Annotated in this window: 224 protein-coding genes, 4 tRNA genes and 7 pseudogenes (2 of these 235 cut by a window edge); 139 read left to right on the top strand and 96 right to left on the bottom strand. The window is 69.3% G+C overall.

Features of this window, described 5'->3' with window-relative positions; genetic code table 11:
- Positions 1–664, top strand: partial view of a 1-deoxy-D-xylulose-5-phosphate synthase gene (gene dxs / locus OCQ_RS17170; RefSeq protein WP_008258517.1) — the final stretch only. Its footprint begins 1,262 nt before the window's first position; only the last 664 of its 1,926 coding nucleotides appear in the window; its start codon lies off the left edge, out of view; its stop codon occupies positions 662–664.
- Here dxs and OCQ_RS17165 read toward each other — a convergent pair.
- The 3 genes and pseudogenes from OCQ_RS17165 to OCQ_RS17155 form a co-directional block, all read right to left on the bottom strand.
- Positions 661–1,953, bottom strand: a complete 1,293-nt coding sequence (locus tag OCQ_RS17165; protein ID WP_008258516.1) for a ribonuclease D — start codon at positions 1,951–1,953, stop codon at positions 661–663. The two genes, dxs and OCQ_RS17165, sit on opposite strands and share 4 nt — an antisense overlap.
- A 1-nt stretch (position 1,954) precedes the next feature.
- Positions 1,955–2,621 (bottom strand): annotated as a pseudogene (locus OCQ_RS17160) (DUF3000 domain-containing protein).
- A gap of 78 nt (positions 2,622–2,699) precedes the next feature.
- On the bottom strand, positions 2,700–3,521 hold the full coding sequence (locus OCQ_RS17155) for an enoyl-CoA hydratase/isomerase family protein (RefSeq protein WP_008258514.1): 822 nt from the start codon (positions 3,519–3,521) through the stop codon (positions 2,700–2,702).
- Between the two features lie 85 nt (positions 3,522–3,606).
- Here OCQ_RS17155 and hemE point away from each other — a divergent pair, with 85 nt between their 5' ends.
- The 4 genes from hemE to OCQ_RS17135 are packed head-to-tail and all read left to right on the top strand — an operon-like array spanning position 3,607 to position 7,503.
- A complete protein-coding gene (gene hemE / locus OCQ_RS17150; protein ID WP_008258513.1) occupies positions 3,607–4,680 on the top strand; it encodes a uroporphyrinogen decarboxylase in 1,074 nt (357 codons plus the stop codon).
- A complete protein-coding gene (locus OCQ_RS17145; protein ID WP_008258512.1) occupies positions 4,677–6,053 on the top strand; it encodes a protoporphyrinogen oxidase in 1,377 nt (458 codons plus the stop codon). The genes hemE and OCQ_RS17145 overlap by 4 nt, the downstream gene beginning before the upstream one ends.
- A gap of 5 nt (positions 6,054–6,058) precedes the next feature.
- Positions 6,059–6,754: a hydrogen peroxide-dependent heme synthase gene (gene hemQ, locus OCQ_RS17140; protein WP_008258510.1), complete on the top strand. Its 696-nt coding sequence runs from the start codon at positions 6,059–6,061 to the stop codon at positions 6,752–6,754.
- A complete protein-coding gene (locus OCQ_RS17135) occupies positions 6,751–7,503 on the top strand; it encodes a class I SAM-dependent methyltransferase (RefSeq protein ID WP_008258508.1) in 753 nt (250 codons plus the stop codon). The genes hemQ and OCQ_RS17135 overlap by 4 nt, the downstream gene beginning before the upstream one ends.
- A 163-nt stretch (positions 7,504–7,666) precedes the next feature.
- Here OCQ_RS17135 and msrB read toward each other — a convergent pair whose 3' ends face one another.
- Genes msrB through OCQ_RS17115 form a run of 4 tightly spaced genes read right to left on the bottom strand, consistent with a single transcriptional unit; the run spans position 7,667 to position 11,757 of the window.
- Entirely contained in the window at positions 7,667–8,092 is a 426-nt protein-coding gene (gene msrB / locus OCQ_RS17130; protein WP_008258507.1) for a peptide-methionine (R)-S-oxide reductase MsrB, read from the bottom strand.
- Positions 8,089–9,399 carry an arabinofuranan 3-O-arabinosyltransferase gene (gene aftC / locus OCQ_RS17125; protein ID WP_008258505.1) on the bottom strand — a complete coding sequence of 437 codons (1,311 nt, stop codon included), beginning with the start codon at positions 9,397–9,399 and terminating at the stop codon, positions 8,089–8,091. The genes msrB and aftC overlap by 4 nt, the downstream gene beginning before the upstream one ends.
- Positions 9,400–9,427: 28 nt before the next feature.
- Positions 9,428–10,987, bottom strand: coding sequence for an alpha/beta hydrolase (locus tag OCQ_RS17120; RefSeq protein ID WP_008258500.1), 1,560 nt, complete (start codon positions 10,985–10,987; stop codon positions 9,428–9,430).
- 14 nt (positions 10,988–11,001) lie between these two features.
- Positions 11,002–11,757, bottom strand: coding sequence for a pyrimidine reductase family protein (locus OCQ_RS17115; protein ID WP_008258498.1), 756 nt, complete (start codon positions 11,755–11,757; stop codon positions 11,002–11,004).
- Here OCQ_RS17115 and zapE point away from each other — a divergent pair.
- Entirely contained in the window at positions 11,756–12,889 is a 1,134-nt protein-coding gene (gene zapE / locus OCQ_RS17110; protein WP_014942551.1) for a cell division protein ZapE, read from the top strand. The two genes, OCQ_RS17115 and zapE, sit on opposite strands and share 2 nt — an antisense overlap.
- Here the strand turns inward: zapE and OCQ_RS17105 are convergent.
- The 3 genes from OCQ_RS17105 to OCQ_RS17095 all read right to left on the bottom strand — a co-directional run bounded on the left by OCQ_RS17105 (position 12,867) and on the right by OCQ_RS17095 (position 14,745).
- Positions 12,867–13,376, bottom strand: coding sequence for a GNAT family N-acetyltransferase (locus OCQ_RS17105; protein WP_014385368.1), 510 nt, complete (start codon positions 13,374–13,376; stop codon positions 12,867–12,869). The genes zapE and OCQ_RS17105 overlap by 23 nt on opposite strands.
- The gene (locus OCQ_RS17100) at positions 13,364–13,882 is read right to left on the bottom strand and encodes a DUF1942 domain-containing protein (protein WP_179960103.1); all 519 of its coding nucleotides are present in this window, start codon (positions 13,880–13,882) and stop codon (positions 13,364–13,366) included. The genes OCQ_RS17105 and OCQ_RS17100 overlap by 13 nt, the downstream gene beginning before the upstream one ends.
- Before the next feature lie 92 nt (positions 13,883–13,974).
- Complete coding sequence (locus tag OCQ_RS17095) at positions 13,975–14,745, bottom strand: Clp protease N-terminal domain-containing protein (protein ID WP_014385366.1); 771 nt, start codon at positions 14,743–14,745, stop codon at positions 13,975–13,977.
- Between the two features lie 104 nt (positions 14,746–14,849).
- Here OCQ_RS17095 and OCQ_RS17090 point away from each other — a divergent pair, with 104 nt between their 5' ends.
- On the top strand, positions 14,850–15,185 hold the full coding sequence (locus tag OCQ_RS17090) for a DUF732 domain-containing protein (RefSeq protein WP_009952067.1): 336 nt from the start codon (positions 14,850–14,852) through the stop codon (positions 15,183–15,185).
- A gap of 48 nt (positions 15,186–15,233) precedes the next feature.
- The gene (locus OCQ_RS17085) at positions 15,234–15,578 is read left to right on the top strand and encodes a DUF732 domain-containing protein (protein ID WP_014385365.1); all 345 of its coding nucleotides are present in this window, start codon (positions 15,234–15,236) and stop codon (positions 15,576–15,578) included.
- A 9-nt stretch (positions 15,579–15,587) separates the two neighbouring features.
- Here OCQ_RS17085 and OCQ_RS17080 read toward each other — a convergent pair whose 3' ends face one another.
- The 6 genes from OCQ_RS17080 to OCQ_RS17055 all read right to left on the bottom strand — a co-directional run bounded on the left by OCQ_RS17080 (position 15,588) and on the right by OCQ_RS17055 (position 20,805).
- Positions 15,588–16,508, bottom strand: a complete 921-nt coding sequence (locus OCQ_RS17080; protein WP_014385364.1) for a cation diffusion facilitator family transporter — start codon at positions 16,506–16,508, stop codon at positions 15,588–15,590.
- A gap of 62 nt (positions 16,509–16,570) precedes the next feature.
- Positions 16,571–16,783: a hypothetical protein gene (locus OCQ_RS17075; protein WP_009952062.1), complete on the bottom strand. Its 213-nt coding sequence runs from the start codon at positions 16,781–16,783 to the stop codon at positions 16,571–16,573.
- A gap of 63 nt (positions 16,784–16,846) precedes the next feature.
- A complete protein-coding gene (locus tag OCQ_RS17070; RefSeq protein ID WP_014385363.1) occupies positions 16,847–18,310 on the bottom strand; it encodes an aldehyde dehydrogenase family protein in 1,464 nt (487 codons plus the stop codon).
- A gap of 22 nt (positions 18,311–18,332) precedes the next feature.
- A complete protein-coding gene (locus OCQ_RS17065) occupies positions 18,333–19,088 on the bottom strand; it encodes a carboxymuconolactone decarboxylase family protein (RefSeq protein ID WP_373306392.1) in 756 nt (251 codons plus the stop codon).
- Between the two features lie 58 nt (positions 19,089–19,146).
- On the bottom strand, positions 19,147–19,968 hold the full coding sequence (locus OCQ_RS17060) for a mycofactocin-coupled SDR family oxidoreductase (RefSeq protein ID WP_014382898.1): 822 nt from the start codon (positions 19,966–19,968) through the stop codon (positions 19,147–19,149).
- 6 nt (positions 19,969–19,974) lie between these two features.
- Positions 19,975–20,805, bottom strand: coding sequence for a mycofactocin-coupled SDR family oxidoreductase (locus OCQ_RS17055; RefSeq protein ID WP_008258475.1), 831 nt, complete (start codon positions 20,803–20,805; stop codon positions 19,975–19,977).
- Between the two features lie 115 nt (positions 20,806–20,920).
- Between OCQ_RS17055 and OCQ_RS17050 the strand changes: the two genes are divergently transcribed.
- Complete coding sequence (locus tag OCQ_RS17050) at positions 20,921–21,487, top strand: TetR/AcrR family transcriptional regulator (protein WP_014385361.1); 567 nt, start codon at positions 20,921–20,923, stop codon at positions 21,485–21,487.
- A gap of 16 nt (positions 21,488–21,503) precedes the next feature.
- Here OCQ_RS17050 and OCQ_RS17045 read toward each other — a convergent pair whose 3' ends face one another.
- The 3 genes from OCQ_RS17045 to OCQ_RS17035 all read right to left on the bottom strand — a co-directional run bounded on the left by OCQ_RS17045 (position 21,504) and on the right by OCQ_RS17035 (position 22,661).
- Entirely contained in the window at positions 21,504–21,878 is a 375-nt protein-coding gene (locus OCQ_RS17045) for a DUF732 domain-containing protein (protein WP_014385360.1), read from the bottom strand.
- 112 nt (positions 21,879–21,990) lie between these two features.
- Entirely contained in the window at positions 21,991–22,356 is a 366-nt protein-coding gene (locus tag OCQ_RS17040) for a DUF4189 domain-containing protein (protein ID WP_014385359.1), read from the bottom strand.
- An 86-nt stretch (positions 22,357–22,442) separates the two neighbouring features.
- Positions 22,443–22,661, bottom strand: coding sequence for a hypothetical protein (locus OCQ_RS17035; protein ID WP_009952053.1), 219 nt, complete (start codon positions 22,659–22,661; stop codon positions 22,443–22,445).
- Positions 22,662–22,755: 94 nt separating this feature from the next.
- On the opposite strand from OCQ_RS17035, the pseudogene OCQ_RS17030 reads away from it, so the two are divergent.
- Positions 22,756–24,029, top strand: a pseudogene (locus tag OCQ_RS17030) (amidohydrolase family protein).
- Here OCQ_RS17030 and OCQ_RS17025 read toward each other — a convergent pair.
- On the bottom strand, positions 24,026–24,913 hold the full coding sequence (locus OCQ_RS17025) for an IclR family transcriptional regulator (RefSeq protein WP_014385357.1): 888 nt from the start codon (positions 24,911–24,913) through the stop codon (positions 24,026–24,028). The pseudogene OCQ_RS17030 and the gene OCQ_RS17025 overlap by 4 nt on opposite strands.
- Positions 24,914–24,978: 65 nt before the next feature.
- Here OCQ_RS17025 and OCQ_RS17020 point away from each other — a divergent pair, with 65 nt between their 5' ends.
- The 5 genes from OCQ_RS17020 (at position 24,979) to OCQ_RS17000 (ending at position 29,618) form a co-directional block, all read left to right on the top strand.
- Positions 24,979–25,893 carry an SDR family NAD(P)-dependent oxidoreductase gene (locus tag OCQ_RS17020; RefSeq protein ID WP_036459299.1) on the top strand — a complete coding sequence of 305 codons (915 nt, stop codon included), beginning with the start codon at positions 24,979–24,981 and terminating at the stop codon, positions 25,891–25,893.
- 23 nt (positions 25,894–25,916) lie between these two features.
- Complete coding sequence (locus tag OCQ_RS17015; protein ID WP_014385355.1) at positions 25,917–26,720, top strand: acetoacetate decarboxylase family protein; 804 nt, start codon at positions 25,917–25,919, stop codon at positions 26,718–26,720.
- Between the two features lie 3 nt (positions 26,721–26,723).
- A complete protein-coding gene (locus OCQ_RS17010) occupies positions 26,724–27,938 on the top strand; it encodes an amidohydrolase family protein (RefSeq protein ID WP_014385354.1) in 1,215 nt (404 codons plus the stop codon).
- Positions 27,939–27,951: 13 nt separating this feature from the next.
- Positions 27,952–29,220 carry an amidohydrolase family protein gene (locus OCQ_RS17005; RefSeq protein WP_014385353.1) on the top strand — a complete coding sequence of 423 codons (1,269 nt, stop codon included), beginning with the start codon at positions 27,952–27,954 and terminating at the stop codon, positions 29,218–29,220.
- Between the two features lie 206 nt (positions 29,221–29,426).
- The gene (locus OCQ_RS17000) at positions 29,427–29,618 is read left to right on the top strand and encodes a hypothetical protein (protein ID WP_014385352.1); all 192 of its coding nucleotides are present in this window, start codon (positions 29,427–29,429) and stop codon (positions 29,616–29,618) included.
- A gap of 81 nt (positions 29,619–29,699) precedes the next feature.
- Here the strand turns inward: OCQ_RS17000 and OCQ_RS26910 are convergent, their stop codons facing one another.
- Complete coding sequence (locus OCQ_RS26910) at positions 29,700–29,984, bottom strand: hypothetical protein (RefSeq protein ID WP_179300668.1); 285 nt, start codon at positions 29,982–29,984, stop codon at positions 29,700–29,702.
- Positions 29,985–30,208: 224 nt separating this feature from the next.
- Between OCQ_RS26910 and OCQ_RS16990 the strand changes: the two genes are divergently transcribed.
- The 6 genes from OCQ_RS16990 (at position 30,209) to OCQ_RS16965 (ending at position 36,672) form a co-directional block, all read left to right on the top strand.
- Complete coding sequence (locus OCQ_RS16990) at positions 30,209–32,140, top strand: putative alpha/beta hydrolase (RefSeq protein ID WP_014385350.1); 1,932 nt, start codon at positions 30,209–30,211, stop codon at positions 32,138–32,140.
- Positions 32,121–32,693: a hypothetical protein gene (locus OCQ_RS16985; RefSeq protein ID WP_041785108.1), complete on the top strand. Its 573-nt coding sequence runs from the start codon at positions 32,121–32,123 to the stop codon at positions 32,691–32,693. Before OCQ_RS16990 ends, OCQ_RS16985 begins: the two co-directional genes overlap by 20 nt.
- Positions 32,694–33,004: 311 nt before the next feature.
- Positions 33,005–33,298 (top strand): hypothetical protein, encoded by a 294-nt coding sequence (locus OCQ_RS26745; RefSeq protein WP_162130192.1) that lies wholly within the window; start codon positions 33,005–33,007, stop codon positions 33,296–33,298.
- Positions 33,299–33,748: 450 nt separating this feature from the next.
- A complete protein-coding gene (locus OCQ_RS16980) occupies positions 33,749–34,942 on the top strand; it encodes a tyrosine-type recombinase/integrase (RefSeq protein ID WP_014385348.1) in 1,194 nt (397 codons plus the stop codon).
- A gap of 521 nt (positions 34,943–35,463) precedes the next feature.
- Entirely contained in the window at positions 35,464–35,661 is a 198-nt protein-coding gene (locus tag OCQ_RS16975) for an excisionase family DNA-binding protein (RefSeq protein ID WP_014385347.1), read from the top strand.
- Positions 35,662–36,120: 459 nt separating this feature from the next.
- Entirely contained in the window at positions 36,121–36,672 is a 552-nt protein-coding gene (locus OCQ_RS16965; RefSeq protein ID WP_014385345.1) for an AAA family ATPase, read from the top strand.
- A gap of 17 nt (positions 36,673–36,689) precedes the next feature.
- Here the strand turns inward: OCQ_RS16965 and OCQ_RS16960 are convergent.
- Positions 36,690–37,850: pseudogene (locus tag OCQ_RS16960) on the bottom strand (IS3 family transposase).
- 73 nt (positions 37,851–37,923) lie between these two features.
- On the opposite strand from OCQ_RS16960, the gene OCQ_RS16945 reads away from it, so the two are divergent.
- A protein-coding gene (locus OCQ_RS16945; protein WP_139826619.1) for an IS3 family transposase occupies positions 37,924–39,218 on the top strand; the annotation gives its coding sequence in 2 pieces (ribosomal slippage) (positions 37,924–38,197 and positions 38,197–39,218; 1,296 coding nt in all).
- A gap of 257 nt (positions 39,219–39,475) precedes the next feature.
- On the opposite strand, the gene OCQ_RS26175 is transcribed toward OCQ_RS16945, so the two are convergent.
- From OCQ_RS26175 to OCQ_RS16915, 7 genes and pseudogenes are all read right to left on the bottom strand, one after another.
- Complete coding sequence (locus OCQ_RS26175; RefSeq protein WP_232065615.1) at positions 39,476–39,796, bottom strand: helix-turn-helix domain-containing protein; 321 nt, start codon at positions 39,794–39,796, stop codon at positions 39,476–39,478.
- Between the two features lie 9 nt (positions 39,797–39,805).
- A pseudogene (locus OCQ_RS16935) lies at positions 39,806–39,970 on the bottom strand (hypothetical protein); the annotation flags it as partial.
- Between the two features lie 84 nt (positions 39,971–40,054).
- Positions 40,055–40,252 carry a helix-turn-helix domain-containing protein gene (locus tag OCQ_RS16930; protein WP_014385341.1) on the bottom strand — a complete coding sequence of 66 codons (198 nt, stop codon included), beginning with the start codon at positions 40,250–40,252 and terminating at the stop codon, positions 40,055–40,057.
- Between the two features lie 358 nt (positions 40,253–40,610).
- Positions 40,611–40,892, bottom strand: a complete 282-nt coding sequence (locus OCQ_RS26630; protein WP_139826591.1) for a hypothetical protein — start codon at positions 40,890–40,892, stop codon at positions 40,611–40,613.
- Positions 40,893–41,209: 317 nt separating this feature from the next.
- Positions 41,210–41,284, bottom strand: a tRNA-Val gene (locus tag OCQ_RS16925).
- 17 nt (positions 41,285–41,301) lie between these two features.
- Positions 41,302–41,375 (bottom strand) — tRNA-Cys (locus tag OCQ_RS16920).
- A 28-nt stretch (positions 41,376–41,403) separates the two neighbouring features.
- Positions 41,404–41,476 (bottom strand) — tRNA-Gly (locus tag OCQ_RS16915).
- Positions 41,477–41,658: 182 nt separating this feature from the next.
- Between OCQ_RS16915 and OCQ_RS16910 the strand changes: the two genes are divergently transcribed.
- The 3 genes from OCQ_RS16910 (at position 41,659) to OCQ_RS16900 (ending at position 43,565) form a co-directional block, all read left to right on the top strand.
- A tRNA-Val gene (locus OCQ_RS16910) sits at positions 41,659–41,730 on the top strand.
- A gap of 214 nt (positions 41,731–41,944) precedes the next feature.
- A complete protein-coding gene (locus OCQ_RS16905) occupies positions 41,945–42,391 on the top strand; it encodes an SRPBCC family protein (RefSeq protein ID WP_014385339.1) in 447 nt (148 codons plus the stop codon).
- A gap of 334 nt (positions 42,392–42,725) precedes the next feature.
- A complete protein-coding gene (locus tag OCQ_RS16900; RefSeq protein WP_009952039.1) occupies positions 42,726–43,565 on the top strand; it encodes an enoyl-CoA hydratase/isomerase family protein in 840 nt (279 codons plus the stop codon).
- Here the strand turns inward: OCQ_RS16900 and OCQ_RS16895 are convergent.
- The 3 genes from OCQ_RS16895 to OCQ_RS16885 form a co-directional block, all read right to left on the bottom strand.
- The gene (locus tag OCQ_RS16895) at positions 43,560–44,345 is read right to left on the bottom strand and encodes an MBL fold metallo-hydrolase (RefSeq protein WP_014385338.1); all 786 of its coding nucleotides are present in this window, start codon (positions 44,343–44,345) and stop codon (positions 43,560–43,562) included. The two genes, OCQ_RS16900 and OCQ_RS16895, sit on opposite strands and share 6 nt — an antisense overlap.
- A gap of 8 nt (positions 44,346–44,353) precedes the next feature.
- Positions 44,354–45,901 carry an AMP-binding protein gene (locus OCQ_RS16890; RefSeq protein ID WP_014385337.1) on the bottom strand — a complete coding sequence of 516 codons (1,548 nt, stop codon included), beginning with the start codon at positions 45,899–45,901 and terminating at the stop codon, positions 44,354–44,356.
- A gap of 70 nt (positions 45,902–45,971) precedes the next feature.
- A complete protein-coding gene (locus OCQ_RS16885) occupies positions 45,972–46,556 on the bottom strand; it encodes a hypothetical protein (protein WP_041785105.1) in 585 nt (194 codons plus the stop codon).
- Between the two features lie 195 nt (positions 46,557–46,751).
- Between OCQ_RS16885 and OCQ_RS16880 the strand changes: the two genes are divergently transcribed.
- The 3 genes from OCQ_RS16880 (at position 46,752) to OCQ_RS16870 (ending at position 49,362) form a co-directional block, all read left to right on the top strand.
- The gene (locus OCQ_RS16880) at positions 46,752–47,543 is read left to right on the top strand and encodes an SDR family NAD(P)-dependent oxidoreductase (RefSeq protein ID WP_014385335.1); all 792 of its coding nucleotides are present in this window, start codon (positions 46,752–46,754) and stop codon (positions 47,541–47,543) included.
- Between the two features lie 35 nt (positions 47,544–47,578).
- Positions 47,579–48,520 carry a catalase family peroxidase gene (locus OCQ_RS16875; protein ID WP_014385334.1) on the top strand — a complete coding sequence of 314 codons (942 nt, stop codon included), beginning with the start codon at positions 47,579–47,581 and terminating at the stop codon, positions 48,518–48,520.
- Positions 48,521–48,591: 71 nt separating this feature from the next.
- Positions 48,592–49,362, top strand: a complete 771-nt coding sequence (locus tag OCQ_RS16870; protein ID WP_014385333.1) for a sulfite exporter TauE/SafE family protein — start codon at positions 48,592–48,594, stop codon at positions 49,360–49,362.
- A 26-nt stretch (positions 49,363–49,388) separates the two neighbouring features.
- Here OCQ_RS16870 and OCQ_RS16865 read toward each other — a convergent pair whose 3' ends face one another.
- Together OCQ_RS16865 and OCQ_RS16860 are read right to left on the bottom strand one after the other, a co-directional pair.
- On the bottom strand, positions 49,389–50,474 hold the full coding sequence (locus OCQ_RS16865) for a glutamate--cysteine ligase (RefSeq protein WP_014385332.1): 1,086 nt from the start codon (positions 50,472–50,474) through the stop codon (positions 49,389–49,391).
- Positions 50,475–50,506: 32 nt separating this feature from the next.
- Positions 50,507–50,944 carry an anti-sigma factor antagonist gene (locus OCQ_RS16860; RefSeq protein WP_009952641.1) on the bottom strand — a complete coding sequence of 146 codons (438 nt, stop codon included), beginning with the start codon at positions 50,942–50,944 and terminating at the stop codon, positions 50,507–50,509.
- A 153-nt stretch (positions 50,945–51,097) separates the two neighbouring features.
- Here OCQ_RS16860 and OCQ_RS16855 point away from each other — a divergent pair, with 153 nt between their 5' ends.
- Positions 51,098–51,715, top strand: coding sequence for a TetR/AcrR family transcriptional regulator (locus OCQ_RS16855; RefSeq protein WP_041785104.1), 618 nt, complete (start codon positions 51,098–51,100; stop codon positions 51,713–51,715).
- Here the strand turns inward: OCQ_RS16855 and OCQ_RS16850 are convergent, their stop codons facing one another.
- Positions 51,716–52,387, bottom strand: a complete 672-nt coding sequence (locus tag OCQ_RS16850; RefSeq protein WP_014380543.1) for a DedA family protein — start codon at positions 52,385–52,387, stop codon at positions 51,716–51,718.
- A 125-nt stretch (positions 52,388–52,512) separates the two neighbouring features.
- On the opposite strand from OCQ_RS16850, the gene OCQ_RS16845 reads away from it, so the two are divergent.
- Positions 52,513–53,328: an IclR family transcriptional regulator gene (locus OCQ_RS16845; RefSeq protein ID WP_014385330.1), complete on the top strand. Its 816-nt coding sequence runs from the start codon at positions 52,513–52,515 to the stop codon at positions 53,326–53,328.
- Here the strand turns inward: OCQ_RS16845 and OCQ_RS16840 are convergent, their stop codons facing one another.
- The 5 genes from OCQ_RS16840 to OCQ_RS16820 are packed head-to-tail and all read right to left on the bottom strand — an operon-like array spanning position 53,329 to position 56,986.
- Complete coding sequence (locus OCQ_RS16840) at positions 53,329–54,072, bottom strand: class II aldolase/adducin family protein (RefSeq protein WP_014385329.1); 744 nt, start codon at positions 54,070–54,072, stop codon at positions 53,329–53,331.
- Positions 54,069–54,887 (bottom strand): 3-(cis-5,6-dihydroxycyclohexa-1,3-dien-1-yl)propanoate dehydrogenase, encoded by an 819-nt coding sequence (gene hcaB, locus OCQ_RS16835; protein WP_014385328.1) that lies wholly within the window; start codon positions 54,885–54,887, stop codon positions 54,069–54,071. The genes OCQ_RS16840 and hcaB overlap by 4 nt, the downstream gene beginning before the upstream one ends.
- A complete protein-coding gene (locus OCQ_RS16830) occupies positions 54,871–55,116 on the bottom strand; it encodes a hypothetical protein (protein WP_008258372.1) in 246 nt (81 codons plus the stop codon). The genes hcaB and OCQ_RS16830 overlap by 17 nt, the downstream gene beginning before the upstream one ends.
- A complete protein-coding gene (locus OCQ_RS16825; protein WP_009952632.1) occupies positions 55,113–55,643 on the bottom strand; it encodes a 3-phenylpropionate/cinnamic acid dioxygenase subunit beta in 531 nt (176 codons plus the stop codon). The genes OCQ_RS16830 and OCQ_RS16825 overlap by 4 nt, the downstream gene beginning before the upstream one ends.
- Positions 55,640–56,986, bottom strand: coding sequence for an aromatic-ring-hydroxylating dioxygenase subunit alpha (locus OCQ_RS16820; RefSeq protein ID WP_014385327.1), 1,347 nt, complete (start codon positions 56,984–56,986; stop codon positions 55,640–55,642). The genes OCQ_RS16825 and OCQ_RS16820 overlap by 4 nt, the downstream gene beginning before the upstream one ends.
- Before the next feature lie 273 nt (positions 56,987–57,259).
- Here OCQ_RS16820 and OCQ_RS16815 point away from each other — a divergent pair, with 273 nt between their 5' ends.
- From OCQ_RS16815 to OCQ_RS16795, 5 genes are read left to right on the top strand one after another with little or no spacing between them, the layout of a single operon-like run.
- Positions 57,260–58,231 (top strand): Rieske 2Fe-2S domain-containing protein, encoded by a 972-nt coding sequence (locus tag OCQ_RS16815; protein ID WP_041785101.1) that lies wholly within the window; start codon positions 57,260–57,262, stop codon positions 58,229–58,231.
- Positions 58,228–58,713, top strand: coding sequence for a hemerythrin domain-containing protein (locus OCQ_RS16810; RefSeq protein WP_008258355.1), 486 nt, complete (start codon positions 58,228–58,230; stop codon positions 58,711–58,713). The genes OCQ_RS16815 and OCQ_RS16810 overlap by 4 nt, the downstream gene beginning before the upstream one ends.
- A 28-nt stretch (positions 58,714–58,741) precedes the next feature.
- A complete protein-coding gene (pcaH, locus tag OCQ_RS16805; protein ID WP_014385325.1) occupies positions 58,742–59,515 on the top strand; it encodes a protocatechuate 3,4-dioxygenase subunit beta in 774 nt (257 codons plus the stop codon).
- Positions 59,508–60,128, top strand: a complete 621-nt coding sequence (pcaG, locus tag OCQ_RS16800) for a protocatechuate 3,4-dioxygenase subunit alpha (protein ID WP_051019744.1) — start codon at positions 59,508–59,510, stop codon at positions 60,126–60,128. Before pcaH ends, pcaG begins: the two co-directional genes overlap by 8 nt.
- On the top strand, positions 60,125–61,351 hold the full coding sequence (locus tag OCQ_RS16795) for a lyase family protein (protein ID WP_014385323.1): 1,227 nt from the start codon (positions 60,125–60,127) through the stop codon (positions 61,349–61,351). The genes pcaG and OCQ_RS16795 overlap by 4 nt, the downstream gene beginning before the upstream one ends.
- Positions 61,352–61,361: 10 nt before the next feature.
- Here the strand turns inward: OCQ_RS16795 and OCQ_RS16790 are convergent, their stop codons facing one another.
- From OCQ_RS16790 to OCQ_RS16780, 3 genes are all read right to left on the bottom strand, one after another.
- Positions 61,362–61,625 (bottom strand): hypothetical protein, encoded by a 264-nt coding sequence (locus OCQ_RS16790; RefSeq protein ID WP_009952620.1) that lies wholly within the window; start codon positions 61,623–61,625, stop codon positions 61,362–61,364.
- A 181-nt stretch (positions 61,626–61,806) separates the two neighbouring features.
- Positions 61,807–62,019 (bottom strand): hypothetical protein, encoded by a 213-nt coding sequence (locus OCQ_RS16785; RefSeq protein ID WP_026071309.1) that lies wholly within the window; start codon positions 62,017–62,019, stop codon positions 61,807–61,809.
- 191 nt (positions 62,020–62,210) lie between these two features.
- Entirely contained in the window at positions 62,211–63,050 is an 840-nt protein-coding gene (locus tag OCQ_RS16780) for a class I SAM-dependent methyltransferase (RefSeq protein ID WP_014385322.1), read from the bottom strand.
- A 159-nt stretch (positions 63,051–63,209) separates the two neighbouring features.
- Between OCQ_RS16780 and fdxA the strand changes: the two genes are divergently transcribed.
- Genes fdxA through OCQ_RS16755 form a run of 5 tightly spaced genes read left to right on the top strand, consistent with a single transcriptional unit; the run spans position 63,210 to position 66,115 of the window.
- Positions 63,210–63,566, top strand: a complete 357-nt coding sequence (fdxA, locus tag OCQ_RS16775) for a ferredoxin (protein ID WP_008258347.1) — start codon at positions 63,210–63,212, stop codon at positions 63,564–63,566.
- Between the two features lie 24 nt (positions 63,567–63,590).
- Positions 63,591–64,334 carry a helix-turn-helix transcriptional regulator gene (locus OCQ_RS16770; protein WP_014385321.1) on the top strand — a complete coding sequence of 248 codons (744 nt, stop codon included), beginning with the start codon at positions 63,591–63,593 and terminating at the stop codon, positions 64,332–64,334.
- Positions 64,331–64,756: a hypothetical protein gene (locus OCQ_RS16765; RefSeq protein WP_014382866.1), complete on the top strand. Its 426-nt coding sequence runs from the start codon at positions 64,331–64,333 to the stop codon at positions 64,754–64,756. The genes OCQ_RS16770 and OCQ_RS16765 overlap by 4 nt, the downstream gene beginning before the upstream one ends.
- A gap of 54 nt (positions 64,757–64,810) precedes the next feature.
- The gene (locus OCQ_RS16760) at positions 64,811–65,155 is read left to right on the top strand and encodes a cupin domain-containing protein (protein WP_009952612.1); all 345 of its coding nucleotides are present in this window, start codon (positions 64,811–64,813) and stop codon (positions 65,153–65,155) included.
- Positions 65,156–65,161: 6 nt separating this feature from the next.
- Positions 65,162–66,115 (top strand): NAD(P)H-dependent flavin oxidoreductase, encoded by a 954-nt coding sequence (locus OCQ_RS16755; protein WP_014382865.1) that lies wholly within the window; start codon positions 65,162–65,164, stop codon positions 66,113–66,115.
- 14 nt (positions 66,116–66,129) lie between these two features.
- Here the strand turns inward: OCQ_RS16755 and OCQ_RS16750 are convergent, their stop codons facing one another.
- Positions 66,130–66,834 carry a helix-turn-helix transcriptional regulator gene (locus OCQ_RS16750; protein WP_014385320.1) on the bottom strand — a complete coding sequence of 235 codons (705 nt, stop codon included), beginning with the start codon at positions 66,832–66,834 and terminating at the stop codon, positions 66,130–66,132.
- A 92-nt stretch (positions 66,835–66,926) separates the two neighbouring features.
- Between OCQ_RS16750 and OCQ_RS16745 the strand changes: the two genes are divergently transcribed.
- Positions 66,927–67,382, top strand: a complete 456-nt coding sequence (locus tag OCQ_RS16745) for an Rv2617c family stress response/phage resistance protein (protein WP_009953638.1) — start codon at positions 66,927–66,929, stop codon at positions 67,380–67,382.
- Positions 67,383–67,389: 7 nt separating this feature from the next.
- Here OCQ_RS16745 and OCQ_RS16740 read toward each other — a convergent pair whose 3' ends face one another.
- Positions 67,390–67,890 (bottom strand): DUF1990 family protein, encoded by a 501-nt coding sequence (locus OCQ_RS16740; protein WP_009953636.1) that lies wholly within the window; start codon positions 67,888–67,890, stop codon positions 67,390–67,392.
- Positions 67,891–67,948: 58 nt separating this feature from the next.
- Between OCQ_RS16740 and OCQ_RS16735 the strand changes: the two genes are divergently transcribed.
- Together OCQ_RS16735 and OCQ_RS16730 are read left to right on the top strand one after the other, a co-directional pair.
- On the top strand, positions 67,949–68,833 hold the full coding sequence (locus OCQ_RS16735) for an aldo/keto reductase (protein ID WP_014382863.1): 885 nt from the start codon (positions 67,949–67,951) through the stop codon (positions 68,831–68,833).
- Positions 68,834–68,844: 11 nt separating this feature from the next.
- A complete protein-coding gene (locus OCQ_RS16730; RefSeq protein ID WP_014385319.1) occupies positions 68,845–69,498 on the top strand; it encodes a PaaI family thioesterase in 654 nt (217 codons plus the stop codon).
- A 72-nt stretch (positions 69,499–69,570) separates the two neighbouring features.
- On the opposite strand, the gene OCQ_RS16725 is transcribed toward OCQ_RS16730, so the two are convergent.
- Positions 69,571–71,355: a cation:proton antiporter gene (locus OCQ_RS16725; protein ID WP_179960102.1), complete on the bottom strand. Its 1,785-nt coding sequence runs from the start codon at positions 71,353–71,355 to the stop codon at positions 69,571–69,573.
- 98 nt (positions 71,356–71,453) lie between these two features.
- Between OCQ_RS16725 and thrS the strand changes: the two genes are divergently transcribed.
- The 11 genes and pseudogenes from thrS (at position 71,454) to OCQ_RS16670 (ending at position 82,618) form a co-directional block, all read left to right on the top strand.
- On the top strand, positions 71,454–73,529 hold the full coding sequence (gene thrS / locus OCQ_RS16720) for a threonine--tRNA ligase (protein WP_009953630.1): 2,076 nt from the start codon (positions 71,454–71,456) through the stop codon (positions 73,527–73,529).
- Positions 73,522–74,097 (top strand): HIT family protein, encoded by a 576-nt coding sequence (locus tag OCQ_RS16715; protein ID WP_008258334.1) that lies wholly within the window; start codon positions 73,522–73,524, stop codon positions 74,095–74,097. Before thrS ends, OCQ_RS16715 begins: the two co-directional genes overlap by 8 nt.
- Before the next feature lie 13 nt (positions 74,098–74,110).
- Entirely contained in the window at positions 74,111–74,752 is a 642-nt protein-coding gene (pgsA, locus tag OCQ_RS16710) for a phosphatidylinositol phosphate synthase (protein WP_041785098.1), read from the top strand.
- A gap of 17 nt (positions 74,753–74,769) precedes the next feature.
- Positions 74,770–75,720 (top strand): phosphatidylinositol mannoside acyltransferase, encoded by a 951-nt coding sequence (locus OCQ_RS16705; RefSeq protein WP_041785097.1) that lies wholly within the window; start codon positions 74,770–74,772, stop codon positions 75,718–75,720.
- Entirely contained in the window at positions 75,720–76,844 is a 1,125-nt protein-coding gene (locus tag OCQ_RS16700; protein WP_014385315.1) for a glycosyltransferase family 4 protein, read from the top strand. Before OCQ_RS16705 ends, OCQ_RS16700 begins: the two co-directional genes overlap by 1 nt.
- Positions 76,844–77,866: an NUDIX hydrolase gene (locus OCQ_RS16695; RefSeq protein ID WP_008258330.1), complete on the top strand. Its 1,023-nt coding sequence runs from the start codon at positions 76,844–76,846 to the stop codon at positions 77,864–77,866. The genes OCQ_RS16700 and OCQ_RS16695 overlap by 1 nt, the downstream gene beginning before the upstream one ends.
- A 48-nt stretch (positions 77,867–77,914) precedes the next feature.
- Positions 77,915–78,847: a pyridoxal 5'-phosphate synthase lyase subunit PdxS gene (gene pdxS, locus OCQ_RS16690; RefSeq protein WP_014385314.1), complete on the top strand. Its 933-nt coding sequence runs from the start codon at positions 77,915–77,917 to the stop codon at positions 78,845–78,847.
- A 14-nt stretch (positions 78,848–78,861) separates the two neighbouring features.
- Positions 78,862–79,698, top strand: a complete 837-nt coding sequence (gene tesB / locus OCQ_RS16685) for an acyl-CoA thioesterase II (RefSeq protein WP_014380522.1) — start codon at positions 78,862–78,864, stop codon at positions 79,696–79,698.
- Positions 79,695–80,285 carry a pyridoxal 5'-phosphate synthase glutaminase subunit PdxT gene (gene pdxT, locus OCQ_RS16680; protein WP_009955058.1) on the top strand — a complete coding sequence of 197 codons (591 nt, stop codon included), beginning with the start codon at positions 79,695–79,697 and terminating at the stop codon, positions 80,283–80,285. Before tesB ends, pdxT begins: the two co-directional genes overlap by 4 nt.
- 117 nt (positions 80,286–80,402) lie before the next feature.
- Positions 80,403–81,663, top strand: a pseudogene (locus tag OCQ_RS16675) (IS30 family transposase).
- Between the two features lie 199 nt (positions 81,664–81,862).
- Positions 81,863–82,618, top strand: coding sequence for a YebC/PmpR family DNA-binding transcriptional regulator (locus OCQ_RS16670; protein WP_009955059.1), 756 nt, complete (start codon positions 81,863–81,865; stop codon positions 82,616–82,618).
- Between the two features lie 98 nt (positions 82,619–82,716).
- Here the strand turns inward: OCQ_RS16670 and OCQ_RS16665 are convergent, their stop codons facing one another.
- From OCQ_RS16665 to OCQ_RS16645, 5 genes are read right to left on the bottom strand one after another with little or no spacing between them, the layout of a single operon-like run.
- Entirely contained in the window at positions 82,717–84,294 is a 1,578-nt protein-coding gene (locus OCQ_RS16665; RefSeq protein WP_014385311.1) for a polyamine aminopropyltransferase, read from the bottom strand.
- Entirely contained in the window at positions 84,291–84,746 is a 456-nt protein-coding gene (locus OCQ_RS16660) for a DUF350 domain-containing protein (RefSeq protein WP_014385310.1), read from the bottom strand. Before OCQ_RS16660 ends, OCQ_RS16665 begins: the two co-directional genes overlap by 4 nt.
- Positions 84,747–84,771: 25 nt before the next feature.
- Positions 84,772–85,203, bottom strand: a complete 432-nt coding sequence (locus OCQ_RS16655; protein WP_009955062.1) for a DUF4247 domain-containing protein — start codon at positions 85,201–85,203, stop codon at positions 84,772–84,774.
- Positions 85,200–85,715 carry a DUF2617 family protein gene (locus OCQ_RS16650; RefSeq protein ID WP_014712019.1) on the bottom strand — a complete coding sequence of 172 codons (516 nt, stop codon included), beginning with the start codon at positions 85,713–85,715 and terminating at the stop codon, positions 85,200–85,202. Before OCQ_RS16650 ends, OCQ_RS16655 begins: the two co-directional genes overlap by 4 nt.
- Positions 85,716–85,734: 19 nt before the next feature.
- Positions 85,735–86,346: a DUF4178 domain-containing protein gene (locus tag OCQ_RS16645; RefSeq protein ID WP_014385308.1), complete on the bottom strand. Its 612-nt coding sequence runs from the start codon at positions 86,344–86,346 to the stop codon at positions 85,735–85,737.
- A gap of 193 nt (positions 86,347–86,539) precedes the next feature.
- Between OCQ_RS16645 and ruvC the strand changes: the two genes are divergently transcribed.
- The 6 genes from ruvC (at position 86,540) to OCQ_RS16615 (ending at position 90,828) form a co-directional block, all read left to right on the top strand.
- Entirely contained in the window at positions 86,540–87,094 is a 555-nt protein-coding gene (ruvC, locus tag OCQ_RS16640) for a crossover junction endodeoxyribonuclease RuvC (RefSeq protein WP_014385307.1), read from the top strand.
- Positions 87,091–87,690 (top strand): Holliday junction branch migration protein RuvA, encoded by a 600-nt coding sequence (gene ruvA, locus OCQ_RS16635; RefSeq protein WP_014385306.1) that lies wholly within the window; start codon positions 87,091–87,093, stop codon positions 87,688–87,690. Before ruvC ends, ruvA begins: the two co-directional genes overlap by 4 nt.
- On the top strand, positions 87,687–88,742 hold the full coding sequence (gene ruvB / locus OCQ_RS16630; protein WP_009956162.1) for a Holliday junction branch migration DNA helicase RuvB: 1,056 nt from the start codon (positions 87,687–87,689) through the stop codon (positions 88,740–88,742). The genes ruvA and ruvB overlap by 4 nt, the downstream gene beginning before the upstream one ends.
- A 92-nt stretch (positions 88,743–88,834) precedes the next feature.
- Positions 88,835–89,521: a hypothetical protein gene (locus OCQ_RS16625; protein ID WP_036459436.1), complete on the top strand. Its 687-nt coding sequence runs from the start codon at positions 88,835–88,837 to the stop codon at positions 89,519–89,521.
- Positions 89,522–89,619: 98 nt separating this feature from the next.
- On the top strand, positions 89,620–90,006 hold the full coding sequence (locus tag OCQ_RS16620) for a DUF1304 domain-containing protein (RefSeq protein WP_008258316.1): 387 nt from the start codon (positions 89,620–89,622) through the stop codon (positions 90,004–90,006).
- Between the two features lie 129 nt (positions 90,007–90,135).
- Positions 90,136–90,828 carry a hypothetical protein gene (locus OCQ_RS16615; RefSeq protein ID WP_008258315.1) on the top strand — a complete coding sequence of 231 codons (693 nt, stop codon included), beginning with the start codon at positions 90,136–90,138 and terminating at the stop codon, positions 90,826–90,828.
- A 63-nt stretch (positions 90,829–90,891) separates the two neighbouring features.
- Here the strand turns inward: OCQ_RS16615 and car are convergent, their stop codons facing one another.
- Complete coding sequence (gene car / locus OCQ_RS16610; RefSeq protein WP_014385304.1) at positions 90,892–94,416, bottom strand: carboxylic acid reductase; 3,525 nt, start codon at positions 94,414–94,416, stop codon at positions 90,892–90,894.
- Between the two features lie 139 nt (positions 94,417–94,555).
- On the bottom strand, positions 94,556–95,896 hold the full coding sequence (gabT, locus tag OCQ_RS16605) for a 4-aminobutyrate--2-oxoglutarate transaminase (protein WP_041785721.1): 1,341 nt from the start codon (positions 95,894–95,896) through the stop codon (positions 94,556–94,558).
- 211 nt (positions 95,897–96,107) lie between these two features.
- On the opposite strand from gabT, the gene yajC reads away from it, so the two are divergent.
- The 6 genes from yajC to OCQ_RS16575 all read left to right on the top strand — a co-directional run bounded on the left by yajC (position 96,108) and on the right by OCQ_RS16575 (position 104,422).
- Entirely contained in the window at positions 96,108–96,434 is a 327-nt protein-coding gene (gene yajC, locus OCQ_RS16600) for a preprotein translocase subunit YajC (protein WP_008258310.1), read from the top strand.
- 112 nt (positions 96,435–96,546) lie between these two features.
- Positions 96,547–98,358: a protein translocase subunit SecD gene (gene secD / locus OCQ_RS16595; RefSeq protein ID WP_014385301.1), complete on the top strand. Its 1,812-nt coding sequence runs from the start codon at positions 96,547–96,549 to the stop codon at positions 98,356–98,358.
- Positions 98,359–98,362: 4 nt separating this feature from the next.
- The gene (gene secF / locus OCQ_RS16590) at positions 98,363–99,661 is read left to right on the top strand and encodes a protein translocase subunit SecF (protein WP_038538709.1); all 1,299 of its coding nucleotides are present in this window, start codon (positions 98,363–98,365) and stop codon (positions 99,659–99,661) included.
- Between the two features lie 5 nt (positions 99,662–99,666).
- Positions 99,667–101,358 (top strand): ABC transporter substrate-binding protein, encoded by a 1,692-nt coding sequence (locus OCQ_RS16585; protein ID WP_014385299.1) that lies wholly within the window; start codon positions 99,667–99,669, stop codon positions 101,356–101,358.
- 7 nt (positions 101,359–101,365) lie between these two features.
- Complete coding sequence (locus OCQ_RS16580) at positions 101,366–101,908, top strand: adenine phosphoribosyltransferase (RefSeq protein WP_041785094.1); 543 nt, start codon at positions 101,366–101,368, stop codon at positions 101,906–101,908.
- A gap of 201 nt (positions 101,909–102,109) precedes the next feature.
- Positions 102,110–104,422 carry a RelA/SpoT family protein gene (locus OCQ_RS16575; RefSeq protein ID WP_369751752.1) on the top strand — a complete coding sequence of 771 codons (2,313 nt, stop codon included), beginning with the start codon at positions 102,110–102,112 and terminating at the stop codon, positions 104,420–104,422.
- 13 nt (positions 104,423–104,435) lie between these two features.
- Here the strand turns inward: OCQ_RS16575 and OCQ_RS16570 are convergent, their stop codons facing one another.
- On the bottom strand, positions 104,436–105,326 hold the full coding sequence (locus OCQ_RS16570; RefSeq protein ID WP_009954372.1) for a peptidylprolyl isomerase: 891 nt from the start codon (positions 105,324–105,326) through the stop codon (positions 104,436–104,438).
- Between the two features lie 115 nt (positions 105,327–105,441).
- On the opposite strand from OCQ_RS16570, the gene OCQ_RS16565 reads away from it, so the two are divergent.
- Genes OCQ_RS16565 through OCQ_RS16555 form a run of 3 tightly spaced genes read left to right on the top strand, consistent with a single transcriptional unit; the run spans position 105,442 to position 108,927 of the window.
- Positions 105,442–106,098 carry an MBL fold metallo-hydrolase gene (locus tag OCQ_RS16565; protein ID WP_009954373.1) on the top strand — a complete coding sequence of 219 codons (657 nt, stop codon included), beginning with the start codon at positions 105,442–105,444 and terminating at the stop codon, positions 106,096–106,098.
- Between the two features lie 3 nt (positions 106,099–106,101).
- Entirely contained in the window at positions 106,102–107,364 is a 1,263-nt protein-coding gene (gene hisS, locus OCQ_RS16560; RefSeq protein ID WP_008258300.1) for a histidine--tRNA ligase, read from the top strand.
- A 54-nt stretch (positions 107,365–107,418) separates the two neighbouring features.
- On the top strand, positions 107,419–108,927 hold the full coding sequence (locus tag OCQ_RS16555; protein ID WP_014385297.1) for an HNH endonuclease signature motif containing protein: 1,509 nt from the start codon (positions 107,419–107,421) through the stop codon (positions 108,925–108,927).
- Between the two features lie 28 nt (positions 108,928–108,955).
- Here the strand turns inward: OCQ_RS16555 and OCQ_RS16550 are convergent, their stop codons facing one another.
- The 3 genes from OCQ_RS16550 to OCQ_RS16540 all read right to left on the bottom strand — a co-directional run bounded on the left by OCQ_RS16550 (position 108,956) and on the right by OCQ_RS16540 (position 110,068).
- Complete coding sequence (locus OCQ_RS16550) at positions 108,956–109,180, bottom strand: hypothetical protein (protein ID WP_008258295.1); 225 nt, start codon at positions 109,178–109,180, stop codon at positions 108,956–108,958.
- A 23-nt stretch (positions 109,181–109,203) separates the two neighbouring features.
- On the bottom strand, positions 109,204–109,698 hold the full coding sequence (locus OCQ_RS16545) for an SRPBCC family protein (RefSeq protein WP_014385296.1): 495 nt from the start codon (positions 109,696–109,698) through the stop codon (positions 109,204–109,206).
- 70 nt (positions 109,699–109,768) lie between these two features.
- Complete coding sequence (locus OCQ_RS16540) at positions 109,769–110,068, bottom strand: glycosyltransferase family protein (RefSeq protein WP_014385295.1); 300 nt, start codon at positions 110,066–110,068, stop codon at positions 109,769–109,771.
- Between the two features lie 141 nt (positions 110,069–110,209).
- Between OCQ_RS16540 and OCQ_RS16535 the strand changes: the two genes are divergently transcribed.
- A complete protein-coding gene (locus OCQ_RS16535; RefSeq protein ID WP_008258292.1) occupies positions 110,210–111,235 on the top strand; it encodes an Rv2578c family radical SAM protein in 1,026 nt (341 codons plus the stop codon).
- 1 nt (position 111,236) lies between these two features.
- On the opposite strand, the gene OCQ_RS16530 is transcribed toward OCQ_RS16535, so the two are convergent.
- Complete coding sequence (locus OCQ_RS16530) at positions 111,237–112,835, bottom strand: purple acid phosphatase family protein (protein WP_176476842.1); 1,599 nt, start codon at positions 112,833–112,835, stop codon at positions 111,237–111,239.
- Between the two features lie 83 nt (positions 112,836–112,918).
- Here OCQ_RS16530 and OCQ_RS16525 point away from each other — a divergent pair, with 83 nt between their 5' ends.
- On the top strand, positions 112,919–113,362 hold the full coding sequence (locus OCQ_RS16525; protein ID WP_008258290.1) for a hypothetical protein: 444 nt from the start codon (positions 112,919–112,921) through the stop codon (positions 113,360–113,362).
- Here OCQ_RS16525 and OCQ_RS16520 read toward each other — a convergent pair.
- Positions 113,337–113,861, bottom strand: a complete 525-nt coding sequence (locus tag OCQ_RS16520; protein WP_008258289.1) for a helix-turn-helix domain-containing protein — start codon at positions 113,859–113,861, stop codon at positions 113,337–113,339. The genes OCQ_RS16525 and OCQ_RS16520 overlap by 26 nt on opposite strands.
- A 71-nt stretch (positions 113,862–113,932) precedes the next feature.
- Between OCQ_RS16520 and OCQ_RS16515 the strand changes: the two genes are divergently transcribed.
- Together OCQ_RS16515 and OCQ_RS16510 are read left to right on the top strand one after the other, a co-directional pair.
- Positions 113,933–114,730 (top strand): aldolase, encoded by a 798-nt coding sequence (locus OCQ_RS16515; protein ID WP_008258286.1) that lies wholly within the window; start codon positions 113,933–113,935, stop codon positions 114,728–114,730.
- A gap of 36 nt (positions 114,731–114,766) precedes the next feature.
- Positions 114,767–115,648 carry a dihydrodipicolinate synthase family protein gene (locus OCQ_RS16510; RefSeq protein WP_009957662.1) on the top strand — a complete coding sequence of 294 codons (882 nt, stop codon included), beginning with the start codon at positions 114,767–114,769 and terminating at the stop codon, positions 115,646–115,648.
- 67 nt (positions 115,649–115,715) lie between these two features.
- On the opposite strand, the gene ypfJ is transcribed toward OCQ_RS16510, so the two are convergent.
- The 3 genes from ypfJ to OCQ_RS16495 are packed head-to-tail and all read right to left on the bottom strand — an operon-like array spanning position 115,716 to position 117,998.
- On the bottom strand, positions 115,716–116,594 hold the full coding sequence (gene ypfJ, locus OCQ_RS16505; protein ID WP_008258283.1) for a KPN_02809 family neutral zinc metallopeptidase: 879 nt from the start codon (positions 116,592–116,594) through the stop codon (positions 115,716–115,718).
- A 9-nt stretch (positions 116,595–116,603) separates the two neighbouring features.
- The gene (locus tag OCQ_RS16500) at positions 116,604–117,101 is read right to left on the bottom strand and encodes an SRPBCC family protein (protein WP_008258281.1); all 498 of its coding nucleotides are present in this window, start codon (positions 117,099–117,101) and stop codon (positions 116,604–116,606) included.
- Between the two features lie 9 nt (positions 117,102–117,110).
- Positions 117,111–117,998 carry an oxidoreductase gene (locus tag OCQ_RS16495; RefSeq protein ID WP_179300178.1) on the bottom strand — a complete coding sequence of 296 codons (888 nt, stop codon included), beginning with the start codon at positions 117,996–117,998 and terminating at the stop codon, positions 117,111–117,113.
- A 62-nt stretch (positions 117,999–118,060) separates the two neighbouring features.
- Here OCQ_RS16495 and aspS point away from each other — a divergent pair, with 62 nt between their 5' ends.
- From aspS to OCQ_RS16480, 3 genes and pseudogenes are all read left to right on the top strand, one after another.
- Complete coding sequence (aspS, locus tag OCQ_RS16490; RefSeq protein ID WP_014385293.1) at positions 118,061–119,836, top strand: aspartate--tRNA ligase; 1,776 nt, start codon at positions 118,061–118,063, stop codon at positions 119,834–119,836.
- Positions 119,833–120,267, top strand: coding sequence for a nitroreductase family deazaflavin-dependent oxidoreductase (locus tag OCQ_RS16485; RefSeq protein WP_014385292.1), 435 nt, complete (start codon positions 119,833–119,835; stop codon positions 120,265–120,267). The genes aspS and OCQ_RS16485 overlap by 4 nt, the downstream gene beginning before the upstream one ends.
- Before the next feature lie 3 nt (positions 120,268–120,270).
- Positions 120,271–121,338 (top strand): annotated as a pseudogene (locus OCQ_RS16480) (FUSC family protein).
- A gap of 3 nt (positions 121,339–121,341) precedes the next feature.
- Here the strand turns inward: OCQ_RS16480 and OCQ_RS16475 are convergent.
- On the bottom strand, positions 121,342–121,731 hold the full coding sequence (locus OCQ_RS16475; protein WP_008258269.1) for an MmcQ/YjbR family DNA-binding protein: 390 nt from the start codon (positions 121,729–121,731) through the stop codon (positions 121,342–121,344).
- Between the two features lie 98 nt (positions 121,732–121,829).
- On the opposite strand from OCQ_RS16475, the gene OCQ_RS16470 reads away from it, so the two are divergent.
- From OCQ_RS16470 to OCQ_RS16460, 3 genes are read left to right on the top strand one after another with little or no spacing between them, the layout of a single operon-like run.
- Positions 121,830–122,771, top strand: coding sequence for a transglutaminase family protein (locus OCQ_RS16470; RefSeq protein WP_014380505.1), 942 nt, complete (start codon positions 121,830–121,832; stop codon positions 122,769–122,771).
- Positions 122,764–123,819: a zinc-binding metallopeptidase family protein gene (locus OCQ_RS16465; RefSeq protein ID WP_014385289.1), complete on the top strand. Its 1,056-nt coding sequence runs from the start codon at positions 122,764–122,766 to the stop codon at positions 123,817–123,819. Before OCQ_RS16470 ends, OCQ_RS16465 begins: the two co-directional genes overlap by 8 nt.
- Positions 123,820–123,834: 15 nt before the next feature.
- Positions 123,835–124,506, top strand: coding sequence for a DUF6629 family protein (locus OCQ_RS16460; protein ID WP_008258266.1), 672 nt, complete (start codon positions 123,835–123,837; stop codon positions 124,504–124,506).
- Here OCQ_RS16460 and OCQ_RS16455 read toward each other — a convergent pair.
- Complete coding sequence (locus OCQ_RS16455; protein ID WP_014385288.1) at positions 124,503–127,154, bottom strand: circularly permuted type 2 ATP-grasp protein; 2,652 nt, start codon at positions 127,152–127,154, stop codon at positions 124,503–124,505. The genes OCQ_RS16460 and OCQ_RS16455 overlap by 4 nt on opposite strands.
- A 66-nt stretch (positions 127,155–127,220) precedes the next feature.
- Positions 127,221–128,180 carry a membrane protein gene (locus tag OCQ_RS16450; RefSeq protein ID WP_014382845.1) on the bottom strand — a complete coding sequence of 320 codons (960 nt, stop codon included), beginning with the start codon at positions 128,178–128,180 and terminating at the stop codon, positions 127,221–127,223.
- Positions 128,181–128,298: 118 nt separating this feature from the next.
- Here OCQ_RS16450 and OCQ_RS16445 point away from each other — a divergent pair, with 118 nt between their 5' ends.
- Together OCQ_RS16445 and OCQ_RS16440 are read left to right on the top strand one after the other, a co-directional pair.
- The gene (locus tag OCQ_RS16445) at positions 128,299–129,663 is read left to right on the top strand and encodes a replication-associated recombination protein A (RefSeq protein ID WP_038536736.1); all 1,365 of its coding nucleotides are present in this window, start codon (positions 128,299–128,301) and stop codon (positions 129,661–129,663) included.
- Complete coding sequence (locus OCQ_RS16440; RefSeq protein WP_009955916.1) at positions 129,660–129,995, top strand: hypothetical protein; 336 nt, start codon at positions 129,660–129,662, stop codon at positions 129,993–129,995. Before OCQ_RS16445 ends, OCQ_RS16440 begins: the two co-directional genes overlap by 4 nt.
- Positions 129,996–130,008: 13 nt before the next feature.
- On the opposite strand, the gene OCQ_RS16435 is transcribed toward OCQ_RS16440, so the two are convergent.
- Complete coding sequence (locus OCQ_RS16435; RefSeq protein ID WP_008258260.1) at positions 130,009–130,632, bottom strand: hypothetical protein; 624 nt, start codon at positions 130,630–130,632, stop codon at positions 130,009–130,011.
- 153 nt (positions 130,633–130,785) lie between these two features.
- Entirely contained in the window at positions 130,786–131,406 is a 621-nt protein-coding gene (locus tag OCQ_RS16430) for a putative quinol monooxygenase (RefSeq protein WP_014385287.1), read from the bottom strand.
- Between the two features lie 164 nt (positions 131,407–131,570).
- Between OCQ_RS16430 and OCQ_RS16425 the strand changes: the two genes are divergently transcribed.
- The 6 genes from OCQ_RS16425 (at position 131,571) to OCQ_RS16400 (ending at position 137,857) form a co-directional block, all read left to right on the top strand.
- A complete protein-coding gene (locus tag OCQ_RS16425; RefSeq protein WP_008258256.1) occupies positions 131,571–131,960 on the top strand; it encodes a secondary thiamine-phosphate synthase enzyme YjbQ in 390 nt (129 codons plus the stop codon).
- A 131-nt stretch (positions 131,961–132,091) separates the two neighbouring features.
- Positions 132,092–134,794 (top strand): alanine--tRNA ligase, encoded by a 2,703-nt coding sequence (gene alaS, locus OCQ_RS16420; RefSeq protein ID WP_014385286.1) that lies wholly within the window; start codon positions 132,092–132,094, stop codon positions 134,792–134,794.
- Entirely contained in the window at positions 134,795–135,307 is a 513-nt protein-coding gene (gene ruvX, locus OCQ_RS16415; RefSeq protein WP_008258252.1) for a Holliday junction resolvase RuvX, read from the top strand.
- Positions 135,300–136,544: an endolytic transglycosylase MltG gene (mltG, locus tag OCQ_RS16410; protein ID WP_008258249.1), complete on the top strand. Its 1,245-nt coding sequence runs from the start codon at positions 135,300–135,302 to the stop codon at positions 136,542–136,544. Before ruvX ends, mltG begins: the two co-directional genes overlap by 8 nt.
- A 79-nt stretch (positions 136,545–136,623) precedes the next feature.
- On the top strand, positions 136,624–137,409 hold the full coding sequence (locus OCQ_RS16405; RefSeq protein ID WP_029385085.1) for a shikimate dehydrogenase: 786 nt from the start codon (positions 136,624–136,626) through the stop codon (positions 137,407–137,409).
- Between the two features lie 10 nt (positions 137,410–137,419).
- A complete protein-coding gene (locus OCQ_RS16400) occupies positions 137,420–137,857 on the top strand; it encodes a prepilin peptidase (protein ID WP_008258242.1) in 438 nt (145 codons plus the stop codon).
- 5 nt (positions 137,858–137,862) lie between these two features.
- On the opposite strand, the gene OCQ_RS16395 is transcribed toward OCQ_RS16400, so the two are convergent.
- Positions 137,863–138,936 carry an LLM class flavin-dependent oxidoreductase gene (locus OCQ_RS16395; RefSeq protein WP_008258241.1) on the bottom strand — a complete coding sequence of 358 codons (1,074 nt, stop codon included), beginning with the start codon at positions 138,934–138,936 and terminating at the stop codon, positions 137,863–137,865.
- 163 nt (positions 138,937–139,099) lie between these two features.
- On the opposite strand from OCQ_RS16395, the gene aroC reads away from it, so the two are divergent.
- The 4 genes from aroC to aroQ are packed head-to-tail and all read left to right on the top strand — an operon-like array spanning position 139,100 to position 142,351.
- Positions 139,100–140,305, top strand: coding sequence for a chorismate synthase (aroC, locus tag OCQ_RS16390; RefSeq protein ID WP_008258240.1), 1,206 nt, complete (start codon positions 139,100–139,102; stop codon positions 140,303–140,305).
- A complete protein-coding gene (locus OCQ_RS16385; protein ID WP_008258238.1) occupies positions 140,305–140,829 on the top strand; it encodes a shikimate kinase in 525 nt (174 codons plus the stop codon). Before aroC ends, OCQ_RS16385 begins: the two co-directional genes overlap by 1 nt.
- Positions 140,826–141,920: a 3-dehydroquinate synthase gene (gene aroB, locus OCQ_RS16380; protein ID WP_014385285.1), complete on the top strand. Its 1,095-nt coding sequence runs from the start codon at positions 140,826–140,828 to the stop codon at positions 141,918–141,920. Before OCQ_RS16385 ends, aroB begins: the two co-directional genes overlap by 4 nt.
- A complete protein-coding gene (gene aroQ, locus OCQ_RS16375) occupies positions 141,917–142,351 on the top strand; it encodes a type II 3-dehydroquinate dehydratase (RefSeq protein WP_008258236.1) in 435 nt (144 codons plus the stop codon). The genes aroB and aroQ overlap by 4 nt, the downstream gene beginning before the upstream one ends.
- Here the strand turns inward: aroQ and OCQ_RS16370 are convergent.
- Positions 142,348–143,034: a B-4DMT family transporter gene (locus OCQ_RS16370; protein ID WP_009955904.1), complete on the bottom strand. Its 687-nt coding sequence runs from the start codon at positions 143,032–143,034 to the stop codon at positions 142,348–142,350. The genes aroQ and OCQ_RS16370 overlap by 4 nt on opposite strands.
- 33 nt (positions 143,035–143,067) lie before the next feature.
- On the opposite strand from OCQ_RS16370, the gene OCQ_RS16365 reads away from it, so the two are divergent.
- The 12 genes from OCQ_RS16365 (at position 143,068) to OCQ_RS16310 (ending at position 155,871) form a co-directional block, all read left to right on the top strand.
- A complete protein-coding gene (locus tag OCQ_RS16365) occupies positions 143,068–144,177 on the top strand; it encodes a M24 family metallopeptidase (protein WP_008258234.1) in 1,110 nt (369 codons plus the stop codon).
- A gap of 36 nt (positions 144,178–144,213) precedes the next feature.
- Entirely contained in the window at positions 144,214–144,438 is a 225-nt protein-coding gene (locus tag OCQ_RS16360; protein WP_008258233.1) for a hypothetical protein, read from the top strand.
- Between the two features lie 126 nt (positions 144,439–144,564).
- Positions 144,565–145,128, top strand: a complete 564-nt coding sequence (gene efp / locus OCQ_RS16355) for an elongation factor P (RefSeq protein ID WP_007171952.1) — start codon at positions 144,565–144,567, stop codon at positions 145,126–145,128.
- Entirely contained in the window at positions 145,125–145,634 is a 510-nt protein-coding gene (nusB, locus tag OCQ_RS16350; protein WP_008258232.1) for a transcription antitermination factor NusB, read from the top strand. Before efp ends, nusB begins: the two co-directional genes overlap by 4 nt.
- On the top strand, positions 145,631–146,014 hold the full coding sequence (locus OCQ_RS16345) for a hypothetical protein (RefSeq protein ID WP_014385282.1): 384 nt from the start codon (positions 145,631–145,633) through the stop codon (positions 146,012–146,014). Before nusB ends, OCQ_RS16345 begins: the two co-directional genes overlap by 4 nt.
- 95 nt (positions 146,015–146,109) lie before the next feature.
- Complete coding sequence (locus OCQ_RS16340; protein ID WP_014385281.1) at positions 146,110–148,971, top strand: aminotransferase class I/II-fold pyridoxal phosphate-dependent enzyme; 2,862 nt, start codon at positions 146,110–146,112, stop codon at positions 148,969–148,971.
- A gap of 188 nt (positions 148,972–149,159) precedes the next feature.
- Complete coding sequence (locus OCQ_RS16335; RefSeq protein ID WP_014385280.1) at positions 149,160–149,918, top strand: GntR family transcriptional regulator; 759 nt, start codon at positions 149,160–149,162, stop codon at positions 149,916–149,918.
- Positions 149,915–150,145, top strand: coding sequence for a 4Fe-4S dicluster domain-containing protein (locus tag OCQ_RS16330; RefSeq protein WP_008258228.1), 231 nt, complete (start codon positions 149,915–149,917; stop codon positions 150,143–150,145). The genes OCQ_RS16335 and OCQ_RS16330 overlap by 4 nt, the downstream gene beginning before the upstream one ends.
- Positions 150,146–150,171: 26 nt before the next feature.
- Positions 150,172–151,560 (top strand): ABC transporter substrate-binding protein, encoded by a 1,389-nt coding sequence (locus OCQ_RS16325; RefSeq protein WP_014385279.1) that lies wholly within the window; start codon positions 150,172–150,174, stop codon positions 151,558–151,560.
- Positions 151,557–152,414, top strand: coding sequence for an ABC transporter permease (locus OCQ_RS16320; protein ID WP_020822982.1), 858 nt, complete (start codon positions 151,557–151,559; stop codon positions 152,412–152,414). Before OCQ_RS16325 ends, OCQ_RS16320 begins: the two co-directional genes overlap by 4 nt.
- Complete coding sequence (locus OCQ_RS16315; RefSeq protein WP_008258209.1) at positions 152,411–153,160, top strand: ABC transporter ATP-binding protein; 750 nt, start codon at positions 152,411–152,413, stop codon at positions 153,158–153,160. The genes OCQ_RS16320 and OCQ_RS16315 overlap by 4 nt, the downstream gene beginning before the upstream one ends.
- Complete coding sequence (locus tag OCQ_RS16310) at positions 153,157–155,871, top strand: fumarate reductase/succinate dehydrogenase flavoprotein subunit (protein ID WP_014385278.1); 2,715 nt, start codon at positions 153,157–153,159, stop codon at positions 155,869–155,871. Before OCQ_RS16315 ends, OCQ_RS16310 begins: the two co-directional genes overlap by 4 nt.
- Here the strand turns inward: OCQ_RS16310 and OCQ_RS16305 are convergent, their stop codons facing one another.
- Positions 155,872–156,411 (bottom strand): GNAT family N-acetyltransferase, encoded by a 540-nt coding sequence (locus OCQ_RS16305; RefSeq protein ID WP_014385277.1) that lies wholly within the window; start codon positions 156,409–156,411, stop codon positions 155,872–155,874.
- A gap of 13 nt (positions 156,412–156,424) precedes the next feature.
- Positions 156,425–157,639 (bottom strand): serine hydrolase domain-containing protein, encoded by a 1,215-nt coding sequence (locus tag OCQ_RS16300; RefSeq protein WP_014385276.1) that lies wholly within the window; start codon positions 157,637–157,639, stop codon positions 156,425–156,427.
- Positions 157,640–158,072: 433 nt separating this feature from the next.
- Between OCQ_RS16300 and pyrR the strand changes: the two genes are divergently transcribed.
- From pyrR to pyrF, 7 genes are read left to right on the top strand one after another with little or no spacing between them, the layout of a single operon-like run.
- Entirely contained in the window at positions 158,073–158,645 is a 573-nt protein-coding gene (gene pyrR / locus OCQ_RS16295; protein WP_041785092.1) for a bifunctional pyr operon transcriptional regulator/uracil phosphoribosyltransferase PyrR, read from the top strand.
- On the top strand, positions 158,642–159,601 hold the full coding sequence (locus OCQ_RS16290; RefSeq protein ID WP_014385274.1) for an aspartate carbamoyltransferase catalytic subunit: 960 nt from the start codon (positions 158,642–158,644) through the stop codon (positions 159,599–159,601). Before pyrR ends, OCQ_RS16290 begins: the two co-directional genes overlap by 4 nt.
- The gene (locus OCQ_RS16285) at positions 159,598–160,890 is read left to right on the top strand and encodes a dihydroorotase (protein WP_014385273.1); all 1,293 of its coding nucleotides are present in this window, start codon (positions 159,598–159,600) and stop codon (positions 160,888–160,890) included. Before OCQ_RS16290 ends, OCQ_RS16285 begins: the two co-directional genes overlap by 4 nt.
- Positions 160,887–161,402 (top strand): PH-like domain-containing protein, encoded by a 516-nt coding sequence (locus tag OCQ_RS16280; protein ID WP_014385272.1) that lies wholly within the window; start codon positions 160,887–160,889, stop codon positions 161,400–161,402. Before OCQ_RS16285 ends, OCQ_RS16280 begins: the two co-directional genes overlap by 4 nt.
- Positions 161,399–162,535, top strand: coding sequence for a glutamine-hydrolyzing carbamoyl-phosphate synthase small subunit (gene carA / locus OCQ_RS16275; protein ID WP_008258201.1), 1,137 nt, complete (start codon positions 161,399–161,401; stop codon positions 162,533–162,535). The genes OCQ_RS16280 and carA overlap by 4 nt, the downstream gene beginning before the upstream one ends.
- Complete coding sequence (gene carB, locus OCQ_RS16270; protein ID WP_009951745.1) at positions 162,535–165,900, top strand: carbamoyl-phosphate synthase large subunit; 3,366 nt, start codon at positions 162,535–162,537, stop codon at positions 165,898–165,900. Before carA ends, carB begins: the two co-directional genes overlap by 1 nt.
- The gene (gene pyrF, locus OCQ_RS16265; RefSeq protein WP_008258199.1) at positions 165,897–166,721 is read left to right on the top strand and encodes an orotidine-5'-phosphate decarboxylase; all 825 of its coding nucleotides are present in this window, start codon (positions 165,897–165,899) and stop codon (positions 166,719–166,721) included. Before carB ends, pyrF begins: the two co-directional genes overlap by 4 nt.
- Before the next feature lie 56 nt (positions 166,722–166,777).
- On the opposite strand, the gene OCQ_RS16260 is transcribed toward pyrF, so the two are convergent.
- Positions 166,778–167,200 (bottom strand): TOBE domain-containing protein, encoded by a 423-nt coding sequence (locus tag OCQ_RS16260; protein ID WP_008258197.1) that lies wholly within the window; start codon positions 167,198–167,200, stop codon positions 166,778–166,780.
- A 634-nt stretch (positions 167,201–167,834) separates the two neighbouring features.
- Between OCQ_RS16260 and mihF the strand changes: the two genes are divergently transcribed.
- From mihF to metK, 5 genes are all read left to right on the top strand, one after another.
- Positions 167,835–168,149 (top strand): integration host factor, actinobacterial type, encoded by a 315-nt coding sequence (gene mihF, locus OCQ_RS16255; protein WP_007171927.1) that lies wholly within the window; start codon positions 167,835–167,837, stop codon positions 168,147–168,149.
- 88 nt (positions 168,150–168,237) lie between these two features.
- Positions 168,238–168,909 carry a guanylate kinase gene (gene gmk / locus OCQ_RS16250; protein WP_085976452.1) on the top strand — a complete coding sequence of 224 codons (672 nt, stop codon included), beginning with the start codon at positions 168,238–168,240 and terminating at the stop codon, positions 168,907–168,909.
- A gap of 73 nt (positions 168,910–168,982) precedes the next feature.
- Positions 168,983–169,309 (top strand): DNA-directed RNA polymerase subunit omega, encoded by a 327-nt coding sequence (gene rpoZ / locus OCQ_RS16245; RefSeq protein ID WP_008258195.1) that lies wholly within the window; start codon positions 168,983–168,985, stop codon positions 169,307–169,309.
- A gap of 21 nt (positions 169,310–169,330) precedes the next feature.
- On the top strand, positions 169,331–170,593 hold the full coding sequence (gene coaBC / locus OCQ_RS16240) for a bifunctional phosphopantothenoylcysteine decarboxylase/phosphopantothenate--cysteine ligase CoaBC (protein WP_008258194.1): 1,263 nt from the start codon (positions 169,331–169,333) through the stop codon (positions 170,591–170,593).
- Between the two features lie 94 nt (positions 170,594–170,687).
- A complete protein-coding gene (gene metK, locus OCQ_RS16235) occupies positions 170,688–171,899 on the top strand; it encodes a methionine adenosyltransferase (protein ID WP_008258192.1) in 1,212 nt (403 codons plus the stop codon).
- A 75-nt stretch (positions 171,900–171,974) separates the two neighbouring features.
- Here metK and OCQ_RS16230 read toward each other — a convergent pair whose 3' ends face one another.
- The 3 genes from OCQ_RS16230 to OCQ_RS16220 are packed head-to-tail and all read right to left on the bottom strand — an operon-like array spanning position 171,975 to position 175,061.
- Positions 171,975–172,541, bottom strand: coding sequence for a pyridoxamine 5'-phosphate oxidase family protein (locus OCQ_RS16230; protein WP_008258191.1), 567 nt, complete (start codon positions 172,539–172,541; stop codon positions 171,975–171,977).
- A gap of 20 nt (positions 172,542–172,561) precedes the next feature.
- Complete coding sequence (locus tag OCQ_RS16225; protein WP_036429282.1) at positions 172,562–174,049, bottom strand: flavin-containing monooxygenase; 1,488 nt, start codon at positions 174,047–174,049, stop codon at positions 172,562–172,564.
- 46 nt (positions 174,050–174,095) lie between these two features.
- On the bottom strand, positions 174,096–175,061 hold the full coding sequence (locus tag OCQ_RS16220) for an alpha/beta hydrolase (protein WP_008258189.1): 966 nt from the start codon (positions 175,059–175,061) through the stop codon (positions 174,096–174,098).
- On the opposite strand from OCQ_RS16220, the gene OCQ_RS16215 reads away from it, so the two are divergent.
- The 3 genes from OCQ_RS16215 (at position 175,060) to OCQ_RS16205 (ending at position 178,536) form a co-directional block, all read left to right on the top strand.
- Complete coding sequence (locus tag OCQ_RS16215; RefSeq protein WP_026071324.1) at positions 175,060–175,830, top strand: lysoplasmalogenase; 771 nt, start codon at positions 175,060–175,062, stop codon at positions 175,828–175,830. The genes OCQ_RS16220 and OCQ_RS16215 overlap by 2 nt on opposite strands.
- A gap of 79 nt (positions 175,831–175,909) precedes the next feature.
- On the top strand, positions 175,910–177,922 hold the full coding sequence (locus OCQ_RS16210) for a primosomal protein N' (RefSeq protein ID WP_179960081.1): 2,013 nt from the start codon (positions 175,910–175,912) through the stop codon (positions 177,920–177,922).
- A 128-nt stretch (positions 177,923–178,050) separates the two neighbouring features.
- Entirely contained in the window at positions 178,051–178,536 is a 486-nt protein-coding gene (locus OCQ_RS16205) for a MarR family winged helix-turn-helix transcriptional regulator (protein ID WP_008258186.1), read from the top strand.
- Positions 178,537–178,554: 18 nt separating this feature from the next.
- Here OCQ_RS16205 and OCQ_RS16200 read toward each other — a convergent pair whose 3' ends face one another.
- The gene (locus OCQ_RS16200; RefSeq protein ID WP_041785090.1) at positions 178,555–179,382 is read right to left on the bottom strand and encodes a class I SAM-dependent methyltransferase; all 828 of its coding nucleotides are present in this window, start codon (positions 179,380–179,382) and stop codon (positions 178,555–178,557) included.
- Positions 179,383–179,558: 176 nt separating this feature from the next.
- Between OCQ_RS16200 and fmt the strand changes: the two genes are divergently transcribed.
- The 4 genes from fmt to ribD all read left to right on the top strand — a co-directional run bounded on the left by fmt (position 179,559) and on the right by ribD (position 183,933).
- Positions 179,559–180,497, top strand: coding sequence for a methionyl-tRNA formyltransferase (gene fmt / locus OCQ_RS16195; RefSeq protein WP_014385268.1), 939 nt, complete (start codon positions 179,559–179,561; stop codon positions 180,495–180,497).
- A complete protein-coding gene (locus tag OCQ_RS16190; RefSeq protein ID WP_008258183.1) occupies positions 180,494–181,936 on the top strand; it encodes a 16S rRNA m5C967 methyltransferase in 1,443 nt (480 codons plus the stop codon). Before fmt ends, OCQ_RS16190 begins: the two co-directional genes overlap by 4 nt.
- 267 nt (positions 181,937–182,203) lie before the next feature.
- Positions 182,204–182,911, top strand: coding sequence for a ribulose-phosphate 3-epimerase (rpe, locus tag OCQ_RS16185; RefSeq protein ID WP_085978381.1), 708 nt, complete (start codon positions 182,204–182,206; stop codon positions 182,909–182,911).
- Positions 182,908–183,933, top strand: coding sequence for a bifunctional diaminohydroxyphosphoribosylaminopyrimidine deaminase/5-amino-6-(5-phosphoribosylamino)uracil reductase RibD (gene ribD / locus OCQ_RS16180; RefSeq protein ID WP_014385266.1), 1,026 nt, complete (start codon positions 182,908–182,910; stop codon positions 183,931–183,933). The genes rpe and ribD overlap by 4 nt, the downstream gene beginning before the upstream one ends.
- Here ribD and OCQ_RS16175 read toward each other — a convergent pair.
- Together OCQ_RS16175 and OCQ_RS16170 are read right to left on the bottom strand one after the other, a co-directional pair.
- Positions 183,930–185,486, bottom strand: a complete 1,557-nt coding sequence (locus tag OCQ_RS16175; protein ID WP_008258179.1) for an MFS transporter — start codon at positions 185,484–185,486, stop codon at positions 183,930–183,932. The two genes, ribD and OCQ_RS16175, sit on opposite strands and share 4 nt — an antisense overlap.
- Complete coding sequence (locus tag OCQ_RS16170) at positions 185,483–186,190, bottom strand: LppX_LprAFG lipoprotein (protein ID WP_008258177.1); 708 nt, start codon at positions 186,188–186,190, stop codon at positions 185,483–185,485. Before OCQ_RS16170 ends, OCQ_RS16175 begins: the two co-directional genes overlap by 4 nt.
- A 118-nt stretch (positions 186,191–186,308) precedes the next feature.
- Here OCQ_RS16170 and OCQ_RS16165 point away from each other — a divergent pair, with 118 nt between their 5' ends.
- From OCQ_RS16165 to OCQ_RS16150, 4 genes are all read left to right on the top strand, one after another.
- Complete coding sequence (locus tag OCQ_RS16165; protein WP_014385265.1) at positions 186,309–186,908, top strand: riboflavin synthase; 600 nt, start codon at positions 186,309–186,311, stop codon at positions 186,906–186,908.
- Positions 186,909–187,031: 123 nt separating this feature from the next.
- Positions 187,032–188,309, top strand: coding sequence for a bifunctional 3,4-dihydroxy-2-butanone-4-phosphate synthase/GTP cyclohydrolase II (locus tag OCQ_RS16160; RefSeq protein ID WP_008258174.1), 1,278 nt, complete (start codon positions 187,032–187,034; stop codon positions 188,307–188,309).
- Positions 188,310–188,358: 49 nt separating this feature from the next.
- Entirely contained in the window at positions 188,359–188,841 is a 483-nt protein-coding gene (gene ribH, locus OCQ_RS16155; RefSeq protein WP_014385264.1) for a 6,7-dimethyl-8-ribityllumazine synthase, read from the top strand.
- Positions 188,838–189,308, top strand: coding sequence for a PH domain-containing protein (locus OCQ_RS16150; protein ID WP_014385263.1), 471 nt, complete (start codon positions 188,838–188,840; stop codon positions 189,306–189,308). The genes ribH and OCQ_RS16150 overlap by 4 nt, the downstream gene beginning before the upstream one ends.
- A gap of 92 nt (positions 189,309–189,400) precedes the next feature.
- Here the strand turns inward: OCQ_RS16150 and OCQ_RS16145 are convergent, their stop codons facing one another.
- The 3 genes from OCQ_RS16145 to OCQ_RS16135 form a co-directional block, all read right to left on the bottom strand.
- On the bottom strand, positions 189,401–189,739 hold the full coding sequence (locus OCQ_RS16145) for a hemophore-related protein (RefSeq protein WP_008258171.1): 339 nt from the start codon (positions 189,737–189,739) through the stop codon (positions 189,401–189,403).
- Positions 189,740–189,842: 103 nt separating this feature from the next.
- Positions 189,843–191,315: a PPE family protein gene (locus tag OCQ_RS16140; protein ID WP_014385262.1), complete on the bottom strand. Its 1,473-nt coding sequence runs from the start codon at positions 191,313–191,315 to the stop codon at positions 189,843–189,845.
- Between the two features lie 184 nt (positions 191,316–191,499).
- The gene (locus tag OCQ_RS16135; protein WP_014385261.1) at positions 191,500–192,672 is read right to left on the bottom strand and encodes a cupin domain-containing protein; all 1,173 of its coding nucleotides are present in this window, start codon (positions 192,670–192,672) and stop codon (positions 191,500–191,502) included.
- Between the two features lie 104 nt (positions 192,673–192,776).
- On the opposite strand from OCQ_RS16135, the gene uvrC reads away from it, so the two are divergent.
- Genes uvrC through OCQ_RS16110 form a run of 5 tightly spaced genes read left to right on the top strand, consistent with a single transcriptional unit; the run spans position 192,777 to position 199,140 of the window.
- Positions 192,777–194,732 (top strand): excinuclease ABC subunit UvrC, encoded by a 1,956-nt coding sequence (gene uvrC / locus OCQ_RS16130; protein ID WP_014380471.1) that lies wholly within the window; start codon positions 192,777–192,779, stop codon positions 194,730–194,732.
- Positions 194,729–195,640 (top strand): RNase adapter RapZ, encoded by a 912-nt coding sequence (rapZ, locus tag OCQ_RS16125; protein WP_009956169.1) that lies wholly within the window; start codon positions 194,729–194,731, stop codon positions 195,638–195,640. The genes uvrC and rapZ overlap by 4 nt, the downstream gene beginning before the upstream one ends.
- Positions 195,637–196,713 (top strand): YvcK family protein, encoded by a 1,077-nt coding sequence (locus OCQ_RS16120; protein WP_009956168.1) that lies wholly within the window; start codon positions 195,637–195,639, stop codon positions 196,711–196,713. Before rapZ ends, OCQ_RS16120 begins: the two co-directional genes overlap by 4 nt.
- The gene (gene whiA, locus OCQ_RS16115) at positions 196,710–197,687 is read left to right on the top strand and encodes a DNA-binding protein WhiA (protein ID WP_026071328.1); all 978 of its coding nucleotides are present in this window, start codon (positions 196,710–196,712) and stop codon (positions 197,685–197,687) included. The genes OCQ_RS16120 and whiA overlap by 4 nt, the downstream gene beginning before the upstream one ends.
- A 52-nt stretch (positions 197,688–197,739) precedes the next feature.
- The gene (locus OCQ_RS16110) at positions 197,740–199,140 is read left to right on the top strand and encodes a WS/DGAT/MGAT family O-acyltransferase (protein ID WP_014385259.1); all 1,401 of its coding nucleotides are present in this window, start codon (positions 197,740–197,742) and stop codon (positions 199,138–199,140) included.
- 66 nt (positions 199,141–199,206) lie between these two features.
- On the opposite strand, the pseudogene OCQ_RS16105 reads toward OCQ_RS16110, so the two are convergent.
- The 4 genes and pseudogenes from OCQ_RS16105 to OCQ_RS16090 form a co-directional block, all read right to left on the bottom strand.
- Positions 199,207–200,600 (bottom strand): annotated as a pseudogene (locus OCQ_RS16105) (HNH endonuclease signature motif containing protein).
- 209 nt (positions 200,601–200,809) lie between these two features.
- A complete protein-coding gene (locus tag OCQ_RS16100; protein WP_014385255.1) occupies positions 200,810–202,081 on the bottom strand; it encodes an alpha/beta hydrolase in 1,272 nt (423 codons plus the stop codon).
- Positions 202,081–203,700 (bottom strand): acyl-CoA ligase FadD12, encoded by a 1,620-nt coding sequence (fadD12, locus tag OCQ_RS16095; protein ID WP_041785089.1) that lies wholly within the window; start codon positions 203,698–203,700, stop codon positions 202,081–202,083. Before fadD12 ends, OCQ_RS16100 begins: the two co-directional genes overlap by 1 nt.
- Before the next feature lie 3 nt (positions 203,701–203,703).
- Entirely contained in the window at positions 203,704–204,513 is an 810-nt protein-coding gene (locus tag OCQ_RS16090) for a lysophospholipid acyltransferase family protein (RefSeq protein ID WP_014380467.1), read from the bottom strand.
- 179 nt (positions 204,514–204,692) lie between these two features.
- On the opposite strand from OCQ_RS16090, the gene OCQ_RS16085 reads away from it, so the two are divergent.
- Together OCQ_RS16085 and OCQ_RS16080 are read left to right on the top strand one after the other, a co-directional pair.
- A complete protein-coding gene (locus OCQ_RS16085) occupies positions 204,693–206,438 on the top strand; it encodes a DUF3556 domain-containing protein (RefSeq protein WP_014385253.1) in 1,746 nt (581 codons plus the stop codon).
- On the top strand, positions 206,431–207,858 hold the full coding sequence (locus tag OCQ_RS16080; RefSeq protein WP_014385252.1) for a phytoene desaturase family protein: 1,428 nt from the start codon (positions 206,431–206,433) through the stop codon (positions 207,856–207,858). Before OCQ_RS16085 ends, OCQ_RS16080 begins: the two co-directional genes overlap by 8 nt.
- Positions 207,859–208,238: 380 nt before the next feature.
- Here the strand turns inward: OCQ_RS16080 and OCQ_RS27115 are convergent, their stop codons facing one another.
- From OCQ_RS27115 to OCQ_RS16060, 4 genes are all read right to left on the bottom strand, one after another.
- Complete coding sequence (locus OCQ_RS27115) at positions 208,239–208,619, bottom strand: HPF/RaiA family ribosome-associated protein (protein WP_225332077.1); 381 nt, start codon at positions 208,617–208,619, stop codon at positions 208,239–208,241.
- A 258-nt stretch (positions 208,620–208,877) separates the two neighbouring features.
- Entirely contained in the window at positions 208,878–210,404 is a 1,527-nt protein-coding gene (locus tag OCQ_RS16070; RefSeq protein ID WP_232065611.1) for a wax ester/triacylglycerol synthase family O-acyltransferase, read from the bottom strand.
- Between the two features lie 376 nt (positions 210,405–210,780).
- Positions 210,781–210,963: a DUF6307 family protein gene (locus OCQ_RS16065; protein ID WP_009951901.1), complete on the bottom strand. Its 183-nt coding sequence runs from the start codon at positions 210,961–210,963 to the stop codon at positions 210,781–210,783.
- Positions 210,964–211,127: 164 nt separating this feature from the next.
- Complete coding sequence (locus OCQ_RS16060) at positions 211,128–211,919, bottom strand: TetR/AcrR family transcriptional regulator (protein ID WP_014380463.1); 792 nt, start codon at positions 211,917–211,919, stop codon at positions 211,128–211,130.
- A gap of 320 nt (positions 211,920–212,239) precedes the next feature.
- On the opposite strand from OCQ_RS16060, the gene gap reads away from it, so the two are divergent.
- The 6 genes from gap to OCQ_RS16030 all read left to right on the top strand — a co-directional run bounded on the left by gap (position 212,240) and on the right by OCQ_RS16030 (position 219,519).
- Positions 212,240–213,259, top strand: a complete 1,020-nt coding sequence (gene gap / locus OCQ_RS16055; RefSeq protein WP_014385248.1) for a type I glyceraldehyde-3-phosphate dehydrogenase — start codon at positions 212,240–212,242, stop codon at positions 213,257–213,259.
- Positions 213,260–213,262: 3 nt separating this feature from the next.
- Positions 213,263–214,498, top strand: a complete 1,236-nt coding sequence (locus tag OCQ_RS16050) for a phosphoglycerate kinase (protein WP_014380462.1) — start codon at positions 213,263–213,265, stop codon at positions 214,496–214,498.
- Entirely contained in the window at positions 214,495–215,280 is a 786-nt protein-coding gene (tpiA, locus tag OCQ_RS16045) for a triose-phosphate isomerase (protein ID WP_009951908.1), read from the top strand. The genes OCQ_RS16050 and tpiA overlap by 4 nt, the downstream gene beginning before the upstream one ends.
- 30 nt (positions 215,281–215,310) lie before the next feature.
- Positions 215,311–215,544, top strand: coding sequence for a preprotein translocase subunit SecG (gene secG / locus OCQ_RS16040; protein ID WP_008258126.1), 234 nt, complete (start codon positions 215,311–215,313; stop codon positions 215,542–215,544).
- Between the two features lie 38 nt (positions 215,545–215,582).
- Entirely contained in the window at positions 215,583–218,399 is a 2,817-nt protein-coding gene (gene ppc, locus OCQ_RS16035; RefSeq protein ID WP_014385247.1) for a phosphoenolpyruvate carboxylase, read from the top strand.
- Between the two features lie 130 nt (positions 218,400–218,529).
- The gene (locus tag OCQ_RS16030; RefSeq protein WP_009951912.1) at positions 218,530–219,519 is read left to right on the top strand and encodes an aldo/keto reductase; all 990 of its coding nucleotides are present in this window, start codon (positions 218,530–218,532) and stop codon (positions 219,517–219,519) included.
- Positions 219,520–219,533: 14 nt separating this feature from the next.
- Here OCQ_RS16030 and OCQ_RS16025 read toward each other — a convergent pair whose 3' ends face one another.
- The 7 genes in view from OCQ_RS16025 to tkt are tightly spaced (at most 45 nt apart) and all read right to left on the bottom strand, a layout consistent with a single transcriptional unit that may run on beyond the window.
- Positions 219,534–220,463, bottom strand: coding sequence for a histone deacetylase family protein (locus OCQ_RS16025; RefSeq protein WP_014385246.1), 930 nt, complete (start codon positions 220,461–220,463; stop codon positions 219,534–219,536).
- Between the two features lie 13 nt (positions 220,464–220,476).
- Positions 220,477–220,875 carry a hypothetical protein gene (locus tag OCQ_RS16020; protein WP_009955772.1) on the bottom strand — a complete coding sequence of 133 codons (399 nt, stop codon included), beginning with the start codon at positions 220,873–220,875 and terminating at the stop codon, positions 220,477–220,479.
- A gap of 45 nt (positions 220,876–220,920) precedes the next feature.
- A complete protein-coding gene (gene pgl, locus OCQ_RS16015; protein WP_014385245.1) occupies positions 220,921–221,676 on the bottom strand; it encodes a 6-phosphogluconolactonase in 756 nt (251 codons plus the stop codon).
- Positions 221,673–222,584 (bottom strand): glucose-6-phosphate dehydrogenase assembly protein OpcA, encoded by a 912-nt coding sequence (gene opcA, locus OCQ_RS16010; RefSeq protein ID WP_008258116.1) that lies wholly within the window; start codon positions 222,582–222,584, stop codon positions 221,673–221,675. Before opcA ends, pgl begins: the two co-directional genes overlap by 4 nt.
- A complete protein-coding gene (zwf, locus tag OCQ_RS16005; protein WP_009955768.1) occupies positions 222,584–224,128 on the bottom strand; it encodes a glucose-6-phosphate dehydrogenase in 1,545 nt (514 codons plus the stop codon). Before zwf ends, opcA begins: the two co-directional genes overlap by 1 nt.
- The gene (gene tal, locus OCQ_RS16000) at positions 224,125–225,246 is read right to left on the bottom strand and encodes a transaldolase (RefSeq protein WP_014942453.1); all 1,122 of its coding nucleotides are present in this window, start codon (positions 225,244–225,246) and stop codon (positions 224,125–224,127) included. Before tal ends, zwf begins: the two co-directional genes overlap by 4 nt.
- 16 nt (positions 225,247–225,262) lie before the next feature.
- A protein-coding gene (tkt, locus tag OCQ_RS15995) for a transketolase (protein WP_008258107.1) crosses the window boundary here: on the bottom strand, positions 225,263–226,691 show its 3' portion. It continues 671 nt past the right edge of the window; 1,429 of the gene's 2,100 nt are visible here — the last part of the coding sequence; its start codon lies off the right edge, out of view; the stop codon is at positions 225,263–225,265.

Below are 226,691 nucleotides of genomic sequence, written 5' to 3'. Positions count from 1 at the left end.
CGACGGCGCCAGCCACAACGGCATGTGGGACCTGTCGATGCTGGGCATCGTGCCCGGCATGCGGGCGGCCGCCCCCCGCGACGCCACCCGGTTGCGCGAGGAACTCGGTGAGGCGCTCGAGGTCGACGACGGGCCGACGGCGCTGCGCTTCCCCAAAGGTGATGTGGGCGAGGACATCCCGGCGATCGAGCGCCGTGGTTCCGGCATCTCGGGTGTCGACGTGCTCGCGGTCCCGGCCGGCGGATGCAACCACGACGTGCTGCTGGTGGGCGTCGGCGCGTTCGCGCGGATGGCGCTGGCGGTGGCCAAGCGACTGCAGGATCAGGGGATCGGCGTCACGGTCATCGACCCGCGCTGGGTGCTGCCGGTCTCGGACAACCTGCTCGACCTGGCGGCGCGGCACAAACTGGTCGTCACCTGCGAGGACAACGGGGTCAACGGCGGCGTGGGCTCGGCGGTGTCGGCCGCCCTGCGCCGCGCCGAGATCGACGTTCCGTGCCGCGACGTCGGGCTGCCGCAGCGGTTCTACGAGCACGCCTCCCGGGGCGAGCTGCTGGCGGACCTGGCCCTGACGGATCAGGACGTGGCACGCCGCATCACCGGGTGGGTCGCCGCCCTGGGCAGCAGCGAGGCGGAAGCCGAGATCCGGGAGCACCTCGACTAACCGGCGCTTTCGGTGCCTTCCGCCTGCAGCGCCCGGGCCAGCACGGGATCCACCAACTCCCGCTGCCAGGGCCGGGCCTGCCCGGCCCGCAGAAACGCCTCGACGGCCTCGAACGGATCCGGCGCGGCCTCCCAGTCCCAGCACAGCCGTCGCACCAGGTCCGGCGAGACCAGGTTCTCGGTGGGGACGTGCACCCGCTCGGACACCTCCGACAGCGCCGCCCGCGCGGCCTCGAGCCGCGCGGCGGCCTCCGGTTTGCGCCGGCTCCACCGCGCGGGGGGCGGCGGCCCGTTCGGCGGTTCGGCGTCCACGGGCGGATTCTTGTTCTGGCGCGCGGCCTCCAGCGCCGCCAGCCACGTCGCGGCGCTGCGGCGTTGATTGCGCCCCCCGAACACGGGCAGGGCGACCAGTTCCTCGACGGTCGTCGGGTTGGCCAGCGCGGCGTCGATGATGGCCGAGTCCGGAAGGATGCGCCGCGGCGCGATGTCGCGGCGCTGCGCGATCTGGTCGCGCGTCAACCACAATTCGCGCACCGCGGCCAGGCCGCGCTTGTCGCGCACCCGATGGATTCCCGACGTTCGTCGCCACCGGTCCCGTCGCGCCGCGGCACCCGGATCTTTCGAACCCGTGTCCCGCAGGTAGTCGAATTCCTGTGCGGCCCAATCGGTTTTGCCCTGCCCGGCGAGGACCTCCGCGATCGCCGCGCGCAGCTCGATGAGCAGTTCCACGTCCAGCGCGGCGTAGTTGAGCCATTCGGCGGGCAGGGGGCGCTTGGACCAGTCCGCCGCGCCGTGGCCCTTGGCCAGCCCGAAACCCAGCAGCCGCTCGACCATGGTGGCCAGGTTCACGCGCTCGAACCCGGCCAGGCGGCCCGCGAGCTCGGTGTCATACAGCGCGGGCGGCCGCATGCCCACCTCCGCCAAACAGGGCAGGTCCTGATCGGCCGAGTGCAGGATCCATTCGTCGGTGCCCAGCACCTCGGCCACCGGCCGCAGCGCCTCCAGCGGGTCGCGGCCGTGGCTCACCGGGTCGATCAGCACGGTGCCGGAGCCCGCCCGGCGGATCTGGATCAGGTAGGCCCGGTTGGAGTAGCGGAAACCCGACGCCCGCTCGGCGTCCACCGCGAACGGCCCGCGCCCACGGTCCAGGCGCTCTGCCGCGGCCTCGATTTCGTACACGCTCACCGAGATGGGCGGGACGCCTTCGGTCGGGCGTGGAAGTGGGGTGGGGGCGGGTTCGGTGCCGCCGGGCGCGCTGCTGCCCGGCCCGTCGGGCGACGGTTCGCCCATGCTAGGCGCGTGACCGCGAGCTCAGGTCGGTGACTCCGGCGGGCGGCAGGCCCGCGGCGTGCTCCAGCACCTCGCAGAACGCCTCGACGTGCGCGCCGACCGCGGGCGACGTGGCGGTCCAGGACGCCCGCAGCTCGAGCTGGTGGGCGCGCGGCGGCCCCGAGATGTCGCCGTAGCGCACCGAGGTGGTGGCGGTGACGGTGCCGCCCAGCGCGACGACGTGTTCCATGCGTGACTCCAGTGCCTCGACCAGCCAGCTCCACGCTACTTCGGGCAGCAGGGGATCGACGGCCTCGCTGGGGTCGAGGTCGGCCTGGATGTAGGCGACCATGCGGATGGTGCCGTCCCACGCGTCGGCCCCTTCGGGGTCGTACAGCAGGATCAGCCGGCCGAAGGCGTCGCCGTCGGACCGTTCGGGGATGATCTCGCGGTCGGGATGCTTGACCTCGGCGCCCAGCGCGTAGCTGTGGGGAGCGAGGCGTTGCGGCGGCCGGATCGGACCCAGCTCGATCTCCGGCCGCACGGCCACGGCGTTCATCGCCGCCACCGCCTCGCGGAAGGGGGCCGGTTCGGATGAGGTCACTTGGCACCGCTCCTCTTCATCCCGACCGCTCTGTATCGTCACGGCAGGGGTCACAGGGATCGACGGTAGACCCATCGGCTGACACGCTGCGACAGGCGCGCCGGGTTTCAAACCCGCCGCGACCAACCCGTTACCAGCCCTCCACCAAACGTATATGTCCTGCTCAGGTGGCAGATCCGCCGGTAAACCGGGCGGGGCGCTTCTCGCGGTGGGCGGCCAGGCCTTCCTGCACGTCGGGGCCGCTGAAGCTGAGGAATTCCAGGCCCACCGAGGTCTCGAAGGTGGGGCCCATCATGCGGTACCAGTGGTTGAGGCTGCGCTTGGTCCACTGGATGGCGTTCTGCGCGCCCTGCGCCAGGTTCTCGGCGATCCGGGTGGCGGTGGACAGGACGTCATCGTCGTCGACGCAGGTGGAGACCAGGCCGATCCGCTCGGCCTCCTCGCCGAGCAGGGTTTCGCAGGTCAGCAGGTAGTACTTGGCCTTGGCCATGCCGACCAGCAGCGGCCAGCAGATCGCGGCGTGGTCGCCGGCGGCCACGCCGAGCTTCGTGTGCCCGTCGATCAGCTTCGCGGTCCGGCCCGCCACCGAGATGTCGGCCAGCAGCGCCACCACCAGGCCCGCACCCACCGCCGGCCCCCGGATCGCCGACACGACCGGGGTGTCGCAGTTGATCATGTTGTGCACCAGGTCGCGGGCTTCGCGCATGATGCGGATCCGGCCCTCGTACTCGCCGATGGTCTCGGCGATCAGGTCGAAGCTGCCGCCGGAGGAAAAGGCCTTGCCCTCGCCGCGGACCAGGACGACGCGCACGGCCGGGTCGCGATCGATCACCGGCCAGATGTCGGCGAGGTCGCGATGCATCTGCGGGCCCACCGAATTCAGCCCCGGGGAGTCGAGAACCAGCGTCAGCACGCCGTTCTCACCGAGCTCGCACCGCAGGCTGGGGAACTCGTCGTAATTGGCTGGGGGCTGGCTGACCGGCATCCGGGCTCCTGACGTTCAAACGGTTGCGGTCGCGATAGTACGCAGCGGGGTTTGGCGTTCTGCGGTCATGGCAGCATTGAGGCCGATGAACAGGCCCACGCACACCAGTGCGGACACTCGCCGCGACCTTCCCGAGTCGCCGTATCTGGCCGCGGCGGGCGGCCGAAAGCCCCGCCGGATCCCGGTGTGGTTCATGCGGCAGGCCGGCCGGTCGCTGCCCGAATACCGGGCGCTGCGGGCCCAGCACGACATGCTGTCGGCGTGTTTCGACGCCGAGCTGGTCTGCGAGATCACCCTGCAACCGGTGCGCCGGCACGACGTCGACGCGGCGATCCTGTTCTCCGACATCGTGGTGCCGCTGCTCGGCGCCGGCATCGACCTGGACATCGTCGCCGGGGTCGGACCGGTGATCGAGTCGCCGGTGCGCACCGCGGCCGACGTCGCCGCGATCAAACCGCTTGAGCGGCAACGGGTTCAACCGATTTCCAACGCCGTGTCGCTGCTGGTGTCCGCGCTCGGCGATGTTCCGCTGATCGGTTTCGCCGGCGCGCCGTTCACCCTGGCGTCCTACCTGATCGAGGGCGGGCCCAGCCGCCACCACGCGCGCACGAAGGCGATGATGCTGGCCGATCCCGACAGCTGGCATGCGTTGATGGAGAAGCTGACCGACATCACCGTCGGCTTCTTGCGGGTGCAACTGGATGCCGGGGTGGACGCGATCCAGGTGTTCGACTCGTGGGCCGGGACGCTGTCGTTGGCCAACTACCGCGCCTACGTGCAGCCGCACAGCGCCCGGATCTTCGCCGCCCTGGCCGAGTACGGCGTGCCGATGACGCACTTCGGCGTCGGCACGGCCGAACTGCTGGGCGCGATGTCGGAGGTCGGCGCGACGGTGGTGGGCGTGGATTGGCGAACCTCGCTCGCCGACGCGGCGGCCCGGGTGGAGCCCGGCACGGCGCTGCAGGGCAACCTCGATCCGGTGGTCCTGCTGGCGGGCTGGCCGGTGGTCGAACGCGCGGCGCGCGCCGTCGTCGACGACGGTCGGCGCGCGGTCGACGCCGGCGCCGCCGGTCACGTCTTCAACCTCGGCCACGGCGTGCTGCCCGAGACCGACCCCGCAGTGCTGACCGACCTGGTGTCGCTGGTCCATTCGCTATGACGTCCCGCTCATATTGCGTTGTCGGGGGCGGAATTTCGGGGCTGACGGCGGCCTACCGGCTGCGCATGTCCCTCGGCGACGACGCGGCCATCACGCTGTTCGACCCGGGGGAGCGGCTCGGCGGGATCCTGCGCACGGAGCTGGTCGGCGGGGCGCCGATGGATCTGGGCGCCGAGGCGTTCGTGCTGCGCCGACCCGAGCTGCCGGCGCTGCTGGACGAGCTGAATCTGACTGGGCACCAACTGGTTTCGACCGGTGCTCGCCCGCTGATCTACAGCGGGCAACGGCTGCGCCCGCTCCCCACCGGCACGATCGTGGGCATCCCGTCGTCGGCGGCGTCGGTGGCCGGATTGGTCGACGAGGCGACCGTCGCCCGCATCGACGCCGAACCCTCCCGCCCGTTGGAGTGGGTCGCCGGCAGCGATCCCGCGGTGGCCGACCTGGTGGGCGACCGGTTCGGCGACCAGGTGGTCGCGCGGTCGGTGGACCCGCTGCTGAGCGGGGTCTACGCGGGCTCGGCGGCCACCATCGGCCTGCGTGCGGCCGCCCCGACCGTGGCCGCGGCGCTGGACCGTGGCGCCGCCAGCCTGACCGACGCCGTCGGGCGGGTCGTGCCGCCGGCCACCGGCGCGCCGGTGTTCGGCGCGCTCGACGGCGGGTACCGGGTGCTGGTCGAGGAGCTCGCCGCGCGCGCCCGGCCGCGCTGGGTGCGCGCCGCCGCGTCGCGGCTCGAGCGCGCCGACGCGGGCTGGGCGGTGTTCGACGACACCGGCGCCCGCTGGGGCGCCGACGCGGTGATCCTGGCCGTGCCCGTGCACGAATCGTGCCGCCTGCTCGGCGGCATCGCGCCCCGCAGCGTCGCCGCGGCCGGGCGCATCGCGAGCGCATCGTCGGTGGTGCTGGCGCTGGCCGTGCCGGCTGACACCGCGTTCCCCGACTGCTCGGGCGTGCTGGTGGCCACCGGGGAGCGGTTGCGGGCCAAGGCCATCACGCTGTCGTCCCGCAAGTGGGGCGCCCGGGCCGACGTGCAGCTGTTGCGGTTGTCGTTCGGGCGGTTCGGCGACCACGTGGCGGCCAGCACCTCCGACGACGAGCTGCTGGCCTGGGCGCTGGGGGATGTGGCCGCCGTGTTCGGGCTCGACATCGACCCCGTCGACGTCCGGGTGCAGCGCTGGATCGACGCCATGCCGCAGTACGGCCCCGGCCATGCCGACCTGGTCGCCGAGGTGCGCGCCGGACTGCCGCCGACGCTCGCGGTGGCGGGGAGCTACCTCGACGGCATCGGCGTGCCCGCCTGCGTCGGCGCGGCCGGGCGTGCGGCCGAGGATGTGATCAGGGCCATCGGAGGTCCGGACGCGCAAGTGGCACGATAGGTTTCATGGCCAAGCTCGACTACGACTCGCTCAACTCCCAGATTCGCTACCTGATGTTCTCGGTTTTCTCGGTGGAGCCGGGTGAGCTGGGCGAGGAGCGCGACGACGTCATCGACGAGGCGTCGACGTTCCTCAAGCAACAGGAGGAGCGCGGCGTCGTGGTGCGCGGCCTCTACGACGTGGCGGGCATGCGGGCCGACGCGGACTTCATGATCTGGACGCACGCCGAACGCGTCGAGGCGCTGCAGGCCACCTACGCCGATTTCCGCCGCACCACCGCGCTGGGACGGGCCAGCTCGCCCGTGTGGAGCAGCGTCGCCCTGCATCGGCCGGCCGAGTTCAACAAGAGCCACATCCCGGCGTTCCTGGCCGGCGAGGAGCCCGGCAACTACATCTGCGTGTATCCCTTTGTGCGGTCCTATGAGTGGTATCTGCTGCCCGACGAGGAACGCCGCCGCATGCTCGCCGAGCACGGCATGGCCGCCCGCGAATACAAGGATGTCCGCGCCAACACGGTCCCGGCGTTCGCGCTCGGCGACTACGAGTGGATCCTGGCGTTCGAGGCTCCCGAGCTGCACCGCATCGTCGACCTGATGCGCGAACTGCGCGCCACCGACGCCCGCCGGCACACCCGCGAGGAGACGCCGTTCTTCACCGGCCCCCGGGTGGCCGTCGAGCAGTTGGTGAAAGCCCTGCCATGACAGCGCCGTTCGATCCGACCGACCCCACCCGTTTCGAGCAGATGTACCGTGACGACCGGACGTCGCACGGCCTGCCCACCGCCACGCCGTGGGACATCGGCGGCCCGCAACCGGTGGTCCAGCAGCTCGTGGCGTTGGGCGCGATCAAAGGCGAGGTGCTCGATCCGGGCACCGGCCCCGGCCACCACGCCATCTACTACGCCTCGAAGGGCTATTCGGCGACCGGCATCGACGGCTCGCCCGGCGCCATCGAGCGCGCCCGGGCGAACGCCGAAAAAGCCGGGGTGTCAGTCAATTTCGAGGTGGCCGACGCCACAAAGCTGGACGGGTTCGACGGCCACTTCGACACCGTGGTCGACTGCGCTTTCTATCACACGTTCAGCACCGAGCCCGAGCTGCGACGGTCCTACGCCGAGGCGCTGCGGCGCGCCACCAGGCCGGGCGCGCGGCTGTACATGTTCGAGTTCGGCGAACACAACATCAACGGCTTCAAGATGCTGCGGTCGTTGTCCGAGAGCGACTTTCGCGACGTGCTGCCCGACGCCGGGTGGGACATCACCTATCTGGGCACGACCACCTACCAGGTCAACATCAGCGCCGAGTCCATCGAGTTGATGGCCGCGCGCAACCCCGACATGGCCGACGAGGCGGCGAAGTTGCTGGAACGGTTCCGCGCCATGGAACCCTGGCTCGACGGCAGCCGGGTGTACGCGCCGTTCTGGGAAGTGCACGCCACGCGCGCCGACTGAGGGCCTGGGCGTCACACCCGTCGCGTCTGTCACTGGGGAAGGGAAGGGGGCTTTTGCCCACCTCCCAGCGACAACGTGTTTGCCCTGGTCACACCCGTTAACGACGTTGTCGCTGGGAGGTGGGCACAACGCATGCCCCCCGGATTCTTGTGACTGCTGGGACTCAAGCCCCCGACGGCACCAGTCGCAGGCAGACCGAGTTGATGCAGTACCGCTGGTCGGTCGGCGTCGGATAGCCCTCACCAGCGAACACGTGGCCCAGGTGGCTGTGGCAGTTCGCGCACAGCACCTCGGTGCGCGTCGTCCCCATCGAATGGTCGGGCCGCAGGATCACCGCATCGGATTTCGCCGGGTCGAAGAACGACGGCCAGCCGCAGTGCGACTCGAATTTCTCTGTGCTGCGGAACAATTCGGCACCGCAGGCACGGCACTGGTACACGCCTTCGGTCTTGGTGTCGGTGTATTCACCCGTGAAGGGTCGCTCGGTGCCGGCTTGGCGCAGCACGTGAAACTCTTCCGGGGTGAGCTTCTGGCGCCACTCGTCGTCGGTCAGCTGCAGCTTCGGACGCGATACGTCGGGGGAGGTCATGCATCCACGGTAGCGCGCTGCCGCTCGGTCATCAGCCACGCCGGATCGATCCCGTCATCCAGCCGGTTCTCAGCCTTGGCATCGAGGTACCGGAAGTACAGCACGGTGAACACCACGATCAGCAGCAGCGACCAGCCGTAGGTGATCTTGAGGTACTCCAGCGCCCGGCCCCAGCGCATCCAGTTGAACAGCAGCCAGCGGTCCAGGGTCATGAAGCCGTAGATCCCCAGCCACGCCGGCCAGTTGCGGATCAACGAGTTGGGCAGCACGACCGTCATCAAAAACGGGAACAGCATCATCGAGTAGTAGCCCTGGGCCAGCGACGACACCAGGAACGACCACAGCAGCAGCACACCCGCGGAGTTGGTCAACCAGAACCGCGGGTCCCGGGTGCGGTAGTGGCGGTACAACAGCCACAGGGCCCCAATGGCCAACAGCGTGAACAGGATTCGCAGGAACACGATCAGCCAGGTGGGCAGGCCGAAGTACACGCCGTTGCCCTCGATCGAGCTGTTGAAATAGTCGCGGGTGCCCAAAAAGTAGGGCACCGTGCGGGTCACGAAGTCCATCGGATCACTGACCAACGGCCACGCGGCGGCGTTGACGACGACGGGAATCACGAAGGCCGGCACCAGCGCTCGCCACTGGCGGTTCAGCACCGGCAGCAACAGCAACGGCAACAGCACCGGTTTGAGCGTCAGCGTCAGGCCGATCGCCACGCCGGCCCACCATTGCCGGCCGATCCGGCCGTCGAGCAGCCACCGCAAGAACAGCATCTCGGCGAGCAGCACGCAGCCGTTGATGTTGGTGAACACCAGCGTGTTGGTCACCGTCTCGGTGCAGAACATGGCCAGCAGCAGCGCGGGCGCGGCCACCGAGGACAGCGTGTAGTTGAACATCCGCAGCAGCAGATACCACGCGGCCAGGATGGCCACGGTGTTGATCAGGATGAACAGGTAGCGCGACGGATACTCGGGCAGGTACCCGAACGGTGCCATCAGCAGCGTGCCGCCGGGCGGATACAGGTAGTGCGGGTCGACGTAGTCGAAGTGCTCGTTGTAGATGTCCCAGCCGCGCCGGAAGTTCACCACCGCCCGGTAGACGGGTTTGAAGTCGTCGGTGATGTTGCCGTTGGTGGTGATGACGATGCTGCGGTGCAGCACCGAGAGGATGGCGATCGGCCACAGCGCGGACCGCAAGATGCTCGCCACGCTCGGCGCGCCGGTGCGGGGACGAAAGGCGGTCAGGAGCCGCTCGCGCGAGCCGGTTCGGATCGATTCAGCTGCCGTCACCAGCGCACCGTACACCGGCGCGCCGGCGCCGCTGAAGGCAGCATCAGGCCGGGCAGTAGGTGTCGGTGTTGGGCAATTTGCCGCTGCTGAGGTAGCCGTTCAGCGGCGCAACCGCGCAGCCCGAATAGATGCTGGCGCCGTGCCCGATGCCCTGCCACATCACCCGCTTGCTGGCCGCGTTGGCGTTGATGATGCTGGCCGCGGTCGCCGCGACCCCGTCGGTCCCCACGATCGGGTCGTTCTGCACGCCGAGCAGCAGCACGTCGACCTTCAGGGTCTTCGGGGAGGGCGGCGGGGAACCGGTGGGCCAGTGCACGCACTTGACCATGTTGAGCGCGGCGACGGTACCGAATTGGGGGTAGAGCTTGCCCCAGGCGACGAACAGCTCACGCACCCGGTCCGGGGTCGGGCGATTGACGGCGTCACTGCAGACATTGACGAACTGGCCGTCGGAGTCCTGCACGGTGTTGGCGTGGTTGATCAGGTTGTTCAGCCCGTTGGTGTCACCGGAGCGGGCGGCCGCGAGCGCGTTGGCCAGGTCGGTTGTGGCGTTGACGCGACCGCCGGACGGGAAGCCCAGCGCGACGGTGATGGCGTTGGCGACCTGTGCCACCGACGCGCCGCCGGGGCCCCTGCCGGCGCGGGCGTCGGCCAGCAGGGCGCTGACGGCGCCCTTGGGGTCGGGACCGAGCGCGCAGTTCACCGCGATGCACTGGGCGGCGAAGGCGTCGAGCGCGGCCTGCTGCCCCTTGACCTGTTGCTCGGCGGCGGCTTCGGCGTTGGTGCCCAACGCGACCGGTGAGTCGAGGACGAGGCGGGCGACCTTGTCGGGCCGCGATCCGGCGTAGGCCAGCGCCACCTGGGCGCCGTTGCCGATGCCGATCAGCGCCAGGGCGGGCACGTCCCAGGTGCTGCGCAACCGCTCGATGTCGGAGGCGGCGTGCGCGTCGTCGTAGGCGGAGGCACCAGGCGCGATGGCGTCGGTGCAGTTGGTGGTCGCGGTGTTGGCGACCTCGGACAGGTTGGCCACCGGGTCGTCGCCGGTCTGGAACTGCGACTGGTCGCGCATCTCCTGGCGGTCGAACTTGTCCCGGCAGTCGATGGGGCTCGACATGCCGATGCCGCGACGGTCGACGGCGACGATCGGGTGGGCGGCGAGCACGTCGGCGCCGGCGCGGGACAGCCAGACCGGCAGCTGCGCCGACGACGGCAGATCCGAGCCGGTGGTGAAGACCAGCGGCCCGGCGTCGTGGGGCGTCTTGTTCGTGCGGGCGCGCACCACGCCGATGCTCAGGCTGCCGCCCCCGCCGTTGACCGGGTCCAGGTCGGAGTCGTAGGTGGCGCAGTCGAGCTGCACACCCGCGGCGGCGGGAACCGCCGCGTCGGCGAACACCCGCGAGGTGCAGTCGTGCCACGCCAGGTCGTTCTTGGGCGCGGCGATCGGGGGCGGGCCGGTGGGCGCCGGCTTGGAGGTCGCCGCTCCCTGCGGCCGCGCACCGGAATTCGTGGCGAAGCGCGGGTTGGCGGCCAGGCCCGGGACGCAGCCGGCCAGCAGCGCGGTCACCGCAACGAGGATCGTGGCGCACGTGTACGGCCGACTCATGCCGACCACAGTAGCTAGGCCCTGACGTAGCGGGTGTAAAGGTAGCCGGCGTCGTCGGTCAGGACGTGGGCGCACCGCATCCCGGTGAGCAGCTGGCCCGGGCCGGCCGCGATGCGTCGCGCCTGGCCCCCGACGATGTAGGGCGCGATCGTCAGGCACAGCTCGTCGAGCATGTCGCGGTCGATCAGCGAGCCCAGCAGCATCGGGCCGCCCTCGGTGAGGATGCGGCGCAGCCCGCGCGCGCCCAGGGCCGCCAGCAGGGCGGCCTCGTCGACCTTCTCGGGATCGCCGGCGGAGCAGTCGACGACCTCGCACACGCCGCTGAGCAGCCGTCGCGTCTGGGCGGTCGCCGCGGCGCAGGTGAGCACCAGCGGGGGCACCTCGGTGCGGGTGAACACGGCCATGTCCCGGTTGAGGTGGCCCGATTTGGTCACGATCGCCAGGGGCGGGACCTCGCTTTGTCCGCGGGCCTGCCGGTGCTGACGCTGGGCGGCGCTCAGCTGCGCCCCGGAGTAGCCCTCGATCCGCACGGTGCCCGCGCCGACCACGATGACGTCGGCGAGCTCACGCAGCAGGTTGAAGATGAACCGGTCGCCCGGCCCGCCCATCGCCCCGCTGCTGCCGCCCGAGGTGGCGCCGCCGTCGACGCTGGTGATGAAGTTCGCCCGCACCCAGGTCGCGTCCTGCTCGGGATAGCCGTAGAGCCGGGGGAGTTCGCCGTCCTCGAGGTCGCGCACCGAGCCCAGCAGCGACAGCGGCGTCTCGGGCATGGGTCTGATTGCAGCACGCCGCTACAGTTCCTGCATGCACGGGTCCACCTCCGCGGGCGTTTCGGGCGCCGTCGCGCGCCTGGTGGATCGGCATCCGACCGTCTCGCCGGAGCGCCTGATCGCCCAATTGAGGCCGCCCCCGACGTTCGCCGACGTGAGCTTTGCGACGTACCAGCCCGATCCGGCCGAGCCGACGCAGGCCGCCGCGGTGCTGGCATGCCAGGACTTCTGCCGGCAGGCCACGCAGCGCCGCGCGGGCCGCCGAAAGTTGTTGGGACGACGGCAGGTTCTGCCCGGTGTCGGGCTGTACCTCGACGGCGGGTTCGGGGTGGGCAAGACGCACCTACTGGCGTCGGCCTACTACGAACTGCCCGGTGACGGGCCGGGCGGGTCGAAGGGCGGGACGCCGGATGGGCCGCCCCCCAAGGCTTTCGCGACCTTCGGGGAGCTCACCCAGCTCGCCGGGGTGTTCGGCTTCGCCGAATGCGTCGACCTGCTGGGCACCTACACGGCGGTCTGCATCGACGAGTTCGAGCTCGACGACCCGGGCAACACCACGCTGATCGCGCGGCTGCTCTCGTCGCTGGTCGAGCGCGGGGTGTCGGTGGCCGCCACCTCCAACACACTGCCCGAGCAGCTCGGCGAGGGCCGCTTCGCGGCGCAGGATTTCCTGCGTGAGATCAACACGCTGGCAAGCATTTTCACCACCGTGCGCATCGAGGGGCCCGACTACCGGCACCGCGGCCTGCCGCCGGCCCCGCAGCCGCTGTCCGACGAACAGGTGGCGGCGCGCGCCGCGCGCGTCGACGGGGCCACGCTCGACGACTTCGACGCGCTGTGCGCGCACCTGGCCACCATGCACCCGTCGCGGTACCTGACGTTGATCGAGGGCGTGCGCGCGGTGTTCGTGACCGGCGTGCACGGGATCGACGACCAGAACGTCGCGCTGCGGCTGGTTTCGCTTACCGACCGGCTCTACGACGCCGGAATTCCCGTGGTGGCGTCGGGCGCCAAACTGGACACCATCTTCAGCGAGGAGATGCTGGCCGGCGGATACCGAAAGAAGTACTTACGGGCCACATCCCGGCTGCTGGCGTTGACGGCGGCGGCTAGCCCAGCTCGCGAACCATGACATAGTCGTGCTCGAGGCCGGCGCCGAGACGAAACGTCCTGGTGCCGCTGATCCTGAAGCCGCTCTTGGCGTAAAAGCGTTGCGCGCGTTGGTTTGCCTGGTTGACCCCCAGCCACACGCGCCGCGCGCGCCACTCGCCGGCGGTGGCCAGCGCGCGGTCCATCAGGGCCGTCGACACCCCGCCGCCGTGGTACGCGGGCAGCACGTAGATCTTGGACAGCTCGGCGGCGCCGGGCTCGCGAATCAGCATGGCGTAGCCGATGATTCGGCCGTCGTGCGCCGCGGTGAGGACGGCGCGGTGCGGATCGGCGAGGTAGTCCGCGAAGCGTTCGGCCGACAGGTTGGCGGCCACGAAGGCCGCGATGTTCTCCGGGGCCGCCGTGGGCGGGCACGCGAGCGGAAAGGTAAGGCCCGCAACGGCGGCCAGCTCGGCGGCAGCACCGGAATCCGCCGCCGCGACGTGGACGGTTCGGATCAAAGATTCCACTGGGCGAGGTGATAGCCCGTCTTCTTGTCCAGCAGGACGACGGTGGAGACGGGGTCGCGGTAGGCGTCCCAATACACCTCACCGCGCACGATCGCCCCGTTGGGCGCGTTGACGATCACGTTGTCCAGCGCGTCGGGCGCATCGGAGGCCCGCGGCTTGTAGGCGTCGGCGTTCGGGGTCACCCCGTTGAAACTGAAGATGGTCGCCATGATGTACGGATTGGGCACGCGGATCGCGCGAATCGTCACGTCGGCGCGCTCGACGGTGCTGCCGGGGAAGCCCTTGTAGGTGCCCTCGCGCGTGTAGCCGAAGCCGGGCGGCGGGTCGCAGGGCGCCACGCCGCTGACGGTCACGTCCGCGATGAACGTGCCGTTGTCCACGCGCAGCGTGTCCCCGATGTGGCCGATCGGCGCGTCGCCGGCGCCCGCGGGCGGCGCCGGAACGACGGCGGTCGCGCTCGCCGCGGCAACCAGCGCGGCCGACACCGATACCAGCCAGCGGCGCATCTTCGCCATGTCTTGCCTCCTTGGCACCGTTGCGGGGACCCTCGCATGATCGCACACGCGGTGGCGCCCGAGGCAGGGGTCGGCCGCAGCCGTCAGGCGTCACCGCCGCCGTCCGGGGCAACGGATTTCCCGCCACCGAGCGAGTCCAGCGCCGCGATCAGATCGGCCTCGACCCGGTCCTTGTCGACGCCGCACCGGTGCAGCGGCCCCGGGGTGGAGGAGGCGGCCTCCAGTTCGAGCAACGCCAGCAGCTGGTGTTCGGTGCCGACGTAGTTGTGGCCGAGCCGAAGGGCCTCGCGCACGGTCAATTCGAGGGCCTTGCGCGCCGGCCCGCTGAACGGGATGAGTTCGGGTGGTTGGTCTTCCACGCGCAGCGCGGCGATCGACGCGGCCGCGGCGTCGCGTAGCGCCTCGGTGTCGATCTTTTGCAGGCGCAGCAACACCGTGGCGAGCGCGGCCGCATCGGCGAGCACCCCGATCAGCAGGTGGTCGGGGGTGATCTCGCCGTTGCCGGCCTCGTGCGCGGCGTTCTGGGCCGCCACCACCGCGCCGCGCGCCCGCGGGGTGAACCGCGCGAAGCCTTGCTCGGGGTCCAGGGTGGTGGCCTCGGCGCGAGGGACGAATCGTTTCTGGGCGGCTTGTTTGGTGACGCCCATGCTCTTGCCGATGTCGGTCCACGACGCTCCGGACCGGCGGGCCTGGTCCACGAAATGGCCGATCAGGTGGTCGGCGATCTCGCCCAGGTGCTCGGCGGCCAGTACGGCGTCGGTCAGCTGGTCCAGCACGTCGGGGTGGGTGGTCTTGATCGCGGTGATCAACTCGTCGAGGCGGATCGGATACGCGATGCGGATGGGCTCGGACATGTCGTCAACGCTAGGTTGACGGATGCCGAGTGTCAACCGCGAGTTGACGAAGCCTGTCGCTAGCGGGTGCGGGTGGGCGACATCTCTGGGAGAATCACTGAGCCATGAAGCTCATGCTCGCCCTGTCCGGCCTGGCCGTCACGATCGGCCTCGCGGTGCCGGCGCACGCCGACCCCGTTGACGGCGTCGACGGCACCGACGAAGCGTTCATCGCGTCACTGCGCGCGGCCGGCATCACCTTCGCCGATTCCGACAAGGCGGTGGGCGCGGGCAAATGGGTGTGCGACACGGTCGGCCAGGGCACGCAGATGCCCGACGTGGTCAAGACGCTGCTGTCCAAGAACTCCGCGCTGAGCGAGGGCAAGGCCAATCAGTTCGCGGCCATCGCCGCGAGCACGTACTGCCCGGGCGCGATCACCTCCACCACGAACACCCCGTAACGGCGCCGAGGTGCCGATTGTCGCCGGGTTTGAAACAATCATGGCGTTATGCGATTTCTCCTCGGGCTCTGCAGTGCCGCCGCCGCGCTCGGCCTGGCCGTCCCGGCCCACGCGGACGTCGACAACGATCAGGATTTCCTCAAGGACCTGCGCGACGCCGGCATCACCTACCAGGACGCCGGCAACGCGATCACCATCGGCAAGTCGGTGTGTGAGCTGCTCGACGACGGCCAGTCGGACGCCAAGATCGTGACGGACCTGCGCAACCAGAACCCGGCATTCCAGGGCGCCAGCGCGGCCAAGTTCACGTTCCTCTCGGCCGCCCACTACTGCCCGAAGTACATCACCGGCGAGGACCGCGGGCCCAAGCCCGATGGCGCCGCCGGCAACTGAGCCGACCGGTCAGGCCGCGCGCGCCGTCCACGTGAAGCTCTGCATCTCCGGGATCCGCGGCGCCAGGGCCGCGGCGACGCTGCGACCGATCTGATCGGACGCGCCCAGCGACGTGTCCGCGTTCAGGAACCCTTCCACTTCCACGCGCAGGGTCCGCCCGGTCCATCGGGCCCGGGCGTGCGCGTGCGTCACGCCGGGCACCGAGGCGGCGACGGCCTCGGCGGTGGTGATGATGTCGGGGTCGACGCCGTCGAGCAGGCGATGCGCGATGTCGGCGGTGACCTCCCAGCCGACGTGGCAGATGAATCCGGTGACGACGATTCCGGCGACCGCGTCGGCCCAGCCCCAGCCGAGTGCCACGCCGATCAGCCCCAGCACCGCCCCGGCCGACGACAACGCGTCGAGCCAGGAGTGCTTGGCGTCGGCCACCATGGTGGCCGACCGAATTCGCTTGCCTACCACCAGTTTGTAGCGGGCCACCAGCTGGTTGCCCGCGACGCCCACGACGGCCGCGGCGATGCCCCAGCCCACGTAGCCGGTGCCGCCGTGACGGAGCAACTTGGTGACGCTCTCGAAACCGGCGACCACGGCGCTGCCCCAGATCACCAGGGCCACCCCGATGCCGGCGAGGTCCTCGGCGCGTTCGTAGCCATAGGGGTACCGCTCGGTGGGGACCTTGCGCGAGGCGCGGAAGCCGACGAACACCAGGGCGCTGGTGGAGACGTCGGACAGGTTGTGCAGCGCATCGCCGAGCAGCGCCACCGAACCGGACAACAGCGCGATGACCAGTTCCACCAGGCCGGTCAGCGCCAGCCCGGCCGCGCTGACGGCGACCGCACGGTTGGCCTGCCGGCGCTCGCCGGCGTCGTCGGCCGCGGTGTCGAGGGGAAAGCCTGCCGCCGGGTCACGGACCCCGTTGATCGCATGCATACCGTCAGCATGCCCGATGCGGCGGCGGCCCCCAAGGGTTTACGGCAGACGACGGCCGCGCCCTACTTGTCCTGCTCCGGCTTGGACGGTTGATCACGCCACGGGCGGACGGTCTTCGGCAGGAGCATGAACGCCACGGGCACGCGCACCAGCGCGTCGCGGGCGGAGACCTCGAGGAACACGATCTCCATCTCGAGGCTGTTCAGGGGCCGCGTTTCCATCATGAAGCGTGTCCGCAAGTAGCGGGGGGTCCGCAGCCACTCGACCAAACTCATGAAGGCGACTGTACGCCACTAGCGGAAATACCTGATGGACACCGTGTTTCGGAACTCTGTCCGTCAGCTCATGCCGATGCGGATGTTCTTCACCTGCAGAAAGTCATACAGGCCCTCCACGCCGCCGGTGCGGCCGAACCCGCTCTGTTTGTATCCGCCGTAGGGGCCTTGGGGCGCGATGTCGCTGTGCCTGTTCACCCACACCGAACCCGCTTCCAGCCGGCGCGCCACCCGATGCGCCCGCTCCAGGTCGGAGGTGGCCACGAATGCGTTGAGGCCGTAGCGCGAATCGTTGGCGATCCTGACCGCCTCGTCCTCGTCGCCGAACGGCATGACGGAAGCCACCGGCCCGAATGTCTCGGTTTGCGCCAGCGCCGAGCGGTTGTCGACGTTCGCGAAGATCGTCGGCTCGATGAAATAGCCGGACGCGAGTTCACCTCCCAGCCGGCGCCCGCCGGTGATCAGGTCGCCGGCCTTCTCGCTGACCGCCTGGTCGATGACACCGAGGATGCGCTCGGCGGCGGCCTCGCTGACGACGGGCCCGAGCATGACGTCGGGCTGCAGCGGATCCCCGACCTTCGCGGCCCGCACGGCCGCCGCGAGCTTCTCCACGAACGCCGTGTACACCGACGCATGGACGAGGATCCGCGAGGCGCAGGCGCAACTTTGGCCGGCCTGGGTGATGGGCCCCTGGTGGGCCGCGATGACGGCGGCCATGTCGAGGTCGGCGTCGGCGAACACGAGATACGCCGACTTGCCGCCCAATTCGGCCGTCACGGGTGTGAGGTTGTGCGATGCGGCCTGCAGCACCTTCTGCGCGGTCGCCTGTCCGCCGGTGAAGTGGATCTTGCGGACCCCCGGGTGACGCACCAGCGCGTCGCCGCCCTTCGGGCCGGCCGGCAGCACGTTCACCAACCCCGGCGGCAGGCCCGCTTCCAGGCAGAGTTCGCCAAAGCGCAAGGGCGCCAACGACGCAACCTCCGAGGGTTTGAGGATGACGGCGTTTCCCGCCGCCAGCGCGGGGGCCACGGCCGCGCCGACCACGACCAGCGGCCCGTTCCACGGGGCCAGGACGCCGACGACGCCGTACGGTTCGCGCTCGACGATGTTGACGTCGAACGCGCCGGCGACGGGAGTGCTTGCGCCGTGCGACTTGTCGACGTAGCCGGCGTAGTAGCGCAGGAACCGCTCCGTCAGTACGGAGTTGCCGGCGACCGCGATCGGGACGCCGTAGTCGTGCACGTTGAGCTCGCTCAACTCGGCGAAGTGGTCGCGCACCACGTCGGCCAGCGCGAACAACAGGTCGCGGCGCCGATCGACGGGGTAGGACATCCATTGCCGGTGCGCGTCCCACGCGCTGTCGACGGCCCGATCGACCTCGCTTCGGCCGGCCAAGGGTATGGATGCGTTGGGCAGGCCGGTGCCCGGGTAGACGTGGCGGTAGGTTCCGCCGGATGCCGCGGTAATGCGTTCTCCGCCAATGAGTAACGCACCCGAGAGCGTCGGTGACGACGCGGTTGCCGTCATGGCAGTGTCCTCCGTTGTCGTGTCAGCCGACGGGCGCGGGATCGGCCCGATTTTCGGCCGTCACCCGCTGCTTCTGCTCCGCGATCACCTGGTTGAGGTAGTCGGCCTTGGCGCAGCCGTAGTACGCCGCGAACTGCAGCGCCAATTCGTCCATCTCCTCGAACGAGACGTCGCCGCTCTTCAGCGCCGCGTACACGTGGGAGATGATCGGGATTTCGGCGTCCTGGAAGGCGACGCAGGCCACCGTGATGAGGCGGCGTTCCTTCATGCCCAAGCCGGGCCGCAGCCACATCTCGCCGAAGACGAAGTTCAGAATGCCCGCGCCCGAGTAGGGGTTGTCGCGCATCGGCGCGAACGGCAGGCAGTTGATCTCCTTGAACGATGCTTCGCCGCCCTGCAGCCGCTGCTCGGGGTCGCTGGTGGTGACCAGCGGCAGCAACGGTTCCGGGGGAGGGGGCGCCTCGCCGCGTTCCTCGGCGATCCTGGCCCACTCCTGGTCCACGGCGATGTTGAACCGCGAGGCCTTCGGCCAGCCGGCGTAGACGGCGAAATGCAGGACCGTTTCCCGCATTTCGGTGATGGTGAGGTCACCGCTGTTCAACGCCGCATAGACGTGCTGCTCGAGCGGGGCCTGCGCGTCGGCGGCCGCGACGCAGGCCAGCGTCACGAACCGTCGATCGCGGCGGCTGAGCCCGGGCCGCGACCACACCTCGCCGAAGACGAAGTCGATCAGCCCTGCGGTGAAGGGTCCCCGATCGCCGGGCGGGTCGACCGTCATCACCTCGGCGAAGGTGCGCAGCCCCCGTTCATGTCGCGAACCGTCGTCCGTCAAAGCACTATCTGATGGTGACACCGGCGTCCACTTTCAGCTCAAGCCCCGTGACATAACGGGATTCATCGGAGAGGAGGTAGAGCACCGCGTTGCTCACATCGGCCGCCTCGATCAGCGGCGCGGGCAGCGCGTTGAGGAAGATGGGCACCAGGTCGGGCCGCTGCTCGGCGATCAACGTGTGCATCGTCGGGGGCGCCATGCCGGTCGCCACGCCGGTGGGGTGCACGGTGTTGACCCGAATGTTCTGTGCGGCAAGCTCGTTGGCCAGCGCGAGCGTCATCCCCACGATGCCGTGCTTGGACGCCGTGTAGGGCACGTGCAGCGGGGTCCCCTTGATGCCGGCCGAGGAACTGATGTTGACCAGGCTCCCGCCGCCGCGCGCGACGAGGTGGGGCAGCGCGGCCGCGCAGGTGTTCCAGGCCCCGATGAGGTTGACATCGACGACCAGCCGCCACTGCTCGGCGGTGGTGGTGTCCCAGGTGCCGACGGTGAGCACGCCGGCGTTGGCGACCGCGCCGTCGAGCCCGCCGAGTTCGCCGGCGGCCGCGTCGACCGCCGCTTTCATGGCGGCCTCGTCGCGCACGTCGACGACCGCGGTGATCGCCCGGCGGCCGTGTTTCTCGACCAGGTTCGCGGTCTCGTTCAGGTCGTCCTCGGTGGCCAGCGGGTATTCCAAACCCGCTGGAGTGGAACAGATGTCGATAAGGACGCAGTCGGCGCCCTCCTCGGCCAGCCGCACCGCGTGCGAGCGTCCCATGCCGCGCGCGGCCCCGGTGATCAGGATCCGTTTGCCGGCGACCCGGCCCGTTGCGTCGTTCGTTGTCACGGGTTATCAGACCTTGTTGCAGAAGCCGGCATCGACGGGGAAGGTCACGCCCGTCACGTACTTCGCCTCGTCGGAGACCAGGTAGGCGATGGCGGCGCTGACGTCTTCGGGTTCCAGCATGCCGACGGGCATCGGGTTTTGCAGATGGGGGCCGGCGCCGGGATTCTTCTCCAGGAAGTCGGTCATGTCGTCATTGGTCGCCATCATGGTGTTGACCGCGGTCGGGTGCACGGTGTTCACCCGAATGTTCAGCGGCGCAAGCGCATTGGCCAGGGTACGCATCAGGCCGACGATGCCGTGCTTGGACGCCGCGTAGCCCAGGCCGCCGCCTTGCAGGCCGCCGAAACCTTTGATGCCCGCCGTCGAGCTGGTGAAGATGATCACCCCGCCGCGATTGCCGGACAGCAGGTGCGGAACGGCCGCCCACGCCGTGTGGTAGGCCCCGTCGAGGTTGACGCCGGTGACCGCGCGCCACTGCGCCAGTTCCTCCTCAATGCTCAACTCGCGGAACGCCAATGGCGCGATCCCGGCGTTGGCCAACACGATGTCGAGGCGGCCGAAGTGCTCGACGCCGCTATCCATCGCGGTCTTGACCTGCTCGAAGTCGCGCACATCGGCGACGGTGCCCAGCATCTTTCCGCCGGCCTCTTCGACGAGGGCGACGGTCTCGTCCAGTTCCTGCCGGGAGGCCATCGGATATCCGTTGGCGGGGATGTCGGCGCAGATGTCGATCCCGATGATGTTGGCGCCCTCACGGGCGAGCCGCACCGCGTGGCTGCGGCCCTGGCCGCGCGCCACCCCGGTGATGAAGGCGACTTTGCCATCTAACGAACCCACGGCGCGTTTCCTCTTTTCTTGGTCATCGGCCCAGATCAGGCCGGAGTAACGCCGTTACTCACGTGCGCACAGTAACATGGTTACTGTGAAGACGACAGGGTCCCGAGTACAGACCGTGGACAGCGCGTCCGGGCCCCGGGTCGATCCGATCCTGGACATCGTGGTCGAAATGCTCGACACCGAGGGCTACGAGGCCGTGCAGCTGCGCGAGGTGGCGCGACGGGCCCGCGTTTCGTTGGCGACCATCTACAAGCGGTATCCGACGCGCGACGAGCTCATCGTCGCCGCGCTGGAAGGCTGGATGGACGCCAACCGCTACGCGCGATTGCCGTCGCTGATCGAGGACCTACCCGGCGATTCGATCTATGTGGACCTGATGCACGTGATGAGGACCATCTTCGAGCCGTGGGAAAGCCACCCGTTGATGCTGCGCTCCTACTTCCAGGCGCGATCGGGGCCCGGGGGAAAACGCCTCATCCAGCGCGGTGTCGATGCCGTCGTCCCTGTCGCCAAAGCCATTCTGGCCCAAGCCGATCCGGGGTTCGCCAAAGACCTCGAGCTCATCCTGCCCGGCGTCGTGTACGGGTTTCTCACGCGATTCGCTCAGGGCGAGATCGACGTCACCGAGATCGTGCCCGGCATCGAGCGCACGGTGTTCTGGCTGACCGCGGCGCAGGGCTGAGCGGGATTCTGCGCTCTCACAGGATCGGGGGTGGTATCAGCCACCCCATCGACGGATCGACGTCGTCTTTGTATTCCGGGCAGTAGCTGGCCACCGAAAGGCCGATGAAGTATCCGGATTGCTTCGCCGACATCGGCGTTTGCTTGGTCAGTTTGATCGCCAACATCGATACGTTCGGGTTCGTTTCGATGCTGCTGCACACCGCATGGGCCGTCGCGATCGCATCGTCGTCGTCGAACATCGTGATCCCGCCCCTGTCGAGGCCGGCGAGAAACGCATCGTCGGCGTCGTCATCGGCCGCCGCCGGTGCCGCGCCGGCCAGCGCGCCCGTGGCCAGCGCAATCGCGCAGGCGGCCGACCACTTGGCAAAACCGGCCTTCAGATGAGCCATGGCCTCCCCTCTATGCGCGGGCCAATCGGCGGCAAGTCAAGGACGACTTAAGTGAACGATAGCCGAAATCGCGGTGTCCATCTCGGCATCGCGCGAGGCGTCGTCCCGGATTTCACGACGAGCAGTGGGAGGCCTTGATTCGTCCGTTGGGGGCGCCCAGCTTGGCCAGGGCGTCCGCATTGGATGCCGTTGTGTCCGGGCCGGATCCGCCCTGGAACCGGCCGGAACGGTCGAACGCCACCGATGCGCAGCCGTTGCGCGTGCCGGCCACGACTTCGCACACGTCGCCGGCCTCGGCGGTGCAGTGGGCGAGCGCGATCTGGTTTGCCTGGTCCTGGCTCCCCCCGGTGCCCCACCCGGCGGCGCGTCCGCTCCCGACGGACACCGCCAGGGCGACGAAGTCGTCGTCGGCCGCGGCCGCCGGCGCCGAGATGAGCGCGCAACCGAACGCGACGACGACGGCAATAATTGACCGCACCGGCCGACTCCTTCGCAACGCTCAGGACAGGAATCTAGCGCCGCGGTCGGCGTGCGCGCGGGAAAACGGGCCGCGGTGTCTCGCGGCTACGCGGTGTCCTCCGGGTCTTCGGCCAAGTAGGTGACCTCATACCAGCGCTTCCGGGATTCGGCGTCGAACGGCTCGCTCGCGGTCGCGCGTTCCAGTCGCACGTCCGTCAGATGCGGATTGTCAACGCGGATATAGTCTTCGAGCTCGGCGTGCAGCGCCTCGCCATCCAGGCTGACATCCGCGAGCGCCCTGCCGTCGTACCTCGTCCAACTCACGGGTGACATCTTGCTCCGGTCGCGGCCCGGACTTTCGTTGGCCCTTCGCGCGCCGACCCGTTTCTCCTATACTCGACGTACCTTTGGAGGTGCGATGGCTACAAGCTGGGACACGCTGGATCGCTACGTCGTCATTTCGACGGATACCCACGCCGGGGCGGATCTTTACGACTACAAACCGTATCTGCCGGCCGGCCTGCACGAGGAGTTCGATGCGTGGGCCAAGGCCTACGCCAGCCCGTTCGACGATCTGATCGTCGCCACCGCCAACCGGAACTGGGACCACGAGCTTCGGATCGCCGAGATGGACGCCGACGGGGTGGCCGCCGAGGTCCTGCTGCCCAACACCGTTCCGCCGTTCTTCCCGACGACCCCCAACATCACCATCAGCTTGCCGCGCACGCGTGAGGAGTTCGAGCAACGTTGGGCCGGCGTGCAGGCCCACAACCGGTGGCAGGTCGACTTCTGTTCGCTGGCGCCCGCCCGGCGGCGCGGGCTGATCCAGATCTTTCCCAACGATGTCGAGTTGGCGCTGGAGGAGATCCGCTGGGGCGCGGAGCAGGATTGCTTTGGCGGCGTGCTCATTCCGCCGGTGTCGCCCGGCGATTCGCAGGTGGCCCCGCTGTTTCACACCCGCTACGAACCACTTTGGGCGCTGTGCGCGGAACTGGACCTCACGGTGGTGCAGCACGCGGGCGCCGGCAGTCCCGAGATGCCGATGGACCAGCCGGCCTCCAACGCGGTGTTGATCACCGAAATGGCGTTGTGGGCCCAGCGGACCCTGGGTCACCTGATCCTGGCCGGGGTGTTCGAGCGCTACCCGACGCTGCGCTTCGTGCCGACCGAGCAGGGCACGCTCTGGGTGCCCGGGCAGCTCGCCGTCCTCGACGCCATGGTGCCGACCATGAAGTCGGACGCGGGCAACCGCACCTATGGAATGTTCGGCGGATCGTCGGTCGACGAACTGTCCCTGACTCCGAGCGAATACGTCCAGCGGAACTGCTATTTGGCCACCGAGCTGATGCCGTACGACTCCTCGATGATCGATTTCATGGGCCCCGATCACATCATGTGGGGCAGCGACTATCCCCAGAGGAAGGCTTTGCGCCCCACTCCACGTTGGCCATTCGTTGGGCCCTGCACGACAGGCCGGAGGACGTCTGCCGAAAGATCTTGGGCGGCAACGCCGGTCGCCTGTACCGATTCGATCTCGAAGCGCTGGTGCCGATCGCCGGGAAGATCGGGCCCACCGTCGCCGAGGTGCGGACCCCCCTCGAGGACACGGGATATCGCGCCCCGGCCGCCTTCGGCTACCGACCATTCGAAGGGGGCCTGGCCCTCAAGCGGCTGGCTCCGCAGCGGCACTAACCGGATTCGTCGTTCAGGGCGGCGCTCAGCCGGCGGGTCGCCGAAGCGAGTTGCGCCCCAAGGCCGGTGACCGCCGCGCCGCTCATCGGCTCGGCGCTGGGGACCAGGCTGAGCATCAGGGCGATGCGCGACCCGGGGCCCAGGATCGGGGAGTCGATGTGGCTCACCTCGTAGGTGCGGTCCGCGTCGAGGTCGATCGGGAACCACTCCTCCTGGTGGATCAGCTCGTCGGTCAATTCCTGCGCCAGCCGGCTCAGTCGGGTGGACCGCACCTCGGCACTGCGCACGATCAGGGCCAGTTCCTGTAGGCGCAGATCGGGCAGGAGATGCAGGCCGACCGCGTACCCACGCCGCCGGGCATTGGTGATGGCCTCGCGGTAGCGATCGCGCACGTCGTCCGGCAGCGCGGCCAGCCAGCGCTCCCGGACCTCGGGACCGGCCCAGGCAACGGTCGACGCCCCGTACGGCGGACGGTGCGGGAACTGGGTGCCGATCGGCATCGGGTGACCTCCGCCGCGACGGCTCCGGACCTGATCGACGACGGTGGAGTAGTCCTCGCTCACCGAGAAGGCCACGCAGTGCGCGCCCGTCGCGGCCGACAGCTCGGCCATCGCGGAGCGGGCCAACACCAGCGCCGGGTAGCGGCCCGCGGCCTCGCGTCCGAGCCGGACCAGAGCGGGACCGAGGTGGTAGGTCTTGCGCACCGGGTCGCGCAGCAGCCAGCCGGCCCGCAGTAGCTCGGACAACATCGAGTGGCAGCTGGCCTTATGCACGCTCAAGTGGCGCGACACCTCGGCCAATGTCATCCCGCGGCTCCCGTCGCCCGCCAGCTGCTCGAACAGGTTCACCACCCGTTCGGTCTGCGGTGAGGGGCGCGGGGCCATGGCCCCAATGGTCGCATAATGCGACTGCTTGCGGTGATATAAGCGACCATGTGACCATGACCACAATGGAAGACCTGCGGGGCAAGGTGGCGGTCGTGACCGGCGGGGCCGGGGGCATCGGCCGGGCCATGGGCCGCCGTTTCGGCCGCGAGGGCATGAGGGTGGTGCTGGCCGACGTCCTCGCCGAACCCCTCGAGGAGGCGACCCGGGCGCTCGCGGACGAGGGCTTCGAGGCCGCCGGGGTTCTCACCGACGTCACCGACTATTCCTCGGTCGAGTCGCTGGCCAAGGAGGCGGTCTCGCGCTTCGGCGCGGTCCACGTGGTGTGCAACAACGCCGGCACCGGCGGCGTCTCCGAGGGCTACATGTGGGAGCACGACCTGGCCGACTGGCGCTGGGGGATCGACGTCAACGTGCTCGGCGTCATCCACGGCATCAAGGCGTTCGTGCCGCTCCTGCTCGAGCAGGGCGAGGGACACGTGGTCAACACCTGTTCGGGCAACGGCGGGTTCGCCCCGATCGCCCGGGGCGCCATGGGCGGACCGGCCACCGCGGTCTACCCGATGACCAAGGCGGCGGTGCTCTGCCTCACCGAGAGCCTCTACACCCACCTGGAGATGACGGGGAAGGGCGTCCGGGCGCACGTCCTGTTCCCCGGCGGCTTTTTGAACACCGGCATCTGGGAGTCGTGGCGGCATCGCCCGCAGCGCTACGCCGCGACCCAGCAACGTCGCACGCCCGAGCAGACACTGGACAAGGTCGTGGCCCGCTTCGCGGCCGCCGGCGCGCACGTCGAGTTCACCCCGCTCGAGACCGTCGCCGACCAGGTGGTGGACGGGATTCGCGCGGACCGCTTCTGGATGATGGGCCCGCCCACCCCGGCCGATCAGGTGGTGAGCGCCAAGGCGGCCTCGATCCTTTCCCGCGGCGCGCCCGACTACCTCGTCGACGTCCTCGGGCGAAGCGCCGGCAAGGACTGACGAAACAGTGAAGGAGGAAAGCGTTGAACACCAACGTCATTCGCTACGGTCCTCGCCCGCCCGAGGCGCAGGTGGACCACGAGATCGATGCCACCAAGGCGCCCATCGCCACCGAGGCGGTGACCGTCACCTACCTCACCGATCCGGAGATCGTCGCGGCCGTGCTGCCCCGCCCGCTGCAGCCCGCGGCCGAACCACTGGTGCGCATCCAGCTGCAGCGGGTGCGGATCGAGGGCATGGCGCCCTTCGGTTCGGCGGTGTTCTCGGTGACCGCCCGGCACGGCGAGGTCGAGGGCGACTACCCGCTCTTCATGCCCCAGTCCACCGAGCAGTCGGTCACCGGCGGGCGCGAAACGTTCGGCGAGCCAAAGAAATTGGCCCGCATCGAGGTGGAGCGCGACGGCGATCGCGTCACCGCCACCGTGGACCGGCTGGGCTATGCGCTCATCAGGCTGAGCGGACAGATCACCGGCCCGGCGGAGTTGCCCCCCGACCAGGTGAACACCGAGTTCTACTTCAAGTTCCTGCGGGCCCCCGACGGCAGCGGCATCACGGACCCCCACCTGGTTTATGGCGAGTACCACCGCCACTACGAGCTGCTGGAGAACATCGACGGAACCCTCGAGCTGGGGGAGTCGCCGTTGGATCCGGTGGCCGACATCGTCGTTCGTCAGGTCAGGTCGATCACCTGGTGTCGGCGGCGCACCGTCCAGGTGGGCCGGATCGCGGCGCGGGTGCCGCAGGAGTGGCTGCTGCCCTACGTGCACCAGCGCTACGACGACGTCGCCCTGCTCGCCGCCCCGAGGCCCGAGCCGGCGCGGGCGTAGCGCATGGACCGCTACACCGTCATTTCGGCCGACTGCCACGCCGGCGCCGACCTGCTCGCCTACCGCGAGTACCTCGATCCGCAGTACCGGGACGAATTCGACGGCTGGGCAAAGACATACGTCAACCCGTTCGGTGATCTCACCGAGCCCGAGGCCGAGCGCAACTGGAACAGCGATCGGCGCAACGCCGACCTGGATTCCGAAGGCATTGCGGGGGAAGTCATTTACCCCAACACCGTGCCACCGTTCTTTCCCCAGGCGAGCCTGGCCGCCCCGCCACCCGAGACGGCCCGCGAGCTCGAGCTGCGCTGGGCCGGCCTGCGCGCGCACAATCGCTGGCTCGCCGACTTCTGCTCCCTGTCGCCCGAGCGGCGCGCCGGGGTGGGCCAGATCCTGCTGCCGGACATCGACGAGGCCATCGCCGAGGTGGCGCAGATCGCCAAGCTGGGCCTGCGCGGCGGGGTGTTGCTGCCCGGGATCGCCCCGGGCACGGGCATTCCCGCGCTCTACGCCGAGCACTGGGAGCCGCTCTGGGCGGCGTGCGCGGAGGCCGGCCTGGTGGTCAACCACCACGGCGGCAACGCCGGGCCGAGCCCGACGGACGGGTGGGGCAGCTCGTTCGCGGTGTGGGTGTACGAGACGCACTGGTGGGCGCATCGGGCGTTGTGGCACTTGATCTTCAGTGGCGCGCTGGATCGCCATCCGGACCTCACCGTGGTCTTCACCGAGCAGGGCGCGGGGTGGATCCCGGCGACCCTCGACTCGCTCGACGTGGCGGCGGCCCGCTACGGGCGGGAGAACTCGGCGATCGCCCGGTTCGCCGGGCCCACCGCCGGCTCGCTGAGCCTCAAGCCGAGCCAATTCTGGGCCCGCCAGTGTTACGTCGGCGCCAGTTTCATGCGTCCCGTCGAGTGCGCCGAGCGGCACCGCATCGGCGTCGACCGCATCATGTGGGGAAGCGACTACCCGCACTACGAGGGCACCGCCCCCTACACGCGGGAAGCGTTGCGCCACACCTTCTCCCGCGTTCCGGCCGAGGAGGTGGCGGCCATTTTGGGCGGGAACGCGGCCGCCGTGTACGGCTTCGACCTCGAGGTCCTCGCGCCGCTCGTCGAGCGGATCGGCCCGACCGTGGCCGAGGTCGCCGAGCCGCTGGACACCGTGCCCGCCGACGCGCGCAGCACCGTCTTCGAACCCGACCCCATCCGTGCCTGGTAAGGAAGGACCGCCCGTGAACCCCTACATCATCATCTCCGCCGACACCCACGCCGAACTCCCCACCGAGCGGTACCGCGAATACGTCGACCCCGAGTACCGCGAGGACTTCGAGGCCTACCTGGCCGAGAAGACCGCCGCGGCGCAGGCGGGCGGATTCATCGACGAGGAGTTCGCGCAGGAGTGGTTCTCCGAGCACGGCGACGGCATCGCCGGGGGATGGGACGTCGGCCTGCGCGACAGGGAACTCGACGGCGATGGGGTGGTCGGCGAGGTCATCTTCCCCGACGCCGACGCCGTGACCGGCGTGGCCGGCGCCCCGTTCGGCGCCGGACTGGGCCAGTCGGGCGACCTCGACCCGGGGCGCGCCATGGCTGGGGCGCGGGCCCACAACCGCTGGCTGGCCGAACTGTGCAGCCACAGCCCCGAGCGGCGCGCCGGGGTGGCGGTGGTGCCGATACTGGCCGACGTCGACGCGGCGGTCGCCGAGATCACCCGCGCCGCGGAATCCGGACTGCGCGGCGGGATCCTGATCCCGGCGCGCTGGGTCGGCTACCCGCCGTATCACGATCGTCGCTACGACAAGGTCTGGGCCGCCTGTCAGGACCTGCAGATGCCGATCCACACGCATTCCGGTCCCGCCCCGCAGGAGGAGTACGGCGGGCACCTGGGCATCTACGTGACCGAGGTGCGCTGGTGGGGCGCCCGGCCCCTGTGGTTCGCGCTGTGGTCGGGCGTGTTCGAGCGCTTCCCCGGGCTGCGCTGGGGGGTCACCGAGTGCGGCGCGTTCTGGGCCAACGATCTGCTCTGGCTGATGGACACCCGGTACCTGCGTGAGCACTCGGCCAAGAAGATGAGCCATCTGATGGAGGGCGACCTGACGATGCCGCCGTCGGCCTACTTCGACCGGAACTGCTTCATCGGGGCCACCACCACCGAGCGCCGGGAGCTGGCACGCCGCTACGAGATCGGCGTATCGAACATCCTGTGGGGCAACGACTTTCCCCATCCGGAGGGTACCTGGCCGCACACCCGCAACTGGCTGCGCCGCTCCTTCTGGGACATTCCCGTCGAGGAGACCCGCCAGATGCTGGGGCTGGCGGCGGCCGAGGTCTACAACTTCGACCTCGGGGCCCTCGCCTCGCTGGCCGAGCGCATCGGCCCGACCCCCGAGGACCTCGGCCAGGACGATGCGGTCAGCATCCCCAAGTGGGAGGCGGCACGACAGGTCGGACGCCACTGGCTGACGGACACGGAGCCGATTCCCGATCTCGTGCAGAACTGAATAGTTCCAGGGGTCTCGGCGCCTTACTCCGGCGCCGCGTGGGAGGTATTCCGTTGCGGCGCAGCGCATCTGATCGGCGCATGAGGCCGCCGCGTCCGCGAATGCGCTTGCGTGGCCGCCGGAGGCATTGCCAGCCGTGAAAGGATGGCGATGATGACCACGGTATCTGCGGAATTACCCGTTGCACCGGTGCTGATGGGTTGAGCGTGCCCCTGAAACGCGTCGACGAACTGAAGCCCGGAGACAGGATCCGCATGAAGGTCGGGCACGCCACCGTCGTCGCGACGGAACCCCTCGACGACGACCGCACTATGCTCACCTTTACCTACGGGACCAAAGCCCCCGCCGACAGCAGCCTCACCGTGGACGTCCTCGACGATGACGACTGGGGTTGGTAAGCGAGAAGCCCAGGCCGCGTGGGGTTTTCGCGGGGCCGAGGCGCCAGTGGCGGTTGGCTCCTCAGCCGCGCCGCAACTCGCTCACGGCTCGGGTGGCGGTGCCGGTGGGTTGTCCCAACTTCCCGGCGTGCCGGCGGGCACCTGCATTCCGAGCCAGTTGCACGGCATCATCGATCGCCACGCGATGAACGCGCACTGCTGCTCGGGTGTCAACGGGCTAGGCCCCGCGCAGGGCGGCGTTCCCGCCGTCCCGCATATCGGGTCGGCCGCGGCGGGTGGTGACGCGGCGAATATGGCGACGGCGATCATCGGGGCGATGGCCGCGATGAATGTGGTGACGAAACGTCGGGTGCGATGCATGGCCACCTCGAATCTGTAGCTCCGTGCGCAGATCGTAACCCCAGGCCCCGGCGCCGGGTGGCCGTTTGAGTGCACCCGTGCGAGCCCGGGAATCGGAGGGCATCGGCCACGGCGGAGCACGGCAGTGACTTGCGGCGCGTCGCCGGATGTAGCTAACTTGGACGACCCCCGGTTGGGGGTAGCGTCATAGCTGGTGTGGAGAATTATCAGCTAGGTTTTCGGGCGGAGCGATGCAGCTGAAGTGGCTCAGCGTGGCCGATCTGATCGCCCGGGCCGGTGGAGACCCCTGGGCGATCAACCAGAGCCTGCAGGCGGGCAGCCCGGCTCAGATTTCGAGCCTGGCGGAAGCCTTCCACGGCGCGGGTCGGCACACGGCCGAAGCCGACCACGCCTTCGAGCAAGCCCGGAAGCGCTTTGATGCGGCCTGGAACCACCAGAACGGCGATCACCCGATCAACGACTCCGCTGAAGTGCAGCGGGTCATCAAATCCCTGGGTGCGCAATCCGAGCAATTACCCAAAATCGGTAGCGATCTGGAGAACATCGCCGCCGCGTTGGCCGAGGCGCAGAAAGCCGGAGCTCAACGAATCTCCACGCTCGAACACGCGCTGCAGGGACTCGACCACATCATCGACGCGGCCCAGCACGATCTGCAATACGGCCACCCCGACGCGAAAACCCAGGCTTTTCTGAAGAAGCTGATCGACGACGCGACAGCCGACGCGGCCGATGATGTCCGGGATGCTCTTGGCGACCTGGAGTCGACTCGTGACGGCTACTCGGCCACGCTGCAGAACTGTCTGGGCAATCTGCGCACCGATGGCTACGACCCGAACATCCTGGCGCCAGTCGACGCCGACACCCAGATCCCCCCGACGAGCACCAATCCCGAGGACGTCAATCGCTGGTGGACATCCCTGACCCCCCAGCAGCGGCAGCGCTTCATGGCCGAGCACCCCGACCGAATCGGCAACCTCAACGGCGTCCCCATTCTGGCGCGCAACGACGCCAACCTCACGGTGATGAACCAAGACCTCGACCGGGTGCGGGGCATCGCCAGCCGCAACGGTGTCTCGGTGGATGACGTGCTTCGCGACCCCGCGAAATTCGGTTTGTCGGCCACGGATGTGACCCGCTACCAGAACGCCAACGAGACCAAGCTAGGCCTCGACCACGACGCGGGAGACCCGCTTCACCCGAAACCGGTCTACCTATTCGCTTATGATCCAACGGCATTCGGCGGCAAGGGCCGTGCGGCGATCGCGATCGGCAACCCCGACACCGCCAAGAACACCGCGGTGATCGTGCCCGGTACCAGCAGCAGCGTGAAAGGCGGCTGGCTACACGACGGCCACAACGACGCGATCAACCTGTTCGAACAGGCTAACGCCGCCGACCCCCATAACCCGACGGCGGTGATCGCGTGGATGGGCTACGACGCCCCCAACGGATTCGACGACGTCCAGCGCATCTCCACACCGGCGCTGGCTCGCGCGGGCAGTGCGTCGCTGGCCCAAGACGTCAACGGTCTGTGGGCGACGCACCTCGGGGCGGGCCAACATGTCACCGTGTTGGGCCACTCGTATGGTTCGACCACCGTCGCCGACGCCTTCGCCATGCACAACATGCACGCCAACGACGCCGTGCTACTGGGCTGCCCCGGAACCGACATGGCCCGCAGCGCCGAACAATTCCACCTCGACGGTGGACACGTCTTCGTGGGAGATGCCTCCACCGATCCGGTCGGCATGCTCGGACATCTCGACGGCGCGAGCAAGAAACTCTTCGGCGAGAACTTCTTCGGCACTAACCCCAGCCTGGGTACCGACCCCGCGGTCGACGGGTTCGGGTCGGTACGCTTCCGCGCCGAGGTCCCCGGCTCCGATGGCATCAATCCCCATGACCACTCGTACTACTACCACCGGGGCAGCGAAGCCCTCTATGGCATGTCCGACATCGTCTCCGGCCATGGTGACCAACTACAAGCCGACGGCATGACCGCCGATCACCGCAATTCGTTGGGTGGCGTACAGGTCAGGATCCCCGGCCTACCCCCGGTCACCATCGGCCCGCACACGCCTGCCGTCATCGACCCGGAGTGGGAGCGCTCGCCAGGATCTATCACCGACAACCATGTTTTCGATGCTCAACACCACCATTGAGGAACAACGTATGCCGTTGCGCCAAGCGCTGATCAGTTCGCTAGTGGTCGTCGCCGTGTTGTTAGGAGGATGCGCGCCAGTGCTACACAAACCACATGCCGCGGGATCGACGAATCCGTACGAGGATACGGCCCATCCCATGAGCGACGATCAGACCAAGGCGCAGGTGATCGAGCCGGCCAAGCAGATCGTCGCCGCCGCGAAGCTGGAGGGAGTCAGCGGGGCATTCTCCTTCGCCTCGTGCAACGACCAAGGGGATCCGCCGTTTCAGGGCACCGTCACGCTGAGCTTCCTGATCCACGGGGACCCCGATACGTATTTCCAGCAAGTACGCGCGGCGATGATCGCGCAGGGCTGGAACGAGGGGGCGCCACGGGGACAGCACTACCACGGCGCCTCGCTCAACAAAGACGGCGTGGCCGCCAGCATCAGCTACATGCCGTCCGACCACGCCTACGGGCAGATCATCCTCGATGGCCAATGCCGAAACATGGGCAACCACAAGGGCGAAGGCCAATGGACCAACATCAACGATCAGTTGGCCGCGCGATAGCCTTCTTTGCCGAACGGCTGGTCAGGACCCGATAGGTGCCAGCACTGTGGGGCGCGACCTTGAATCCCTGCACCGATCATGCATAACGGGCAAATCTGTTGTGGGACAACACGAGAGGGGGCTGCCCCACCGCCAGAAATTCCTGGCCCTTCCGACCCTTCGGGCCATTCGCCACGCTTGGTGGCGTCATTGACGAGGCGCGACAAGACACCTCGAGGGTGTGCCGGGAATCTCGGGGTAAGGGTTGGCCTGGCCAGTTGGCTGCCGCTGACGGATAATACGAGGTTATCCCGCATGAAAGGTAAGGAGTGATGACCGACACCGCTTCCACCACATCACGTACTCCCACCGGCCCGGCGTGGACTCGCTGGCTTTACCGAATCCTCGCCATCGTCGGCATCGCCGTCGGCATCGTTGTCATCATCGCCGTCGTCTATCTCCTCTTCGCTAAGTCGGACTGCTGCTCCATGATGAAAGCGGACCCGCCGGCTGCCCAGTCGAAGGATTGCTGTGCCTCCATGATGAAAGACATGAAAATGCCGATGGAGAACAGGCCGAGCATGTCGCCGATGCCGAACATGCCCATGCCCGCCCCCGGCCGGTGAATGCCCTGGCGCCGGAGTCAGTCGGAACCTGAGCCGCCCACGATTTACGCGACTCGGCGGATATAACCCCCGCCCGCTGAAAAGGCGGCACATATTCGACCGTCGCACGCTCAACGTGTTGGACGGTTTCGTCGGAGCATGACTCGCTACGCAATCGGCGATGTCCGTCTCGGCGCTCGCGCTGGCCAGTTACATGAGATCGTCTCGATGCCTAGCTACGGCGGTTAAGCAGTACCGATGTGGTGCGCGATACTGGGATTGAACCAGTTCAATCGGTTTGCTAGCGTGGGTGTTAAGACCAGCGCAAATAGCGAGTCTACCTGCAGTGGCGCTGACCAGTGTAACAGAATCACGCGGAATGTCGCGGAAAGTTGAAACAGTCTTGTTAGCTCACGACGAGTTCACGCAGTTCACACCAGTACACACCGAAGTATCGCAGACAGGAGCGCAGTGGTCAGGGGACAAGGCCGCAAGGCGCAGAAACGCGGCGCATTCGGCACCGCCCACAAACTCCCCAGCGGCCGCTACCGCGCCATGTACTTCGGGCCCGACGGCCGCCGCTACAAGGCCGACAAGACATTCCTCACTGAAAAGGACGCCCGCGGCTGGCTATCACTGCGGCAAGCCGAGATCATCCGCAAAGCATGGGTACCGCCCGAAGCCGACGAGCAACCGGCACCCAAGCTGACGTTCGAGACCTACTCGCAGACGTGGATGGCTCAGCGCGACCTCAAAGACCGAACGCGCGAGCACTACGAGAAGCTGCTCGAGGACCACATCAGGCCCATGTTCGGATCCTGGCCGATCGGCTCGATCACCGTCGATGACGTGCGCGTCTGGCACACAAAGATGGGCACCAAAACCCCCACTCTGCGCGCCCACTGCTACGGGCTACTGCGCACGATCATGGGCACGGCCCTGTCCGACGGCAAAATTCGCGTCAACCCGTGCCAAGTCCGCGGCGCTGGCAGCGCACGGCGCGTCCACAAGATCCGCCCGGCGTCACTTGACGAAATAGCCACCATCACCGAGGAGATGCCCGAGCAATACCGGGCGATGGTCCTGCTCGCGGCGTGGTGCGCGCTGCGGTTCGGGGAACTTACGGAGTTGCGCCGCAAGGACATCACCATCGTCGAGCCCACCGACGAACAGCTCGCGAACGCTGCGGCTGCCGGCGAGGCGGCACCCGAGGCGTACGGCATCGTTCGCGTCGAGCGTGCTGTGGTTCGAGTCGACGAAGGCTTCCAAGTCACCACGCCCAAGAGTGACGCCGGACGCCGCGACGTCGAAATTCCGCCCCACCTACTGCCCGCCATCAAATACCACCTCGAGAAGTTCGTGGAACCCGGCAAGGACGAGTTGCTCTTCCCGGCAGCGCAGGGCGGACACCTCGCACCGGCCAGCCTGTACCGCCAGTTCTACAAGGCGCGCTCCGCGGCCAGGCGAGATGACCTGCGCTGGCACGACCTACGCCACAGCGGCGCAGTTCTGGCCGCCGCTACTGGCGCCACATTGGCGGAATTGATGGCGCGCCTTGGGCATTCGACGCCGCAAGCCGCGATGAGATACCAGCACGCAGCTCAAGGACGTGACAGGCAGATAGCCAAGCTGCTGTCTAAACTTGTAACGAATAGCGGTTCATGATGGGCGAGACGATCAGGTATGTGGTCGTGTGCGGCTGCACGGGATCTATTGAGCCAATTGCCTTTATAGAAGATCATCGCCCAAGCGAGCACCCTCAATCGGCACTCCGGGGATTCATAACCGTTACAGGACCGTCGACGCAAGCGATCGTGTCGGGTCTAGCGTCGACGATGGCCATTCCGCAGGACGAGGCCAACACTCGACGTAAGACCGCTAACGTCAGCGAGATTTTTTGGAGTGATGGTCATGTCGAGTGGACGTTGAGATGCCTCCACTGCAGCGTCCAAGTCCAGATGCATCGAGACAGAATCCGCGCCACGGTGGACCGTCTCGCGGTGGGCGATTGGCAAGTTTTGTCCAGCCCAGATGGCGACGAACCGGAACCGCACATAGTTCCGCTTGGCGTGTTGTGCACCATGGTCGCACAACAAAATGGGTAGTATTTCCTCTGCGCTCATGTAGCGCGACCGTCTCCGAACCCTCGGGTGGGCGTCACTTCAGTGACACCCGAAAGGCCCGAGATGGCAAGCACGACTACTTCCCGCCGGCGCTACGTCAAAATCGCCGAAGCCGCTAGATACCTCCAGGTCACAGACCGCACCGTCCGGCAAATGATCGCTGACGGCCGCCTCACCGCTTACCGCGCCGGTCAACGACTAGTTCGGTTGGACCTCAACGAAATCGACGCCGCGATGAAGCCGTTCGGCGGTGCGGCGTGAACCAAAAACGACAACGGCCCCGGTCGCCACAACCGGAGCCGTCATCAGAAACCACCACCAATGCGCCCCAGTGTATCGCCAAATGCCAGCGGTGCAGGCGTCCTCTGCGGGCGCCTCGTAGTGTGTCCCGCTGCGCCGGCGCCGTGTGCTGGCGCCATCTCCGCACCGACACCGCGGGGGCGGCATGACAGCCATCGCCGCGTGGTGCCGGCGTCACGCAGCCGCACACAGAAGTGTCCCGCTCGATTGCGGGTGCCGCGATCCATGGCCATGCCATTGCACCGAACCACCACTGTCCGAGCACGCAATTGATGGCTGGCGTGACGCCGCTGAACACGTGCTGGCGACCGGCAGGACTCCGGTCCTGCCAATTGAGGTCAGACGTGCCTTGTGGCGCCGCGGCGGCGCGGATCGCGAACTCGCCGAACTGTTGCACGAAGCCTGCGGCGAGGCGATCGCATGACCAACACTGACACCGACGAATCCTGGGAAGCCGCTGATGCCGCGCGCGAAGCGGCCGCCCTGTTCGATGAACGCGCCGTCACCGCGGCATGGCTCGACCAGCAGACCTTTCCACCTCTCGAATGGATCGTCGAAGGAATCCTCCCTGAAGGTATGGGCTTGTTGGCCGCGCCGCCTAAGGCCGGAAAATCCTGGATGGTCGCCAACATCGGATTAGCCTGCGCCGCAGGCGGATCAGCCATCGCTGCGATCCCAGTAAAGCAACGGCCGGTGCTATATCTTGCTCTTGAAGATGGCCACCGCCGGCTACAGAGCCGCTTCCGGACCCTCATGGAAGGCCAAGAACTCCCAGCCGACCTCGAAGTGGTAACCCGCGCATCCTCAACCGAATCACTGGTGATCATCGATGAATTCCTCCGCCGAAACCAACATAAGGCCCCGCTTGTCATCATCGATACCCTTGGAAAGGTCAAGCCGCCCAAGGCCTCCTGGGAGGACTCCTACCAAGCCGATTACCGCATCGGCGGGGACTGCCCCGCATTCAGTTGACTCGCGGGGTGGGATTTTCAGGCCGCGGTTGCGGCTTGTGTGTGGAGCAGTTCGAACTCTATCGGGGTGAGTCTGCCGAGTGCGCGTTGCCGGCGGCGTCGGTGGTAGGTCCGCTCGATCCACGACACGATCGCCAGGCGTAGTTCGGCTCGGGTGGACCAGCGTCGCCGGTCGAGCACGTTGCGTTGCAGAAGGGCGAAGAACGACTCCATGGCAGCGTTGTCACCGCACGCGCCGACACGACCCATCGATCCGTGTAATCCGTTGTGCGACAGTGCATGGACGAACTTTCGTGAGCGAAATTGGCTACCCCTGTCCGAATGAACGATCGTCGCGGCAGGTGAACGCAACGCCACGGCGTGATCGAGGGCGGCCACTGCCAGCGAGGACTTCATCCGCGAGTCCATCGAGTAACCCACGATCCGGTTGGAATAGACGTCTTTGATCGCGCAGAGGTAGAGCTTGCCTTCATCGGTGCGGTGTTCGGTGATGTCGGCCAGCCAGACCTGGTTGGCGGCCTGGGCGCTGAACTGACGCTGCACGAGGTCGTCGTGAACTGGCGGCCCGGATCTGCGGTTCAGTCCTCGCTTCTTGGCGAAGACCGACCAGATGCGCTCCTGGGAACACAACCGTGCGACACGGTTCTCGCTGGCGAAGATACCGCGTCCGGGAAGTTCGTCGGCGATGAATCGGTAGCCGAATGCGGGGTCGTCGGCATGGATGTCGCGGGCGGCGTTGATCAGGTGCGCATCATCCCAATCTCGCTGCGATAGAGGTGCTTTGCGCCATTTGTAGAACGCCTGGGTGGAAAATCCCAGGACCCGGCAGGTCACCGTGACGGGCACGCCGTCATCGGCAAGGTCGAGGACCAGCGGGTACATCATTTTGGGTTGGCATCCCGGGACAAGTAGCCGACCGCGCGACGCATCACTTCAGCCTCCTGCTCGAGGAGCTTGATCCGCTTATGCGCCTCGCGCAGCTGCGCCGACACATCCTCAGAGACCGCCGCAGGCGACAGCCGGTTGGCACCGTCCTCGCGGTCGGCGATCTTAAGCCAGCGATGCAGGCAGGCCTCCGAAATCCCGAAGTCCTTCGCGATCTGGCGCAACGGCGCCTCACCCTTGCCGGGCCACAGCGATGACATCGGCTCGGAACTCGGCGGGAAACGGTCTCGGCACGAGGTTGATCCTTCCAGCAAGGTGAACCGTCCCGCGTTTGATGCGCACCTCTCTTCTTGGGAAGGTGCATGTCGTGGCGAGCAAGTACGACCCGGAGACCCGGGCCAGGGCTGTGCGTTTGGTGCTGGATCATCGTGATGACTATCCAAGCGAGTGGGCGGCGATCACTGCGGTGTCTCAGCGGCTGGGGATGACCGCCGAGACGCTGCGAAGTTGGATCCGTCGGCATCAGGTCGACGAGGGTGAGCGCGACGGTGTGTCCAGTGACGCTGCGGCGCAGATCCGCGCGCTCAAGCGCCGTAACGCCGAGCTGGAGCAGACCATCGAAATCCTCAAAGCGGCAACGAGTTTCTTCGTGCGGGAGAGCGACCCGCGCAACCGCCGCTGACAGCCACGGTCTGCGAGTTCATCGCCGAGAACAGGGACCGTTTCGGGGTCGCTCCGATCTGCCGCGTGCTCTCCGAGCACGGGATGCCGATCGCCCCGAGAACGTTTCACGCCTGGGCTACGCGGGCGCCCTCGAAACGGGCCCTGTGGGATGCCACGATCACGCAGATCCTGGCCGGCTGCTACGAGCCCGACGAGCAGGGCCGCCGCAAACCGGAGTCGCTGTACGGGTCGCTGAAGATGTGGGCCCATCTGCAGCGCGAGGGCATCCCGGTGGCCAAGTCCACGGTGGAACGGCTGATGCGTAAAAACGGCTGGCAGGGCGTGCGACGCTGCAAGAAGGTGCGCACCACGATCCCGGACCCGGCCGCGGTGCGGCCACCGGATCTGGTGGACCGCCAGTTCGCCGTGCCCGCTCCCAACCTGCTGCTCGTGGCTGACTTCACCTACGTGAAGTTGGTGACCGGGATCTTCGTCTATGTCGCGTTTGTCATCGACGCTTATGCCGGAGCCATCTTGGGGTGGGAGGCGTCGGCCTCCAAGCACACCCGCTTCGTCGAATCAGCCATCCGTCAGGCCGCCGCACTACGCCGCCGCCAGGGGCATCCGATCGACGGTGCGATCCACCACAGCGATGCCGGGTCGCAATATACGAGCGTGAGATTCGGTGAGACACTGAGTCTTTCGGGGATCCGACCGTCGGTCGGTAGTGTCGGTGACGCCTACGATAACGCGTTGGCCGAGACCACGATCGGGCTCTACAAAAACGAGTGCGTCCGAGCCGACTCCCCGTTCCGCCGCGGCAAGCTCAACACCGTGGGCGACGTCGAGTACATCACCGCCGACTACGTCGCCTGGTACAACCAGCAGCGCCTCATGCACCGCCTCGGACGCATCCCACCCGCCGAAGCCGAGACCCGCTACTATTCCCAACTCGTGACCGACCAATCGGCCGGCTCACAGAACCCCGAGGGTGCATGAAACTCGGGATGGTTCAGATCGCTGCTCTTAACGAGATCTGCTTCATCAGCTGGCCGTACCGACCAGCGCCCATTTCCGAGATCGCGGCCGCGAAGACCCAAGTGTCCGATCAATCCGCGTGGATCGCCGCCGAATAGGCCGGCTGGCAGTCGCAGCGTGGCTTCACGAAACGGGTTCATGATCGCCAACGCTCCGAGGGCGTGAAGTACTGCGCAGTTCATCCTGACAAAGTTCTCGCGAGGAAATGCAGCAGCGCGTCATTGTGGGTGCCTTAAACGCCGCCGGGATCGTTTTGAGAGCGCATCTGCCACGGTGGCCCGTTCGATGCTTGCAATCGGCGGGGCCGCCTGGGCAACTACGTCGTTGGTGAATCGTTGGATGAGCTCGTGGACGTGGTCTTCGGTCATGCGCCAGGCACGACCTACCCGGTAGCCGCGGATCTGGCCGCGGTTCAACCGGCGAGCAAGCCAGCGTTCGCCGTCGGCCCATTCCGTCGGCAGAACCATCGCCGCGACCTCAGCGAGGCTGTACGTCCTGATGCCGCCGCTTTGTGCTGCGGCCGGATCCGGTTCTTCCACTTAGGCCTTCGCCTCGCGCGACCGCGCCAGCGCCACCGACTCGGCGGCCATCTGCTCAACACGCTCATTGGTGAGACGCACACCGTTGACGTACACAGCCTCCTGCCCCAGGTCGACGTCATCAACCTCGACATCGTCGCCGATCACGTAGTCCCTCGCGTCTGTGATGCCCATGACCGAATGGTATGCGGTCTTTTTCGGATTGACCCGGAAAAGACCGCTGACCAGGCTTTTCATCGGAGCCGATAAAAAGCCTGGTCAGATGCACGACGTGCGCTGCCCGGGTTCATAAGCAGGCAGCCGGTCAACGTACCGCTGCAATTCGTCGGCGGTGAACTTGTACTTTTTCCCGTCGAGCACGGCACCCAGGACGCCGGCGCGCCGTAGTTCGCTGATCCGCTTCGGCGTCGTCGACAGCAGCTCGGCCGCACCCTCAGCGTCGTACAGCAACTTCATTTGTGTTCACCTCGTCGATCTGTTGTTGGGAGGGGTCGGACGCCAAACCCGACCCCTCCCAGATGTTTTGGGAGTTCTCGGGGCTACACCGGCGTGAACATGACCCGTTCTTCTGGCGTCGCAAATCTCCTGTTGCACCGTGGACATCCAACTGAGCCCGAGGCTCGCACGCTCTCCCTCGCCCGTGTGAGCCACCGCCGCTTGTGAAACGTGCAGAGCAGTCTGCGATCACATCCGTGATCGGCGCCTAGCCATCTTGCCGGATTCCGACACGGCCGTGAACTGCGGCGCGTCTGGCAGCACAGCTGCTCATCCCAAGCCGAGATGACCTCGTTGAATGCCGATTGCGCCGTGGCGTTCATAGCGTCACCTCGTCGCGGACGAGTCGAAGAACAGGACGATCACGATCACCAACTGTCGGCAGTCGGCCGGCGAGGACACGCCGGTGTGCCGGTGTCAGCAATGTCGCAAACAACTCGAGCTCCAAGGCCGTCAGATCCATGAGCCCGACCTCTTCGGTCATCGCCGCAATCTCTTCGATGAGTTGTTCCCTGCGGCTTCTCGCGATGCTCGTCGTCTTCGTCGGGACATCTGGGGTTGGTTGGTCAGACCTGACATGTGTTGCGCTTTTTTTGCGCATGGAGGTACGCTCCTCGTGAGTTTGGTTTGAAAGCCCTTGCCAGAGGGCTGGAGTACGAGAAGGCGGTTCCCTGCCAGGGGAGCCGCCTTCAGTCATTCCGGGGTAAGGCCCCCGACATGATGAGACGACAGAAGCGACCGACGGGAGCGTCAGTCGCTTCTGGGGTTGGTGGTGCACGCGGCCGTGGAAGTGGTGGGCGGCTCACTGGGGCTAGCTACCTCTCAGATGGAGTTGCTAGCGTCCCGTGTGACCAGTTCACATGTAGTTCATGTGGCCCGCTCTGCGGCTCAGATTATGCCTCTGAGCATTGCCGAACATGGTGCGCGATACTGGGATTGAACCAGTGACCTCTTCCGTGTCAGGGAAGCGCTCTCCCGCTGAGCTAATCGCGCCGGGGAAACCAAAAGCTTGGAGGTGGAGACGGGAATCGAACCCGTGTGCACGGCTTTGCAGGCCGTTGCCTCACCACTCGGCCACTCCACCGTTGGGGTCCACGCCACTTGCACCTTCGAGCGGATGACGGGATTCGAACCCGCGACCCTCACCTTGGCAAGGTGATGCGCTACCAACTGCGCTACATCCGCGCGCCTCGGACGAGATCGTCGCCCGGTGCGAAGCACGACGATAGTCCACGTGAGCGGGCACATACAAATTTCTTGGTACGAGCCGTGTCTAGGCTATCGCGTCGCGCCCGGCATGCCGATGCGGCCGGTATCGTCGGGGTCTGCACGTGCTAGTCTTCGACGTCGTTCGCCATCTCGGCGCCGGTCCCGTGGCTCAGTGGGAGAGCGTCCGCTTCACACGCGGAAGGTCGCTGGTTCGATCCCAGCCGGGACCACACATCGACCCAGGTCACTGAGCAGTTGGCCCCCTGATCCACCTGCGCTTCCTCGCCTTCTCGCGGGATAGCGTCCTGACCCCAACGATGTTTCCCGGTCCTGATAGCGGCCCGCTTGGTGCGCCGCGTCGGGTTAACCGCTCGGCGAGACGAAGTCGCCGCCAGAAGCCCCGAGGCCACGCTGCCCTTGCCGGAATGCGCCCGCTGGGCCACCATGAACCGCGTGAGTAAGGTAACCCTAACTACCGAGCTGCCGATCCCCGCCGAGACCGCGGCCGCCCTGGCGCGCAAGCCCGAGCTGATGCGCCATGTGCTGAGCCCCGTGCTGCGGATCTACCGCCTCGACGTCCCCGAGCGCATCGAGGTCGGCACCCAGGGATCGGCGCGGTTCTGGTGGTTCGGCGTGATCCCCGCCTGGACCCACCACCTCACCATCAAGCGCCTGGAGCCGACCGAGATCTACACCAACGAGCACGGGGGACCGGTCCGCACGTGGAACCACCGCCTGACGTTTGAACCCATCGACGAGCGCAGCTGCCGCTACACCGACGAGATCGAAACCGACGACGGCCTGAATGGCGTACTGACCCGCGCCTTCGTCCGGCTCATGTTTCGCCACCGGCATCGGCGATGGCGAAAGCTCGCGCACATCCTGCGATAACGCGAGCGGCTTCGCGAAAAGCCGGCATCCATCAACGAATAGCGCTTCCGGTCCGAACGACTACTACCCGCCCGCGCGACGGGTACAGCTGTAGAGGACGACTCACAGCAACAGAGGAAGGGATCATGGGAGACACGGCTCGAGATCCGCTCGAGCATCAACGGTCCAGCCGCCCACGGGTTGGCCAAGCCCTGAAAAATCCCGCCAAAGCCCCGGGTTTGCTTCTGGTGGGCACCGAGAGCCGCGGCCGGCCCTGAAACCGCATTCGGGGTGGCGCCCGGCCCCGCGGATACTGTAAGAGCTACAGTAGCGGCGCCGACCCGAGAGGAGCCCCGTGGCGCAGAACCCTTCGACTCCGCCGAACACCCCCCGCCCTCCCGAGGGAGACTGGCTGGGCACGCCCTATCTGCGCTTCGAGCGCCAGGGACCGATCGCGGTGTGCACCATCGACCGCCCCGACGCGCGCAACGCCCTGAGCCCCGCGATGTACTTCGGAATCCGTTATGCCGTCGGACGTCTCAACGAGGACCCGGACCTGGCCGGGCTGGTGCTCACCGGAACCGGCGATGTCTTCGCGCCCGGCGGCGACATGGGTGGCGGGGGAGGCGAGGACAACTGGATCACGTTCGGCTCGGCACTGGGCATGGACGTGACGCCGTTCGACGCGGTGCGCACCTCGGCCAAGCCCATCGTGTCCGCGGTCAACGGGCTGTGCCAGGGCGGCGGATTCCAGATCGCGCTGTGCAGCGACCTGTCGGTGGTGAGCGATCGGGCGACCTTCCGGGTGCCCGAGTTGTTCCGCGGCTACGCAGACACCTACTACAGCCAGATGCTCACCCGCGTCATCGGTCCGGTGCGCACCCGCGACCTCATGTTCACCGGACGAGTGCTGACCGCGGTCGAAGCCCTCGACTGGGGCTTGGTCAGCCGGGTGGTGCCGCACGAGGGCCTGCTGGACGCGGCGAAAGACCTACTCGCGCAATGCTGTCGGACCGCGCCGCGCGCCCGCGGCGTCATCAAGTCCAGCATCGACAGTTACCTGGGCCTGTATGACCGGATCGGCATGACCTCCAGCCTGTCCGACGCCGAGGCCATCGAGGGCTTCCGCTCGTTCAAGGAACGCCGCTCGCCCGACTGGGTGCATCCGGAACTGCGCGTCGAGGGACGCCTATAACTCGATCCAGTCCCCGTGGGGCGCAACCTTGAGCAGGCTGCTGATGCCGGCCTGATCGAACGCGGCGACGAATTCGTCGACGCCCTCGCTGAAGTGGGCCCAGCCGTCGACGTGGGCCGGGATCACCGCCTTGGCGCCGAGCACCTCGGCGGCGGCCGCCGCGCGCGCCGCGGTCAGCGTCAACGGCCGCCCGCGCTCCTTGGTGGGCACGCTCGCCGCGCCGGCGAACAGCACCGCGATGTCGACCTGCCCGACCCGGTCGGCGACGTCCTTGACCGCGCTCATCGAGGCGTTGTCGCCGCTGAGGTACACCGTCGGCAACCCGGGCCCCGACAGCACAAAGCCGGTCACCTCGCAGTTGATGTGGCCGCCGTCGTCCCGTTGCCCGTCGGCGGGGCCGTGCACGGCCGGAACCGCTTGCGCGGTAAGCGATCCGGTCCCACCGCCAAGCTCATGGGATTCCCAGGGCGCCAACCCGACCGCGGGCGGGCCCAGCCGGCCGGCCGCCCCGGGATGGGTGAGCAGCAGCGGCGCGGCCAGCGCCATGCGCCGGCCGTCGTCGTCGAAGTTGTCGGGATGCTGGTCGTGGCTGACCAACACCGCATCCACCGGGCCCAGGGCTTCGGCGCTCACCGCGGGACCGGTCAGCTTGGTCAGGTAGGCGTGCACCCCGGGCGGGTCGAAGGTCGGGTCCATCACGATCCTGCGGCCCGCGATGTCGATCACCGTCGTCGGGCCGCCCAGCACACTGATCGCGCAGTCACGCCGCCGCGCGTCCACACGGCCGCTCATATTCCGCGGGACCGGTCTCGCCAAAACGGTTCCCGCAGCTGCGTTTTGAGGATCTTCCCGCTCGCGTTGCGGGGGAGCTCCGACACGAAATCCACGGTGCGTGGGCATTTGAAGCCCGCCAGATGCTGTCGACAGAATTCGATGATGCCGGCGGGATCGGCCTCCCCGTCGGGCACCACGATCGCCTTGACCGACTCTCCCCAGAAGTCGTCGGGCACCCCGATCACCGCGGCATCGGCCACGGCGGGATGCTCGATGAGCACGCTTTCCACCTCGGGGCCGTACACGTTCTCACCGCCGGTGATGATCATGTCCTTCAGCCGGTCCTCGATGTAGACGTACTCGTCGGCGTCGAGGCGCCCGACGTCGCCGGTGCGCACCCAGTCGTCGGCGGTGATCGTCTCGGCGGTCGCCTCCGGGCGGTTGAGGTACCCGGTCATGTTCTGGTTGCTGCGCACCCACACCTCACCGGACTGTCCGGGCGGCAACGAGGCGCCCGTTTCGGGGTCGACGATGCGAATCTCGCAGCCCAGCACCGCCTTTCCGGCCGAGAGTTGCAATTCGGGTCGCGCCGAATCGCGGTGGTCGGCGTCGGACAGGGCCGTCACCGCGCCGCACAGCTCGGTCTGCCCGTACACCTGCACGAATTTCGTGTCCGGCCACGTCGCCAGCGCCCGATGCAGCAACGGCAGCGGCATCGGCGCCGCGCCGTAGACGATGTAGCGCAGGCCGGCGATGGCGGCGGTCGCCGCCTCACCCGCCTGCAGGAACCGGGCGATCACCGGCGGCACGAAGAACGCGTGGGTGGCGCCGGCGCGCACCGCGCCGATCAGCGTCGCGGCATCGGGTTCGCGGGTCAGGAAAGTCGGTGCGCCCGAACGGATCCCGAACAGCGCGTAGCCGATCCCGCCCACATGGAACAGCGGCATGGCGACCAGGTTCGCGTCCCCGTCGGCGAACGGGAACGCCGGCGCGAGGTTCGCCGCGTGATTGACCAGCGCGCGCTGGCTGAGCAGCACGCCCTTGGGCCGTCCGGTGGTGCCCGAGCTGTAGATCACCAGCGCGGTCTCGTTCGGGTCGAGCCCCGCGTCGGCCTCGGCCGGTGACGCCGCGGCGAGCAACGATTCGTACTCCTCGCCGACCTCGATGATGCGTTCCAGGCCGGGTACCCGCTCGGCGGCCGCCTCGGCGGCGGCGCGCAGCTCAGCGCCGACCAGCAGCACGCGGGCCCCGCTGTCGGCGAGCACGTGGACGAGCTCGTCGCCGATCACCCGCCAGTTGACGACGGTGGTGACCACGCCGATGGAGGCGCCGGCGATCAGCACCTCGAGGCAGGCGGGATGGTTCTTGTCCAGGAACGCCACGCACTGGCCCCGCTCGATCCCGGCGTCGCGCAGCACCCCCGCGGCGCGACGGATCCGCGAGCTCCAGTCGGCCCACGACCACTGGCGCTCGCCGTAGCGGATCGCGATCGCCTCGGGCCGCTGCAGGGCGTGTCGTTCGACGATCCCGGCGAGCGTCTCCGCCGTGTCGGTTTGTGGCATGAACCCCTCCGCGTTCGATGTGTTCCACTCGGTAATACGGGATCGCTGTGCCGCGCCCGACGGCGGGGCGTCATTCCATGGAGCCGACCATCATTCCGCCGTCGCCCGCGGCTTGGGTGGTCGCGCCGCTGCCTTGGCGGAAGTCGATGAATGCCGAGCGCCCGTTCGACGTGTTCAGCAGCTCGGTGAACGTGCCGATCACCGGAATCGTGCCCTGCGGGTTCACCACGCCGGCCGTGTAGTTGAGGGACGCTTGCTGCTGAAAGTTGGGCCCCTGCAGCGGCGTGACGTCGGGAGCCGTCAATCGATTCACACCGGTCAAGATGGCCGATGCGCCGCTCACGTACTGGTCGATGTCGGCTTGCAGAACCGCCGCGGCGTCGGTGCCGCCGGCGTGTTTGACGGTGATCCGCATCTGCGCGCTGGTGTCGGCGTTGTTCAGCGCCACCCAGTTCGGGCCGCGGTTTCCCAGCGTCCAGCCGGGCGCGGGGGTGACCGAGACGCCCTGCGCGATGGCGATCGCCTCGCCGGAGGCCAGCGCTATCCCGACGCATGCGTGGGGGCCGGCGAGGACGACCACCGCGGCGGCGACCGCTCTCAGCGCCCGCCGGCCGGTTGCACGCGGGGAGGACACCTGCGGCTGAGTCGATGACATCGTTGTTCCTCACTCTCTGGGCGGCGCGGATTCGAGCGCGGTCCTATCGTCCTCCGGCGCCAGGGCCGATGTCCAAGATGAGCTCGCTATGAGTCGATCCAGCGCGGCTATCGCAAATCCGGTATCCGCGAACTGATCCCGGGCCGGTGTGTCACCATGACGGGGCCGCCCGACCCGCCCCGAGGAGGATCCGACATGGTGAACCCCGATCGCGCCCGCTCCCGCACCTTCGTCGTGACCGGCGCCGCCTCCGGAATCGGGCTGGCCACCGCGCGACGGTTATTGGCCGAGGGCGGCACCGTCGTCGGCGCCGACCTGGCGGCACCGCCCGATGATCTGGGCCCGCGGTTCACCTTCGTGCCCGCCGACGTGACCGACGAGGCCGCGATCGCGGCGGTCCTGGACGCGGTGCCGGGCCGCCTCGACGGCCTCTTCCACGCCGCCGGTGTCGCCGGGGGAGGCCCGGTGCACCTGCTCGACCGCGCCGAATGGGACCGCGTGATCGGGATCAACCTCACCGGCACCTTCCTGGTCGCCAAGGCGGCCCTGGCCAGGATGATCGACCAACCCTGCGCCGAGGGTGAGCGGGGCTCGATCGTGACCGTCGCCAGCGTCGAGGGCCTGGAGGGCACCGCCGGCGGCAGCTCCTACAACGCGGCCAAGGGCGGCGTCGTGCTGCTCACCAAGAACATCGCCCTCGACTACGGGCCGAGCGGCATCCGGGCGAACGTCATCTGTCCCGGCTTCATCGAAACACCGATGGCGCACAGCGTGTTCAGCATTCCCGGGATGGAGGGCCCGCTCGCCTCCATCACCAAGGAGCACGCGCTGCAACGGCTGGGACAGCCCGAGGAGATCGCGGCCATGGCCGCCTTCCTGCTGTCGCCCGACGCCTCCTTCGTCAGCGGTCAGGCCCTCGCCGTCGACGGCGGCTACACGGCCGGTCGCGACCACGGGGTCGTCGAACTCTTCGGCTTTCCCAGCTGATACCACTGCGATTCAAATGCCACTAAGATTCGTCCATGAGCGGTGGATTAACCCCTGACCAAGCGATCGAGGCGATCCGGGGCGCCGGCGGCGCTCGGCCGGGCTGCCGCGCGCTGCATGCGAAGGGCACCCTGTACCGGGGCACGTTCACCGCGGCCCGCGACGCGGTAATGCTCTCGCGCGCAAGCCATCTCGACGGCTCGCCGGTCCCGGCGCTGATCCGGTTCTCCAACGGATCGGGCAACCCCAAGCAGCGCGACGGCCGGCCCGGCGTGCGTGGGATGGCGGTGAAGTTCACCCTGCCCGACGGCTCCACCACCGACGTCTCCACGCAGACCGCCCGGCTCTTCGTCTCCAGCACGCCGGACGGCTTCATCGATCTGCTCAAGGCGATGCGGCCCGGCCTGACGACGCCGCTGCGCATGGGCAAGCACCTGCTCACCCACCCGGGGCTACTCGGCAGGTTGCCCATCCTGCGGGAGGCCAACCGGATCCCGGCCAGCTACGCCACCACCGAATACCACGGCCTGCACGCCTTCCGCTGGATCGCCGCCGACAGCAGCGCCAGATTCGTTCGCTACCACCTGGTTCCGATCGCGGCCGAGGAGTACCTGTCGGTGTCGGACGCCCACGGCAAGGATCCGGACTTCCTCACCGACGAGCTGGCGACGCGGCTGGACGGTGGACCGGTGCGGTTCGACTTCCGGGTGCAGATCGCCGGGCCCACCGACTCCACGGTGGACCCGTCGTCGGCCTGGCAGAGCACCCAGATCGTCACCGTCGGCTCCCTGCAGATCACCGGTCTGGACACCGAGCGCGAACACGGCGGCGACATCGTGGTGTTCGACCCGATGCGGGTGACCGACGGCATCGAGCCCTCCGACGATCCGGTCCTGCATTTCCGGACGCTGGCGTATTCGGCGTCGGTCAAGCTGCGCACCGGGGTCGAGCGCGGTGCCGAAGCCCCGCCCGCCTGAGCGGAGTAGTGGTTGCCCTCGGGACGAAATCGGCGGCAGGCTAAGGTTTTTCTTCGGTGTCGCCATTTCAGATGTTCCTCATATGCCTGGCCGGACTGGCGGCCGGGGCGATCAACGCGCTGGTCGGCTCCGGCACCCTGATCACCTTCCCAACGCTGGTTGCGCTCGGCTTTCCGCCCGTGACGGCCACCATGTCGAACGCGACGGGCCTGGTCGCCGGCAGCGTGTCGGCCACCTGGGGCTATCGCGCCGAGTTGCGCGGTCAGTGGGATCGGTTGCGCTGGCAGCTGCCGGCCTCGCTGGCCGGCGCGACGCTGGGCGCCTATCTGCTGTTGCATCTGCCCGAGAAGGTGTTCGCCGAGATCGTGCCGGTGCTGCTGGTGCTGGCGCTGGCGCTGGTGGTGATCGGGCCGCGGATCCAGGCGTGGACCGCCCGGCGCGCCGCGCAGGCGGGCCGCTCACCCGAGCACGTCCCGCCGGGGCGGATGGCGACGCTGGTGCTGGGCACCTTCGCCGTCGGCGTCTACGGCGGCTATTTCACCGCCGCCCAGGGCATTTTGCTAGTCGGGCTGATGGGGGCGTTGCTGCCGGAGTCGGTGCAACGCATGAACGCCGCCAAAAACCTCCTGGCCCTGGTGGTGAATGTGGTTGCCGCCGTTGCCTATACGGCTGCGGCGTTCGACCGGATCAGCTGGCCGGCCGCGGGGCTGATCGCGGCGGGCTCGCTGGTCGGTGGCCTGCTCGGGGCGCGTTACGGGCGCCGGCTGTCGGGCAGCGCGCTGCGCGCCATCATCGTGGTCGTCGGCCTGATCGGGCTGTATCGGCTCCTCGCGGTGGCCTGACGAGAACGGTTGTGCGGCAATGAGGCTCAACTCAGCGTGGCCGCGGCGGCTTCGGCGATGACGTCCGCCACCTCGCCGCGCTGGCGCCACGCCCGCAGCTGCCGCATCGCCCCATTGCCCCGCGTCGCGACGCGGTCGAGTTCGCGGACGACGTGCCCGTATTCCCCCAGCGACTCGAGCGCCGGGCGGACCCGTTGCACGAGCGCTCCCAGTTGCTCACGCGCCGGCACCGCCCCGCGGCCGTGGATCAAATCGAGTGTGCGCCCGGACAACCCGTCGTGCGCGGCCTTCCAATACGCCGCGCGCAGCGCGCCGGGCGGCAGGCGGCGGGCGTCGTCGGGTGAGTCGAGCGCCGTCATCACGGCGGCCCTGATCAACGTGGCCAGCAGCACGGTCTCGTCCACCGTGGCGGGCACGTCGGCCACGCGGACCTCCACCGTCGGGAACTCCACCGAAGGGCGCACGTCCCAATAGACCATGTCCTTGTCGAGGATCACCCCGGTGTCGACCAGCATGCGTACCGCGTCGTCGTATTCGCCGGGCGAGGCGAAGAACGGCGGCGCTCCCGCGGCGGGCCAGCGCCGCCACAGCACGCTGCGCCAGCTCGCGTAGCCGCTGTCGGCGTTGCGGTACACCCGCGAATTGGCCGACAGCGCAAGCAATGACGGCAGCCACGGCCGCAGCCAGTTGCTGACATGGATGGCCGCGGCACGGTCGGGCACCTGCACGTGCACGTGGCAGCCGCAGATGCCCTGCTCGTGGGCGATCATCCCGAACTCGTCGCCGATTCGGCGGTAGCGCGGGGTGTCGGTGACCGGGAACGCGTGCGGGGTGGCCGGCGGAAGCCCGCAGGCCAGCAGCTGGACGCCGACGGCCTGCGCGGCTTGCGCCGCGGTGCGCCGCAGCCGGCGCAGTTCCGCACCGAGCTCGGCGGCGCTCGCCGCCACGTCGGAACTGGTTTCCACCTGGCAGCTGCTCAGTTCCAGCTGCAGCGCGACGCCGCGGCGCTCGGCCTCGGCCGCCACGTCGGCGTTGCGCGGGGACGGCTCACCGGTTCGCGGGTCGACGAGGAGAAACTCTTCCTCCGCGCCGACGGTGGGATGGCCGCTCATTCAGCCGATTACGGCCGAGGAGTGCCGTGTGGTTACCAGCGCGCGGCCGCGGACAACGCGGAGTCGACGGTGGGGTAGATGGGCAGCACGCCGCCGAGCCCGCACGCGTCGATGATGCGGGCGACGATCGGCTCGCAGCTCACCAGCCGCAGATCGATGCCGCGTTTCTGGCAGCGCTTCGCCTCGTCGGCGAGCACCGCGAACGCGCAGCAGCCCATGAACTCGAGCCCGGTGACGTCGACGACGAACGGGCCGGGCGCGGTGACGACGCCGGCCGCCTCGCTGACCAGGTGGCGCCAGGTGTGCTCGTTGCACGCGTCGATCTCGCCCCCCGCGTAGATCAGCACCGCCGGGCCGCAACGATCGGCGGTCGCCCGTAGCGTGCTGTGCGGATCGCCCAGCTCATACACCAGCTTGGTGCTCAGCATGAGGTGAGTGGTGGGCAATTGTTCCGCAATGGCTGAGTTCATGATGGACCCCCTGATCGGCCGGCGTCCGAGACGCCGCGAGGATGCCCGTCCTAGTGTCTGAAGACCGACTGTTCGCGGATGCGAATCTCATTTGTATAACGAGACAGGGCGGTCTGTCTATGGGTCCGGGGCTAAGAGTACGGTAAGGCCCGTATGACAACCTCCGATGTCGGGACGCCTGCCGCGTCGGCGCGTGAGCGCGTGCTGACCGCGGCATATGAGCTGTTCAGCCGCCGCGGCATCCGCGCCGTGGGCACCGACGAGGTGATCGCGCGGGCCGGTGTCGCCAGGGCGACGCTGTACCGCCATTTCGCCACCAAGAACGACCTGGTGCTGGCCGTGCTGCAGCGCCGCGAAGAGCTCTGGACGCACGGTTTGATCGAGGAGCAGTCGCGGCAGCGCGGTACCACCCCGGAGGAACAGTTGCTGGCGATCTTCGACGTCATGCACGACTGGTTCCAGCTCCGCGACGGATACGAGGGCTGCTCGTTCATCAACGTGCTGCTCGAAGTCGGGCCGGACCATCCGGCCGGACAGGCCTGCATCACCCACATCGACCACGTCCGCGACATCGTGCGCGGCCGCGCGATCGCAGCGGGGTTGACCGACATCGAAGACTTCGCGTCGTCGTGGCACATCCTGATGAAGGGCGCCATCATCCTCGCCGCCGTCGGGGACCTCGACGCGGCGAAACGCGCCCGCCGGATGGCCCGCGCCCTGATCGACGAACACCGGCCGCCGCTGGTGGCGGACACCAGCGAGGCCGTTTAGTCAGACCGTGTCGGCTTGCGTGGCGGCCTCCGCGGTCTTGCTGTGATGCTCGGCCTCCAATTCCGCAATCGCCCGTGATGTGCGCTCGCGCAACAGGATTGCCGCGGTGAGACCGGCCACCACGGCGACCACCAGCCCGATCCAGGAGAACCGCTCCAGCCAGCGTTCGGCCGCGATGCCGGCGAAGTACACCAGCGCGGTCGTGCCGCCCGCCCAGCAGATGGCGCCCGAGACGTTGGCCGCCAGGAACCGCGGATAGTGCATCTTCAACGCACCCGCCAGCGGCCCGGCCAGAATCCGCAACAGCGCGATGAACCGGCCCAGGAAGACTGCCCGCGCGCCCCACCGGTTGAACAGTTTCTCGGCGAGCGCGACGTGTCCGGGACCGAAATGCTTGGGGAATCGCCGGCCGAGCCGGTCGAAGAGCGGCATGCCGAAGCGGCGCCCGATCGCGTACCCGATCGAATCTCCGATCACCGCGCCGATCACCGCGGCGGCGCCGACCCCGATCGGATTGACGGCCAGGTCGTGATGCGACGACATCAGGGCCGCGGTCACCAACACGATCTCGCCCGGCAGCGGGATGCCCAGGCTCTCGATCCCGACCACACCGCCGACCACCACGTAGACGGCGAGCGGCGGGATCGAGTGCAGCAAGGGCTCCACATTCATGCGTCAAGGATGCCTGACCGGCCCACGATCCGCGCCCCAAGGTGCGCGTTTCAATTCGCTTGGGGCGCCCAGACCCACGGGACGAAACCCTCCTGCGTCCGGCGCCCACTGGTTACCGTTGAGCCATGCCACCCAAGCGCGAGCGCGCCGCACGGGATGTCGCCGCGGCGGCGCCCGCCGATTCGCTTGCGCCGCAGTATCCGATCGAGTCGGTCGACAATGCGCTGCGACTGCTGTTGCTGCTGGGCGAACAACCCCAGATCCGGTTGAGCGAGGCGACCCGCTATCTGGGTGTGGCGTCGTCGACCGCGCACCGGTTGCTGGCGATGCTGGCCTACCGCGGGTTCGTCCGGCAGGACCCGGTGTCCAAGGCGTACCTGCCCGGCCCGTCATTGACCGGGGTGGCGTTCGCGATCTTCGGCCGCGTCGACATCGCGCGGTCGGCCGCACCCGTCCTTCGCGGCCTCAGCGAACAGCTGCGCGAGACCGTGCACGTCGGAATGCTGGACGGCGCCAGCGTCCGCTTCGTGGCCGCCGTCGAGGGGCCGGCCGCGGTGCGGGTGGCGTCCCGGCTGGGCCGCACGATGCCCGCGCACTGCACCTCGACGGGCAAGGTGATGCTGGCCCAGTTGTCGCCACCGGAATTGCGTGCGCTGCTGCCGCGCGAGCGGCTCGAGCGCATCACCGCGCATTCGATCGCCAGCCGCGCCGAGCTGGAAGCCGAGCTGTCGGACATCCGCGAACGCGGCTACGCCACGAACCGGGAGGAGAGCGAGGAGGGCGTCGCCTCGGTCGCCGTGCCCATCCCGGCCCGGGCGCCCGGCCTGCGGCTCGCGCTTAACGCCGCCGCGCCGCAACACGGGCTGGACCCCTCCCGGTATCCCGCGGTGGCCGCCGCACTTGTCAACGCCGCCAAGGAGATTGGCGATCTGCTCGGCTAGCTAGGCCGGCGACGACGCGGGCCCCGACGGGAGCCGCGCCACTTCGTGGCGCCAGGCCGCCTCGGCGGTGAGCGCGGGCCCCAGATCCGGCAGGTCCTCCCAGTCCGCGTCGTCGATGTCGCGCAGCGCGCCGCCCGCGGCGCGCACTCGCAACGCCATGCGGGCCAGCGCGTCGAGGCTGATCGCCTGCAGCACCGCCTGCGGCACCGTGGCCGCGGCGCTGGTGATTCCGTGTCCGCGGCAGATCACCACGGGCGCACCGCGCATGGCCGCCACCATCTCCTTGCCCAGCCGCGAATCCCGGATCAGCACGGCGCGTTCGTAGACGGGGACACCGCCGCGCGCCAGCCAGGCGCCGGGAATGTCGTAGGCGCCGTAGATGGGCCGGATCGTGATGCCGGCCAAATCGGCGGCGACCACCGCCGGCGGGTGCAGGTGCGCGACGGCCGTGTGGCGCGGGTCGGCGAGCATGGTCTCGACGTGGATGGGCAGTTCGTTGGGCACCCGGTACCCGTCGAGTTCGCCTGGGGCGCCGGCGCTGCCGTCGAATCGGACCAGCCGGATGTCGCTGGGCCGGGTGAACGCCACCCCGTCGTCGGCGTCGCTGCGGCAGCGCACCAGCAGGCGCTCGTCGTCGACCCGCTGGCTCAGGTGGCCGAGGATGCCGTCGACCAGGCCGCGGGCGGCCGCGACGCGGCATCCCTGCGCGACCAGGGTCCGCTGCCGCTCCAGCCGGTCGGTCATGGTTCGGTCCCTTTCGGGTCGGGTTTCGTTGCGCCGAGGCCGAATCCGCCGTCGGGACGCACGGTCTCGCCGGTGATCCCGCGGGAGCGGTCGGACGCCAGGAACACATAACTGAACGCGTGGTCTTCGCCGGTGAGCGCGACGTGCAGGGGAGTGCGGTCCGCCACCTCGCGGGCCCGGCCGGGTCTGTCGTCGAGCCGGGTGTCGCCCAGCCCCAGGCTGGCGAGGCCGCGCAGATCGGTGTTCAGCGTGCCGCCGGGCGCCACCCCGTTGACCCGGATCCCGGGCGCCAACTCGTGGGCCAGCGCCGAAACCAGGCCGCGCACCGCGAATTTCGAGGCGACGTAGAGTGCGCCGCCGCGCCCCGGGTAGAACGACGAGGCGGACTCGGTCAGCACGATCGAGGCCCCTTTCGCGTGCCGCAGCGCCGGGATCGCCGCCTTGACCGACTGCATGTGGCTGAGCACGTTGGTGCGAAACATCTCGTCGAACGCGCCGGGCAGGTCGGGCGGGTCGATGTCGCCGATGCCCCTGTAGAAGTCGAAGATTCCGACGCAGTTGACCAGCGTGTCCAGCCCGCCGAAGGCGTCCACCGCGGCGGTGACGGCCCGTTCGTTGGCGTCGTAGGCGGTCGCGTCGCCCTCGGTCACCGGTACGTCGGGCAGCTGCGCGCGCAGCGCGGCGCACTTCTCCGGAACGCGTTCCAGCGCGGCGACTTTCGCGCCCTCGCTGCGAAACGCGTCGAGGATGGCGCGCCCGATTCCCGAACCCGCGCCGACGACCAGTGCGCGCTTGCCCTCAAGCCAGCCCGTCATCGCGCTCCTCGGGATCGTCGGGCAGCAGCGGCGCGTGGGAATTGCCGACCATGGCGGCCAGAGTACGGGGGTTCTGCCAGGTCAAGGCCTCGACCTCGAGCGCGTCCAGCGTGATCGACTCCCCGGACCTGGGGGCGCTGATCAGCAGGCGTGACCCGTTGCGGGTGTCGATCCGGCGCACCACGACCTCGGTGAATTCGTTGGCGATCGTGATGGGTTCGTCGCTCATAGGAACACCGCCAGGTTCTGCATCCGTAGCACCGACTCGTCGGCGAGGATGGTGCGCCGCGCCAGCTTGAAGCGATCGCCACACCGGCGCAGGAGGTCCTCGCGCCCGCAGGACAGCAGGGCGGCCTCGTTGACGTCGCCGCGGCTGCGGAACAGCAGCTCGGCCGATTCGACGACCACGTCCTCGGAATCGTCGCACTCGAAGGTGCGCACGTTGGTGATGAAGTGCCGCAGCCGCGACGGCGGGTCCTCGGCCCACACGTGCTCGGTGCCCATCCGCGCGACCCGCTGGGTCAGGGAGTACTTGTCCTCATCGAAATGGGCCATTCCGGGCTCGGGAAAGGGCGACGCGTCGAATCCCGCGCCGCGCGCGGCGGTGACCCGCACCGGCATGGTGTAGCGGACGTCGTCGGTCAGCGTGTCCAGCCACGCCTCATACCGTTGGGCGTCGAGCAGGTAGGCCTCGTCCACCAGGAACTGGTGCGCCTCGAGGTGTCGAGTGTCGCTGAAGGGCAGGGGCTTTCTCACGCGCCGGCCCCCTGCAGGTAGTCGGCCCACATGGTCAAAAGCGCCCGCTGGTTGTGCTCGTTGTAGCCGACCTGGGCGCGTCCGGGGCCGTGAAAAGCGTTGGGCGCCAACGGCTCGACGACGGGGCGGTCGTCGGCGAGCAGGCCCATGCGGCTGTTCAGCAGCAGCCGCCGCGCCATCGAACCGCCCGCGGTGGTGGTCAGCGACACCCAGTTCTCCACATCGTCCTGTTCGAACATGCCCGTCGACCCGAAGCACATCAGATACGCCTTGTACGAATCCTGTTTGTACTGCGGGGGAGCGGCGGAGTCCACGGCGAACCACGAACACACTTCGGTCTCGTTCTCGCTGATGGGTTGCCACAACCGGATCGAGATGAACGGCAGCACCTCGTCATCGCGATCGCGCACCTTGGGCCAGTTGTGCACGAAACTCAGGTTCGGAAAGCAGGTCGCCGCGGAGATCATGAACCCGTCCTCGCCGACGACCCGCTGCTGTTGCGGGGTCCACACGCCCTTGATGCGGCCGATCATCTCGGCGGGGTAGCCGACGTAGCGCATCCGCTCCTCGAAGCCACCGGGGGGCAGTTTGTAGGTGGTGCCCCCGCCGCGGTGCGCCCAGTAGGTGGCGCCGTCCTTGCGCTTCTGGGCTTTCGGCTCGCGGAACAGGCCGATCTCGACGATCGACGCGTGGGTGTGTGGGGTGTGGTACATGTCGCCGGCGAAGTTCTCCGCGCCGATCTTCCAGTTCGCCTTGATCCGCCAGCGCTGCGGCCCCCGCACCTCGACGCCGCCGGCGCTCTGCTTGGTGTAGTAGTCCAGGTAGAACTTGAAGTCGCCCAGGAAGTCTTCCAGCGGTTCGGCATTCGGATCAAGGCTGATGAACAGCAGGCCGTTGTAGCTCGCGAAATTCGGTGCGGGCAACAGGGTTTGGTCCTTGGCGAACCCCTCGTCGCCGCCGTAGGCCTCCCGGTGGAACGGCAGCCCGGTGAGCCGTCCGTCGTTGCGGTAGGTCCAGCCGTGGTAGGGGCAGCGGAAGTTGGAGGCGTTTCCCATCTCCGCGCGACAGACCTGCATCCCGCGATGCAGGCACATATTGAACAGGGCCCGCACCTCGCCGGCGGAATCCCGGGTGATGATGAACGAGTCGTCGAGCACCCGGCGCACCACGTAGTCGCCGTCGTGCGGGATTTCGGACTCATGCCCCACGAAGGTCCACGCCCGGCCGAACAGCCGTTCTTTCTCCAGCGCGAACAGTTCCTTGTCGTTGTAGATGTGTGCGGGGATCATCCCGCGGCGCACGTTCTCGAAGACTTCGAGTAATCCGCCGTCCCGGTGCGCCATGACTCCCTCTGATCTACAGAAATACTCTCCGCTCAGAAGAATCCCGCAGTCTTCGGCGCCGGTCAACCGCCGGGCGCCCGCGTCGCCAGGTTGTCCGCAGAATCCTTGGGGCCGATTCACAGGCGGCGCGCAATTACAAGCCGGAAGCCCCCGGCTACCGTGGGTCACGGCGGCGGTTCGGCGTATGTGAGCGCGGAGTAAACTGCCGGTAATCGTTCGGTTTTGCGGTTATTAACCGCTTATTTCCACTGATTTGAGGAAAGGCAGGGTGCGATGGTGGGTCGGCCACGCGGGGGTCGATTGCAGCAGGTCGGATCCAAGGTTCTGGCCGCTATCGGGCGCCAGGAGTGGATGGATCGGCCGAGCTATCGGTTCGAACACCTGCTCAGCTTCGCCTACAACGGGCTCGGCGGCGCCCGCAACACCGTTACCAACGCGCTCAACGGGGTCTGGCTCGGGCACCCGGTGCACCCGCCGTTGGCGTCGCTGACCAGCGGCGCGCTCGGCACGACGGTGGCGCTGGACGTCCTCAGCGTGCTGCCGGGCCAGCCCGCATCCGAGGTCGTCGACGCCTCACGATTCGCCTCCCGCGCCCTCGGGGTCGGCATCCTGGCGAGCCTGGGCTCGGCCGTCACCGGCGTCACCGACTGGCAGCACACCCACGAGGAGGACCGCCGCGTCGGCGCGGTGCACGGCCTGCTGAACGTCGCCGCCACCGCGCTGTACATGCAGTCGTGGTGGGACCGTCGCAAGGGACGCCACGGGCGAGGCATCGTGCTCACCGCGCTGGGCTACGGCATCACCGTCGCCGGCAGCTACCTCGGTGGGGCGCTGGTCTTCGACTCCGGCATCGGCATCGACCAGTCCGGTCCGCGGCTGCGCACCTCCACGTGGACGCCGGTGCTGCCCGCGAGCTCGCTCAACGGCAAACCGGTGCGCGTCGAGGTCGACGGTGTGGGCCTGGTGGTCTGTCAGACCACGCCCGGTGAAGTCGCGGCGTACGGAGAATTCTGCCCCCACCTGGCCGCCCCGATGGCCGACGGCTGGATGGACCGCGGCCGGTTGGTGTGCCCCTGGCACGGCTCGTGGTTCGCCGCCGAATCCGGCGAAGTGGTGCGCGGTCCGGCGGCAGCGCCGCTGCCGTGCTACGAGGCCCGGTTGGTCGACGGAGTGGTCGAAGTCCGCGGTGAGCAGCAGCCCGCTCCCGGCGGCGCGGTCGGAATCGCTAAAGGAGGAGCCAATTGAACGCCTACGACGTTCTCAAAGAACACCACATCGTGCTCAAGGGCCTCGGCCGCAAGGTCAGCGAGGCACCGCTGAATTCCGAAGAGCGCCATGCCCTTTTCGACGACATGCTGATCGAGCTCGACATCCACTTCCGGATCGAGGACGACCTGTACTACCCGGCGCTGCGCGCGGCCACCAAGCTGATCGCGGTCGCCCACGCCGAACACCGCCAGGTCGTCGACCAGCTTTCCGTGTTGCTCAAGACGCCGCAGAGTGCGCCGGGGTATGAGGACGAGTGGAATTCGTTCAAGACCGTGCTGGAGGCGCACGCGGACGAAGAGGAACGCGACATGATCCCGGCCCCTCCGCAGGTGAAGATCACCGACGCGGAGCTCGAGGAGTTGGGCAACAAGATGGCCGCCACGATCGAGCAATACCGCGGCTCGGCCGTGCACCGCCTGCGGACCAAGGGGCGCGCGGCGTTGATCCGCGCCCTGTAGGGGAGCATCGAGAGTAGCGTCACGGCTCATGGACGCCGGGTGTGTCGCTTCTCAGGCTGACATCACGGCGGAGATCGCCCGCATCGCAGCGCAATACCCGGGCGGCGCCGGGGCAGGCCCGGCGCACGATCAGCCGCTCCTGGACTATCCGCCGTACAGCAGCACGACGCTGCGCCATCCCAAGCATCCCCTGGTCGCGGTCGATCCCGAGGGGATCGAGCTCTGGGCGCCGTGCTTCGGCCACCAGGACGTCGACCCGCTCGACGCCGACCTGACGGCCGGGCATCCGGGCGAGCCGATCGGGGAGCGCGTCGCGGTGACCGGACGCGTCGTCGACGAAGGCGGCCGGCCGGTGGCCGGTCAGCTGGTCGAGATCTGGCAAGCCAATGCCGCCGGGCGCTACCGCCACCAGCGCGACCAGCACCCGGCCCCGCTCGACCCCAACTTCACCGGCGCCGGCCGCTGCCTGACCGGGCCGGACGGCTCCTATCGGTTCCTGACCGTCAAGCCCGGCCCCTACCCGTGGCGCAACCATCGCAACGCCTGGCGCCCGGCGCACATCCATTTCTCCGTTTTCGGAACGGCTTTCACCCAGCGCCTGGTCACCCAGATGTACTTCCCGGGCGACCCCCTGTTCGAGCTGGATCCGATCTTCCAGTCGATCCTCGATCCCGCCGCGCGGCAACGGCTGATCGCCCGCTACGACCACGACCTGACCCAGCCCGAGTACGCGACCGGGTACCGGTGGGACATCGTCCTGACCGGCGGCGCGCCGACACCCACCGAGGGCGCGCATGACTGAAACAGCCTGCACCCCAGGGCAAACGGTCGGACCCTTCCTCGACCTGGGATTGCCGTACCCCGGTGACAGCGAGCTGGTCGACGACGGCCACCCGCAGGCCATCCGGCTGCACGGCACGGTGTACGACGGCGGCGACGCCGCGGTCCCCGATGCCCTGGTCGAACTCTGGCAGCCCGATACCGCGGGGCGCATTGCGCGGCAGGCCGGTTCGCTGCGCCGATCCCACGCGTCGATCGCAAGCGCGGCGCTTGCGCCGGGCGCAGCGGGTCGGCGCCATCGAGACCCGTCGTTCACCGGCTGGGGGCGCTGCGCGACCGACGACGCCGGACGCTACGCGTTCACCACCCTGACCCCGGGTTCGGTGATCGACGGGCGCCCGCCGTTCTTCGCGCTCACCGTGTTCGCGCGGGGGCTGTTGAACCGGTTGTTCACCCGCGCCTACCTGCCCGGAGCCGACCCGGACGCCGATCCGCTGTTGGCCGCCGTCCCCGCCGAGCGTCTGGAAACGTTGCTCTGCGTGGCCGAAAATGACGGCGCCGCATACCGTTTCGACATCCACCTGCAGGGGCTGGCCGAGACCGTGTTCCTGGCGTACCGGGCGGACGCGCGATGACGAATCTGCTGTGGCCCGGAGACCATCGAGCCGGCGAGCACATGACCGACGGGGCGCTGCTGGGTTCGATGGTCGCGGTGGAATCCGCGTGGCTGAGCGCGCTGGCGGGCGCCGGCCTGACAGCCGCCGAGTGTGTCGGTGTGGAGCTGCGGAATCTGGTGACGCACGACGACTGCGAGGCGCTCGCGGCCTCCGCCGAAGACGGCGGCAACCCGGTGATCCCGTTGGTGAACCTGCTGCGCGAGCGCGCGGAGCCGGCCGTCGCGCCGTGGATCCACCGCGGACTCACCAGCCAGGACGTCCTGGACACCGGCCTGATGCTGGCCACGCGCGCGGTCGCCGACGACCTGATCACGCAGCTGAGAGAGCAGATCTCGGCGCTGTCCGAACTCGTCACGCGGCACCGGGCCACGCCGATGGTGGCCCGCACCCTTACCCAGCACGCCGCACCCACCACCTTCGGCGCCAAGGCCGCCGCTTGGCTGAACGGGGTCGTCGACGCCTTCGACCGGATGGCCGCGCTGACCACGCCCGTCCAAATCGGCGGCGCCGCGGGCACATTGGCCGCCACCACGGAGTTGGCGGCGCTGCTCACCGGCGGCTCCGACCCGGCCGGGGTGGCGGCCGGCGTCGCCGCCGACACGGCAACCGCATTGGGCCTGGCGCCGCGGGCGCCCTGGCACACGGCCCGCGCGCCGATCACCGGCGCCGCCGACGCGTTCGTCGGCTGCACCGACTGCTGGGGCCGCATCGCCTCCGACATCGTCACACTGGCCCGCCCCGAGATCGCCGAACTCAGCGAGCCGACGGCCGACAACCGGGGCGGCTCGTCGTCCATGCCGCACAAGCGTAACCCCGTGTTGTCCATCCTGATTCGCCGCGCCGCGCTGTCGGCGCCGCCGTTGGCCGCCACCTTGCACACCGCCGCGGCGCTGGCCGACGACGAACGGCCCGACGGGGCGTGGCACGCCGAATGGGACACCCTGCGCACGCTGGGCCGGCGCACCGTGGTCGCGGGATCCCAAACCGCGGAGTTGCTGACCGGCCTGACCGTGCACACGCAGCGCATGGCCGAAAACCTCGATGCCGCAGATGTTTTGGGTGAGCAGCAAGCGATCGCCGAGCTGGTGGGTAAAGACCCGTCACCGACCTACTTCGGCGCCGCCGACCGGCTGATCGACGACAGCCTAGGCCGTGCCGCGCGGGCACTCGCTCAGCGCTGAGTCGCGATTCTCAGTCGGCCACCGCGATCTCGATGGACAAGCACTCACTCAGGGCGTGCGCCGCCGCCCAGTCGCCGCCGCACACGGCGCGCTCGAGTTCGTCGACCAGCGGGCTGTCGGCTCCCAGGTCCGCCAGCCACGCCGACACCGTCGCCGTGATCTGATGGGCGGGCACCCGGGCGACGTGCCCGCGGTGGAGTCGGTCGGTCAACTGGTAGATCGTGGCCGTCGGCCTGCGCTGCGGCCAATGAACCATCCATTTCGGTGAATTCATCGTCCCCTCCCCGCTAGCCTCAACGACTCATCCATCCCCGGCGGCACGTCCAGCGTTAGAGCGCAATAGTACGTCCGTACCAATGCGTGGGTTGTCATTTCGGCCGTCAAAACTCGAACTTTTTCGCGGTTTTTGTTCATCGCGGTCGCCTACCTGGTTCTGCAGCAGAAGAGCAGGCCGATCAATGCCGCGCCAATGAGGCACGGCCCGCCCGGGACATGATGCGTTGCAAGACGTTGTGGGACAGGTCGCCGTCGTTGGCCACCCTGGCGAGGCCGCGCCGCCTCAGGAACATGTCGAGCCGCCGATCGGGTGACCAATCGGCGTAGATGGCACCGAGGTAATGCGACTGCAGGAAATCCGACGCCAACGCGTCGAGGTCGGAATCCGTCAGCGACGGTGGGCTAGCACCCATGCTCGGCAAGCTCCTTCGTTCTCCCCACAACTGCCGCAGCCAAGTTACGTCAGGGGGCGTCACTAAACCGTCACGCGGAGATTGCGGAACGGGCCCAAACTCGGGACCCGATATCGGAAGCGGCGCAAGGCCGAACGGCGCAGGCCGTCCCGAAAGCCTTCCGGGGCCGGTCAGCCGGTGGCCGATGCCGCCGGCTTGTGGGCGACGATCGCGACGGCGGCCAGTTGCTTGCGGTGCTTGCGGAACGTGCGGCGCATCGCCAGGACCCGTTTGCGGGCATCGCGGTGCAGGAGCACGTTCCTGGCGAACCGCAGGGCCCCGAACAGGCCCTCGTCGGAGACCAGCCGGCGGGGCTGTAGCAGGGCCATCGGTGCGGTGGCGACGTTGTCGACCACCAGTCCGTGCTCGGCGAGCAGTTTCGACCACTCCGCGATCGTCAGCGGCCGCGCGTTCACCTTGATCGAACGCGCGAGCCCCTGCCGGATCTCGGTGCTGACCTCCTCCGACACTGTGTCCGGGATGAGGGCGAGTTCGTGGATCGCGTAGCGGCCCCCCGGCCGCAGCACGCGGGCCGCCTCGGCGACGATGGCCTGTTTGGCCGCGTCGCCCTGCATGGTCAGCATCGCCTCTCCGACGACGACATCGCTGCTGGCGTCCGGCAACCCGGTCTCCGCCGCGTCCGCCACCCGCACGGCGGCATTCTGCGCACCGAGATCGGAAAGCACGCCGCGGACCATGTTGGCCGCGTCCGGGTCGCCCTCGGCGCCGACGTAGGACCGCGGACCGCGGGCCACGATCTCGGTGGCGGTGCGGCCCAGGCCCGGCGCCAGCTCGACCACATCGGCGCCGCCCAGCTCCGCGCGCGACAGCAGGGTGCGGGTCAGCTCGACCCCGCCGGGGCGCAACACTCGCTTGCCGAGCCGGGCCAACAGCCAATGGCCGGCGACCGCGCTGTCGTCACGGCGCGATGCCGGCAGCGGAAGTTCGGAACCTGCTCGTTGTCCTGGCATCAGATCTCCTGTCGCGCAGCGCCTTGCGGTGAGGCCAGGGCCAACTCGTGGTACCCATGGCGCACCGGGGGCGGGGTGTCGATGAGCCTACCGTCGGCCTTCACCGTTCTTAGGCCTCGAACCCAATTTTTACAAGACATGTTGTGTAAACTGTAGCCCATGACTTACGCGATCGGGAAGCCATGCGTCGATGTGATGGATCGCGCCTGCGTCGACGAGTGTCCCGTGGATTGCATTTACGAGGGCGGCCGCGCGCTCTACATTCATCCAGACGAGTGTGTCGACTGCGGCGCGTGCGAGCCGGTTTGTCCGGTGGAGGCGATTTACTACGAAGATGACCTGCCCGAGGATCTCCAGCCGCACCTGGCCGACAATGCAGCATTCTTCGCCGAGACGCTGCCGGGCCGCGACGAACCCCTGGGGTCCCCGGGCGGGGCGGCCAAGGTCGGCCCGCTCGGCGTCGACACACCGCTGGTGGCGGGTCAGCCCAGTGCCGCCCATTCGGACGGGGCTTGAAGGACGAGCAGCGTGAGGGACCCGGTGAAGACCCAGAGAACCCAGAAGACGCAGAAAGCCCAGAAGGCCCGGCAGTTGGAGAAACTCCCGGAGGTTCAGGGTTCGGTCGCGGGCGAATCGGCCGGTCGGCGCCGCGCGGTGATGCGGTTGCTGCGGGCTTCCCCGGAACCGATGAGCATCGCCGGGATCGCCGACGAGCTGGGCGTCCACCCCAACACCGTCCGCTTCCACCTCGACAGCCTGGTCACCGACGGGCAGGTGGAACACGTCGAGCTGGACCGCAAAGGCCCGGGCCGCCCACCGCTGATGTTCCGGGCGGTCCGGCAGATGGATCGCGGCGGGACGCGGCATTACCGGCTGCTCGCCGAGATCTTGACCATGGCCTTCGCCACCGAGCGCGACCCGGGGCCCAAGGCGCTGGCCGCGGGACGGGCGTGGGGGCGGAAGGTGGACGCCGAGCTGCATCCGCGGCCCGACGCCCCCGCCAACGCCGAGGAGGTCATCGCCCGTTTGATCGAGGTGCTCGACGAACTCGGCTTCGCGCCCGAGCGCCGGGTGGTCGACGGGGAGCAACAAGTCGGACTGCGGCACTGCCCATTCCTGGAGCTGGCCGAAAACCGGTCGAGCGTCGTGTGTCCGGTGCACCTCGGCCTCATGCAGGGAGCGGTGGAAACCTGGGGCGCACCGGTCTCGGTGGACCGGCTCGACTCGTTCGTGGAGCCGGACCTGTGTCTGGCTCACCTGACGCTGCAGGGGGCGGCCAAATGACGACCGGAACCGCGATCGCCGTCGCGCTCACCTTCGTCTGGCTCGGCATGGTGCTGGCCATCTCGTTTTTGGAAGCCCCGCTGAAGTTCCGGGCGCCCAACGTGACGTTGCAGATCGGGCTCGGCATCGGCCGGCTGGTCTTCCGCGCCCTCAACACCGTCGAGGTGGCCTTCGCGCTCGTCATCGGGGCGATCGTGATCGCGGGCCCCACCCCGGCGGGCGTCATCGCGGCGGTCGGCGTCGCCGTCGCCGCGTTGGCCGTGCAGCTGGTCGCCGTGCGGCCCGCGCTGACCCGCCGTACCGACCGGGTGCTGTCCGGATCGGACGGGCCGCGCTCCCGGGCCCACTACGGCTACGTCGCCCTCGAGGCGGTCAAGGTGGCCGGCCTGATCGCGGCGGGGATACTCCTACTGAGCGGTTAACTGCCCACCCTCAAGGCCGTCGGTGAAAGGCCTTGCAACTACGAAGGACTCACAATGGATTCCGTTTCGTTGACCGACCTCGCGTCCGAAAAGCTCGCCGAGGCCAAACAGTCCCACAGCGGACGGGCCGCGCACACGATCCACGGCGGACACAGCCACGAGCTTCGGCAGACCGTGCTGGCCCTGCTGGCCGACCACGACCTCTCCGAACACGACAGCCCCGGCGAGGCCACCCTGCAGGTGCTGCGCGGCCGCGTGCGCCTGACCACCGGCGGCGACGCCTGGGAGGGTAAGGCCGGCGAATACCTTGCGATCCCGCCCGAACGCCATGCCCTGCACGCGATCGAGGATTCGGTGGTCCTGCTGACCGTGCTGAAGACCATCCCCTCGGCGCACTAGCCGCCGATGCTCTCGACGCCCTGGGCAACGAGTTTCGGTCTGCGGGCGCCCATCGTCAACGCTCCGATGGGCGGGGTCGCCGGCGGCCGCCTGGCCGCCGCGGTCACGGCGGCCGGTGGTCTGGGCATGGTCGGCATGGGCAGCGTCGCGACCCGGGAGCTGCTGGCCGAGCAGCTGCGGGGCGTCGACGGCCAGTTCGGCATCGGCCTGGTCGATTGGGTGATGCGCAACGAGGCCGGGCTGCTCGAGGATGCGCTGGCCGCACGGCCCGCCCTGTTGTCGGTCAGCTTCGGAACCGACTGGTCCTGGGTCGCCAAGGCGCATGACGCCGGAATCCCCACCGTCACACAGGTTTACGACAGCGACGGGGCGCGCAGGGCCGTCGACGCCGGCGTCGACATCCTGGTCGCCCGCGGGTCGGAGGGCGGCGGGCACGGCGAGGTCAAGCTGGGGCTGCTGCCGCTGCTGGACGCCGTCCTGGACGCGGTCACGGTGCCGGTGCTGGCCGCGGGCGGTGTCGCCTCGGCGCGCAGCCTGGCCGCCGTGCTGGCCGCCGGCGCCAGCGGCGCGTGGGTGGGGACCCGCCTGTCGGCCTGTCCGGAGGCGCTGACCGGCGACGCCGGCCGCCGGGCCCTGGTGGCCGCCACCGAAACCGACACCGCGGTCACCCGGGTCTTCGACGTCGCCAAGGGGCTGCCCTGGCCGGCGCGATTCCCGTCGCGGGTGCTGGCCAACGAGTTCGTCGAGCACTGGACCGGTCACGAAGAGGCGCTGGACCCGGCCGCCTGCGAGGAGCTGGCCACAGCGATCGCCGCCGGGGACTGCCGGATCGCGCCCGTCGACGCCGGTCAGGGCGTCGGGATGATCCGCGACGACGCGTCGGTGCGCGAGGTCATCGACGAGATGTGCACGGGCGCGGCACGGTTGCTGTCCGGCTGGGGGACATCAGAGCGGGCATAGGGCTCGCTCGCGGCCTACGCGCGGCCGGGCGCCAGCACGACGCAGCACCGGTCGGGCCCCGGGCAGAGCCGGGCGTTCGGGCCGTGTGGCGCCAGCGCATCGGCCACGCCGCTGATCAGCGCGTGGTTCATGGTGCAGGCCAGCTCCGTCTGCTCCTGCGCCAGGGCGTGGAACGGGCAGTTGGCGAGCTCGACCTCGCCGTCGCCGTAGCGGGGCTCGTAGCCGTGCCGGCTCAGCAGCTCCACCGCGCGCCGAAGCGCACCCGCGGCGTCGGCGGGCGCTCGCGCGCCGGCCCGCGCCCCGATGGCGCGACCGTAGTCGTGGGCCACCCGGTTCAGGACGCTGGTGACCGGTTCGCCGGTGCCCGCCGACCGGGCGATCGCCGTAGCCATCAAGCGGCCCGCCAGCTCGTACTCCCGCTGCGGAAGGCTGACCGCGATGTCGCGGCCCGCCCGGCGATACAGCTTGGCGGTACGCCCGGCGCCGGGGCCCGAGCGCCCGGTCACGCGCGCGAAACCGGTTTCCAGCAGGCCCTCGGCGGTGAGCCGGTCCAGGTGGAACTTGGCCTGGTGGTGGGGGATCCCGACGGCGTCGGCCGCCTGGTCGCGGGTCACGGGCGCGGGCTGGTCGCACACGAACTGATACAGGCGGTGGCGCACCGGATCGGCGAGCGCCCCGATGCCGGCGGCGTCGCGCTGCAGGTGCTTCCGGTCGTCCATTCCCGCGCCATTTCTAACAGACAAAATGCTTGACGCTACAGTCTACACGTTCTACCGTTCGATTTATTATCCGTTAGAAATGGAGGCACCCGATGAGCACCAATCAAGTCAGCGCGACGCCCACCCTCGCCGAGCAGCTACGGGACCCGGCCTATTCGGCCTACCTCGCGCTTCGCACCGTGTTCACGATCGCGCCGATCGTGTTCGGGTTGGACAAGTTCTTCAACCTGCTGACCCACCCGCATCACTGGAGCATGTATCTGGCCGGCTGGATCGACGACCTGGTGCCCGGAACGGCCGATCAGTGCATGTACCTCGTCGGGATCATCGAGATCGTGGCCGGGGTGGTGGTGGCGGTGGCCCCACGGCTGGGCGCCTGGGTCGTCGCGGCCTGGCTCGCCGGGATCATCATCGACCTGGTCACCGGGCCCGGGTTCTACGACGTCGCGCTGCGCGACTTCGGGTTGTTCGTGGGCGCCATCGCGCTGGCCCGGTTGGCGCAGGGCGTGCACAGCGGCAGCATCGGGCGCGGCATCGCGGCCCGGTAGCCGCGCGTCAGACGGCCCTGAGGTAACGCTTGGCGATGAGCCGCTGCGCTACCCGCACCACCGGGCCGCCGGCCTTGCTCCACCAGGTCGCCGGACGGGAGAACGCCGACACCTCCGCGTGGACCGCGGAGGTGATCGGGTCGTAGCGCACCACGAAACGTTCCTCGCCGGATTCCGGGTGGCCCGGCAGGGTGCCGTAACCGAAGCCGCGAATGTCGGGTTCGTCGACGACGTACACGACGCGGCAGGGCGCCGGCAGAAAACCCATCCGCACCACCACCACCGCGTCGACGACGGCGATCTCCGAGCTGGCCTGCACGCGCAGCCCCGAGCCACGCTGCATGCCCCAGCGCAGCACGGCGTCGGCGGCCTGCTCGAAACGCTGCCGGCCCGTGCCGATTTGGCGCTCGGCGTGTTGATGGTCGTATCCCGCGGGCAGGTCACCGGCCGCCGTCGCACCCACTTCCCGATAGGTCAGCGGAAGTTCCTCGAGCGCTCGTAGGTCCACGCGTTCAGCTTGCCACGCCACGGTGCGCGGCGGTGTTTTGCGAGTACGGTCTGAAGATGTGACCGCACAAAACTCGAAAACCGTTGCCGGGGCGTCGGGAACGTTCACCCTCGGCGGAGATCTGACCATCAACCGACTCGGCTTCGGGGCGATGCGCCTTACCGCGAAGGGCGTGTGGGGCCCGCCCGACGACCGCGACGAATGCGTCCGGGTGCTGCGCCGCGCCGTCGAGCTCGGGGTGAATTTCATCGACACCGCCGACTCCTACGGCCCGTACTTCTCCGAGGAGATCATCCACGAGGCGCTGCATCCCTACGACGGCCTGGTGATCGCGACCAAGGCGGGCCTGCTGCGCACCGGGCCGGACATCTGGATCCCGTTGGGCAACCCCAGTTATCTGCGGCAGGAATGCGAGCTGAGCCTGCGCCGGCTGGGCGTGGACACCATCGACCTGTTCCAGCTGCACCGCATCGACAAGAACTTCCCGCTCGAGGACCAGGTCGGCGAGCTGCTGACCCTGAAGAACGAGGGCAAGATCCGCCACATCGGCCTGTCCGAGATCAACGTCGACCAGCTCGGCGCGGCGCAAAAGATCACCGAGATCGTGTCGGTGCAGAACATGTACAACCTGTCGGCCCGTGACGCCGAGCCGCTGCTGGACGCGGTGACCGAACAGGGCATCGGTTTCATCCCCTGGTTCCCGCTGGCCGCCGGACCGCTGGCCGCCCCTGACGGACCGCTGCAGCGCATCGCCGCCGAGCACGACGCGACGCCGTCACAGCTGGCGCTGGCGTGGTTGCTGAAGCGGTCACCGGTGATGCTGCCGATTCCGGGGACGTCGAAGGTGGCGCACCTGGAGGAGAACGTCGCCGCGGCCCAGATCACGCTGTCGGACGACGAGTTCGAGACCCTGTCGGCCGCCGGGGCCCGGCAGACCGGGTAGCCACCACGCGAATGCGCGCGCCCGTCGGGCAATACGGTGTGGTGGTGGCCGAACATCAGCGACACCCCGGCGGGGGATTCAACCCGCCCGAACCCACCACCAAGGGCGGGCCCGACTACGGCAGGTTCATCGACGCCGTGCGCGCGTTGCAGGATCACGCCCGCGCCGCCGACGCCCCCGACGAGGTGATCACCGAGGCGGCCGACCTGCTGGAGAAGGTGTCGGCGTTGCTGGCGCCGTACGACGCCGACGAGTGGGCCTCCCCGTCGGGCCGCCGGATGGACCTGCCGATGCGCGGCAACATCCTGACGATCCCCATGGCGGCCCGCAAAGGCGCAGACGGCCGCGTCCATGGCGAGGCCCGCTTCGCCCGGTTCCATCTCGGCCGTAACGGCGCCGTGCACGGCGGCGCGCTGGGGATGCTGTTCGATTCCATTCTGGGGCTGAGCGCCGCGGTGCTCACCGGCAACCCGCGGCAGCGCACCGCCTACCTCAAGATCGACTACCGCCACATCGTGCCGGTGGAGAAGGAACTACAGTTCGACGCCGGCGTCGACCGGGTGGACGGGCGCAAGATCTTCGTCTCGGGCCGGTTGACCGACGGCGATCGCCTGCTCACCGAAGCCGACGCGCTGTTCGTGCGGCTCAAACCCGGCCAGCCCTGAGAGTCGTTCGCCCGCAAGGGGTTTCATGGAGCGTCGTCGCAACAGGGTAGGCCGCACCAAATAGGTTGAAAATCAAGTTCTTTGCGTGCGCCGGCGGGCCCGGCGCGTCCGCATCGGCAGCGTGCTCTCTTCGTGGTCGAGTTCGCGTTCAATCGCGCGCAGGCTCTGGTCGGGCAGCATGCCCGCGTCCCGCCAGCGCACCAGCTCGTCGCGCTGGGCGTCGATGGCGATGCGGCGGATGGCGACCGCGGCCTCGTAGCGGGGAGCGGCGGGCGCCTCGGCGGCGTCCGACAACAGGTCGAGCCGGTGCTGATACCGCTCGAGCCGTGCCGACAACTGTTGGCGCACACCGTCGATCACCCGAGGGTCCACGTCCACGTCGTCCTGTTGGTCCAGCGAGTCGAGCCTGTCCAGCGCGGCCTGCACGGCGGCGGCGCGAGCCCGGTTGCGCAGCCGCAGTTCGTCGGTGGCATCCGCGCGCAGGCCCAGGGCGCGCACCAGCGGACCGAACGTGATGCCCTGTCCGATCAGCGTCACCAGCACGACGACCAGGGTGCAGAACAGCAGCAGGTCCCGGTCGGGAAACGGCGCGCTGCTGTCGGTCACGAACGGAACCGTGAAAATCGCCGCGAGGCTGACCACCCCGCGGGTGCCGGCCCAGCTCAGCACCAAGACTTCACGGCCGCTGAGGCGCTCGGAGGTGCGGTTGGGCCGGCGCCCGGTGTCGGGCTCGGCGGGTCCGTCGGGTCCGTCGGGTTCGTTTGCGTCGTTTGCGTCGTTGGCGTCGTTGGCGTCGTTGGCGTCGTCGGCGTCGTCGGCGTCGGCGGACCCCGAGACGTTGCCGAGCCGGGTGCGCAGCGGCCGGGGAAGCGACTGGGTGAGCAGCAACCACAGCGGCCGCACCACGAGAACCACGGCGACGGTGACGGAGACCGCCACGACGATCGTCGACAGGTCGTAGCCGCCCAGGTCGTCGAGGATGGCCGGCAGCTGATGGCCGATCAGCAAGAACACCAGGCCCTCGAGCAGGAAGTTGACCAGCCGCCAGACGGCCCGTGTCTGCAATCGGCTCGCCCCCGATTCGAGCCGGGGCGAGTCGTGGCCGACGATCAACCCGCACACCACGACCGCCAGGACACCGGAGGCGGACAGCTCCTCGGCCACCAGATAGGTCACGAACGGGGTGGCGAGCGAGATCGCGTTGGCCGTCAGCACGTCGTGTCTCCACCGGCGCAGCAGCCGCCGGAAGTAGGCGAACACCATTCCCACCGCCAGGCCGCCCAGGGCCGCCAGCGCGAACTCCCGGATCGCCGACGGCACCGAGAACGCGGCGCCGCGCGCCACCGTGATGGCCACCGACAGCGTGGTCAGGGCGGTCGCGTCGTTGAGCAGGCCCTCGCCCTCGATCAGGGTGACGATGTTGAGCGGGAGGCCTTCCTTGCGGGCCACGGCCAGCGCGGCCACCGGGTCGGTCGGCGCGACCGCGGCGCCCAGCACCATGCCCACCGCGAGCGTCGCACCGCTGACGAGCAGCCCGAACGCGATGCCGACCGACGCCGCGGTCAACAGGACGAGGACCACCGACAGGCTGATGACCGTGCGCAGATTGCGGCGGATGCCGACCAGCGACGACTCCAGCGCCGCGTTGAAGAGCAGCGGCGGCAGGATGCAGGTCATCACGACGTCGGGCTCGAGGCTGATGTTCGGCCCCGGCACCAGCGCATAGCCGATGCCGACGAGAACCAGCAGCGGCGCGCTGGGCAGCCCGGTGCGCTCGCTGATCCAGTTGACCAGCACGATGACCGCGACGGCGCCGAGCAGCAGCGTCAAACCCGTCTGCGCCCCCATCGGGTCCATCTTGCCGGACTTGTGGGCGACTGCTCGACGGCCCTGCTCGGCGCCGAACCGCCCCGATAGCATGGTCGTCGACCCATCGAGCCTTGGAGACCGCCACAATGACCGTCCCCGCACACGCCGCCTCGGGAGCCGACGGCAGCGACCCGCAAGCCCCGATCCGGGTGCCTGCCGGGACCACCGCGGCCGCCGCGGTGCGGGATGCGGGGCTGCCGGGCCGCGGGGCGCCCGACGGCGTCGTGGTGGTGCGCGACGCGGAGGGCAAGCTGCGCGACCTCAGTTGGGCGCCCGCCGCCGACGCCGAGGTGATTCCGGTGGCGGCCAACACCGACGACGGCCGCAGCGTGATCCGGCACTCGGCCGCGCACGTGTTGGCCCAGGCCGTCCAGGAGCTGTTCCCGCAAGCCAAGCTGGGCATCGGCCCGCCCATCACCGACGGCTTCTACTACGACTTCGACGTACCGGAGCCGTTCACGCCCGAGGATCTGGCGGCGCTGGAAAAGCGGATGCGCCAGATCGTCAAAGAGGGCCAGCTGTTCGAGCGCCGGGTCTACGAGTCCAAGGACCAGGCGCGCGCCGAGCTGGCGGGGGAGCCCTACAAGCTCGAACTCGTCGACGACAAGTCCGGTGATCCTTCGGTGATGGAGGTCGGGGGCGACGAGCTCACGGCCTACGACAACCTCAATCCCCGTACGCGCGAACGGGTCTGGGGCGACCTGTGCCGGGGACCGCACATCCCGACCACCAGGCACATCCCCGCGTTCAAGCTGACCCGCAGCTCGGCGGCCTACTGGCGCGGCGACCAGAACAACGCCAGCCTGCAACGGATCTACGGCACGGCCTGGGAGTCGCAGGAAGCCCTGGAGCGCCACCTGACGCTGATCGAGGAGGCCCAGCGCCGCGATCACCGCAAGCTGGGCACCGAGCTCGACCTGTTCAGCTTTCCCGACGAAATCGGTTCCGGCTTGGCCGTTTTCCATCCCAAGGGCGGCATCGTGCGCCGGGAGCTGGAAGAGTACTCGCGGCGCAAGCACATCGCGGCCGGCTACGAGTTCGTCAACACCCCGCACATCACCAAGGCGGACCTGTTCCACACGTCTGGCCATCTGGACTGGTACGCCGAAGGCATGTACCCGCCGATGCATCTCGATGCCGAATACGACGACGACGGGACCGTGCGGAAGCCGGGGCAGGACTATTACCTCAAGCCGATGAACTGTCCGATGCACACGCTGATCTTCCGGTCGCGCGGGCGCTCGTATCGCGAACTTCCGTTGCGGCTCTTCGAATTCGGCACCGTTTACCGCTACGAGAAGTCCGGCGTGGTGCATGGGTTGACCCGGGCGCGCGGTTTCACCATGGACGACGCGCACATCTTCTGCGCCCGCGAGCAGCTGCACGCCGAGCTGGCGTCGCTGCTACGGTTCATCCTCGAGCTCCTGGGCGACTACGGGCTGGAGGACTTTTATCTGGAACTGTCCACCAAGGACCCGGAGAAGTTCGTGGGCTCCGATGCCATGTGGGAGGAATCCACCAAAGCCCTGGCCGATGTGGCCGCCGAATCCGGCCTGCAGCTGGTGCCGGATCCGGGCGGCGCGGCGTTCTACGGGCCCAAGATCTCCGTGCAGGCCCGCGACGCCCTGGGCCGCAGTTGGCAGATGTCGACCATCCAGGTGGACTTCAACTTCCCGGAGCGGTTCGAGCTGGAGTACACCGCCGCCGACGGGAGCCGGCAGCGGCCGGTGATGATCCACCGCGCGCTGTTCGGGTCCATCGAGCGATTCTTCGGGATCCTGACCGAGCACTACGCCGGCGCCTTCCCGGCGTGGCTGGCGCCGGTGCAGGTGGTCGGCATCCCGGTGGCCGACGACCACGTAGACTATCTGAACGACGTTGCGGCGCAACTGCGTTCGCACGGGGTTCGGGTCGAGGTCGACGCCAGCGACGACCGGATGGCCAAGAAGATCGTCAACCACACCAACCAGCGGGTGCCGTTCATGTTGCTCGCCGGCGACCGTGACGTTGCGGCGGGCGCGGTCAGTTTCCGCTTCGGTGACCGCACCCAGATCAACGGCGTGCCCCGCGACGGCGCCGTCGACGCCATCGTGAAGTGGATCGCCGATCGCGAGAATGCCGCTCCCACCGCCGAACTCGTGAAGGTGGCGGCCGGTGAGTGAGCGCGAACGCGCCGAGCCGCGCACCGACGACACCATCCTCGACCGGGGCGTCGGCGAGGAAGATCATCTGCAGCGGTTGTGGACGCCGTACCGGATGACCTATCTGGCCGAGGCGCCGATGAAGCGCGACAACGGCAAAACCGAGCAGCCGTTCACCGACATCCCGCAGCTGACCGACGAAGACGGCCTAGTCGTCGCGCGCGGTGAACTCGTCTACGCCGTGCTCAACCTCTACCCGTACAACCCCGGGCACCTGATGGTGGTGCCCTACCGGCGCGTCTCGGAGCTGGAGGACCTCACCGATCCGGAGAGCGCGGAGCTGATGTCCTTCATCCAGAAGGCGATTCGCGTCATCAAGAACGTGTCGCGGCCGCATGGTTTCAACGTCGGCCTCAACCTGGGGACCTCGGCCGGCGGGTCGCTGGCCGAGCACCTGCACGTGCACGTCGTCCCGCGCTGGGGCGGCGACGCCAACTTCATCACCATCATCGGCGGGTCGAAGGTGATCCCGCAGTTGCTGCGCGAAACCCGCCAGTTGCTGGCGACGGAGTGGACGAAGCAGCGATGAGCGCAACGCGATCATGAGTAAGGTGCCGTTCCTGTCCCGGGCGGCGTTCGCGCGGCTGACCACTCCGACCGCGAAAGCGTGCCTGCGGTTGGGTTTGACCCCCGACGTCGTCACGATCCTGGGCACCGTCGTGGCCGTGGCGGGGGCGCTGATCTTCTTCCCGATGGGCAAGCTGTTCATCGGCACGCTGGTGGTCTGGTTCTTCGTCCTCTTCGACATGCTCGACGGGGCGATGGCGCGCGAACAAGGCGGCGGCACCCGGTTCGGCGCGGTGCTGGACGCCACCTGTGACCGCGTCAGCGACGGTGCGGTGTTCTGCGGGCTGCTGTGGTGGATCGCCTTCGGACTGCACGACAAGCCGCTGGCGGTGGCCACCCTGATCTGCCTGGTCACCTCGCAGGTGATCTCCTACATCAAGGCCCGGGCCGAGGCCAGCGGCCTGCGCGGCGACGGCGGCATCATCGAACGGCCCGAGCGGCTGATCATCGTGCTGGTCGGCGCCGGCATCTCGGACTTTCCGTTCGTCGCGTGGCCGCCCGCGTTGCCGGTGGCGATGTGGCTGTTGGCGGCCGCCAGCGTGGTGACCTGCGCGCAGCGGTTGCGCACGGTGCGCACCTCGCCGGGCGCGACCGACCGCGGATCGGTCGCGCCGTGATTCCCACCCCGCCGGGCATGAACGCGCTCACGGCACCGAGCCGCCTGGCGAGCCGCGTCGCCGGCCGGTTGAGCGGCATCGGGGCCGACTGGGCGTACGCGTCCGGCTGGTTGGCCGTGCGGGCGATGCCGGAGTTCGCCGCGCGCAACGCATTTGGCGCCGCGGCGCGCTACGCGGCCCGCGGCGGCGGCCCAGATCAGTTGCGCAAGAACCTGGCCCGCGTCTTGCGGGTGCCGCCCTCAGACGTTCCGGATTCACTGATGCGGGCGTCCGTGGCCTCCTACGCCCGTTATTGGCGCGAGGCGTTCCGCCTGCCGGGCATGGACCTCGCCGCGGTCGGCCGCCAGCTGCACGACTCTGTTCAGGGCCGCGACCATATCGAAGCGGCACTGTCCGGCGGCCGCGGCGCAGTGATCGCGTTGCCGCACAGCGGCAATTGGGACATGGCAGGGGTGTGGCTGGCGCAGACACACGGCACCTTCACCACCGTCGCGGAGCGACTCAAACCCGAGTCGCTCTACCGGCGGTTCATCGCCTACCGCGAAGGCCTCGGCTTCGAGGTGCTGCCCTTGTCCGGCGGCGAGCGGCCACCCTTCGACGTGTTGTGCGACCGGCTGCGGGACAACCGGGTGGTGTGCCTGATGGCCGAGCGCGACCTCACCCGCACTGGCGTGCAGGTCGACTTCTTCGGCGAACCCACCCGGATGCCGGCCGGGCCGGCGAAGCTCGCGATCGCGACGGGGGCGGCCCTGCTAGCGGCCCACTGCTGGTTCGAGGGCCAGGGCTGGGGCGTCGCCATCCACCCGGCGCTGGACTGCACCGGCGGCGACGTCGGCGCGATCACCCAGCTGTTGGCCGATCACTTCGAGAAGAACATTGCCGCCCGCCCCGAGGATTGGCACATGATGCAGCCGCAATGGCTGGCCGACCTCTCCGAGAACAAGCAGGCCCGGCTAAGGGACGCCTGATGCGCATCGGGATGATCTGTCCCTACTCGTTCGACGTTCCGGGCGGGGTGCAGTCGCACGTCCTGCAGCTTGCCGAGGTGATGCGGGCCCGCGGGCACGACGTCAGCGTGCTCGCGCCGGCCTCGCCGCACGCCGTGCTGCCCGACTACGTCGTCTCGGCCGGCAAGGCCGTCCCGATTCCCTACAACGGGTCGGTGGCCCGGCTGCGGTTCGGCCCGGCCACCCACCGCAAGGTGAAAAAGTGGCTCGCCGAAGGCGATTTCGACGTGTTGCACCTGCACGAGCCCAACGCGCCGAGCCTGTCCATGCTGGCCCTCAACATCGCCGAGGGCCCGATCGTGGCGACGTTTCACACGTCGACCACCAAATCGCTGACGCTGACGGTCTTTCAGGGCATCCTGCGCCCGATGCACGAGAAGATCGTCGGCCGGATCGCGGTGTCCGACTTGGCGCGGCGCTGGCAGATGGAGGCGCTGGGAACCGACGCGGTGGAGATCCCCAACGGCGTCGACGTCGGCTCGTTCGCCACCGCGCCGCTGCTGGACGGTTACCCGCGGCCCGGCAAGACGGTGCTGTTCCTCGGGCGCTACGACGAGCCGCGCAAGGGCGTGGGGGTGTTGCTCGACGCGCTGCCGCGGCTGGTTGAGCGGTTCGCCGACGTGCAGCTGCTCATCGTCGGACGCGGTGACGAAGACGAATTACGCGCGCAGGCAGGCGAATTCGTGAACAACATTCGCTTCCTCGGCCAGGTCGACGATGCCGGCAAGGCGTCGGCCATGCGCAGCGCCGACGTCTACTGCGCACCCAACCTCGGCGGGGAAAGCTTCGGCATCGTCTTGGTCGAGGCCATGGCCGCCGGGACTCCGGTGGTGGCCAGCGACCTCGACGCCTTCCGGCGCGTGCTGGCCGGCGGCGACGTGGGCCGCCTGGTGCCCGTCGGCGACGGCGCCGCGCTCGCCGATGCCTTGATCGCGGTGCTGGAGGATGATGTGCTGGCCGAACGCTATGTGGCGGCCGGCGCGGCCGCCGTCCGGCGCTACGACTGGTCGGTGGTGGCCAGCCAGATCCTGAGGGTTTACGAGACGGTCGCCGCGACAGGCGCCAAGGTTGAGGTGGCCGGTTGATGACATGGCTGATCGTCGCCATCGCGGTGTTGGTCGCGGTGCTGGGCGTCTTCGGCGCCTGGGCGTACCGGACGGCCAACCGGCTGGACCGGTTGCACGTCCGCTACGACCTGTCGTGGCAGGCGCTCGACGGCGCGCTGGCGCGCCGCGCGGTGGTGGCGCGCGCCGTGGCAATCGACGCCTACGGCGGCGCATCCGAGGGCCGGCGGTTGGCGGCGCTGGCCGACGCCGCCGAGGGCGCGCCCCGGCCCGCGCGGGAGACGTGCGAAAACGAGCTGTCGGCCGCGCTGGCCGCCGTCAACCCGGCGTCCCTGCCGGCCGGGTTGATCGCCGAGCTGGCCGACGCCGAGGCCCGGGTGCTGCTGGCCCGCCGCTTCCACAACGACGCGGTGCGCGACACGCTGGCGCTGGCCGAGCGGCCCCTGGTGCGGCTGTTCCACCTGGGCGGGACCGCCGGGCTGCCCAGCTATTTCGAGATCGTGGAGCGGCCGCACGCGTTGGCCCACGGCGATCACGGCGTGCTCAACCACCGCACCTCGGCCCGCGTCGTGCTGCTCGACGAGAGCGGGGCGGTGCTGCTGCTGCGCGGGTCGGATCCGGCGCTGGGCGAGCCCGCCCCGAAGTGGTGGTTCACCGTGGGAGGCGAAGTGCAGCAGGGGGAGCGGCTGGCCGAGGCGGCCGCGCGAGAGCTCGCCGAAGAAACCGGCCTGCGGGTCGCGCCCGCCGACATGGTCGGGCCCGTGTGGCGGCGCGACCAGGTCTTCGAGTTCAACGGCTCGCTGATCGACAGCGAGGAGTTCTACTTCGTCTACCGCACCCGCCGGTTCGAGCCGTCGCGCACGGGCCGCACCGAACTGGAACGCAGCTACATCCACGGCCACCGCTGGTGTGATGCTGCCGACATCGCCCAGCTCGTCGCCGCGGGGGAGACGGTGTACCCCATGCAACTATCCGGACTGCTCACCGACGCGGCCGCGCTCGCCGGCGGCCGCGCCCCCGGCCCGCTGCTGTCGATCCGCTGACTCCGTCGGTCAACGCGGGCCAAAGCGCCTCATTAGACTGGGTCGACAATGGTTGAAGGAGATCAAGCAGTGACTAGCGCCCACCCACCGGACGGCAACGGGCGAACCGGAACCGCACGCGTCAAGCGCGGCATGGCCGAGATGCTCAAGGGCGGCGTCATCATGGACGTCGTCACCCCCGAGCAGGCCAAGATCGCCGAGGGCGCCGGCGCCGTCGCCGTGATGGCGCTGGAGCGAGTGCCCGCCGACATCCGCGCCCAGGGCGGGGTGTCGCGGATGAGCGACCCGGACATGATCGAGGGCATCATCTCGGCGGTGACCATCCCGGTCATGGCCAAGGCGCGCATCGGGCACTTCGTCGAGGCGCAGATCCTGCAGAGCCTCGGGGTGGATTACGTAGACGAGTCGGAGGTGCTCACCCCCGCCGACTACACCCACCACATCGACAAGTGGAAGTTCACCGTGCCGTTCGTGTGCGGCGCCACCAACCTCGGCGAGGCTTTGCGACGGATCAACGAGGGCGCGGCCATGATCCGCTCCAAGGGCGAGGCCGGCACCGGGGACGTCTCCAACGCGACCACGCACATGCGGGCGATCGGCGGCGAGATCCGCCGCCTGACGTCGCTGTCCGAAGACGAATTGTACGTTGCCGCAAAGGAATTGCAGGCGCCCTACGAACTCGTCGTCGAGGTGGCCCGGGCGGGCAAGCTGCCGGTCACCATGTTCACGGCCGGCGGCATCGCCACCCCCGCCGACGCGGCGATGATGATGCAGCTCGGCGCCGAGGGCGTCTTCGTGGGCTCGGGCATCTTCAAGTCCGGCGACCCCGCCCAGCGCGCGGCGGCCATCGTCAAGGCCACCACCTTCTACGACGATCCCGACGTGCTGGCCAAGGTCTCGCGTGGGCTGGGGGAGGCGATGGTCGGCATCAACGTCGAGCAGATCGCGCAGCCCCATCGGCTGGCCGAACGCGGCTGGTAAGCCGAGGGCTATTGGTGGCGATCGAAGAGATCCTTGATCTCGAGCAGCTCGAGGTCAACATCTACCGGGGCAGCATCTTCAGCCCGGAATCGGGATTCCTGCAGCGCACCTTCGGCGGTCATGTCGCCGGGCAGTCGCTGGTGTCGGCGGTGCGCACCGTCGACCCGCGCTACCAGGTCCACTCGTTGCACGGCTACTTTTTGCGGCCCGGGGACGCCAAGGAGCGCACGGTGTTCATCGTGGAGCGCACCCGCGACGGCGGCTCGTTCGCGACCCGGCGCGTCAACGCCATTCAGCACGGCGAGATCATCTTCAGCATGGGCGCGTCCTTCCAGACCGACCAGGAAGGCATCCACCACCAGGACCCCATGCCGCCCGCGCCGCCGCCGGACGGCCTGCCGGGGCTGGACTCGGTCAAGGTGTTCGACGACGCCGGGTTCAAGCAGTTCGCGGAGTGGGACGTGTGCATCGTGCCGCGCGAGCGCCTGCAGCTCACGCCGGGAAAGGCCGCCCAGCAGCAGGTCTGGTTCCGCCACCGTGACCCGCTGCCCGACGACCCGGTGCTGCACATCTGTGCGCTGGCCTACATGAGCGACCTGACGCTGCTGGGGTCGGCGCAGGTCACCCACCTCGATGTGCGCGAGCACCTGCAGGTGGCGTCGCTGGACCACGCGATGTGGTTCATGCGGGCGTTCCGGGCCGACGAGTGGCTGCTCTACGACCAGTCCTCCCCGTCGGCCAACGGCGGCCGCGCGCTGTGCCAGGGCAAGATCTTCACCCAATCCGGCGAGATGGTCGCGGCGGTCATGCAGGAGGGGCTGACCCGCTTCAAGCGGGGATATCACCAGTGAGCGCCCCCCGGATCGGGGTCCTCGCGCTGCAGGGCGATACCCGCGAGCACCTGGCGGCCCTGCGCGAAGCCGGGGCCGAGTCGATGCCTGTGCGCCGGCGCGGTGAGCTGGAGGCGGTCGACGGGCTGGTCATCCCCGGTGGGGAATCGACGACCATGAGCCACCTGCTGGGAGACCTCGGCCTGCTTGAGCCGTTGCGCGGGCTGCTGGCCGACGGGCTGCCCGCCTACGGCGCGTGCGCCGGGATGATCCTGCTGGCCAGCGAGATTCTCGACGCCGGGGCGGGCGGGAGGGAGGCGCTGCCCCTGCGCGCGATCGATATGACCGTGCGGCGCAACGCCTTTGGACGACAGGTTGACTCGTTCGAAGGGGACATCGACTTCGCGGGCCTCGACGATCCGGTGCGGGCGGTGTTCATCCGCGCGCCGTGGGTCGAGCGGGTCGGTGACGGCGTGGAGGTGCTGGCCAGCGCCGCCGGTCACGTCGTCGCGGTGCGCCAGGGCCGCAAGCTGGCGACGGCGTTTCACCCCGAGGTGACCGGCGATCGGCGGATCCACCACATGTTCGTCGACATGGTGACCGGCTGACGGCCGAGGCTGTCAGGGCGTTCGGTGTGCAGTCCGGGTTTTCAGTGTGCGTCCAGGGCGGCGCTCCCCGGCTTGGGCTCAAGGGGTGATTGCAACACTTCGTAGTTAGGGGTGTTGATGACGGGTCAGCCTCAGTTGTTGTCGGTGCAGCGCCGGTATTGGGAGTTGATCGCGTCCGGGGTGTCCTCGGAGGATGCCGGGGTTGCGGTCGGCGTGTCGGCAACGTGCGGCGGCAAGTGGTTTCGCAGGTTTGGTGGTGTGAATCCGCGATGGTTAGCCCCTCAGGGGCAGAAACGGCCGCGGTTGTCGGCTGATGAGCGTGAACAGATCATGATCGGCACCGCTCAGGGCGAATCGATTCGCTCGATGGCAGCCCGGTTGGGCCGGGCCCCGTCGACAGTCATGCGCGAGATCGCCAACAACGGCGTGATGCGGGGGTAGTGTGGGCCGTTATCGTTCTCGTTACCGCTTCGGAGCCCGCCGAGCGGGCGTGGATGCGAAATCGGGCTATTCGGCGCGGATTGCTCAGCTTCGCAGCGAGCAGCGAGCGCGCCGGCCCAAGATCGGCAAGCTGGGTCGCTGCCCTGCGTTGCGTGATCAGGTGCAAGCGTGGTTGGTCAAGAAGTACAGCCCGGAGCAGATTGCCGGGATGTTGGCCACGACGTATTCCGACCGCCCGGAGATGCAGGTGTCCCACGAAACCATCTACAAGGCGCTCTACGTGCAAGGACGCGGGGAGCTACGCCGCGAGCTGACTAAGTGTTTGCGGACCGGGCGGGCATTGCGCAAGCCACGGGCCAGAGTCGGCGCCCGTAGCGGCTGCGGCCGAATTCCGGGCATGGTCAACATCAGTGAGCGGCCCGCTGAGGCCGCTGACCGCGCGGTGCCCGGGCACTGGGAGGGTGACTTAATCCTGGGCAAAAATCAGCACTCTCAGATCGGCACCCTGGTCGAACGTTCCACCGGGTTCGTGCAACTGCTGCACCTGCCCGCCCGTCGCGACCCTGAGACGGTGGCTGATGCGATGATCGCCACCATCAAAACCCTGCCCCAGGCATTGCGGCGCTCGCTGACCTGGGACCAAGGCCACGAAATGTTGCGCCATGCCCGCATCAGTATCGATGCCGGTATCGACATCTACTTTTGCGATCCACACTCACCCTGGCAGCGCGGCAGCAACGAAAACACCAATGGCCTATTGCGCCAATACTTTCCGAAAGGCACCGACTTATCCGTGCACTCGGCCGACTACCTCGCCGAAGTCGCCGCTGAACTCAACGAACGCCCACGCAAACGCTTCGGCTGGGACAGCCCCGCCCAAGTCCTCAACCGGCTACTGTCAAACCCGCCACAAACCACTGTTGCAACCAAACCTTGAAACCACCGGGCGGGTCGCCGCCGCCAGCGCACACTCAACGCCGTCACCGCACAGCCAAAGCCCTCAGGCGCATGCTCTCGCCGGAAGTCGCGACTGCGGGAACCCTGCGACCGGAGTGAAGCGCCCGGTAGTCGGCCGCAGACGTCCACGTAGACTCGACTGGCGAACTTTCCAGACATAGAAGAGGTAAGAGACACCGATGAGCGGCCATTCCAAGTGGGCCACCACCAAGCACCAAAAGGCCGTCAAAGACGCGCGCCGCGGCAAGGAATTCGCCCGGCTGATCAAGAACATCGAGGTCGCCGCCCGCACCGGCGGCGGTGACCCCGCCGGCAACCCGACGCTGTATGACGCCATCCAGAAGGCGAAGAAGACCTCGGTGCCCAACGACAACATCGAGCGGGCCCGCAAGCGCGGCGCGGGCGAGGAAGCCGGTGGCGCCGACTACCAGACGATCATGTACGAGGGCTACGGGCCCAACGGCGTCGCGGTCCTGATCGAATGCCTGACCGACAACCGCAACCGGGCGGCGGGCGAGGTCCGGGTGGCCGTCACCCGCAACGGCGGCAACATGGCCGACCCCGGGTCGGTGTCCTACCTGTTCACCCGCAAGGGCGTCGTCACGCTGGAGAAGAACGGCCTGACCGAGGACGACGTGCTGACGGCGGTGCTCGACGCCGGCGCCGAGGATGTCAACGACCTCGGCGAGAGCTTCGAGATCATCTCCGAGCCGACCGACCTGGTCGCGGTGCGCACCGCGCTGCAGGACGCCGGCATCGACTACGAGTCCGCCGAGGCGAGCTTCCAGCCGTCGGTCAGCGTGCCGGTCGACGTCGAGGGCGCGCGCAAGGTGTTCAAGCTGGTCGACGCGCTGGAGGACAGCGACGACGTGCAGAACGTGTGGACCAACGTGGACCTGTCCGACGAGGTGCTCGCCGCCCTCGAGCAGGAGTAATTCGCCTGCTTCGCCTCGCCGAGCGTGCACTCAGGGCGAGATTTCGGCCGATTTTTCGCCCTCACTGCACGCTCGGCGCAAGGGATTACGCAAGGGATCTAGTCGTACCCGTGCCGCATGTCCTCGACGATGCGCGGATTGTCCAGGGTCGACGGCTCCACGGGCCGCGGCGCGACGTCGCCGGAGAACACGCACGCGGCCTGAAGCACCTGCTGGTTGAGGAAACGCAGCGGGGGAGCGTCGGGCGGCACCGTCGGCGTGGGTGCGGTATCGGCGCGCTGCGCCAGGGCGAATCCCCAATCGCCGAACGTCGGCACGTGCACGTGATACGGCGTGACCGCATAGCCCGCCGCCCGGATCGTCGACACCGTGCGCCAGTAGGCCGTCGGCGTGGAAAAGGGGCTGCCCGCTTGCACCGCCATCAGCCCGCCGGGCGCCAGCGCCCGCGCGGCCAGCGCGTAGAACTCGGCCGAATACAGCCGGCCCAGCACGGGTGTGTCGGGATCGGGAAGGTCGACGATGATCGCGTCGAACCGGTCGAGGTCGGGTCCGCGCAACCAGTTCATCGCGTCCTGCGTCACCACGGCCACCCGCGGGTTGTCCAACGAACCGCCGTTGGCGCCACGCAGCGTGGTGCGTGCGATGTCGATCACCGCAGGGTCGAGCTCGACCTGCACGATCTTGGAAACGCCTGGCAGGCGCAGCAACTCGCGGGCCACCAGGCCGTCGCCCCCGCCGAGCACCAGCACCGAACGCGCGCCCTTGCCGACGGCGGGGTACACCAGGCTTTCGGTGTAGCGGTATTCGTCCCGGGTGGAGAATTGCAGCCCGCCGTCGAGGTACAGGCGGGTGTCGTTGCCGCGGCGGGTCACCACGATCTCCTGGTAGGGCGTGTGCCGGTAGGCGACGATCGGGTCGGCGTAAAGCCGTTGCCGGCTTGTGGTTTCGACGTCGGCCGAACGCAGCAGCAGGGTGGCGAGCAGCCCCAGCGCGGCGGCCAGCGCGCACAGCGCCAGCAGGAGCTGGCGCGTCGAAACCACGTGGCGCAGCAGGAAAAGCGCGACGACGGCCGCCGCCGCCAGGTTGATCATGCCGGTGGCCGCCGCGCCGCGGATCATCCCCAGCTGCGGCAGCAGCAGGAACGGCCAGACCAGCCCGCCCAGCAGCGCGCCGAGGTAGTCGGCCGCGTTGAGGTTGGCGAGCGTGCGCCCGGCGTCGGCGGCACCGGTCACCCGCCCGCTCTGCAGCAGCGTCATCAACAGCGGCACCTCGGCACCGACCAGGCCGCCGATCAGGGCCGTGCTCACCGCCAGCACCCACGTCGACCCGACGGAGCCGTCCAGGAACGCGAACACCATGTACAGCGCCGCCGCGGACAGCCCGCCGATGACGCCGAGCAGCGCCTCCACGGCGATGAAGGTAATTGCCGCGTGCGCCAGCAGGGGTTTGACCAGCAGCGCGCCCACGCCCAGCGCGGCGATGTAGCCCGCCACGATCAGCGAGGTGGCGACGATGCCGCCGCCGTCGAGGCTGGCCGACAGCGTCAGCAGCGCGAGTTCGTAGATGATGCCGCAGGCCGCGCACGCCGCCACGGCGGCCAACAGGAGTGCCCGCCACCGCCCCGACGCTGCCGCGGACGGCGCCGCCGGGGCCGTGGCCACGTCGACGGAGCTCATGACACCGCCGCGGCGGTCACCCCTCCCACGGCGAGCAGTATCAGCGCCACCGCGAACGAGCCGGGATGCAGCACCTGCTCGTCGATGTGCTCGTGGAAACTCCCCGGGATCAGCAGATGCATTGTGAGCAGCGCTATCCCGAGCAAAATCACCCCCATCAATCCGTACACCGCCACGCCGAGGAGCCCCTGGCCAAGCTGGCTGTAGCTGTTGGCGATCGCGGTGATGATGACGACGGTCAGCGCGATGTACATCGCGCCCGCGACGATCACGGCGTTGGGGCGGCGGTCGATGAACACCAGGTGGCGCAGCTTTCCCGGGGTCAGCACGTCGACCACGTAGAACCCGACGAGCAGGACGCCCATGCCGACGACGAAGTACAGGATCGTCGCGACCGCGCCCTTCAGGACGGGATTGATGTCGACGGTTCCGATCTCGACGGCGAGGTACATGGTTGTCTCCTTTGCGGTGGTGCCATCACTTGGTTCCGCCCGGGCCGCCGGGGCTGCCTCCGGAACCGCCCGACGGGGAGCCGGGGGTGAATCCGGGACCGAGGAAGATGAACGCGCCGTGGCTGTAGCCGGCGCTCAGCGACTCGACGCGGATGCTGCACGGGTAGGTCCCGTCGGGCCCGACGATCACGATGTTGTTGGCGTACCGCAGGTATTCGGTGTTGCCGTTGTCGGCGCGCGCCTCGGGGTGCGCGTACGCGGCGAGCGTGTCGGCCGCCTGCCGTGGCGACCCGCTGCACTGGTAGCGCCTGCCGTTCACGTCGTGGGCGTACTCGTGATAGTGGCCCGCCACGTACGACGCGATGTTCTTCTGCAACAGGATGATTCCGGTGATCAGGCACACCACCGCGCCGGCCGCCAGCAGGCCGGAGATCACGAACAGGCGGGTCCGGCTCACGGTTGCCACCGGCTCGCCGTGTGAACAACGGTCCCGCCGGAGCCCGCGGGACGCCCCGGGTACAGATGCCATGTCCGCCAACGCCATCCGGCGCCGTCGGGCTCGGCGGCCAGCACGGTCAGCGCGGCGTCGTCGCCCGGGAACGTGCCGCCGAGCCAGCCCGCCTGGCGGGCGCAGCGGCCGCGCAGGTCGTGCGCGAGGCGGCGGAAGTCCGCCTCGTCGCGGGCGTCGGTGCGCGATTGCAGGCGATAGCCGGGCGCGTCGGTGCGCTCGGGCAGGTCGGCCCCGAGATTGCGTGCCGTGCAAGAGATTTCCTCGGAGAACCGGCCCGCGGCGTGCTCGACCGCGACGACGTGCGACGCGCCGAGCACCCCGAGCAGCAGCGCCCCGGCGCCGCAGGGATGGTCCAGCCGGCAGGTGGCCAGCGGCGCGGGGACCGGCGCGTTGAGCGCGAGCCCCAGCCGCTGCCCGGATACGTCCGCCGGGGTCACGGCGAGCTGATGAAGGGGCACCGGCCTGACCTCGCGCGCGCTAGGCGGGGCTGGGCGGGGGCGCCGCGTACACGGTGAGTTCGCCGGGCGACACGGCCTTGCCCGTCGACACCTCCCAGGGCATGTCCGGGGCCCAGCGCTCGAAGGAGAGCAGGACCGTCTCGTCCTCGTTGGTGCAGTCGACGAATTCCATCTCGCCGCCGGCCGGCAGCCCGGTGGTGCCTTCGGTCGTGTACGAGGCGCGGCCGCGTTCGGTCTCGTGAAACATCGCGCCGTCGACGACGTACGGGTCGCCGGGCCGCAGCGGGACGTCCTTGCGGGTGATCCACATCGCCAGTTCCAGTCGTCCGTCGTCCTCCTCGACGCTGAACCAGATCGGCTGGTCGCCGCCCTCGAGCAGGTGTTCGCACCAGACGAACGGTCCCTCGCGGAAGGTGACCGACCCGCGCACGATGTAGTCGGTGCCGCCGTAGCTGACGATGGCGCCGGGGCCCAGTTGGCGCGGCCCGAACTGCGGCATCGCGTCCGACGCGAGCGGATCCGGCCGCCCGGCGCGCTCGGCCGGCCGCTTGGGACGGCGCAAAGCGATGACGAGCACCACGATGGACGCGATGAACAGCACGATGGCGAGCACGACCAGCAGAGATCCCACGCGCACCCTCCGTTGCCACGATGCTTGAGCGAACGTGGGCTAAAGCTAACAGCTTTTTCGCGGCACCGGCGCGGTAACCTCGCGGCCCGGGAATCGGCCCAGAATCGGTGGCGCCGCCGCGTGTCGCAGCCGCGGCGCGTCGGTGCCGGCCGCTAGGGTATCGAACAGCTGTTCTACTAGGTGGGAGCGGGTAATGCGGGTGATGGGCGTCGACCCCGGCCTGACCCGGTGCGGGCTGTCGGTCGTCGAGAGCGGGCGCGGGCGCACCGTGGTCGCGCTCGACGTCGACGTGGTGCGCACGCCGTCGGACGCGCCGCTCGCCGAGCGGCTGCTGACGATCAGTGACGCCGTCGAGCATTGGTTGGCCACGCATGAGCCCGACGTCGTGGCGGTCGAGCGGGTCTTCTCCCAGCTGAACGTGTCGACGGTGATGGGCACGGCCCAGGCCGGTGGGGTGGTCGCGCTGGCGGCCGCCAAGCGCGGCATCGACGTGCACTTCCACACCCCGAGCGAGGTCAAGGCCGCGGTCACCGGCAACGGCGCGGCCGACAAGGCCCAGGTCACCGCGATGGTCACCAGAATCCTTGCGCTGCAGGCCAAACCGACACCGGCGGACGCCGCCGACGCGCTCGCGCTGGCGATCTGCCATTGCTGGCGGGCGCCGATGATCGCCCGGATGGCCGCCGCCGAGGCGCTGGCCGCCCAGCAGCGGCAGAAATACAAGGCCAAGCTCAAGGCCGCCCGATGATCGCCGCGGTGCGCGGCGAGGTGCTCGAGGTGGCGCTCGACCATGCGGTGATCGAGGCCGCCGGCGTCGGCTACCGGGTGAACGCGACGCCGTCGACGCTGTCCACGCTGCGGACCGGGACCGAGGCGCGGCTGATCACCGCGATGATCGTCCGCGAGGATTCGATGACGCTGTACGGTTTCACCGACACCGACACCCGCGACCTGTTTTTGACCCTGCTGTCGGTGTCGGGGGTCGGGCCCCGGCTGGCGATGGCGACCCTGGCCGTGCACGACGCCGGCGCGCTGCGCCAGGCGCTGCACGACGGCGACGTCGCCGCGCTGACCCGGGTCCCCGGGATCGGCAAACGCAGCGCCGAACGGATGGTTTTAGAGCTGCGGGACAAGGTGGGCGCCGCCGGTGCGGGCGCGGCCCCCGCGGGCGCCGCGCTCAACGGCCACGCGGTCCGCGGGCCGGTGGTCGAGGCCCTGGTGGGCCTCGGGTTCGCCGTCAAGCAGGCCGAGGAAGCCACCGACAAGGTGCTGGCCGCCGAGCAGGACGCGACCACCTCCGGTGCGCTGCGCGCCGCCCTGTCGCTGCTGGGCAAGTCCCGATGACCCCCGCTGAGGAAGACTGGTCGGACCGCGACGTCTCCGGCGCGCTGGCGCCCGGCGAGGGCGACATCGACGTCAGCCTGCGGCCGCGCTCGCTGCGGGAGTTCATCGGCCAGCCGCGGGTGCGCGAACAGCTGCAGCTCGTCATCGAGGGCGCCAAAAACCGCGGCGGCACACCGGATCACATCCTGCTGTCCGGGCCGCCGGGGCTGGGCAAGACGTCGCTGGCCATGATCATCGCGGCCGAGCTCGGCTCCTCGCTGCGGCTGACGTCCGGCCCCGCGCTGGAACGCGCCGGCGACCTGGCGGCCATGCTGTCCAACCTGGTCGAGCACGACGTGTTGTTCATCGACGAGATCCACCGCATCGCGCGGCCCGCCGAGGAAATGCTCTACCTGGCCATGGAGGACTTCCGGGTCGACGTGGTCGTCGGCAAGGGGCCGGGCGCGACGTCGATCCCGCTGGAGGTGGCGCCGTTCACCCTGGTCGGCGCCACCACCCGGTCCGGCGCGCTGACCGGCCCGCTGCGCGATCGCTTCGGCTTCACCGCGCACATGGATTTCTACGAGCCCGCCGAGCTGGAGCGGGTGCTGGCCCGCTCCGCCGGGATCCTGGGCATCGAACTCGGCGGCGACGCGGCCGAGGAGATCGCCCGCCGCTCGCGGGGCACGCCGCGGATCGCCAACCGGCTATTGCGCCGGGTGCGGGACTTCGCCGAGGTGCGCGCCGACGGTGTGATCACCCGCGACGTCGCCAAGTCCGCGCTGGCGGTCTACGACGTCGACGAACTGGGACTGGACCGGCTGGACCGGGCCGTGCTCTCGGCGCTGACCCGCAGCTTCGGGGGCGGCCCGGTCGGGGTGTCGACGCTGGCGGTGGCGGTCGGCGAGGAGGCGACCACCGTCGAGGAGGTGTGCGAGCCGTTCCTGGTGCGCGCCGGCATGGTCGCCCGGACCCCGCGCGGCCGGGTGGCCACCGCCCAGGCGTGGACGCACCTGGGCATGGCGCCGCCGGCCGGGGCGGCCGGTCTCGGGCAGCCCGGCCTGTTCGAGTAGCTAGCAAACGATCGCGCGGGCCCCATCCGGTTACTTCGCGGCGCCGTGGGTAACCAACCTCACAACAATCACGCCTCGTGAAGGAGATTGAGATGAGGAACAGGCGCCACGACTACGAACGCCCTCGCGCGCTGTACATGCCGCGTACCCGCGGCGCGCTGACCGGGCTACTCCTGATTCTGTTGGGAGCTTGGGGTGCGCTGGTTCCGTTCTTCGGGCCCAACATCGACTGGGCCTACGCCACCGACCCGGCCTGGACCTGGACCGCGGCCAAAGGCTGGCTCGAGGTGCTTCCCGGGGTCGCCGCGGCGGTGGGTGGCCTGCTGGTGCTGCTCTCCGGCAACCGCGCGAACGCCGTGTTCGGCGGCTGGCTGGCGGTGCTGGGCGGCGCCTGGTTCGTCGTCGGCCGCGCGTTCGCGCCGACGCTGGGCATCGGGGACGTCGGCCAACCGGCGGCCGCGGCGGACCTGAAACGGGCCCTGCTCGAGGTCACCTACTTCACCGGCCTCGGCGCCCTGATCGTGTTCCTGGGTGGGGCGGCCGTGGCACGCCTGGCCGTTCGGCACGCGCGCGACGTCGTGGTGACCCAACCGGCGCCCGCGGCGGGCGATGCCGCCGTGCCGGCGGCCCAACCGGCCATGTACGACGAGACGGGCGGCATGGCGCCCGCACGGACGGACGCGGTGCCGGCCGACGCGGCACCCCGTGAGCGCGGCGGGCATGGCCTGTTCCACCGCCGCCCCGGCGGCCTGTTCCACCGCCACCACGCCGGCGTCTAGGACGGTAGCCGGCAACACGAACGGCACCGGCAGCCCTTGGCTGCCGGTGCCGCTTTGCGCGAAGGTAGTGCGAGCGACCGCGAGACGAGGAGGACGCGATGATCACGACCGCGCTGCTGTTCGCCGCGCTGGCGGCGTTACTGCACGTCTACATCTTCGTGATGGAATCGTTGACCTGGACCTCGCCGCGCACCCGCGCCACCTTCGGCACCACCCCCGCGGAAGCCGAAACCACGAAGCTGCTCGCCTTCAACCAAGGCTTCTACAACTTGTTCCTCGCGATCGTCACCGGCATCGGCATCGCCGTAATTGCGTTGGGGCACACCACCGTTGGCGCGGCGCTCGTTTTCGCCGGCATCGGATCGATGGCCGCGGCCGCGGTGGTGCTGCTGGTGTCCGCGCCCGACAAGGCCCGCGCCGCGCTCGCCCAGGGCACCTTTCCGGCGATGGCGATCGTGCTGCTGTTGCTCGGCCTTCAACAGTAACACCAGTCCCACCAGCCTCAACAACCACGGCGCTCGGTTGGCTTTCGTTTGCCGCGTGGGTTACTAGTGGAAGTCGCCGGGTACCCATCTCGAGCCGGAAACAGGCCCGGTATTCAACGAGGGGATGTCATGAAATACGCAGAAGACGGCCGAACCAGCGCGCTGAGCATGCCGCGCTCGCGAGGCGCGGTCAGCGGATTGCTCCTGGTCATTCTGGGAGCCTGGGGGGCGTTAATACCGTTTGTCGGTCCACACTTCAACTTCGCCTACACGCCGGACCGAAACTGGGCGTGGAGCACGGCCCGGGGCTGGCTGGAAGTCGCGCCGGGCGCGGCCACCGCGCTGGGCGGCCTGCTGCTGATCGTTGCCGGCAACCGCGTCGCCGCGATGTTGGGCGGCTGGCTGGCCGTGCTGGCCGGCGCCTGGTTCGTGGTGGGCGGCGACGTCGCCCCGCTGCTGGGAATCGGCTCCGCCGGTGACCCGATCGCCGCGACCGACCGCAAGCGCGCGGTGCTCGAGGTCACCTACTTCTCGGGCCTGGGCGCGCTGATCATCTTCATCGGAGGTGTTGTGTTGGCGCGCACCGCCGTGCGCCTGGCGCGCGACGTGCAGCCGCTGGCGCCGGCCACCACGGGCACACCGGCCGTTGAGCCGTATCGGGATTCGGTTTACGAGCAGCCGGCCGAGGTCTCCTCGGGTGCGCTGACCAAGCCGCGCGCGTCGTCTGACCCCGAACCAAAGCGGGGATGGCGCCGCCACCGGGCGGGCGCGGGATCAGGGGGCAACGCCGCATATCTGCGTTGGCCGCACCCGCAGCAGTAGTCGGCACACCGAAACAGGTCGCCCAGCCCCAAAAGGGCTGGGCGACTTGCTGTTTGGCTCACCTCAGAGGAGTCCGAGCAACTCCAGGTCGGTGATGTACTTGACGATCACCGGCGCCGAGACGTGCGGGATGTCTTTGTCGGGGCCGATTTTCGCTTCCTGCACCGCCGCACGGAACACGTCGGTGGGCGCCATCGAGCCGTTGATCGGCTTTTCCGGCTTCTGGTAGTTGTGCAGCAGCGGCAGCAGCGAGTACTGACGCTGCCGATCGGGCAGGGCCCGCAGCGAGGTCTCGAAGCGCCGCAGCCACTCGGAGTAATCGGCGATCCGCTCGATCGAATACCCGGCCTCGATCAGCCAATCGATGTACTCGTCCAGCCCGATGCCGTCGTCGTAGGGGTTCATCACGTGGTAGGTCTGAAAGCCCGTGTCGCTGTCGGTGATTTGGGTCCCCAGCGTCGAGATCGCCGCGGCGATGAACTCGACCGGCAAACCGTCGTAGTGTACCCGCTGGCGGTTGCCGTCGGTGTCCAGTTCGTAGAACGACCCGGGCGCGATACCGGTGGCGACCAGGCTCAGCATCAGCCGGGTGAACATGTCGGGCAGGTTGAGCTGCCCGGCATAGGTGGTGTCGGCCAGGATCATGTCGCAGCGGAACACCGTGACGGGCAGGCCGCACAGGTCGTGCGCCTCGCGCAGCAGCACCTCGCCGGCCCACTTGCTGTTGCCGTAGCCGTTGGCGTAGCCGTCGTTGATCTCGCGGGTGGCGCTGATCTGGCGGATGTCGGCGTTCTCGACGAACTCACCCGGCTGGATCTGATCGCCCACCCCGATCGTCGACACGTAGGTGTAGGGCTTTTGCTTGGACGTCAACGCGATCCGGATCAGTTCCGCGGTGCCCAGGGCGTTGGGGCCGAACAGCTCGCTGTAGGGCAGCACGTGGTTGACCAGCGCGGCGGGGTCGACGATGACGTCGACCTCCTCGGCCAGTCGCTGCCAGGTCTGGGGGTCCAGGCCGAGGTTGGCCTCACCCTTGTCGCCGGCGATGACCTCGAGGTGGTCGGCGGCCAGCCGCTGGTAGTGCGCCAGCAGTTTGGGGTCGCCGCTGTCGAAGGTCTTGTCCAGCCGGGCGCGCGCCTCCTCATCGGTGCGGGCCCGCACCAGGGCGATGACCTTGCCGTCGACCATGTCCATCCGCTCGAGCCAGTCCAGCGCCAGGTAGCGGCCCAAAAAGCCGGTCGCGCCGGTCAACAGCACGGTGCGCACCTCGGTGGCCGGCTTGGGCAGGCTGGGCGCGGCGGCCAGGGTCGCCTCGTCGAGGAACTTGTCCAGCGTGAGGTCACTGGCGTGCACCATGGTCGCACCGCGACCGTGCACGGCGGCGAACGTCGGGCGCTTGGAGCCCTGCCGCTCGGCCTCGATGTAGGCGGCGATCCCCGCCAGGTCGTTGGCCGGGCTGACGATCACCCCCACCGGCACGTCGACATCGAAGATCTCGCGCAGCAGGTTGCCGAAGGTCAACGCCGACAACGAGTCTCCACCAAGATCGGTGAAGTGGGCATCTGCGGACAGATCCCCGGCCGCCGCACCCAGCAGGGCGGCCGCGGCCCGGCTCACGGTCTGGGCCACCGGCGCCGCCGCGCCGCTGCGGCGCAGTTCGGCCAACTCGTTGGCCTGTCCCGCGGCCAGCTCGGCATACATCTGCTCGAGCCGATCCCCGTAGTGTGCCTTGAGCTTCGGCCACGCCAGCTTGCGGATCCCGGTCAGCAGGCCGTTTTCCAGGGTGAACGGCGTGGTCTCGATGATGAAGTCGCGCGGCACCTCGTAGGACTGCAGGCCGGTCTCCTTGGCGACCTTCTGCAGCGAGTCGGCGATCTTCGGCTTGAGCGACTCAAGATCGTTGTCCGCCAACGCTTCCTCGGTCGGCACCACCACGGCCAGCAGGTAGGGCTGGGAGCTGTTGCCGTAAACGTAGATCTGGCGGATCAGCGGGCTGTTGCCGAACACCGCCTCCAGCTTGGCCAACGTGACGAACTCGCCCTGGGCCAACTTGAGCACGTTGTTGCGGCGGTCGACATACACCAGCCGGTCCGGCGCGATCTCGGCGAACACGTCACCGGTGCGGTAATAACCGTCCTCGTCGAACACGTTCGCGGTGGTCTCGGCCCGCTTGTAATAACCCGGGAACATGTTCTCGGTCCGCAGCAACAACTCACCGCGCGGATGCGGACGGTCGGTGCTGAAATAGCCCAGATCCGGAACGTCGACCAGCTTGTAATCAATAACCGGCGGACGCTGAATCTCCCCGTCGAACAACACCATTCCGGCCTCGGTGGAGCCGTAGCCGTCCATCAGGTGCATCTGCAGCAGCGACTCGGCCCACGCCTTGAGCTCCGGCGAGGTGGGTGCCGAGCCCGTCATCGCGAAGATGAACCGCCCGCCCAGCAGGTACTGGCGCTGTTCTTCCAACACCGCAGCCTCGACAGTCTCGCGGGCCTCTGGGCCCGCATCGCCGTCGGCCAGCCGCCGCTCGACCTGGCGCTGGAATTCGCCGTACAGCGTCTCCCAGATGCGGGGGACGAAGTTCATCTCGGTGGGCCGCACCAACTCGAGGTCCTCGAGCAGGGTGGACAGGTCGCTGCGGGCGGCGAAGTACGCGGTGCCGCCGTTGCCCAGCGTGCCGTAGAGGATTCCGCGCCCCATGACGTGGCTCATCGGCATGAAGTTGAGGGTGATCGACGCGGCGCTTTCCCCGAACCAGTTCTTGCTCCCGCGCCGCCACATCTTGCCGACGTTGCTCTGCGGGTACATCGCGCCCTTGGGCGCGCCGGTGCTGCCGGAGGTGTAGATCAGCAGGGCCAGCGAGTCCTCGTCGCTCGCCGGCGGCTCGACGGCCGGCAGGTCCTTGCCGCGCCGCAGCACGTCGGCGAGAGCCTCGACCGCGACGCCGGAGTCGGCCAACCGCGCGGCGGCGGCCTCCACGGCCTCGCGCTGGTCGTCGACCTGGGGCTGGTAGTCGAACACGACGAGCTTGCCGGGCACGTGGTCGCCGGCCAGGATCAGCTCCACCGCGTCGGGCAGCTGGTTGACGCTCGAGGCGATCAGGCTGGGCTCGGTCTCGGCGACGATCGGCTGCAGCGACGAGATCGCCGCGCTGGTCTGCAGCGGCACCGACACGGCCCCGATGGTGCCCAGCGCGATGTCGATGGTGGCGTAGTCAACGCTGTTGAAGCCGAGCACGCAGACGCGGTCGCCGGGGCGCACCGCGTCGCCGGCCCAGGCACGGCCGAGGGCCGAAACCCGTTCGCCGAGTTCGCCATACGTGATGGTCTCGAAACGGGGGAGCAGCTCGGCCGTCGTCCGCCCGGTCTTGGCGTCGGTGACGAACTCGACGACGCGCTGCGCCAGGGCAGGCCGGTCGGCGTAGCCGTCGAGCACGGTCCGGATGATCTGCGGCAGCCGCAGCCCGGGCGCTTCGGTGGCGGCGGTGATCGCCGGGTCCGGTCGGGCGGCGGCGAACTGGGGGTCGTTGGCGATGAGTTCCTCGATGCGACGGTCGAGGTGTTCGTCATGAATGGCAGTCGACATAAACAGATCCCTTGCGAATGAAAGATAGCGAGTCAATAAGCGCGTCGGCGCTGACACATAGAACGTTAGCTAAAGTAACGGTATTCCACCATGATACGGCCTTGGGCCTGCATGTGAGATTGCCCACGGGGGCGGGGCCTTACAGGTCGCGCAACAACCCGCTCAGGATCTCGATTCCCTCGGCCAGCAACTCGTCGCCGATGGTCAGCGGCGGCAGCAGCCGGATGATGTTGCCGAACATGCCGCAGGTCAGGACGATGACGCCGGCGGCCTGGGCGGCGACGGTCAGCTTTTGGGTCAGCTCCTTGTCGGGCTCGGCGGTCCCCGACTTCACCAACTCGATCGCGATCATCGCGCCGCGGCCGCGGACGTCGCCGATCCGGTCGTCGCCGGCCTGCAGCCGCAGCAGCGGTTCGGTGATCAGCCGTTCCAGCTGCTGGGCCCGCTCGACCAGCCCGTCGCTCTCGATCGTCTCGATCGTGGCCAACGCCGCCGCGCAGGCCAGGGGGTTGCCGCCGAAGGTGCCGCCGAGGCCGCCGACGTGCGGCGCGTCCATGATGTTGGCCCGGCCGGTGACCGCCGACAGGGGAAGCCCGTCGGCGATCGCCTTGGCGGTGCAGATCAGGTCGGGCTCGATGCCCTCGTGTTCGCAGGCGAACATGGCGCCCGAGCGCGCGAAACCGGTCTGCACCTCGTCGGCGATGAACACCACGTCGTTCCTGCGGCACCACTCCAGCAGGGTGGGCAGGAATCCCTCGGCCGGCACGATGAACCCGCCTTCGCCCTGGATCGGCTCGATCAGGAGGGCGGCCAGGTTGTCGGCGCCGATCTGGCTGTCGATGACCCGGATGGCCCGCGCGGCGGCCTTCTCCCCGTCGGTGGCCAGCTCCTTGTCGATCAGGCCGTCCCGATAGGGGTAGGACAGCGGCGCCCGGTAGACCTCCGGCGCGAACGGGCCGAAGCCGGCCTTGTAGGGCATGGACTTCGCGGTCAGCGCCATCGTCAGGTTGGTGCGGCCGTGGTAGGCGTGGTTGAACGCCACCACCGCCGACTTGCGCGTGTAGGCGCGCGCGACCTTGACGGCGTTCTCGACGGCCTCGGCGCCGGAATTGAACAGCACCGAGCGCTTCTCGCCGGAGCCCGGGGTGATCCGGTTGAGCGTCTCGGCCACCGCGACGTACGACTCGTACGGCGTCACCATGAAGCAGGTGTGGGTGAACTCGGCGACCTGCGCGCGCACCGCGTCGACCACCCGGGGCGCCGAGTTGCCGATAGTCGTCACCGCGATGCCGGAGCCGAGGTCGATGAGCCGGTTGCCGTCGACGTCCTCGATGATGCCGCCGCCGGCGCGCGCCACGAAGACGGGGACGGAGACGTTGACCGCGTGCGACACCGCCGCCGCCCGGCGCTTGCTCAGTTCCAGCGAGAGCGGGCCGGGGATCTCGGTGACCAGTTGGCGAGTCTGCTCGAGGCCGGCCACCACGTACTCCCTCCCGCGGCGCGCGTGTCACGCCACGTTGAAAGCCTATCGAGCTTGCCTCCGGCGAGCATCGGTCGCACCGCGGCGGCCGGTGACGGGCCGCGGCCTGCCAGACTGAACGGGCACACTGGACCGTGATGAGGTGCGCGGCGTCCGCGTCGCACCGGCACCCACCCCCGAAATCCGAAGAAAGAAAGACACAGGCGCGCCCATGGAGAGTTTGATCCTGTTCCTGCCGTTCCTGCTCATCATGGGCGGGTTCATGTATTTCGCGTCGCGGCGCCAGAAGCGCGCGATGCAGGCCACCATCGACCTGCACGAGTCGTTGAGCCCGGGCGACCGGGTGCACACCACGTCGGGCCTGCAGGCCACCGTCGTCGCGATCACCGATGACACCGTCGACCTCGAGATCTCCCCCGGCGTGGTGACCACCTGGATGAAGCTGGCGATCCGCGACCGCATCCTGCCCGACGACGACGAGGATCTGGTCGACGGGGACGAGCCCGCCGACGAGGGCTCGGTCGCCAAGGATTCCTGACGCCTAATACTTCGGGGGAGGGCGGCTTGCGCGACGGGCTCCTCGGGGCCACGTAGGCTTTTCTAGGCTCTGTCCGGGGTAAGTAACCGATTCTCGAGGAGATAGAAGGAACGTGGCATCGTCTTCGGCGCCGGTGCACCCTGCCCGCTACCTGTCGGTCTTCTTGGTGTTGCTCATCGGCGTCTACCTGCTGGTGTTCCTCACCGGCGACAAGCGCGCCGCCCCCAAGCTCGGGATCGACCTGCAGGGCGGCACCCGCGTCACGCTGACCGCGCGCACCCCGGACGGCTCGCGCCCCAGCCGCGAGGCGCTGGCGCAGGCGCAGCAGATCATCGGCGCCCGCGTCAACGGGCTCGGCGTGTCCGGCTCGGAGGTCGTCGTCGACGGCGACAACCTGATCATCACGGTCCCCGGCAACGACGGCAACGAGGCCCGCAACCTGGGCCAGACGGCCCGGCTGTACATCCGTCCGGTGCTCAACTCGATGCCGGCCCAAAGCGCCGAGCCCAAGCCCCCGGCGCACCAGCCCGCACCCGGCCAGCCCGCGCCCGCAGAACCCGCGCCCGCAGAACCCGGGCCCAGCGGCCAACCCGCGCCGGGCCAGCCGGCCCCGCCCCCGGCCGGACAGCCCGCGCCGGGAGGCAAGCCGGGCGCCCAGCCCCGCCCCTACCCGCAGGATCCGCCGCCGGCGCCCACCCCCGCGCCTCCCGCTCCGGCTCCCGGGGCCCCGGCGCCCGCCCCGGCCACCCCGGCCCCCGGGGCGCCGCCGGCCGAGCAGCCCGCGTCGCCGGATCCGCGCAAGGACCTCGCCGAGCGCATCGCCGACGAGAAGAAGTGGCGGCAGAGCACCCGGCAGGGCATCCAGTTCCTGGCCCTGCAGTTCCAGGCGACGCGCTGCGACAAAGAAGACATCCTGGCCGGCAACGACGACCCCACCCAGCCGCTGATCACCTGCTCGACCGACCACAAGGTGGCCTATCTGCTCGGTCCGTCCATCATCAGCGGTGACCAGATCCAGGACGCCACCTCGAGCCAGAACCAGCGCGGCATCGGCTACGTCGTCGACCTTCAGTTCAAGTCCGCGGCGGCCAACACCTGGGCGGACTTCACCGCCGCCCATATCGGCACCCAGACCGCGTTCACGCTGGACTCGCAGGTCGTCAGCGCCCCGATGATCCAAGAAGCCATCCCCGGCGGCCGCACCCAGATCAGCGGCGGCGACCCGCCGTTCACCGCGGCGACCGCCAAGCAGCTGGCCAACGTCCTGAAATACGGTTCGTTGCCGCTGTCGTTCGAATCGTCGGAGGCCCAAACCGTCTCGGCGACACTGGGTTTGACGTCGCTGCGCGCGGGGTTGATCGCCGGCGCGATCGGCTTGGTCCTGGTGCTGCTGTATTCGCTGCTCTACTACCGGGTGCTGGGACTGCTCACGGCGCTGTCGCTGGCCGCTTCCGGCGCAATGGTTTTCGCGATCCTGGTGATCCTGGGTCGCCAGATCAACTACACCCTCGACCTGGCGGGCATCGCCGGTCTGATCATCGGTATCGGCACCACCGCGGACTCGTTCGTCGTCTTCTTCGAACGCATCAAAGACGAGATCCGCGAAGGGCGTTCGTTCCGGTCGGCGGTCCCGCGAGGGTGGACGCGGGCGCGCAAGACGATCGTGTCGGGCAACGCGGTCACCTTCCTGGCCGCCGCGGTGCTCTACGCGCTGGCGATCGGCCAGGTGAAGGGCTTCGCATTCACGTTGGGCCTCACCACGATCCTGGACCTGGTGGTGGTGTTCCTGGTGACGTGGCCGCTGGTCTACCTGGCCTCCAAGTCACCGACGTTGGCGAAGCCCGCATATAACGGCCTGGGCGCAATCCAGCAGGTCGCCCGCGAACGCCGGGGTTCGTCGCAGGTCACGACGGGACGGGGATGACGTGATGGCCTCCAATGACGCGACCGAGATCACCGAAACCTCGGCAGGCACAACCGAATTGACCGCCAGCGCCGCCGGCACCGCCGGGGCGCCGCACCACAGCTTCCTGTCGCGCCTCTACACCGGCACCGGCGCGTTCGAGGTGGTCGGACGGCGGCGGCTGTGGTTCGGCATCAGCGGCGCGATCGTCGCGGTCGCGCTGCTGTCCATCGTGTTGCGGGGCTTCAGCTTCGGCATCGACTTCAACGGCGGTACCACGGTGTCGATGCCCGCCAACGGGACGCACGGCACGGTGCACACCTCCCAGGTCCAGGACGTGTTCCGCAAGACCCTCGGCAACGATGCGGAATCGGTGGTCGTCGTCGGCAACGGCGCGGCGGCGACCGTGCAGATTCGCTCCGAGACGCTGTCCAACGACCAGACGACTAAGCTGCGCAACGCGTTGTTCGACGCGTTCGGGCCCAAGGGACCCGACGGCAAGCCCAGCAAGCAGGCCATCAGCGACTCGGCGGTCTCCGAGACCTGGGGCGACCAGATCACCATGAAGGCGCTGTTCGCGCTGGTGGTGTTCCTGGCGCTGGTCGGCGTGTACATCACGGTCCGCTACGAGCGCTACATGACGCTGGCCGCGATCGCGGCGATGTTCTTCGACCTGGCCGTGACGGCCGGGGTGTACTCGCTGGTGGGCTTTGAGGTCACCCCGGCCACCGTCATCGGCCTGCTGACGATCCTCGGTTTCTCCCTCTACGACACCGTCATCGTGTTCGACAAGGTCGAGGAGAACACCCACGGCTTCCAGCACAAACCCAAGCGCACCTTCGCCGAAGAGGCCAACCTGGCGATCAACCAGACGTTCATGCGGTCCATCAACACCAGCCTGATCGGCGTGCTGCCGGTGCTGGCGTTGATGGTGGTGGCGGTGTGGCTGTTGGGCGTCGGCACCCTGAAGGACCTGGCGCTGGTGCAGTTGATCGGCATCATCGTCGGCACCTACTCCTCGATCTTCTTCGCCACGCCGCTGCTGGTCAGCATGCGGGAACGCACCGAGTTGGTGCGCACCCACACCCGCCGCGTCCTGCGGCGGCGCGCCGGCGGTGCGCGCGCGGGTGCCGAGAACGCGCCGGACGCCGACGACGTCGCCGACGTCCCCGACGAGGATGCCAAGGCCGACGCCGCCGAATCGGCGTCGAGGCCGTCGGGGCCGTCCAAGCCCGCGCCGAGCAAGCCTGCGCCGGGGGCCCGTCCCGTGCGGCCGACCGGGACTCGTCGTCCCACCGGCAAGCGGAACGTCGGCCGGCGGTAGACGCGATGGCCACCAGGTACCGGGGAACTGGGGCCGATGGCGCGCTAACCGGCCGGCACAACATCGCGCTGTGGATCAGCGCCGGGCTGACGGTGGCGCTGGTCGCGGGTTTCGTGGTGACCGCGTGCGCCGGTAGCGCCGCCTCCGAGGTCGATTACGTGGTCGACGGCCCGCTGGGCACCTACAACACCAACACCGTCGCCGGCGCCGCCTCGGCCGGCGCGCAGGCCTTCGCCCGCACGCTCACCGGGTTCAGCTACCACGGGCCGGGCGGGCAGATCGTCGCCGACCGCGACTTCGGCACCGTTTCGGTGGTCGGCGGCACGCCGCTGGTGCTGGACTACCAGATCGCCGACAACGCCGTCTACTCCGACGGCAAGCCGTTGACCTGCGACGACATCGTGCTCGCGTGGGCGGCCCAGTCCGGCCGCTTCCCGGAATTCGATGCGGCCACTCAGGGCGGCTATATCGACATCGCCAACGTCGAGTGCATCCCTGGGCAGAAGAAGGCGCGGGTGTCGTTCGTCCCGGACCGCGGCGTCGTCGACTACAACCAGCTGTTCACCGCGACCTCGTTGATGCCCTCGCACGTCATCGCCGACCAGCTCAACGTCGACGTGACCGCGGCGCTGCTCAGCCACAACGCGCCGCTGGTGCAGCAGATCGCGAAGCTGTGGAACACCATCTGGGACCTCAAACCCGGTGTCGACCTCAAGCGCTTTCCGTCGTCGGGGCCCTACAAGATCGGGTCCGTCCTGGAGGGCGGGGCGGTGGTGCTCGTCGCCAACGACCGGTGGTGGGGGCCGCGGGCCATCACCAAGCGGATCACGGTGTGGCCGCAGGGGCCCGACATCCAGGACCGGGTCAACAACCGCACCGTCGACGTGGTCGACGTCGCCGCGGGCTCGTCGGGAACGCTGGCCACGCCCGACAACTACGAGCGCTCGGATGCCCCGTCCGACGGCATCGAGCAGCTGTTCTTCGCCCCGCAGGGGCCGCTGGCGGCGCCCAAGGCGCGCCGGGCCGTCGCGCTGTGCACGCCGCGCGACGCGCTGGCCCACGACGCGGGGACGCCGATCGCCAATTCACGCCTCAGCCCGGCCGGCGACGACGCCGTCACCGCGGCCGACGGGGCCGCCGAGGCCGGCCCGTTCGGCAAGGCGGATCCGGTCGCCGCGCGCAACGCGCTGGGCGGTGCGCCGCTGGCGGTGCGGATCGGCTACCAGGGGCCCAACGCGCGGCTCGCGGTCAACGTGGGCGTCATCACCAAATCGTGCGCCGCGGCCGGGATCACGGTCACCGGCGTCACGCTGGACAGCTCGGGCCCGCGGGCGTTGCGGGACGGGAAGATCGACGCGTTGCTGGCCAGCACGGGCGGCGCGACCGGCAGCGGTTCGACGGGGTCCTCGGCGCTGGACGCGTACGCCCTGCACACCGGCAACGGCAACAACCTGTCCGGATACAGCAATCCCCAGGTCGACAGCGCGATCGGGGCGCTGGCGGTGTCCGCCGATGCCGCCGAGCGCGTCAGGCTGCTGGCCGAAACCGCGCCGATCCTGTGGGGCGACATGCCCACCCTGCCGCTGTACCGGCAGCAGCGCACGTTGCTGATGTCCAAGAAGATGTACGCGGTGAGCAACAACCCGACCCGGTGGGGTGTGGGCTGGAACATGGACCGATGGGCCCTGGTGCAGTGAGGTTGCCGTGACGAACGTGGGCGGGCGGACGCCCGTGGCGGAGCTCATCGCGTCGCTGACGCGCAAGGTGGCCGACTTCCCCAAGCCCGGGATCCAGTTCAAGGACCTCACCCCGGTGTTCGCCGACGCGACGGCGATGACGGCGATCACCGGAGCGGTGGCCGAGCTTGCGTCCGGCGCCGATCTGGTGGCCGGCATCGAGGCCCGGGGGTTTTTGGTGGCAGCGGCCGTCGCCGACCGGCTGGGCACGGGCGTGTTGGCCATCCGCAAGGCCGGGAAGTTGCCGCCGCCGGTGCACGCCGAGCGGTACGACCTGGAATACGGCACCGCCACGCTGGAGATCCCCGGCGAGGGCATTGACCTGCGCGGACGCAACGTGGTGATCGTCGACGACGTGCTGGCCACCGGCGGCACCCTGGCGGCGTCGGCCCGGCTGCTCGAGCGCGCCGGGGCGAACGTGGTGGCGGCGGCGGTGCTGTTCGAACTCGGTGGGCTGGGCGGCCGGGACGCGGTCGCGCCGCTGCCGGTGCACAGCCTGATGTGCGAGTAGCGCTCTCGCCTCCGGCGGCGGTGCGCGCCGCGACGGGGGTACCTCCCGGCCGCGGAGCGGCGACGGGGACGGCGCGAGAAGGAGCCGGGTCATCGGATCGAGAGGACGTATCCTCGAATTCGGAGGTGACCACACGTGGCGGATGACAACAGCGCGTCCCAGGCGCTCGACGCGCCCACCAAAGTCACGGAGCCGCCGGCCATCACGCAGCCCATGGAGGCGCCGGAGCCGCCGACCGAGTCCCTGAAGACGTCCAGCAGCGCGTCGCGGCGGGTCCGGGCGCGGCTGGCCCGGCGGATGACCGCGCAGCGCAGCACGCTCAACCCGGTGCTCGAACCGCTGGTGGCGGTGCACCGGGAGATCTACCCGAAGGCGAACGTGTCGATGCTGCAGCGCGCCTTCGAGGTCGCCGACCAGCGCCACGCCACCCAGTTGCGCCACTCGGGCGACCCGTACATCACCCACCCGCTGGCCGTCGCCACCATCCTGGCCGAATTGGGCATGGACACCACGACTTTGGTGGCCGCGCTGCTGCACGACACCGTCGAGGACACCGGCTACACCCTGGACGCCTTGAGCGAAGAATTCGGCGAAGAGGTCGGCCATCTCGTCGACGGTGTGACCAAGCTGGATCGGGTGGTGCTGGGCAGCGCCGCCGAGGGCGAGACGATCCGCAAGATGATCACCGCGATGGCGCGCGATCCCCGCGTGCTGGTGATCAAGGTGGCCGACCGGCTGCACAACATGCGCACCATGCGGTTCCTGCCGCCGGAGAAGCAGGCCCGCAAGGCCCGCGAGACGCTGGAAGTCATTGCGCCCCTTGCGCATCGGCTGGGTATGGCCAGCGTCAAGTGGGAGTTGGAAGACCTGTCGTTCGCGATCCTGCATCCCAAGAAGTACGAGGAGATCGTCCGGCTGGTCGCCGGGCGCGCGCCGTCGCGCGACACCTACCTGGCCAAGGTCCGCGCCGAGATCGTCAGCACGCTGGGCGCCTCGAAGATCAAGGCGACGGTGGAGGGCCGGCCCAAGCACTACTGGTCGATCTACCAGAAGATGATCGTCAAGGGCCGCGACTTCGACGACATCCACGACCTGGTCGGCATCCGCATCCTGTGCGACGAGATCCGGGACTGCTATGCCGCTGTGGGCGTGGTGCATTCGCTGTGGCAGCCGATGGCCGGCCGGTTCAAGGACTACATCGCCCAGCCCCGCTACGGCGTGTACCAGTCACTGCACACCACGGTCGTCGGCCCCGAGGGCAAGCCGCTGGAGGTGCAGATACGGACCCGCGACATGCACCGCACCGCCGAATACGGCATCGCCGCGCACTGGCGCTACAAGGAGGCCAAGGGGCGCAACGGCGTTCCGCATCCGCACGCCGCCGCCGAGATCGACGACATGGCGTGGATGCGCCAGCTGCTCGACTGGCAACGGGAGGCCGCCGACCCCGGCGAATTCCTCGAATCGTTGCGGTATGACCTTGCGGTACAAGAGATCTTCGTCTTCACCCCCAAGGGCGACGTCATCACCCTGCCGACCGGCTCCACGCCGGTGGACTTCGCCTACGCCGTGCACACCGAGGTCGGCCACCGCTGCATCGGCGCCCGGGTCAACGGACGGCTGGTGGCGCTGGAACGCAAGCTGGAAAACGGGGAAGTCGTCGAGGTTTTCACCTCGAAGGCGGCCAACGCCGGGCCGTCGCGGGACTGGCAGCAGTTCGTGGTGTCACCGCGCGCCAAGGCCAAGATCCGGCAGTGGTTCGCCAAGGAGCGCCGCGAGGAGGCACTGGAGGCCGGTAAGGACGCGATGGCACGCGAGGTGCGTCGCGGGGGACTTCCGTTGCAGCGCTTGGTCAATGGCGAGACCCTGTCGGCGGTGGCCCGCGAGCTGCACTACCTCGACGTGTCCGCCCTCTACACGGCGATCGGTGAGGGGCACGTGTCGGCCCGGCACGTCGTGCAGCGGCTGCTGGCCGAACTCGGCGGCATCGACCAGGCCGAAGAAGACCTCGCCGAACGGTCCACCCCGACGACCATGCTGCGGCGCCCGCGCAGCAGCGACGACGTCGGGGTCTCGGTCCCGGGTGCCCCGGGCGTGCTGACCAAGCTGGCGAAGTGCTGCACGCCGGTGCCCGGCGACCAGATCATGGGGTTCGTCACCCGCGGCGGCGGGGTCAGCGTGCACCGCACCGACTGCACCAACGCCGCCTCGCTGCAGCAGCAGTCCGAGCGCATCATCGAGGTGCACTGGGCGCCGTCGCCGTCGTCGGTGTTCCTGGTGGCCATTCAGGTCGAGGCGCTCGACCGGCACCGGCTGCTGTCGGACGTCACGCGCGTGCTGGCCGATGAGAAGGTCAACATCCTGTCCGCGTCTGTGACCACGTCCGGTGATCGAGTTGCCATCAGCCGGTTCACCTTTGAGATGGGTGACCCCAAGCACCTCGGCCACCTGCTGAACGTGGTGCGCAACGTCGAGGGCGTGTACGACGTCTACCGGGTGACGTCGGCGGCCTGAGCCCCGCTCGGACTCAGTCGAGCAGCACCGAGGTGATGGTGACCTCGGTCGCGGGTGCCCCGTCCTCGCCGCCGCCGGCGACGCCGGCCTTGGCGATCTTGTCCAGGGTGGCGAGCCCGTCGGGCTGGATGGTGCCGAACACGGTGTATTGCGGCGGCAGCTGGGAGTCCTTGTAGACCATGAAGAATTGGCTGCCGTTGGTGCCGGGCCCGGCGTTGGCCATGGCCAGGGTGCCGCGCGGGTAGAGGACGGGCTCCTGCGCCTTGGGGTCGTTCGGCGGGTACTGGTCGGTGGGGTATTCGTTGGCGAATTGGTAGCCCGGGCCGCCCGTGCCTTCGCCCTTGGGGTCGCCGCACTGCAAGACGCCCAGCCCCGGTGAGGTGGTCAGCCGGTGGCATTTGGTGTTGTCGAAGTATTTCTGCCCGACCAGGCTCGCGAAACTGTTGACGGTGCAAGGCGATTCGTTGTTGGCCAGCATCAGGCCGATGTGGCCCTGGTTGGTCACCATGCTGACGCTCACCTGCGCCGGATCGGTCGGCACCTTGCCGGTGCGCGGCGGCTTGACCTGCTTGGCCGCGGGCTCCGGCGTTGCCGGGTATTGACAATTGGCGCCGACCTCGGCCGACGGCTTGAACGCCGGCAACGGCGGGGCGGACGGCGCGGGCCCGGCGGGCGTCGTGCTCTCCGGCGAGCTGCTGCTGGTCGTCGTCGCCGCGGTGTTGCTCTTGTGTTCGTGCTTGGTGTTGACGATCGTCAGGACCACCGCCACGACCACGGCCACGGCCACGATCGAGCCGGCCGCGATCAACACGATCCGGCGCGTCTTGGCTTGCTTCGCGCGCCGCTCCAGCTGGCGTTCGAGCTTGCGCTTGGCGTTGGCACGTCGTTGTTCGTTGGTCGGCACGGCCGCTATGCCTCCATGATTGGATCGGAGCCCCATAAACCCGTGAGGTGGCCAGCTCAGGCTAATGTGGGCGCCGCGACTCGTGTCAAGTGGGCCCCATGGGAAAATGGGATCCGTGTTGATCACCGGATTTCCCGCCGGCATGTTGCAGTGCAACTGCTACGTGCTGGCTGAGCGGCCGGGAACGGACGCCGTCATCGTGGATCCGGGTCAGCGGGCGATGGCCCCGCTGCGGCGCATCCTGGACGAGAACCGGCTGACGCCGGCGGCGGTGCTGCTGACCCATGGGCACATCGACCACATGTGGTCGGCGCAGAAGGTTTCCGACACCTACGGGTGCCCGACCTACATCCATCCCGAGGACAGGTTCATGCTCAAAGACCCGATCTACGGCCTGGGCCCACGGCTGGCGCAGCTGGTGGCGGGCGCCTTCTGGCGGGAGCCCAAGCAGGTCGTCGAGCTCGACCGCGACGGCGACAAGCTCGACCTGGGCAGCGTGACGGTCAACGTCGACCACACCCCCGGGCACACGCGCGGATCGGTGGTGTTCCGGGTGACCGGGGACAAGGACTTGGTGTTCACCGGCGACACGCTGTTCGAGCGGTCGGTCGGGCGCACCGATCTGTTCGGCGGCAGCGGGCGCGACCTGCTGACCTCGATCGTCGACAAACTCCTGGTGCTCGACGACGCGACGGTGGTGCTGCCGGGGCACGGCAACGCCACCACCATCGGCGCCGAGCGGCGCCTCAACCCCTTCCTCGAAGGCCTGTAACCGGTGGCGGAATTTTCTGCGCCCAAGGGCGTGCCCGACTACGTCCCGCCGGACTCGGCCCAGTTCGTCGCGGTGCGCGACGGACTGCTCGGGGCCGCCCGCCGCGCCGGTTACGGCGATATCGAGCTGCCCATCTTCGAGGACACCGCGCTGTTCGCGCGCGGCGTGGGCGAGTCCACCGACGTGGTGTCCAAGGAGATGTACACGTTCGCCGACCGCGGCGATCGTTCGGTGACGCTGCGGCCCGAGGGGACCGCCGGCGTGGTCCGCGCCGTCATCGAACACGGATTGGACCGCGGCGCGTTGCCCGTCAAACTTTGTTACGCGGGACCGTTTTTCCGCTACGAACGCCCGCAGGCCGGCCGCTATCGCCAGCTGCAACAGGTCGGCGTGGAGGCGATCGGCGTCGACGACCCGGCCCTGGACGCCGAGGTCATCGCCGTGGCCGACGCGGGTTTTCGCTCCCTGGGGCTCGACGGCTTCCGGCTGGAGATCACCTCGCTCGGCGACGACAGCTGCCGACCGGCGTATCGAGAACTGTTGCAGGAGTTCCTGTTTGGGCTCTCGCTTGACGACGAGACGCGCCGGCGCGCCGAGATCAACCCGCTGCGCGTCCTCGACGACAAGCGACCCGAGGTGCGGGCCATGACGGCCGATGCGCCGGTGCTGCTCGACCACCTGTCCGATGCGGCCAAGCAGCACTTCGACACCGTCCTGGCGCATCTGGACGCGCTCGGGGTGCCCTACGTCATCAACCCGCGCATGGTGCGCGGGCTGGACTACTACACCAAGACCACGTTCGAGTTCGTGCACGACGGGCTGGGCGCGCAGTCGGGCATCGGCGGCGGGGGCCGCTACGACGGCCTGATGCGCGAGCTCGGCGGACAAGACCTGTCCGGCATCGGATTTGGGCTCGGCGTGGACCGCACGCTGCTGGCGCTGCGGGCCGAGGGCAAGAGCGTGGGGACGGCGGCGCGCTGCGAGGTCTTCGGGGTGCCGTTGAGCGAGCAGGCCAAGCTGCGGCTGGCGGTGCTGGCCGGTCAACTGCGGTCCGCCGGGGTGCGCGTCGACCTGGCCTACGGCGACCGCGGGCTCAAGGGCGCGATGCGCGCGGCCGACCGGTCGGGCGCCCGGGTCGCCCTGGTGCTGGGCGACCGCGATATCGAGGCCGGCACGGTCGGGGTGAAGGACCTCGGGACGGGGGAGCAGTCGGCCGTCGCTTCGGAGACCGTTGTCGCCGACGTGCTTGCGCGGCTGGGCCGGTAGCCCGTTTCGGGCCTGGTAGGCGGTTTGTCGGTTGCCTGTGGCATAGTCGAACGTATGTTCGATGAGGTGCGGCGGCGTGCGGTGATCGCGGAGCTTGATGAGCTCGTTGAGCGTTGTCATCCGTCGTCGACGCGGGAGTCGGCGGCGTTGTTGGAGCACCTCGGGGTTGTGGCGCGGGTGGAGAATCGGGCGGCGGCGGCGCAGTTGGTGGCGATCGGGGAGTTGTTTGCCTATCGGCTCTCGCGCTGTGCGGAGAGCGAGGAGTGGGCGGTGGACACCGAGGCGGCGGTGGCCGCGGAGGTGGGCGCGCAGTTGCGGATCGGCCAGGGGTTGGCCGCGAGCCGGGTGCGCTACGCCCGGGCGATGCGGGAGCGGTTGCCGCTGGTGGGGGCGGTGTTTGGCGCCGGGGATATCGATTATCGGATGTTTCAGACGATCGTGTTCCGCACGGATCTGATTACCGACCTCGAGGTGTTGCGTTCGGTGGACGCGGTGTTGGCGGCCAATGTGGGCCGGTGGCCGTCGTTGAGTCAGGGCCGGTTGGCGGCCCAGGTCGACAAGGTCGTGGCCAAGGCTGATGTGGATGCGGTGCGGCGGCGCCAGGAGCGCGCGGCCGGCCGGCAGGTGTGGATGGCCGACATGGGCGATGGGCTGGCGCATCTGGAGGCCACCCTGTATGCCCCGGATGCCCACGCCCTGGATCGGCGCCTGGATGGGTTGGCGGCCACGGTGTGTGCGCATGACCCACGGACTCGGGAGCAGCGCCGCGCTGATGCATTGGGGGCGTTGGCCGCCGACGCCGATCGGCTGGGGTGTCGCTGCGGGCGCGCGGATTGCGCGGCCGGGGGGCGGGCCGCGGGCCCGGTGACTGTCCATGTGATCGGCGAACACGCGGTGCTGGAGGGTCGCGCATCCACCCCGGGTGCCGAGGTCGGCGCCGAGGGATTGATCCCCCCGGAGGTGCTCGCCGAGCTGGCGGCCTCGGCCACACTGGTGCCGTTGACCCATCCCGGCGACGCCGCCCCGGAGCCGGGGTATGTGCCCTCGCGGGCGCTGGCCGATTTTGTGCGGTGTCGGGATCTGACGTGTCGCTGGCCCGGCTGTGATCGCCCGGCCACCGCCTGCGATGTGGACCACACCATCCCCTACGCCGCCGGTGGCCCCACACACGCGTCGAACCTCAAGGCGCTGTGCCGTACGCATCATTTGGTGAAAACGTTTTGGGGCTGGCAGGAAAAGCAGCTGCCCGATGGCACGCTGATCTTCACCTCCCCGGCCGGGCACACCTATGTGACCACCCCGGGCAGCGCGCTGTTGTTTCCCAGCTTGTGCGCGGCCACCGGCGCGATCGCGGCCCCCGAAGCCGACCCACCCCCGAACCACTGCGCCCAGCGCACCGCGATGATGCCCCAACGCCGCCGCACCCGCACCCAAGACCGCGCCACCCGCATCGCCGCCGAACGCAAACACAACCGAACGGCTCGCCTGGCCGAAAGGCCCTCGTACGCCTGGTATTCCGAATCGACCCACGCCGTGGGGGACGGGGAGCCGCCGCCCTTCTAGCGCGCCGGCGCGGGCCGGCGCGGCCCGGTCATTTCTTGCTGGGAATGACGATCACCACGATCAGGGTGAGGATGGAGAAGAACAGTCCAAGGATTCCCCATCCCAGCGGATTGCGGCCCTTCATCATGGCGATGACGCCGCAGACTATTGCGGCGATGATGCTGCCGATCGCGACGAAAATCCCTTTGATGCCACGCAGAATGAAGCCGGCGGCGACGGGGTCCGAACTCGCCAGAACCATCGAATGCAACATGTCGGTCCCTCCTGCCGCCGGGCTTACAGCAATATTCCTCGCGGATAACCGCGGCGGACGGTGCGGTCGAGAATTCCCAGGGTCGCCCGCAGCGCGCCCTCGGACAGGATCGGGAAAATCTCGGCTTCCCGCCACTTGGGGTCGATGTCCGACCAGTCGTAGAACGAGGTGACCACGGTGGCCGAGGCGTCTTCGGCCGGCGCGAGCGCATAGCCGTACACATGGCCGATCGGTGGCTGGATCTGACCGAGCACCGTCCACGCGATCAGGCGGTCCTGCTCGAACTGCTTGATCTCGACGGTGACGTCGTACTTGCCCAGTTGCGGAAAGTCGTTCAACGACTCGCGATCCATGTGCACGACGAAGCGGTCACCGACGCCGCGCACCGGATCGCCGTCGGCGTCCTGGAGCATCCCGGACGAATCGATCGCCACGTGGCCCTGCGGGTCGCACAGCACGGCGAAGATGTCCGACGCCGGTGCGGCGATGGTGCGGGAAGTCTCGATGCGTTCGGTCATAACTCCTCGCGGCTGACGTCCAGGGCGACGATCCGCAGCTTAGCCCCGCGCGGTAGGCGGCAGAAGCGGGCTAATGCGGTGAGTTGACCAGATAACACTGCACGCGGCGAACGGCGTCGTCCCGGTTGACGCCCATGTTCACCAGCCTCTCAACCACTTCGGCGGCCGGCACACCCGAAATGATGTCGTGGTCGATCACATGGACGCTGGGGAACCACACGTCTGCACTCACGCCCGGCGGCGGGGGCTTCGTGTCGCCTCCGACGCATTGGGCATAACCGACGGCGCCGGTTTCCGCGCCGGCCGGCGACGCCCCCATCAGCACAACGACGGGAATGCCAACCGCCGCCGCGACATGGATCAAACGCATGCGTGCAACACCCCGCCTTCGGTTCGGTCACCCGAAAATAATCTGGTTTGCTACCACGCACAAGGCCGGGCTTCGGCGGCGCAGCGGGGCGGATGGGCCATGGCACTTGACTGTATCTCGAACTGATGTTCGAATAGCGGGATGCGGTGGGCAAGCCAGGCCGTCGCGGTCAACGGGAAACCGGTCGAGGACGGGGCGCTGCCGGGGCTGCAACGCATCGGCTTCGTCCGCAGCGTGCGCTCGCCGCAGTTCGACGGCATCACCTTTCACGAGGTGCTGTGCAAGTCCGCGCTGAACAAGGTGCCCAACGCGTCGGCCCTGCCGTTCCGCTATACGGTCAACGGCTACCGCGGCTGCTCGCACGCCTGCCGGTACTGCTTCGCCCGGCCCACCCACGAATACCTGGAGTTGGACTGCGGCAACGACTTTGACACCCAGGTCGTCGTCAAGACCAACGTGGCCGAGGTGCTGCGTCGCGAGCTGCGCAGGCCGTCGTGGCAGCGCGAGACCGTCGCCCTGGGCACCAACACCGATCCGTACCAGCGGGCCGAGGGGCGCTACGCGTTGATGCCCGGCATCATCGGCGCCCTGGCCGAATCGGGCACCCCGCTCTCGATCCTGACCAAGGGCACCCTGCTGCGCCGCGACCTGCCGCTGATCGCCGACGCCGCGGCGCAGGTCCCGGTGTCGGTCGCGGTGTCGCTGGCGGTCGGGGATGCCGAGCTGCACCGCGACGTCGAGCCCGGCACGCCCACGCCACAGGCGCGGCTCGGCCTGATCGGCGCGATCACCGCCGCCGGGCTGAACTGCCACGTGATGGTCGCGCCGGTGCTGCCGTATCTCACCGATTCCGCCGAGCATCTCGACGCGCTGCTCGGCCAGATCGCGGCCGCCGGCGCCGGCAGCGTGACGGTTTTCGGCCTGCACCTGCGCAGCTCGACCCGCGGATGGTTCATGTCGTGGCTGGCGCGCTCGCATCCCGAACTGGTCGGCCGCTATCGCGAGCTGTACCGGCGGGGCGCCTACCTGCCGCAGGGTTATCGCGACATGCTACGCGAGCGCGCCGCCCCGCTGATCGCCAAGTACCGGCTCGCCGGCGATCATCGCCCGTTCTCCCAAGCGGTTTCGGCCGAAACGCCGCAACCCGTTCAGGAGACGTTGTTTTGAGCTAGCTTTTGTCGCGGCGCGGCTTGGTCAGGGTGAATTCGTCGATCACGACCATGTCGCCCAGCGGGCCCCGCAACGCGTAATGCGTCGCCTTGATCGAGGTATTGCCGCCGGGGCGGCCCGGGTCGACGTCGAAAGCCGCGAAGCCGTAAGGGTTGTCGCGGTCGCGGAACGCCGACCACGGCGCGTCCTCGAGGACGTAGATCGGCGCCTTGCGCCGCAGCCCGGGGTCGAACGCCCCCACGCCGGTGACCACCCGGCACCGGGGTTCGGGAAAGAACATTGCGTTGCTCGGCGCCGAGGTGCCGCCGCCGCCGATGACCAGATGCACCGTGCCCCGGGTGGAGTCGATGAGATCGCTTCGGGTGTCGACGGGGATCGGCGTGCGGGTGTCGGTCCCCAGCGCGCCCCGCACGGGATGCGAGCGTTCGTAGTGGTGCTCGTGGCCGCACAACACCAGGTCCACCTGGTACTGGTCGAACAGCGGCAGCCATTCCTCCCGGATGCCCAGGTCGGCCCCGTTGGTCTTGTCGGCGGTGGAGATCGCCGTCTGGTGCATGCACACGACCACCCAGTCGATATTCGGGTCGCTCCGGGACGCGGCGAGTTCGCTTGCCAGCCAGCGCCTTTGCTCTCCGCCGGAGTAGCCGTGCACGTAGGAGTTGCCACCGTCCTGGTAGGCCACATCGTCGTTGGCCAGGCTGATCACCCGCACCGATCCGGCGGTGAACGAGTACCACAGGCCGCGGGTCTGGGGGCTGGACCCGGAATCGGGCACCGCGAAGTAGGTCTGATAAGCGCCGTAACCGATCGGCCCGTTGCCCAATTCGTTCTCGTGGTTGCCGGCCGCCGGCATCCAGGGCCGGTGGCGGGCCGAGCGGGTGTTGTTGTCGAACCAGTTCGACCAGGTCCGGATCCGGTTCTGGGCCAGGTTGGCGTAGCACAGGTCGCCGTTGACCAGGTTGAACAGCGGGCCGAGGCGCTCGATGGCGATGGTGGTGTCGGCGGCCGCCGGCGAGCCGATGTTGTCGGTCGCATAGCGGCCGTCGGGCATCTTGGCCAGAGCCGGCGTGGACTGGTCGCCGAAGCTGGTGAACCGCAAGGGCTTTCGGCCCGACGGCGCCGTTCGTACGGTGCCCTGTTCCGGTTCGGCTCCGTCGTGCACCGCGGCGTACACGTAGTCGGTGTCCGGGGTCAGGTCGGTCAGCCGGGCGTGGTTGACTCGAACTTCGGTGCCCGACTTGGCGTCCCGGTACGTGCGGGTCTCGGCGGCCACGGTGCGGCCGAAGCCGGATGTCGGCGTACCGAGCAGGACGCGCGGATTGCGGACGGCGTCGGTGGTGTGCCAGGACACCACCACCTCGGTGGCGGCGTCCCTGCCGAATTGCAGGTGCAGCCCGCCGATCGGTGGCGCGCCGTTGCGGTCGGACTGCAGCCAGGCCGCGGGCCCGCGGGGGCCGGCGGGCTGCGACCACAGCAGCGCGGCGCCGCCCACCCCGACGCCGCCGAGAACCGCGGAGGCCGCACTCGATGTGAGTAACCGGCGGCGGCTGATGCCGGCATGTTCCGAATCGTCGCTCACTCCTGCTTCATACCGCAGCCGCGCGACCTGAAGGTGAACGCCCCGCGTGGTAGAGGCCGTTTCCCGGATACGGCGGTAACGGATTCGGTAGCGTTTGAGATATGACGAACGTGCGAATAGCGACCACGGGGATCGCGGCGGCGACGTTTGCCGCGGCCGCTGCGATGATTGCGACGCCCGCCACCTCCCACGCGGATCCCGCCGGCCACCAGGTGACGTACACGATCACCGCCACCGGCAACCTGACCGGCAACGTCAGGTACATGAACAGCGATCCGCCCAGCCAGGCGGCCTTCAACTCGAACTCGTCGCAGTTCCTGAACACCGTGCAGACGGCGTTCACCGCCGGGCAGCCGCTCGTCTACAACGCCACCCTGGCCGACCCCAACCAGTGGGCGTTCGTCAACGCCAGCGGTGGATGCCACTGGCCGGACTGCGACTCGTCGAACATGCCGCAGATTCAGTGCCAGATCGCGGTGGACGGCCAGGTCGTGGTGACCCAGAGCGCCACCACCGGAGTCACCTGCTCGACGCGTCCCTGGTAGCCACGACGACGACCTCGGCGGGTTCGGCGCCGACGGCCCGGACCTGGTGGCCGATCGAGGCGTCGAAATAGGCGCTGTCGCCGGGCCCGAGGGTGAACGTCTGATCCCCGTAGTCGAGCTCGACGGTCCCGGCGTGCACGAACAGGAATTCCTGACCCGTGTGCTCGGGATGGGGGTCGTCGGCCGGCCTTTCGGTCGGGCGAACCACGAACGGCGACATCGACTTTCCCAGCACCGACGAGGCCAGCACCCGGTAGCGCTCACCCTCCGCACTGGCGGCCCGTTCGACGGTGATCTTCTCGTGGGCCGCCTCCTCGGAGAACAGCCGCCCGACGTCGACGTCCAGCGCCTTGGCGACCTTGAGGGCGACCGCGATCGACGGCGTGCTGCGCCGGCGTTCGATCTTGGACAGGTAGCTCTTGGTCAGCCCGGTCTGCTGGGCGAGGGCCTCGAGAGTGAGGCCGCGTTGCTTGCGGACCGCGCGCAGCAGTGCCGTCACCGGCCGCCCCTCTCATGACACAAGGTTTCCTATAGTGATACTATCGTGTCATATCGCCGAGGGAGCCCGTTATGGCCAGCACGTTCACCGATTCGAAATCCGACTTGATGCGCCGCGCGGCCGAGCAGTTGACGGCCCTTCAATCCAAGGACGCCGCCGATGCGCCGCTGACCACCCGCCAGAAGCTCGCCCTGACGTGCCGCGCCCTGTTCGACGCCGGGCACGATTCCGGGTTGGCCGGGCAGATCACCGCCCGCGCCGAGCGGGACGGCACCTACTACACCCAGCGGCTCGGTCTGGGCTTCGACGAGATCACCGACGCCAACCTGCTTTTGGTCGACGAGGACCTCAACGTCCTTGAGGGAGACGGAATCGCCAACCCCGCCAACCGCTTTCACAGCTGGATCTATCGCGCCCGCCCCGATGTGCAATGCATCGTGCACACGCACGCGTTCCACGTGGCCGCGCTGTCGATGCTGGAAGTTCCGCTGATCGTGTCCCACATGGACACCACGCCGCTCTACGGCGACTGCGCGTTCCTGGAGAAATGGCCCGGCGTGCCGGTCGGCAACGAGGAGGGGGAGATCATCTCCGCCGCGCTGGGGGACAAGAAGGCGGTCCTGCTGGCCCACCACGGCCACGTCATCGCCGGCGCCAGCGTCGAGGAGGCGTGCTCGTTGGGCATCCTCATCGAGCGCGCCGCGAAACTGCAGCTGGCCGCGATGGCCGCCGGCACCGTCAAAGAGCTACCCGAGGAGCTGGCCCGCGAGGCCCACGACTGGACACTGTCGCCGCAGCGCAGCCGCGCCAACTTCGCCTACTACGCCCGCCGGGCCCTGGCCCGGCACCCGGACGCGCTGACCAGCTAACCCGTTATCCGCCAACCGAATCCGAGGAGCCCGCCTGTGGCGCAAACGTCCGAGCCCAAGATCCACGGCATCATCGCCTACCCGGTAACGCCGTTCTCTGGGGACGGCATCGACACGAAACGCCTTGCGGCGCTGGTCGATCGGCTGGTGTCGGCCGGCGTTCATGCGATCGCACCGCTGGGCAGCACCGGCGAACTCGCCTATCTCGACGAACCCGAATTCGACACCGTGGTCGACACCACCATCGCCACCGTCGCGGGCCGGGTGCCGGTGGTGGTCGGTGTGTCGGATGTGACCACCGCCAAGACCATTCGGCGCGCCACCTACGCGCAGCAGGCCGGGGCCGACGCCGTGATGATCCTGCCGGTGTCCTACTGGAAGCTGACCGAGCGGGAGATCTTCCAGCACTACCGCAGCATCAGCGATGCCATCTCGATCCCGATCATGGCCTACAACAACCCGGCCACCAGCGGCGTCGACATGCCGCCCGAGTTGCTGGTGCGCATGTTCGAATCCATCGACAACGTGACCATGGTCAAGGAGTCCACCGGCGACCTGACCCGCATGCAGCGCATCGCCGAACTGTCCGGCAATCGGCTGCCCTTCTACAACGGCAGCAACCCGCTGGTGCTCGACGCGCTGAAGGCCGGGGCGTCCGGATGGTGCACGGCCGCACCGTGTTTGCGGCCGCAGCCCTGCATCGACCTCTACGAGGCGGTGCGCGCGAACGACCTCGACACGGCGCAGAAGCTCTATGACGACCTCAAGCCGCTGCTCACCTTCATCGTCGCGGGCGGGCTGGCCACCACCGTCAAGGCCGGCCTGGAGCTGCTCGACTTCCCGGTCGGGGATCCGCGCGCGCCACTGTTGCCGCTCGACGAGGCCGGCCGGGGCGAACTGAAAGGCCTACTGGCTTAGCCCGATTGGGCTAGCCCGATTGCCCTACTCCTCCTCACCCCGCTGCGCGGGCTGCATCGTCGTAGGGCTAACCCAAGTCGGGTGCGGAGAAGGTGTCGCACTGCTTCGGATCACCGGTCTGATAGCCGACGGTGAACCAATGCTGGCGCTGCTCGGCCGAGCCGTGGGTCCAGCTTTCGCGGTTGACGCGCCCGGTCGCCTGTTTCTGGATGCGGTCGTCGCCGACCGATGCGGCGGCCGATAGCGCGTCGCGAATGTCCTCGTCGGTCAACGGATTCAGGAACGGCGTGCCGTCCTTCTGGTTGACCGTCGCGGCGTAGTGCGCCCAGATGCCGGCGTAGCAGTCGGCCTGCAGCTCGGTGCGCACGCCGTTGCCGCCGGCGCCCTTGGCTCCCTGCTGGGCGCGGCCCAGGTCGCCCTGCAGCTGCTGCACGTGATGACCGTATTCGTGGGCGACGACGTATTCCTGCGCGAAAGCGCCGTTGCTGGAATGCAGCTGCTTGACGAGCACATCCTGAAAGAAGCTGGTGTCGAAGTACGCCGTCTGGTCGGCCGGGCAGTAGAACGGCCCGACGTCGGTGGTGGCCGGGCCGCAACCGGTGCTCACCTGGTCGCTGAACAGGCGCACATGGGGGCGGGTGTAACCCGGCATCAGCTGATGCCACACCGCGTCCACCGAATTGCCTGTGGCGACCACGCGGCATTGCACGTACTTGTTGGCGTCGGCGCCGGTCTTGCACTGGCTCAGGTCGAAACCGGGCGCGGAATAGCCGCCGGTGTTGGTCTGCGGCTGGTTCATCACGCGACCGGGGTCGACGCCCAAAAACAGCGCCCCGAGCAGGATGATCAGCCCGAGGCCGCCGCCCCCGACGGCCATCCCCATCCCGCCACCGCCGGACGACGATGCTGCGCTGGTGTCGATCTGCATGCCCTCGTTGAAGGTCATGACACGCTCCTAAGGTTGCCGGGTCGCAAGGGAGTCGGTGTAGCTACGCAGGTTGCGCAGGTATCGGCGCAGGGCCAGGTTCAGCAGCGGCCCGACCACGACCATCGCCAGCTTCGCCGGGCCGGCCGGCTTCTGGGCCATGGTCCACGTCAGCCGGCAGCCGCCCGGGATGGCCTCGACGCGGTAGTCCTCGGCGAAGGCCGCCACGGACTTGGTCGAGCATTCATTGAAACGAAAAGCCATGTGCGTGAAGGGTTCCCACGCGAGGAATTCCTCGTTGCCGACGATGCCGCCGCGCATCTCCACGACGCGGGTGGTGCCGACGCCGCGGGGCTCGGGGCTGGTCCAGGTCACCTTCGTGATCACCTTCGCCCAGCGCGGCCAGGATGCCGCGTCGGAGAGCACCTCGAACAGCTGCTCGGGGGTGATGGCCAGGTCGACGCTGTTGCGGAACGCAAATGGCGCCGATTCGATGAAGTTCACGTCGACGCGCTCGCAGGGGAACATGAAATTAATCTAGCCGGGCCCGTCGCTCGCCGCGGCCAACAACGGCACCACGACGTCGCTGATCGGTGTGGCCAGGCCGTGGGCCCGGGCTTTGCGGATGATCACGCCGTTGCGGACGTCCCATTCCATCGGCCGGTGGTTTTCCGCGTCCGTCAGGATCGACGTGCCCATGTCCTCTGGGGCGTTGCGGAACAGGTCGGTCAGCTCGTCGGCGATGCCGTCGGGAAGCCGGGCGCCCTCGGCCCGCGCGACGGCCAGGCATTCGGCGAGGTAGCGGCGCGACAGCGCGGCCACGTCGTCGCGGCGAAACATCCCCGACCGCCGGCGCGACAGCGCCATGAACCCGGCCAGCGCGTTGGTGAGTAGCTTGCGCCAGCCCGCGGTGATGATGTCGGGGTCGCAGTCCACCCGGCAGCCGGCGCCGCGCAGCAGTTCGGCGACCGTCTCCGCCGAGGGCCCGCTGGGCAGCACCAGGGCCGCCTCGCCGCGCAACCGCACCCAGCCGTCGGGCTGGGTTTCCGCGGAATACCAGACGATGCCGGGGATGACGGGGGATCGCGGGCAGTGCGGCTGCACCTGCTCGACCTGCTCCACACCGTTTTGCAGCACGACGACGATGGTGTGGACGTCGCAGAGCCGGGCCAGCCAGCCAGCCGCCTGGTCGTTCTGGGTGGCCTTGACGGCCAGCAGCACCACGTCGACCGGGCCGGAAACCTCGCCGGGATCGGTGTGCACCGGGCCGGGGACGACGATCGGGTCGGCGCCGTCGGGCCGCAGTTCGATGCTCTCGCGCGGGGTGCGGCCGCACACTACGACCGAATGTCCGGCCCGCGACAGCAGCGCGGCAACCGTCGTACCGACGGCGCCCGGACCGACGAGTGCGATGTTTGTGGCGATACGAGCGAAACTACACCGCCCCTTAGACTGATCTGTCGTCCAACGTAAAGGGGAGTGTTTTTGTGCTGCGCAGCCACGCCGCCGGGTCGCTGAGGAGTAGCGACGCCGGGCAGCAGGTGACGCTAGCGGGCTGGGTGGCCCGCCGCCGCGACCACGGCGGCGTCATCTTCATCGACCTGCGCGACGCCTCCGGGATCACCCAGGTGGTGTTCCGCGCCGAAGACGTGCTGGCCCAGGCGCACCGGCTGCGCGCCGAGTTCTGCGTCGCCGTCTCCGGCGTGGTCGAGATCCGCCCGGAGGGCAACGCCAACCCCGAGATCGCGACCGGTGAGATCGAGGTCAACGCGACCGCGCTGACCGTGCTGGGGGAGAGCGCGCCGCTGCCCTTCCAGCTCGACGAGCCCGCCGGCGAGGAACTGCGGCTGAAGTACCGCTACCTCGATCTGCGGCGCGACGGTCCGGCGGAGGCAATTCGGTTGCGCTCCAAGGTGAATGCGGCCGCGCGTGCGGTGCTGGCGCAGCACGATTTCGTCGAGATCGAAACGCCGACGATCACCCGCTCGACCCCCGAGGGCGCGCGCGACTTTTTGGTGCCGGCCCGGCTGCACCCCGGCTCGTTCTACGCCCTGCCGCAGAGCCCCCAGCTGTTCAAGCAGCTGCTGATGGTGGCCGGGATGGAGCGCTACTACCAGATCGCCCGCTGCTACCGCGACGAGGACTTCCGCGCCGACCGCCAGCCGGAGTTCACCCAGCTCGACATGGAGATGAGCTTCGTGGACGCCGAGGACATCCTCGCCATCTCCGAGGAGATCCTCTCGGCGCTGTGGGCGCTGATCGGGTACCAGATCCCGACGCCCATCCCGCGGATCAGCTACGCCGAGGCGATGCGCCGGTTCGGCTCCGACAAGCCCGACATGCGATTCGGACTCGAGCTCGTCGACTGCACAGAGTTCTTCAAAGACACCACATTTCGCGTCTTCCAGGCACCCTACGTCGGTGCGGTGGTGATGCCGGGCGGCGCGTCGCAGCCCCGCCGGACGCTGGACGGCTGGCAGGAATGGGCCAAGCAGCGCGGCCACCGCGGGCTGGCCTACGTGCTGATCGCCGACGACGGCACGCTGGGCGGCCCGGTCGCCAAGAACCTGTCCGACGCCGAGCGCGGCGGCCTGGCCGCGCACGTGGGGGCCGAGCCGGGGGACTGTGTCTTCTTCTCGGCGGGCCCGCCGAAGCCGTCGCGGGCCCTGCTGGGGGCGGCGCGCGGTGAGATCGCGCACCGGCTGGGCATGATCGATCCGGACGCCTGGGCGTTCGTCTGGGTGGTCGACCCGCCGCTGTTCGAACCCGCCGACGACGCGACCGCGGCAGGCGACGTGGCCGTCGGCTCCGGGGCGTGGACCGCCGTGCATCACGCGTTCACCTCGCCGAAGCCCGGGCATGAGGACGCGATCGACACCGATCCGGGCAACGTGCTCGCCGACGCCTACGACATCGTCTGCAACGGCAACGAGATCGGCGGCGGCTCGATCCGTATCCACCGCCGCGACATCCAGGAGCGGGTGTTCGCGGTGATGGGACTGGACCACGCCGAGGCCGAGGAGAAGTTCGGATTCCTGTTGGAGGCGTTCACCTTTGGCGCGCCCCCGCACGGCGGGATCGCGTTCGGCTGGGACCGGATCAACGCCCTGCTGTCGGGGGTCGACTCCATCCGCGAGGTGATCGCGTTCCCGAAGACCGGCGGCGGCGTCGACCCGCTCACCGATGCGCCGGCGCCGATCACCGCCCAGCAGCGCAAGGAGTCCGGAATAGACGCCAAGCCCGAAAAGGTTGACCGGGCATGACCGAACACCTGCCGGACACCGACACTATTAATGCCTTCAACCGGGCCATCGTCGACGAATTCCGCGCCAACGGCGGCAAGGTCGGCGGCCAGTTCGAGGGCGCCAACCTGCTGCTGCTGCACACGACCGGCGCCAAGTCCGGCCAGCCCCGGGTGTCCCCCCTGGCGTACTTCGACATCGACGGCAAGCTCATCGTCATCGGCTCCTTCGCCGGGGCCCCGGTCAGCCCGGCCTGGGTGCACAATCTGCGGGCCAACCCGAGCGCCCGCGTCGAGGTCGGAACGGACGCGTTCGACGTGACCGCGCGCGAGCTGCCGACCGACGAGCGCGACGATCTCTTCGACAAGGTCACCGCCGCGGCGCCCGGGTTCGCCGAGTACCAGGCCAAGACCAGCAGGGTGATTCCGCTGTTCGAGTTAATCCGGACCTAGCCGGTGGGCGCTTCGCGGCCGGCGGTGCCCTCGAGGGTCCTCGCCGCCGCGCGCGCGGGCGGCAAGCGGTTGCGCGCGGTCTGGTTCAACCTGGTGCAGACGTCGGCGGCCGCGGGCGTGTCCTGGTACCTGACCCACGATGTCCTCGGTCACCCGCAACCGTTCTTCGCGCCGATCGCCGCCGCGGTGTAGTTGTCGACCAGCAACGTGCTCCGCGCACAGCGCGCCATCCAGATGATGATCGGGGTGACCCTCGGCATCGGGCTGGGCTCGGCGGTTCAGGGCCTGCTCGGGCCCGGCGCGGTGCCCATCGCGATCGCCGCGTTCATCGCGCTCGGCGCCGCGGTGTTCATCGGGGGCGGCTTCATCGGGCACGGGATGATGTTCGCGAACCAGACCATCGTGTCGGCGATCCTGGTGCTGGCCCTCTACCACGGCGGCGTCGGGCTGGAACGCATATTCGACGCGCTGATCGGCGGCGCGGTGGCCATCGTCTTCGCCGTGCTGCTGTTTCCCGCCGACCCGCTGGCACTGCTGCGCGGCGCGCGCGTCGGCGTGCTGGCGGTGCTGCACGACGTCTTGGCGCGCGCCGCCGACGTCGCCGCCGGGCGCAAAGCCGCCGCGCCCGACTGGCCGCTGACGGCCGTCGACCGGGTGCACGAACAGCTCAGCGGCCTGCTCGAGGCGCGCACCACCGCCCGCCACGTCGTCGCCATCGCCCCGCGCCGATGGGGCCTGCGCGACGCCGTGCACGCCGCCGATCACCAGGCCGTGCACGTGGCCCTGCTGGCCGGCTCGGTGCTGCAGCTGGCCCGCGCCGTCGCCCCCGCCCCCGACGTCGGCCCCGAGCCCCCGGCCCCGCACGTGCACACGGTGCTGGTCGTGCTCGCCGCCGCGACCGCACTCGCCGACCGCGACGCCGCCGGCGCCTGCGCATACACGGCGTCGGCCCGCCATCACGCGTCGCAGTTGCCGTCGGGCGCCGGCGCGAAAACCCAGGCGATCCTCGCCGACGCCGTCGGCGCCTGCATCGACGACCTGCAACGGGTCATCGACCTCCGGCCCGTGTGAGCCTCACCGCGAGTCGGCCAAGAACTCCTGCACCAACTTCCGCGGCGCCTGCGTCAGCCACGCCTCGGTGATCAGCTCCTGGAGGTCGCGCACCGAGATCTCGGCCAGGTTGACCAGCACGGCGGGGTAGCCGTCGAAATGCGGAGTGGTGAAGTAGGTTTGCGGCTCGTCGTCGATCAGCGCGAACTTGACTCCCTCGTCGGACACCCGAACGCCGAGGATGTCGCCGCGCGGCGGCTCCGGGCCGTTGCGGGCCAGGGCCTCGCGTTCCGAGGGCCGCAGCGGCCGCTCCCAGGCCAGCAATTTCTTGCCGACCCGCCAGTCGTGCGGCGACGGCTCGGAGGTGAGGGCCAGCTCGCCGACGATGCGGGCGACCTCGTCCCAGGTGGCCACTCCTCGATTGTGCTCCCGTTTCCGGCCCGTTGCCGTCATATCGGCAAACCGCCGCCGCCGGCAGTCCGTAGCGGCCCGGTGTGTGATGTGATCAGCCTGTGTCTGAAGCAGACGCCGGGTCCGCCCGCCGGCATCGAGTCACCCACCGCACCGAATACCGCTACTCCGACGTCGTGACCAGCTCGTACGGCCGCGGGTTTTTGACCCCGCGCGACTCGCTGCGGCAACGCCGCGTCGCCCATCGGCTGATCATCGAGCCCGCCCCCGCCGACAGCTCCACCAGCACGGACACCTACGGGAACATCAGCTCCTACTTCCACGTGACCGAGCCGCACAGCGTCTTGAAGGTGGTCAGCGATTCGGTCGTCGACGTCTATCCGCCGGCGCCGGGCCTGTACGCCGCCGGGGCGGCCGTGCAGCCGTGGGAGGACGCCCGGCCGGCGGGACGGATCGGGGCGCTGGCCGCCGAGTTCACCCTGGACCTGGATCCGCCCGAGATCACCGACGAGGTCCGCGAGTACGCGGCGCCCAGCTTCACGCCCGGACGCCCGCTGATCGAGGTGCTGCGGGATCTGGCGTCCCGGATCTTCACCGACTTCACCTACCGGTCGGGGTCGACGACGATTTCGACCGGCGTCGCCGAGGTTCTGGCGGCCCGGGAGGGGGTATGTCAAGACTTTGCCAGGCTGGCGATCGCCTGCCTGCGCGCCAACGGTTTGGCGGCCAGTTACGTGTCCGGCTACCTGGCCACCGACCCGCCGCCCGGAAAGGATCGGATGATCGGCATCGACGCCACGCACGCCTGGGCCGCGGTGTGGACTCCGCAGGACCCCGGCCAATTCGAGTGGCTGGGGCTCGATCCCACCAACGACCAGATGATCGACGAGCGCTACATCGTGGTGGGCCGCGGCCGCGACTACGCGGATGTCCCGCCGCTGCGCGGCATCATCTACACCGACTCCGAGCACAGCGTGATCGACGTCGCCGTCGACGTGGTGCCCTATTCAGACCCCATCGAAGGCGACTTCTCGCATGCGTGACTTCACCTGCCCCAACTGTGGCCAGCGCCTGACGTTCGAGAACTCGACGTGCCTGAATTGCGGTAGCGCGCTGGGCTTTTCGCTCGAACAGATGGCGTTGCTGGTGATCTCCGACGGCGAGGCCACCGAGCACGTCGGCGTCGTGCCCGCCAGCGAGTACCAGCTGTGCGCGAATCTTCAGGTAGCCGAATGCAATTGGCTGGTGCCGGTCAACACCCCGCGATTGTTGTGCGCGTCGTGCGCGCTGACCGCCGAGCGGCCCAACGACGCCGACGCGGTCGGCCTGGCCGAGTTCGCCCGGGCCGAGGCGGCCAAACGACGGCTGATCGCCGAGCTGCACGAGCTGAAGCTGCCGATCGTCGGGCGGGACAAGGATCCCGACTACGGGCTGGCCTTCCGGCTGCTGTCCAGCGCACACGAAAACGTGATGACCGGGCACCAGAACGGGGTCATCACAATCGATTTGGCCGAGGGTGACGACGTGCACCGCGAGCAGCTGCGGGTCGAGATGGACGAACCGTACCGGACCCTGCTGGGCCACTTCCGCCACGAGATCGGGCATTACTACTACTACCGGTTGATCGCCCCGTACCGCGACCGCCTGGAGCGGTTCAACGAGCTCTTCGGCGACCCCGACGCCGACTACCAGGCGGCGCTCGACCGCCACTACAGCGAGGGCGCGCCCGACGGCTGGCAGGACCACTTCGTGTCGTCCTACGCCACCATGCATGCGAGCGAGGACTGGGCCGAGACGTTCGCCCACTACCTGCACATCCGGGACGCGCTGGACACCTCGGCGTGGTGCGGGCTGGCGGCGGCGTCGGCCACCTTCGACCGCCCCGCGTTGGGGCCCAGCGCATTTCAGACGATCATCGACATGTGGCTGCCGTTGTCGTGGTCACTGAACATGGTGAACCGGTCGATGGGGCACGACGACCTGTACCCGTTCGTGTTGCCGGCCGCGGTGCTGGAGAAGATGAAGTTCATCCACACCGTCGTCGACGAGGCAACGTCGGAGTCCCGGGGACCCGCGTCCGTGGCGGGTTAGCCGATGTGCTTCTCGATGACGGCGGATCTGGTGGTGGGCGCCGCCCTCGTGCCCGTCGCCGTGGCGACCCTGCGCGAGGTGAAGCACTGGCGCGAAGTGCCCTTCGCCCTGCTGCCGACGGTGTTCTCGGTCCATCAGTTCATCGAGGCGGCGGTGTGGCCCAACGACGTCGTCTCCCCGGGGATGAAACACCTGGCGATGCTCGCCTACGTCTTCATCGCGCTGCCGCTGCTTCCCGCGCTGGTTCCGTGGGCGATCCTGGCGCTGGAACCGAGCGGCGCCCGGCTCCGGGTGGCGCCGTTTGCGGTGCTGGGCACCGTCGTGTCGGTCTATCTCGCCGTCGTCGTGCTCACCGACCCGGTCACGGTGACGATGGGTCCCCATGCGCTGCAGTACCAGACCGGCGTTCGGGGCGGCTACGTGTGGGCGGCGCTCTACGTCATCGCCGTCATCGGGCCCGCGGTGATGTCGGGCTATCGCTCCATCGTGGTGTTCGGGATAGCGAACCTGGTGGGGCTGAGCGTGGTTGCCGTCCTCTACGTGCACGCGTTCGCGTCGCTGTGGTGCATCTACGCCGCGACGCTCTCGGTCCTGGCGCTGGTGCACATGGTGCGGCGCCGGCGCCTGCCCGACCCGCACCGCTACCACGGCGTCGCCGCGGAGCGGGAGGCATCGCCGACCGGCTAGGCGGGCATCACCCGGCGCACGTCGGGACCCCAAAGTGGTTGCATCCCACCGGGTAAGGCCAGCTGCGTGGTGGTGATGACGTCGGCCAGGTTGCGCAGCTCGGCGTGGACCGCGCCGAGCAGGTCCGCCAACTCGGCGCGCCGCCCGTCGTCGCCGACCCGTTCCAGCGCCGCGGGATGGGATCGGCGCAGCAGGGTGCCTATCTCGTCCACCAGACGTTCCGGGCGCGACGACCCCGACGAGCCGGGCAGGTCCCCGAGATCGGTGCGCAGCCGGTCCAATTGGTACAGCAGCGATCTCGGGTTCTGCGCGTCGAACAGCATCAGCTCGACCATGGCGGAGACGCTGACCTTGCCCGCGGTGCGGCGCCGGTAGATGACCGAAGACTCGCACGCCACCAGGGTGGATTCGATGACGGTCTGTTCGGCGGCGGCCCCGCGCATCACGGTCAGCGTCGCCCGCAGCAACGCGGTCAGCCACAGGCCGCGTTCGATGCGCTTGCCGATGTCCATCATCGTCCAGCCCACGTCGCGCACCATGGACTCGGCGGCCACCCCCGACAGGGTCAGCATCCCGGCCAGGGTCTGGGCCTGCGCCCGGGTCAGCGCGGCGTCGGCCTCGGCGAGCGAGTCCGGCGGCTCGCTGTCGAGCGCCAGCGCGCGCTCCACCGCGGCCAGCACCATCCACGTGTCGTTGGACATCTGGTCGCGCACCGCGCGGGCGGCCAGCGCCAGGCCTTCCACTGACTGCACCAGGGAGCCGGGGCGGTGCGGGTCGACGGTGAGCGACCACAGCGTCGAGGGGGCGACGGCGATCATCTCGGCGTGGTCGCCGCCGCCGTCGGCCGCGGTGTCGGTTCCGGTGATGCGGCCCAGCGCGGCCATCAGCACCGGCACGCACTCGCTTTCCTCGCTGTGCTGGTGGTGCCGGTACACGTGGAACCTGTCGCGGGCGACGATGAGCAACCGCGCCATGCTTTCGGCGCGCTCGCCGTAGCGGCCGATCCAGAAGAGGTCGGACAACACGCGCGGGGAACTGACGGCCCAGGTGCCCGCGGCCGTCTTCGCCGGCGGTTCCACGCTCGGCGGGCTGACCGCCTCGGCCCGCGCCCGCTCGGTGGGCCGGATCCAGACATCCTTTGCCGCAACGGTTTTCAACGCGTAGGCGGCGTCCCCGGGCGCCAGCACGTAGCCGATGCCGCCGATCATCGGCGCGTAACCGCCCCGCTGGGCGACGGTGAACAAGCGGATGCCGACGCCCGCCGAGGACAACGCTCCGGCGTGATCGGTGGGTGCTGACGAGAACTGCGGCAGCTCCTGGCCGACCCACTGCCACGGCGCCGCCTCGACCTGGGCCGCCAACCGCGCCAGCTGCGGCGACGACAGCGCCGGTCCGACAAGGGTTTTCGCGCCGACCGTCGACCTCACCAGCAGGGACCCCAGGTTCGCCAGCAAGTGCGAACGCTCGGAGGCGATGCCGCCCCAGTAGGCCGGCGGGCTGGGCAGCAGCAGGGTCTCCGACAGCAGGTGCTCGGCCATGGCGGGCAGGAAACGCTGCAGCCCAGGGTTTTCCAGGACCCCGCTGCCCAGCGTGTTGACGACGGTCACCGTGCCGCGGTGTTGTGCCTCCACCAGACCGGCCACCCCGAGGCGCGAATCGGCGCGCAGATCCAGCGGGTCCGTGTAGTCGGCGTCGACCCGGCGCAGTACCACGTCGACGCGCTTCAGGGTGCCCAGCGAGCGCATCCACAACATGCCCTCGCGCACCACCAGGTCCGCGCTCTCGACCAGGGGGAAGCCCAGCAGGGTGGCCAGATAGGCCTGATCGAAAGCGGTTTCGGAGTAGATGCCCGGGGACAGGACCACCACCACCGGGTCCTGGGCATCGTCGGGTGCCGCGTCGATCAGCGCCAGCCGCAGCGCCTGGGCGAACGGCGTGGTCGGCCGCGGCGCGATGCGTTCGTAGAGGTCGGGAACCGCGTGCGCGACCACGCGCCGGTCGGCCAGCGCGTAGCCGGCCCCCGAGGGCGCCTGGGTCCGGTCGCCGTTGACGACGAAGGCGCCGTCGGGACGCCGGCTGACGTCACAGGCGTGCATGAAAAGCTGATGGCGGCCGGGTATCTCGATGCCGTTGGCGGCACGCACGTAGCCGGGGTGGGCGAACAGCAGCTCAGGCGGCAGGACACCGTCGGTGAGCAGGCTGCGCGGCCCGTACAGGTCGGCGAGCACGGCGTCGAGCACCCGGGACCGCTGCAGCAGCCCCGCCTCGAGCACCTCCCAGTCGGCCGCGGACAGCACGAGCGGCAGCGTGTCCAGCTGCCAGGGCCTCGGCTCCTGGCCACGGCCGCCGGGCGCGACGTCGGTGTAGGTGATGCCGTCGTTGTCGATCAGCCCGCGCACCACCGAGCGCAGCCGGTCCAGCCCCGCGCGGCCGCGCTCCGCGATCGCGTCGGCCACCTCGGCCCACGCCGGGCGCACGTTGCCGTCGGGGTCGACGAATTCGTCGTAGCCGCTCGCCGGGCCGCGCCGCAGATCGAAGAGCGCTTGCTGAGCGCGGGCGGCCCGGTAGGCGGCCAGCAACCGGTCCGCGTCGTAGCGGCCGCCGGCCGGGGCCGCACCGGTGCCGAATGTCATGTCCGCAAACGCCATTACTGCTGCACGGTACGCACGCGGCGCAAGCCTCCGATGCCCGGCGCGCCGAATTCGCGCCGAGTGTTACGCCGGCGCCGGACCCGGCGGAGGCCCGGGCTGGTAACCCGCCTGCTGCGGCGCGACCACCTGCCCGCCGGAGAACTTGCGGTAGGCGTAGATCCCGATCAGGGAGGCGACCGGGGCCGCCACCAACAGCCCGACCCCGCACGCGAGCGCGCCCACCACGAACAGCGCCACCTCGACCAGCCACACCAGCAGCGCGTTGCCGAAGTTTGCGGTGACGGTGGAGAAGCTGGAGGTCAGCGCCTTGATGGGCTGCTCCGATCGATCGATGGCGAACGGGATCGTGAACTGGGCGAAAATGCCCAGGATCAGGCCCGGCAAGAAGCACAGCGCCGAGGCGATCGAGGTGAGGATGCCGACCAGCAGCGCGGCCAGGAACACCATGCCGAAGTTGCGCGGCTTGAAGAACGAACCGACGGTCACCGGGCGCCCGTCGGCCAGATCCAGGCAGCCGGACAGGAAGGCGGCTTGGGCGAACGCGCCCACCAGGTAGGCGACGAGGTAGCCGAGGATGAGCAGCGTCATCCCGCCGCCGTTGAGGTTCGCCGTGAAGGTGAAGTAGTCGTCGTCGGAGCCGGTCGTCGTCGTGCCCACGCTTTGGCTCAGGCCGACCAGGGCCGAGGCGACGCCGATCAGGATCCCGTACACCAAGGCCGGAACGATCAGTGCCACAGGGTTTTTGGAGAAGGCGTTCCAGGCCCAGCCGAACGCGTCACCGATGCTGAAGGCCGGCGCGGGTGGGCCGCCGTACCCGGGCGGCGGGGCGCCGTACCCGGGCGGGGGGCCGTAGCCGGGCGGCGGCCCGTAACCCGGGGGAGGCGCGCCATATCCGGGGGGCGGGCCGTAACCCGGGGGCGGCGGGGGAGGCGTGCCGTAACCGGGCGGTGGCGGGTAGCCGGGGGGATCCTGGCCCCCGCCCTGAGGGTCCGGCGGGCCTGGATATTCGGGGGGTTGGCTCATGTCCGTCCTTGCTGTCCTGGGAGGAACGCGCGCTGAACTTGGCAAACCGGAACTTAGCAAAGATGCGGCCGGTGCGCGCGGATCGCCGGGGCCGCAGCGGACGTCCGTCCCTCGTGGTATGCCTGAATCCGTGTCCGACGGTCTGTTTGACCTGCCCGGCGCGCCGCTGCCAGACGATCACGGCTTGGGCGCGTCGAGCGGCTCACCGCTGGCCGTCCGCATGCGCCCGGCGTCGCTGGACGAGGTGGTCGGGCAGGACCACCTGCTGGCGCCCGGCTCGCCCCTGCGCCGCCTCGTCGAGGGCTCCGGCGTGGCGTCGGCCATCCTGTACGGGCCGCCGGGCAGCGGCAAGACCACGCTGGCCGCGCTGATCTCACAGGCGACCGGGCGCCGGTTCGAGGCGCTGTCGGCGTTGTCGGCCGGTGTGAAAGACGTTCGGGCGGTGATAGAAAAGGCCCGAACCGCGCTCCTCCATGGCGAGCAGACGGTGCTGTTCATCGACGAGGTGCACCGGTTCTCCAAGACCCAGCAGGACGCGCTGCTGTCGGCCGTGGAGAACCGGGTGGTGCTGCTGGTGGCGGCGACCACGGAGAACCCGTCCTTCTCGGTGGTGGCGCCGCTGCTGTCCCGCTCGCTGATCCTGCAGTTGCGGGCGCTGAGCGCCGACGACATCCGCACCGTCGTGCAGCGCGCGATCGACGACCCACGCGGCCTGGGCGGGCAGGTCGCGGTCGCGCCCGACGCCGTCGACCTCCTGGTGCGGCTGGCCGCCGGTGACGCCCGCCGCGCGCTGACGGCGCTGGAGGTCGCCGCCGAGGCGGTGCCGCCCGACGGCGAGCTGACCGTCACCGCCATCGAGCAGTCCCTCGACGAAGCCGCCGTGCGTTACGACCGCGACGGCGACCAGCACTACGACGTCATCAGCGCGTTCATCAAGTCGGTGCGCGGCTCGGACGTCGACGCCGCGCTGCACTACCTGGCCCGCATGCTCGTCGCCGGGGAGGACCCTCGGTTCGTCGCGCGCCGGCTGATGATCCTGGCCAGCGAGGACATCGGCATGGCCGACCCGACCGCGCTGCAGGTCGCGGTCGCGGCCGCGCAGACGGTCGCGCTGATCGGCATGCCCGAGGCGCAACTCACCTTGGCGCACTGCACGATTCACCTGGCCACCGCGCCGAAATCCAACGCCGTCACCACCGCGCTGGGCGCGGCGATGGCCGACATCAGGGCCGGCAAGGCCGGCCGCGTGCCGCCCCACCTGCGCGACGGACACTATTCGGGGGCTGAGGCCTTGGGCCATGCGCAGGGCTACAAATACTCCCACGACCAGCCGGATGGTGTTGCGGCGCAACAATACCCACCCGACGAGCTGGTGGGCGTCGACTACTACCGGCCCACCGCCCGAGGCTTCGAGCGCGACATGGCGGGCCGACTGGAGCGGCTGCGCGCGATCATCCGCCGGAAGCGGGGTGACAAGGGATGAAAACCTTCAGCGACGAGGAGATGGGCCAACTGCTGCCCACCGCCAAGCAATACAGCGTCGTCATCCTCAAGCGCGGCCCGAGGTTCGGGGACGAGTCGTCGGCGCAGATCATCTGGGAGCACGGCCGGCGCAACTTCGGACTGCGTGACGACGGCGTGCTCGCGGTGGTGCTGCCGGTCACCGACGAGTCCGACGTCTGCGGCATCGGCGTTTTCGCCGCGACCGTCGACGAGACCGCTGCCATCATGGCCGACGACCCGGGGGTGGCGGCGGGGGTGTTCGTCTACCAGGTGCACGCCTGCCGCGGATTCCCCGGCGACGCGCTGCCCTGACCCGCGTGCGCTCTCAGACCAGCTCGGGCACCCGAAGGTGGGCGATCGCCAGCTCGAATTCCCCGACGTCGATCACCTCGGCCCCCAGTTCGCGCACCCGCCGGCTGCGCAGCTCGGTGGCGCGGTCGCGGTTGCGGGCCATCGCGTCCATCGAGTCGAACGTCGAGCAGGTCACCGCCCGGCGGCAGCTGGGGTGGTCGACCAGCAGGCTGGCGCTGCAGAACCCGTCCAGGTTCTCCATCTCGGGTAGCACCGCCATCCGGTAGAAGTCCAGGGATCTGCTCAGCTGGTCCGGCACCACCTTGAGCCAGGTGGCGCGCACGCACGCGCCCTGGCGGGAGGGGTGGTCGCGGTGCAGCAGGGCGATGTCCCATTCCTCCACCCGCGCGCTGCCGTCGAACATCAGCGCGGCCCGGTCACGGATGGGCGCGACCCGCTCGGCGCTGCCGCGCATGGCCTCCACCGTCTCCCACGAACTGGTGGCGATGCAGGTGCCGGACTGCCGGTCGACCAACAGCGACAACCCCAACCACCCGTCGATCTCCTTGAGGGCGGGCATGACGACGTCACGAACATGCGCAATTCCGATGTCGACCGAAAGGGGTTGCGCCTGGATGGTGGTAGAGCGTGCGTACACGGTCGACCCCTTCTCTGTCGGGGCGGCACCCCGGTGGCGCCACCGGTCCCACCAGTTACCTTCCTCCTGCGGGCAACTCGCCGCAATGCTTTCGGGACGCGGATCGGCGACCGGCCGAATGCCTGGTTCGGCCGGTCCACCACCCCCTCTAGATCAGACCAGCTCGGGCACCCGCAGGTGCGCCAGCGCCAGCTCGAACTCGCATTCATCGAGTTCCTCGGCGCGCGCCTCTTGCATCGAGGAGCTCTTCAGCGCGGTTGCCTGCTCCCTGTTCCGCTCCATCTCGTCGATGCTGTCGAACGTCGCCGAGGACACGCCACGCCCGGAGGCACGGTCGATCAGCAGGCTCGCACTGCAGAACCCGTCGAGGCCCTCGAGCTGGGGCAGGACGGACGACTTGTAGTACTCGATGCCTTGGTCCATGGTCTCCGGCGGCACCATGACCCACGTCGCACGCACGCCCGCACCGTCGGGCGCGTGGTGGTCGCGATGCAGCACCGCGATCTCCCACTGCTCGACGTCCGTCGTGCCCCCGAACATTTCCGCCGCCCGATCGCGGATTCCGGTCACGGCTTCACCGCTGGCGCGCATGGCTTCGTCGCTCTCCCAGGCGCTGGTGGCGATGCACCGGCCGGAGCGACGGTCGACCAAAAGGGATACTCCGATGCAGCCCGGCATGCCTTGCAGCGCGGGCATGACCTCATCGCGAACATGCGCTATCCCGGCGTCGATCGACGAGGGTTGCGCCTGAATTGTGGTAGAGCGTGCGTACACGATCCACCCCCTCTTTGTTCGGGGCAGCGCCCCGGTGGCGCCACCGGTCATGAACCACCTTCCTCCTGCGGGTTACGCGCCGCAATGCCCAAATGTGGTCGCGCTCACAAACGATTGGCTGGTCGCGACGCGCGCGCCGTAGGCTGGTTCGGATGCATACCGATGTGCTGGACGTGGACACCTCCCGCCGCCGCATCGTCGACCTCACCGAGGCGGTGCGCGGCTTCTGCTGGTCGCGCGGGGACGGTCTGTGCAACGTGTTCATCCCGCACGCCACGGCGGGGGTGGCCATCATCGAGACGGGCGCCGGCTCCGACGACGACCTGGTCGACACGCTGGAACGGCTGCTGCCGCGCGACGACCGTTACCGGCACGCGCACGGCTCCGAGGGGCACGGCGCCGACCACGTGATGCCCGCGCTCGTCGCACCGTCGGTGACGGTTCCGGTCTCCGGCGGGGAGCCGATGCTGGGCACCTGGCAGAGCATCGTGCTGGTCGACCTGAACCGCGACAACCCGCAACGCTCGGTCCGGCTGAGCTTTTTGGAGGGTTAGCGGCCCGATAGCCGACGCCACCGAGCAGGTACTGTGAGCGGTCGAAATGCGTCGTTAGACGGGCTTCCCATACCCCGGCGAATAGGCTGGGAACAAGACGTCGAAGTAAGAGAAAGAAGCGGACTCCGAAAGTGCAGACACACGAGATCAGGAAACGGTTTCTTGATCATTTCGTGAAGGCGGGTCACACCGAGGTGCCGAGCGCATCGGTGATCCTCGACGACCCCAACCTGCTGTTCGTCAACGCGGGCATGGTCCAGTTCGTGCCCTACTTCCTGGGCGCGCGCACACCGGAATACCCGACCGCCACCAGCATCCAGAAGTGCATCCGCACTCCCGACATCGACGAGGTCGGGATCACCACCCGGCACAACACGTTCTTCCAGATGGCCGGGAATTTCTCGTTCGGCGACTACTTCAAGCGCCGCGCCATCGAATTGGCGTGGACCCTGCTGACCAACAGCGTCGAGCAGGGCGGCTACGGCCTGGATCCCGAACGCATCTGGGCGACGGTCTATTTCGACGACGACGAGGCCGTGCAGCTGTGGAAGGAGATCGCCGGGCTGCCCGACGAGCGCATCCAGCGCCGCGGCATGGCCGACAACTACTGGTCGATGGGCATCCCCGGGCCGTGCGGCCCGTCCTCGGAGATCTATTACGACCGGGGACCCGAATTCGGGGTCGAGGGCGGCCCGATCGCCAACGAGGACCGCTACATCGAGATCTGGAACCTCGTGTTCATGCAGAACGAGCGCGGGGAGGGGACCGGCAAGGAGGACTTCGAGATCCTCGGGCCGTTGCCCCGCAAGAACATTGACACCGGCATGGGTGTGGAGCGGGTCGCGTTCATCCTGCAGGGCGTGCACAACGTCTACGAGACCGACCTGTTGCGCCCGGTCATCGACGCCGTGGCCGCGCGGGCCCCGCGCGGATACGACGCCGGCAACCACGACGACGACGTGCGCTACCGGGTCATCGCCGACCACAGCCGCACCGCGGCCATCCTGATCGGCGACGGCGTCACGCCGGGCAACGACGGCCGCGGCTATGTGCTGCGCCGGCTGCTGCGCCGGGTGATCCGCTCGGCCAAGCTGCTCGACATCGAGGGCCCCATCGTCGGCGACCTGATGGCCACCGTGCGCGACGCGATGGGCCCGTCGTATCCCGAACTCGTCGCCGATTTCGACCGGATCAGGCGCATCGCCGTCGCCGAGGAAACCGCGTTCAACCGCACGCTGGCGGCGGGATCGAAACTGTTCGACGAGGTCGCCGGCACCACCAAAGCCTCAGGCGCGAAGGCGATTTCGGGATCGGACGCCTTCACCCTGCACGACACCTACGGGTTCCCGATCGAGCTCACGCTGGAGATGGCGTCCGAGGCCGGCCTGCAGGTGGACGAGGTCGGGTTCCGGGAGCTGATGGCCGAACAGCGCCGCCGCGCCAAGGCCGACGCCGCCGCCCGCAAGCACGCGCACGCGGACCTGAGCGCGTACCGCGAACTGGTCGACGCCGGCCCCACCGAATTCACCGGCTTCGACGAATTGACGTCCGAGGCAAAGCTTTTGGGAATCTTCGTCGACGGCAAGCGGGTGCCGGTGGTCACGCACGGCACCGAGGGGGTCGACCGCGTCGAACTCGTGCTGGACCGCACCCCGCTCTACGCCGAGGCCGGCGGCCAGATCGCCGACGAGGGCACCATCAGCGGGACGGGCGCCAGCGGGAGCGCCCGCGCCGCGGTCACCGACGTGCAGAAGATCGCCAAAACCCTGTGGGTGCACCGGGTCAACGTCGAGTCCGGGGAATTCGTGGAGGGCGACACCGTCATCGCGGCCGTCGACCCGCAATGGCGGCGGGGCGCCACCCAGGGCCACTCGGGAACCCACATGGTGCACGCGGCGCTGCGACAAGTGTTGGGCCCCAACGCCGTTCAGGCCGGATCGCTGAACCGGCCGGGCTACCTGCGCTTCGACTTCAACTGGCAGGGCGCCCTGTCCGACGAACAGCGCACCCAGATCGAAGAGGTGACCAACCAGGCCGTGCAGGCCGACTTCGAGGTGCACACGTTCACCGAGCAACTCGAAAAGGCCAAGGCCATGGGGGCGATCGCGATGTTCGGCGAACGCTATCCCGACGAGGTGCGGGTGGTGGAGATCGGCGGGCCCTTCTCGCTGGAGCTGTGCGGCGGGACCCACGTGCACAACTCCGCGCAGATCGGGCCGGTCACGATCCTGGGCGAATCCTCGGTCGGCTCCGGGGTGCGCCGGGTCGAGGCCTACGTCGGGCTGGAGTCCTTCCGGCACCTGGCCAAGGAACGCGCGCTGATGGCCGGGCTGGCGTCGTCGCTCAAGGTGCCGTCCGACGAGGTGCCCGCCCGGGTGGCCAACCTGGTGGAGCGGCTCAAGGCGGCGGAGAAGGAGCTCGAACGCGCCCGGTTGGCCGGCGCGAAGGCCGCCGCCACCGACGCCGCGGCCGGCGCGGAGCGCATCGGTAACGTCCGGGTGGTGGCGCAACGGATGACCGGCGGGATGACGGCGGGCGATCTGCGCTCCCTGGTCGGTGACATCCGCGGCAAGCTGGGCGGCGATCCCGCGGTGGTCGCGCTGATCGCCGACGGCGAGGGCGGAAGCGTGCCGTATGCGGTCGCGGCCAATCCGGCCGCCCAGGACCTCGGGCTTCGCGCCAACGACCTGGTCAAGAAGCTGGCCGCGGCGGTCGACGGCCGCGGCGGCGGAAAGGCCGACCTGGCGCAGGGCTCCGGCAAGGACCCGACCGGCATCGACGCCGCCCTCGCCGCAATCCGCTCGGAGATCACCGCGATAGCGCGGGTCGGTTGAGTGGTTTCCGCACAGCACCGCGCGCCCGACCGGCCCGGCGATCCTGACCAGGACCCCGGGCGGGGCCGGCGGCTCGGCGTCGACGTGGGCAGCGTCCGCATCGGCGTGGCCTGCAGCGACCCCGACGCCATCCTGGCCACCCCGGTGGAAACCGTGCGCCGCGACCGCTCCGGCAAACACCTGCGCCGCCTGGCGGCGCTGGCCGCCGAACTCGAGGCCGTCGAGGTGGTCGTCGGGCTGCCGCGCACGCTGGCCGACCGCACCGGTCCCTCGGCGATCGACGCGATCGAGCTGGCGGACGCGCTGGCCGACCGCGTCGCACCCACGCCGGTGCGGCTGGCCGACGAGCGACTGACCACGGTGAGCGCGCAGCGATCGCTGCGCGCGGCCGGGGTGCGGGCCAAAGAGCAGCGTGCGGTGATCGACCAGGCGGCGGCGGTGGCCATCCTGCAGAGTTGGCTGGATCAGCGCCGCGCGACCCTGACCGGGCCCGGGGAGCGTGCCGATGGTTGACAGCGCACGGCGTGAACGCGCCGAACCCGAGGCCGTGGGTCCGCCCCGGCGCAGGTCGAGCCGCACCGCCCGCAATCGGGCGGAGCGGGGCCGCCGGCGCCGGCGCACCGCCCTGCGCACCGCGCTGGCGCTGGTGGCGGTCATCGTGGTGGCGGGTGTTTTCGCCGGCGGCAAGCTGTGGCACGCCGTGTTCGGTCCCGGTGACGACTACACCGGAAACGGCAAGCGCGACATCGTGATTCAGATCAAGGACGGCGACTCGACCACCATGGTCGGGGAGACGCTGCAGAACGAGCACGTGATCAAGACCGTCCGCGCGTTCGTCAACGCCGCGCACGGCAACAGCAAGATCTCCTCGATCCAGCCCGGTTTCTACCGGATGCGCACCGAGATCCCGGCCGCCAACGCCGTCACGCGGCTAGCCGACCCCGACAGCCGGGTGGGCCGGCTGGTCATCCCGGAGGGCCGGCAGCTCGACGACACCACCGACATGAAGACCAACGTGGTCAACCCCGGCATCTTCACCCTGATCTCGCGGGCCACCTGCGTGGATTTCGACGGGAGTAAGCGGTGCGTCTCCGTGGAGGACCTGCGCGCGGCCGCCACCAACAGTTCTCCCTTGGCGTTGGCGGTGCCGCCCTGGGCCACCGAACCCGTCGGTGAGCTCGGCAAGGACCACCGCCGCATCGAGGGGCTGATCGCGCCGGGGACCTTCAACGTCGATCCGTCCGCGCCGCCCGAGACCATCCTGTCGAACCTGATCGGCGCCGGGGCGGTGGAGTACATGAAGTCCGGGCTGGTCGACACCGCCCAGGCCATGGGCCTGTCGCCCTACGACATCCTGGTGGTGGCGTCGCTGGTGCAGCAGGAGGCCAGGTCGCAGGACTTCGCGAAGGTTGCCCGCGTCATCTACAACCGGCTGCACGCCCACCACACGCTGGAGTTCGACTCGACCGTCAACTACCCGCTGGACCGCCGGGAGGTGGCCACCACCGACGGCGACCGGGCCCAGAAGACGCCGTGGAACACCTACGTGTCCCAGGGCCTGCCGGCCACCGCGATCTGTTCGCCCGGTGTCGACGCGCTCAACGCCGCCGAGCACCCCGAACCCGGCGACTGGTTGTACTTCGTCACCATCGACGGTCAGGGGACGACGCTGTTCACCAAGGATTATCAGCAGCACCTGGCCAACATCGAGCTGGCTAAGCACAACGGTGTCCTCGATTCCGCCCGCTGACGGCGATCGCAAGCGCGGCGAAGCCGGGCGCAGCGGGTCGCCGCTCGGTCAAGCCAGCGGCGCACCCCGGAAGGCGGCGGTGCTCGGCAAACCCATCGCCCACTCGAAATCCCCGCAGCTGCACCTGGCGGCCTACCGCGCGCTGGGCCTGACCGGCTGGACCTACGACCGCATCGAATGCGACGCCGACCAGCTGCCCGGGGTGGTCGGCGGGCTCGGCCCCGAATGGGTCGGGGTGTCGGTGACCATGCCGGGCAAGTTCGCCGCCCTGGCGTTCGCCGACGAGCGCACCGAGCGTGCCGAGCGGGTGGGGTCGGCCAACACCCTGGTGCGCACCCCGGCGGGCTGGCGGGCCGACAACACCGACATCGACGGGGTGGCGGGCGCGCTCGGGTCGACGGCCTCTGGATGGGCGCTGGTCTGTGGATCGGGCGGCACCGCGCCGGCGGCCGTCGCCGGCCTGGCGCAACTGGGCGTCGGCGGCATCACCGTCGTGGCCCGCAATCCCGGCAAGGCGGCCCGGCTGGTGGAGCTGGGACACGCGATGGGCGTCGCGACGCGGTTCTGCGACCTCGACGGCGGCGGGCTGGCCGACGAGGTCGCTTCCGCCGACGTGCTGGTCAGCACCATTCCCGCGGACGTGGCCGCCCGCTATGCCGGCACGTTCGCCGGCATCGGTGTGCTGCTCGACGCCGTCTACGACCCGTGGCCGACGCCGCTGGCCGCCGCGGTGAGCGCCGCGGGGGGCCGGGTGATCAGCGGCGTGCAGATGCTGTTGCACCAGGCCTTCGCGCAGGTCGAACAGTTCACCGGGCTGCCGGCGCCCCGCGAGGCCATGGCTTGCGCCCTGGAGGCATCGGATTAGCCTGCCGCGCATGCGGATTGCGGCGGGGTGCCTGGTGCTGGCCTGGTTGGCGGCGTTGAGCTGCTACGACATCCACCAACGGCGCTTGCCCAACGCGCTGACCCTGACCGGCGCCGCGGCGATCCTGGCGGTGGCCGGGGTGGCCGGGCGCGGGTGGTCGGCGCTGGCCGGAGCCGCGGCGTTGACCGCGATCTATCTGCTGGTCCACTGGGTGGCGCCGGGCGGGATGGGGGCCGGCGACGTCAAGCTGGCCATCGGCGTGGGCGCGCTGACCGGTTGTTGTGGCGCCGGCGTGTGGTTCCTGGCGGCGTTCGGTGCGCCGCTGCTGACCGTGCTGGTCGGGATGGTCGCCCGGATTCGCGGCGGCGCTCGGGGCGGCCGCACGGTGCCGCACGGGCCGTCGATGTGCTTGGCCAGCGCGGCGGGCATCGGCCTGTCGCTGCTCTGACGCCTTCAGTTGCCGACGACGGCGGGGCGCAGCAGCGGCAACAGCTCGTCGCCGAGCCGGACCGTCTCCGACTTGTACGGGGTGTCCGACAGCACGAAATGGCTGACCCCCAGGTCGGCGTATTTGCGCAGCGCGGCGGCGACTTCGGCGGCCGACCCGACCAGCCACGTCGTCCCGGCGCCTTCGCCGCCGTACTTGCTCGGCGTCGTATACAGACAGGAATCGAGCACCTCGCCGCGCGCGGCGAGGTCGGACAGCCGCCGCTGGCCCGCGGATCCCTTCGGGTCGTGCAGCAGCTGCATGGTGGGCGTTCCGGCCAGGGTGGCGACCTTGGCCTCGGCGTCGCGCCAGGCCTGCTCGGAGGTGTCGCGCACCAGCGTGGTGACCCGCAGGCCGAACTCCAGCGGCGCGTGCTCGCGACCGAGCTTGGCGGACAACGACTTCAGCCGGTCGATGCGTTCGGCGATCCCGTCCAGGGGCTCCCCCCAGAACAGTTGGACGTCGGCGTCGGTCGCGGCGACCTGCTCGGCGGCCGCCGATGCCCCACCGAAGTACAGCGTCGGGTGCCGGCCCTCGGCCGCGCCGAGCGGGCGGGGCTGCAGGCTCGAGTGTTCGACGGTGTAGAACTCGCCGCGGTGGGTGACGTCGTCCTCGCGCCACAACCGGCGCAGCAACCGGATGAATTCCCGCGTGCGGTCGTAGCGGCGTGACTTGTCGACCTCGGCGTCGCCGTAGGCGGCCGGATCGTCGGCGCCGCTGACGATGTTGACCAGCAGCCGGCCGTCGTTGAGCCGGTCGAGGGTGGCCGCCGCGCTGGCGAAATGCGCCGGATGCCAGTACCCGGGACGGACCGCCACCAGCGGCGCGAAGCGGTTGGTGCGCGCGGCGATTGCGGTCGCGACCGTGAAGGTGTCCGGACGTCCCCAGCCGGTGCCGATCAGCGCGCCGTCCCAGCCGTGTTGCTCGGCGCGCTGCGCCAGTTCGACGGAATAGTCGAGGCTTCCCCAGCCGTCGACGGTGTCGTCGCCGCGATGGCCGGGCTCGACGGTATTCGGTATGTACCAGAGAAATTGACCCACCAGACAAGATGCTGGCACACGACCGCGGCGGCCCGGCCCGGCCGCCGACCGAATCGCGTGGTCACCCCTGGAATCAGGGAGGATGAAAGTCCCCGCATCGGTTCCCCGCAGCCGCGGGCTGCGCGAATCGGCTTTCGGAAGCCGCCATGGGAAGATGGGACGCGTGTTGCGTTGGATCACCGCCGGGGAGTCGCATGGCCGTGCGCTGGTGGCCGTGCTCGAAGGCATGGTCGCCGGCGTGGAGGTCACCTCCCTGGACATTTCGGAGCAGTTGGCCCGCCGCCGGCTCGGTTACGGCCGCGGCGCCCGGATGGCGTTCGAGCGGGACGCGGTGAGCGTGCTGTCCGGGGTGCGCCACGGCGTCACCCTGGGCGGGCCCATCGCCGTCGAGATCGGCAATACCGAATGGCCGAAGTGGGAGACCGTGATGGCTCCCGACCCGGTCGACCCCGGCGAGCTGGCCGACAGCGCGCGCAACGCCCCGCTGACCCGGCCGCGGCCCGGCCACGCCGACTACGCGGGCATGCTCAAGTACGGCTTCGACGACGCCCGGCCGGTCCTGGAGCGGGCCAGCGCCCGGGAGACCGCGGCCCGCGTCGCCGCGGCGACCGTCGCCCGGTCGTTCCTGCGCCAGGCGCTGGGCGTCGAGGTGCTCTCGCACGTGATCGCGATCGGCCCGTCGGCGCCCTACGAGGGCCCGCCGCCGGGCCCGGGGGACCTGGCCGCGATCGACGCCAGCCCGGTCCGCGCGTACGACGAGGCGGCCGAAAAGGCGATGATCGCCGAGATCGAAGCGGCCAAGAAGGACGGCGACACCCTCGGCGGTGTGGTCGAGGTGGTCGCCCTGGGCCTGCCCGTCGGGCTGGGCTCGTTCACCAGCGGCGACAACCGGCTCGACAGCCAGCTCGCCGCCGCCGTCATGGGCATCCAGGCGATCAAGGGCGTCGAGATCGGCGACGGATTCGAGACCGCGCGCCGCCGCGGCAGCCGTGCCCACGACGAGATGTACCCGGGCCCCGACGGCGTGGTCCGCTCGACCAACCGCGCCGGCGGGCTCGAAGGCGGCATGACCAACGGCCAGCCGCTGCGCGTGCGCGCGGCGATGAAGCCGATTTCCACCGTCCCGCGCGCGCTGGCCACCGTCGACATGGCGACCGGCGACGAAGCCGTCGCGATCCACCAGCGCTCGGACGTGTGCGCGGTGCCCGCCGCCGGCGTGGTGGTCGAGGCCATGGTTGCGCTGGTGCTGGCCCGCGCCGCGCTGCAGAAATTCGGCGGCGATTCGCTGGCCGAAACCCGCCGCAACGTCGAGGCCTATCGCAGGGCGGTCGCCGAGCGGGAATCGCCGGCCGCCCGGGGCACGGCGTGATGGCGCCCAAAGCGGTCCTGATCGGGTTGCCGGGGTCGGGCAAGTCCACCATCGGGCGCCGGCTCGCCAAGGCGCTCGACGTCGGCTTCCTCGACACCGACGCGGCGATCGAGCAGCGGACCGGGCGGCGCATCGACGAGATCTTCGCCACCGACGGCGAACGGGAATTCCGGCGCATCGAAGAGGACGTGGTCCGCGCCGCGCTGGCCGACCACGACGGCGTGCTGTCGTTGGGCGGCGGCGCCGTCACCAGCCCCGGCGTCCGCGAGGCGCTCGCCGGCCACACCGTCGTCTACCTGGAGATCAGCGCCACCGAAGGCGTCCGGCGCACCGGCGGCAACACGGTGCGCCCGCTGCTGGCCGGGCCCGACCGCGCCGACAAATACCGCGCGCTGATGGCCGAACGCAGTCCGCTGTATCGCCGGGCGGCGACCATCCGCGTCGACACCAACCGCCGCAACCCCGGCGCGGTGGTCCGCTACATCGTCTCGCGGTTGCAGGCACCGGCGGGGGCGGCCACGTGAGGGCACATGATGACCCGGTCACCATCGAGGTGGCCGTCGACCCGCCGTACCCGGTGATCATCGGCACCGGCCTGCTGACGGAGCTCGAGGAGCTGCTCGGCGACCGGCACAAGGTGGCCATCGTGCACCAACCGGTCCTGGCCGAGACCGCCGAGCTGATCCGAAGCCGGTTGGCGGACAAGGGCGTTGACGCCCACCGCATCGAGATCCCGGACGCCGAGGACGGCAAGGATCTGCCGGTCGTGGGCTTTTTGTGGGAAGTGTTGGGCCGCATCGGGATCGGGCGCAAGGACGCGTTGGTCAGCCTCGGGGGCGGCGCGGCCACCGACGTCGCCGGTTTCGCGGCGGCCACCTGGTTGCGCGGCGTCGACATCGTGCACGTGCCCACGACGCTGCTGGGCATGGTCGACGCGGCCGTCGGCGGCAAGACCGGCATCAACACCGACGCGGGGAAGAACCTGGTCGGGTCGTTCCACCAGCCGCGCGCGGTCCTCGTCGATCTGGCGACGCTGCAAACGTTGCCGCACAACGAACTCGTCGCCGGGATGGCCGAAATCGTCAAGGCGGGCTTCATCGCCGATCCGGTGATCCTCGACCTCATCGAGGCCGACCCGAAAGCCGCCGTGGACCCTTCCGGTGAGGTGCTCGCGGAGCTGATCCGCCGCGCGATCGCGGTCAAGGCGGAGGTCGTCGCCGCCGACGAGAAGGAGTCCGAGCTGCGCGAGATCCTCAACTACGGGCACACATTGGGGCACGCGATCGAACGCCGGGAGCGCTACGAGTGGCGGCACGGCGCGGCGGTATCGGTGGGGCTGGTCTTCGCCGCGGAACTGGCCCGCCTCGCCGGGCGCCTCGACGACGCCACCACGCAGCGCCACCGCACCATCCTGTCCGCGCTCGGCCTGCCGGTCAGCTACGACGCCGACGCGTTGCCTCAGTTGCTGGAATACATGGCGGGGGACAAGAAGTCGCGCGCCGGTGTGCTGCGGTTCGTCGTCCTCGACGGGCTGGCGAAGCCCGGCCGGCTGGCCGGGCCCGACCCGTCGCTGTTGGCGGCGGCGTACGCCGGACTCGCGGAGGCGCAATCATGACCACCACGGTGAACGTGATCAACGGTCCCAACCTCGGCCGGCTCGGCCGGCGCGAGCCCGACGTGTACGGCGACACCACGCACGAGCAGCTGGCGGCGCTGATTGAGCGCGAAGCCGCCGGGCTCGGCCTCAAAGCCGTTGTGCGACAAAGCGACAACGAGGCGCAGCTACTGGACTGGATCCACGCGGCGGCCGACGCGAGCGAACCGGTGATCCTCAACGCCGGCGGGCTCACCCACACCTCGGTGGCGCTGCGCGACGCGTGCGCGGAATTGAGCGCGCCGCTGATCGAGGTGCACATCTCGAATGTGCATGCGCGCGAAGAGTTTCGGCGGCACTCCTACCTCAGCCCGGTCGCGACCGGAGTGATCGTGGGGCTGGGCGTGCAGGGCTATCTGCTCGCCCTGCGTTACCTGGCCGCCGCCGGCTAGTCCTTTTTCGGCTCCTCGCGGGCCGACGGGATGACCTCGGTCTTCGGGTCGTCCTCGGTCTTGGCGATCGTCTCGGTGGGGGATTCCTCCGTGGGCATCGTCTCCGTGGGCCCCTCGCGCTCGGCGGTGGCGACAGCGGAGGTCCGCTCTTCGGTCTGGGCGCCGGCCGCGGGAATCTCACCGGTGGGCGCGTCGTCGGCGCGCACCGCGGAGAACACGTCGGTGTCGGCGCGTTCCTCGTCAGTGCCGGGGCGGCGCGGCGGGGGATTGCGGTCCACCCGCCAGCGGCCGATGGTCACGCCGATGATGCCGGGCAGGAAGACGCACAGCGCGGTGAACGCCGCGAACGTCGTCACCTCGTTGATCAGCCCACCGGTGTACAGGCCGGTGTACACCAGCGCGATCAGCCAGGAGACGGCGCCACTGAGCAGGCCCGCGACCAGGCCGGCCAGCAGCCAGGTCATCGCCAGGTCGCCGCGGCGGTCCGGATCGGGGTTGGCGATGGCGTCGGCCCGGCCGTCCAGAACCCCCCACACGGCGACCCCGATGACGAACAGCAGCAGCAGCACCACGCTGAACAAACCCGCCTGGGTCTGCCACGCGTTGATCAGCGCACCTTGGAACAATCGAACGACGACCATCGCCGCGGCGTACACCAATCCGCGCAGCATCCAGTTACTCATGGCCCAAAAGCGTAGCGAGTACCGTCAAGACCCGTGACACATTCACAGCGTCGAGACAGGCTCAGAGCACGGCTGCAGACCAGCGGATTGGATGCGCTGCTGGTCACGGACCTGGTCAACGTCCGTTATCTCTCCGGATTCACCGGGTCCAACGGCGCGTTGCTGGTGTTCGCCGACGATCGAAGCCCCCTGCTGGCGACCGACGGCCGGTACCGCACCCAGGCCGCCGAGCAGGCGCCGGACTTGGAGGTCGCCATCGAGCGCGTGCTGGGGCGCTACCTGGTCGGGCAGGCCGCCGCGGCGGGCGCGCGAAAGCTGGGTTTCGAAAGCAACGTGGTGACCGTCGACGGATTCGACGCCCTGACCGGCGAGCTGAACGACCGGAAGGCGCCCACCGAACTGGTGAAGGCCGCCGGAACCGTCGAGGCGTTGCGCGAGGTCAAGGACGCCGGTGAGGTCGCCCTGCTGCGCCTGGCCTGCGAGGCGGCCGACGCCGCGCTCACCGACCTGGTGGCGCGCGGCGGGCTGCGGCCCGGCCGCACCGAACGCGAGGTCAGCAGGGAGCTCGAGGCCCTGATGCTCGACCACGGCGCCGACGCGATCTCGTTCGAGACCATCGTGGCCGCGGGGCCGAACTCGGCGATCCCGCATCATCGCCCCACCGACGCCGCGCTGGCGGCCGGTGATTTCGTCAAGATCGACTTCGGCGCGCTGGTCGGCGGCTACCACTCCGACATGACCCGCACGTTCGTGCTTGGCAAGGCCGCCGACTGGCAGCTGGAGATCTACCAATTGGTCGCCGACTCCCAGCGGGCCGGCCGGGAGGCGCTGCGCGCCGGCGCCGACCTGCGCGGGGTGGACGCCGCGGCCCGCCAGGTGATCGCCGACGCCGGCTACGGCGAGCAGTTCAGCCACAGCCTGGGCCATGGCGTGGGTCTGGAGATCCACGAGGCGCCGGGCATCGGCGCCACGTCCACCGGCACCTTGCTGGGCGAGTCCGTGGTGACCGTGGAACCCGGCGTCTACCTGCCCGGCCGCGGGGGCGTCCGCATCGAGGACACCCTGGTGGTGCCGGAAGAGGGCCGCGCGCAGGCCCCGGAACTGCTGACCAAATTCCCCAAGGAGCTGGCCGTTCTCTCCTAGCTCGGGGGGGTTGCGCGCCCGAGTAAGGTCGGGGGCGTGAACGGGGTGGCACGGGGGCTGGCGCGCCTGCGGGATTTCCGGTGGGACATGTACGCCCAGCCCCTACGCGAGACACGGCTGGAGATGGACATCGTCTATTTCGCCGTGCGGCTGCCGTTCGCCAGCGGGGTGACGCTGCGCGTCCCGCTGTTGACGATGATCAAGCCGTTGGCGTCGCACGAGGAACCATCCCGGGTCGACGGACAACACGCCCACCGCTGACACGTTCCACCCGTCAGCGCCCCGACCCCGGGCCGCGGGCCCGCGCCGGCGAGCACTCTAAACTGGCCGACAAGTCACAGACAGTTCCCTAGACGACTGTCCATCCCCGAGGAGACGTACCGAACCGTGGCAAGCACTGCCGATTTCAAGAATGGACTGGTGCTGGTGATCGACGGCCAGCTGTGGCAGATCGTCGAGTTCCAGCACGTCAAACCCGGCAAGGGCCCGGCGTTCGTGCGCACCAAGCTGAAGAATGTGCTGTCAGGCAAGGTCGTCGACAAGACGTACAACGCCGGGGTGAAGGTGGAAACCGCGACCGTGGACCGGCGCGACACCACCTACCTGTACCGCGACGGCTCGGACTTCGTGTTCATGGACAGCCAGGACTACGAGCAGCATCCGCTGCCGGAGTCGCTGGTCGGCGACGCCGCCCGGTTCCTGCTCGAGGGTCTGCCGGTGCAGGTGGCGTTCCACAACGGGGCGCCGCTCTACATCGAGCTGCCGGTGTCGGTCGAGATGGAGGTCACCCACACCGAGCCCGGCCTGCAGGGCGACCGGTCCAGCGCCGGCACCAAACCCGCCACCGTGGAAACCGGGGCCGAGATTCAGGTGCCGCTGTTCATCAACACCGGGGACAAGCTGAAGGTGGACACCCGCGACGGCAGCTACCTGGGACGTGTCAACGCGTGAGCCGGCCCGTTAAAGGGCGACATCAGGCTCGCAAGCGCGCCGTCGACCTGTTGTTCGAAGCCGAGGCGCGCGGATTGAGCCCCGCGGAGGTGGTCGACGTCCGCACCGGGCTCGCCGAGGCGAACCCCGAAATCGCGCCCCTGCAGCCGTATACGGCGGCGGTGGCGCGGGGCGTCGGCGAACACGCCGCACACGTCGACGACCTGATCAGCTCGCATCTGCAGGGCTGGACGCTGGACCGGCTGCCCGCCGTGGACCGCGCCATCCTGCGGGTCGCGGTGTGGGAGCTCCTCTACGCCGACGACGTGCCGGAGCCGGTCGCCGTCGACGAGGCCGTCCAGCTGGCCAAGGAGCTGTCCACCGACGACTCGCCGGGCTTCGTCAACGGGGTCCTCGGCCACGTCATGCTGGTCACCCCGCAGATCAGGGCGGCCGCCCAGGCCGTTCGCGGCGCGGCGGGTTCCGACGCCCCCGGCACAGCGGAGGACCACGGACCGCAGCCATGACCCGGTTGGAGCTGCGCCTGGTCGTTGCGGCCGTGCTGGCCGCGGCGGTGGTGGTGGGTGCCGTGGTGTGCGCCGCCTACGGGTGGACCATCGTCGCCTCGGTGCTCTCGATCTTCGCGCTGGGGGTGGGCGCCTGGCTGTATCACTGCGTTGAACGGGTGGCCGTCGCCCGCCGCATCAGCACGGTGCGTTCGGCGGCCCGGCCGCTGCAGGCGCTGCTGCCGGTGATGGCCGCGATCATGGGCCTGACGCAGGGCGTGGTGCGAGCGCTCAGCGACGTCACCGACCTGCCGGCCCGTAGCCGGGAGCTGCCCGTGCTGCGGTGGGCGGACGCCCGGGCAAACCGGCGGATGATCGAAGGTGACGAGCCGGATCGCTGATCAAGCTCAGGTGAAACGGCCACGGTCGGGGCGCGGCGGGTTGACAATACGAGTTGGACTGCAGCGGCGGCGATCCGAGAAGAACAGGTGAGGTCATGATCCGATACAGCACCCAGCCGCGACGACTTCGAGTCTCCGCGCTGGCGGCGGTGGCCAACCCGTCCTACGCCCGGGTCGACACCTGGAACCTGCTCGACGACGCGTGCCGCCACCTCGCCGAGGTGGATCTGGCCGGCTTGGACAAAACCCACGACGTGGCCCGGGTGAAGCGTTTGATGGACCGGATCGCCGCCTACGAGCGCTACTGGCTGTACCCGGGCGCGGAAAACCTGGCGGTCTTCCGCGCGCACCTGGAGAGCCTGTCCACGGTGCGGCTCACCGAAGAGGTCTCCCTGGCCGTGCGGCTGCTGAGCGAATACGGCGACCGCGCAGGCCTTTTCGACACCTCGGCGCCGCTGGATGACCAGGAGCTGGTGGCGCAGGCCAAACAGCAGCACTTCTACACCGTGTTGCTCGCCGACGACGCCCCCAGCACGGCGCCGGACAGCCTGGCCGAATGCCTGCGGGCGCTGCGTTGCCCGTCCGACGATGTGCAGTTCGAGATCCTGGTCGTCCCCAGCGTCGAGGACGCGATCACCGCCGTCGCTTTGAACGGGGAGATCCAGGCCGCGATCATCCGCGACGACCTGCCGCTGCGCTCGCGTGACCGGCTGCCGCTGATGAACACGCTGCTCGGGCCCAACGAGGACGCGGACGGCGTCATCCCCGACCGCGCCAACGACTGGGTCGAGTGCGGCGAATGGATCAGGGAGCTGCGGCCCCACATCGACCTGTACCTGCTCACCGACGAGTCGATCGCGGCGGGCGACGACAGCGAGCCCGACGTCTACGACCGGACGTTCTACCGGCTCAACGACGTCACCGATCTGCACAGCACAGTGCTCGCCGGGCTGCGGAACCGTTATGCCACACCGTTTTTCGACGCGCTGCGGGCGTATGCGGCGGCGCCGGTCGGCCAGTTCCACGCGCTGCCCGTCGCGCGCGGCGCCAGCATCTTCAACTCCAGGTCTCTGCAGGACATGGGGGAGTTCTACGGCCGCAACATCTTCATGGCCGAAACCTCCACCACCTCCGGCGGTCTGGACTCGCTGCTCGACCCGCACGGCAACATCAAGAAGGCGATGGACAAGGCCGCGAAAACGTGGAACGCCGACCACACCTACTTCGTCACCAACGGGACGTCGACCGCCAACAAGATCGTCGTGCAGTCGCTGACCCGGCCCGGCGACATCGTGCTGATCGACCGCAACTGCCACAAGTCGCACCACTACGGGCTGGTGCTGGCCGGCGCCTACCCGCTCTACCTGGACGCCTATCCGTTGCCGCAGTTCGCGATCTACGGGGCGGTGTCGCTGCGCACCATCAAGCAGACGCTGCTGGACCTGGAGGCGGCGGGACAACTGGACCGCGTGCGGATGCTGCTGCTGACCAACTGCACGTTCGACGGCGTCGTCTACAACCCGCTGCAGGTCATGCAGGAGGTGCTGGCGATCAAGCCGGACATCTGCTTTCTGTGGGACGAGGCGTGGTACGCCTTCGCGACGGCGGTGCCGTGGGCGCGGCAGCGGACCGCGATGGTGGCCGCCGAACACCTCGAGCACATGCTGGCATCGCCGGAATACGTTGAGGAATACCGGAAATGGGCCGCGTCGATGGACGGGGTCGACCGGTCGGAGTGGATCGAGCGTGAGCTGATGCCCGATCCGGCGAGCGCGCGGGTCCGCGTCTACGCGACGCACTCCACGCACAAATCGCTGTCGGCGCTGCGGCAGGCGTCGATGATCCACGTCCGTGACCAGGATTTCAACGCACTCACCCGCGACGCGTTCGGGGAGGCGTTTTTGACCCACACGTCGACCTCACCGAACCAGCAGCTGCTCGCGTCGCTGGACCTGGCCCGCCGCCAGGTCGACATCGAGGGTTTCCAACTCGTCCGGCAGGTCTACGACATGGCGCTGGTCTTCCGGCACCGGGTCCGCAAGGACCGGCTGATCAGCAAGTGGTTCCGCATCCTCGACGAATCCGATTTGGTGCCCGAGGAATTCCGGGAGTCGTCGGTCAGTTCGTACCGCGAGGTCAGGCAGGGCGCGCTGGCCGAATGGAACGAGGCGTGGCGCTCCGACCAGTTCGTGCTGGACGCGACGCGCGTAACCCTGTTCGTCGGCGCGACCGGGATGAACGGTTACGACTTCCGCGAGAAGATCCTGATGGAGCGGTTCGGCATCCAGATCAACAAGACGTCGATCAACAGCGTGTTGTTGATCTTCACGATCGGCGTCACCTGGTCGAGCGTGCACTACCTGCTCGACGTGTTGCGGAGGGTGGCAATCGATTTCGACCGCACCGAAAAGGCGGCGAGCGTGGCGGACCGGGCGCTGCAGCAGCGCCACGTCGAGGAGATCACCGAGGACCTGCCGCACCTGCCCGACTTCAGCGAGTTCGACGTCGCGTTCCGGCCCGTCGACGAATGCAACTTCGGTGACATGCGGTCGGCGTTCTACGCCGGATACGAAGAGGCCGATCGCGAGCACGTGCTGATCGGCATGGCGGGCCGGCGGCTGGCCGAGGGCAAGACGCTGGTGTCGACGACGTTCGTGGTGCCCTACCCGCCGGGCTTCCCGGTGCTGGTGCCCGGCCAGGTGGTCTCCAAGGAGATCGTCTACTTCCTGGCCCAGCTCGACGTCAAGGAAATCCACGGCTACAACCCCGATTTGGGGCTGTCGGTCTTCACCGAGACGGCGCTGGCGCGCATGGAAGCGCAACGCAACGCCGCGGCGGCCGCGGTGGGCTCGGTGACCGCGGCGTTCGAGCTGCCCGCAGACGCCTCCGTCGCCTCCGGCATGAACGGGGCGCGCAACGGCGCGCCGGCGGTGCCGTCGGTCGCCGACAACACCTGACGCGCGCGTCGGGTTCTGCTCATCCAGATCGCAACACCGGCGGATCGCCGCAGGTGGCGCAATGGCGCGTCGGTCCGAGGTTTCCGCTGGTCGGGCGCGAACGGGACCCGGCGCAATGCGGCTGGGCGCCGTCGCCGACGCTGCCCGGCGGCCCGGAAAGGGCCCCTGAGCTGCGTTAGCGTGGCGGCGTGGCGCAACCAGTACCCGTCGGGGATGTTCAAGGCTCGCGGGCCAGCCGCGCCCGCCGGGTCGCCGACGTGTTGCGCCAGCAGATCCACGCCGACGCCTACCCGGACGGCCTGCCGGCCGAACTCGATCTGGCCGCCGAGTTCTCGGTCTCGCGCAACACCGTTCGCGAAGCGCTGACCGTCCTCAAGCACGAGGGGCTGATCGACCGCGGGCCCAGGGTCGGCACCCACGTCGCGCAGCGCAAGTACGACCACGGGCTCGACGCGCTGCTGGGCCTGAAGGAAACGTTCAAGGATCTCGGCGAGGTGCGCAACGAGGTGCGGGCGGCCATGCCGGTCACCGCGCCGCCGTCGGTGGCCCGCCGGTTGCGGCTGAAACCGGGGGAGCGGGCGGTGTTCGTCGAGCGGCTGCGCTACCTCGGGGACCTGCCGCTCAGCCTGGACCTCACCTACCTCGCCCCGGACATCGGCAGGCAGGTCCTGAACCATCCCCTGGAAACCGACGACCTGTTCGCGCTCATCGAGGAGGTCAGCGGGCAGCGGCTGGGCTCGGCGGCGCTGGCGCTCGAGGCCATCCCCGCCGACGCGCACTCGGCGGCCACGCTGCAGGTGCCCGACGGCGCGGCGCTGCTGATGCTGGAGCGCCTCACCAGCCTCGCCGACGGCACCCCCGTCGACCTCGAGTACATCCGGATGCGCGGCGACCGAATCACCATGCGCGGCAATCTTGTCCGAGCCGAAACGAGGAGCAACCCATGACGCTGATCAACAACACGCGCGCGGACGTGCCGGTGACGATCGACGAGTCGCTGTGCATCGACGGCTGCACGCTGTGCGTGGAGGTCTGCCCGCTCGACGCGCTGGCCATCAACCCCGACACCGGCAAGGCCTTCATGCATGTCGACGAATGCTGGTACTGCGGCCCCTGCGCGGCCCGCTGTCCGACCGGCGCCGTCACCGTCAACATGCCCTATCTCCTTCGCTGAAAAGCGTTTATCCCCAGGATTCTTCGATGAGACGACACGCCGTCTGGCCGGCGTCGGTGATGATCGCGATCGCCGCGTTCACCTCCGGGTGCTCGCTGGAATCCCTGTCGCAGTCATCCGGCGTGGTCAACGTGGTGGTGGGATACCAGTCCAAGACCATCAACACCGTCACCGCGGGCACGCTGCTGCGCGCACAGGGCTACCTCGAACACCGCCTTGCCGACATCACCACCCGCACCGGCACCAAATACGCGGTGCGGTGGCAGGATTACGACACCGGCGCCCCGATCACCGCGCAGATGCTCGCCGAGAAGATCGACATCGGCTCGATGGGCGACTATCCGATGCTGATCAACGGCTCCAAGACGCAGGCCAACCCGCTGGCCCGCACCGAGATCGTCTCCATCACCGGCTACAACCCCAAGGGCGCCCTCAACATGGTGGTGGTGACCCCGGATTCGCGCGCCAAGGGCCTGGCCGACCTCGCCGGCACCAAGGTCTCCGCCAGCGTCGGGTCGGCCGGCCACGGCACCCTGGTGCGCGCGCTGGGCAGGGCCGGCGTCACCGGCGTCGAGGTGCTCAACCAGCAACCGCAGGTCGGGGCATCGGCGCTGGAATCCGGTCAGGTACAGGCGCTTTCGCAATTCGTCGCCTGGCCGGGGCTGCTGGTCTATCAGGGCAAGGCCAAGCTGCTCTACGACGGGGCCGAGCTGAACCTGCCCACCCTGCACGGTGTGGTGGTGCGCCGCTCCTACGCGTCGGCGCACCCGGAGGTGCTGGGCGCCTTCCTGCAGGCGCAGTTGGACGCCACCGATTTCCTCAACGACAAGCCGCTGCAGGCCGCCCGCATCGTGGCCAAGGAAAGCGGGCTGCCCCAGGAGGTCGTCTACCTCTACAACGGTCCCGGGGGCACGTCGTTCGACACCACGCTGAAGCCCTCGCTGGTCGAGGCGCTGAAAAGCGATGTGCCGTACCTGAAGTCGATCGGTGACTTCGCCGATCTCGATGTGGCGAAGTTCGTCGTGGACGAACCGCTGCGCGCGGTGTTCACCGCCCGCGGCCTCGACTATGCGGCGTCGCGGGCGCGCACCGCCAACCCGTCGGCGCTGCGCGGCGACCCCGCGCTGGCCAGCGAGCTGTGGCTGGACGGGGCCGACGCCACGCAGACGGTCGCGACCCCGACCGCGCTGCTGCAGGCCGTGCGGGACGCGGTCAGCCACGGAGCCAAGGTCCGCGCCGCCTACGTTCCCGACGCCGAGCTCGGCACCCGCTGGTTCGCCGACAAGGCGTTCTGGGTCAAAGACGGGCAGAACTACCTGCCGTTCGGCACCCCGGCCGGGGCGAACCGGTACCTCGCCGGTCACCCGCGCGGTGTCGCCATGGATTACCAAGAGGCACTGGGAGGTTCGGTATGACTGCCCACGTGGTGGCCGATCAAGTCCTCGGCGTCGTCTCGACGCCCGCGGTGGCGCGGCCGCGGCGGATCGCGGCACGGTGGCAGTCTCGGCTGCTGCGGCTGGCGTCGGTGGCCGCCGCGATCGGGGTGTGGCAATTGCTCACCGCGGACAAGGTGCGGCTGTTGCTGCGATTCGACACGCTGCCCACCGTCACCGAGATCGTCAACGCGCTGCACCGCCGGCTCGGCACCGGCGAGTACTGGCTCGACCTGGCGCAGTCGCTGATCCGCATCCTGACCGGGTTCGGGCTGGCCGCCGTCGTCGGCGTCGCGACCGGTGTGCTGCTGGGCCGCTCGCGGTTGTTCGCCGACGTGTTCGGGCCGCTGGTGGAGCTGGCCCGGCCCATCCCGGCGATCGCCATGGTGCCGGTGGCCATCCTGCTGTTCCCGACCGACGAGGCCGGCATCGTGTTCATCACGTTCCTGGCGGCCTACTTCCCGATCATGGTCTCCACCCGGCACGCGGTGCGCGCGCTGCCCACCCTGTGGGAGGACTCGGTGCGCACGCTCGGCGGCGGCCGCTGGCAGGTGCTCACCCAGGTGGTGCTGCCCGGCATCCTGCCGGGTGTGTTCGGCGGGTTGTCCGTCGGCATGGGCGTGGCCTGGATCTGCGTGATCTCCGCCGAGATGATCTCCGGGCGCCTGGGCGTCGGCTACCGCACCTGGCAGGACTACACCGTGCTGGCCTACCCGCGGGTGTTCGTCGGCATCATCACCATCGGGGTGCTGGGATTCGTGACGTCGGCGGCCGTCGAGTTGGTGGGCCGCCGCGTGACCCGCTGGCTGCCGCGCGCCCAGGAGGGCGCACGATGACCGCGACCAAGACCGGGATGGGCCTCGAGCTGGACCGGGTTCGCTTGTCCTACAACGGTCCTGCGGTGATCGACGACCTGAGCCTGGTGGTGCGGCCGGGCGAGATCCTGGTGCTGACCGGGCCGTCGGGCTGCGGCAAGTCGACCGTGCTGCGCGCCCTGGCCGGCCTGCTCTTACCCGACGGCGGCCGCGTGCTGGCCGACGGCGACCCCGTCGAAACCACCTCGGGCGACCGGGGAATGGTGTTCCAGGACAACGCATTACTGCCCTGGCGCACCGTGCGGTCCAACATCGAATTGGCGCTGCGCCTGCGCGGCGCACCCCGGGCCGGCCGGCGCGCCGCCGCCGAACGCTGGATCGACGAACTCGGGCTCACCGGATTCGGCAACTATTTGCCCAAGAGCCTGTCCGGCGGGATGCGCCAGCGCGTCCAGCTCGCGCGGGGCCTGGCCGGGGCGCCCCGGGCGGTCATGATGGACGAGCCGTTCGGCGCGCTGGACACCCAGACGCGCGCCGCCATGCAGCGGCTGCTGATCGACACCTGGCGCACCCACCCGACCACGATCGTGTTCGTCACCCACGACGTCGACGAGGCGCTGGCGCTGGGGGACCGCATCGTGGTGCTGGGCCGCGCCGGTGAGCCGGTGCGTGCCTCGATCGAGGTGCCGGAGCCGCGCAGCGACCGGCCACAGCAGGAGTTGCGCGCGCAGATCATCGCCGCGCTGAACCACGCGGAGGTTCCATGATGCAGATTCCCGACCCGGCGGCACCGGTCCGGCTCGACTGTGACGTCCTGGTCATCGGCGGCGGCACCGCCGGCACCATGGCGGCACTGTCCGCCGCCGAGAACGGCGCGCAGGTGCTGTTGCTGGAGAAGGCCCACGTGCGGCACTCGGGCGCCCTGGCGATGGGCATGGACGGCGTCAACAACGCGGTGATCCCCGGCAAGGCCGAACCCGAGGACTACGTCGCCGAGATCACCCGCGCCAACGACGGAATCGTCAACCAGCGCACCATCTATCAGACCGCCACCCGCGGGTTCGCGATGGTGCAGCGTCTCGAGCGCTATGGGGTGAAGTTCGAGAAGAACGAGCACGGTGAATACGCCGTGCGCCGGGTGCACCGCTCGGGCTCGTACGTGCTGCCGATGCCCGAGGGCAAGGACGTGAAAAAGGCGCTGTACCGGGTGCTGCGGCAACGGTCGATGCGCGAGAAGATCCGGATCGAGAACCGGCTGATGCCGGTGCGGGTGCTGGTGGATGGCGGCCGCGCGGTGGGCGCCGCGGCGCTGAACACGCGCAGCGGCGAGTTCGTCACCGTCGGCGCCAAGGCGGTCATCCTGGCGACCGGGGCGTGCGGCCGGCTCGGGCTGCCCGCCTCGGGCTACCTGTACGGCACGTACGAGAACCCGACCAACGCTGGCGACGGCTACTCGATGGCCTACCACGCGGGCGCCGAGCTGTCGGGCATCGAATGCTTCCAGGTCAACCCGCTGATCAAGGACTACAACGGGCCGGCGTGCGCGTACGTGGCCAATCCCTTTGGCGGATACCAGGTCAACGCGCACGGCGAGCGGTTCGTGGACTCCGACTACTGGTCGGGGCAGATGATGGCCGAGGTCAAAAGCGAGATCGACTCCGCGCGCGGGCCCATCTATCTCAAGGTGACGCATCTGTCCGACGAGACGCTGACGGCGCTGGAAAACATCCTGCACACCACCGAACGGCCCACCCGGGGCACATTCCACGCCAACCGGGGCCACGACTACCGCACCCACGACATCGAGATGCATATCTCCGAGATCGGTTTGTGCAGTGGGCATTCCGCGTCCGGCGTGTGGGTCGACGAGCAGGCCCGCACCACGGTGCCCGGCCTGTACGCCGCCGGGGACATGGCCTGCGTCCCGCACAACTACATGATCGGGGCGTTCGTGTTCGGCGACCTCGCCGGCACGCACGCCGCGTCCACCCTGGCCGACGTCGCCGCGCCGCAACGGCTTCCGCAGGACCAGGTGCGCGAGGCGCACGAGCTGATCTACCGGCCGCTGCGCCACCCCGACGGGCCGCCGCAGCCGCAGGTCGAATACAAGCTGCGCCGCTTCGTCAACGACTATGTCGCCCCGCCCAAGACGGCGGCCAAACTGTCGCTCGCGATCCGCACCTTCGAGCGGATGAGCGAGGAGATCGCCGAGATGGGCGCCCGCAACCCGCACGAGCTGATGCGCGCGGTGGAGGTGTCGTTCATCCGGGACTGCGCCGAGATGGCCGCCCGATCCTCGCACACCCGCACCGAATCGCGGTGGGGCCTCTATCACGACCGCGCCGATCTGCCCGGCCGCGACGACGCCCAGTGGGGCTACCACCTCAACCTTCGCAAGGACGCCGGCGGGGAGATGGTGTTCCTCAAGCGGCCGGTGGCGCCGTACTTCGTGCCGGTCCCGGAGCTGGACGGCCTGCCGCCCACCGACCGGACCGTGTACCCGGTGGAGGAGCCGCCGCTGATCGGCGGCCAGGCGCCCGCTACGGCGGTGTCCCGAATCGCCCCGGCGACAACGGCTTTCGAGCCGCCCTCGCCCCGCATCGCCGAGGTGCTGGCGCTCGAGGAGCCGACGGTCGCCGACCTGGCGCGCTACCTGGCCGACTCCGATCCCGGCGTGCGCCGCACCGCGGTGGCCACGCTGACCGAGCACATCCCCGACGGGTACGCGCCCGCGCTGTTGGCGGCGCTGGGCGACGACGACGCCGCCGTGCGTCGCACCGGCGCCGACGGGATCCGCGAACTGGTCGAGGTGCTGCCCGAGCCCGAAAAGGCCCGGGAATACCTGGATTCGGCCGACCGCGTGGTGCGGGCGGCGGCGCTGTACGTGCTGGCGGCACGCCGCGCCGGTGACAGCGCCCACTACCGCCGCGCCCTCGCCGATGCCGATCATCGGGTGCGCATCGAGGCGGTGCGCGCGCTGGTGTCCGTCGACGACGTGCAGGGCGTCGTCGACGCCGCCGACGACGAGAACCGGGAGGTCCGGATCGCCGCGGCCGCCGGTCTGGCGACGCTAGCGGCGGTGGCAGCCCCAGCTAGCCGGGCGGTGCGCGGGCTGGTCGCCGACACCGACCCGTTGGTCCGTGCCGCCGGCCTCGCCGCGCTGGGTGAGATCGGTTGCGGCCAAGACGATTACGCCGCCGTCAAGCAGGCGCTACGGGCCCCGGCCTGGCAGGTGCGCGAAGGCGCGGCGCGCGCGCTCGCCGGCGCGGCGGCGGATTTCGCGGTTCCCCAGCTGTCCGAAGCGCTCAGCGACGCGCACCTGGACGTGCGCAAGGCGGCTGTCCTCAGCCTGACGCGCTGGGCGGCCGAACCCGCCGCCCGCGACGCGCTCGGGATCGCGCTCAAGGACAGCGACGCCGACGTGCGGGCCTACGCCCGCCGGGCGCTGGAGCACGACGGCTCGCTGCAGAACGGCTAGTCAGCGCAGGATCTTGGCGTAGAGCAGGCTGTCCTGCGGCTCGGGTCCCATCGTGGGGTAGACGGCGTGCCGGGCCAGCCGGCCCTCCAGGAAGAAGCCGGCGTGCTCGAGCAGACGCGCCGAGCGTTCGTTGTCGACGCTGCAGGTGGCCCAGACCCGATACACGTCGCGATCGGCGTCGAGCGCGGTGAGCAGCATGCCGAGCACCTCCGACATCAGGCCCTTGCCCCACCACCGCCGGCCCAGGCAGTAGCCGATCTCGACCGAGTGCGCCGCCGTGCGCCGGCAGCTGGCCAGCCCGACGACCTCGCCGCGGTGCCGCAGTTCGATCACCCAGGTCTTCTCGTCGGCGGCCGCGTTGAGCTTTTCGGTGATCACCCGCCGCGTCGCCGCGACGTCGGGATGCGGTGCCCACAGCAGATACTTGGTGACCTGCGGATCGCGCGCGACCCGCTGGTACAGCGGTCCGGCGTCGTCGAGCGTGGGCAGGCGCAGGGTCAGCCGCGGCCCGTTGATGCGGTCGGGTGGGTATTCGGGCATGGCGATGCGCCCTTTAGAGGCCGAGCGCGCGGTAGGTGTTGCGGACGAATCTCGGTTGGGCCGTGCGGAGTTTGGCCAGCGACGTGTTGCCCGCGACGGCCGTGGCCGCGTCGACGGTCAGGTCCGGCAGATTCTGGATGAGGTAGATCAGGATCAGATCCGCGGTGGGATCGGCCTGCCACCAGGTTCCGTAGGCGCCGGGCCAGCTGAACGTGCCGACGCCGCCGGGTCCGAACAGCGGTGTGCTTTTTGCCGGATCGGTCACCACCGACAGGTTCAGCCCGAAGCCGCGGCCGACCCAATACGGCGCGCCCAGGAAGTTGTGCCGCTTCTGCTCGTCGGTCAGCCGGTCGGTGCGCATCAGCCGCACGGACTCCTCCGAGAGCACCCGCACCCCGTCGATCGTTCCGCCGCCGAGCAGCATTCGCACGAAGCGCAGGTAATCGTCGGCGCTCGACCACAACCCGCCGCCGGCATTGCAGAACGACGGCGGCGTGAGGTGCGGCGGGCCCATCACCCCGTGCTGCAGCTGGTGCTCGTTGGTGAGCCGGTACATGGTCGCCGCGCGCCGCCGCGCCTCGGCGGTGACGAAGAACCCGGTGTCGGTCATGCCCGCCGGCCCCAGGATCCGTTCGTCGAGAACCTGATGGAACGGCTTGCCGTCGATGCGGGAAGCGATGACGCCCAGCAGGTCGATGGAGTGGCTGTAGGTGACCCGCTCGCCGGGTTGGTGCACCAGCGGCAGCTTGGCCAGTTCGGCCAGCCACGCGTCCGGGCCTTGGTTGAACGGCAGCCGCATGTAGGCCTTGGCGATCGGGCCGGACACCGAGAATCCGTACGCCAGGCCGCTGGTATGGGTGAGTAGGTCCTCGATGAGGATGGCGCGGTTCACCGGGTGGGTGCGGTCCAACGGGCCATGCGAATCGTCGAGCACCCGCACGCCGGCCAGCTCCGGCGCCCAGCGCACGACCGGATCCTTGAGCGTCAGCTTGCCCTCGTCGACCAGGCTCATGATCGTCGCGACCGTCACCGGCTTGGTCATCGACGCGATGCGAAACAGCGTGTCCCGCTGCATCGGCAGGCCCGCGTCCACGTCGCGGTAGCCGATCTCGTTGACCTGCAGCAGTTCTCCGCGCTGCCATACCACCGTCACCGCGCCGGCGAGCAGGCCGGCGTCGCACACCTCGCGGACGGAGGCCGCGTTGCCGTCAAGGGTCGAGCGATTCACCCGGTCAGGTTAGCGGGCCGGCGCCGCCGCGCGACCGGCGCCGCCGCGCACGGACGCGGCGCAACGCGCGCGAACGCGGCGCAACGCGCGCCGACGGACCGTCCGATTCTCCTCCCACGCGACACTGGGCGAAGCGATGGGTGTTTTGCCCGCCTCCGAGCGACAACGGGCCGGGACGCGGGCCGTGGCGGGTGCCGCCCGTAGCGGTGCCGCCCGTGGCGGGTGCCGCTCGGCAACTTGTCGCTGGGAGGTGGGCACACATCGTGTGCCTCCCCGGAGAGACTCGTGGGACGCGTGTGACGAGCGCGACCGGGGAGCGATGCGCGCCACACGCGGCCGGCGCCGCCGCCCCCGAAATAAGTGCTACGCTGCCGTGCAGTCGACATCCTTTAACGATCCGTCCGGTGAGGCGGAGAAGGAGGTCAAGTTTCGTATGGGTGCTGCGGGCGACACGCGCTCAGGCAGTGATTCCCGGGAATTGATGTCGGCGGCCGACGTGGGCCGCACCATTTCCCGTATCGCACACCAGATCATCGAAAAGACAGCCCTCGACGGCCCCGACGCTCCGCGGGTCGTGCTGCTGGGCATCCCCACTCGCGGCGTGATCCTGGCCGAACGCCTGGCCGGCAACATCGGCGAATACAGCGGCGTCGAGGTCGGCCACGGCGCGCTGGACATCACCCTGTACCGCGACGACCTGATGCAAAAACCACCCCGGCCGCTGGAAGCCACCTCGATCCCGGCCGGCGGCATCGACGACGCCTTGGTGATCCTGGTCGACGACGTGCTCTACTCCGGCCGCTCGGTGCGCTCCGCCCTGGACGCGCTGCGCGACGTCGGCCGCCCCCGGGTGGTGCAGCTGGCGGTGCTGGTCGACCGGGGCCACCGCGAACTGCCGCTGCGCGCCGACTATGTGGGCAAGAACGTCCCCACCTCACGCACCGAGAGCGTGCACGTGTTGTTCCGCGAGAGCGACGGTGACGACGGGGTGGTGATCTCGCGATGACCCGACACCTGCTTGCCGCCGGGGACCTGAGCCTCGACGACGCCACCGCCATCCTCGACGACGCCGACCGCTTCGCCCAGGCGCTGGTCGGCCGCGAGATCAAGAAGCTGCCGACGCTGCGCGGCCGCACCATCGTGACGATGTTCTACGAGAACTCGACCCGCACCCGGGTGTCCTTCGAGGTGGCCGGCAAGTGGATGAGCGCCGACGTGATCAACGTCAGCGCCGCCGGATCGTCGGTGAGCAAGGGCGAGTCGCTGCGCGACACCGCGCTGACGCTGCGGGCCGCCGGGGCCGATGCGCTGATCATCCGGCACCCGGCGTCGGGGGCCGCGCACCTGCTTGCCGAATGGACATGCGCCGGCGGCGATTCCGGCCCCTCGGTGATCAACGCCGGCGACGGCACCCATGAGCACCCGACGCAGGCGCTGCTGGACGCGCTCACCATCCGCCAGCGGCTCGGCGGCATCGAGGGCCGGCGGGTCGTGATCGTCGGCGACGTCCTGCACAGCCGGGTCGCCCGCTCCAACGTCATGCTGCTGCACACCCTGGGCGCCGAAGTGGTGCTGGTGGCACCGCCGACGCTGCTGCCGGTCGGCGTCGACGGCTGGCCGGTGACGGTGTCGAACGACTTCGACGCCGAGCTGCCCGCCGCCGACGCGGTGCTGATGCTGCGCGTGCAGGCCGAGCGGATGAACGGCGGCTTCTTCCCGTCGGTGCGCGAATACTCGTCCCTGTACGGGCTTTCCGATCGCCGCCAGGCGATGCTGCCCGGGCACGCCGTGGTGCTGCACCCCGGGCCGATGCTGCGCGGCATGGAGATCGCGTCATCGGTGGCCGATTCGTCGCAATCGGCCGTGCTGCAACAGGTTTCCAATGGTGTGCACGTGCGGATGGCGGTGCTGTTCCACGTGCTGGTGGGTGCCGAGTCGGCTGGAAGCGAAGGGGCCGCATGAGCGTGTTGCTGCGCGGGGTTCGGCTGTACGGCGAAGGCGACCGCGTCGACGTCCTGGCCGAGGACGGTCAGATCGCCGAGATCGGCCCGGGCCTGAAGATCCCCGACAGCGCCGACGTCATCGACGCGACGGGCCAGGTGCTGCTGCCGGGGTTCGTCGACCTGCACACCCACCTGCGTGAGCCGGGCCGCGAATACGCCGAAGACATCGAAACCGGTTCGGCCGCCGCGGCTTTGGGCGGCTACACCGCGGTGTTCGCGATGGCCAACACCAACCCGGTCGCCGACAGCCCGGTGGTCACCGACCACGTCTGGCATCGGGGCCAGGAGGTCGGCCTGGTGGACGTGCACCCGGTGGGCGCGGTCACCGTCGGGCTGGCCGGCAAGGAGCTCACCGAGATGGGCATGATGGCCGCCGGGGCCGCGCAGGTGCGGATGTTCTCCGACGACGGCATCTGCGTGCACGATCCGCTGGTGATGCGCCGCGCCCTCGAGTACGCCACCGGGCTGGGCGTGCTCGTCGCCCAGCATGCCGAGGAGCCTCGGCTGACCGTCGGCGCCGTCGCCCACGAGGGACCCACCGCCGCCCGGCTGGGCCTGTCCGGATGGCCACGGGCCGCCGAGGAATCCATCGTCGCCCGCGACGCGCTGCTGGCGCGCGACGCCGGCGCCCGGGTGCACATCTGCCACGCCTCCACCGCCGGCACCGTCGAGATCGTGAAATGGGCTAAGGATCAAGGGATTTCGATCACCGCCGAGGTCACCCCGCACCACTTGATGCTCGACGACAGCCGGCTGTCCAGCTACGACGGGCGTAACCGCGTCAACCCGCCGCTGCGCGAGGCGGCCGACGCGGTTGCGCTGCGCCAGGCGCTGGCCGACGGCGTCATCGACTGCGTGGCCACCGATCACGCCCCGCACGCCGAGCACGAGAAGTGCGTGGAGTTCTCCGCGGCGCGGCCCGGCATGCTGGGACTGCAGACGGCGCTGTCGATCGTCGTGCAGACGATGGTCATCCCGGGGCTGCTGACCTGGCGTGGCCTCGCCCGGGTGATGAGCGAGAACCCCGCGCGCATCGTGGGCCTGCCCGATCACGGCCGGCCGCTGGAAGTGGGGGAGCCGGCCAACCTGACCGTGGTGGACCCCGACGCCTCCTGGACCGTCGCCGGGCCCGACCTGGCCAGCCGGTCGGCCAACACGCCCTACGAAGCGATGACCCTGCCCGCCACCGTGACCGCGACCCTGCTGCGCGGCAAGGTCACCTGCCGAGACGGGAAGTGCCCGGCATGAATTCGGGCACGCTGGCGGGGTCGCTGATCTTCGCGGCCGTGCTGGTGGTGGTGATCACGGTGGTGATCCAGCTGATGATGCGCAGCTGGCAGCGCCGCGCGCAGCGGCAGGCGGAGCTGATCGGCGACCTGCCGCAGATCCCGGACCAGGTCGGTGCGGCGAGCATCACCACCCGCGGCCACTATTGCGGGTCCATGATGGCGCCGGGCTGGAACGAGCGGATCGCGGCGGGCGATCTCGGTTACCGCAGCAAAGCGGTGCTGACCCGCTACGCCGGGGGCATAATGGTGGAACGCCTGCGGGCCCACCCGATTTGGATTCCACAGGACTCGATCACGGCCATCCGCATGGAGCGCGGAATGGCGGTCAGGCCGGCCCGGATCGGCATTCTGGCGATCCGCTGGCGGCTGCCGTCGGGCGTCGAGATCGACACCGGTTTCCGGGCGGATCACCGCCACGACTACGACCCGTGGCTGGAGGAACGGGATGGCCAGGAGAATGAGGTCGCGTGAGCAGTAAGGCCCTATTGGTACTCGAAGACGGCCGCGTCTTCACCGGCACCCCGTTCGGCAAGATCGGCCAAACACTGGGCGAGGCCGTGTTTTCCACCGGCATGTCCGGTTACCAGGAGACGCTGACCGATCCCAGTTACCACCGCCAGATCGTGGTGGCCACCGCGCCGCAGATCGGCAACACCGGCTGGAACGACGAGGACGCCGAGAGCCGCGGCGACAAGATCTGGGTCGCCGGCTACGCGGTGCGCGATCCCTCGCCGCGCCCGTCCAACTGGCGGGCCACCGGCACCCTGGAGGACGAACTGATCCGCCAGCACGTCGTCGGGATCGCCGGCATCGACACCCGGGCGGTGGTGCGGCACCTGCGCACCCGCGGCTCGATGAAGGCGGGCGTGTTCTCCGGGGACGCGCTCGCCGACCCCGACGAGCTGTTGCAGCGGGTGCGGGGCCAGCAGTCCATGCTGGGCGCCGACCTGGCCGGCGAGGTCAGCACGCCGGACACCTACATCGTGGAACCCGAAGGGGAGCCCCGGTTTACGGTGGCCGCGCTGGACCTGGGCATCAAGACCAACACGCCGCGCAACTTCGCCCGCCGCGGCATCCGCACCCACGTGCTGGCGTCCTCGGCGACCTACCGGCAGATCGCCGACATCAATCCGGACGGCGTGTTCCTGTCCAACGGCCCGGGCGACCCGGCCACCGCCGACCACATCGTGGCGGTGACCCGCGAGGTGCTGGGCGCCGGAATCCCGCTGTTCGGCATCTGTTTCGGCAACCAGATCCTGGGCCGCGCGCTGGGCCTGTCCACCTACAAGATGGTGTTCGGTCACCGCGGCATCAACATCCCGGTGATCGACCACGCCACCGGGCGGGTGGCGGTGACCGCACAGAATCACGGCTTCGCACTCGAGGGGGAGGCCGGACAGTCCTTCGACACGCCGTTCGGCCAGGCGATCGTCAGCCACACGTGCGCCAACGACGGGGTGGTCGAGGGTGTCAAACTCGCCGACGGACGGGCCTTTTCGGTTCAATACCATCCCGAGGCCGCCGCCGGGCCGCACGACGCGAATTATCTGTTCGACCAATTCATCGAGTTGATGGCGGCCCCAAACCGCGGAAAGGGGCGGTAGTGCCGCGTCGCGCCGATTTGCGTCACGTCCTGGTGATCGGCTCCGGGCCGATCGTCATCGGTCAGGCCTGCGAGTTCGACTACTCGGGCACCCAGGCCTGCCGGGTGCTGCGGGCCGAGGGCTTGGAGGTCAGCCTGGTCAACTCCAACCCGGCGACCATCATGACCGACCCGGAGTACGCCGACCACACCTACGTCGAGCCGATCACCGCCGCATTCGTCGAGAAGGTGATCGCCCAGCAGGCCGAGCGCGGCAACAAGATCGACGCCCTGCTGGCCACCCTGGGCGGGCAGACCGCGCTCAACACCGCGGTCGCGCTCTACGAGAACGGCGCGCTGGAGCGCCACGGCGTCGAGCTCATCGGGGCCGACTTCGACGCCATCCAGCGCGGCGAGGACCGGCAGATGTTCAAGGACATCGTCGCCAAGGTGGGCGGTGAATCCGCCCGCAGCCGAGTGTGTTTCACCATGGAAGAGGTCCGCGAGACGGTCGAGGAGCTGGGCCTGCCGGTGGTGGTGCGGCCCAGCTTCACCATGGGCGGTCTGGGTTCGGGGATGGCGCGATCCGTCGAGGAGGTCGACCGGATGGCCGGCGCCGGGCTGGCCGAAAGCCCCAGCGCCAACGTGCTCATCGAGGAATCGATCTACGGCTGGAAAGAATTCGAGCTCGAGTTGATGCGCGACGGCAACGACAACGTCGTCGTGGTGTGCTCGATCGAGAACTTCGACCCGATGGGCGTGCACACCGGTGATTCGGTCACCGTCGCGCCGGCCATGACGCTGACCGACCGCGAATACCAGCGGATGCGGGACCTGGGCATCGCGATCCTGCGCGAGGTGGGCGTGGACACCGGGGGCTGCAACATCCAGTTCGCGATCAACCCGGCCGACGGCCGGCTGATCGTCATCGAGATGAACCCCCGGGTGTCGCGGTCAAGCGCCTTGGCGTCCAAGGCCACCGGCTTCCCGATCGCCAAGATCGCCGCCAAGCTGGCCATCGGCTACACCCTCGACGAGATCGTCAACGACATCACCAAGGAGACCCCGGCCTGCTTCGAGCCCACCCTGGACTACGTGGTGGTCAAGGCCCCGCGGTTCGCCTTCGAGAAGTTCCCGGGCGCCGACCCCACCCTGACCACCACGATGAAATCCGTCGGCGAGGCAATGTCGTTGGGCCGCAACTTCATTGAGGCGCTGGGCAAGGTGATGCGCTCGCTGGAGACCAGCCGCACGGGCTTTTGGACCAAGCCGGACCCCGACGGCGACGTCGAGGAGGTGCTGACCCGGCTGCGCACCCCGACCGAGGGCCGCCTCTACGACATCGAACTCGCGCTGCGCCTGGGCGCTTCGGTGGAACGCGTCGCCGAGGCCAGCGGCGTCGACCCGTGGTTCGTCGCGCAGATCGGCGAGCTGATCACGCTGCGCGCCGAACTGATCGCCGCCCCGGTCCTCGACGCCGACCTGCTGCGGCGCGGCAAGCACAACGGGCTTTCGGACCGCCAGATCGCCGCGCTGCGACCGGAATTGGCCGGCGAGAACGGGGTGCGCTCGCTACGCGAGCGCCTCGGCGTGCACCCGGTGTACAAGACCGTCGACACCTGCGCGGCCGAGTTCGAGGCCAAGACGCCGTATCACTACAGCAGCTACGAGCTCGACCCCGCCGCCGAGACCGAGGTGGCCCCGCAGACCCAGAAACCCAAGGTGCTGATCCTGGGTTCGGGCCCCAACCGGATCGGGCAGGGCATCGAATTCGACTACAGTTGCGTGCACGCGGCAACGACGTTGAGCCAGGCCGGTTTCGAGACCGTGATGGTCAACTGCAACCCCGAGACCGTGTCGACCGACTACGACACCGCCGACCGGCTGTACTTCGAACCGCTCACCTTCGAGGACGTCCTGGAGGTGTTTCGCGCCGAGCAACAATCGGCCGGGGACGGGCCGGGGGTGGTCGGGGTGATCGTGCAACTCGGCGGTCAAACCCCGCTGGGGCTGGCGCAACGCCTCGCCGACGCCGGCGTGCCGATCGTCGGCACCCCGCCGGAAGCCATCGACCTGGCCGAGGACCGCGGCGCGTTCGGCGACGTGCTCACCGCGGCCGGCCTGCCGGCCCCGAAGTACGGCACCGCAACCACTTTCGACCAGGCCCGCCGGATCGCCGAAGACATCGGATACCCGGTGCTGGTGCGCCCGTCCTACGTGCTGGGCGGTCGCGGCATGGAGATCGTCTACGACGAGGAGACGCTGCGGGGCTACATCACCCGCGCGACCGAGCTCTCGCCCGAACACCCGGTGCTGGTCGACCGCTTCCTCGAAGACGCCGTGGAGATCGACGTCGACGCGCTCTGCGACGGCACCGAGGTGTACATCGGCGGCATCATGGAGCACATCGAGGAGGCCGGCATCCACTCCGGCGACTCGGCCTGCGCGCTGCCGCCGGTCACGCTGGGCCGCAGCGACATCGAGAAGGTGCGCCGCGCGACCGAGTCCATCGCGCACGGCATCGGTGTGGTGGGGCTGCTGAACGTGCAATACGCGCTCAAGGACGACGTGCTCTACGTCCTCGAGGCCAACCCGCGGGCCAGCCGTACGGTGCCGTTCGTGTCCAAGGCCACCGCGATCCCGCTCGCCAAGGCGTGCGCCCGGGTCATGTTGGGCGCCAGCATCTCCCAGCTTCGCGAGGAGGGGCTGCTGGCGGCTTCCGGGGACGGGGCACACGCGGCGCTGGACGCCCCGATCGCCGTCAAGGAGGCGGTGTTGCCCTTCCACCGCTTCCGCCGCATCGACGGCGCCGCCATCGATTCGCTGCTCGGCCCGGAGATGAAGTCCACCGGCGAGGTGATGGGAATCGACCGCGACTTCGGCAGCGCGTTCGCCAAGAGCCAGACCGCCGCCTACGGGTCGCTGCCGGCGCGGGGCACGATCTTCGTGTCGGTCGCCAACCGCGACAAGCGCTCGCTGGTGTTTCCCGTCAAGCGCCTGGCCGACCTGGGATTCCGCGTCCTCGCCACCGAGGGCACCGCGGAGATGTTGCGCCGCAACGGGATTCCGTGCGACGAGGTGCGCAAGCACTTCGAGGACCCGCAGCCGGGGCGGCCCGCGCAGTCGGCGGTGGACGTGATCAAGGCCGGTGAGGTCGACATGGTGATCAACACCCCCTACGGCAATTCCGGTCCGCGCATCGACGGCTACGAAATCCGTTCGGCCGCGGTGTCGGTCAACATCCCCTGCGTCACCACGGTGCAGGGCGCGTCGGCCGCGGTGCAGGGCATCGAAGCGGGCATCCGCGGCGACATCGGGGTGCGCAGCCTGCAGGAGCTGCACAGCCAGATCGGCCAGGGCGGCCTGCCCGGAAACGGGGCCCGGTGACCGGCTTCGGGGTCCGGCTGAGCGACGCGAAGGCCGAACGCGGACCGCTGTGCGTGGGCATCGACCCGCACCCCGAGCTGCTGCGGGCCTGGGGGCTGCCCACCACCGCCGACGGGCTGGCCGCGTTCTGCGACATCTGCATCGAGGCGTTCTCCGGCTTCGCCGTCGTCAAGCCGCAGGTGGCGTTCTTCGAGGCGTACGGCGCGGCCGGATTCGCGGTGCTGGAACGCACCATCGCGGCCCTGCGGTCGGCCGGCGTGCTGGTGCTGGCCGACGCCAAGCGCGGCGACATCGGAACGACGATGGCCGCCTATGCCGCCGCCTGGGCGGGGGATTCGCCGCTGGCCGCCGACGCGGTGACGGCCACGCCGTACCTGGGGTTCGGGTCGTTGCGGCCGCTGCTGGAAGCCGCCGCCGCGCACGACCGGGGGGTGTTCGTGCTCGCCGCGACCTCCAACCCGGAGGGCGCGACCGTGCAGCGGGCCGCCTTCGACGGCCGCACGGTGGCCCAGCTGGTCGTCGACCAGGCGGCCGTGGTGAATCGGTCCGCGACCCCGTCCGGGCCCGGATACGTCGGCGTCGTCGTGGGCGCGACGGTGCTGCAGGCGCCCGATCTCAGCGCCCTGGGTGGGCCCGTGCTGGTGCCGGGCCTCGGGGTGCAGGGCGGGCGCCCCGAGGCGCTCGCCGGGCTGGGCGGCGCCGAGCCGGGGCAGCTGCTGCCCGCGGTCGCGCGCGAGGTGCTGCGGGCCGGGCCGGGGGTGGCGGAGCTGCGCGGGGCGGCCGAACGGATGCTGGACGCTGTCGCCTACCTGGCGGTGTGAGCTAGTCCGATGGCGGCGACCCGCTGCGCCCGGCTACGCCGCGCTTGCGATCGCCGCTAGTCCGACGCCAGCGCCGTGCTGGGCTGGGCCGTTTCGACGATGACCGTGGTGGCCTTGACGACGGCCACCGCCACGCTGCCGGGACGCAGCTGCAACTCCTCGGCGGCCTCGGTGCTCATCAGCGAGACGACGGTGAACGGGCCGCACTGCATCTCCACCTGGGTCATCACCTTGTCGCTGACCACCGCGGTGACCAGCCCGACGAAGCGGTTGCGGGCCGAGCTGCCGATGCTGAGCGGGTCGGCCGGCGGCGCGGGCGCGTTGCTGCGGGAGAAGCGGGCGAGGTCCTCGCTGGCGATCACTTTGCGGCCGGCCGCGTCGTGACTGACCTCCAACGCCCCCTGGTTGATCCAGCGCCGCACAGTGTCATCACTGACGCCGAGCAGCTCAGCCGCCTGGCGAATTCGCAGGTTGGACACGCCCCGATGGTATCCGATCCACGACCGCGGATTAGCTGATACGCGGCCGGCGCCGCGGCCTTCCCGCGGGTACGGAACGCTCTCAGGCCACGATCCCGTTCCTGCGGTGACACGTCCCTCGCCGACGCGAATCCGCGGAAGTGACACGCCCGCCGCCGTGGGGCCCGGGCGGCACACACGACCCCGCGGGACCCCCCGCCGCCCGCGCGGCCGCGGGGCGGCGCCGCTGGCCTGCCCTTTGACCGGCCGAACGCGACACGCGCGACACGCCGCGACGAATGCGTGATCCCTCGCACCGCCCCGCCCGGGTGCGCGCCGGCGCGTTTCCGGACGGCCACGTCGTCGCACCCCACGACGGCCCCTTCGGATAAAGCCGCTGGTAGATGGCTTGGCGACGGCCCAAAACGGGCTGCGCCGGGCCCCTCGGCACGGCGTCGCGGCGGGCGCCGTCGACGTCGCGCGGCGGGCCGCTTTGGGGGGACACGCGCCGTTGCATGCTGGGAGTTTGCCCCGTTAAGCAGGGGGGCGGGTTAGATTTCGTCAGGAGGCCTGAGTACGGTCGTCTCCGCTGGCAGAAGAACCGGCGAGACAAAATGAGATCGATTGAAATTGATTGATCAGATACGGAGGAATCGTGGCCCTTCCCCAGTTGACCGACGAGCAGCGCGCGGCCGCGTTGGAGAAGGCGGCTGCCGCACGTCGTGCACGAGCAGAGCTCAAGGACCGGCTGAAGCGTGGCGGCACCAACCTCACCCAGGTGCTCAAGGACGCCGAGACCGACGAAGTCCTGGGCAAGATGAAGGTTTCGGCGCTTCTCGAGGCGTTGCCCAAGGTGGGCAAGGTCAAGGCGCAGGAAATCATGACTGAGCTGGAGATCGCCCCCACCCGCCGCCTGCGCGGCCTCGGCGACCGTCAGCGCAAGGCCCTGCTGGAAAAGTTCGGCTCCTAACCCGGCCGCCGACGATGCAGGCCGAACGGCCTGAGGAGAAGGCGGGCAAACCGACCCGAGCCGTGGGCGCACCCGCCCGGGAGCGCCGATGAACGGCGGCGGGGGACCGGACATCCAGCACGGGGCACGTCCCGAACCATCGCGTGCGGGGCGTGTGGTCGTGCTGTCCGGTCCCTCCGCGGTCGGCAAGTCGACCGTGGTCCGATGCCTGCGCGAGCGGGTCCCGGACCTGCATTTCAGCGTCTCGGCCACCACGCGGGCGCCCCGGCCCGGCGAGGTCGACGGCGTCGACTACCACTTCGTCAGCCCCGCCCGCTTCCAGCAGCTCATCGACGAGGGCGCCCTGCTGGAGTGGGCCGAAATTCACGCGGGCCTGCACCGCTCGGGCACCCTGGCCGAGCCGGTTCGCGACGCCACGGCCCGCGGATTCCCGGTTTTGATCGAGGTGGACCTGGCCGGGGCCAGGGCCGTGAAGAGGGCGATGCCCGAGGCCCTGACGGTGTTTTTGGCGCCGCCCAGCTGGGAGGACTTGGAGGCCAGGCTCGTCGGCCGCGGCACCGAGACCCCGGAGGTCATGCGGCGGCGCCTCGAGACGGCCCGCATCGAAATGGCGGCCCGTGACGACTTCGACCGGGTGGTCGTCAACCGTCGATTGGAGTCTGCGTGCGCCGAATTGGTATCCTTGCTGGTGGGAACTGCCCCGGACCGGCACGACCCGGCTGGCCACACCGAAAGCCAGACCACATCCAATCAAGATTGAGCACCGACTTTTCGCCGGCGATCAGCCGTTTTGGGCCCTGGCCCGCCTTCGAACGTAGAGGAGATTGACCTCAGTGACTATTCCGCAGTCCGACGCCGCGCTGGCCGCCGTCCCCGATCGGTTCGACCTGTCCGCCGGGGCGCCGGGCGCCTACGACACCCCGCTGGGCATCACCAACCCGCCCATCGACGAGCTGCTGGACCGGGTCTCGAGCAAGTACGCCCTGGTTATCTACGCGGCCAAGCGGGCCCGTCAGATCAACGATTACTACAACCAGCTCGGCGAGGGCATCCTCGAGTACGTGGGGCCGCTGGTCGAGCCGGGGCTGCAGGAGAAGCCGCTCTCGATCGCGCTCCGCGAGATCCACGGCGACCTGCTCGAGCACACCGAGGGCGAGTAACAGGGCCGGGCCGGGCGCGCTGTGGACCGCACGCGGATCCCCAAACGAGTCGTAGTCGGTGTCTCCGGCGGCATCGCCGCCTACAAGGCGTGCACCGTCGTCCGCCAGCTGTCCGAGGCCGGCCATTCCGTCCGGGTCATCCCGACCGAGTCCGCGCTGCGTTTCGTCGGCGCGGCCACCTTTGAGGCGCTCTCCGGCCAGCCGGTGCACACCGGCGTCTTCAACGACGTTCCCGAGGTCCCGCACGTCCAGCTCGGCAAGCAGGCCGACCTGGTCGTGGTGGCCCCGGCCACGGCGGATCTGCTGGCGCGCGCGGTGCACGGTCGCGCCGACGACCTGCTGACCGCCACGCTGCTCACCGCCCGGTGCCCGGTGCTGTTCGCGCCGGCCATGCACACCGAGATGTGGTTGCACCCGGCCACCGTCGACAACGTGGCGACGTTGCGCCGGCGGGGCGCGGTGGTGCTCGAGCCCGCCGCCGGGCGCCTCACCGGGACGGACAGCGGGTCGGGCCGGCTGCCCGAAGCCGAGGAGATCACCACCCTGGCCCACCTGCTGCTGGAACGCCACGACGCGCTGCCCTACGACCTCGCCGGCTGCAAGATGCTGGTCACCGCCGGCGGCACCCGCGAACCGGTCGACCCCGTGCGCTTCATCGGCAACCGCAGCTCCGGCAAGCAGGGCTATGCCGTGGCGCGGGTGGCGGCCCAGCGCGGCGCCGAGGTCACCCTGATCGCCGGGCACACCGCCGGGCTGATCGATCCCGCCGGTGTCGAGGTCGTCCACGTCAGCTCCGCGGCCCAGCTGGGCGACGCGGTGTCCAAGCGCGCCCCGGAGGCCGACGTGCTGGTGATGGCCGCCGCGGTCGCCGACTTCCGGCCCGCGCACGTTGCCGCCGCCAAGATCAAAAAGAGCGCCTCGAATGAGACGGCGCCCCCGACGATCGAGCTGGTGCGCAACGACGACGTCCTCGCCGGGGCGGTGCGGGCCCGCGCCCACGGGCAGTTGCCCAACATGCGGGCAATCGTCGGCTTTGCCGCCGAGACCGGCGACGCCAGCGGCGACGTGCTGTTTCACGCCCGGGCCAAGCTGCAGCGCAAGGGCTGCGATCTGCTGGTGGTCAACGCCGTCGGCGAGGGCCGCGCGTTCGAGGTGGACAGCAACGACGGCTGGCTGCTGGCCTCCGACGGCACCGAGTCCGCACTGCAGCACGGCTCCAAGACATTGATGGCCAGTCGTATCGTGGATGCGATCGCCGCGTTCCTGCACGGGGACAGCGGGTAAAGCGGTCGAGTTCTTCCCGGCACCGGGACGGGGTGCCGGCCGGGCTGACGCGGGCCGATATAATTCGGTTGACTAACTATTTGGAAGGATTGGCATGAGCGAAAAGGGTCGCCTGTTTACCAGTGAGTCGGTGACTGAGGGACATCCCGACAAGATCTGTGACGCGATCAGCGACTCGGTCCTCGACGCCCTGCTGGCGCAGGACCCCCGCTCACGCGTCGCGGTTGAGACCCTGGTGACCACCGGGCAGGTGCACGTGGTCGGCGAGGTGACGACGACGGCCAAGGAGGCCTTCGCCGACATCACCAACACGGTCCGCGAGCGCATCCTCGACATCGGCTACGACTCGTCGGACAAGGGCTTCGACGGGGCGTCCTGCGGGGTCAACATCGGCATCGGCGCGCAGTCGCCCGACATCGCCCAGGGCGTCGACACCGCCCACGAGACCCGCGTCGAGGGTGCCGCCGACCCGCTGGATGCGCAGGGCGCCGGCGACCAGGGCCTGATGTTCGGCTACGCGATCAACGACACCCCCGAGCGGATGCCGCTGCCCATCGCGCTGGCCCACCGCCTGTCGCGCCGGCTGACCGAGGTCCGCAAGAACGGCGTGCTGCCCTACCTGCGCCCCGACGGCAAGACGCAGGTCACCATCGAATTCGAGGACGACGTCCCGGTCCGGCTGGACACCGTGGTCATCTCCACCCAGCACGCGGCCGACATCGACCTGGAGAACACCCTGACCCCCGACATCCGGGAAAAGGTGCTCAACACCGTGCTCAACGACCTGGCGCACGACACGCTGGACACCTCCTCGACGCGGCTGCTGGTCAACCCGACCGGCAAGTTCGTCGTCGGCGGCCCGATGGGCGACGCCGGGCTGACCGGCCGCAAGATCATCGTCGACACCTACGGCGGCTGGGCGCGGCACGGCGGCGGGGCGTTCTCCGGCAAGGACCCGTCCAAGGTGGACCGCTCGGCGGCGTACGCGATGCGCTGGGTGGCCAAGAACATCGTCGCCGCCGGGCTCGCGGAGCGGGTCGAGGTGCAGGTGGCCTACGCCATCGGCAAGGCGGCGCCGGTCGGGCTGTTCATCGAGACCTTCGGGACCGCGACCGTCGACCCGGTCAAGATCGAGAAGATCGTCCCGGAGGTGTTCGACCTGCGTCCCGGCGCGATCATCCGCGACCTGGACCTGCTGCGCCCGATCTACGCGCAGACCGCCGCCTACGGGCACTTCGGCCGCACCGACGTCGAACTGCCCTGGGAGCAGCTGAACAAGGTCGACGACCTCAAGCGCGCCATCTAGGTTGCCCGCCGCCTCGAATGTGACGTCGCAGTCACGTTCGGCGCCGAGCGTGACCACAGTGTCACGTTCGACGGGTCACCGCGGTGGACCCGGGTGGTCGGAATCGAGCGCGGGCAGCCCGTCGATGCTGCGCCGGTTGCGGTTGATCAGCCGGGTGTAGGCCTCGTCGGGCGCCTTGTGGTGATACGCGTTGAGGACCGGTCGCTCGTCGACCAGCTCATAGTAGGGCACCGCGAATCCGCACGCGTCGGCGATCCGCTCCACATCGACCACGATGATGGCGCGGATCCCCGCATGCCGGTCACCGAAATGCGTGATGAGATCGGTGAATTCGGCGTCGTCGGGCCGGATCACCCGCCCAGTGCCGAACAGCCGCAGGATCCGCGAGTTGCGGGTGAACGAGCAGAACATGACAGTGATGCGGCCGTTGTCGCGCAGATGGGCGATGGTCTCCACGCCGCTGCCGAACAGGTCCAGGTAGGCCACGGTGCGCTCGTCGAGCACCGCGAACGTGTCGCAATATCCCTTGGGGGACATGTTGATTCGTCCTCCCTCGGAGGGCGCGGTGGCGACGAAGAACACGGCCTGTTCGCGGATGAAGTCGCGCAGCGACTCGTCGATGCTGTCAAATTCCTTCGCCACCCGTGCAGCGTAACCGCTAGCTAGCCGGTGAAGCGGTAGTCGTCCAGATCGAATCGCCGGCTGCGCCAGTACACCTCCGGGGTGGTGCCCGGCCGCAGCGGCACGTCGCCGTTCTTGTCGAAGTAATAGCTGTTGGCCAGCCGGCAACTGTCCTGCCAGAAGATCTGCCGGTGCCGCCGGCGCATCATCTCGGCGAAGTAGCGGTCGTTGGCTTCCTCGCTCACCTCGACGCGGGTCGCGCCCAGGCGCTCCGCCCGCTTGAGGCACCGCACGATGTGATGGGTCTGCGCCTCGATGAGCGCGAAATACGAAGAGCCGACGTAACCGTACGGGCCGAACACCGTGAACAGGTTGGGGAAGCCCGGAACGGTGACGCCCTCGTAGGCCTGCAAGCGGTGCTCGTCCCAGAACCGGCTCAACGAGCGACCGCCGCTGCCCGTGACCGCGAACGTGGGGACGCTGTCGGGGTCCATCACCTTGAAGCCGGTCGCCAAGATGAGCACGTCGATCTCGTGGGTTTCGCCGTCGGTGGTCGCCACCGCGTCGGGCGTGATCTTGTCGATCGGTTCGGTGATCAGGCGCACGTTGTCGCGGTTGAACGTGGCCAGGTAGCCGTTGTGGAAGCCGGGGCGCTTGCAGCCGACGGCGTAGCGCGGGGTGAGTTGCTCGCGCACCACCGGGTCGCGGACCTGCCGCCGCAGATAGGCGCGTCCCAGCGTGGCCATCCTCTTGGCCAGCGGGATCACCGTGAAGTAGTGCGCCGAGATCGGGAAGGTCAGTTCCACGTACGCCTGGCTGAGCAGCCGCTGCAGCGCCTTGCCGCCCGGGATGCGCATCGCCCAGCGCGCCGGCGCGGGCAGCGGGACGTCCAGCTTCGGGAAACACCAGATCGGGGTGCGCTGAAACACGGTGAGCGACGAGACAATTGGCGCGATCTCGGGGATCACCTGCACGGCCGACGCGCCGGTGCCGATCACCGCGACGCGCTTGCCGCGCAAATCCTGGCCGTGATCCCACCGCGCGGTGTGCATCGTGACGCCGGCGAACGAGTCCACGCCGTCGATGTCGGGCAGGTTCGGCACCGTCAGCACGCCGCAGGCGCTGATCAAAAACCTCGCCGTGACTTCGCCGCCGGGGTCGGTCTGCACCCGCCACAGCCCGCGCTCGTCGTCGAAGTCGGCCGCCTGCACCTTGGTGTTGAACCGGATCCGCGAGCGGACGCCGTACTTGTCGGCGCAGTGTTCGGCGTAGGCCTTGAGCTCGCGGCCCGGCGCGTAGGTGCGCGACCAGTGCCGGCTCTGCTCGAAGGAGAACTGGTAGGAGAACGACGGAATGTCCACCGCGATACCGGGATAGGTGTTCCAGTGCCAGGTGCCGCCGACCCCGTCGCCGGCCTCGAGCACCAGGTAATCGGGCAGCCCCGCCTTGTCGAGGTTGATGGCGGCGCCGATGCCGGAGAATCCGGCACCGATGATCAGCGTGTGGTAATCGGGGGTTTCCCCGTCCATCCGGGCGAAGGTGCGCTCCGTCATGAACTCACCGTACGCCCCGGGCTCAGCCCCGCAGGGCGGTTCGCAGCGCCGCCAGGCCGCGCTCGAGCGCCGCGGTGGCCGCGGGCACCACACCGGCGTAGCCCAGGTAGCCGTGCACCAGCGTCTCGGCGTTGTGCACCTCGGCGGCGACCCCGGCAGCCGCCAGCAGTTCGCCGTACCGGATGCCGTCGTCGCGCAGCGGGTCATAGCCGGCGACGCCGATGTAGGCCGGCGCCAGGTTGCTCAGGTCCTTCGCGCGCCCCGGCGCCATGTCCGACGGCGGGTCGGACAGGTCGACTTCGCCCGCGTACCAACGGGAGAACTCGGCGACGGCCCTGACGTCGAGGATCGGCGCGGTGGCGTTCTCGGCGAAGGACGGCAGCGTGGCGTCCCACATGGTCGACGGGTACCACAACAACTGGAATTTCAGGGCCGGTCCGCCGTGATCGCGTGCCCGCTGCGCGACCGCGGCGGCGATCGTGCCGCCGGCCGAATCCCCGGCGACGGCCATCCGGCCCGGGTCGCCGTGCAGGTCGGCGGCGTGCCCGGCGACCCAAAGCGTTGCCGCCCACGCGTCTTCGACCGCGCCGGGGTAGGGGTGCTCGGGCGCGAGCCGGTAGTCGACCGACACCACGATCGCGTCGGCGCCGACGGCATGCTGGCGCGCCGTGCCGTCGTGGGTGTCGAGGTCGCCGATCACGAAGCCGCCGCCATGGAAGAACAACACGACGGGCGCCCCGGTTTGACCGTCGGAATGGCTTGGCGGCCAATAGATCCGGATCGCGACCGGCCCGGCGGGGCCGGCAATCGTGCGGTCCTCGACCCGCAGCTCGGGATGCAGCGGCCTGCGCGGCAGGTCGCGGAACCGCTGGCGCGCCGCGGCGATGCCGTCCTCGGTGGATAGCCGGAAGGGAACCGCGTCCAGTACCTTCTGCAGGATGGGGTCGATCGCGGGTTTCTCGTCGGCTGTGTTATCCAAGCTGGGCATGGACGTACCGTACGCACCTCGTCTGGTGGCCGGCGCCTGGGTGGTGGCCGGCTGGGTGGCCCTCGGCTACGGCATCTACCTGACCGTGCTGGCGCTGCGCTCGCCGCCCGGAATGGAGCTGACCGGGCACTGGGTGCTGCAGCCGGCGTTCAAGGCCTCGATGGCGATCCTGCTGATGCTCGCCGCCGCCGGGCACGGATGCGTACGGGAGCGGCGGTGGCTGATGCCGGCCCTGCTGTTGTCGGCCCTGGGCGACTGGGTGCTCGCGATCCCGTGGTGGACGCTGTCCTTCGAGATCGGCCTGGCGGCATTCCTGTTGGCGCACATGTGTTTCATCGGTGCCCTGCTGCCGCTGGTTCCCCCGCTGTCGTGGTCGTCGCAAGCCGAGCGGCCCGCGGCGCTCCGGATCGCCGCGGTGGTCCTGATGTGCCTGGTGTCGATCGCGCTGCTGGTGTGGTTTTGGCCGCACCTGGGCCCGGACAAGCTGACGTTGCCGGTGACGGTCTACATCGTGGTGCTGACCGCGATGGTGTGCACGGCGCTGCTGGCGAAAATGCCGACGATCTGGACGGCGGTGGGGGCGGTGTGTTTCGCGGCCTCGGATTCGATGATCGCGATCAGCCGCTTCATCCTGGGCAACGAGGCGCTCGCCGTGCCGATCTGGTGGTCGTACGCGGCGGCCCAGATCCTGATCACGGCGGGATTCTTCTTCGGCCGCGAGCTTCCCGGCCAGGACGGCGGGGACGCCGCGCCGCCCGCCGAAGGCTGATCTGTCGGTGGTCGCCGGTACGCTGCGGGCCGGACGGTAAGGCATTGGATAGCACCATGATTCGCGGCCCGAGGGCGCCGTGAGCCCCAGCGCGCGCACGCCGGTCGAAGTGGAACCCATCGCCCGCGTGCTGCCGATGCTGTCCGTGCCGCACCTGGACCGCGAGTTCGACTATCTGGTGTCGGCCGAGCAGTCCGACGATGCCCAGCCCGGGGTGCGGGTCCGGGTGCGTTTCCATGGCCGGCTGGTCGACGGGTTCGTGCTGGAGCGCCGCGCCGACACCGACCACCCGGGCAAGCTGGGCTGGCTGGACCGCGTCGTGTCGGCCGAACCGGTGCTCACCCCCGAGATCCGCCGGCTGGTCGACGCCGTGGCCGCGCGCTACGCGGGCACCCGTCCCGACGTCTTGCGGCTGGCCGTGCCGGCCCGCCACGCCAGGGTGGAGCGGGAGCCCGCCGTGAGCCGGGACCCGCCGGGCCCGGCGATCCCGGACCCCGTCGACCCCGCGGGCTGGGACGGCTACGGGCGGGGCGCTCAATTCCTTGCCGCCCTGGCCGAGTCGCGGGCCGCGCGGGCCGTCTGGCAGGCGCTGCCGGGCGAGCCGTGGACCGACCGATTCGCCGAGGCCGCCGCCCAAACGGTGCGGGCCGGCCGGTCCGCGCTGGCGATCGTTCCCGACCAGCGCGACCTGGACGCCCTGTGGCGGGCGGCGACGACACGGATCGACGAGGGCAGCGTGGTCGCCCTGTCGGCGGGCCTGGGCCCCGCGGCCCGGTATCGCCGCTGGCTGGCGGCGCTGCGGGGCACCGCGCGGCTGGTGATCGGAACCCGCAGCGCGGTGTTCGCGCCGCTGAGCGACCTGGGCCTCGTCATGGTGTGGGCCGACGCCGACGACAGCCTGGCCGAGCCGCGGGCCCCGTATCCGCACGCCCGCGAGGTGGCGATGCTGCGCGCGCACCAGGCCCGGTGCGCGGCCCTGATCGGCGGCTACGCGCGCACCGCGGAGGCCCACGCGCTGGTGCGCAGCGGATGGGCGCACGACATCGTCGCGGCGCGGCCCGTGGTGCGCGCCCGCACCCCGCGGGTGAGCGCGCTCGACGACACCGGCTACGCCGACGAGCGCGACCCGGCGGCCCGCACGGCGCGCATTCCCTCGATCGCGCTGCGCGCGGCCCGCTCGGCGTTGCAGGCCGGGACTCCGGTACTGGTGCAGGTGCCGCGGCGCGGATACGTCCCGTCGCTGGCGTGTGCGCGCTGCCGCACCATCGCCCGGTGCCGGCACTGCACCGGGCCGCTGTCGCTGCAGGAGGGGGGCGCCGCGCTGCTCTGCCGCTGGTGCGGGCGGATCGACCCGACGCGCCGGTGCGCGCGCTGCGGTTCGGACGCGGTGCGCGCCGTGGTCGTCGGGGCCCGCCGCACCGCCGAAGAGCTCGGCCGCGCGTTTCCGGGCACGGCGGTGATCACCTCGTCGGGCGACGGCGTCGTGCCCGAGGTCGCGCCCGGACCGGCCCTGGTGGTCGCCACCCCGGGGGCCGAACCGCGCGCGTCCGGTGGTTACGGGGCGGCGCTGCTGTTGGACCCGTGGGCGCTGCTGGGCCGGCAGGATCTGCGCGCCGCCGAGGACGCGTTGTGGCGCTGGATGAGCGCCGCCGCGCTGGTGCGTGCTCGCGGCGACGGCGGCGTGGTGCTGGTGATCGCCGAATCATCGCTTCCCACAGTGCAATCGCTGATCCGCTGGGATCCGGTGGGGCACGCGGAAGCGGAACTGACCGCCCGCGCCGAGGTGGGCCTGCCGCCGAGCGTGCACATGGCGGCCATCGACGGAACGCCCGACGCGGTGACCGCGCTGCTCGGCGAGGTCCGGCTCGCCGAACTGGAAGCCGACCTGCTCGGGCCGGTGCACCTGCCGACCGGCGTGCGCCGCCCGGCCGGAACCCCGGCGGGCGTGGCGGTGACGAGAATGCTGGTGCGCGTGCCCCGCCGGCAGGGCCTGGCGCTGGCGGCCGCGCTGCGCCGCGGCGTCGGTGTGCTCAGCGCCCGGCAAACCCATGAGCCCGCCCGGGTCCAGATCGATCCGCTGCACATCGGCTAGCGGTCACAAACCGTTACCCTGGGCGACAGTATGTGCATGCAATATTTCCTGTTTACGACATTCGAAGGTTGCTACACTTTCTATTCCTTAGCCGCCGAGAGGCCGGAAACAATCCGGGGAGGGGCGATATGACAGCGGACAACGCGACCGTTGACGAGTCGTTGGATGTCATCACCGACGCTTTGCTGACGGCCTCCCGTTTGCTGATGGCGATCTCGGCCCGTTCGGTCGGGCAGGTCGACGAGACCATCACCATCGCGCAGTTCCGGACGCTGGTGATCCTGTCCAACCGCGGCCCGGTCAATCTGGCCACCCTGGCGGGTCTGTTGGGCGTGCAGCCGTCGGCCACCGGCCGGATGGTGGACCGGCTGGTCGCCGCCGGACTGATCGACCGCCTGCCGCACCCGACCTCGCGCCGTGAGCTGCTCGCCGCGCTGACCACGCGCGGACGCGACGTCGTCCACCAGGTCACCGCGCACCGGCGCACCGAGATCGCGGCCATCGTCGCGAAGATGCCGCCGCCCGAGCGCCACGGGCTGGTGCGGGCGCTGACCGCGTTCACCGCGGCCGGTGGCGAGCCCGACGTGCACCTGGACGCCGATATCGGCCTGTAGCCGCCGGGTCTACCCCGCCTAGTCGGTCCACTTGGTGGCGGTGAGCAGCAGGTACTCCCACCCCATGGTGCCGTCGACGAGGTATTGCTGCGCGAGCTCGACGAGTTGGGCGTCGAGCTCGGCGGCCAGCACCCGGTTGTGGCCGATGTTCGCGTAGGCCTCGATCGTCGGGCCGTAGTGCCGCTTGAAGTAGGCGTGGACGTCTTCCGCGCTGGCGAACCGGTCCACCGCCAACATCCCACGCGCCGTGGTGATTTCGCCGACGCGGTCGCCCAGCAGCGCGGTGACGTAGCCGGGCCGTCCCCACAGCGCCGCCGGCGGCACGGGGTGCGACAGGCTCGGGCGATAGGGCCGGATGGTGGCCAGCATCCGCCCGAAGAAGCCCTCCGGGGTCCAGCTGATCACGCCGATCGTGCCGCCGGGCCGGCAGACCCGGACGAGCTCGCCGGCGGCGCGTTGCTGGTCGGGCGCGAACTGCACGCCGATCGCCGACATGACGACGTCGAATTCGCCGTCGCCGAACGGTAGCGCGTGCGCGTTGGCCTCCCGGTAGTCGATCGTCAGGCCCTGCGCCGCGGCCCGGTCCCGCGAGCGCAGGAGCAGCTCGGGGGTGAGGTCGGTGGAGACGACGGCCGCGCCGGCGGCGGCGGCCGGCAGCGAGATGTTGCCCGAGCCGGCGGCGACGTCGAGGACTCGGACGCCGGGCCCGATGCCGGTGGCCTCGACGAGGGCGGGGCCCAGCGGGGCCATCACTTCCTCGGCCATCAGGGCGTAGTCGCCCAGCGCCCAAACCGTGCGGTGTGTGGCGGCGACTCGGGCGTCGCTGATGGTGGAGTCGACGGTCATCAGACCTCCTTGGGGGAACGGAAAGGTTGTCTTCGACGTCGATGTCGACACGCGCGGTTTCACGCCGCTCAGATCATGACTACTAGAAATAGTAGTCATAAGCAATAGTATACGCGCGCAATTCCGGTCTCCTCGGGTGGGTCCGGCCGGCCTCCGGCGCTTTCTAGACTGGGCCGGTGCGCCTTGTCTTCGCCGGTACTCCCGAGCCCGCGCTGCCCGCACTGCGCCGCCTCATCGACTCGCCACGCCACGACGTGATCGCGGTGCTGACCCGGCCCGACGCCGCCGCCGGGCGACGCGGCAAGCCGGAGCCGTCGCCGGTGGCCCGTGAGGCGCTCGACCGGGGCATTCCGGTGCTGCGGCCGTCGCGGCCCAACTCGGCGGAATTCGTCGCGGAGCTGTCGCGGCTGGCGCCGGACTGCTGCGCGGTCGTGGCCTACGGCGCGCTGCTGCGCGACGACCTGCTGGCGGTGCCCCCGCGGGGCTGGATCAACCTGCACTTCTCGCTGCTGCCCGCCTGGCGCGGCGCCGCGCCGGTCCAGGCGGCCATCGCGGCGGGGGACACCATCACGGGGGCCTCGACGTTCCAGATCGAGCCGACCCTGGACTCGGGCCCGATCTACGGGGTGGTGACCGAGACGATCCGCCCGACCGATACCGCCGGGGAATTGCTTGAGCGACTGGCCATTTCGGGCGCGGCGCTGTTGTCGACCACGTTGGACGGCATCGCCGACTCGACGTTGACGCCGCGGCCGCAGCCGGCCGAGGGGGTCAGCGTCGCCCCCAAGATCACCGTGGAGCAGGCCCGGGTGCGCTGGGATCTGCCGGCGCTCGTGGTGGAACGCCGCATTCGCGCCGTCACGCCCAACCCCGGCGCGTGGACCGTGATCGGCGACCTGCGCGTCAAACTCGGGCCGGTCGACGCCGCCGTCGCGCCCGGTTCGCCAGAACCGTTGCCGCCCGGCGCGATTCACGTCGATCGCAAAGGCGTCTGGGTCGGCACCGGTTCGGATCCGGTTCGCCTGGGTCAAATCCAGCCGCCCGGAAAGAAATTCATGAACGCGGTCGACTGGGCGCGCGGCGCCCGGCTCGACCCCGCGGTGCGGGCGACATGAGCGCCGGCCGTGACGGGCGCCAGCGCAACCGGCCGGACCGCCAGCCGGCCCGGCCGCAGCGCCGGCCTGCGCAGCGGGATCGGCGGCCCGCCCGCCGGCCGCTGGACCCGGCCCGGGCAGCGGCGTTCGAGGTGCTACGGGCGGTCAGCGAGCGCGATGCGTACGCGAACCTGGCGCTGCCCGCGCTGCTGCGCGAGCGCGGAATCACCGGCCGCGACGCCGCATTCGCCACCGAGCTGACGTACGGCGCGTGCCGCAGCCGTGGCCTGCTCGACGCGGTCATCGGCGCGGCCGCCGGGCGCGCCCCGCAAGCCATCGACCCCGTCCTGCTCGACCTGCTGCGCCTGGGCGCGTATCAGTTGCTGCGCACCCGGGTCGATGCGCACGCCGCGGTGTCCACCACCGTCGAACAGGCAGGCATCGAATTCGACTCGGCGCGAGCGGGTTTCGTCAACGGGGTGCTGCGCACCATCTCCGGGCGCGACGAACAATCCTGGGTCGCGGAGCTGGCGCCGGACCCGGCGCGGGACCCGATCGGGCACGCCGCGTTCGTGCACGCCCATCCCCGGTGGATCGCCCAGGCCTTCGCCGACGCGCTGGGCGCGGCCGCGGGCGAACTCGACGCGGTGCTCGCCAGCGACGACGAACGGCCCCAGGTGCATCTGGCCGCTCGCGCTGGCACGCTGACCGCCGTCGAGCTGGCGGACGCGGTGGGCGGCACCGTCGGGCGGTATTCGCCGTACGCGGTGTACCTGCCGGGCGGCGATCCCGGGCGGCTGGCGCCGGTGCGCGACGGTGCGGCGCTGGTCCAGGACGAGGGCAGCCAGCTGGTGGCGCGCGCGCTGACCCTGGCGCCGGTCGAGCGCGACGGCGGCCGCTGGCTCGACCTGTGCGCCGGGCCGGGCGGCAAGACGGCGCTGCTGGCGTCGCTGGGCGCGGGATCCGGGGCCCACGTCACCGCGGTGGAGCCGGCCCCGCGCCGCGCCGACCTAGTGACCGAGAACACCCGCGGCCTGCCGGTCGACGTGCTGCGGGTCGACGGCCGGCACACCGACCTCGAGCCGGCGTTCGACCGGGTGCTCGTCGACGTGCCCTGCACCGGGCTGGGGGCCTTGCGCCGCCGGCCCGAGGCCCGGTGGCGCCGTCAACCGTCCGACGTGCCGGCACTGGCCAAGCTGCAGCGCGAGTTGCTGGGCGCCGCGATCGCGCTGACCCGTCCCGGGGGTGTGGTGCTCTACGCCACCTGTTCGCCGCACCTGGCCGAAACCGTCGGGGTGGTCGCCGACGCGCTGCGCCGCCATCCGGTGAGCGCGCTGGACACCCGGCCGTTGTTCGAGCCCGTCGACCACCTGGGCGACGGGCCTTACGTTCAGCTGTGGCCGCACCGGCACGGCACCGACGCGATGTTCGCGGCCGCGCTGCGCCGCGAAGCGGGGTAGCGGGGGCGCGACACGAAGAACCCCGCCGCGGCCGCGCTGCGCCGCGAAGCGGGGTAGCGGGGGCGCGACACGAAGAACCCCGCCGCGGCCGCGCTGCGCCGCGAAGCGGGGTAGCGCCGGGCGCGACACGACGAACCCCGCCGCGGCCGCGCTGCGCCGCGAAGCGGGGTAGCGGGGGCGCGACACGAAGAACCCCGCCGCGGCCGCGCTGCGCCGCGAAGCGGGGTAGCGCCGCCAGATGTGAACCGGCCCGCCCGGCTCAGTAGTCTGGCGCTCATGGCTGGCAACACGGAATCATCGAAGGGGCCCCTGATCGCACCGTCGATCCTTTCCGCTGACTTCTCCCGGCTCGCCGACGAGGCCGCCGCCGTGACCGGCGCCGACTGGCTGCACGTCGACGTGATGGACAACCACTTCGTGCCGAACCTGACCCTCGGGCTGCCGGTGGTGGAGAGCCTGCTGGCGGCCACCACCATCCCGATGGACTGCCATCTGATGATCGAGGACCCCGACCGCTGGGCGCCGCCCTACGCGGAGGCGGGGGCCTACAACGTCACCTTCCACGCCGAGGCCACCCAGAATCCGATCGCGGTCGCGCGCGACATCCGCGCCGCCGGCGCCAAAGCGGGGATCAGCGTTAAGCCGGGCACGCCGCTCGAGCCGTACCTGGAGATCCTGCCGCAGTTCGACACCCTGCTCATCATGTCGGTGGAGCCCGGCTTCGGCGGCCAGAGCTTCATTCCCGAGGTCCTGAGCAAGGTGCGCACGGCCCGCAAGCTGATCGACGCGGGGGAGTTGACGATCCTTGTCGAAATCGACGGCGGGATCAACGGGGACACCATCGAGCAGGCCGCCGAGGCGGGCGTCGACTGCTTCGTCGCCGGGTCGGCCGTCTACGGCGCCGCCGACCCGGCGACGGCGATCGACGCGTTGCGCCGTCAGGCCGCCGCCGCGTCCCCGCATTGGCGTCGATGACCGTTTCCCCGGGTGACGGCCTTGACGCCGCGATGCGCTTGGCGATCGAGCAGTCCACTCTCGTCAAGGGAACGACGTATCCGAATCCCCCGGTGGGCGCGGTCATCCTGGACGCCGGCGGGGAGGTGGTCGGCGTGGGCGGCACGGAGCCGGCCGGCGGCGATCATGCCGAGATCCTGGCGCTGCGCCGCGCCGGCGACCTGGCCGCGGGTGGGACCGTCGTGGTCACGCTCGAGCCGTGCAACCACTACGGCAAGACGCCGCCGTGCGTGAACGCGCTGCTGGACGCGAAGGTGGCCACGGTGGTCTACGCGGTCGCCGACCCCAACCCGCAGGCCGCCGGGGGCGCGCGGCGGCTCGAGGAGGCGGGCGTCGCGGTGCGATCCGGAGTGCTGGCCGACGAGGTCGCGCGCGGGCCGCTGCGCGAGTGGCTGCACAAGCAGCGGACCGGGCTGCCGCATCTGACGTGGAAGTACGCCAGCAGCGTCGATGGCCGCAGCGCGGCCGCCGACGGCTCCAGCCAGTGGATTTCCAGCGAGGCCTCACGGCTGGACCTGCACCGCCGCCGCGGGGCATGCGACGCGATCGTGGTGGGCACGGGCACCGTGCTGGCCGACGACCCGGCGCTGACGGCCCGCTTGCCCGACGGCTCCCTGGCCGCGCGTCAGCCGCTGCGGGTCGTCGTAGGGATGCGCGAAATACCTTCGGAGGCAAAGGTTCTCAACGACGATTCGCGAACCATGCTGATCCGGACGCACGACCCCGCCGAGGTGCTCAAGGCCGTGTCGGACCGCACCGACGTGCTGTTGGAAGGCGGCCCGACCCTGGCGGGCGCCTTCCTGCGGGCCGGGGCGGTGGACCGAATCCTCGCCTACGTCGCGCCGACCCTGTTGGGGGGACCGGTCACCGCGGTCGACGACGTCGGTGTGTCGACGATCGCGCGGGCGTTGCGCTGGCAGTTCGACGGAATCGATCGGGTGGGACACGACGTGGTACTCAGCCTGGTGCCGCGCAGCGCCTAGCGCTCGCTCAGCGAAACCTCTTGCGGCTCAGGGATTTCCGGTTCCTCGGCGTGTTCATTGCGGCCGCCGATCAGTAGACCCAGCAGCGCGCCCGCGATGCAGATCACGACGGTGGCCGCGAAGATGTCGCCGTACATCATGGCGAACGCCTTGAGGTACATCGTTCCCTGCGCGGCGATCCGCTCCAACAGGGTGGCGTCGGGCGGGATCGCGGCCGTCAGGCCCGCCACGATCTGGTTGAACCGGTACAGGCCCCACGCGCTGAGCGCGGCCACCCCGATCAGCATGCCCGTCATCCGGGCCACCACCACGGCCGCCGAGGCGATGCCGTGCTGGGCCGACGGGACGACGCGCAGCGCGGCCGACGTCAGCGGCCCGATCACCAGTCCGAGGCCGAAGCCCGCCACCAGCAGGTCGGCGTGCAGCACCGGGACGTTGAGCAGCCCCAGGATGTTGTGTTTCTGGCTCATCACGTCCTGGCGCCAGTAATGGATCAGCCAGTACCCGTACGCCGCGATGAGCAGCCCGACGAAGGTCACCGCCCGGTCGCCGACGCGGGTGGCGATCCACCCGCCCAGCACCGCCCCGATCGGCAGCGCGATCAAAAACCACAGCAACAGCCCGGCGGCCTGCGTCTGGGTCTGCCCCAGCACTCCCTGGCCGAACAGCTCGACGTCGACCAGGGTCACCATCAGCGCCGCGCCCGCGAACAACGAGGCGCCCAGCGCGGCCAGGAACGGCCGGAAGCGCACGCCGGCCGGTTCGATCAGCCGGGTCCGGGAGAACCGCTCCCACAGCAGGAACAGCACCCCGACCACGGCCGCGCCGATCACCAGCGGCAACCCGTAGCTGGGCAGGATCTGCTTGCCGTCGGGCTGTGGGTTGTACAGGCCGATCACGGCGAGCCCCAGCGCGACCGCGAGCAGCACGCCACCGACCAGGTCGACCTTCTCGGGCGTTTCGGTGCGTTCGTGCGACGGCAGGCTGAACTGGATCATCACCATCGCGATGAGGGTCAGCGGGACGTTGATCCAGAACACGTAGCGCCAGTCGTGGAACAGGAAGACGATGAAGATCCCGTACAGCGGGCCCAGCACGCTGCCGAGTTCCTGGGCGGCGCCGATGCCGCCGAGCACGCCGGCGCGGTTGCGCTGGGCCCACAGGTCGGCGCCCAGGGCGAGGGTGACCGGCAGCAGCGCGCCGCTGGCCACACCCTGGATCGTGCGGCCGCCGACCAGCAGGTGGAAATCGCCCCAATGACCGGCCAGCGCGGTGACCACCGAGCCGACCATGAACAGCGCCAGGCTGACCTGCAGCACCAGCTTGCGGCCGAACCGGTCGGACGCCCGGCCCAGCAGCGGCATGGCGGCGATGTAGCCCAGCAGGTACATCGTGATGATCCACGTGATGCGCTGCAGCTGATTGATGGGGATGTGAACGTCGCTCATGATGTCGCGCATGATCGTCACGACGACATAGGCGTCCAGGGCGCCCAGCAGAACCGCCAGGCTGCCGGCGCTGATCGCGACGCGGCGCCCGGTTTGTGTGGTCACGAGCTCACCGGGGGCTTGGTGACCTGAACCTGCTCGCCCCACTTCGACAGGGTGACCTCGGCGGAATTGCCCGAACTCTTCTCCAGGTTGGCGCGCACCAGCTGGTGGTCACCGGACTCCTGGATCCACACCGTGCTCGGGACCCGCTGGGTCGCGTTGAACTGCGGCACGATCTTGTTCACCGCGTCGGCCGAGACGTTGCCGCTGACCTTGATGGTGCTCTGCCCGTCGATGGTCTCGCGGCCCTCGGCCTTGGCGTCGCTGAAGTTCGCCAGCGCGTTGCCCAGCCCGCTGTCCGGGTTCAGCAGCACCGACACGTCGTAGATGTCGGACGCCTTGCCGAAATCGCTCCACTTGTTGGGGGTCAGCGTGGCGTACAGGGTCCCGTCGACGACCACGAAGTTGGCGTCGATGTCGGAGCCGCCCAAGGTGATGGTGGCGTTGCCCGACGCGGCGGTGGCCGGTGCCGTGGTGAGGTCACCGTTGAGCGTCTTGATGGGGAGCCCGGGGATCTTGCCCTGGATGCTCAGCGCGATGTGCGCGCTCTGCACCTTCTTGGTGGCGTCGGCCGACTGCTTGACCAAGGTCGTGCCGTCGGGCAGTGGTGCGCCGCTCTGCTTTGAGCCCGACGAGCAGCCGGCGATCAAGGCGGTGGCGAGGGTCAGGGATGCGAGGACGGCCGATAGACGGCGGCGGGTCTGCATACTTCGCATCGTAGAGGGTGCCGGTGACTGCCCTGGTGAACGCGGGGCCCCGGTGTCGCCCGTGCGGTGGTGTTTGCCCTGCTCATCCGCGTACGGGCGGGCCAATTAGCCTTAGGGGATGTTTACCGGAATTGTCGAGGAACTCGGGGAGGTGACGGGTCGCGACGTCCTTTCCGACGCGGCGCGGCTGACGATCCGCGGAGCCGTCGTGACCGCCGACGCGGGCCATGGCGACTCGATCGCCGTCAACGGCGTGTGCCTGACCGTCGCCGAGCTGCTGCCCGGCGGGCTGTTCACCGCCGACGTGATGGGCGAAACGCTGAACCGGTCGAACCTCGGCGCATTGCAGGTCGGCAGCCGGGTGAACCTGGAGCGCGCCGCGGCCGTCAACAGCCGGCTGGGCGGGCACATCGTGCAGGGCCACGTCGACGGGACGGGGCAGATCGTGGCCCGCTCGCCGTCCGAGCACTGGGAGGTCGTGCGCATCGAGATCCCCGCGGAGGTGGCCCGCTACGTCGTGGAGAAGGGGTCGATCACCGTCGACGGGATCTCGTTGACGGTGTCCGGGCTCGGCAGTGACCCGCGCGACTGGTTCGAGGTCTCGTTGATTCCCACCACCCGCGAACTGACCACCCTGGGCCAGGCTCCGATCGGGACGCAGGTGAACCTCGAAGTCGACGTGATCGCGAAATACGTCGAGCGGTTGATGTCCCGCTGATCAAGCCGTCGCAATAACGGCGCCGCCGGCGTGGTTCATACTGAATGCAACACGTGGGCTTCTCGTGTGGGCCGTTTTGACAGTGTTCCCCCTCGGAAAAGCGGGGACGGCGAGGTAGCAGGGATGACGAGGTTGGACTCCGTCGAGAGGGCGGTTGCCGACATTGCGGCCGGCAAGGCCGTCATCGTCATTGACGACGAGGACCGCGAGAACGAGGGCGATCTGATCTTCGCCGCCGAGAAGGCGACGCCGGAGATGGTGGCGTTCATGGTGCGCTATACCTCGGGATATCTGTGTGTGCCGCTGGACGGGGCGATCTGCGACCGCCTGGGGCTGCTGCCGATGTACGCCGTGAACCAGGACAAGCACGGCACCGCCTACACCGTCACGGTGGACGCGAAAGATGGTGTGGGAACCGGCATTTCGGCATCCGACCGCGCCACGACGATGCGGCTGCTCGCCAATCCCATCAGCGTCGCCGACGATTTCACCCGCCCCGGTCACGTGGTTCCGTTGCGCGCCAAGGACGGTGGCGTGCTGCGCCGGCCCGGTCACACCGAGGCCGCGGTCGACCTGGCCCGGATGGCCGGCCTGCAGCCCGCGGGCGCCATCTGCGAGATCGTCAGCCAGAAGGACGAAGGTTCGATGGCGCAGACCGACGAGCTGCGGGTGTTCGCCGACGAACACGACCTCGCCATGATCACCATCGCCGACCTGATCGAGTGGCGGCGCAAGCACGAGAAGCACATCGCCCGCATCGCCGAGGCCCGGATCCCGACTCGGCACGGCGAGTTTCGTGCCATCGGCTACGCCAGCATCTACGAGGAAGTCGAACACGTCGCGCTGGTGCGCGGCGAGATCGCCGGGCCGGACTCCGACGGCGACGACGTGCTGGTGCGCGTGCACTCCGAGTGCCTGACCGGTGACGTCTTCGGTTCCCGCCGCTGCGACTGCGGGCCGCAGCTGGACGCCGCCATGGCGATGGTCGCCCGCGAGGGACGCGGCATCGTGCTCTACATGCGCGGCCACGAGGGCCGCGGCATCGGCCTGATGCACAAACTGCAGGCCTATCAGCTGCAGGACGCCGGCGAGGACACCGTCGACGCCAACCTCAAGCTCGGATTGCCCGCCGACGCAAGGGATTACGGGATCGGCGCGCAGATCCTGGTAGACCTCGGCGTGCGCTCGATGCGGCTGTTGACCAACAACCCGGCCAAGCGCGTCGGGCTGGACGGGTACGGTCTGCACATCATCGAGCGGGTGCCGCTTCCCGTGCGCGCCAACGCGGAGAACATCCGTTACCTGATGACCAAGCGGGACAAGATGGGCCACGACCTGGCCGGGCTGGACGACTTTCACGAATCCGTCCACCTGCCAGGTGAATTCGGTGGTGCGTTGTGAGTCGCGCCGCCGACGATGCAGAACGAAGTGATGCGCAGGAGCGGCGCCCATGAGCCCCGCCGAGGGGGTGCCGGAGGTTCCCCCGCTCGATGCGTCCGGCCTGCGACTGGCCCTCGTTGCGAGTACCTGGCACAGCGAGATCTGCGACGCACTGCTGGCGGGTGCCAGCAAGGTGGCCTCGGAATCGGGTGTCGACGCCCCGACGGTGGTCCGGGTGATCGGCGCGATCGAGATTCCGGTGGTGGCCCAGGAGCTTGCCCGCAACCACGACGCCGTCGTCGCGCTGGGCGTCGTGATCCGTGGGCAGACACCGCATTTCGAATACGTCTGCGATGCGGTGACCCAGGGCCTGACCCGGGTGTCGCTGGACACTTCCACACCGGTGGCCAACGGGGTGCTGACCACCGACACCGAGCAGCAGGCACTGGACCGCGCCGGCCTTCCGGAATCGGCCGAGGACAAAGGGGCCCAAGCCACGTTGGCGGCCCTGACCACCGCGCTGACCCTGCGTGAGTTGCGCGCTCGGTCGTGACTGAGCCTCCCGACCGCGAGACCTGGGATGCGGTGTTGCGTCCCCACCGCACGCCGCTGTTCGCCTATGGGGCTGCGGTGCTCATCGCCGGCGCGCACATCGTGGTGGGGCTGTTGCTCAAGGCGAGATCGACCGGCGTGGTTTTTCAGACTGCCGACCAGGTGGCGATCGCGGTGCTGGGGCTGGTCATCGCCGGCATCGTGCTGTTGTTCGCCCGCCCCCGGCTGCGGGTCGGGCCGTCGGGCGTATCGGTGCGAAACCTTTTGGGAGACAAGCTGATCGAGTGGCCCGATGTTGTCGACGTCTCGTTTCCGGTGGGCCACCGCTGGGCGCGCATCGATTTGCCGGACGACGAGTACATCCCGGTGATGGCCATCCAGGCCGTCGACAAGGGCCGCGCGGTGGAGGCCATGGACACGGTGCGCGCGTTGCTGACGCGCTATCGGCCGGACCTGCCGGCCTCGTGAGCGCCGTACAGGCCGGCGGGCTCGCTGCGTACCCGCAGCGGCCCGCCGCCTGACTACCTAACGCTTGAGTCGGAGACCCGTATCGGAGGCACTCAGTATCGGGTGCAGTCCGTCATCATCTGCTGGAAAATCGGCAGGGCCTGCTGGGCCCCCTGGTTGTGCTCGATCGCGTGCAGCAGGTTCACGCGCTGATCGGGCGACGACGCCAGGTACTGCTGCAAAAACTGCTGGTTCGGCGGCGACTGGTCGAGGTACTGGGCGGCCATCGGGTTCTCCGCGTGCACGGCCCGCATCGCCTGGTCGTAGCTACAGGTCGTGTTGATCATCGGACCGTAATCGGGGCTGGCCGATGCGACCCCGGCCCCAGCGGTCGACGCCAAAGCCAAGCCGCCGACGGTGACGGCCAGTTTGGCCCACGAGCGCTTCATCATTTACGGACTCCCTCCATTGCTGTGCCCCCACTCTAACGTTGAGTTAGAGGCTTGGTAGCCAGAACCGGCGCCGCCCAAACCGCCGGCAACGCTTACGGGCCGCTCAGGGGGCGTCCGTCTGCCCCGGTTCCGCCCCCTCGCTTTCGGGGCCCCAGCTGCTCGGTAGCAGCGGCATCCGGGGTCCGTCGTCCAAGGAATCGGCGCCGATTGTGGTCAACCCCACTGGGGCCGCATCGGGCCCGCGGGCGGTGCCGGCGAACCCCAGGGGCCCCGCCCCCCGGTCCGACGCCGTCGCCGTGGTTTTGCCGGCGGCATCGGGCTCCGGGTCGGCGTCGAGGTATTCGTGGCGGCGGCCGGGGTCGATCAGGCCGGGCCGCTGGCGGCGCCGGCGGCGGGCCTGTTCCCGCCGGGCCGGGGCGATCGCCGCGGCCGCGGTGCCGGGTTCGGCCGATCTCTGCTGGGACCGCGCGCCGGCCGGGAGGTTCGCACCGGCGCCGATACCCGGCGGGCCGACGACGTAGGGGTAATCGAAGCCGGCGACGGCGGTCGCGGGTGGCGCCGCGGGCGCCGCGGCGGATGCCGGGGTCGCCGCCGGTGCGGGCGCGGGCGCCGCGGCCGGTGTTGCGGCCGGGGCGGGGGCGCTCAGGCCGGGCGCCATCGCGACGGGCGCTCCGGTGTGGGACGGCGCCGGCGCGGCCGCCGCCCCGGGCAGGGTGGGCGCGGGCGGCGCGACGCCGGCCAGCCCGGCCAGCCCCGCCAGGCCGGCCGCCCCGGCGACGGGGAGGAAGGGGACGATCAGCCCGACCGAGAGCTGAGTCAACTGCGGCACTTGGGGAATGAAGGTGTAAAGCGACTCGCCCGCCCAGTGCGGAACCTTGAGGAGTAGCGGGTCAGTCAGCAGGCTGTGGATGGCCGTGGACGGGTTGGACCCAGGCTGGTTCAGGTCCGTGGTGAGTTCTTGGGCGACCATCTGCACGCGATCTACCCACCAGCTCAGCTGATTTGCCCCCCCGCCCGCATCTTGGTTGGGGGGGTTGGCCAGCTGGATCGGCGGGGGTGGCGCGGTGGGCGGGACCCACGTCATCGCGGTCTGGGACACCGCTTCATACATCGCCATCGCGGTGGCTGCCCGCAGCCACATCTGCAAATACTCGAACTCGTTTTGCGCGATCGGAATCGTATTGACACCAAGGAAATTCGTCGCTATCAGGGAGGCGTTCAGGGCTTTGTTGGCTGCTATCTCTGCCAGTGTCGGCATGGCCGCCACCGCGGCGTTGTACGCCGCGATCACGGTGTCGTGCTCGAGGGCCGCCGCCGTGGCGTTGGCGCTGTTCTGTAAAAGCCAGGCCAGGTACGGCACGTGCGCGGCCACGAACTTCTCCGCGGTGGGACCCTGCCACGTCCCGGCCTGCACCTCGGCCAACAACTCGCTGAGTTCGGTAGCCGCCGTGTCGTATTCGGCGCTCAAGTTCAGCCACGCCGTCTCCGAGTTCAACAACGAGGCGGGCCCCGGGCCGGTGGTGAGCGCCGCCGAATTCACTTCCGGTGGAAAGGCCGCCCAGATCGGCATCGTCATCGTTGGCCACCCTCGTCGTTGCGACACTGCGATTCGTTCGAAGGCTGCGGTCGCCGATGTCGCGTGGCAGTGACGAGGGCGGCCGCGGTGCGGACAGCGGTCCGCATGTCATGAAGCTTATCGCCAGAGTGTCCGCAAATACGGATACGATTCCCGACTTTCACCGGAAATGCGAAGGTATTTTTCAGTCAGTGGACAGCCGGGCAAGGAACCCGTTCAACAGGAGCGTCTGAACCAACCCCGTCTGCTGCGGGGCGCTCAGGCTGGGCAGTTCGCCGACCCGGAATGGCTCGGTGCTCGACGCGAGGAACCGCATCGCGGCCTCGTGGTCGAGGGCGGCGGCCACGGACAGCTGAGCGAAGTGCAGGACAACGCGATCGGCGGCGCGGGTCACCCGCGCGTAGAGCGGCTGGTGCTTGCGCACCAGCGTCCGGGCGTCGATTCCGGCCGTGTCGCTCACCCGCCCGACCGGTGGGCATCGGCCGCGCCGGACCAGGACGTCCTCCAATGCGCCGAGGCCGTCGGCGACGATGTCGGGGCCCTCGACGGTGCGCAGGGTGTCGTGCACCAGGTCTTCCAGGCCGGCGCGGGCGCCCGCGTCGTCCAGGTGGCGCGGCGACAGGCGGGTGTGCAGCCGGGGGTCGCGCAAGCTCAGCGCGTAGAGCGCGTGCGTGACGAGCGTGAGCACGGTGGGTGCGTGCAGCCCGATCGTCAGATGGACGGATGGCTCCGAGCGCGTTTCGGCCGAATGCACTTGGCCGCGTGGCAGATACAGCACGTCGCCGGCGCGCAGGCACACGTCGGTCGCCGCCGCCGGCCCGTCCGTCCCGACCCCTTTGCGGCTTTCGATCTCGTGCGGCGGCACGGGGGCGCCGGTGGACACATGCCACGTCTTGGATCCCCGGATCTGCAGGACCAGCACGTCGTGCGGGTCGTAGTGCGGGGAAAAGCCGGTGGCGTCGGGCGGCGTGACATAGGCGTTGACCCGCGTCGGGAAGTTCAGCTCGACCTCGAGGGAATGCGACAGCGTCGCGACCGTGCGCAGGTACCGCTCGAGGCCGTTCAGCACGATGGTGTACCCGTCGGCGAGGCCCTCGCGGGCGCGGTCCGGGTCGAGGCTGCCGTCGCCGCGGCGATAGCTCGCCGGATCCCTGTCCTGGCCGCCCTTCACCAGCCGCACGGCCGACGGCTCCGCTCGCATCTGCTCGAGGAGTTCGTCGGCCGCGGGCAACAGGCCGTCGAAGTAGCCCGGCTCGCCACGCTGGATGTGGTGGTGCCTGATCGCCCAGATCTCGTCGAGGAACGCCTCGACCGAAACCGGCCGCAGCAACCAGGCGAGCGAGGACTCGGCGGCCACTGTTCCTCCCAACCCTTCCCGGCCTCCCCAACGTTCGTGGGCACCACAGTAGACCGGCGCCCCACCTTTCTCGGCACGTCGTTCCCGGCTACTAGCCTGGATCTGTGCCAGATCCCGCCACGTACCGCCCGGCGCCCGGGTCCATCCCGGTGGAGCCGGGCGTCTACCGATTCCGGGATCCGCACGGCCGGGTCATCTACGTTGGCAAGGCCAAGAGCCTGCGCAGCCGGCTCACGTCCTACTTCTCCGACATCTCCGGCCTGCACCCGCGAACGCGGCAGATGGTCACCACCGCGGCCAAGGTCGAGTGGACGGTGGTCAACACCGAAGTCGAGGCGCTGCAGCTCGAATACAACTGGATCAAGGAATTCGACCCGCGGTTCAACGTCCGCTACCGCGACGACAAGTCGTATCCGGTGCTGGCGGTCACCCTCAACGAGGAATTCCCGCGGTTGATGGTCTATCGCGGCCCGCGCCGCAAAGGCGTCCGGTACTTCGGCCCCTACTCGCACGCCTGGGCCATCCGGGAAACGCTGGACCTGCTCACCCGGGTGTTCCCGGCGCGCACCTGTTCGGCGGGAGTGTTCAAGCGGCACAGGCAGATCGACCGTCCGTGCCTGCTGGGCTACATCGACAAATGCTCGGCGCCGTGCATCGGCAGGGTCAGTGCCGAACAGCATCGTCAAATCGTGGACGATTTCTGCGACTTCCTGTCCGGCAAGACCGACCGGTTCGCCCGCGAGCTCGAACAACAGATGAACGCCGCGGCAGAGCGTCTCGATTTCGAGCGGGCCGCGCGGCTGCGTGACGACCTGGGCGCGCTGAAGCGGGCGATGGAAAAGCAGGCCGTGGTGCTCGGTGACGGGACCGACGCCGACGTGGTGGCCTTCGCCGACGACGACCTCGAGGCCGCGGTGCAGGTGTTCCACGTGCGCGGCGGCCGGGTCCGCGGTCAGCGCGGCTGGATCGTCGAAAAGTCCGCCGACCCGGGCGATTCCGGCGAGGAGCAGTTGGTCGAGCAGTTTTTGACGCAGTTCTACGGCGAGCAGGCCGAATTGGGCGGCGCCGCAGACGAATCGGTGAACCCGGTGCCTCGGGAGGTGCTGGTGCCCTGCCTGCCGTCCAACGCCGACGAGCTGACGAGCTGGTTGTCCGGCCTGCGCGGGTCCCGGGTCGTCTTGCGGGTGCCGCGGCGCGGTGACAAACGCGCGCTGGCCGAAACCGTGCAGCGCAACGCGAAAGAAGCCCTGCAGCAACACAAGCTGAAGCGGGCCGGTGACTTCAACGCCAGATCCGCTGCGCTGCAGAATATTCAGGAAGCCCTCGGGCTGTCCGAGGCGCCGCTGCGCATCGAATGTGTGGACATCAGCCACGTGCAGGGCACCGACGTGGTGGGCTCGCTGGTGGTGTTCGAGGACGGTCTGCCACGCAAATCGGACTACCGGCACTTCAGCATCCGGGAGGCCGCCGGACAGGGGCGCTCCGACGATGTCGCCTCCATCGCCGAGGTGACCCGGCGCCGCTTCGCGCGCCACCTCAGCGAGCAGAACGACCCGAATATGCTTTCGCCGGAAGGGAAGTCCCGCCGCTTCGCCTACCCGCCGAACCTGTACGTCGTCGACGGCGGCGCGCCGCAGGTCAACGCGGCCAGCGCGGTGCTCGAAGGGCTGGGCATCACCGACGTCGCGGTGATCGGGCTGGCCAAGCGGCTCGAAGAGGTGTGGGTGCCCTCGGAACCCGACCCCGTCATCATGCCGCGCAACAGCGAGGGTCTTTATCTGCTGCAGCGGGTCCGCGACGAGGCGCACCGGTTCGCGATCGCCTACCATCGCAGCAAGCGATCCAAGCGAATGACGGCATCGGTGCTGGATTCGGTGCCAGGATTGGGAGAACATCGCCGCAAGGCACTGGTAAGCCATTTCGGATCGATAGCCCGCCTCAAGGAGGCCACCGTCGACCAGATCACCGCCGTTCCCGGCATCGGCGTCGCCACCGCCACCGCCGTCCTGGAGGCGCTGCGACCCGAGCAGGCCCCCGACGAGTCCAGGGCCGCGCAATGACGGGTCCGGGCGAGTTGGCGGGGAATCCCTCGGTGGACGCCCCGGCCGGTATCGACGTCGTTCTGGTGACGGGGTTGTCCGGGGCCGGGCGGGGTACGGCGGCCAAGGTGCTCGAGGATCTCGGCTGGTATGTGGCCGACAACCTGCCACCGCAGCTGATCACCCGGATGGTCGACCTCGGCATGGACGCGGGGTCGCGGATCACCCAGCTGGCGGTGGTGATGGACGTGCGGTCGCGGGGCTTCACCGGAGATCTGGATTCGGTGCGCACCGAGCTGGCGACCCGAAACATCGCCCCGCGGGTGGTGTTCATGGAAGCATCCGACGACATGTTGGTGCGCCGCTACGAGCAGAATCGGCGCAGCCACCCGCTGCAGGGCGATCAGACGCTGGCCGAGGGCATCGCGGCCGAGCGCCGGATGCTGGCATCGGTGCGCGCCACCGCCGACCTGATCATCGACACGTCGACGCTGTCGGTGCGGGGCCTGCGCGAGACCATCGAGCGGGCGTTCGGCAATGACGCCGGCGCGACCACCAGCGTCACGGTCGAGTCGTTCGGTTTCAAGTACGGCCTGCCGATGGACGCCGACATGGTGATGGACGTGCGATTCCTGCCGAACCCGCACTGGGTCGACGAATTGCGCCCCCGCACCGGGCAGGATCCCGCGGTGCGGGATTACGTGTTGAGCCAGCCGGGCGCGGCCGAGTTTCTCGACGCCTACCATCGACTGCTATCTCTGGTCGTGGACGGCTACCGCAGGGAGGGCAAGCGCTATATGACGGTCGCCATCGGCTGCACGGGGGGGAAGCATCGCAGTGTCGCGATCGCCGAGCAATTGATGCAGTTGCTGAACGCCGATCACCAGCTGTCGGTGCGCGTGCTGCACCGGGATCTGGGCCGCGAATGAGCGAGCCGTTCAACCGGGGCATCGTCGCGCTGGGCGGCGGACACGGCTTGTACGCGACCTTGTCGGCGGCCCGGCGTCTCACCCCCTACGTCACCGCCGTGGTGACGGTCGCTGACGACGGCGGATCCTCGGGCCGGCTGCGCGGCGAACTCGGCGTGGTGCCGCCCGGCGACCTGCGAATGGCGTTGGCGGCCTTGGCTTCTGACAGCCCGCACGGGCGTCTGTGGGCGACCATCCTGCAGCACCGGTTCGGTGGCAGCGGCGCTCTGGCGGGGCATCCGATCGGCAATCTGATGCTGGCCGGCCTGTCGGAGGTGCTGGCCGATCCGGTGGCCGCCCTCGACGAGCTCGGGCGCATCCTGGGCGTCAAGGGCAGGGTGCTGCCGATGTGCCCGATCGCCCTGCAGATCGAGGCCGACGTGTCCGGCCTGGAAGGCGACCCGCGGATGTTCCGGGTGATCCGCGGCCAGGTGGCGATCGCGACCACCCCGGGCAAGGTGCGCCGGGTGCGGCTGCTGCCGGACCACCCCCCGGCCACCCGGCAGGCCGTCGACGCCATCATGGCCGCCGACCTGGTGGTGCTGGGCCCCGGCTCGTGGTTCACCAGCGTGATCCCGCACGTGTTGGTGCCCGAGCTGGCGGCGGCGCTGCGGGCGACGTCCGCGCGGCGCGCCCTGGTGCTCAACCTGGTGGCCGAGCCGGGGGAGACCGCCGGGTTCTCCGTCGAGCGTCATCTGCACGTGCTGGCCCAGCACGCTCCGGGATTCACCGTGCACGACATCATCATCGACGCCGACCGGGTGCCGAGTGAGCGGGAACGCGAGCAACTGCGCCGCACCGCCACCCTGCTGCATGCCGAGGTCCACTTCGCCGACGTGTCCCGACCTGGTACACCTTTACATGATCCAGGCAAGCTCGCGGCGGCCCTGGACGGGGTCCGGGCGGCCCGCAAGGGTCCGGAAGCGGCTCCGGCCACGGCCACCGCGGATATTCGGGTCGACGGTGCAAAACCACCACCAGGTGGGGATGGGCCCGCCGGCAGCGGACCAAGGGGTGACGACTCGTGGCGATGACGACCGAAGTCAAGGACGAACTGAGCCGCCTGGTCGTGAAATCGGTCAGCGCGCGCCGGGCGGAGGTCACGTCCCTGCTGCGGTTCGCCGGGGGGCTGCACATCGTGGGCGGCCGCGTCGTGGTCGAGGCCGAGGTCGATCTCGGCAATGTCGCCCGGCGGCTGCGCAAAGACATTTTCGAACTTTACGGCTACACCGCCGTCGTGCATGTGTTGTCCGCCAGCGGAATTCGCAAAAGCACCCGGTACGTGTTGCGGGTGGCCAACGACGGTGAGGCGCTGGCCCGCCAGACCGGGCTGCTCGACAACCGCGGCCGCCCGGTCCGCGGGCTGCCGGCCCAGGTGGTGGGCGGCAGCGTCGGCGACGCCGAGGCCGCGTGGCGGGGGGCCTTCCTGGCGCACGGGTCGCTGACCGAGCCGGGACGGTCCTCGGCGCTGGAGGTCAGCTGCCCCGGCCCGGAGGCGGCGCTGGCGTTGGTGGGCGCGGCGCGGCGACTGGGGGTCAGCGCGAAGGCCCGCGAGGTGCGTGGCGCCGACCGGGTGGTGGTGCGCGACGGCGAGGCGATCGGCGCGTTGCTGACCCGGATGGGCGCCCAGGACACCCGGCTGGTGTGGGAGGAGCGCCGGATGCGCCGCGAGGTTCGGGCCACGGCCAACCGGCTCGCCAACTTCGACGACGCCAACCTGCGCCGCTCGGCGCGCGCGGCGGTCGCGGCGGCCGCCCGGGTGGAGCGGGCGCTGGAGATCCTCGGCGACACCGTCCCCGACCATTTGGCCTCGGCCGGCAAGCTGCGCGTCGAGCATCGTCAGGCGTCGCTGGAGGAGCTCGGCCGGCTCGCCGACCCGCCGATGACGAAAGACGCTGTGGCCGGCCGCATTCGGCGGTTGCTGTCGATGGCCGACCGCAAGGCGAAGATCGAGGGCATTCCCGACACCGAGTCGGCGGTGACGCCGGATTTGCTGGAAGACGCCTAACTGGTCGCGCGAATCGCTGTTCGCAAGGGGTGGCGGGGGCTACGGTCGGGGAATGAAACGGCTTTCGAGCGTTGATGCGGCGTTTTGGTCGGCCGAAACCGCGGGCTGGCACATGCACGTGGGGGCGCTGGCGATCTGCGACCCGAAGGAATGCTCCGAGTACAGCTTTGCGCGACTGCGCGAGCTGATCATCGAGCGGCTGCCGGAATTGCCGCAGTTGCGGTGGCGGGTCACCGGGGCGCCATTCGGCCTGGACCGGCCGTGGTTCGTCGAGGACGAGGACCTGGACCCCGACTTCCACATCCGGCGCATCGCGGTTCCGGCGCCCGGCGGTCGGCGCGAACTCGAGGAACTGGTGGGGCGGTTGATGTCCTACAAGCTGGACCGCGCCCGGCCGCTGTGGGAGATGTGGGTGATCGAGGGCGTCGAGGGCGGCCGGATCGCGTCGCTGACCAAGATGCACCACGCCATCGTCGACGGCGTCTCCGGCGCCGGCCTGGGTGAGATCCTGCTGGACGTCACGCCGGAACCGCGACCGCCGCAACAGGAGACGGTCGGATCGCTGGTGGGGTTGAATATTCCGGGCATCGAGCGGCGGGCGGTGGGCGCGCTCATCAACGTCGGCGTCAAGACGCCGTTCCGCGTCGCGCGGCTGGTGGAGCAGACGGTGCGCCAGCAGATCGCCACGCTGGGGGTGCGCAGCAGGCCGCCGCGCTACTTCGAAGCGCCGAAAACCCGCTTCAACGCGCCGGTTTCGCCACACCGGCGCATCACCGGCTGCCGCGTCGAACTAGCCCGCGCCAAGGTCATCAAGGACGCCTATGGTGTGAAGCTCAACGACGTGGTGCTGGCGTTGGTGGCCGGCGCCGCCCGCGACTACCTACTCAAACGCGGTGAGCTGCCTGCCAAACCGCTCATCGCGCAGATCCCCGTGTCGACGCGCACCGACGAGAACAAGGATGACGTCGGCAACAAGGTGAGCTCGATGACCGTCTCGTTGGCCACCCACATCGAAGACCCCGGGGAGCGGCTGCGGTCCATCCACGAAAGCACCCAGAACGCCAAGCTGATGGCCAAGGCGTTGTCTGCGCATCAGATCATGGGGCTGACCGAGACGACGCCGCCGGGGTTGTTGGGGCTGGCCGCGCGGGCATATACCGCCAGCGGTCTGTCGCGAAACCTGGCCCCGATCAACCTGGTTGTCTCGAATGTGCCCGGCCCGTCGTTCCCGCTGTACATGGCCGGCGCCAAGCTCGATTCGCTGGTGCCGCTGGGGCCGCCGGTGATGGACGTCGCGCTGAACATCACCTGCTTCTCCTACACGGATTACCTCGACTTCGGCTTCGTGACGACGCCCGAAGTGGCCAACGACATCGACGACATGGCCGATCGCATCGAGCCGGCGCTCACCGACCTCGAAAAGGCCGCCGCGCGGGAGAACAGCCCCAACTAGGCCTGCTGCCAGGCGATCTCACGACTATGAGGCGCAGCCATTTGACCTAGGCGATGGCAAAAAGTGTTATGCGGCGCCGGGATTGTCGGCTTCGTCGTCGTCGTGTTCGTGGTGGAGGAGTTTTTCGGGGTGGTGGTAGGTGTTGGTGCGGGGTTGGCCGCGCTCGAGGTGGGGTGGGGGTTTCCATTCGGTGTCGCCGCGGAAGTTTTTGCGGGTGCTCCAGCCGCCGGGGTCGAGCATGCGGTGATGGGGGCCGCAGGCGAAGGTGAGCTGGTTGATGTCGGTGCTGTGGCAGGTGCTGTAGTCGGTGGTGTGGTGGACTTCGCAGTAGTAACCCGACACGGTGCAGCCCGGGGCGGTGCAGCCGCGGTCCTTGGCGTACAACACGATTCGCTGTCCCGGGGAGGCCAGCCGCTTGGTGTGATAGAGCGCCAGGGCCTTGCCCTTATCGAAAATCGCCAAGTAGTGATGGGCGTGGCGGGCCAGGCGGATCACCTCACTCATCGGCAGGATGGTGCCCCCGCCGGTCAGGGCTCGCCCGGCGGCGGCCTCCAACTCGGCCAGGGTGGTGGTGACGATGATCGAGGCCGGTAACCCGTTGTGCTGACCCAACTCCCCAGAGGCCAACAGCGCGCGCAGCGCCGCCAGCAGGGCGTCATGGCCGCGCTGAGCAGCCGAGCGGGTATCACGATCGATGGCCTCTTGGCTGGGCGTCCCCTCCACGCACGGGGTGTCGTCGAGAGGGTTGCACATGCCCGGCGCACCGAGTTTGGCTTCCACGGCTTCCAGCGTGGCGCGTAGTTCGGGGGTGATCAGGCCCCGCAACTCCGACATGCCGTCGGCTTGTTGGTTGCCTAGGGTCACCCCGCGGCTACGGGCGCGGTCCTCGTCGGTGAAAAGGCCGTCGGGATTGAGGCAATCTTCCAGGACGTGGGCCAGGCCGTCGAGTTCGTCGGGCCGGTGATACGCGGCGTGACCGGCCAGGTCGGCCTCGACCGCTCGCGGGTGGCTGGGTCGATCCAGCCCGGCAGGCGACGAAAGAACCGGCGGATCACCGCCACATGGGCGGCGCCGAGTTCACCGCGGGCCTGGGCGGCGGCGGTGGCCGCCAACACCGGGGGCAAGGGTTCACCGGTCAGGCCGTGGCGCGGGCCCAGATCGGCGGCGTCTTTGACCCGCCGGGCGGCCTCGGTGTGGCTGATCCGCAGCCGGTCGGCGATCGCCTGATCCAGCGGGCCGCCGAGTTCTTCGATGCTGGCTTGGCGGGCCAGGTGATTGATCAACGCATGCTCAGCCACCGGCAGCCGGCGGCGCGCCCTTTCGCAGCGCTCTAACAGCGCCAGGCACTCCCGAGGAGCCAGCGCATCAAAACTCAGCCCCGCCACGCCCTCGATGGCCGCATCGAGCGCGTCGAAGGCCGCGCTGATCGCGTCCCGATCGATGATGCCGCCCGAACTCACACCGTCAAACTATCGAGGCCCACCGACACAAAACCCCACATTGTGACCACAGAAACCACAGTGACACAAGGGAATTCAATATCCGTTTCCGATATTCGAAACCGTGTCGGCGGGAGCCCCCGGGCGGCCCGGGGCGCCGGAGCGCGCGCGGCCCGGGGCGCGGGAGCGCGCACGGCTCGGGGCACCGCCTCGGGCGGCCGAGAGCCGTCCTAGTCGCGCTGGGGCGGACGCGTCGCGTACACCCACGACAAGAACCGCGCCACGGCCTCCGCGGAACGGTGGGCCCGCGGGGAACTGAAGATGTCGAAAGCGTGTTGAGCGTGCGGCAATTCGGCGTAGGCGACCGGTGACTTGGACACCGCGCGCAGCTCCTCGACGAACTCCTGCGCCTCGCCCACCGGGATCAGCGAATCGTCGTGCCCGTGCAGGACGAAGAAGGGTGGCGCGTCGGCGCGCATCCGACGGATCGGTGAGGCGTCGACGTAGATGTCGCGGTGGGTGCTGAATTTCCGCTTGACGACGAACTTTTGGAGCAACTCCACGAATTCGCGCCGGCCCTCGCCCTCGGTGGAAAACCAGTCGTAGCGCCCGTACACCGGGACCGCGGCGACCACCGACGTGTCGGCCTCCTCGAAGCCCGGCTGGAACGCCGGGTCGTTGGGTGTCAGCGCCGCCAGCGAACACAGGTGGCCACCGGCCGAACCGCCCGTGATCGCCACGAAATTCGGATCCCCGCCGTAGCGGGAGATGTTCTCCTTCACCCAGGCCAGCGCGCGCTTGACGTCGACGATGTGGTCGGGCCAGGTGTGCCGCGGCGACACCCGGTAGCCGATGGACACGCACACCCAACCGCGCGCGGCCAGGTGGCTCATCAGCGGATAGGCCTGGGGCCGGCGCATTCCGATCACCCACGCGCCGCCGGGCACCTGCACCAGCACCGGCGCCTTGCCGTCGCGCGGTAGATCGTGGCGGCGCCAGATGTCGGCCAGATTGGCGCGGCCGTGCGGCCCGTAGGACACCACGTTCGTCTTCTCGACGTAGCGGCGCCGCGCCACCGTATTCCCCAGTGGCAGGGTGCGACGCCCGCTGCGGGTGGGCTTGGTCTGCGGCAGCTTGTCGAGCGCCTCTTCGTAGTCGTCGCCGAGTTGCTCGCGCAGCCCCGCCTCCAGCACCGGCCCGGGGGTCGTCACGCCGCGGTACTTGATCACCGCCAGGATGGCCCAGGAGGCCGCCGTCAGCGCCAGCGCCACCTTCCCGCGACGTCCCGCGAAGTCGCCGCGGCGCCCGCGCCGCAGCACGTCCAAAAGCGAAGCGGAGAAGTACACGCCCGGCACCTCGGACGCCGGCCACCCGAACCAGAACACCAGCACCGTGCTGTAGCCCTTGCGGGCCAGCGGCCGTAAACCGTTGGCGGCGTTGGCCAATTCCAGCGTGGCGCGCATCAGTGGCCTGGGCCTTCTGATCATCCGGGTGAACCGCATCAGCCGCCGACCCGTGCTCGCAGCTCCGCGCGCACGATCTTGCCCGTGCTGCTGCGGGGGAGTTCATCCAGGACCGCGATCTCGCGCGGCACCTTGTAGTTGGCGAGGTTGTCCCGCACGTGTTGCTTGAGGGCGTCGGGGGTGGCGCCGGCGCCCGGCTCCAGCACCACGAACGCCGCCAGCCGCTGGCCGTATTGTTCGTCGTCCACGCCGATTACCGCCGCCTCGGCCACGTCGGGATGTGCTGCGAGTGCCTTCTCCACCTCGATCGGGTAGACGTTCTCGCCGCCGGACACGATCATCTCGTCGTCGCGGCCGACGACGAACAGCCGGCCCGCGGAATCCAGATACCCGACGTCGCCCGACGACATGAATCCGGCGTGAAAGTCTTTCGTGCTGCCCGAGGTGTAGCCGTCGAACTGGGTGTTGTTGCGCACGTAGATGCTGCCGACCTCGCCGGCGGGCAGCTCGTTGAATTCCGGGTCCAGGATGCGGATTTCGGTTCCACCGGCGGGCCGGCCCGCGGTGTCGGGCGCCGCGCGCAGGTCGGCCGGCGTGGCGGTGGCGATCATGCCCGCCTCGGTGGCGTTGTAGTTGTTGTAGATCACGTCGCCGAACTCGTCCATGAACGCGGTGACGACGTCGGGGCGCATCCGCGAACCGGATGCCGCGGCGAACCGCAGGGACCGGCCGCTGTAGCGGCGCCGCACCTCGGCCGGCAGATCCATGATCCGGTCGAACATCACCGGCACCACCACCAGGCCGGTCGCCTTGTGCCGGTCGATAAGGTCCAGGGTGGCCTCCGGGTCGAATTTGCGCCGGGTGATCACCGGGCAGGCGAACGACGCCGCGAGCAGCAGCTGGGAAAAGCCCCAGGCGTGGAACATCGGCGCCACGATCACGATGGGCTCCTCCGCCCGCCACGGCGTGCGGTCCAGGATCGCCTTCAGCGTTCCGATTCCCGCGTTGCCGCCAGATTGCTTGGCGCCCTTGGGCGTTCCGGTGGTGCCGGAGGTGAGCAGGATCATCTTGCCCTTGCGCCCGGTGCGCTTGGGTTGAGCGCCTGCCCGGGCCGCGATCAGCCCCTCGACCGTGCGCTCATGCTCGGCATCGGTCCACGCCACGATGCGGGTCGCGTCAGGCGTGCCGGTCAGCGCGCGGTCCACCGTCTCGGTGAACTCCTCGTCGTAGATGACGGCGTCGACGCCCTCGCGGGTCACCACGTCGGCCAGCGCCGGCCCGGCGAACGACGTGTTGAGCAGCAGGATGTCCGAGCCGATCCGGTCGGCGGCCACCAACGCCTCGACGAAACCGCGGTGATTGCGGCACATGATCCCGATGACGCGGGGCTGGCCCGACGGCAACCCCTGCAGCGCCGCGGCGAGCGCGTTGCACCGCTCATCGAGTTCGCGCCAGGTCAGGCTGCCCCGCTCGTCGATCAGCCCGGGCCGATCCGGGCAGCGTTGGGCGGCGCTGGCGAACCCGGACGTCATGCCCATGCCTTCGCGGCGCATGGCCGCGGCGATCCGCACGTAGCGATCCGGGCGCATGGGCGCGATCAGTCCGGCGCGGCGCATGGTGCCGATCAGACCAAGGGTCTCGCTCAAAGGGTTTGGCATGACTCAGCCGAGGATCGGGAACCGGCGCTTGGCGGCGAGCTCGGTCAGCGCCTCCTGCATCACCGAGCGCACGTACTCGTCGACCTCGTCGATGTCGGGGTCCTCGCCGAACTTTCCGGCGATGTCGATCGGCTCCAGCACCCGGGTCACGATCTTGGTCGGCAGCGGCAGGTTGGGCGGGATGACCGCACTCAGGCCGAAGGGGAAACCGAACGAGACCGGCAGAATCGCGCTGCGCAGCAACCGTTTGATGCCCAGCCGCTCGGCCAGCCAGGTGCCGCGCGTCAGGTAGAGCTGCGTCTCCTGCCCGCCGATCGACACCGCGGGCACGATCGGGACGCCGGCGTCGATCGCGGTGCGGACGTAGCCCTTGCGTCCGTTGAAGTCGATGACGTTCTCCGACAGCGTGGGCCGGTAGGCGTCGTAGTCGCCGCCGGGGAACACGATCACGACCCCGCCGGACCGCAGCGCGACGGCCGCGTTCTCCCGATTGGCCCGGATGTATCCGGTACGCCGGAAGAAGTCCGCGGTGGGGCCCGTCATGAGGATGTCGTGGCTCAGCGTGTAGACCGGCCGGTCGTAGCCGAGCTTGTCGTAGAAGTGGGCGCTGAAGATCGGGACGTCCATCGGGAACATGCCGCCCGAGTGGTTACCGACCACCAGCGCGCCGCCGGGCGGGAACGAGTCCAGGCCGTGTACCTCCGACCGGAAGTACGTCTTCAAGACCGGGCGCATCACCGCCATCAGGCGCTGGGTCAAGACGGGGTCGAATTTGCCGATGTCCCCGCCATCGGCGTTGTCGCTGTCGGTCACGTTCCTCCCTTGACGCTCGCGCCGGGCCAGGTGCCGAGTCGAGTCCCTCGATGGTAGCGACCAAGGAAGCGCCGCCGTCATGGTGTTTCGGCATTTTCGCCCGCGTAAGCCGTTGAGTCGGCTGCGGTGCCGATACATTCGATGGGCCAGCTGGTTTTCCGACAGGAACGAGGCCGCCCATGGGATTCATGTCACCGGAGCTTCCGGACGTCGACCGCAGCACCTGGCCCACGTTGCCCCGGGCCACCCGGCTGCAAGTCGTGACCCGGCACTGGGCGGAACACGGCTTCGGCACGCCATACGCGGTGTATTTGCTCTACCTGCTCAAGATCGCCCTCTACGTCGCCGCCCCCGCCGCGATCATCTCGCTAACCCCCGGCCTGGGCGGTCTGGGCCGCATCGGCGACTGGTGGACGCAACCCATCGTCTACCAGAAGGTCGTCATCTTCACGCTGCTGTTCGAGGTCACCGGTCTCGGCTGCGGATCCGGGCCGCTGACCGGGCGGTTCATGCCACCAATCGGCGGCATCCTTTACTGGTTGCGACCCAACACAATTCGGCTCCCGGCCTGGCCCGGCAAGGTTCCGTTCACCCGCGGCGACACGCGCACCGCCTTCGACGTCGCGCTGTATGCCATCGTTCTGATCGGCGGGGTGTGGGCGCTGCTGTCGCCCGGTCACGGCGGGCCGGTCACCACCGCGGGCGATGTCGGCCTGATCGACCCCGTGCGGGTCATCCCGACGATCGTGGCGCTGGCCCTGTTGGGTCTACGCGACAAGACGGTCTTCCTGGCCGCCCGCGGCGAACACTATTGGCTGAAGCTGTTCGTGTTCTTCTTCCCGTTCACCGATCAGATCGCGGCCTGCAAGCTCATCATGCTCTGCTTGTGGTGGGGCGCAGCGGTTTCCAAGCTCAACCACCATTTCCCTTACGTGGTGGCGGTGATGACGAGCAACAACGCGCTGCTGCGAAGCCGGGTGTTCACCCCGCTGAAGCACCTGCTCTACCTCGACCACGTCAACGACCTGCGACCGTCGCTGCTGCCCAAGCTGATGGCCCACGTCGGCGGCACCACAGCGGAATTCGTGGTTCCGACGGTGCTGGTCTTCTTCGCCGCCGATCACCCGTGGCGATGGTTTCTGATCGGGTTCATGGTGCTGTTCCATCTCAACATCATTTCCAACCTCCCAATGGGAGTGCCCTTGGAATGGAACGTGTTCTTCATCTTCTCGCTGTTCTATCTGTTCGGGCATTACGGCGCGGTCCGGGCCACCGATCTTCGCTCGCCCGTGCTGCTCGCCCTCGTGATCCTCGCGGTGGTGGTGGTCATCGTGGGAAACATGTTCCCCGAAAAGATTTCGTTCCTTCCGGCAATGCGGTACTACGCCGGCAACTGGGCCACCAGCGTGTGGTGCTTTCGTGCGGGCGCCGAGGAGAAGATCGACGCCGACATCGTGAAGAGCTCCGCGCTCGTCGTCAATCAGCTGGCGAGGCTCTACGACCCGGAAACCGCCGAAATCTTGGCGGACAAGATCGCCGCCTTCCGCGCGATGCACGTGCATGGCCGGGCGCTCAACGGGCTGCTGCCGCGCGCGATCGACGACGAAGCCGACTACAAGATCCGTGAGGGCGAAATCGTTGCCGGGCCGCTCGTCGGGTGGAACTTCGGCGAGGGCCACCTGCACAACGAGCAACTTGTGGAGGCGGTGCAACGCCGCTGCCGCTTCGAGGACGGCGACCTGCGGGTCATCGTCCTGGAGGGTCAGCCCATCCACGTCCAACGGCAGTCGTATCGCATCCTCGACGCCAAGACCGGCCTGATCGAGGCGGGCTACGTCGACGTCAAGGACATGCTGACCCGCCAGCCGTGGCCCGAGCCCGGCGATGACTGCCCCGTCCACGTCATTGATGACGCCCATGGCTAGGTCAGTCGTCGTCGGCGCCGGGCCCAACGGGCTGGCCGCCGCGATCCACCTCGCCCGCCACGGTGTCGACGTGCAGGTGCTGGAGGCCGGCGAGACGGTCGGCGGGGGAGCGCGCTCGGCCGAGCTGACGGTGCCCGGGGTGATCCACGACGTCTGCTCGGCTGCGCATCCGATGGCAGTGGGTTCACCGTTCTGGGAGGAGATCGACCTGCCGAGCTACGGGCTGACCTGGAAGTGGCCGGAGGTCGACTGCGCGCATCCGCTCGACGACGGCACCGCCGGGTTGCTGTACCGGTCGATCGACCGAACCGTGGCCGAAATGGGCGCCGACGGACGGCGGTGGCGGCTCGCGGTGGGCGATCTCGCCGCCGGCTTCGACGAGCTGTGCCAAGACCTGATGCGCCCGGTCCTGCATGTTCCGCACCACCCCATCCGGCTTGCTGCCTTCGGGCCGCGCGCGCTGTTGCCGGCGACCGTGCTGGCCCGCTGGTTTCGCACCGAGCGGGTGCGCGCGCTATACGGTGGCCAGGCCGCGCACGCTTACACCCGGCTCGACCGGCCGCTGACGGCCGCAATGGCGCTGATGTTCATGGCCAGCGGGCACCACTACGGCTGGCCGGTGGCTGCGGGCGGATCGGGTTCGATCATCGCGGCGCTAGCAGCCGTCCTGGCCGAACACGGCGCTGCGATCACCACCGGCGTCACAGTGACCAGCCGCAAAGACATTCCCGACGCCGACATCGTCATGCTCGACCTCACCCCGGCCGCGACGCTGCGGCTCTACGGCGACGCCATGCCCGGCCGCATCAAGCGCTCCTACCGGCGCTACCGCCAGGGGTCCTCGGCCTTCAAGGTCGACTACGCCATCGAGGGCCACATTCCCTGGACCAATCCCGACTGCGGTCACGCCGGCACCGTGCACCTGGGCGGGACATTCGCCGAGATCGCACACAGCGAACGCGAGCGGTCGCAAGGTCGGATGTACCGGCGGCCGTTCATCATCCTTGGGCAGCAGTACCTGGCCGACCCGTCGCGCTCGGCGGGCAATATCAACCCGATCTACGCCTACGCCCACGTGCCGTTCGGCTACACCGGCGATGCCACCGAGATCATCACTGACCAGATCGAGCGCTTCGCGCCCGGATTCCGCGACCGCGTCGTCGCCACCGTCAGCAGGGGCACCGCCGATCTGCAGGCCTACAACCCCAACTTCATCGGCGGCGACATCATCGGCGGCGCCAACGACGGGCTCCAAGTGATCCTGCGGCCCCGCGTCTCCGTCAACCCGTACGCGACCGGTGTGCCGGGGGTATACCTGTGCTCGCAGTCCACCCCGCCCGGGGCCGGCATCCACGGACTGTGCGGCTACCACGCCGCCGAGGCGGCGCTGGGCTGGCTGCGCAAACGCCGCGGCGATTGACGGCGGAGCCCTCTCGACGAGATCGGCGTTCATACCGTGCCGCCGCCGTGTTATCGCGTTGTGCCGCCCAGCGGCACGTCGGCTCTCCACGGCTTGCCTACGCCGCCGTCTGAATCCCAGATCGATTGCCGGGCCATTCCCTTGCGTCTGGCCCTGCGGCGCATGCCCGCGCGGAGTACGTCCTGGACCGTCAACGGGCCATTATGGATCAACGAGATACCAGATCCTGTTGCGGGCGTTACGCGCTCCTCGGCAGAGCTGACGACCGAATGCGTCTCAGTGGCGTGCGTCATGTTCGTGCACCTTCCTGCTCGTGAAAGACAGTTGCTGTTTGGTTGGGGTCCTGCATTGCGTGCCGGGCCACCTCGAACGGTGTGCGGCTAGTCCGGATGGCGGATGGTCGCGCGCTTGAGCCGGCGATTGTTCATCGGATCGTGTGTCGACTTCTGGTGTTCAAGCTGCCGGCTCAATTCGCGCTTTGCATCGCACAGGGCACGGGTGATGTCCGGGTTTTCTGCGACTGCTACGAGCAGTGGATGGCCGGGAAGGGTTGTGCGCAACGTGATGCGCTGTTCCTTGCCGCCGCGGTCCTGCAGGGTGACTTCGATGTCCACATCTTTCGGATGCCATCTGCCTAGCTGCGCCTCAAGCGTGGACAACGTCTGTGTGACGTGTGGACGCTCCTTGGCGAGAAAGCCCGCGCCTACGTGAATCACATTCTCGCGGAAAGTGTTTCGCTTTGCGTGGTCAGAGTTCCTCATGGTGGCCCCATTTCGGGTATTAGGTATCGAGGGTGTTGATTTGAGCTGGTCGACGCGTGGCTGGACGAATGTCATGTTGGCCGGCGACCGAAACAGCCAAGCCCAGGGCGGTCACAATGCCGATCGTGAGAACCAAAGTGCGGTGTGCTGCGGCGAACGCATGAACGCCGATGACCAGTTTCCGGACTAGACCTCCAGTAAACGCCCTGTCAGACGGGTTGTCAACGCTGTTGGCCTACGGCGTGGGCCCTGAGGCCCTCATTCGAGGAAGTGAGCTATGCCGGCATTTCGTGGCGCGAGGCCCCGATCGGGCCAGCCCGCTTCGCCCCCTGCGAATTGCGTTGTGGCAGTGCCATTCATGGTGGGCTCCGGCTCGCTGGGGCGGGATAAACCTGCGCTCTGGCCGGCCTTTTCGTCGGCGGCGATTTTCAGTTCACCGACCACGTCTTCGATGCAGGTCGCGACCGATGCGACGTCATCGACGTTATCGGGGCACGCGACGATGCCAACAGCCAGAGTGGAGCTGTAGGACACGGCGGTGATGTTGAGATTCGAGCCCTCAAACAGCGGGGCCAGAGCGTGAATTCCGAGGACATGCGCCCCGGCGCAATAGATTTCGTCGCTGGGGCCCGGAACGTTGGAGGCGATGACATGAGCGACTGGCGAGTGGAACCGCGACAGTTGCAGACCGGTGTACACACCCATCACCCAGCCGATGACGACCGGTGGAACGAGGTCTATGACGTCGGCGAGATTGACGGGCCGCACTGCCCGTCGCCCGTCCTTGATCCTGGATGTCGCATCGTGAATGCTGGCCAACTGCTGTGCCGGGTCGGCCAGATCCACCGGCAATTTGACGACAACAGGCGACCAACTATTGGACGCGTCGCCGTCGACGCCGCGTGTCGAGATCGGCATCATGGTGCGCAGCGGATGACTGGGCACCGTGTCGTGGCTTGCCAACCATCTGCGCAGCGCCGATGTCGTTGCGGTCAAAAAAACATCGTTCACAGTGACATCGAACGCGGCGGCGATGGCGCGCACATCATCCATGGCCACCCCGGCGAACGCAACGGTCCGTCGCGCGGTGAGGGGGGCGTTCAGCAGCGTTCGCGGCGAACTGTCGTCCTCCTCGGAATCCGAACCGTCGGACCGTTGCGGTCCTGCACCCGGGAGGAGTTGGCGTACCGATCTCAACGCGGTTCCTATCGTCGACTTCACCGCGACGGGGCCCAGCCTGACGGCGATCCGAATGCCCACAGCGGTGTTGGCGGCGATCTCGTCGATCACGTCCCACACCCTGGTGGCCGCACCGGGCATCGTGGCCTCGGCCCGCTCTGGCGCCACCGCGAATTCAGCGTCGGCATCGACAGTCATCAGTTCGGGCAACATCGACGTCACTGCGCCCACACCGTCGGTGATGGCGTGGGAGAACTTGATCAACACCACTAGTCTGCCGTCGGCGAGACCCTGCACGACCCAGGCGTCCCACAGCGGGCGGTCGCGGTTCAACGGCTGCCCATGCAACTCGCCGATAAGGGTGGTCAGCTCTCGCATGGTGCCGGGTTCGGCCAGCCGCACACAATGCAGATGGCTTTGGACATCGAATGCGGGGTCCTCGATCCATGACGGCTGGCCCAACCCGAAGGGTTTGGTGAGCAGACGCTGCCGGAAACCCGGGATTGTCGCAGTGCGCTGAGCCAGCAGCTTGCAAATCGCGTCGGCGGTCACTGCGCCGTGCGCCTCGGGGTCGCAAAACAACACGGCCATGACGTGGGTGGGCATCACTGATGTTTCGCCGTGCAGCGTGACACCGTCAAGGCCGGTCAATCGTTTCATCATGCTGTTCCATCCGTATATCCGAGCTGTCAGCTCAAAGCTTGGCTCGCGGCTTTTGCGCCGCGCTCAGCAGCGACGGCCGAAACGCCTCGCCGCAGGGCAATTCGTGATACCCGGCACCGTCTGCCAATTCGTGCCGGCGGCACTTCGGTCAGCCCGCACTGTGCCCATCACCGTACGTCCACACCATCGACACGCGCTGGCGCACAATATCCCTCGCAACATGCCGCCAAGCCATACCGGGATCAGCAGGACGAAATGGATGCGCACCAACGGGAAGGCGTGCGGTCGCTGCGGTGCTGACGCCCAGCCGGACCGTTACTCAGCGCACCTTTTCGGGGATTGAGTTCAACGCAGCCAGGACATGCACGGCGAGTTTGACCGCCGCATCATTGCCCACCTTGGAGTGCGCGCTTATGGTGTCCGTGACGAGTTGGAGACGAATCTCGTAGGGAGTGCGAAACGTTGTGAGCGCTGCCATCGAATTTCCTTTGTAGTCGAGCATGTTCGCTCGCAACCGAGCTGCTCGATATCGATGAGCGTACGCCGATTCGCGGTCGCCGCGTGCGCGACGAGCACGCGGATCTTGGGTACGCCCGATTTGAAAGAACAAGATCTTCCGTTCCAGCACAGCGGCAGGTGGGGACGAAACGCCTAGCTGATCTCGTGCTACTTCCTCGCGCGTTTGCGGGCCGAGCGCCTTGGCGCTGGCACGGTGGCGGCCAGACCGATGAACAACACATCCAGAGCGCGGTCGAGTTCGGCTGCACCGTCGTAGTCGCCGAGCGCTGGGGCCAGCGCGCGCACCTGAGGGAACTCGGTGATCGCCAGTCGGTGCAACCCGAGGCGCAGCACATCATCGGACTCCTCGGGCCGCTCGACGACCTCCTGCAGCTCGGTGAGGATGTGGCCATATAGATAGCCGAAGAGCACCCGGTAAATATGTAGCGCGTCGACTCCGCTGAAGCCCACCGAAGTGAGCAGCGCGACGACGTCCTCCAGTGGCCGTAGCATGCCCGGGGGTCGCTGCCCCAGCGGCGTGGCTAGTGGCCGAGTCACCAATAGCGGCACCACATTCGGGTGCTCGAGGGCCAGTCGGCGAAAGTCATGCGCCACCGCGCGCAGCTGCTCGGCCCAGTCCGGGTCTGCCGTGTCCACCCGCAATTTGCCCAGCACAATCTCGGCGATGCCGTCGAGCAGCGCCGCCTTGTTCGGCACATGCCGATAAATCACCGTCGGGTCGCGACCCACCGCCTCACTCAGACGCCGCATCGACAATCCATCCACACCGTCACGGTCGACCAATCGCAAGGCGCACTGCAATACCACCGACCGGCTGACCATGCCGTGTTCTGGGCGGTTGGCGGCGGACGCGTCAAGTCCATCGCCGGCAGCTGTGGTTCGCTTCGGCACCGTGGACGTCCCTTCCTCCATGTGTTCTACGCGATTGCGGCGGCCCATCCTAACGCCGCTGGCCAACGTTGTTGACACCCGGCGTGGGGAGCGAGCGGGTGCAGGAGTCCGCGAGGGCTTCCAGCCGGAATTGCAGGCTCGACAGGGCGCGCCGGGCAGGCCGAAGCCGGTCTGGACCCGCAACCGCTCGGGTGATGTTGCGCACACGTTGTGGCGTCTACCGACGACCATCCTGCAAAGGCGATGGTCCACACTCTTACCGGCGCGCCAACCGAGCGTGTCGCTGATCTAGGCTGACCAGAGGCAGTGTCCGCGGACATGGAAAAGACATTGATGAAGACGGCTCAGGAAACACAGAGGAGAGACAAGTGACGGTCCGAGTAGGTATCAACGGCTTCGGTCGAATCGGGCGGAACTTCTACCGGGCCTTGCTGGCTCAACAGGAGCAAGGCACCGCTGACATCGAGGTGGTCGCGGTCAACGACCTCACCGATAACGCCAGCCTGGCGCACCTGCTGAAATTCGACTCCATCCTGGGCCGCCTGCCGCACGACGTCAGCCTCGAGGGTGACGACACCATCGTCGTCGGCAACGCCAAGATCAAGGCGCTGGAGGTCAAGGAGGGCCCGGCGGCGCTGCCCTGGGGCGACCTGGGCGTCGACGTCGTCGTCGAGTCCACCGGCATCTTCACCAACGCCGCCAAGGCCAAGGGCCACCTGGACGCCGGCGCCAAGAAGGTGATCATCTCCGCGCCGGCCACCGACGAGGACATCACCATCGTGCTCGGCGTCAACGACGACAAGTACGACGGCAGCCAGAACATCATCTCCAACGCCTCGTGCACCACGAACTGCCTGGGGCCGCTGGCCAAGGTGCTCAACGACGAGTTCGGCATCGTCAAGGGCCTGATGACCACCATCCACGCCTACACCCAGGACCAGAACCTGCAGGACGGCCCGCACAAGGACCTGCGCCGCGCCCGCGCCGCCGCCCTGAACATCGTGCCGACCTCCACCGGCGCGGCCAAGGCCATCGGCCTGGTGCTGCCCGAGCTGAAGGGCAAGCTCGACGGCTACGCGCTGCGCGTGCCGATCCCCACCGGCTCGGTCACCGACCTGACCGCCGAGCTGAAGAAGTCCCCCACCGCCGAGGAGATCAACGCGGCGATGAAGGCGGCCGCCGAGGGGCCGATGAAGGGCATCCTCAAGTACTACGACGCGCCGATCGTCTCGAGCGACATCGTCACCGACCCGCACAGCTCGATCTTCGATTCCGGGTTGACCAAGGTGATCGACGACCAGGCCAAGGTGGTGTCCTGGTACGACAACGAATGGGGCTACTCCAACCGCCTGGTGGACCTGGTCGCCCTGGTCGGCAAGTCGCTGTAACCCGTGGCCGTCCACACGCTCAAAGACCTTCTCGGCGAGGGGGTTTCGGGCCGAGGCGTGCTGGTGCGCTCGGACCTGAACGTGCCGCTCGATGACGGCAAGATCACCGACCCCGGGCGCATCACCGCCTCGGTGCCGACGCTGAAGGCGCTCGTCGAGGCGGGCGCCAAGGTGGTGGTCACCGCGCACCTCGGGCGTCCCAAGGACGGGCCGGACCCGAAGCTGTCGCTGGCGCCGGTCGCCGCGGCGCTCTCCGAGCAGCTGGGCCGCCACGTGCAGTTGGCCGGGGATGTCGTCGGCACCGACGCGCTGGCCCGCGCCGAGGGGCTGACCGACGGCGACGTCCTGCTACTGGAGAACATCCGCTTCGATGCCCGCGAGACCAGCAAGGACGACGCCGAGCGGCTCGCCCTCGCCCGCCAGCTCGCCGAATTGGTCGGGCCCACAGGCGCTTTCGTCTCCGACGGCTTCGGCGTGGTGCACCGCAAGCAGGCGTCCGTGTACGACATCGCGACCCTGCTGCCGCACTACGCCGGCACGCTGGTGGCCGAGGAGATCCAGGTGCTCCAGCAGCTGACCAGCTCCACCAAACGCCCCTACGCCGTGGTGCTCGGCGGGTCGAAGGTGTCCGACAAGCTCGGGGTCATCGAGTCGCTGGCCACCAAGGCCGACAGCATCGTCATCGGCGGCGGCATGTGCTTCACTTTCCTTGCCGCGCAAGGCTTTTCAGTTGGCAAGTCACTGCTGGAGACCGAGATGGTGGACACCTGCCGGCGGCTGCTGGACACCTACGTCGACGTGCTGCGGCTCCCGGTGGACATCGTGGTGGCCGACAAGTTCGCCGCCGACGCGACACCGCAGACCGTCGCCGCCGACGCCATCCCGGACGACCTGATGGGTCTGGACATCGGGCCCGGATCGGTCAAACGGTTCGCCACCTTGCTGTCCAACGCCGAGACCGTCTTCTGGAACGGGCCGATGGGCGTGTTCGAGTTCCCGGCGTTCGCCGCGGGCACCAAGGGCGTCGCCGAAGCGATCGCCACCGCGACCGGCAAGGGCGCCTTCAGCGTGGTCGGCGGCGGGGACTCGGCGGCGGCCGTGCGCGCGCTGGGCATCCCGGAAGGCGACTTCTCGCACATCTCCACCGGTGGGGGAGCGTCGCTGGAATACCTTGAGGGCAAGACGCTTCCGGGTGTCGAGGTACTGGACCGTCCGCAACCGACTGGAGGCGCAGCGTGAGCCGCAAGCCACTGATCGCCGGCAACTGGAAGATGAACCTCAACCACTTCGAGGCGATCGCGCTGGTGCAAAAGATCGCGTTCGCGCTGCCGGACAAGTACTACGACAAGGTCGACGTCACGGTGCTGCCGCCGTTCACCGACCTGCGCAGCGTGCAGACCCTGGTCGACGGCGACAAGCTGCGGCTGACCTACGGCGGGCAGGACCTGTCCCAGCACGACGCCGGCGCCTACACCGGCGAGGTCAGCGGCGCCTTCCTGGCCAAGCTGGGCTGCACGTTCGTCGTCGTCGGGCACTCCGAGCGCAGGACGTACCACCACGAGGACGACACCGTCGTCGCCGCCAAGACCGCCGCGGCGCTCAAGCACGAACTGACCCCGATCGTCTGCATCGGCGAGCACCTCGAGGTGCGCGAGGCCGGAAACCACGTCATCCACTGCGAAGAGCAGCTGCGGGGGTCGCTGGCCGGGCTGTCCACCGAACAGATCGGCAAGGTCGTCATCGCCTACGAGCCGGTGTGGGCGATCGGCACCGGGCGGGTGGCCAGCGCCGCCGACGCCCAGGAGGTGTGCGCGGCGATCCGCAAGGAGTTGGCGTCGCTCGCCTCGCCCCAGGTCGCCGACTCGGTGCGGGTGCTCTACGGCGGCTCGGTCAACGCCAAGAACGTCGGCGAGCTCGTCGCCCAGGACGACATCGACGGCGGCCTGGTCGGCGGCGCGTCGCTGGACGGCGAGCAATTCGCCACGCTGGCGGCCATCGCCGCCGGTGGGCCTCTTCCGTGATGCGGCCAAGGCACCGGTAGGCTGGCCGTCATGCAGTTGGCTTTGCAGATCACCCTGGTCGTCACCAGCATCCTGGTGGTGCTGCTGGTGCTGCTGCACCGCGCCAAGGGTGGCGGCCTGTCCACGCTGTTCGGCGGTGGCGTCCAATCGAGCCTGTCCGGATCCACCGTGGTGGAAAAGAACCTGGACCGCCTGACGCTGTTCATCACCGGCATCTGGCTGGTGTGCATCATCGGCATGGCGCTGCTGATCAAGTACCACTGACGACCTGACCGCCCCGCGGCACGCCGATAGTGGGACGCATGGCTGACGCCTCCGAAGCCCCCGAGGACACCCTGGAACCGATCGGCGCCGTCCAGCGCACCCCGGTGGGGCGCGCGGCGACCGAGCCGATGCGGGCCGACATCCGGCTGCTGGGCGCCATCCTGGGCGACACGGTGCGCGAGCAGAACGGGCGCGAGGTGTTCGAGCTCGTCGAACGCGCCCGAGTGGAATCGTTCCGGGTGCGCCGCTCCGAGATCGACCGGGCGGAGCTGGCCCGGATGTTCTATCGCATCGACATCCACCAGGCCATCCCGGTCATCCGCGCCTTCAGTCACTTCGCGCTGCTGGCCAACGTCGCCGAAGACATCCACCGCGAGCGCCGCCGCGCTGTCCACGTCGCCGCCGGCGAACCACCGCCGGACAGCACCCTGGCCGCGACCTACGCCAAACTCGATGAGGCACAACTCGATTCGGACACGGTTGCCGACGCGTTGAAGGGCGCCGTGGTCGCTCCGGTGATCACCGCCCACCCCACCGAGACCCGCCGGCGCACCGTCTTCGTCACCCAGCACCGGATCAACGAGCTGATGCGGCTGCACGCCGAGGGGCACGCCGAGACCGACGACGGGCGCAACATCGAACTCGAGTTGCGCCGCCAGGTCCTCACGCTGTGGCAGACCGCGCTGATCCGGCTGTCCCGCCTGCAGATCACCGACGAGATCGAGGTGGGTCTGCGCTACTACGCCGCCGCGTTCTTCAAGGTGATCCCGCAGGTCAACGCCGAGGTCCGCGACACCCTGCGCGCCCGCTGGCCCGACGCCGACCTGTTCGACGAGCCGATGCTGCAGCCCGGCTCCTGGATCGGCGGGGACCGCGACGGCAATCCGAACGTGACGGCCGACGTGGTGCGCCAGGCCACCGGCAGCGCCGCGTTCACCGCGCTGGCGCACTACCTGGCCGAACTGACCGCGCTGGAGCAGGAGCTGTCGATGTCGGCGCGCCTGGTCTCGGTCACCCCCGCGCTGACTGAACTCGCCGGGGGCTGCGCGGAGAAGGCCCGCGCCGACGAACCGTACCGGCGGGCGGTGCGGGTGATCCGCGCCCGCCTCAGCGCGACGAGCGCGGCGATCCTGGACCGGACACCGCAGCAGGTGCTGGATCTGGGGCTGCCGCCGTACGAAACCCCGGCCGAACTGGGGGCCGATCTCGACACCATGGACGAGTCGCTGCGCGGCCACGGCAGCGCGCTGCTGGCCGACGACCGCCTGGCGCTGCTGCGAGAAGGCGTGCGGGTCTTCGGGTTCCACCTGTGCGGCCTGGACATGCGGCAGAACTCCGACGCGCACGAAGAGGTGATCTGCGAGCTGCTGGCGTGGGCCGGCGTGCACCCGGACTACCGTTCGCTGCCCGAAGACGAGCGCGTCGAGCTGTTGGCGGCCGAGCTGGGCACCCGCCGCCCGCTGGTGGCCGACGACGCGCAGCTGTCCGACCTGGCCCGCGGCGAGCTGGATGTGGTGCGCGCCGCCGCGCACGCCATCAAGCGCTACGGACCGTCCGCCGTCCCCAACTACGTGATCTCGATGTGCCGTTCGGTCTCCGACGTCCTCGAGGCCGCGATCCTGCTGAAAGAGGCGGGGCTGATCGACGCGTCCGGTCCCGAACCCTACTGCCCCGTGGGCATTTCCCCGCTGTTCGAAACCATCGACGATCTGCACAACGGCGCGACGATCCTGCACGCGATGCTGGAACTTCCGATCTACCGGGCGCTGGTGGCCGCGCGCGGCGAGACCCAGGAAGTGATGCTGGGTTACTCGGACTCCAACAAGGACGGCGGGTATTTGGCGTCCAGCTGGGCGGTGTACCGGGCCGAGCTGGCGCTGGTGGAAGTGGCGCGCAAAACCGGAATCCGGTTGCGGCTCTTCCACGGTCGCGGCGGCACCGTCGGGCGTGGCGGCGGGCCGAGCTACGAGGCGATCCTGGCGCAGCCGCCCGGCGCGGTGAACGGCTCGCTGCGGCTCACCGAGCAGGGCGAGGTGATCGCCGCCAAATACGCCGAACCGCGAGTGGCGCAACGCAATCTGGAAAGCCTGCTGGCCGCCACGCTGGAGTCCACGCTGCTGGACGTCGAGGGCCTGGGCGACGCCGCGGAACCGGCGTACGCGGTGCTCGACGAGGTGGCCGTGCTGGCCCAGCGGGCCTACGCCGAATTGGTGCACGACACACCGGGTTTCGTCGACTACTTCATGGCCTCCACCCCGGTCAGCGAGATCGGGTCGCTGAACATCGGCAGCCGGCCGACGTCCCGCAAACCCACCGAGTCGATCTCGGACCTGCGCGCCATCCCGTGGGTGCTGGCGTGGAGCCAGTCGCGGGTCATGCTGCCCGGCTGGTACGGCACCGGGTCGGCATTCGAGCAGTGGATCGCGGCGGGCCCGCAGAGCGAGGCCGAGCGGGTGAGCATCCTGCACGACTTGTACCAGCGCTGGCCGTTTTTCCGCAGCGTGCTGTCGAATCTGGCTCAGGTGCTGGCCAAAAGCGACCTCGGCCTGGCGGCCCGCTACGCCGAATTGGTCGACGACGAGGAATTACGGCGCCGGGTCTTCGGCAAGATCGTCGACGAGCACGGCCGAACCATCGCCATGCACAAGCTCATCACCGGGCAGGACAACCTGCTCGCGGACAACCCCGCGCTGGCGCGGTCGGTGTTCAATCGCTTCCCGTACCTCGAGCCGCTGAACCACCTCCAGGTGGAGTTGCTGCGCCGGTACCGCTCCGGCGACGACGACGAATTGGTGCAGCGCGGGATATTGCTGACGATGAACGGGCTGGCGAGCGCGTTGCGCAACAGCGGCTGACGACGCGCGTACTTCCCGCGCTGACCACCGGTGTTGCGGCACGCGGTGTCGGCGTCGTTATGGTTGAGTCGTGGCTTGCCTGCGCGGGCCGCGCACGCAGGGACGAACATCCAACGGGGGAGGTTGGCATTTGAAATCCATCACATTCGGTAAGACGGGGCTTGAGGTTTCCCGGTTGGCCTTCGGCACCTGGGCGTTCAGCAGCGACTGGGGCCAAGCCGATGAGGACGCCGCGATCACCATGATCCAACGCGCTCGTGACCTGGGGATCAACTTTTTCGATACCGCCCAGCAATACGGGTTCGGGGAATCCGAGCGCATTCTCGGCAAGGCCCTTCGCGACGATTTCGCGCGGGCCCGCGACGAGTTGGTGATCGCCACCAAAGGCGGGTTGCGCAAAACCGACACGGGACTGGTCCGCGACGCCAGCCGCGAGTACCTGCGCAGCGGTGTCGAGTCCAGCCTCCGCGCGCTGGGCGTGGATTACATCGACCTCTACCTGGTCCACTGGCCGGATCCCACGACTCCGGCGGCCGAGACGGGTGAAGCGCTCGCAGAACTGGTGTCGGAGGGCAAGATTCGGCACGTCGGTGTCTCGAACTACGACACGACCCAGATAGAGGAACTTTCGGCCACGCTTCCGGTGGAAGCGGTGCAGCCGCCGTACCACCTGTTTCGCCGTGACATCGAATCCGACCTGCTGCCCTATTGCCACGCCCACGACATCGGGGTGATGGTGTACGGACCGTTGGCGCACGGCCTGCTCACGGGAACCATGAAGCCAGACACCAGCTTTGCCGACGGCGACTGGCGCGGCAAGAGTCCGATCTTCACCGGCGAGGATTATCTGCGTAACCTCAAAGTCGTTGATGACCTGAGCCATTTGGCCATCGATCTCGGCGTCACGACGAGCCAGCTGGCCATCGCCTGGACGCTCGCGCAACCCGGCGTGCACACCGCCATCATGGGCGCGCAGCACGTCACCTACCTGCAGGACAGCGCCGGTGCGGCCGACGTCACGCTGACCGACGCGGACCTGGCCGCGATCGAGGACATCATGAAGTCGGCGACGCCGGTCGGCGGCCCGGCCCCCGAGATGCACGAGAAAAAGGCGAGCTGACCAGGGGAGGGCGCCTAGCCCTTCACCAGCTCGCCGACGTGCGCGGTCACCGAATCGGCCAGGGCTTGCAGGTCATAACCGCCTTCGAGCACCGCCACCAGCCGGCCGTCGCACAGCATCTCCGCCGATTTCATCAATTCCCTGGTGACCCAGGCGAAGTCGTCGGTCGTCATGGTCAGCGAGCCCAACGGATCGCGCTCGTGCGCGTCGAATCCGGCGGACACGATGATCAGTTCGGGTGAAAAGGCGTGCAGCGCGGGCAGTATCCGGTCGGCGAAGGCGGCGCGCAGTTCGGCGCCGCCGTCGCCGGGCGCCAGCGGCGCGTTGAAGATGTTGCCGACCCCGGTTTCCCGCGCCGCGCCGGTGCCGGGAAACAGCGGCATCTGGTGCGTGGACGCGTAGAGCACGTTCGGGTCGGAGTAGAAGATCTGCTGCGTGCCGTTGCCGTGATGGACGTCGAAATCGACGATGGCGACGCGCATCAGCCCGTGTTTGCGCTGCGCGTGCCGCGCGCCGATGCTGATGTTGTTGAACAGGCAGAAGCCCATCGCGCGCTCGGACTCGGCGTGATGCCCCGGCGGCCGACACGCGACGAACGCGTTCTGCACGTCGCCGGCCAGCACCCGGTCCACCGCCCGCAGCGTGGCGCCCACCCCGCGCAAGGCCGTCTCCCACGTCGAGGGCTCCATCATGGTGTCGCCGCCGTCGAGATAGACGTAGCCGTGCTCGGGGCGCGCCGCCTCGAGCGCGTCCACGTAGCGGTTGGAATGCACGTAGCGCGCGGCGGCAAGCTCGGCCGGCTCAGCCGTCTCGCGCACCAGCGCGTCGAACCGGGGCTGGCGCAGCGCCGCCTCCACCGCGCGATAGCGGTCCGGCCGCTCCGGGTGCCCGGGGGCCGTACGATGCGCGGCGAAGGCGGAGTGGTGCAGCAGCAGCGTGGCCATCAGGGGTCGGGGCCTACTCCGCGGTCCGGTTGCGCAGCCTGTCCAACAGACCGCGCACCGCGTGCTCGGTGATCGCCAGGGGCGACATCATGGTCTCGCCCACCTTCACCATCTCGTCGATCCGCGCGACGATGGCCTCCACGGGTTCGACCAGTACGATTAGCCGCTTGGCCAGATCGTCCAGGCTGGCCATGGTGCCGTCCAGGTGATCGAGGCCGGCTTCCAGGCGTTCCACCGTGGCGTTCAGCGCCGACAAGGAGCTGCTGAGCTCTTTCATGGTGTTGCTCAAACCGTCGAGGACGTCTTCGACCTGCTCCACCGTCTTGTCGGCGTTCAAGGCGGCCTGGGTGAGCGTCTTGATCCGGCTTCGCTCTTGCCCCCCGCGCACGGTTCTGTCTGCCATGACCGCCATTATGACCCGGACGGGCCGGCCGGGGACCCCATGGTGGGAATCGCGTCAGGCCACGCCGGACGGGTCCGACGGCAGCTTCGACGCGGCGTCCTCGTCGAGCAGCCAGAGCGTGATCTCTTGACCGATCGCCCCGGCGGCCGGCACCGACACCGGCGCGGCGCCACCGATGGCCGCGGCCGCCGCGTCGGCCTTCCCGGCGCCCGACACCATCAACCAGACTTCGCGGGAACGCGCAATCGCGGGCAGCGTCAAGGTGATTCGTTGCGGCGGCGGCTTGGGGGAGTCGTCGACCGACACCACCATGCGGGTGGTTTCGAGCACGGCCGGGGTGTCCGGGAACAGCGAGTTGATGTGGCCCTCGGGGCCCATGCCCAGCAGGTGCACGTCGAAGCTCGGCACCGGCTGGCCGGGCGCGGCGTTGGCCGCCAGCAGTTGCTCGTAGGCCAGCGCCGCCGCGGCCAGATCGCCGCCGAATTCGCCGTCGCTGGCCGGCATCGGGTGCACCTGGCTGGACGGGATGTCGACATGATCGAGCAACGCGGCCCGCGCCTGCTTGTCATTGCGCTCGTCATCGTCTTCGGGGACGTAGCGTTCGTCGCCCCAGAACAGGTGCACCTTGGACCACTCGATCGGCCGGTCCACCAGCGACCGCAACAGCCCGATGCCGTTGCCGCCGCCGGTCAGCACGACGAGCGCGCGGCCGCGGGCCGCGACCGCCTTCCCGATGGTGTCGGTCAGTCGCGTCGCGGCGGCGTCGACCAGGGCCTGGCTGTCCGGGAAGATTTCGATGCTGGTGCTCACACGTATTGCACTTTCTCAATGCCTTCCAGCGCGGTTTGGTAAATCTCGTCGGGATCCAGGCGACGCAGGTCTTCGGCGAGGCACTCGCCGGTTTCCCTGCGCGCCAACGGAAGCAGCGCGTCGGGACGCGACGTCCGGCTCAGCGTGGCCGTCCTGCCTTCTTGCGGGCGGCTCAACACGATGGTCTCGCTGCTGCGCGTCAATTCGATCTTGAGCTCGCCGACCGCCCTGCGCACCGGGCCGTCGATCCGGCTGGCCAGCCACCCCGCCAGGACGTCGAGCGCCGGCTCGGTGGCCAGGCCGGACACCAGCGCCGACTCGATGGGCTCGTGCGGCGTCAAGTCGACGGCCGAGGTCAGCAGCGCCCGCCAGTAGGTGATGCGCGCCCAGGCGAGGTCGGTGTCACCGGCGGTGTATCCCGGCAGCCGGCTCTTGATCGCCGCCAGCGGATCGACCCCGTTGGTCGCGTCGGTGATGCGGCGAATCGCCAACCGGCCCAACGGATCCTGCGCGGGCACCGCCGGCGCGACGTCGGGCCACCAGGCCACCACCGGGATGTCGGGGAGCAGGAACGGGGTGACGACGCTGGCCGCGTGGCCCGACAGCGCGCCCGACAGCCGCAGCACCACGACCTCGCTGGCGCCGGTGTCGCCACCGGCGCGCAGCTGCGCGTCCAACCGGGGCTTGTCCGCGTACGGATTTCCCCTCATCGTGACGATGATCCGGCTGGGGTGTTCGTGGCTCGCGTCGTTGGCCGCCTGCAGCGACTCCTCGAGGATCTCCTCGCTGTCGGGCGCGATGATCAGCGTCAGGACCCGGCCCATCGCGACGGCGCCGACCCTCTCGCGGAGTTCGTCGAGTTTCTTGTTGACCGCGGTGGTGGTGGCGTCCGGCATATCGATAATCATCAGGGCCGCCGCCATTCCCGGCCGGTGCGGTGCAGCATCTCGAACGCGGAGTCCGGGCCCCAGGTGCCCGCCTCGTACGGCTCGGGCTTGCCGCCGGCCGCCCAGTTATCCAGCACGGGATCGAGTATCTGCCAAGCCAATTCGACCTCTTCATTGACCGGAAACAGCGACGGCTCACCCAGCAACACGTCGAGGATCAACTGTTCGTAGGCCTCCGGGGATTCCTCGGCGAACGCCGAACCGTAGGAGAAGTCCATGTTGACGTCGCGGACCTCCATCGCGGTGCCGGGCACCTTGGACCCGAACCGCAGCGTGACACCCTCGTCGGGCTGCACGCGGATCACCATGGCGTTGGTGCCCAGCTCGTCGGTCATGGTCGCGTCGAACGGCAGGTGCGGTGCGCGCTTGAAGATCAGGGCGATCTCGGTCACCCTGCGGCCCAACCGTTTTCCGGTTCGCAGGTAGAACGGCACGCCCGCCCAGCGGCGGGTGTCCACCTCGAGGGTGATGGCCGCGAACGTCTCGGTGGTCGAGTCCTTGGCGAACCCTTCTTCGTCGAGCAGCCCGAGGACCTTCTCGCCGCCCTGCCACCCCGCGGCGTACTGGCCGCGGCTGGTGGTCTCGTCGAGCGGCTCGGCGAGCTGCGTCGCCGAGAGCACCTTGATCTTCTCGGCCTGCAACGCCCTGGGGCTGAAGCTGACCGGCTCCTCCATGGCGGTGAGCGCCAGCAGTTGCATCAGATGGTTCTGGATGACGTCGCGGGCGGCGCCGATGCCGTCGTAATAGCCGGCCCGACCGCCCAGGCCGATGTCCTCGGCCATGGTGATCTGCACGTGGTCGACGTAGTGCGCGTTCCAGATCGGGTCGAACAGCTGATTGGCGAACCGCAACGCCAGGATGTTGCGGACCGTCTCCTTGCCCAGGTAGTGGTCGATCCGGAAGACCGACTCCTCGGGGAAGACGGCGTTGACGGACTGGTTCAGCGCTTGCGCGCTCTCCAGGTCGTGGCCGAACGGCTTCTCGATGACCACCCGGCTCCACCGCTCGCCCTGCGGGCGGGCCAGGCCGGACTTGTGCAGCTGATCGCACACGACCGGGAAGGACTTGGGCGGGATGGCCAGGTAGAAGGCGTGGTTGCCACCGGTTCCCCGCTCGGCGTCCAGCTTGTCCAGTGTCTCGGCCAGCCGGGCGAACGCCTCGTCGTCGTCGAAAGCGCCTGGCACGAAACGGAATCCCTCGGCCAGCCGCTCCCAGTTCTCCTCCCGGAAGGGGGTGCGGCAATGTTCCTTGACCGCCTCGTACACCACCTTGCCGAAATCCTGGGTGCTCCAATCCCGGCGGGCGAAGCCCACCAGCGAAAAGCTCGGCGGAAGAAGCCCGCGATTGGCCAGGTCATAGATCGCCGGCATGACCTTTTTGCGCGCCAGGTCGCCGGTGACACCGAAGATGACCATCCCGCACGGCCCGGCGATGCGCGGCAGGCGCTTGTCGCGCTTGTCCCGTAACGGGTTATGCCATTGTTGCGCGGTGCGGGCTGGGCTCATTTGGAGGCGGAACCCAGCTGCTTCTGCGTTTCCTCCAGCAGCTCGGTCCACGAATCCACGAACTTCTCCACCCCCTCGTCTTCGAGCACCACGAAGACGTCGCTCAGATCGATGCCGATCTGGTCCAGCTTGTCGAACACCTGCTGGGCGTCCGCGGCGGTGCCGGTGACGGTGTCGCCCTTGATCACACCGTGATCGGCGACCGCGTCAATTGTCTTCTCCGGCATGGTGTTCACCGTGTTGGGCGCCACCAGTTCGGTGACATAGAGGGTGTCGGAGTAGTCGGGGTTCTTGACCCCGGTCGACGCCCAGAGCGGACGCTGCACCCGGGCCCCGTGGGCCTTGAGCGCCTGGTAACGCTCGCCGCCTTCGAACACCTCCTGGTAGGCCGCGTAGGCCAGCCGGGCGTTGGCCACACCGGCCTGGCCCAGCAGCGCCTTGGCGTCCTCGGACCCGATCTTCTCCAGCCGCTTGTCGACCTCGGTGTCCACCCGGGAGACGAAGAACGAAGCCACCGAATGGATCTTGGACAGGTCGTGTCCGCCTTCGCGGGCCTTCTCCATGCCGGCCAGGTAGGCGTCCATCACGGCCCGGTACCGCTCGACGGAGAAGATCAGCGTGACATTGACCGAAATCCCTTCCGCCAGAACGGCGGTGATGGCCGGAATCCCGGCCTCGGTCGCCGGGATCTTGATGAACAGGTTCGGCCGGTCGACGATCTTCCACAGCTCGACGGCCTGAGCGATGGTCTTGTCGGTGTCGCCCGCCAGCCGGGGGTCGACCTCGATGGACACCCGGCCGTCGACGCCGTCGGAGTTCTCCCACTCGCGCGTCAACACGTCGCACGCGTTGCGCACGTCGTCGGTGGTGACGGTGCGGATGGTGGCGTCGACGTCGGCGCCGCGCTCGGCGAGCTCGGCGATCTGGCTGTCGTAGGCATCGCCCTCGGCGAACGCCTTCTGGAAGATCGACGGGTTGGTGGTCACGCCGACGACGCTCTTGGTGTCGATGAGCTCCTGCAGGTTCCCCGACCGAAGCCGCTCCCGCGACAGGTCGTCGAGCCACACGGAAACGCCCGCGGCGCTCAGCGCCGCGAGGTTAGGGTTCTGAGCGGTCATGTGAATTACCCTTTCCTCAGTTATCCACGACTTGTTCCGCGGCGGCAGCGACGGCTTCGGCAGTGAAGCCGAATTCACGGAATAAGGTCTTGTAGTCGGCGGATTCGCCGTAGTGCTCGATCGAAACGATCTTCCCGGTGTCACCGACCAACTTGTGCCAGCTCTGCGCGACGCCGGCCTCGACGGCCACCCGTGCCGACACCGACGGCGGCAGCACGCTGTCGCGGTAGTCGTCGGGCTGGGACTCGAACCATTCGACGCACGGCATGGAGACCACCCGCGCCACAATGTCCTTGTCCGCCAACAACTTCTGCGCCTTAACGGCGAGCTGAACCTCCGAGCCGGTGGCGATCAGCACCACGTCGGGGTCCTGGCCGGCCTCCTCGCCGTCCGAACCCAGGATGTACCCGCCGCGGGCGACCCCCTCGGCGCTGGTGCCCTCGAGCACCGGCACGCCCTGGCGGGTCAGGATCAGCCCCACCGGGCCGCTGCCGTTGCCACGGGCCAGGATCGTGCGCCAGGCGTGCGCGGTCTCGTTGGCGTCCGCCGGGCGCACCACCGACAGCTTGGGAATGGCGCGCAACGCCGCGAGGTGCTCGATCGGCTGGTGGGTGGGGCCGTCCTCGCCCAGCCCGATGGAGTCGTGCGTCCACACGTAGATGGTGTCGATGTCCATCAGCGAGGCCAGCCGCACCGCGGGCCGCATGTAGTCCGAGAACTGCAGGAACGTGCCGCCGTACGCGCGGGTGGGGCCGTGCAGCACGATGCCGGACAGGATCGCACCCATCGCGTGCTCGCGAACGCCGAAATGCAGCGTGCGACCGTACCAGTCGGCGGTGTAGTCCTTCGTCGAAATGGACGGCGGGCCAAAGGATTTCACGCCATCCATGGTGGTGTTGTTGCTGCCCGCGAGGTCGGCCGAGCCGCCCCACAGCTCGGGCAGTTTCGGTCCCACCGCGGACAGCACCTTGCCCGAGGCCGCCCGGGTGGCCAGCTCCTTGGAACCCGGCTCCCAGTGCGGGATGTCGGCGTCCCAGCCGTCGGGCAGTTCCTCGGCGGTCAACCGGTCCAGCAGCGCCTTGCGGTCGGGCTCGCGCTGCACCCACGCGTCGAAATCCGCCTGCCACTTCTCGTGCGCTTCCTTGCCGCGGTCGACCAGCTTGCGGGTGTGGGCGATCACCTCGTCGCGCACCTCGAAGTTCTTGTCCGGGTCGAAGCCGAGGATCTGCTTGACGGCGGCGACCTCCTCGTCGCCCAGCGCCGCGCCGTGCGCCTTACCGGTGTTCATCAACTTCGGCGCGGGATAGCCGATGATGGTGCGCAGCTCGATGAACGACGGCCGGTCGGTGACGGCCTGGGCGGCCGCGATGGCCTCCTCGATGCCCACGACGTTCTCGCCGCCCTCGACCCTCTGCACGTGCCAGCCGTAGGCCTCGTAGCGCGCG

It is taken from the genome of Mycobacterium paraintracellulare, assembly GCF_000276825.1.
GTDB lineage: Bacteria > Actinomycetota > Actinomycetes > Mycobacteriales > Mycobacteriaceae > Mycobacterium > Mycobacterium intracellulare.
Note: the sequence above shows the minus strand (reverse complement) of the source record. Positions and strands in the feature narration are given on the sequence as shown.

Bases quoted from the DNA above. Each gene is read 5' to 3' on its own strand.
- OCQ_RS17165 (WP_008258516.1), bottom strand. From the start codon at position 1,953: ATGGGCGAACCGTCGCCCGACGGGCCGGGCAGCAGCGCGCCCGGCGGC.
- OCQ_RS17155 (WP_008258514.1), bottom strand. From the start codon at position 3,521: ATGCCGGTCAGCCAGCCCCCAGCCAATTACGACGAGTTCCCCAGCCTG.
- hemE (WP_008258513.1), top strand. From the start codon at position 3,607: ATGAACAGGCCCACGCACACCAGTGCGGACACTCGCCGCGACCTTCCC.
- OCQ_RS17145 (WP_008258512.1), top strand. From the start codon at position 4,677: ATGACGTCCCGCTCATATTGCGTTGTCGGGGGCGGAATTTCGGGGCTG.
- hemQ (WP_008258510.1), top strand. From the start codon at position 6,059: ATGGCCAAGCTCGACTACGACTCGCTCAACTCCCAGATTCGCTACCTG.
- OCQ_RS17135 (WP_008258508.1), top strand. From the start codon at position 6,751: ATGACAGCGCCGTTCGATCCGACCGACCCCACCCGTTTCGAGCAGATG.
- msrB (WP_008258507.1), bottom strand. From the start codon at position 8,092: ATGACCTCCCCCGACGTATCGCGTCCGAAGCTGCAGCTGACCGACGAC.
- OCQ_RS17120 (WP_008258500.1), bottom strand. From the start codon at position 10,987: ATGAGTCGGCCGTACACGTGCGCCACGATCCTCGTTGCGGTGACCGCG.
- zapE (WP_014942551.1), top strand. From the start codon at position 11,756: ATGGGTCTGATTGCAGCACGCCGCTACAGTTCCTGCATGCACGGGTCC.
- OCQ_RS17115 (WP_008258498.1), bottom strand. From the start codon at position 11,757: ATGCCCGAGACGCCGCTGTCGCTGCTGGGCTCGGTGCGCGACCTCGAG.
- OCQ_RS17100 (WP_179960103.1), bottom strand. From the start codon at position 13,882: ATGCGCCGCTGGCTGGTATCGGTGTCGGCCGCGCTGGTTGCCGCGGCG.
- OCQ_RS17095 (WP_014385366.1), bottom strand. From the start codon at position 14,745: ATGTCCGAGCCCATCCGCATCGCGTATCCGATCCGCCTCGACGAGTTG.
- OCQ_RS17090 (WP_009952067.1), top strand. From the start codon at position 14,850: ATGAAGCTCATGCTCGCCCTGTCCGGCCTGGCCGTCACGATCGGCCTC.
- OCQ_RS17085 (WP_014385365.1), top strand. From the start codon at position 15,234: ATGCGATTTCTCCTCGGGCTCTGCAGTGCCGCCGCCGCGCTCGGCCTG.
- OCQ_RS17080 (WP_014385364.1), bottom strand. From the start codon at position 16,508: ATGCATGCGATCAACGGGGTCCGTGACCCGGCGGCAGGCTTTCCCCTC.
- OCQ_RS17075 (WP_009952062.1), bottom strand. From the start codon at position 16,783: ATGAGTTTGGTCGAGTGGCTGCGGACCCCCCGCTACTTGCGGACACGC.
- OCQ_RS17070 (WP_014385363.1), bottom strand. From the start codon at position 18,310: ATGACGGCAACCGCGTCGTCACCGACGCTCTCGGGTGCGTTACTCATT.
- OCQ_RS17065 (WP_373306392.1), bottom strand. From the start codon at position 19,088: ATGACGGTCGACCCGCCCGGCGATCGGGGACCCTTCACCGCAGGGCTG.
- OCQ_RS17045 (WP_014385360.1), bottom strand. From the start codon at position 21,878: ATGGCTCATCTGAAGGCCGGTTTTGCCAAGTGGTCGGCCGCCTGCGCG.
- OCQ_RS17025 (WP_014385357.1), bottom strand. From the start codon at position 24,913: ATGGCCCCGCGCCCCTCACCGCAGACCGAACGGGTGGTGAACCTGTTC.
- OCQ_RS17020 (WP_036459299.1), top strand. From the start codon at position 24,979: ATGGAAGACCTGCGGGGCAAGGTGGCGGTCGTGACCGGCGGGGCCGGG.
- OCQ_RS17010 (WP_014385354.1), top strand. From the start codon at position 26,724: ATGGACCGCTACACCGTCATTTCGGCCGACTGCCACGCCGGCGCCGAC.
- OCQ_RS16990 (WP_014385350.1), top strand. From the start codon at position 30,209: ATGCAGCTGAAGTGGCTCAGCGTGGCCGATCTGATCGCCCGGGCCGGT.
- OCQ_RS16985 (WP_041785108.1), top strand. From the start codon at position 32,121: ATGCTCAACACCACCATTGAGGAACAACGTATGCCGTTGCGCCAAGCG.
- OCQ_RS26745 (WP_162130192.1), top strand. From the start codon at position 33,005: ATGACCGACACCGCTTCCACCACATCACGTACTCCCACCGGCCCGGCG.
- OCQ_RS16975 (WP_014385347.1), top strand. From the start codon at position 35,464: ATGGCAAGCACGACTACTTCCCGCCGGCGCTACGTCAAAATCGCCGAA.
- OCQ_RS16965 (WP_014385345.1), top strand. From the start codon at position 36,121: ATGACCAACACTGACACCGACGAATCCTGGGAAGCCGCTGATGCCGCG.
- OCQ_RS16930 (WP_014385341.1), bottom strand. From the start codon at position 40,252: ATGAAGTTGCTGTACGACGCTGAGGGTGCGGCCGAGCTGCTGTCGACG.
- OCQ_RS26630 (WP_139826591.1), bottom strand. From the start codon at position 40,892: ATGCGCAAAAAAAGCGCAACACATGTCAGGTCTGACCAACCAACCCCA.
- OCQ_RS16905 (WP_014385339.1), top strand. From the start codon at position 41,945: ATGAACCGCGTGAGTAAGGTAACCCTAACTACCGAGCTGCCGATCCCC.
- OCQ_RS16890 (WP_014385337.1), bottom strand. From the start codon at position 45,901: ATGCCACAAACCGACACGGCGGAGACGCTCGCCGGGATCGTCGAACGA.
- OCQ_RS16885 (WP_041785105.1), bottom strand. From the start codon at position 46,556: ATGTCATCGACTCAGCCGCAGGTGTCCTCCCCGCGTGCAACCGGCCGG.
- OCQ_RS16880 (WP_014385335.1), top strand. From the start codon at position 46,752: ATGGTGAACCCCGATCGCGCCCGCTCCCGCACCTTCGTCGTGACCGGC.
- OCQ_RS16875 (WP_014385334.1), top strand. From the start codon at position 47,579: ATGAGCGGTGGATTAACCCCTGACCAAGCGATCGAGGCGATCCGGGGC.
- OCQ_RS16870 (WP_014385333.1), top strand. From the start codon at position 48,592: ATGTTCCTCATATGCCTGGCCGGACTGGCGGCCGGGGCGATCAACGCG.
- OCQ_RS16865 (WP_014385332.1), bottom strand. From the start codon at position 50,474: ATGAGCGGCCATCCCACCGTCGGCGCGGAGGAAGAGTTTCTCCTCGTC.
- OCQ_RS16860 (WP_009952641.1), bottom strand. From the start codon at position 50,944: ATGAACTCAGCCATTGCGGAACAATTGCCCACCACTCACCTCATGCTG.
- OCQ_RS16855 (WP_041785104.1), top strand. From the start codon at position 51,098: ATGACAACCTCCGATGTCGGGACGCCTGCCGCGTCGGCGCGTGAGCGC.
- OCQ_RS16850 (WP_014380543.1), bottom strand. From the start codon at position 52,387: ATGAATGTGGAGCCCTTGCTGCACTCGATCCCGCCGCTCGCCGTCTAC.
- OCQ_RS16845 (WP_014385330.1), top strand. From the start codon at position 52,513: ATGCCACCCAAGCGCGAGCGCGCCGCACGGGATGTCGCCGCGGCGGCG.
- OCQ_RS16840 (WP_014385329.1), bottom strand. From the start codon at position 54,072: ATGACCGACCGGCTGGAGCGGCAGCGGACCCTGGTCGCGCAGGGATGC.
- hcaB (WP_014385328.1), bottom strand. From the start codon at position 54,887: ATGACGGGCTGGCTTGAGGGCAAGCGCGCACTGGTCGTCGGCGCGGGT.
- OCQ_RS16830 (WP_008258372.1), bottom strand. From the start codon at position 55,116: ATGAGCGACGAACCCATCACGATCGCCAACGAATTCACCGAGGTCGTG.
- OCQ_RS16820 (WP_014385327.1), bottom strand. From the start codon at position 56,986: ATGGCGCACCGGGACGGCGGATTACTCGAAGTCTTCGAGAACGTGCGC.
- OCQ_RS16815 (WP_041785101.1), top strand. From the start codon at position 57,260: ATGGTGGGTCGGCCACGCGGGGGTCGATTGCAGCAGGTCGGATCCAAG.
- pcaH (WP_014385325.1), top strand. From the start codon at position 58,742: ATGGACGCCGGGTGTGTCGCTTCTCAGGCTGACATCACGGCGGAGATC.
- pcaG (WP_051019744.1), top strand. From the start codon at position 59,508: ATGACTGAAACAGCCTGCACCCCAGGGCAAACGGTCGGACCCTTCCTC.
- OCQ_RS16795 (WP_014385323.1), top strand. From the start codon at position 60,125: ATGACGAATCTGCTGTGGCCCGGAGACCATCGAGCCGGCGAGCACATG.
- OCQ_RS16790 (WP_009952620.1), bottom strand. From the start codon at position 61,625: ATGAATTCACCGAAATGGATGGTTCATTGGCCGCAGCGCAGGCCGACG.
- OCQ_RS16780 (WP_014385322.1), bottom strand. From the start codon at position 63,050: ATGCCAGGACAACGAGCAGGTTCCGAACTTCCGCTGCCGGCATCGCGC.
- fdxA (WP_008258347.1), top strand. From the start codon at position 63,210: ATGACTTACGCGATCGGGAAGCCATGCGTCGATGTGATGGATCGCGCC.
- OCQ_RS16765 (WP_014382866.1), top strand. From the start codon at position 64,331: ATGACGACCGGAACCGCGATCGCCGTCGCGCTCACCTTCGTCTGGCTC.
- OCQ_RS16760 (WP_009952612.1), top strand. From the start codon at position 64,811: ATGGATTCCGTTTCGTTGACCGACCTCGCGTCCGAAAAGCTCGCCGAG.
- OCQ_RS16755 (WP_014382865.1), top strand. From the start codon at position 65,162: ATGCTCTCGACGCCCTGGGCAACGAGTTTCGGTCTGCGGGCGCCCATC.
- OCQ_RS16750 (WP_014385320.1), bottom strand. From the start codon at position 66,834: ATGGACGACCGGAAGCACCTGCAGCGCGACGCCGCCGGCATCGGGGCG.
- OCQ_RS16745 (WP_009953638.1), top strand. From the start codon at position 66,927: ATGAGCACCAATCAAGTCAGCGCGACGCCCACCCTCGCCGAGCAGCTA.
- OCQ_RS16730 (WP_014385319.1), top strand. From the start codon at position 68,845: ATGCGCGCGCCCGTCGGGCAATACGGTGTGGTGGTGGCCGAACATCAG.
- OCQ_RS16725 (WP_179960102.1), bottom strand. From the start codon at position 71,355: ATGGACCCGATGGGGGCGCAGACGGGTTTGACGCTGCTGCTCGGCGCC.
- thrS (WP_009953630.1), top strand. From the start codon at position 71,454: ATGACCGTCCCCGCACACGCCGCCTCGGGAGCCGACGGCAGCGACCCG.
- pgsA (WP_041785098.1), top strand. From the start codon at position 74,111: ATGAGTAAGGTGCCGTTCCTGTCCCGGGCGGCGTTCGCGCGGCTGACC.
- OCQ_RS16705 (WP_041785097.1), top strand. From the start codon at position 74,770: ATGAACGCGCTCACGGCACCGAGCCGCCTGGCGAGCCGCGTCGCCGGC.
- OCQ_RS16700 (WP_014385315.1), top strand. From the start codon at position 75,720: ATGCGCATCGGGATGATCTGTCCCTACTCGTTCGACGTTCCGGGCGGG.
- OCQ_RS16695 (WP_008258330.1), top strand. From the start codon at position 76,844: ATGACATGGCTGATCGTCGCCATCGCGGTGTTGGTCGCGGTGCTGGGC.
- pdxS (WP_014385314.1), top strand. From the start codon at position 77,915: ATGGTTGAAGGAGATCAAGCAGTGACTAGCGCCCACCCACCGGACGGC.
- OCQ_RS16670 (WP_009955059.1), top strand. From the start codon at position 81,863: ATGAGCGGCCATTCCAAGTGGGCCACCACCAAGCACCAAAAGGCCGTC.
- OCQ_RS16665 (WP_014385311.1), bottom strand. From the start codon at position 84,294: ATGAGCTCCGTCGACGTGGCCACGGCCCCGGCGGCGCCGTCCGCGGCA.
- OCQ_RS16660 (WP_014385310.1), bottom strand. From the start codon at position 84,746: ATGTACCTCGCCGTCGAGATCGGAACCGTCGACATCAATCCCGTCCTG.
- ruvC (WP_014385307.1), top strand. From the start codon at position 86,540: ATGCGGGTGATGGGCGTCGACCCCGGCCTGACCCGGTGCGGGCTGTCG.
- ruvA (WP_014385306.1), top strand. From the start codon at position 87,091: ATGATCGCCGCGGTGCGCGGCGAGGTGCTCGAGGTGGCGCTCGACCAT.
- ruvB (WP_009956162.1), top strand. From the start codon at position 87,687: ATGACCCCCGCTGAGGAAGACTGGTCGGACCGCGACGTCTCCGGCGCG.
- OCQ_RS16625 (WP_036459436.1), top strand. From the start codon at position 88,835: ATGAGGAACAGGCGCCACGACTACGAACGCCCTCGCGCGCTGTACATG.
- OCQ_RS16620 (WP_008258316.1), top strand. From the start codon at position 89,620: ATGATCACGACCGCGCTGCTGTTCGCCGCGCTGGCGGCGTTACTGCAC.
- OCQ_RS16615 (WP_008258315.1), top strand. From the start codon at position 90,136: ATGAAATACGCAGAAGACGGCCGAACCAGCGCGCTGAGCATGCCGCGC.
- car (WP_014385304.1), bottom strand. From the start codon at position 94,416: ATGTCGACTGCCATTCATGACGAACACCTCGACCGTCGCATCGAGGAA.
- yajC (WP_008258310.1), top strand. From the start codon at position 96,108: ATGGAGAGTTTGATCCTGTTCCTGCCGTTCCTGCTCATCATGGGCGGG.
- secF (WP_038538709.1), top strand. From the start codon at position 98,363: ATGGCCTCCAATGACGCGACCGAGATCACCGAAACCTCGGCAGGCACA.
- OCQ_RS16585 (WP_014385299.1), top strand. From the start codon at position 99,667: ATGGCCACCAGGTACCGGGGAACTGGGGCCGATGGCGCGCTAACCGGC.
- OCQ_RS16555 (WP_014385297.1), top strand. From the start codon at position 107,419: ATGTTCGATGAGGTGCGGCGGCGTGCGGTGATCGCGGAGCTTGATGAG.
- OCQ_RS16550 (WP_008258295.1), bottom strand. From the start codon at position 109,180: ATGTTGCATTCGATGGTTCTGGCGAGTTCGGACCCCGTCGCCGCCGGC.
- OCQ_RS16545 (WP_014385296.1), bottom strand. From the start codon at position 109,698: ATGACCGAACGCATCGAGACTTCCCGCACCATCGCCGCACCGGCGTCG.
- OCQ_RS16540 (WP_014385295.1), bottom strand. From the start codon at position 110,068: ATGCGTTTGATCCATGTCGCGGCGGCGGTTGGCATTCCCGTCGTTGTG.
- OCQ_RS16535 (WP_008258292.1), top strand. From the start codon at position 110,210: ATGCGGTGGGCAAGCCAGGCCGTCGCGGTCAACGGGAAACCGGTCGAG.
- OCQ_RS16525 (WP_008258290.1), top strand. From the start codon at position 112,919: ATGACGAACGTGCGAATAGCGACCACGGGGATCGCGGCGGCGACGTTT.
- OCQ_RS16515 (WP_008258286.1), top strand. From the start codon at position 113,933: ATGGCCAGCACGTTCACCGATTCGAAATCCGACTTGATGCGCCGCGCG.
- ypfJ (WP_008258283.1), bottom strand. From the start codon at position 116,594: ATGACCTTCAACGAGGGCATGCAGATCGACACCAGCGCAGCATCGTCG.
- OCQ_RS16500 (WP_008258281.1), bottom strand. From the start codon at position 117,101: ATGTTCCCCTGCGAGCGCGTCGACGTGAACTTCATCGAATCGGCGCCA.
- OCQ_RS16485 (WP_014385292.1), top strand. From the start codon at position 119,833: ATGACCGAACACCTGCCGGACACCGACACTATTAATGCCTTCAACCGG.
- OCQ_RS16465 (WP_014385289.1), top strand. From the start codon at position 122,764: ATGCGTGACTTCACCTGCCCCAACTGTGGCCAGCGCCTGACGTTCGAG.
- OCQ_RS16460 (WP_008258266.1), top strand. From the start codon at position 123,835: ATGACGGCGGATCTGGTGGTGGGCGCCGCCCTCGTGCCCGTCGCCGTG.
- OCQ_RS16455 (WP_014385288.1), bottom strand. From the start codon at position 127,154: ATGGCGTTTGCGGACATGACATTCGGCACCGGTGCGGCCCCGGCCGGC.
- OCQ_RS16450 (WP_014382845.1), bottom strand. From the start codon at position 128,180: ATGAGCCAACCCCCCGAATATCCAGGCCCGCCGGACCCTCAGGGCGGG.
- OCQ_RS16445 (WP_038536736.1), top strand. From the start codon at position 128,299: ATGCCTGAATCCGTGTCCGACGGTCTGTTTGACCTGCCCGGCGCGCCG.
- OCQ_RS16440 (WP_009955916.1), top strand. From the start codon at position 129,660: ATGAAAACCTTCAGCGACGAGGAGATGGGCCAACTGCTGCCCACCGCC.
- mltG (WP_008258249.1), top strand. From the start codon at position 135,300: ATGGTTGACAGCGCACGGCGTGAACGCGCCGAACCCGAGGCCGTGGGT.
- OCQ_RS16400 (WP_008258242.1), top strand. From the start codon at position 137,420: ATGCGGATTGCGGCGGGGTGCCTGGTGCTGGCCTGGTTGGCGGCGTTG.
- OCQ_RS16385 (WP_008258238.1), top strand. From the start codon at position 140,305: ATGGCGCCCAAAGCGGTCCTGATCGGGTTGCCGGGGTCGGGCAAGTCC.
- aroQ (WP_008258236.1), top strand. From the start codon at position 141,917: ATGACCACCACGGTGAACGTGATCAACGGTCCCAACCTCGGCCGGCTC.
- OCQ_RS16370 (WP_009955904.1), bottom strand. From the start codon at position 143,034: ATGAGTAACTGGATGCTGCGCGGATTGGTGTACGCCGCGGCGATGGTC.
- OCQ_RS16345 (WP_014385282.1), top strand. From the start codon at position 145,631: ATGACCCGGTTGGAGCTGCGCCTGGTCGTTGCGGCCGTGCTGGCCGCG.
- OCQ_RS16340 (WP_014385281.1), top strand. From the start codon at position 146,110: ATGATCCGATACAGCACCCAGCCGCGACGACTTCGAGTCTCCGCGCTG.
- OCQ_RS16330 (WP_008258228.1), top strand. From the start codon at position 149,915: ATGACGCTGATCAACAACACGCGCGCGGACGTGCCGGTGACGATCGAC.
- OCQ_RS16325 (WP_014385279.1), top strand. From the start codon at position 150,172: ATGAGACGACACGCCGTCTGGCCGGCGTCGGTGATGATCGCGATCGCC.
- OCQ_RS16320 (WP_020822982.1), top strand. From the start codon at position 151,557: ATGACTGCCCACGTGGTGGCCGATCAAGTCCTCGGCGTCGTCTCGACG.
- OCQ_RS16315 (WP_008258209.1), top strand. From the start codon at position 152,411: ATGACCGCGACCAAGACCGGGATGGGCCTCGAGCTGGACCGGGTTCGC.
- OCQ_RS16310 (WP_014385278.1), top strand. From the start codon at position 153,157: ATGATGCAGATTCCCGACCCGGCGGCACCGGTCCGGCTCGACTGTGAC.
- OCQ_RS16305 (WP_014385277.1), bottom strand. From the start codon at position 156,411: ATGCCCGAATACCCACCCGACCGCATCAACGGGCCGCGGCTGACCCTG.
- pyrR (WP_041785092.1), top strand. From the start codon at position 158,073: ATGGGTGCTGCGGGCGACACGCGCTCAGGCAGTGATTCCCGGGAATTG.
- OCQ_RS16290 (WP_014385274.1), top strand. From the start codon at position 158,642: ATGACCCGACACCTGCTTGCCGCCGGGGACCTGAGCCTCGACGACGCC.
- OCQ_RS16285 (WP_014385273.1), top strand. From the start codon at position 159,598: ATGAGCGTGTTGCTGCGCGGGGTTCGGCTGTACGGCGAAGGCGACCGC.
- OCQ_RS16280 (WP_014385272.1), top strand. From the start codon at position 160,887: ATGAATTCGGGCACGCTGGCGGGGTCGCTGATCTTCGCGGCCGTGCTG.
- gmk (WP_085976452.1), top strand. From the start codon at position 168,238: ATGAACGGCGGCGGGGGACCGGACATCCAGCACGGGGCACGTCCCGAA.
- metK (WP_008258192.1), top strand. From the start codon at position 170,688: ATGAGCGAAAAGGGTCGCCTGTTTACCAGTGAGTCGGTGACTGAGGGA.
- OCQ_RS16225 (WP_036429282.1), bottom strand. From the start codon at position 174,049: ATGGACGGGGAAACCCCCGATTACCACACGCTGATCATCGGTGCCGGA.
- OCQ_RS16215 (WP_026071324.1), top strand. From the start codon at position 175,060: ATGGACGTACCGTACGCACCTCGTCTGGTGGCCGGCGCCTGGGTGGTG.
- OCQ_RS16220 (WP_008258189.1), bottom strand. From the start codon at position 175,061: ATGCCCAGCTTGGATAACACAGCCGACGAGAAACCCGCGATCGACCCC.
- OCQ_RS16205 (WP_008258186.1), top strand. From the start codon at position 178,051: ATGACAGCGGACAACGCGACCGTTGACGAGTCGTTGGATGTCATCACC.
- OCQ_RS16200 (WP_041785090.1), bottom strand. From the start codon at position 179,382: ATGACCGTCGACTCCACCATCAGCGACGCCCGAGTCGCCGCCACACAC.
- OCQ_RS16190 (WP_008258183.1), top strand. From the start codon at position 180,494: ATGAGCGCCGGCCGTGACGGGCGCCAGCGCAACCGGCCGGACCGCCAG.
- ribD (WP_014385266.1), top strand. From the start codon at position 182,908: ATGACCGTTTCCCCGGGTGACGGCCTTGACGCCGCGATGCGCTTGGCG.
- OCQ_RS16170 (WP_008258177.1), bottom strand. From the start codon at position 186,190: ATGCAGACCCGCCGCCGTCTATCGGCCGTCCTCGCATCCCTGACCCTC.
- OCQ_RS16165 (WP_014385265.1), top strand. From the start codon at position 186,309: ATGTTTACCGGAATTGTCGAGGAACTCGGGGAGGTGACGGGTCGCGAC.
- OCQ_RS16160 (WP_008258174.1), top strand. From the start codon at position 187,032: ATGACGAGGTTGGACTCCGTCGAGAGGGCGGTTGCCGACATTGCGGCC.
- ribH (WP_014385264.1), top strand. From the start codon at position 188,359: ATGAGCCCCGCCGAGGGGGTGCCGGAGGTTCCCCCGCTCGATGCGTCC.
- OCQ_RS16145 (WP_008258171.1), bottom strand. From the start codon at position 189,739: ATGATGAAGCGCTCGTGGGCCAAACTGGCCGTCACCGTCGGCGGCTTG.
- OCQ_RS16140 (WP_014385262.1), bottom strand. From the start codon at position 191,315: ATGACGATGCCGATCTGGGCGGCCTTTCCACCGGAAGTGAATTCGGCG.
- rapZ (WP_009956169.1), top strand. From the start codon at position 194,729: ATGACGGGTCCGGGCGAGTTGGCGGGGAATCCCTCGGTGGACGCCCCG.
- OCQ_RS16120 (WP_009956168.1), top strand. From the start codon at position 195,637: ATGAGCGAGCCGTTCAACCGGGGCATCGTCGCGCTGGGCGGCGGACAC.
- whiA (WP_026071328.1), top strand. From the start codon at position 196,710: ATGACGACCGAAGTCAAGGACGAACTGAGCCGCCTGGTCGTGAAATCG.
- OCQ_RS16110 (WP_014385259.1), top strand. From the start codon at position 197,740: ATGAAACGGCTTTCGAGCGTTGATGCGGCGTTTTGGTCGGCCGAAACC.
- OCQ_RS16100 (WP_014385255.1), bottom strand. From the start codon at position 202,081: ATGCGGTTCACCCGGATGATCAGAAGGCCCAGGCCACTGATGCGCGCC.
- fadD12 (WP_041785089.1), bottom strand. From the start codon at position 203,700: ATGCCAAACCCTTTGAGCGAGACCCTTGGTCTGATCGGCACCATGCGC.
- OCQ_RS16085 (WP_014385253.1), top strand. From the start codon at position 204,693: ATGGGATTCATGTCACCGGAGCTTCCGGACGTCGACCGCAGCACCTGG.
- OCQ_RS16080 (WP_014385252.1), top strand. From the start codon at position 206,431: ATGGCTAGGTCAGTCGTCGTCGGCGCCGGGCCCAACGGGCTGGCCGCC.
- OCQ_RS27115 (WP_225332077.1), bottom strand. From the start codon at position 208,619: ATGAGGAACTCTGACCACGCAAAGCGAAACACTTTCCGCGAGAATGTG.
- OCQ_RS16070 (WP_232065611.1), bottom strand. From the start codon at position 210,404: ATGCCCACCCACGTCATGGCCGTGTTGTTTTGCGACCCCGAGGCGCAC.
- OCQ_RS16065 (WP_009951901.1), bottom strand. From the start codon at position 210,963: ATGCTCGACTACAAAGGAAATTCGATGGCAGCGCTCACAACGTTTCGC.
- OCQ_RS16060 (WP_014380463.1), bottom strand. From the start codon at position 211,919: ATGGGCCGCCGCAATCGCGTAGAACACATGGAGGAAGGGACGTCCACG.
- secG (WP_008258126.1), top strand. From the start codon at position 215,311: ATGCAGTTGGCTTTGCAGATCACCCTGGTCGTCACCAGCATCCTGGTG.
- ppc (WP_014385247.1), top strand. From the start codon at position 215,583: ATGGCTGACGCCTCCGAAGCCCCCGAGGACACCCTGGAACCGATCGGC.
- OCQ_RS16025 (WP_014385246.1), bottom strand. From the start codon at position 220,463: ATGGCCACGCTGCTGCTGCACCACTCCGCCTTCGCCGCGCATCGTACG.
- OCQ_RS16020 (WP_009955772.1), bottom strand. From the start codon at position 220,875: ATGGCGGTCATGGCAGACAGAACCGTGCGCGGGGGGCAAGAGCGAAGC.
- opcA (WP_008258116.1), bottom strand. From the start codon at position 222,584: ATGATTATCGATATGCCGGACGCCACCACCACCGCGGTCAACAAGAAA.
- zwf (WP_009955768.1), bottom strand. From the start codon at position 224,128: ATGAGCCCAGCCCGCACCGCGCAACAATGGCATAACCCGTTACGGGAC.
- tal (WP_014942453.1), bottom strand. From the start codon at position 225,246: ATGACCGCTCAGAACCCTAACCTCGCGGCGCTGAGCGCCGCGGGCGTT.